A 230,686-nucleotide genomic window follows, 5' to 3' on the forward strand; every position below is an offset into this window, starting at 1 on the left:
CTCGATGAGATCGGTCGCCGTCTGGCACTGGGCAACTTCAAGCAGCTTAACCTCATCATCAAAGGCGACGTGGACGGATCTGTGGAAGCCCTCAGCGATTCACTCCAGAAATTGAGCACCGAAGAGATTGTGGTGAGCGTGGTACACAAAGCAGTAGGTGCCATCACCGAGAGCGATGTGCTGCTGGCAACTGCATCGGATGCCATCGTGATTGGTTTCAACGTTCGCCCTGCTCCATCTGCTGCGAAAGTAGCCGAGTCCGAAGGTGTGGAAATAAAGCTCTACTCTATCATCTACAACGCAATCGAAGAAATCAAGAGCGCGATGGAAGGTATGCTGGAGCCGAAGATCCAGGAGAAGATCGTGGCCAACGTGGAAGTGCGCAACGTATTCAAGTTCGACAAAGCTACCGTTGCAGGTTGCTACGTACTCGACGGAAAAATTGCGCGTAACTCCAAGATCCGCATCATCCGCGACGGTATCGTGGAATATCCGAAAGGTGAAGGTAAGAGCGGCGAACTGCAGTCTCTGAAACGATACAAAGACGACGTGAAAGATGTGTCTCAGGGCATGGAGTGCGGCCTTACCATCAAGAACTTCGATGATATCCGCGTAGGCGATATCGTAGAAGCTTTTGAAGAAGAAGAAGTAAAAAGAACATTATAATTAAAAGCCATTCCAGGCAAGGCACAAGGCAAACAGTGAACACTTGTTTTACCTTGTGCCTTGTTGTTGGTGGCTACGCCTTAAAACCTTGTTAATTAACAGCTGAGGCGTATAGCTTTATCTTGCAGGAAAAGTATTTTTGAGCAATTCCATTTCATAAGAATATGAGAAAATTAAGCGCCCTTCTGGTAGCAATGTTCCTCCTCAGCTCTGCATTTGCTCAGGGTGTGAGAAAAGTAACTGCTGATAAGATCGTAGGAATAGTTGGAGACAAAATTATTCTGAAGTCTGATGTGTACAACGATATCAACGACCGTGCACGTCGTGGCGAACCCGTTCCCGCCAATGCCAATTGTTACATCATGGAACAGTTGCTCACCCTCAAAGCCCTGGTGCTGCAAGCCGACAAAGACTCCATCATTGTAGGTGAAGACGAAATCGATGCCCTGCTCGATAACCAGATCCGCGGCTTCATCAATATGTACGGCTCTAAAGAAGCGCTGGAGCAGGTTGCGGGCCGTTCCATCTATCAGATCAAAGAAGACTTCAGGCAGTCTTTCACCGAAAGAAAGAAAGCTGAGAAGATGCGCGACAAGATCACCGATGGTGTTAAGATCACTCCTCAGGAAGTAAAAGAATATTACGATAAGATCCCAAAAGACAGCCTCCGCTTCTACGAATCGGAAATAGAGATCAGTGAAGTAGTGCTCTATCCCAAACCCAGCCGTGAGCTGGAGTTGCTGGCCATCGACGAGCTCGGCGATTTCAAACGCCAGGCCGAAGCCGGTACACAGAAATTCGAAACACTCGCGCAACTTTATACAGAAGATCCGGGCAGTAAAGAAACCGGTGGACGATACGCAATCAACCGTACCGAAAGACAGTGGGACCCGGCTTTCATTCAGAATGCTTTCCGCCTGAAAGAAGGACAGATCTCCCCGGTATTCAAATCCCGTTTCGGTTATCATATCATCAAAATGGAAAGCCGTGCAGGTGATGATGCCATCGTTCGTCATATCCTCCGCATTCCAAAGATCACAGAAGCAGAGATCAACAACGCTGTGAACACACTCGATTCCGTTCGGGCAAAACTCATCGCAGGAACTATGAACTTCGGAGAAGCAGTTAACAAGTACAGTGAAGACGAAGGCTCTAAATTCACCGGAGGAAGAAGACTGAACCAGAGTGGCGGATCATCGCTTCCAATGGATCAGCTGGATAAAGAACTGGTGGAATTCCTCGTTAAATCAGGACTGAAGCCCGGCGAAGTTTCCAAGCCAAATGTGTTTGCTGAAGAGCGTGGCGGAAAAAAAGGTGTTCGTCTAGTTTTCCTCAAATCGAGAACAGACCCACACCGCGAGAACCTGAAAGACGATTATGACCGTGTAGCTTCAAGAGCGATCGAAGAAAAGAAACAAGGCGTACTCGAAAAATGGTTCCAGGCTAAAATCGGCACTTTCTATCTGATGATCGACGACGATTTCAAAACCTGCGAATCCATGAACAACTGGTTGCAGTATGCAGTGAAGAACACCAACTGATAACAGAAGTCCACAAAATATTCCGATCCCGGTCCGAAACGACCGGGATTTTTTTTGAAATCACATGAGGTGAAACCGATTAACCGCCTTCTCAACAAGATAATTTGACTACTGTGATATAATTCTGAATATTTGCTTTCTTCTTTGACTATCCTGCCGTACATTCATCCCTTCCACAGATCTCAAACTCCGGCGGAGTCTTCGATTAATCAACTACCTACTGAAGATTATATAAGGGTATACCCTTAGCAATATTAGAAACCATTGTTTTTTTTGTGACAACTACGGCTTTTACGGTACTTTGTATAAGTATTTATATGTATGCTCAAGCAGTCCAATAAGCCCAGACCAGGAGCAGGTCGCCCCAAAACCTTATACCTGCAGACTGACCTCCACGGAACCATCCTGGCAGTGTCATCCCCGTTACTTTTAACTACGGGTAAGGGACGGCAAGACCTGATAGGGCAACCGATTACCAGTCTGGTTGCCCCCGAAGACGCACCAGCGCTGCATTTGCTGCTACAGCAATATGATGCAGCCATATCGCTGCACGCAGATCTTACCATTCAGGGCATACATTCTCCACAGAGCATATCGTTCACCATCATTCAGAAAAAAGCAGGAAAGAAACAACAGCCACCTTCACTCGAATGGCATGCACCCGCCATCTTCGATGAAGTAATGCCTGCCATTGATGAAGAGCAATTGTTCCGCCAGTTTGCCGATGCTTCGCCCGGCATGATCTGGATCTCCGATGAAGAAGACAATACCGTTTATTTCAATAAAAGCTGGCTTCGGTTTACAGGCATCACCGTTGAAGATGTTGCAGAAGACGGTTGGACGCGGCTGATACATCCGGACGATATCTCCGTTGCCATCAACAGCTACCGTGTTTATTTCAAGGAACGGAAGCCTGCCACACTCGAATACCGCATCAAAACAAAATCCGATCAGTACCGTTGGGTGATCGATCAGAGTGCGCCGCGGTATCATGCAGATGGCCGCTTTCTCGGATTCATAGGATCGGTGATGGATATACACGACAGAAAAATGGCCGAAGAAACCGTGTACGCACAGGCCAAAGTGATGCGGCATGTATCCGATGCCATCATATCTACCGACAATGAATTTTACATCACCGTTTTCAATCATGCCGCAGAGAGGATCTACGGATTGAAGGCAGCAGATGTAATCGGAAAATCTATCCGCGAAGCCATTCCGCACGAATACCTCACCAGCTCCCGCGCCGAAGCTTTGAAAGATCTCGAAGAATCAGGCGCCTGGGATGGGATGATGTATTACGATCATCCCGCAGGCAACCGCGTATTTCTCCATGTTTCGCTTCGCGTGCTGCGTAACGAGCAGGGAGATCGTACAGGCATCGCCGCTATACATCATGATATTACCGAAACACGCAGAGCCGAAGAAGCGCTGCGCATCAGTGAAGAAAGATACCGCTCACTTGTGCATGCATTGGGCGAAGGCATTCTGCTAATCGATAAGCAGGGCAATATTCTCGCCTGCAACGAAAGTGCGGAGCAGATGCTCGATCTCAAACAATCGGGAGTAACGCTCACCATCCACGATTTCAGCATGCAATTTGTTTTTGAGGATGGCCGAGTGCTCGAAGTAGCCGATTATCCGGCAGTGAGAACACTCCATACCGGAGAATCATTCAAAGAAGTGATCATTGGATTTCACAAAAACTTCAGCATGATGAACTGGGTATCTGTGAACACAGAACCCATTTACTATACCCGATCATCACCCGAACAGCTGCCCGATGCTGTGGTGGTTACCATCGTTGATATTACGGACCGCAAGAACCATCAGCAATTGCTGGCGCTCGAAAAGAAAGTGCTGGAGATGAATGCGCTTCCTGCCATATCACTCAAGACCATCACAGATTATTTTCTCGAAGGGCTGGAGAAACTCTTCCCCGGCATGCTTTGCTCGGTGTTGAAACTGGATGCAGAGAAACAGTCCATTGAGCCGCTATCCGCTCCCAGTCTGCCTTCGGAATATTCCCAAACAATCAACGGAAGAAGCATCGGTGCAAAGAACGGTTCCTGCGGAACAGCCATGTACCGGAAAGAAAAGGTATTCTGTAACGATGTTGCCAATGATCCGCTCTGGCACGATTATCGCGATCTCGCAGAAAATTACAAAATCGGTGCATGCTGGAGTTTTCCTATTCTCGATTCTCATCAGGAAGTGATGGCAACAATTGCCGTTTACTATAGTTATCCTAAATCCCCTGATCAAAAAGATCTGGAGATACTCGATCGCGCATGCGATCTGCTTCGCATCATTATCGAAAATAAAGATGCCGAACGCAAGATCCGTCGCAACCATGAGCGATATCTGTTGGTGACCAAGGCCACCAACGACGCAATCTGGGATTGGGATATCAGCACCAGCGATCTCTACTGGGGAGAAGGGTACTACACACTATTCGGCTACAAGCCCGGACTGGTACCCGATGGATTTACCAAATGGGAAGAACTTATTCATCCGGATGATATCGGTAACGTAAAAACTTCGTTGCACAGATACATACATCACAACAAAACTCGTTTGTGGGAGGCTGAATACCGTTTCAGAAAAGCCAATGGCGATTATGCCCTGGTGTTCGACAGAGGGTTTCTCATCTACGATCACGAAGGGAAGATGAACCGAATGGTAGGTTCGGTGCAGAACATCACCGAGAAACGGGAGATGGAAAAGAAGCTGCTGGAGCAGGAGCTCAACAAACAGAAGCTGGTAGCACAGGCCGTAGTGAATGCACAGGAGAAAGAGAGAGCTGAGATCGGAAAAGACCTGCACGATAATGTGAACCAGATACTCACCACCGCCAAACTCTATCTCGAACTGGCGCTGGCAGATGAAGAAGAAAGAATGCAGCTGATAAAACGATGTGCCGGGAGCATCACGGATGCCATCAACGAAGTGCGTACACTTTCAAGATCGCTGGTACCCGCCAGTGTGGGCGATCTCGGACTGATAGAATCCATGCAGGATCTCACCGAGAGCGTTCGCGCAACAAAAAAGCTGCAGATAAAATTTGAACATAGCGGCCAGATCGAAGAGCTGCTCGACGATAAACGCAAACTCACCCTGTTCCGCATAGTGCAGGAGCAGGTGAACAACGTACTCAAGCATTCGGGAGCAAAAAATCTGCTGCTCAGGCTTACACAGGAAGATACATTCATCTGTCTCGTAATTTCAGACGACGGCAATGGGTTCGATTCGGCCAGTGTTCGTGCAAAAAAAGGCAGCGGATTATCCAATATCATTAGCCGGGCAGAGATTTTCAACGGGGTGGTATCGTTGGAAACCGCACCTGGTGCGGGCTGCAGGCTAACAGTACAAGTACCAACCGAAACCTTTAAATAAACCAGGCTATGGAAAAGATCAGTGTTTTAATAGCAGATGATCATAAGTTGATCCGTGAAACATGGAGTTATATTTTAAACAATGATCCGCGTTTTATTGTAGTGGCCGATTGCGGCGATGCCGAACAGGCCGTGGAGCTGGCCAAACATAAGAAGCCTCAGATTGTACTGATGGATATAAATATGGCGCCTCATTCAGGATTTGATGCCACCGAAAAGATCCGGAAGCTGTCGCCCGCATCGAGAATTATCGGTATCTCCATGCACTCACAACCAGCCTATGCCAAAAAGATGTTGCAGATCGGAGCGAGAGGATATGTTACCAAGAACTCTTCCAAAGAAGAAATGATCGAAGCCATTCTCGAAGTGCACAGCGGCAACAAGTATATCTGCGATGAGATCAAGAACAATATCTCTGAGCTGGTGCTCGAAGAGAATCGGGAAATGCCGAACATCAATGCGCTCACCGATCGGGAGATTCAGATCATCAATCTCATCAAGGAAGGCGAGTCGTCGAAAGAAATAGCTTCCAACCTCAATATCTCTCTCAAAACGGTGGAGGTGCACAGGCATAATATTCTGAAGAAACTGAAACTGAAAAACTCCGCTTCGCTGGTGAACTTCATCAATAGTGCGGCTTCCAACATCTAAGAGTAATTATGTAGGTTTTTTACAGGTTTTATAATTATCAATGCAACAATCGGATAACGATTCTTGGATATATGGCTAGAATAGAGAACTTTATAGCGGTGTAACACCACAAGCTAACTTTTTTATATGTGAAGGCTCTGCAATGCTCTCTTCTTTCGGGAAGGGAGCATTGTTCTTTTAGGGCTGTTTTGGAACAGAATGCAGTGCCCCTGGGGCTTTTACGAGGAAAAAAACGCTCTGTAAAACAGCTGGTAAAGTCTATAGGTGGTAACATTTACAGCAACCTGAAAAAAGTATTTAGGAAGGGGAAAGTTTAGCATTTTATTAGACTTACAATGCAGAAATACAGCAACTTAGCTCTAAATCCAATGTTCGCAGGTAAACACATTTACCCTGACCCTTTTAAAATCCGAGTCCGTAGAAAAACCTTTGATCCGAAGTCCAATTGTCCGAGAAAAACCAGGCCAGAACCGGCTTTACTAATTGGTCCATCTATCCTATCGAAAAAAGCACCCCCCAAGTTCCTATGAAGACTGGGGGCTTTTTTTTGATCCAAATCATCAAATTGCACGTGTAACAATAATCATTTCGCAGCAATAAATCTTCTCAAAGCCCGTTCCCCGTTGAGTTTCAGACAAATGCCCTTTGCAGGGATCTGCAATCTTCTCTGATGAATGCTGCCGGTTTCCGCAGGTTTGCACGCGATACTTCTGCAATTTGTATTACAGCCTGCTTCATATTATTTTAACAAAACACATGATAAATGTACAATATGTAATTTGCTGATAATTAATATTCACAAACAACAATTGTTACAACATTCAAAAACCCTGTTTTCTCCCGGATAGATTTACCTAACTTTGCGCTTTCTTTTCAACCAGGAGCTATCCATGAGTGACGAAATAAAACATGAATGCGGATTAGCATTCATCCGCTTACGCAAACCGTTCTCTTATTATCAGCAACAATACGGCACAGTGATGTGGGGCATCAACAAGCTGTACCTACTCATGGAGAAACAACACAACCGTGGGCAGGATGGCGCAGGGGTTGCCGCAGTGAAACTGAATGTGGAACCGGGTTATCCCTTCCTCAATCGGATCCGCAGCAATGCCAATCAGCCCATCGCTGATATTTTCACCAAAATCAATCAGGAAGTAAAAGATCTCGAGCAGTATCAGCCCGATATTCTGCAGCATCCAGGATTGATGAAAGGCCATATCCCTTACCTGGGAGAACTGTTGCTGGGGCATCTCCGCTACGGTACACAGGGAAAGAACAATGTAGAGTTTTGTCATCCTTTCATAAAAAGGAACACCATACCTGCGCGTAACCTCGCACTGGCAGGGAATTTTAACCTGGTAAATACCGATGAGTTATTCAACCTCATCGATATCGATCCGGGAGAGTTTCAGAAGCAGAGCGATCTCGCTGCGATGATGGAAGTGATTCATCACTTCCTCGTAAAAGCAGATGAGGATTCTCAGGAAAGCATGGATGTGGTGAGTGCGCTTCGCAAAGCGGTGAAACTGTTCGACGGTGGATTCACCGTAGGCGGTCTCATCGGAAACGGCGACTCATTTGTGTTCAGAGATGCAAATGGTATCCGTCCGGCTTACTATTATGTGAACGAAGATGTGGTGGTAGCAGCTTCCGAAAGAGCAGCGATCCGCACTGTATTCAATGTTGGAGAGAACGAAGTGCTTGAGCTGATGCCTGGCATGGGAGTGATAGTAAAAGCAGACGGAACAGTAAAAGTAGAACAGATACTCGAACCCAAAGAGCGCCGTGCGTGCAGCTTTGAGCGTATCTACTTCTCACGCGGAAGCGACGAAAAGATCTACAACGAACGCAAGCAGCTGGGATACAATCTCACAGAGCAGGTGCTGAACGCAGTAGACCACGACACTAAGAATACCATCTTCTCCTTTATACCCAATACCGCTGAAGTAGCCTTCTACGGCATGTGGAAGGGCCTCGACGATTACATGAAGAAAGTGAAGATCGATCGTATCCTCTCATGGGGAAATGAGATCGATCCGGAGAAGCTTACGGAAATGATCAGCCGAAAGATCAGGGTTGAGAAGATCGCTATCAAAGACGTAAAGATGCGCACCTTCATCACTGCCGACACAAGTCGCAATGAAATGGTGCAGCACGTATACGATATCACTTACGGAACAGTGCAGAAAGGCGAAGACACCCTGGTGGTGATCGACGACTCTATCGTAAGAGGAACCACCCTGAAAGAAAGCATCGTTCGCATGCTGGCCAGGCTGGAACCGAAAAAAATCATCATTGTATCTTCAGCACCGCAGATCAGGTATCCTGATTGCTACGGTATCGATATGAGCAAAGTGGGAGATTTCATCGCTTTCCGCGCAGCGTATGAGCTGATGAAAGAAACCGGCAGAGAAAAAATACTGCAGGATATGTATGAACGCTGTAAAGAGCTGCAACGCCTTGGACAGATTCATACGGAGAATGTGGTACAGCAGCTCTACAAACCATTCACCGACGAAGAGATTTCCGCGAAGATCGCTGAACTGATTACGCCCAAAGACCTGGGAATACCGGTTCAGGTGATTTATCAGACAATCGAGTCGCTCCATCATGCTTGCCCAACCAATTCAGGCGACTGGTATTTTACGGGTAACTACCCTACTCCCGGTGGAAACAGGGTGGTGAACCGCGCCTTTATCAACTTTATGGAAGGCAAGAACGTTAGAGGATACTAAGTTCCTGATCCATCATTTACCTTTACAAAAATGGGTGTGCTTACTCGTTATAGGTAAACTATGCCTGTACCCTGGGCAAAACTTGGTCTAATCAAAAAAAATGCTTAATATCATTCCAATGGATGATGTTACATTCGTAATTGACCAGCCCTTAATGAACCAACAGCATTTTTGTAAAAATATCTTATGAACAGGATTTCCATCATGATCGTTGATGACCACACCCTTATCCGGGAAACCTGGTCGTTCTTACTCGGACGAAATGAAGGATTCGATGTGATCGCTGAAGTGGGCGACGGTCAGCAAGCCATTGAAATAGCCAGAGACAAAAGACCAAACATTGTTCTGCTGGATATCAATATGACGCCACTGAACGGATTCGACATCATTAAAATGATCCGTAAATTATCTCCGGGCTCCAAAGTGATCGCAGTATCCATGCACTCGCAACCCGCCTATGCAAAAAAGATGTTCCGGCTCGGAGCCAGAGGGTATGTTACCAAAAACTCTCCCCGGCAGGAAATGCTCAATGCCATTACCGAGGTGTACAACGGACAGATCTTTATCTGCCAGGAAGTAAAAAATATTCTGAGCGATCAGGTACTGAACGAAGAAGAAACCGGTACCGGCCTCAATCAGCTCTCTGAAAGGGAAATCGAAGTGATCAACCTCATTCGCGATGGCCTCTCTTCCAAAGAAATTGCCGACCGCCTCAAACTCTCTATCAAAACGGTGGAAGTACATCGCCATAACATTCTCAAAAAACTGAAAGTAAAGAATACGGCTGCCCTGATCAATTACATCAATTCTAACGGATTGTAAATTGCTTTATTCTGCTACGGGAATTGCAGTTGCACCCATCAGTGCTGGTGAGCAACATCGATGGCCGTGCAGCATTCTTCATTGCACTCAATTTCATTAATGTCAATCCTTTAGCGCAAAAAGATTGAAAGCGGCTTCCTTCCAATGCCGCACCAGTACTGCCTTCTATACTGCATAAAACTTTTAATTTCCTTTTAATTTGGCCTGAATTTTGCAGCTTTTTTGGAGCCGACCGTTTAGCTTCCTATGAGGAACCAATCTTAAACAGGCCTGTTTAAATTTCTGATTCCTTTGATTGAAACTTATTAGGTATTATTGCAAGGGGGGAATTACTTCTCCCCTTATTTTTTTGCTATAGACACATGAAGAAATCAGTGATTGTTGTTAGACATGCCAAGAGCAGCTGGAGCGATATCAGCCAGCCCGATTTTGAACGCCCGCTCAACGACCGCGGCAAAGCCGATGCTCCTGCGATGGCAAAACGCCTGCTCGACAAAAACATTCAGATCGATGCATTCATTACCAGTCCTGCAAAAAGGGCTAAGAAAACGGCTACCCTTTTTGCCGAAGTGTATGGCATCGAAAAAGAGCAGCTGATACAGGTTCCATCGCTGTATCACGCAGAGCCATCGGATTTCTTCAGAACCATTGCACAGGCTCCCGAATCGGCCAATACCATTGCGGTATTCTCTCATAATCCCGGCATCACTGCCTTTGTGAACATGCTCACCAAAGTGAATGTAGATGATATGCCAACCTGCGCCATGTATGCGGTTCATTGCGAGCTGAATAGCTGGGCAGAATTCGAGTCGGCTCAGAAAGAGTTCTGGTTCTTCGATTATCCTAAATCCATTATCGGGTAATCAGCGGTTGACATTGATTTGAATAATCAGTAATTTCGAATACACCCTATACATTCCACTCCTCTCTGAAAACAATACCGGAGCTTACCGGTTTTAATTTTTGATTTCCTCCGAAATGCCGCCTTCACTTAAAACTGAAAGCGTATGCTTATCCGGCAATGTATGTCCATTCCCGCGGGAGCGGTAAGGGCAATGCTGCTTTGCAGCCTCCTGTTCTTTTCTGTAATTGATTCAATGGCGCAGTGCGTGCAAAAAATGCAGCCGGAAACCATTCCGAAAGGAACGATACCGGGTAATGCCATCCCCGGCAACAGCAACAACGATTTCATCAGAGGCCATCTGAAATATTTTCCGTCTGGTTACGATCCTGCAGCCAGCAAGAAATATCCCGTGATCATTTTTATTCCGGGTTATGGCGCACAGGGCAACGGGTCTGCTTCCGATCTGTGCAAGATCATTTCCGATATGGATTACGGCATCCCCTGGAATATAGAGCACAACCGTTTTCCGGAAACCGTTACCCATAATGGAGTGAACTACAAATTCATTGTGTTGTCTCCGCAGTACGACAGCTACAACGCACCCTGGCACTACAGTACGCAGCTCGATGCCTATATCACATGGATATTGAGCCAGTACAAAATAGATCCGGACAGAGTTTATCTCACCGGTGCAAGCGCAGGAGCCAGCATTGTAATGGATTATGTGAGCAGCAGCATTGCGCATGGGAGAAGAATTGCAGCAGCATCCTTCGGATCTGTTTGTTTTGATTATCAAACTTATCAGCCTAACGGCCCTGCAGTAGTTGCGGCAGCCGGTGTTCCTACATGGTTTGTTCATTGCACTACGGATGGGTCCTGCGGAGTATCTATTGCAGACAATTGGGTTAGTCAGATCAACTCCTATGCAGGAGCTGTTGCGCCGCGATACTCAAGGCTCGAACCCAAACCATGGGGTGTGCCCGATTCGGATTCGCTGTTGTATTGTCGCGGCTGGCAACATATGACCTGGCCTTCTTTGTATTCGCCATTGACCACTTCCAATGCACTCGACCCGAATTTTTTTCATTGGAATCTCCAGCACAGCAGAGCTGCTTCCTTACCTGTTCTTCTGAAAGATTTTACAGCAAAGCTCTCAGATGGTAAAGTGAAACTCCACTGGGTTACCACCACAGAGATCAATAACCAACAGTTCGTTATCGAAAGAGCAGGAGCCGATCAGCGGTTCAGCAGACTAAGCGCCGTTGCCGGAAAAGGCAACAGCAGTACAGAACAGGTGTATGAATTTGTTGATAATAAACCTCTGGGCAGGATCAGTTATTATCGACTGGTGCAGATAGATTATGATGGCAATCAGCAACAATACGATGCAAAGAGAATTCTGAATAATGGAGGAGAGAAGTCGCAGGTAGCGGTTTCATCGAATCCATTCACAACGGAGTTGAGTGCTTTTGTGACGGTTCATAAACCACAGCAGGTTATGTTTAGCGTTGTTGATATGAATGGAAAGCAGTGGGCAAGGATTACTGAACGCATCAGTGTTGGCACTGCGGAAATAAGATTGCCGGTGAGCAATCTGCCTCGTGGAGTGTATCTGCTGAAAGCGAGTGGCGATGGGATCTCTGCTGTTGTGAAGGTTATAAAAAATTAATACGGTCTTTATCGGGATTTGATTTTTCGCAAACGTCTCCGGCTTGAAAATTGCACAGGAGTTGCTTTCCGAATTCAATTCCCATTCACATGACCACCCTGTTCGTTCGCAGCAGCAAGTGCTATTGCCTTGTGCTGTCCGCCATTTTATTTTTAGTAAGCAGCAGTTCAAAACTCCTTGCTCAGGATGGATGTCCTGATCGCACTTTCCCTGTAATGAAGCAGAAGAAAGTAACGGTTACCATTCCCGGTACGGATGCAATCAAAGGTTATCTCGAGGCACTTCCTACCACATATGCATCACAGCCATCCAAACGATTTCCACTGATGATCTTCTTTCATGGCATCAACGAGGGCGGTGATGGAAGCAAAGAAAAATTATGTCTGCTGGTGAATCAATGGTGGTGGGCGCCACCTTCGTTGGTAGAACTCGGAAAATTTCCGCAGGCCACTCCCGATGTGAAGGGACAACCCACACAGTTTATTCTGATATCTGCACAGCTGGCTTATTTTGGAGATCCTTCGGCAGCTATCAATCCGCTGATCAATTATCTGCAAACAAAATACCGCATCGATCCATCACGAATTTATCTCACAGGATTGAGCGCCGGTGCCAATTACATCATGACCTATGCCGGCGCCAATGCCACCAACGCCAAACGCATTGCGGCCATTGCACCTGTGTCGCCATGCATGTACCTCAATGATCAGCAGGCAAAAGTTATTGCGGCATCGAACCTTGGCTTCTTCACCGTTCAATGCGGAACAGACGGAGCATGTGATGGTTCTACCGCATCCAAAAACGAAAAGCTGATCAATGCACAGCGCCCCACCAATAAGGCAGTATCCATTACGCTGCCGGTTCCCGGTTGGAACTGCAATTCTTTTACACACGATTCATGGGGAACCGCCTACGATACTACTTTCAAAACCAATGTGAATGGCCGAAGTGTAAATATGTACGAATACCTGCTCACTAATAATCGTAGCGGCGCGTTGCCTGTAGTGCTAAAGAATTTCACGGCAAACCTCAACAATGGAAAAGTGCAACTGAGATGGACTACTGCCACAGAACTCAATAACCAACAGTTCATCATTGAAAGAGCCGGCGCTGATCAGCGATTTTCCAAACTGGCAATCATTGCTGCGAATGGCAACAGCAGCACGGAGAAATTGTATGAGTACACAGATGAAAACCCATTGGACAACATTAGTTATTATCGTTTGGTACAGGTTGACTTCGATGGAAATCAGCAGCAGTTCGAGGCAAAAAGAATTGTGAATGCTAAAGCCGGTCAATCGCAGGTAACGGTTTCATCCAATCCGTTTACTACAGAACTGAGTGTTTATGTAACGGTGCCGGAAACGCAGCAGGTAACTTTGAGCATTGTTGATATGAGCGGAAAGCAATGGGCGCGGATTACCGATCGCGTGGGCGCAGGAACTTCTGAGGTTAGCTTGCCTGTGAGTGGATTGTCGCGCGGAGTGTATCTGCTGAAAGTGAGTGGTAGCAGTATTTCCAGAACATTGAAGATAGTCAGGAACTGAGTAAAAAAAATTACCAGTTTGGCCAGAAAATGCTTTCTCCTTCGATAAAGTTATCGATGAAGTTTTGCTGGAAACTGTCTTTCAATCCGGGCTGGGATTTCCGTTGGTCAACATACAAAGCTGCTTTTTGTACATCCGCTTTTTTAAAGTATAGCTGATTGTTTTCGAAGTCTTCGTAGAAGGAGGATGTCATGCCTTTGCGCTGGTATCCGATTTCCCGATAATAAAATACCGGTACTTTTTCATAGGCGATGGCATATAAAACAAGGGTGTAGGTAACAGGCTTTGCAAAAATATTATTAGTAGGACTGTAAGTTGTTTCCGACATAAATTTTTCTTCGGGAAGTAAGTTATTAGCTGCTTCAATTCTTCTTATCTCATCGGAAAGTTGAGCGGGACTGCCAATAAGATGCAGGGACTTGTCCTCTTCGGGGAAGTATGACTCGTATAAGGTTTTGTCTTTTGCGTTCTTAAAAATGTAAAAGTGAAAGAAACTCGACGTCTCAATTTTGTAATTGACCAAATGTTGATGTCTCTGCAGAAATTCTGGGTTATGTTCAAAGTCTGATGAATACAAGTAGCTTAATTCATCATCTGTTTTTTCGCATAGCCTGATATGACTTAGATCGAGCCCCATCTTTTCTTAATTATTTATTTTGTGCGATGTAGAGTTGCAGGAGTGTTGATTTATTTTCTCAGCGAGCGAACAAACGCTGCAACAACTTCTTTGTAAGCGTTCATATCATCACTGATAGTATTGTAGTTGAAACGCGATGCAGCGTCTAATGCCAACATCAGATTGAATTGCATTTGGCTAAAAGTAAGAGCCAATTGCTGTTGTTGCAGATGTGTAGCCAGATACTCCTGTTCGGCCTGCCCAGGCGTGGGTATCAGTATGCTTTTTTTATTTGTCTTCAGCAGATCCATTACAGTAGTATATCCTGCCCGGCTAATCACCATGTCGGCTTCGCAGACCAGTTTGTTGAGTTCAGCTGCAGGTACATGATTGAAAATGGTAACATGCGAAAGATTTTGGGCAGCCTGCAATTGAGCAGTTTTTCCCGAAAAATGCTCAGGCAGTGCGCGTACCAGCGTAACCTGTCCTGTAAATGCATGGAGTTGTTGCAACAGTAATTCTTCAAATATTGTCCGCTGCGGTTCTGGGCCCGAAAGGATAATCAGCAGGTTGTTAATCTCCTTGCTTGCGCTAAGGGTATTGCATTTCTCAAACCTCGATATTCCTCCGATGTACTTCACGGGTACGGCAGGCATTTGTTTCGGTGCAGATAATTTTCCGGAGATCGTGTATCCTTTGTTGTTATCGGGCACCCACACTTCCGTAAAGTGCTTAATCAGCGAGTAATTCTTTTTTTGAGCCCGAATGTTGGCCCATGTTCCTAGCCCTGTCTGTACTGCCAATTGATGCGTAATGAAAATACATGGTACGTCCTTCGTGTGCAAACCGAAACGGTTATCCGAAATCACTGCGTGTATGTTACGCAACTTCAACTGTTGCCGGAGCCAACGGTTTTCTTTTTTCACCCGTATCATCAATTTGGGCAGCTGCCAGATAATCCTACCGATGGTTAACCACCGGCGTTTTGCGTAACGCATGCCATAACCAGGCAGATCAAGATAGGTTTGCGAAGGAAATTCTGCTTCGAGAAGGCTTTTTTGCTGCTCGTTGCAGGCAATAATTACATCACATCCTTCATGTATAAGTTGTTGGATTACAGGGATGCAGCGCGTGGTGTGGCCTAATCCCCAGTCCAATGGGGATAATAAAACTAAAGGTTTTTCTGTAGAGCTGTTAAATTTAGGATGAACAGTCAATTTCAAATAATAAATTGTACGTAAAATAGTTTAATTTAGTAAAGACGCCATATGTTCTATAGTGTGAAAAGACCAATATTGTTTTTGCTCGTTGTAATCAGTCTTGTTGCTGTCAGTTGCAGTGCCGGAAGTAAAATGGGTGGATCATCCAAGAAATGCGGCTGCGGCTTGAACAGGGGTTTTGTAGGCTATTAAAATCCTGATTAGAAAATGAAAATGCCCAACCGCGATTTGCTTGTCCTGGTGAAAGACAATCACCTGAGTGAAAAAGCTATGGAGAACGAATTGGAACAGCTTAACCAGCTACTGCTTCATTTTGAGACTTTCGAGAATTTCTGCATTGCGCATGAGGTTTTTGATATGAACAAATTCAAGCGGCTGAGGGATGTAAAGCTGATGCGGAAACTGGTGAACCAGAAAGAAATCGAACCTTTTGTATTTATATGTAATATGAACTGATTTTTTACACGTCAACCTGAATACCCATAATAACAAAGCGGGTGTATCATTCACTGATACACCCGCTTTTATTTTGATGATGAAAATGTTTGATTACGATAACTGAGCCAGCGCATCGCGCAGCTGACCAATCATTGCCGGGATCTCTTCTACCTTGCAGGTACCTACGCTCAGGCGATACCAGGTCGAAGTTTTTTCCGCACCGAATGCATAGAAAGGAACAACGGCCAGTTTGGCTGCACTGAGCAGATAAGCGGTTACATCGCTTTGCTTCTCCAATACAGTACCATCGGCTGTTTTCTTTCCTTTCAGATCGAACTTGATGGTGAGGTAGATGGCTGCCTGCGGCGCTATGGCGTCAACAGCAAAACCTTCATTTTTCAGTTCGCTGAGGCCAGCGTAGATGCCGCGGAGACGGGCTTCCAGCGCAGCTTTGAACTGAGTGAGGTATTCATCGATCGCATCATGCTGATAGAGGAACTTCGCAACGGCTTTCTGTTCTGCCATTGGAGCCCATCCACCAATATGGCTGAGGATGGCTTTCATTTTGTCGATCACTGTTTTCGGTCCCATCGCCCAACCCACACGAACACCTGTTGCAGCAAATACCTTGCTGATGGCGTCGATGAAGATGGTATACTGCTGCATTTCAGGACGCAGGCTTACCGGGTTATGGTGACGGATCTCGCCATAAGTAAGGTGCCAGTACATCTGATCGAACATCACAAACAGCTTCTTCTCGTTCTCACCACGGCTGGCATTTTCTTCGAGTATCAGATCGCAGATCGCTCCGAGCTCCTTCTCGGTGAAGGTTGTTCCCGTTGGGTTCTGCGGTGAGCAGAGCGCCAGCAGGGTTGCACCTTTGATAAGCGGCCGAAGCTGCTCAACGGTAGGCATGAAATTATTTTCGGGAGTAGCTTCCACCAATACGTGTTCAGCTTCCACGAAATGCGCATAGTGATTGTTATTCCAGGAGGGAACGGCATACACCACCTTATCACCTTTATCTACGATAGCCCTGAACAGAGAGTAGATCAGCGGCCTTCCACCGGCAGCGATCAGGATCTCGGCATGAGAGTAGTGAAGCTGCTCTCTTTCTTTGATGAAAGCAGCCACTGCTTCGCGCAGGTCCAGGTTACCTTCGGCAGCGGGATAGTTGGTAAAATGATTGCGGTATGCATCGATGATCTCCTCCTGCAGTCTGGCAGGGATGGGGAAGATGGACGGGTCGAAATCACCTACAGTAAAATTGTAGATCTTTTCGCCCTGGCGAATTTTTTCTTTGATCTCGCCTCCTAATTTCACGATCTCTGACCCGATCAGGGTTTCCGAAAGATGACTCAGTTTCATGCTGCAAAAATAAAGAATCCCTCCGATGCTTCACGGTTAAAAATTAACGATCGTTAGTCAAGCGGCAGGAAACAACGAAATCCGGCAGATAAATGCTAATTGTACTTCTTCAGAATCTGCTCCACATTCCCGTCGAATGTAGTGGCAGTATCGCTCTGCGGCTTGCCGAAGAAATACGTTTCATACTCGTTCCGGTACACGCCACTTGCCTGTTTCTTTGCAAATTCTTCTTTATTGAAACCTACTTTCAGTGCATAACCTGCCGCAAAAACACCCAATGCTATGTAAACTGCCAGATAAATTCTGCTCAGCCATTTCAGCCAGGTCCAGCGATTGAAAGGCGTTCGCAGCAAAACTGCCACCAGCAATGGCAATACCGGCACCCAGAATCGTGGATCGTAATACGGCCAGTTGAGAATGATGAATGAATAGAAAAGGAGATACATTTTTATATAGAATGGAACCTGACTGCTTTTGGCAAACAGCGCATAAAGTATCCAAAGCAATGTGCCTGCTCCCAGCGCAACAAACAATGCCATGCCTGCAGCAGGCGGCAGGTGCTCCAGCAATTTACCCGAAGGAAGATTCACCAGCACTTCGCCCAGCTCTCTCAGATGGTTTTGAAGGTTCACTCCAATGAATGATCCCAGACCGCCACCCAGCCGCTCGTTCAGCAGACCGGTATAGTCGCTGATCTTCAGTTGCTTTGCAAAGAAAAAGAGCACCACCAGCGCCACCAGCATCACAACGATGCATACAATTATCAGCAGCTTATTCTTTTTGATGATCCTTCCGATCTCCTGCCTGTGCTGATACAGTACGCCCAGCACCAGCGCCGGCAACAACGAAACGCCTACTGTACGCGTAAGCACGGTGAGGATGCTGAACACAAATGCAAGTGCCAGCCAGCCGTAACTTTTTTTCTGTGTGTAAAGATGAAAGCAATACAGTGAGGTGCAGGAGAAAAAGATATACTGCATTTCGGAGAGCGGGTGCGCTGCGAATTTGATGATCGTCCAGTTGAAAAGCACTATTACAAATAACATGAACGGATGCACCAGGCCTCTGAAGATCTTCTGCACAAAATACAATCCTGTAAAAAGGAAGAGGCAGTTTACAAATGCAATGAAGAAGGCATTCAATATGCCGAGCTTCGATAAAGTGATCAGCAGGGCTGTATAACCATAAGGCAGATAATCGGTAGCTGCAATCGAATCAGGGGGACACCCGAACTCGATGCAGTCCTTGATATTGAAATACCGCACAGAATCGAAGTGAATGTGCAGAGGAGTAAAGCAATTGGCCAGAAAGGCCAGGGCCATGGCCGCAAACAGCAGCCTGAACAGGTTGTTGACTGAATTGGGAAGCGGTGGCAATTGGCTTTGCATATGAAAAAGGGTTTAAGGTTATCTACGGGCTGCTGCGATCACAGACAGGCCTATACGCCGGAAGCTGATGATATCGAGCAGCCTGAATACAGGTACAAGGGCATCAAAGATTTTTAACTGTCCTCCCGGAATGATCTTTTTGCGAAGGAGGCTTCCATTGAACCACCAGCCGGCAATACCGGCAAGATTGAAATATTTTGTATGTGTTACTTCCATTTGTTCTGAGCTGAGCAGGGCCGACAATGAACGGGCAGAATATCTTCTGAAATGTCCCAGCTCAGTATCGAAACTGTTGAACAATCCCTGCCACGCGGGTACCAGCACTATCAGCACTCCGCCAGGCCTAAGCAGCTGTTTGCAATGCTCTATCGCCAGCTGATGATTGCGGATATGCTCCACTACATTTATTGCTACAACAGTATCGAACTGGCCGATGAGGCCGGCGTGATGTTGTTCGAACTGCTGATCTGCCAGACCGAGATGCACCACCTGCTGCAGATTGGGATGCTGTCCAAATCGTTGCTGAAGCAGCTGGCAATACTCTTCGCGAAGGTCGGTAGCAGTGAGCTGAAACCCTTTGTCGAGAAACAGTGTGCTGAGATTACCGATTCCGCTGCCAACCTCAAGCACCCGTCCTTTACAATAAGGTGCAATGCTGTTGAAGAGCCACTGGTTGAACCGGTGTGCCTGCTGAAACTGTTCCAGTGTTTCCAATCCGGCAGGATCAGTCTGTTGCAGATCGTCGATTCCCGTCATCGGGAGAAAATATTATATTTCAGGATGCAATAGATAGCACGGAATCCATCCTTCCAGCCGATCTTCTTTCCCTCTGCATAGGTTCTTCCGTAATATGAAATGCCTACTTCATAAATGCGGATATCTTTCACGCGCGCGATCTTGGCGGTTACTTCGGGCTCAAAACCAAAGCGGAATTCTTTCAGCTTGATGTCCTGAATAATTGAAGTACGGAACATTTTATAGCAGGTCTCCATATCAGTAAGGTTCAGGTTAGTGAACATATTGCTGAGTCTGGTAAGGAATTTGTTACCGATAGAGTGCCAGAAAAATAAAATGCGGTGCGGATTACCGCCCATAAAACGTGATCCGAAAACCACATCGGCATTATCGCGGAGGATGGGTTTGATCAATACATTGTATTCTTCAGGATCATATTCGAGATCGGCATCCTGTATCAAAGTGTATTCGCCGGTGGCATGTGCAATGCCGGTATGAAGCGCTGCTCCCTTGCCCTTGTTCACTTCGTGTTTGATATACCTGATATTCTGCCCGGGATGAGCAGCGATATATTGCTGAATGGCTTCTTCTGTATTGTCTTTGGAACAATCATTGACAATTATCAGTTCTTTTTCGATATTGTTCAGCATCTGAACTTCCGCGATCCGGTCTAAGATAAGGTGAATGGTGGGGCCTTCATTGTATGCTGGAATTACAATTGAAAGTTTTTTGAATGAATTCATTTAGGCTGATGTTGTTGGTTTTGAGAGTAAAGTACAAGTATGCTGACGAATCTGTCGTCTATGGTTATCGGTAGTCTATCGGAAAGGGATATCAGAAACATAGTTCCTGCGTGGCATATTGAAGATGGTGACGGGAGTTCAGAGGAATTGAATAGAGCCAGGGGTATCAATTGGGCCATAAAAATAGTAAAGATTTTCTTATATCATAATTCTCTATCTTTATTGACGTCTAAACGCTAAATCGACTAAATCATGAAAAAATTGGTTTTATCCGCTGCATTGCTTGCAGCATCAGGCCTTGTACTGACTGCATTCAAGAAATCAGCTCCGGAAACTTCAGTAGCCCCCACTCCGGCTTATGCTACCAAATGGGTGCTGGATAAATCGCATTCAAATATCCGCTTTACTGTTACCCATATGGTGGTATCCGAAGTGGAAGGATCTTTCAAAACATTCGATGGAACATTCGACGCCTCAAAACCCGATTTCTCCGATGCGAAGATCGGCTTCACCATCGATGTGAACTCCATCAACACCGATAACGAAGGAAGAGACAAACACCTGAAGGGAGACGATTTCTTCAATGCTGCGCAATTCCCGCAAATCAAATTTGAAAGCACTGCCTTCAAACCCGTGGGCGGCAACAAATACAAACTGGAAGGGAATCTTACTGTTCGTGATATTACCAAACCCGTTGTATTCGACGTAACCTATGGCGGAACCGCTGCCAGCAGCCGTGGAGCCAAAGCAGGTTTCAAAGCCAAAACCACGATCGACCGTTTTGCATTCGGCCTCAAATGGAACCGTATGACAGAAGCCGGCGGCCTCGCAGTAGGCAAAGACGTGGAAGTAACCGTGAACATCGAACTGAACGAAGCCAAACAACAATAAGTAAGGCATTCGCCAAAATAAAAAAAGGGAGGGCGCATTCACCTGCATCCTCCCTTTTTTATGCGGTATCTTCGCAAGCGGTTAACAAACGAGCCATTTATTTTTTAATATATTAGAGCCAGTTTCACTTCGATACCATGAAAAAATTGTTGATTCATTCACTGTTCACCCTTATCGCCACAACTGCGCTTGCGCAGCAGGGTTACAATATTCAGCTCACCCTCAAGCCTTATAAGAACCAGCAGGTTTACCTGGGATATTATTACGGAAAATTGAAAGCCATTTCCGATTCCGTTACCCTCGACGCCAACAGCAACGGCATTTTCAAAGGCAATACCAAACTACCCGGAGGCATTTATTTTATCGTATCTCCTTCCAAACAGATATTATTCGAATTGCTGCTCGATAAAGAACAGCAGTTCGCCATCGAAGCCGATTCTGCCAATCTCCCTGCCAGCGTGGTTTTCAAAGGATCGAAAGACAATACGCTTTTTCAGAACTACACCCGCTTCGCCAACACAACAGGCCAGGCCATCGGAGCCGCCAATGCAGCAGTAGCTAACCCCAGCACCAAAAAAGAAGCAGAAGCTCAGCTGAAGAAGCTCGGAGAATCCATGCAGCACTACCGCGACAGCATTGTGGAGAAACAACCTGAATCACTGCTCGCTGCATTGCTGCAGGCCATGAAAGAACCCACTATTCCGCCCGCAGCCAAACATCCCGGCGGAAAATACGATTCTAATTTTGCCTACCGGTATTTCAAAGATCATTACTGGGATGGCGTTGAGTTCAACGACGACCGGTTGGTACGCACTCCCTTCTTTGAAAGCAAACTCGAAAAATATTTCAACAACCTCGTTCCGCCACAACCCGATTCTATCTGGAACGAAGTGGATTACATGCTCCTCTATTCCCGCTCCGGAAAAGAGATGTACAAGTTTCTGATGGTGCATTTTGTTCAGCAATACGTAAATCCGAAATACATGGGGCAGGATGCGGTGTTCGTTAAGATCTTCGAGAAATACATCAGCACCGGCGAAGCAGAATTCTTCACCAAAGAATACAAAGACTTCATCACCAAACGCGCCTACAGCCTCATGGCCAATCAGATCGGACAGCAGGGCGCGAATATGAAACTGGTTGATACAGCAGGCAAGGCCGCCAACCTCTACGATGTAAAAGCCGAAATGATAGTGCTCTGCTTCTGGGACCCTACCTGCAGCCATTGTAAAGAAGTTGTTCCCAAAGTAGATTCCATCTTCCAGGCCAAATGGAAAGCACAGGGCGTGAAAGTGTACGGTGTAATGGTAGATGGTGGAAAAGAAAACTGGACGAAGTACATACGCGACAACAATCTCAAAGACTGGCTGCACGTTTATCAACTGCCGGCACAGCTGGAAGCAGAACAGAAAGCAGGTCAGGCCAACTATCGTCAACTGTACGATGTGTATCAGACCCCCATGCTTTATCTGCTCGACAAAGACAAGCGCATTATCGCCAAAAAGCTGGACTATCTCCAGCTGAACGAGATCATCGATTTAAAACTCAAGAAATAAATTCCAACTGATCAAATGAAACCTTCACCGAAAGTTTGGGCAACAGCAGCCCTGCTCGCAGCCTGCACATCTTCCGGCATATCGCAGACCATCTTTACCTACGGCACAAAGCCGGTAAGCAAGGGAGAGTTTCTGAAGGCTTACAATAAGAACAATGCTGCGGATAAGCCCACAGACAAATCTTATCGCGACTACCTCGATCTCTATACGCGTTTCAAAATAAAAGTGCAGGCCGCTTACGACCTGAAGCTCGATACGCTTCCGGAGCAACGGGCCGAACTCACCGGCTTTCGCAGTCAGGTAGTGGACAACTACATGAACGACGATGCCAGTGTAAATCAGCTGGTGTCAGAAGCTGCAGCCCGCTCGCGTAAAGACATTCATGTAGCGCATATTTTTCTGCCGCTTTCACAAACAGCCCTGCCGTCGGAAATTGCTTCAACAGAAGTGAAGCTCCGCGCCATTCAGGCAAGATTGCAGAAGGGGGATGATTTTTCTCAGCTGGCCCTGGAGCTTTCCAGCGACCCTTCGGTATTGGTGAACAAAGGGGATATCGGATACATCACGGCATTTGTATTGCCATACGATATGGAAACAGCCGTCTACAATACTGCTCCCGGAAAAGTATCTGCACCGGTTCGGTCAGCTATCGGGTATCATCTTTTCAAAAATATTGGCACAAGGCCTGCCATTGGTAAAGTGAGTGTGGCGCAGATACTCGTAGGCTTTCCGCAGGATGCCACCGATGAGCAAAAGGCAGCTGACAGAAAACTCGCAGACTCTGTATACCGCGCATTGAAAAACGGAGCCGACTTCAAAGAGATGGTATCGAAATTCAGTACAGACAATACCACTTATCAGGCCGGAGGCGAGATCATGGAATTCGGTGTAGGCCGCTACTCGCCTGCATTTGAGCAGGCTGCATTTGCGCTGAAGGAAGATGGTGAACTGAGTGAGCCAATAGAAACAGAATACGGCATTCACATTCTGAAGCGTTTGAAACGCAATCCGGTTCCCGCAGATGCAACAGACAAAACATATTTAGAAACATTGCGTCAGCAGGTTTTGCAAAGTGATCGCATGTCGTTTGCCAAAACCATTTTCTACAACAGGATCAAAAAAGATATTCAGTACAAAAAAGCTGCTTATCCCGAACAATCGGTGCTGGCCATTGCAGACAGTCTGCTGCAACATAAAAACACTCCCGGACTGAAACCTGTAAGCGATAAAACAACGCTCTTTACTTTCGGAGCAAAAGCTTATCGCGTGAGCGACTGGACGCAATACCTGCACTCGATGATGCGCCTCGAAAACATGCGCCATCTTCCTGCACAGCAGCTGTTCGATAACTTCCTTGAACGTTCTGCCTTCGATTACTACAGAGACAATCTCGAAAAATACAATCCGGAATTTGCCTATCAGCTGCATGAATTCAAAGAAGGCAATCTGCTTTTTGAAGTGATGCAAAGAAAAATCTGGGGCGTTGCAAATGAAGACTCTGCTGCACTCAAACGCTATTACGAAGCCAACAAAAACAAATACTGGTGGGAAGCCAGCGCTGATGCAGTGATTTTTACTGCGGCAAATGAAGCAGCGGCAGAAACTCTCAGAAGCAAGCTGGAGGCCAATCCTGTGCAATGGAAATCACTGGCAGACAACAGTGCCGGTACGGTGCAGGCAGACTCCGGAAGATTTGAACTCGGACAGATCCCTGTATTTGAACGCACCAATTTTACAGACGGATTAATAACAGCGAAGGTGAAAAATGAGAACGATAATACAGTAAGCTTCACTTACATCATAAAAGTATATCGCGATAGAAATCCACGAAACTTCAATGATGCCAGAGGATTTGTTGTGAACGACTATCAGACACTACTCGAAAATAACTGGATCAAAGAACTGCAGAAAAAGTATCCCGTAAAAGTGAACAATGAAGTTGTGAAAACACTTTCGAAATAAATTCAGTTAGATCGATCAATAAAAAACTGCACTCAAAACGGGGTGCAGTTTTTTTATTGACATATGTATGCAACTGCAAGTTGATTTTCATTATCACTTCATTTTATGAGTGCAGATTTGTTCCAGAAGAATGTTAAAGTTTGGTTGGCAGAAGTGATGAATTCTTGTTGAAATTCAACCCCGATGCGGGTTGTGCTTGCTTCATCGGGGCCATTTGTGGCAGTTTGTGTACAGATTTTAATCTCTTTTTTAGATTTTGATTAAGTTAAAGCATCGCAGTTGGCACAGTTTTGTTTAGAATAAATCCGTAATCAAAAAATAGCGTATGAAACGATTGTTCATTATTGTAGCTGCCTGTTCGTTAAGTGCAGCAGCTATGGCACAACAGAAGAGCAGAGTATTTGTAAAGGGAGGTTTAAACATCGCAAATGTTACAAAAAACAGCAACGGAGATTTGAATGATGCCAATTCTCTCGCTAGTTTTCATGCAGGTGTAATGGCTGATCTTCCTATTGGCGATTACTTCGCAATTCAACCAGCATTATTATTTACTGGTAAAGGATCGAAAATTCAGAGTGGTAATACTTCAGACAACAACTATTACAAAGCCACTACCAATCCTATGTACATTGAGTTACCAGTGAATGCGGTTTTCAAAATTCCGCTTGAATCCAAATCCAGCTTCTTTGTAGGTGGTGGTCCATACATCGCAATGGGCGTTGCCGGTAACAGAAAAATAGAAGGAAAGATTGCGGGTGTATCATTCAGCCGTAAGGATAAGATTGAATTCAGCAACGACGATCCTACAACATTCAACAAAGAAGAAGGCGCCGGCCTTGGCATCATGCGTCGCTTCGATGCAGGTCTCAATGCAACTGCTGGTCTGATGCTCGACAGATTTCTTGTTCAGGTGAATTACGGATTCGGACTTACCAAACTTCAGTCAGGAGCCGATAACGACGATAACAAGAACAAACACAGAGTACTTAGCCTTTCTGTAGGTATTGGCTTATAGTACAAGTCCTGCGAAAAAAAGAAATGCTCAAAAACAAAGCGCATCTGCAGTGAATGGCAGATGCGCTTTTATATTTTGGTGTAAGCAGATTGTTACAGGATCTGCTTTACGCAATTGTAAATCACTTTCGGCTTGCCGAGTGTGTAGTAGTGCAAAACGGGAACCCCGGCGGCTTTCAGCTCTTTCGACTGTTGAAGCATCCATTCGGTTCCTACCTGCTCCACTTCCACGTCGGATTTGCATTTGCTGATCTCGTTGCTGAATTCGGTAGGAATATCAACATTGAATGTGCGCGGAATTACAGTAAGCTGTTTCTTGGTGGTGATAGGCTTCAGTCCCGGAATGATGGGGATAGTGATGCCGGCATCGCGGCAGCTCTTCACAAAATCGAAATATTTCTGATTGTCGAAGAACATCTGTGTAACAACATATTCAGCGCCTGAATCTACTTTGGCTTTGAGGTAAGCCATATCGGTCTGAAGATTGGGTGCTTCGAAATGTTTTTCAGGATAGCCAGCCACACCGATACAGAAATTAGTACGGAAACCATCACGGATATCTTCTTCGAGATAAATGCCGTTATTGAGGTGCATCACCTGTTTCAGCAGATCGAGTGCATAGCGGTTGCCGCCTGTTTCCGGTTCGAATACGGTTTCGTTTTTAGCAGCATCTCCACGAAGCACCAGCACATTGTCTACCCCAATGAAATTGAGATCGATCAGTGCATCTTCTGTTTCGCGTTTATTGAAGCCTCCGCAGATCAGGTGAGGAACTGCATCGACCTTGTAGTGATTCATGATAGCAGCACAGATACCTACGGTACCCGGACGCTTACGAACTTCCACTTTGTCGAAAGTGCCATCGGCCTTCTTTTTGAACACATGCTCACTGCGATGGTAGGTAACATTGATGTAGGCGGGCTTGAATTCCATCAACGGATCCAGATGATCATAGATCGAATTGATGGTCTTGCCTTTCAGAGGAGGTAAGATCTCGAAAGATATGAGCGTATCCTTCGCCTGGTTAATATGGTCTATTACTTTCATGAGTGGTGAATTGGCTTGCAAACATATGTAAGGAAATTCGGATAGCAAACTGCTGTTAAATTCCGGGATTATAAAGGTAATATCAACAGGATTGGTATTTTTGTGCAAATACTGAAACACTTGATCAGCGAAATCCACACCAGAGAGCTTGTAAAAACGTACCGGAACCGTACCGTAGTGAACCGTGCATCTGTACAGGTGAACCAGGGCGAGATTGTAGGGCTGCTTGGGCCCAACGGAGCAGGAAAAACCACCACTTTCTACATGGTAGTGGGTTTGATCAAGCCCGATGAAGGCCAGGTATTCCTCGATAATGAAGATATTACCAAGCTGCCCATGTACAAAAGAGCGCAGTTGGGGATCGGTTATCTCCCGCAGGAAGCCTCTGTATTCCGCAAGCTCAGTGTGGAAGACAATATCAAGTCGGTGCTCGAAATGACCCGCCTCACCAAAGCAGAGCAGAAAGTAAAGCTCGAAGCCCTGCTCGATGAGTTTCGCCTCCACCACGTTCGCAAGAACAATGGAGATTCCCTCTCCGGTGGCGAAAGAAGAAGAACGGAGATCGCCAGAGCCCTGGCCGTGGATCCCAAATTTATTCTCCTCGATGAGCCCTTCGCCGGTGTAGACCCAATTGCCGTGGAAGACATTCAGGGGGTAGTGGCCCGTCTGAAATATAAAAATATCGGCATCCTCATCACCGATCACAATGTAAACGAAACCCTCAGTATCTGCGACCGTGCTTACCTGCTGATCGATGGTAAGATCTTCAAACATGGCACAGCCGAAGAACTGGCCGAAGACGAACAGGTTCGCAGGCTCTATCTCGGCAGAAACTTTGAACTGAAACGCAAAGACTATCTGCACGAAGAAGCGCTCAGATCTGTGGTTGGCCGCAACGAGGAATAGTGATTCTTTCCATGCAATTGCTGTAAATTCTTTATTTTGCCGGTGGTGAAATTATTGTCTCCTGCTATATCATCATTGGCCCGTATGAGACTGTGGCGTATCGATGGATGGAAAACCCATCCGCAGGATGCTCAGCGCGAAGTGCTGCAAGACCTCGTTACTGCTGCACAATACACCGAGTTCGGCAAGAAGTACAATTTCTCCACGTTATTCAACATCCGGGCTTTCAAGCAAACGGTTCCCATTCATGAGTATGAGGATATGAAACCTTATATCCAGCGCATCATGGAAGGAGAGCAGAACCTGCTCTGGAACACACCTATCACCTGGTTTGCGAAAAGCAGTGGCACTACGTCGGACAAAAGCAAATTCATTCCGGTTAGTGAAGAAAGTCTCGAAGACTGCCATTACAAAGCAGCCAAGGATGTACTCACCATGTACTATCATTTCAATCCCGAATCGGACCTGCTGACAGGCAAAGGACTGGTATTGGGAGGAAGCCATACCATCAATCCACTCAATCAGGAAGCGCAATACGGAGACCTGAGCGCTGTGTTGTTGCAGAATTCTCCTTTCTGGGGCAACTGGCTGCGCACACCCGATCTCAGCATTGCCCTGATGGATGAATGGGAGAGCAAGATCGAGCTGCTTGCACAAAGCACCATCCGCGAGAATGTAACTTCCATTTCCGGCGTTCCTACCTGGACGCTCGTGTTGTTGCGTCGCATTCTGGAACTCACCGGAAAGAAATCCATCGCCGAAGTATGGCCCAATCTTGAACTCTACATGCATGGAGGCGTTTCGTTCACGCCCTATCGCGAGCAGTTCAATAAACTGATAGGCAAGCCCATCAACTACCTCGAAATGTACAATGCCAGCGAAGGATTCTTTGCTGCGCAGGATATTCCGGGCGAAGAAGGCATGCTGCTGTTTGTAGACCATGGCATCTTCATGGAGTTTATGCCGGTGGAAGAATATGGCAAGCCCAATCCACATACCATCGGCCTGAGCGAAGTGCAGTTGGGTAAGAACTATGCACTCGTGATCAGCACCAATGGCGGGCTCTGGCGATACCTGCTGGGCGATACCATTCAATTCACTTCACTCGAACCATACCGCATCAAAGTAAGCGGAAGGCTGAAACATTTCATGAATGCATTCGGCGAAGAAGTAATAGTAGACAATACCGATAAGGCCATCGTAGCCGCATCAGCAGCCACCGGCGCCATCGTGAACGATTACACTGCAGCGCCTGTATATTTCAGCGAAGGCAGCAATGGCGCACATGAGTGGCTGATAGAATTTGAAAAAGAACCAGCCGACTTCGCGGCGTTTGTGCGTGAGCTCGATGCCGCACTCAAAACGCTCAACAGCGATTACGAAGCCAAACGCCACAAAGACATTGCCCTTCGCATGCCCATAGTGCATTCACTGCAGAAAGGCGTTTTCAACGAATGGCTGAAAAGCCGCGGCAAGCTGGGAGGGCAACACAAAGTACCCCGCCTGAGCAACGAGCGCAAACACCTCGAAGACATCAAAGAAATGGCGGGCATCGCCTGATCATCCTACTGCATTAACTTCTCCCGGATCACCGATAAGAACCAACCTCCGGCAAAATCGCCGAAAACTGCATCGGCGCTTAGCCTTTGGCCGAAAGCACACAATAATTAATTCTGGCCCGTATTGCATAAATTCATTTTATTTGTGCTCGTTTTATAAAAATTCAACCAACCATGAAATTACTCGACAACAAGGTTGCCATTGTAACCGGAGCGGCCCGCGGAATCGGTGAAGCGATTGCTGTAAAACTGGCCGAGCATGGAGCGCATATCGCTTTCACTTACGTGAGCGACAGCAGTGCAGACAAGGCAGCTGCCCTGGAACAAAAACTGGTATCACTGGGCGTAAAAGCCAAAGCCTATAAAAGCAATGCTGCAGATTTTGCTGCCAGCGAAACTTTTGTAAACGATGTACTGAAAGAGTTCGGCAATATCGACGTTTGCGTAAACAATGCAGGCATCTCCAAAGACAATCTGCTGCTTCGCATGAGTCAGGAGCAATGGGATGATGTAATGAACGTGAACCTGAAGAGTGTGTTCAACATGACCAAACAGGTGATCCGCCCGATGATGAAAGCCAAAAAAGGAAGCATCATCAACATGAGCTCAATAATCGGTATCCGCGGAAACGCAGGCCAGAGCAGCTATGCAGCGAGCAAGGCAGGCATCATCGGATTTACCAAATCCATCGCGCATGAGCTCGGCAGCAGAAATATCCGCTGTAATGCTATCGCTCCCGGTTTCATCGAAACCGATATGACGCACTATCTGCAGGATGGTGACGCCAGCAAAACCTTCCTCGAAAAAATTCCTTTAGGACGTTTCGGACAGGGAGAAGAAATCGCCAACACTACGCTGTTCCTCGCTTCTGATATGAGCAGCTACGTTACCGGTCAGGTGCTGAGTGTTTGTGGTGGATTGAACATCTAAGATTTTTCCGGCATGCCGGATGAAAATATGAAGAGGTCGTTTCGCAAGAGACGACCTTTTACTTTGCGTACATTCTATTGCGATGAGACATAAAAAAAGCCCGGCAGAGACTTCTGCCGGACCTCTGTAGCTCTGATGATGCTGCTACAAGCGATGGTTACGCATTTTCATCTACGTATCATCACCCAAAATAGTTGTGTAAACATCCATTATTTTTTTGCCTTGAACTGCTGAATGGCATTTCTTGTAAAGCTGCTCAACACCAGTTCTCCGCTGATCTTTGCACGATCGATGAGTAAAGTATCCCAGTTCTCGGTCCCTTTCCACAATACTTTCTTCAGCTCAGACATTGCCTGAGGGCTGGAGTGCGAAAGCGTATTCGCAAGGCGGGCAATGGACTCGTCCATGTCTGTATGCGAAGCGTGCACTTCTGCAAACAGTCCTTTTCTCCTTGCCCAGTCTGCATTGCGCCACATGGTGGCATCGATGGCCAGATGTCCGAATGCAGCCGTTCCTACCTTTCTTTCAACTGCAGGGCCTACCACAAATGGTCCGATACCAACAGCCAGCTCACTGAGTTTCACATCAGCGCCTTCCACAGCAATGGCATAGTCTGCAGCAGCTGCAATGCCTACACCGCCACCCACACATTTGCCGTGGATACGTGCGATGATGAACTGCGGACATTTTCTCATGGCATTGATCACATGCGCAAAGCCACTGAAGAATTCCAGTCCCTGCTCTTTGGTTTGTATCGATACCAGTTCGTCGAAAGATGCACCGGCGCAGAAGGCTTTCTCTCCTCCGGAGCGGATCACAATCACTTTGGTATCCGGCTCATTGCCTGCGCCATGGATGGTATGTGCCAGCTCCTCGAGCAGTTTACCGGGAAGTGAATTGCTCTGGGGATGAAAGAATTCGATGGTGGTAATTCCATTATGCGTTTCGGCCTTTACGTGCCCCTGTTGAATTTCCTTGATCATAGTGTAATGTTTTATGAATTAGCCCTGATCTTTTTTTCTTACCATAGTGAGAATGGTGGCAACGGCAACGGGTTCGCCCAGTTGATCCGTTACATCTACCTGCCACTTCACAATGCCTTTGGCAATATCATCTTCTCCTTTCTTTTCCTGCTCCGCTTTTTCTTTACAGGTGAGCTGCACAGCGATGGTAGCTCCTGCATACACGGGTTTCAGAAAACGACACTCTTCGAGACCGTAATTCAGCATAACCGGACCTTTCTTCGCATCCACAAACAAACCTGCAGCGGCGCTCAGAATGAAGTAGCCATGTGCAACGGGTTTTTCAAAGATGGTGCCATCGAGAGAAGTGTGATCGGTATGAGCATAAAAGTGATCCCAGCTTACGTTCGCGAAGTTCACGATGTCTGCTTCGGTAACAGTGCGCTTATGCGTATGCAGGGTATCGCCGATCTGCAGTTCTTCAAAATATTTTCTGAAAGGATGCTTCTCATCTTCATGAGTGGCAGCGCCGGTCTGATATACATTGGTGATAGCTGTGATGGCTGAAGGTGATCCCTGGATGGCAGTGCGCTGCATGTAGTGCTTCACACCTCTTACGCCGCCCATCTCTTCTCCGCCTCCGGCGCGGCCGGGGCCGCCATGCACCAGCATCGGCAGTGGTGAACCATGACCAGTACTTTCTTTGGCATCTTCGCGGTTCAGCACCAGAATGCGGCCGTGATGAGACGCTGCTCCTAATACAAAATCGCGGGCGATTTTGTTGTCTGCCGTTACCACCGAACAAACCAGTGAGCCCTTGCCTTTCTTGGCAAGCACAGTGGCTTCGTCGAGTGTTTTGTATGGCATGATGGTGCTTACAGGTCCGAATGCTTCTACCTCATGTACTTCTTTTGAATCGAAAGGTTTTTCGTTGAGCAGCAACAGCGGACTCATGAATGCGCCCTTCTTTGCATCGGCATCGATCACTTCCACACTGTCGAGTGATCCGTAAACGATGGAAGATGATGCCAGCAGTTTCTGTACCTGCGCCATCACTTCTTCGCGCTGGCCCTGCCCTGCGAGTGAACCCATGCGCACTTTTTCGTTCTCAGGATTTCCGATGGTGGTTTGGCTGAGGGCTTTGCCTACTGCTTTCCACACATCTTCCATTTTATTTTCAGGAACAAAAATGCGGCGGATGGCTGTACATTTTTGTCCGGCTTTGCTGGTCATTTCTTTTCTTACTTCTTTCACAAAGATGTCCCACTCCGGCATGTCGGGAGTTACATCTTCACCGAGCACGATGCAGTTGAGCGAATCCGCCTCCATGGTGAAAGGCACATTCTCTGCGAGTATGCGTGGATGTGATTTAAGCATTTTTCCGGTAGTGGCAGAGCCCGTGAAAGTAACCACATCCTGCTCGGTTACATGATCGAGCAGATCGCCGGCAGAGCCTACCAGCAGTTGCAATGCCCCATCGGGAAGAATGCCCGAAGCAATGATCTTTTTCACTACCGCTTCTGTGAGATAAGATGTTACAGTTGCCGGTTTCACAATCGCGGGAACTCCGGCGAGGAGGTTCACGGCCACTTTTTCCAGCATGCCCCACACGGGGAAATTGAATGCGTTGATATGAATAGCCACACCTTCTTTGGGAACCAGAATATGGTGCCCCATAAAGCTGCCGGTTTTGCTGAGTGAAATGGGATCTCCGTCTACTGCGAAAGTTTCGTTAGGGAACTTCCTGCGGAGTGATGCATAGGAAAACAGGTTGCCGATACCGCCTTCGATGTCTACCCAGCTATCAGCCTTGGTAGCGCCTGATTTATAACTGAGGCTGTACAGTTCGGGAAGATGTTCGCGAAGCATGAGCGCCAGCGCTTTGAGCATCAACCCTCTCTCATGAAAAGTCATTTTTCTGAGAGCCGGATTCCCCTTGGTTCTTCCGTATTCGAGTACTGATGCGAAATCCAGCCCTTTGGTAGAAGTGGAACCGATGGCGGCCCCTGTTACTGCATTGTATAAAGTCTGCCCTTCTCCATCACCGGCAATCCATTTACCGGTAACATAATTTTCTAATTTGATCATATGGCATGTTATTATTACGAAAATACTGTAAAGCAATAAATCTGGCCTGTTTTATCATTTTTATTAACATCAATGTATTTTTGTTGGCAGCATCGGTTGATGAATGTAACCGCTGTGTAAAAAACACAAAGTATGATGAAAATAGTTGCTTCGCTGGCGGTGATCAGCATGATGGTAATTTCCTGTGGCAATGCAGAAGAAAAAAGTGAAAGAAAGAACGGGTTTACACATGATCTGAAAACAAAGGCCGATTCTTTGTATTACGATGTAATGCAGGGACATGATATTGGCATGGCTAAAACCGGAGCAATTACGAAAGCTATCACTAAAGCACAAACGAAACTGGATAGCCTTCAGAAACTCGCTTCTTCCAAAATCGACAAAGCCTATCAGGAGCAGGTAACTTCTCTGAAAGAAATGCTCGTTAACGCACAGAAAGGCATGAATACCTGGATGGAAGAGTTCAATGCTGATTCTGCCGTAGGCGCAGGCGCCAGCATCGACTATCTCGAAAGCCAGAAAGCAAAGGTGACGATTGTAAAGGATGATATTCTAAAGAGTCTTGAAAAAGCAGATTCTCTGCTGAAAAAATAAGCTGCACCACCAAACCTTACAGGCATGGGCGATGATCTTAGAACCGTAGTGCGGAAATTGCTGGGCCGTCCATTGAGAGATTCCGATGGCATTCCGGTACAGGAAATCGAAAAGACAGAATACATACTGAACGCTTCCATGCCCGATGCACTGAAAGAATGGTTTGGTTCGATCGGGAATGTTTCTTTATTCATGTCGGGCTTTCAGCGAATGTACACTCCCGCCACTCTCATTTTGCAGGATGGTAAGCTGATATTCATGGAAGAGAATCAGGGCGTGTGTTACTGGGCAGTGGATATGCAGCAGCGTACACGTGTATATCAATCTGTAAGTCTCATCGATCCTGAATGGTACGACGAAGGGATCAGTCTTTCCGACTTTCTCGTGCTTATGTTGTATTATCAGTATGTTCAGGGCAATCCGATACAAAATGTTATTGCTGCTGATGATGAGGAAGAGAGAGAAGAACTCATCAACAATCTGGAGCGTAATTTCGAAAAAGTAGCTGATCACAATGGACTGGCCATCTATTCGGATACGAAGAAGCTTTGCTGGTTCTTTTATGAAGAGAGCATTACCGATTTCACGGAGATAAATGAAACGGCCATCATCCCGTTTTTGTAGCGGCACAGATGAGAAGGCCGATCGAACAATATCAAATCAGAAATAACTCTGCATGAAAAGAGCCTCCGGATGTTTATTCCGGAGGCTCTTTGTTTTTACATCATTTTATATTTTGCTTATGCCGCCAGCAACCCAAACTGTCTCAGATGGTGTTGGGTGTGTTTGTACAGCAATTGCAGTTGCTCATCAAAATTCAGGTTCCCGAAAATGGGGTTTACAATTCTGAGACCCGGCGTTGCTGCATACACTTCAAAGAAATGATCGAGTTCTTTCTGCAATGCCTCGATGGCCAGTTGCATGGTGTTGTGTTCCGTGGGAACAGGTTCTTCGGGCAGCAATGGGTTGATGGTATTCTCTCTGAATGGTTTATCGGTCATTAGCCAGGCATGCGCTTTTTCGAGCCGGGACTTATCTGCAGGAAGTGAAGGCAGTTGTTTACGTCCGTTTGCCACCTGCACCATCATGGCAAGATGTTCTACCATTTGCTGGCCATCCATCTTTCCCCATTGGCCTTTTGCATCCGGTGCCAGGTGCTTCAGGTGGAAAATGAGATCATTCTTCAGAAAATTCACTTGCTGCTGGTTCATATCTTGATTTTAAGAATGGGCATAATAGCACAATTTACGTAAAAATATGTGTCAGCATGTCAGAAACCGGCTTTGGTGCAGGGTTTGTGCCTGTTCATCATTATGGAAAATGATTATCCTTTACAATTGGTTCAGCATGCTGACCATCAATTGCTGGATGCTTATTCCGGCACCATCACGCAGGTAGTGCACAATGTGGCAGATGCCGTAGTGCATATCGAAGTGATCAAATCAGTTGCAGATCCCAGAACCCGCCAGCAGCGCGATGCGCCGGGCAGCGGCTCAGGTTTTATCATCTCTTCGGATGGATTTGTTGTTACGAATAATCACGTTATTGAACAGGCGAAAGTTATCAGGGTTTCACTCGCCGATGGCAGAAAGGTAGTGGCCGAACTGAAGGGCGCCGATCCTTCCACAGATATTGCTGTATTAAAGATCTATGAAAATAATCTGAAGGCGCTGGCTTTCGCGGATTCGTCGAAGTTGCAACCCGGACAAATTGCCGTTGCTATCGGTAATCCGCTTGGGCTGCAACACACTGTTACAGCAGGTGTGGTAAGTGCATTGGGAAGAAGTTTGCGCGCTTCGAATGGACGGCTCATCGATGATGTGATTCAGACAGATGCTTCGCTCAATCCCGGTAACTCCGGCGGACCGCTGGTGAATTCATCGGGTCAGGTAATTGGCGTGAACACCGCCATGATTCCCACCGCTCATGGTATTTGCTTTGCCGTAAGTTCCAACCTTGCGGCTTATGTGGCGGGCAGGCTGATCATGAACGGCCGTGTGAAGCGCGCTTATCTCGGCATTGCCGGACAGCTGGTGAATCTTACAGAACGCATGATTGCAGCCAACAAATTGCAGAAAGCTACTGGTGTGTACATCTTTGAGATCGAGGCCGATAGTCCGGCACATAACCGGCAATTGCAAACCGGCGATATTATCGTGAGCCTTCGGGAAAGATCGGTAGGATCCGTAGATGATATGCACAAGCTGCTGTCTGAAGAGTTCATCGGGCAACGCATTTCCATCGAGGTATTGCGAAATGGAAGAAAAGTGAATGTGGAAGTGATTCCCGGAGAAATGAAATAAGCATTCCTGAAAAACAAAACGCCTGTCTCAGCAGAGACAGGCGTTCGTTCTTTATTCAGTGATAGATCATCTGATCACCAGTTTCTTCAGATAACTTTTGTTGTCGTGTAAAATGCGCAGCATGTACATGCCGGGAGCAAGTTGCGGCACTTCGATGGTTTTGTTGAAGTGACCAACAAAGCCGGGATAGCTCGCTTCGTATGCTTTCTGTCCGATGCTGTTGAGAACACTGATATGCAGATCTGCTTTCTTCGTTACCGTGAATTCAGTTACGAATTTTCCTTTGCTTGGGTTTGGCGATACAGTGAGTGCAATATTGGTGGCATCTACATTCTGAATGCCGGTTACTACTGAAGCCACACCGCTGACGATAAGTGAGAATGCCTGCGAACCGCGGGCCAGTGAGGTTTTGTGCGATACGGTGATCACATAGGTTTTGCCTGCTACCGGATTGGGTATTTCAATTTTCTCTACGTTATCTACGATATTGTCTCCTTTGGTGGCTGCCGCTGATGGGTTTGTTCTATCGAGTTTCCAGGGATAGTACATAGTTCCGTCGGAGGCAAGGCTTACACGGAGATCGAGATCGTGTACGAGTTTCGGAGTAGGATCATTGAGCGTGCCGTTGGGGGTTACGCTTCCTTTGGGATCGGTCCAGCAGATTGTTGCGGTGAGCGGCTCGCCGTCCCGCGCAGTAACACCAATCGTATAGGTGGTGCCGTTATTGAGCACTTTTTCCTGAATGATTTGCTTTTTCGCCGATTCGAAATCATCTGTGATGGTAGTGGCTGCTTTGGCGATATTGGCCAGTCCCCAGCCAAACTGGTAATCAGGGCCGGCAGCCGGGCCTGCTTCGTCGGCGGTATGAATGATCAATCCTCTCAGCGTAGCCGATCGCATGAATGCACCACCATGCTTTTGCGCATAGTATTCCTGCAACAGTGCGAGAGAACCAGAAATATTGGGAGTGGACATCGATGTTCCGTTCAACGATGCATATAGAGTATTCCCCGCATTTGAAGTTGATAACAGGCCAACACCATCAGCCACAATATCTGGTTTGATGCGTCCATCATCTGTTGGCCCCCAGCTGCTGAATGGTGCAATGGTAACACTTGAAGCACCTGTGTAACCCGCTGTAAGCGGATACACTGCACCTACGGTGAGTATGTTCTTTGCTGTACCGTAGGTAGTGATGATGTCATAGCCGTCGTTGCTGCTGATCCCCGCAGGGCGATTACCAGCATCGGCCATCACGCCGCTGCTGTTGTATCGCCAGTATGGCTGGCCTACTGCGGGTCCTTTAAGCGATCGGTTATTGCCGGATGATTTTACAATGAGATAATAAGGAGCATTGTATGCGATCGAATCCCAGACCTGAGTGTCGGATGAATAGAATCCGAAACGGGGGTCTTCATTGCGGTTGTACGGTCCCCAGAATTCCCACCGGTTACCTTCATTCTGATTGACGAACCATCCTCCGATTTCCCCATAGGAGTGATTTGATATCAGCAGGTTCGGCGCTTCGCTCATCATTTCGGAGATATGATCGTCGAAGTCGTGTGTGATCAGTTTGGGTAATCCATAGGCCATACCTCTGGCAAGTGGATTACCTGCTCCGCTGCCCATCATCGTGCCGGCCACATGGGTTGAATGGAGAATTACCGATGCGAGATCTTTGTTGGTGATCCTTCCGGTAAGATCCTGGTGAGTGGTTAGCACATTGCCACCATCCCAAAGCGCAACTTTGTTGAGCATAGAGCTGGAGCTGCCGCTAAGACTCAGTCCAAGACTTCCTCCAGAATATAATTTATTGGTGCTGATAGTGGCCGCAGCATCGCTGTTATTATCTGTAATGAGATAAACCGGATTGCCGTAAGCATCTGTTCCCTGCAATATGGCGATACCGCCATTTTTGTCCTGAATAGACAGTGCCCAGCGCTTCTCCACCGCCAGTGTTTTCAGCTTTTCATAAGCTACCCGTTGCTTTACGGCATGCAATTCGCCCGCCGAACGGAGGATGGCCGATTCTGTCCGGATCTGTGAAAAAGCATGTATGCCCGAAAATGCTGCAATGGCTAAAAGTGTAAATTTGGTCGGGAGCATGTATAGTTTTTAATATTTACTGAAAAAGCAATAATTTGGTCGGCTGCTAAGATGTGCCGCTAAATTTAATATTTATTCTCAAGGCTATGATGGTAAAAAAAATGGTGCTTTCGTTAACATTGCTTGCAATGGTAATTGTACTCGGATCTTTTGCTCCTTTTGTCTGTAAAAACGGAGGGATCAAAGGCAAAATATACCTGGTTGCAGGAAATCAGATGCCGAATATCGGTCAGCCGCTTCCCGGAAAAACACCTCTGCAAACTACCCTGTACATTTATGAACTCACCAATGTTAATCAGGTTACAAGAGCCGATGTGTATTCTTCTTTCTATAAATCGATCAATACCAAATTGGTAAAAAAAATCCAGTCGGGCAAGAACGGAGCTTTCAAGGTTAAACTTCCTCCCGGACAATATTCCTTATTCGTGAAAAAAGACAGTCTCTTTTATGCCAATATTTTCGATGGCAAAAACAATATCAATCCCGTTACAGTAGAAAAAGGCAAATATGCCGATGTTGAAGTGCGGGCAGATTATGATGCCGTTTATTGATCCCCGTTTTTTGCAGGTATGTCAATTGCATGGCAATAGTACCGGAAATCAATTGTAAATCCGAAAAGTGAACCCATTGCTATGCGGCATAAGCGTTTTATGAAAAAGAACTGGCTGATGATTGTTATGCTGGCAGGCTGTTGCCATGCTTCAGCGCAACAATCAAAAGATCATGATACAGATTACTACGAGAGCTATCCCGATCTTGTAACTGCAAGAACTTACTTCTCTCAGAAATTCACTAATCTGATCATCAAAGGAAGTCGCCGGGAAGAAGACCTGAAGTATCGTCCCAATACCACTCTCAACTACGGCATTGGCGGCACTTACGGATGGTTCACGCTCAATCTCGCATATGGATTCAGCTTTCTCAACAGAGGCAATTCGAGTAAGGGAAAAACCCGTTACCTCGATCTTCAAAGCCATGTGTATACGCGGAAGATGAGCATCGATCTCTTCGGGCAGTTCTACAAAGGCTTCTATCTCGACCCACAGGGAACAGCAACCGATAAAGACAAATACTACAAGCGACCCGATATCAAAGTGCGACATATGGGCGCCGCCGTCTATTACATCGTAGACTGGGACAGGCTTTCCATGCGCGCAGCCATGCTTCAAACAGAGTGGCAGAAAAAATCTGCAGGCAGCCTGCTGGTTGGCGGTGAAGTGTATTATGGATACAGCAAGGGAGACAGTGCGCTGCTTCCGGGCCTTCTCGATAATTATTATTCGCAGGATGGGGTTACAAAGATTCGGTACTTCGATATCGGGCCAGGCATCGGTTATGCCTATACGTATGTTCACAAAGAACATTTCTTTGCCATGGGTGGCATCACGGGAAGTCTGCCCATCAACTTCATGAAAGAAATAAGGGATAGCAAAAGCGACAGAAAAACCACCATCAGTCCTGACCTTATGTTGAGAATTGGAGTAGGATACAGCAATGAGAACTTCAATATCAGTGCCACATTCGTGAATAATATGTTCACCACCAAAGGCAATAGTGGCAAGTATCAGGTGAATACAGGCAATATGAGACTGAACGCCGCGTGGAGATTCGACCCTGGCCCCAGTGCAAAACGAACCTTGAAATTTTTCAGATCAAAAGTATAACCTAAGAAGAAGCTGGTAGGGTGGGCTGAGTGCCATCCTGAAAAGAAAAACGGTATGCTGCTGGTGGCAACATACCGTTTAAGCAAAAGATTTATACTGATTGTTTGGCTTCGATCTCTCTTACAAGTGAACGGAAGATATCGTCGATGCTTCCTTCTCCTTTCACGTGTTTTACTTTTCCAGACTGTTCGTAGTGGCCTGCAACGGGAGCTGTTTTGTTCTGATACTCTACAAAGCGGGCGCGGATTACGTTTTCGTCTTTGTCGTCGGGTCTTCCTGAAGACTGACCGCGAAGCAGCATGCGCTTCACCAGTTCTTCTTCATTTACTTCCAGTGCCAGCACTATGGAGATCTCTTCACCCACTTCGGAAAGCAGGTTGTCGAGTGCTTCTGCCTGTGCAACTGTGCGGGGAAATCCGTCGAACAGAAAGCCTTTGGCCTGAGGATTAGCCTTCAGCGCAGAACCGATCATGCCAACTACCACTGCATCGGGTACCAGCTGACCGTTATCCATCAGCTTTTTAGCTTCCAGACCAAGCGCGGTCTGATTGGCGATCTCTTCACGGAGCAGATTGCCCGTAGAGAGATGGATTAATCCGTACTGAGCGACCAGTTTATCTGACTGAGTTCCTTTTCCGCTGCCGGGAGGTCCGAATAAGATCAAATTGAACATGATACTACACTTGGTGAGGGGACAAATATACTGAAGCATCGTTAGAAATCTTTTAACATTCGGGAGTTTCTGACTAAAAAGCAACAGGTAATTCGGCTAACATCTGTTAATTTTCAATCGGCATGCATCGCACCGAACTTGCTGTACGTACATTTGTTATAAATAGGTATTATGAAGCGAAACCTGCACAGGGCGCTGATTCTGCCCCTCATATTATTGATGACCACTGCACTGCAGCAGTGCAGCTATTCGCAAACCTCTCCTTCCAATCAGAAAAAAATCAATATGGATAGCAGCAAAAAAAACAATCCGTCCTATTCCCGTACTGATACCGGAAAGGTGAATCTCAGTGAAGAAGAATGGAAAAAGATCCTGCCCGCCGATGTGTACCAGATAGCGCGCCAGAAAGGAACGGAGCGTCCGTGGACCAGCAAGTACGAGAACTCCAAAGAGATCGGCACGTACTACTGTGCCGTATGCGGAAACCCGCTTTTCAAGAGCGATACCAAATTCGAAAGCGGATGTGGCTGGCCCAGCTTTTACGAGCCGGTAACCAAGGGCAGCATCATCTACCAGCCCGATCATTCCCATGGAATGGACAGAACCGAAGTGCAATGCGGTCGCTGCAAAAGCCACCTGGGGCACGTTTTCGATGATGGTCCCCCCCCAACAGGCCTTCGTTACTGCATCAATGGCGTAGTACTCGACTTCGAAAAAGCACAGGCGGCAGAGAAGAAATATAAGGAGGATAAGGAAGGGCAGTAGATGCTATCTTTGCAGCATGAGAAAGAAGAATCAGGTTTTGCAAAGTATTGTGGTTGAGGACTATGCAGCGGAAGGAAAGGCAATCGCCCGGCTGGAAGGCAAAGTAGTTTTCATTGAAGGCGCCGTACCCGGAGATGTGGTAGACGTGCGCCTTTCCAAAAATAAAAAGGAATGGGCCGAAGGAAAAGCGGTGCATTTTCATGAATTCTCCAAAGACCGGGTGGAACCTTTTTGCTCCCACTTCGGCGTATGCGGAGGCTGCAAATGGCAGATGCTTCCCTACGAAAAACAGGCCGCTTACAAACAGCACGAAGTGGCACAGAACCTGAAACGGATCGGCAAAATCCCTCTCCCCGAAATGGAGCCCATCCTCGGATGCGAGCAAACCCGCCGCTACCGTAACAAACTCGAATTCACTTTCAGCAACAAACGATACCTGCTCCCCGAAGAAATTGAGGCTGCGGACGAACTGCCACAGGAAAATGCCCTCGGCTTCCATGTTCCCCGCCTCTTCGATAAGATCATCGATATCCAAACCTGCCACCTGATGGAAGAACCGGCCAATGCCGTGAAAAACACCATCCGCGATTTTGCGAAGCAGGAAGGATACACATTCTACGATATCAGGCAACATCAGGGATGGCTTCGTACCCTCATCATCAGAGTGGCCACTACCGGCGAAGTGATGGTGAACGTATGCTTCGGGTATGAGGATGCCAAAGAACGCAAGAAGTTATTCGATCACCTGTTGCAGCACGTGCCTGCCATCACTACGCTGTTGTATACCATCAATCCCAAAAAGAACGATACCATCTACGATCTGGAACCCAAAGTGTACACCGGAAACGGCTACATTACGGAAAAGCTCGAATCCCTCAGCTTCAAGATCGGGCCGAAATCTTTCTTTCAGACCAATACCAGCCAGGGCGAAAGATTATATCAGGTAACCCGCGAATTTGCCGAACTAACCGGCAAAGAAACTGTTTATGACCTGTATTGCGGAACGGGCAGCATTGGATTGTTCGTAAGCGGGCAGGCCAAAAAGATCATTGGTGTAGAAGTGATCAAAGAAGCGATTGATGATGCACGTGAGAATGCGCGCCTCAACAATATCCACCACTCCGAGTTCTTCGCGGGCGACGTTATCGATGTGTGCGACGATGCTTTCTTTGCCCACCACGGCAAGCCCGATGTAATCATCACCGACCCTCCCCGTGCAGGCATGCACGAAAAGCTGGTGCAGAAGATTCTCGATATGGAAGCGCCGCTGGTTGTGTATGTGAGCTGTAACCCTGCCACACAGGCCCGCGACCTGAGCCGCCTCGGAGAAAAATACGAGGTTACCAGAATCAAACCCGTGGATATGTTCCCGCAAACACATCATATCGAAAATGTGGTGCAGCTGAAACTGAAGAAATAATCATCATTCAGGCAAGAAATTTCACTGGAGGTTAGCCCATTCGGGTAAACATGCCGATATTAGAGAAATAAAAAAGGAATCAGGAATATGGGAAATGTGCGATTTGGCGGTGGCTTTCCATCTGTACCGCCGGTAATCAAGAATCTGATCATTATCAACGCACTGATGTGGCTGGCAGAGCTTACATTCAAAGATGTATTGGTAACGCCGCTGGCATTGCATTACCAGGGGTCACCGGAGTTCGGCATCTGGCAGCTGATTTCCTATATGTTCCTGCACGATACCAGAAATATCTTTCACCTGCTTTTCAATATGCTTATGCTCTGGATGTTCGGAGCACAGCTCGAACAGCGGTGGGGAGCCAAAAGATTTCTCCTTTTTTACATTGTCTGTGGTATCGGTGCCGGACTGATTCAGTTGCTGGCCAACCAGGTTGAACTGAACATCGTGCTCAGCAAATTCAACAGCGGCGCCATGGAGTTCAATGAATTCCGGTACCGCGCAGCCATGATTCAGTTGATTCAGGTGCTCGGCGCATCGGGAGCCATCATGGGTGTAATGGCCGGTTTCACCTATCTTAATCCCAATCAGGAACTTTTTCTCTTTCTCATACCTTTTCCTATCAAAATGAAATATGCCATGGTGGGCTATGTGCTGATCGATCTTTTCGGCGGCATTAATCCTGGCTATGGCGGAGGGGTGGCGCATTTTGCGCACCTTGGAGGTGCTCTCTTCGGATTTATTCTGGTGATAATTATGAACCGGAATAACCGCCGCACATTTTATTAAATGCGGAAACTTTAGCGAATATCAACTGTTAATTACAAATAGCCGGCAGCCCCTGCTTTGGTTCTGCATGGTGTTTTGTAAATTCACCCAAAAATTTACTCCGTGCTGCGGGAAAACCGTTATAAGAAAAAGACCCTTCTTGGGCAGGAAGGAAACTCCCTGCTGATGCTGCTGGCGGTGCTCGCCATTCTGTTCTGTATTTTCAAGTTTTTGTTTCTGGTGTACAAAATGTCCGACTGGGCGGAAGTGGAGTATTACGACCATATCCTCAACTGGTTCAGACTTCCTGCCAACATCGAAACATTTCTGCACAGACCATGGACCCTAATCACCTATATGTTCGTTCACGACGATGTACTGGGGCTCATCGGAAACGTGCTCTGGCTCTGGGCCTTCGGATTTATTCTGCAAGACCTCACCGGAAACGGAAAACTGGTTCCACTCTACATTTATGGAGGATTGGTTGGAGCAGCCATCTTTATCATAACGGCCAACCTGATGCCGGCACTGGCACCGGTGAAAAATCAGTTCTTTTTTGAAGGCGCCTCCGCTTCGCTGATGGCCATCGCTATCGGTACCACGGTGATGGCTCCCGGCTATCGCATCTTCCCCATGATCAATGGAGGCATTCCGCTCTGGGTGCTCACCATCATTTATGTGGCGCTCGCTTTCAGCCGTGGCATCAATATTCAAAGCACTCCCATTCTGCTGGCACATCTCGGAGCCGCAGGCATCGGATACCTGTTTATTCAGCAACTGAAACGCGGAAGCGACTGGTCTGAATGGATGAACGAAGCATGGGACTGGGCTACCAACCTCTTCAATCCCGACAGAAGGAACTGGAAAAAAACTGCCAAAGACGATCTCTACTATAATTCAAAAGGAACCCAACCCTTCAAAAAGATCCCTAACATTACACAGAAGCGTATCGACGAAATACTCGATAAGATCAATCAGCAGGGATACAGGTACCTCACGGAAGAAGAAAAAGAAATACTGAAAAGGGCTGCAGAAGATGAAGATTTGTAAATTTAAGCAATGGCCATCCGAACCTTCACGAGGCGTTTCTTTATCATTGCCAATATAGTTACTGTAGCTATATTTCTGATGGCGAGTGCCAATGCGTTTCTCCATCCGGATAAATGGTGGTTCTTCGCAATCCTTGGCCTCGCATTTCCTTTTTTACTGGTGCTTACATTGCTTTTTCTGGTTGGATGGCTCATCGTCCGATCCCGCTGGACCTTGCTTTCGTTTGTTGCGCTTCTGCTCGGATTTACCAATATCCGGGCACTGATTGGGTTTCATTTCAATGCAGATTTTGCAGAGAAAAAGAAAGAAACCTCCCTGCGCATACTCACCTGGAATGTAAAGTGGTTCGACGAACAGACAAAAGACAAGAACGCCAAACGCCCCGGTTACCGACCCCAGATGCTCGATTTTATTCAAAAAGAAAATGCAGACGTGCTCTGCTTTCAGGAATACTACGAACCGGGTCCCAACGGGGTTTACAGCAATATGAAAGATATCAGAAATATGGGGTATCCATATTTTTACCGCTCTATCGATTACGGAAAAAAAGGAGGCCATACAGAAATGGGATCTGCCATCTTTTCAAAATACCCGATCGTCGATTCCGGAAGAATCGTTTATAATGGCCCTGTTCAACTCAGAGGGGCCGAAAGCCTTATCTGGTGCGATATCGATGTAAATGGAGAAACTACCCGCATCTATACTACCCACCTGCAGAGTGTGCTGCTGCAGAAAAAAGATTATCGGGATCTGGCCATTATCCGCAATGCCGAAGACAGTATTGTGGAGGCCTCCAAATCGATTATCCGCAAACTGAAGCAGGGTTATTCTCTGCGTGGCGATCAGGTGGATGTTGTACGCGAACAGCTGGATAAATGTCCACACCCCGAAGTGATCTGTGGCGACTTCAACGATGTACCTAACTCCTACACTTATTTCCGCATCCGTGGCGACCGCCGGGACGCCTTTGTAGAAAAGGGCGAAGGCTTCGGAAGAACCTTCTCCAATCTCTCGCCAACACTGCGCATCGATTATATCATGGCCGACAAAAAATTTGACGTAGAACAATACAAACGCAGACTGTTACCGTATTCGGATCACTACCCCGTAATTGCGGATCTCCGGCTGAAGAACCGCTGATAAAATCAGTATATTTGCCCGGAAACATACCTGTTATTGAACCTCTGCAGATATTGTATCAATAATTTTTTATGAGTGAGTTGAAAGTCCTTAATTCTTACACGAGGCAGAAAGAAGTTTTTACACCCATCACACCCGGGCATGTGGGCATGTATGTGTGCGGACCAACCGTTAGTGGCGAAAGCCATCTGGGGCATGCGCGTCCGTTTATCACCTTCGATGTGATTTACCGTTACCTGCTCCATCTCGGATACAAAGTGCGTTATGTGCGCAACATTACCGATGCCGGTCACTTTGAAGAAGAAGGAAGGGCTGCGGAAGACAAAATCTCCAGCAAGGCTGTACTCGAAAAACTCGAACCGATGGAGCTGGTGCAGAAATACACCAATCTCTTCCATTGGGCCATGCTCCAGTTCAATAATCTTGAGCCGAGCATCGAGCCTACAGCAACAGGTCATATTGTTGAACAGATTGAAATGATCAAAGCCATCATCGAAGCAGGTTATGCCTACGAAGTGAATGGCTCAGTATATTTCGACATTAAGAAATACTCCGAAAACTATCCTTACGGAAAGCTCAGCGGAAGAGTGCTCGACGAGCAACTCGAAACTTCCCGTGAACTCGAAGGTCAGGATGAGAAAAGAAATAAAGCAGACTTCGCTTTATGGAAAGCGGCGCCACCGGAGCATATCATGCGATGGGTTAGCCCCTGGGGCGAAGGTTTCCCCGGATGGCATATCGAGTGCTCTGCCATGGCAACAAAATATCTCGGCGGTCAATTCGATATTCATGGCGGCGGTATGGACCTCCAGTTTCCGCACCACGAAAGTGAAATTGCTCAAAGCACCATCTGCAATAAAGAAACGCCTGCCCGTTACTGGCTTCACAATAACATGATTACGGTGAACGGCAAAAAAATGGGCAAGAGCTACAACAACCAGATCAAGCTCACCGAAATGTTTGCCGGCACGCATCCTTTGCTGGAACAGGCTTACGGCCCAATGACCATTCGTTTCTTTATTCTTCAAACGCATTACCGCAGCACGCTCGACTTTGGTAACGAGGCACTGCAGGCAGCAGAAAAAGGATTCAAGCGACTCTGGGAAGCCTACGAGAATCTGCAGAAGCTCGATGTTCCTGAGCAGGACAGCAATGCTGCCGACGAAGCGCTCAACAGCAAAGTGAATGATCTGCTCTCCGGCATGGATGAATTCATGAGCGACGATTTCAACACCGCAAAAGTGCTGGCGAATCTCTTTGAACTCGTGCCTGTGATCAACTCTATCAAAGACAAACATATTGCTGTATCAGCCCTGAGCAATGCAACGCTGAACAGACTGAAAAAATACTTCAAAGAATACATCGAGAATATCCTTGGACTTCGCAGCGAAAATGCAGGAGACAATGGCAGGCTCGATGGGGTACTCGATCTGCTGATCGATATCCGCAAAGATGCCCGCACCAAAAAAGACTATGCAACATCTGACAAAATCAGAAATCAGTTGCAGGAGCTGGGGATTCTGTTGAAGGATGAGAAAGACGGAAGTGTCGGTTATTCGTTTCAGTAAGTACCAAGAGCCCGCCCTGTACGCTTACTTAAACCTTAACTGAATGACCATTCATAAAGTGTTTGTGCTATGCAGCATACTGTTTACTTCTGTATGCCTGATCTCCTGTTCAAAAAAATCAGGGAAAGAAACTACACCTGCGCCTGAACCAGATATCGTGTTATCTCAGGGGTGGGACACTATCAGTGTATCCCCAACTTACATTTATGACCTTCATTTCGGAGATCCGATGGTTGGCTATTTATTGGGTGGTCCTATACAAAAGACAACCGATGGTGGTAAAACCTGGAAGCCTACCAAATCGCAACCCGAATTTTCCGGTCCCAATTGTTTCTTCCTGAATGCCAATACTGGCTGGGTTTCTTCCAGAAACTTCATCTATAAAACTACCGATGGGGGCGATTCCTGGGAAAAAATACTACTTCTTATTGAAGGAGCCGTTGCAGGAGCTCCAACCAGGATTCAATTTTTGGATGAGCATATTGGTTATTGTATCACCGAATCGGGATTAATCAAAACAAATGACGGAGGATATACATGGTCGTGGGCATTCAAGAATGTAACAGGGCCCCGTGTTGGAACCGGACTTTACATCTTAGACCCACTCACAGGGTGGGCTGCCGGAAATGGAGGCATTAACAGAGTAGTCGACGGAGTTGATGCAGGTAAAACCACTATCGACGATGTTGCCGTGCATGCCATTCAGTTCTTCAATGCAAACAGTGGTCTGGCACTTGGCTTTTCCGGAAAACTATTCAAAACAGATGATGGCGGAAAAACCTGGAACCTGAGCATGACTCTAGACCTTAAAAACGCCATCGATCTTCACTTTTTTGATAAAGAGAACGGATACGTCAGTGGAAGTAATGGAGTCGTAAAAATTTCAGGAGAGCAAGCGGAAAAGGTAGTTCAGGTGAAAAATGATGCTGCACATATTGGCGAACTACACTTTATCAGCAATAAAAAAGGATTTGTTGGTGATATGAGATACAGGCGGTTGTTCCGTTACAATGCTCCCAACTGATCAACCCAATTTCGACGCCCTCACCATTTCTCTCTTTCCCGGAGGACCCGGAATTTTTTCAATGCTGAAACCTGCTGCCATCATTGCCCTTCTTACATCGCCTTTAGAGCAGTAAGTTGTCAAAATCCCGCCGGGAACCAGCATTTTATGCAACGTGTTGAAAATCTCCGTTGTCCATAATTCGGGCTGGGCCGATGGAGCAAAGGCGTCATAATAAATCAGGTCAACCGGCCCCAACCCGTTGTATTGTTGTAACGTAGTTCTTTGTTTAGTGAAGCTGAAACCGGGAGTGATTTGCTGCGCACTGTTCCAGTTGCAGGTATGAAGCTGCAGAAAATATGGCTGCAGTTCGGGAGCCTGCATCTGATCGCAATAGTTCAGCTGAGTGTAGATATCAGCTTCCAGCGGAAAGGCTTCGAGTGTTTCATAGCTGATGCCAATGCCGGCCTGCTGGCTTTCGTGCAGGGTCAGCAATGCGTTCAGCCCGGTTCCGAACCCCATTTCGAGTATACGCAGGTGCTTATATGTGTGATCTTTTTCCATCATATAATGCAATCCTGCACCAATGAATACATGCATCGATTCCTGTATCGCTCCGTGTTTGGAATGATAGGTTACTCCTGATGAGGGAATTGCGATCGTAACTGATCCGTCGGCGGTGGGTATGATCTCAGGCTTCATTCAACCCGTAAAACTAGGAAGCTATGCATCAATGCCAAAAAAATAATAACTTCAATCTCTAATGCGCACACGTATGAACATAAGTCTGAAATTTCTGGTTCCGGCAATTGTAACCGCAATCAGTGCCGCCGGATGTGTAAGAGGCGATAATCCTATCGTCAGGCGCGAAGATCCCAGAAACTCCAATGGTGTGAAACCTATTTATGGTGAAGGATGGAAGGCACAGGAAAATGTAGGAGTCGATTATTGGGACGTGTTCTTTCCCACCGATAAACTGGGCTTCCTCGCAGGAATGGGCTCCAATACCAGAGGGATTTCCCGATCCGAAGACGGAGGCCTTACATGGAGCAAAGCTACCACCAGTGGGGCTTCTGGCTATTACAATCTATACTTCTTAAATGAAGATAACGGATGGGCTGTAGGTGATAGTATGATCTCCTACACTACCGATAAAGGCAAAACCTGGAAGGATATGGAAAGTATCCCCCTCACCAGCGGCGGAAAGAAACCCGTCACTGCTGATGTATATTTCCCGAATAAAGATACCGGCTATGCCGTTACTGCCATTGGAATGCTGCAAAGCTTCGATGGTGGAAAAAACTGGTCTAAGATTGCTGCCTCTCCCACCAATGTAACTGCCGCGGCATATTACAATACTAAAGATGGAATTATAGGTACTACTACGGGCATCAGAATTACTGACGACAGCTCTAAAACCTACAAGAACGGAACGGGATCAACCAGTCGAATCATAACAATACAACTTCTGGGAGCCAACGAAGCAGTTTGCATCGACCAGGCCGGCATTTTGTGGGCTTCTACCGACAAAGGCCTTACCTGGACAAAAAAGCTTACGTTCAGCGACGATTATTTCGATATCGCTTTCTCAAGCCTTAACGAAGGATATGTAATGACGAGAAACAAAGTGTGGAAAATATCCAACGGAGCTGTTGCTGGCACCCTTCCTGTTTTGTATTATCCTCTGTTCACCGACGCCCAACTGATGGAATGCCACTTCCTCCCAGACCTGAGCAAAGGGTGGGTGATTTATCAGGATAATATACTGTTCCGCTACGTGAAACCATAAACTGAATGTCTTACACCATACATCTCAGTAAGGACAAGCGTTTCAAAAAGCTCATCGACGGCCGCGAACCATATGTGCTTACTATAAAAAAAGACATTTGCGTATACCTCTGCGCAAGCATCATGAGCCAGCAACTTTCAACCAAAGTTGCTGATGTGATCTATCGCCGCTTTCTCGATCTCTATGGAGGCAAAATTCCAAAGCCACAACAGATAATCGATACCGAACACGAAACACTCAGAGGTATCGGCCTGTCGAATGCGAAAGCCAATTACGTGCGCAATGTGGCCAGCTTCGCCATTGAACAAGGCCTCGATCATAAGGTACTGGGCAAAATGAGCAATGAAGAGGTGATTCAATACCTCACCCAAATCAAGGGTGTTGGAAAATGGACGGTGGAAATGCTGCTGATGTTTGCCCTTGGCCGTGAAGATGTTTTCTCTCCCGATGATCTCGGCTTGCAGAATGCCATGATCCATATTTACAAACTGAACAGGGAAGATAAAAAGCAATTCCGCGAAAAACTGCTCTCCATCTCCTCCAAATGGAGTCCTTACCGAACTTATGCATGCCTGCATCTCTGGCATTGGAAAGACAATACTCCACTGAAATAAAAATCCCGGCCACTTTGCAGTACCGGGACTATCGTAACAGTTCTGAAATATTTCTATGCTCTTCTCACAACCGCTGTGCGGGTGAAATCGTCGTGCCAGGGATACTGAATAAACAATGCGATCACAAACTCAAAAGGAATGAACCGGCAGATCGAACGGAAGAAAGCATCTTTCCACGTAATGCGCGCGCCATCTTCCCGAACAGCCATTGTGCCTGTTACATACTTGCCTACTGTTCTTCCATTGGTAGCGGCTTCCATGATGGTATAGTAAAGAATGTATATCGCAAATATGATAGCATACAACCAGGCAACAGCAGTTCCGCTGGGTGCAGCGGGTCCCTCGTATTGGTTGTAAGTGTCTCTGATATAGGCTGCGTAATAAAAGATCATATAAACAATTGCAACCCCTCCCGATACAATTGATAACAATATCCAGTCGATGAGCAGGTTTACAAAACGAAGGCCTTTCGGTGCGTGTTCGTACTGTACTTCTTCATTGAGGTCGGCGAGGAGGTCGGGAGAATTATCGTGTTCCATGGTGGTAGCGTTTGAGGCGGCAAAAAACAAAAAAAAATCTGAACGGCAAATTAAATGAAATGAAGAACCCCGGATAGTTTGTATTCTCATTGAAAATACAAACTATCCGGGGTTCCTGTAAGTTGAGGTAGAACAATTATTTCACCAGCTTCAACTCATTGATGAGGTTGGTAGCCCCACCCAGTTTGTCGATGCACCAGAGTACATATCTGATGTCTACACAGATGGTGCGATTGTACACCGGATCGAACTGGATCTTATGGCTGAGCGCTTCGTAGTTGCCGTCGAATGCCAGACCGATAAGGTTTCCGTTTGCATCGATTACAGGCGAACCTGAGTTACCGCCTGTGATATCGTTGGTGGTAATGAAACCAATCACCAGATCTTTACGAACAGGATCAGCATACTGGCCATAATCTTTTTTCTTAGCCAGTTCCAGCAGTTTTGCAGGAAGATCGAATTCGTAATCACCGGGTTTGTATTTTTCGAGAATGCCTTTCATGGTAGTGATGTAATCGTACTTCACCGCATCGGCAGGTGCATAGCTTTTTACATTACCGAAGCTTACGCGCATGGTGAAGGTTGCATCGGGGTACATCTTCTTCGCTTTCACCGGATCCATTTCGAGCACGCCTTTCAGATACAGTCTTCCGAGTTCTGCGTTCTTTGAATTGAATTGCTGCGCAAGCGGAAGATATTTTCCCTGCCAGTTCTTTACGAATGCGCTGGCTGTTGCATAGGCAGGATCGGCCTGCAATACAGAGCCATCGGGGTTTTTAGTGAAGGCATCCCATTTGGCATCGTTCAGGATCATGGTATTGCTGAACACAGATGCTGCGTATTTTTTCCAGGTTGCATCATCATCCAAACTACCGTAGTTGCCTTTTACACTTTCGAAGAAGCCGATAGGGTGCTGGCTCTTGTCGATATCGTTGTAGAACAGTTGCAATACAGTTCCTACGATCTTCTGATCGGAAACTGTGTTCTCGCTTTTCAGCAGTTCCGCTCTTGCTTCTTTTGCTGCTTCCACTGCTTTGGCAATATCTGCAGAGCTTCCTTTTTTAACGATGGCATTTTCTACCTGTTGCAGTGATGCTGCAAAACCAAGCAACGGAGATCCGAATACACCTTCGTTGAGGTAGATCTGGTGTTTGCTGTATGGGCGCCATGCATCGTACACTTTACCCCAGTCGCTGAAAATATTTGCGAACTCAGGTTTGCCATTGGCCCATTGCTGAAACTTCGCTTCTGCAGCTTGCTTCTGACCGAGCACATTGTACTTGATCAGTTGTTTGGATTCTCCGTCGAAGAACTTCCAGTAGTTGGCGATAGAAGCATAATCACTGGCGAGTTTAAGACGGGTTGCCGGATCTTTCTTCATTTCTTCCAGCATATATTTCAGGCGCATATCGCGCAGGTTCACCACTGTTGGATTGGCGATATCGATCTTCTGCTTTACTCCGTATGATGATTCATAACGGTTGGTACTGCCGGGGTATCCGTAGATCATGGAGTAGTCGCCATCTTTGATTCCTTTAATTGAAACCGGCAGGAAGTGTTTGGGTTTCAGCGGAACGTTGTTGGGAGAATAATCTGCATTAGCGCCGTCTTTGCCGCTGTATACGCGGAATACAGAGAAGTCGCCGGTGTGGCGTGGCCACTCCCAGTTATCGGTATCTCCACCGAATTTGCCGATGCTCTCTGGTGGTGCACCAACAAGGCGGATATCGTTGAATCGCTGATACACGAACATCAGAAACTGATTGCCCTTGAACATTGGGCTGATCTTTCCGATGATATTTTTAGAAACATCCGAGTAACGTGCATTGATCTCTGCAATGATGGCATTTTGTTTGGAAAGACGCTCAGTTCCTGTAAGTCCTTTCAAGGCTTCTTCCACTTCTTTTGTTACATCATCGATCTTGATAAGGAAATCTGCATACAGGCCGGGAGACGGGATCTCCTGTTGTTTGGTCTTGGCCCAGAATCCTTCTTTGAGATAGTTCGCTGCTACTGTGCTGGCCGATGCGATGGCATCATATCCGCAGTGGTGGTTAGTGAAGATAAGTCCTTCATTGCTCACGATCTCACCTGTACAGAAACCTCCGAAAATAATGATGGCATCTTTGATCGAAGCCTTATTCACAGAATACAATTGCTCTTTGGTGAGCTTCAGTCCACGCTTCACCATGTCGTTATACACTTGCTGACCCAACAGCATCGGCAGCCACATGCCTTCGTCGGCCATGCTGCGGAATAACGACATACACAATACAATCGTTACCAGAAATTTTTTCATAAAAGAATCAATTTTAAAGAGCAAACGTACTTAGAAATTTGTAAACCGCTGCTTAAAGACCGATTAATGCTGTGTTTCAGCCGTTCGATAACGGCAATATGTTGCTGAATGGGAAGGGTTGACCGGGTCGATGTTACGCATATAAAAAAGTCCAGCTGTATGGCCGGACTATGTGTATTGAATATGATAACGTTCCTTTAGTTTGGAGAACCGGTCAGTTCTTTGATCAGTCTGTTGAGGCTTGGCTGATTACCCAATCGCTGATCCATACGTTGCAAGGTGTTATTGGAAATGAACCAGTTCATGGAGTATGGTGTTTCTTTCACTTTGTTGCCTTTCTTTCTGGCTTCGTTCTTCTCTTCGGTTTCTTTGTACAGGTGGATGGGATAATATCGGGTGCCCGCAAATACGCCATCATCACTTACATCTTTCAGAAAATTCTCCAGTCGTTTATCATTAACGGTGGTCTGCATGTCGTAAGCGCCCATGATGGTGAGCATCGGACTTTGCAGGTCGTTCTTCAATGGGGCGATGGTGTTGAGTGCCGCCACTCCAACAGGGCTATTGGTGATATGAAGAATGGTGAGATCGAGTTTGCCTACGCGCTTTTTCAGCACACTGTCTTTGCTGGATGCAGCAGACAGCAATATGGCGCGGATCATTTCCTGCACAACACCTGCTCCGGAATTGTCGAAATAACCACCATCGACAAAGTAATGGATCAGCATGCTGTCGTTTTGATTTACACGGTTGCGCGATGGGATCACCTGATCTATTCTTCCTGCCGGACTGATGTAAGGAAATCTCGCACCGAGAATGGAAGCCGTGCTGAGTCGCATGTCCAGCGTATCGTTCAGCACATCGAGTACATCCACCCGATCGTTGAAGTATTGTCTGCTGAGTTTTATGTTGGTAACTACGCCAGGGTTTCCATCCTGCATACGGGTTGTATTGATACAGAGAACCGGCAAAGGATTTACGGTATCGCCGATGCTGAGCATTTCGGACATGGGCCTTGCCATGGCTGGTTTCAATGAGTCGGGAATGGTAGCAGATCCTTCTTCCAAAGTCTGTTCCAGCGCACCTGCGCGATCGGGCAATGTATTGTTATTGAGATGAAAAATGTACTTGAAGTAATCGGGCCCCAGCATATGCGAGAGGGTGAACGTCAAAAAATCTTTCTTCAGAAAATCTCTTGCAGAGTTGAGATAGGATACTGGTTGTGCGCTGTTCAGTTTTTTTTCTTCGTGCAGCAGAGAGAAGAAGGTAGCAACGCCTACTCCTCCGCCGGAGGTTCCGGATAAACAGAAAAGATGTTTCGAAAATTGAGAAGGCAATCCGCGTGTGGTGTCTTCGAGTTTGCCGAGTACGGAGGCCGTCCAGTAACCGGAGCGCGATGCTCCTCCATTGGCGAGAACGAAATACACGGGGTAGTTTCCTTTGGCACTGTCGATTGCGGCGCCTTTGCTGCGAATCCAGTTGTTGAAGTAAGTAACAACATCCTGCCGTTTGTGAAAGATGCCGCGGCTGGTATTGCTTTCAAATTTTTTTGTTCTTACCCAATGCGTTTCTCTGCTGCCAATGAGAAAGGCGATGATCACAAGCAGGATATGAAAATTCACGTTGGCTTTTACACTCAGTGCGGCGATCATGTTTCCGAAACCGCCGAGTACTGCGAAGGCCAGTAGCACAAAGGGAAACGGACCAATCTGTCTCGCTGCAGGCAAACTGTAAATGGCAGTGAGATAGATTATCAATCCAAGGAGACAGATGATGTTGAACCAATTGAAGTATCCCATTTCCTTTCGGGGGATGTGCAGCCAGTCCATCACCTTGTAGGTCATTCTGGCCGGCCAGGAATCTTTGGGAGGATTGTTGTTTGGTTTTACCGGATCGATCTTGCGGAGATTGATGTAGAAAAGATACACTGCATGCAACATCAGCAATGCCCAGAAAAGGAGCAGTATGCCACCTTCGGGCATCAGCGTTACTACCACACCTGCTGCAAGGAAGATGAATAATATCGCGTAGAATATTTTGCGTGCGAGTGACCGTTCTTTTTCGCAGAAGCCCTTCACCATTTTGTCGATACCCCATGAGATGGCAAGTCCCGGAAGAAAATAGTAAAGTGCATCTCCTGATGAGATGGGTTTAATACCGAGTGCGGGCGATTGAAGTACGGCTACTTCAATGGCTAACAGTCCTGCATAACCGATCAGTTTGGGCCAGAGTTCCAGCCAGGTTGCCGGGAGTTCGAAATAAGTGATGTTGTCGGTTTTGCGGGAGGTTTCCACTCCGGGATGTTTGTCGAGCAGTTTCTGGAGATACTCAATCTGTTTGCGCGTTTTGAGATTGGCGATGATGCGGCTGCTGAACCAGCTTACGTAGATCCAGAAGCCGATAGCGATGAGGAAGTATGCTTTTGCGCGATGGTTCTCCGTGAATGCTACAATGAGATCCTGCCCCTGGCTGAGCATCCAGAAACACCAGATGGCCAGCAGTATAAACAATATGGAAGGAAAGAAAAGCCACAGAGATTTCAGTAACTGCGATAAGAATACCAGCAATCTCAGTCCGAGGTATTGCAGTCCACCGATAATGCGTCGGATTTTATCAGTCATGGAACGGGTTTAATGGTAAAAACGTCGCCCGTACTTTTTTGGTACGGGCGATTATTCTACAAGATATAAAATCCGTTTGATTGATGCTAGTTATGATTCTCCTCGTTGAGCGCCCTCCAGAGCATGTCTTTCAGCTCGCTCAGTCCCATATTGGTTGCTGAAGAAATGAATACGTGAGGAATATTCTGTGGAAGCTCTTTGGAGATGGCTGCTTTCAGTTCATCGTCAAGGAGATCGCTTTTGCTCACTGCAATTACAAATTGCTTGTGCAGCAATTCGGGATTGTACTGTTCAAGTTCGTTCACCAGAATCTGAAATTCTTTCATGTGATCGTTGCTGTCTGCGGGCAATACGAAAAGCAATACGGGATTGCGTTCGATATGGCGCAGGAAGCGATGCCCCAATCCGCGTCCTTCGGCAGCGCCTTCGATGATGCCGGGGAGATCCGCTACGCAGAAACTCTGGCTATCACGATAAGCTACCATACCGAGTTGAGGTACGATGGTAGTGAAAGCATAATCAGCGATTTTGGGTTTGGCTGCAGTGATCACACTGAGCAGGGTTGATTTACCTGCATTGGGAAATCCTACCAGACCAACATCGGCGAGTACTTTCAATTCAAGCACTTTCCATGCTTCTTCACCGGGTTCACCGGGTTGTGAATGTTCAGGAGCCTGATTGGTGGCCGTTGCGAATTTAGCGTTACCTAGTCCGCCACGTCCGCCGCGGATCCAGACGATCTCCTGACCATCTTCGAGGATCTCAGCTTCGAGCTCTTCGGTTTCTTCGTCACGGGCTACCGTTCCGAGGGGAACTTCAATAATGATGTCTTTTCCGCTGCGGCCTGTACAGTTGTTGCCGCTTCCGCTTTCCCCGTTTTCGGCGAGTACGTTTTTATAATAGCGAAGGTGGAGTAATGTCCAGAGGTTCTTATTTCCACGAAGGATGATATGGCCACCACGGCCGCCATCACCACCATCAGGACCGGCCATAGGATTGAACTTGGTACGCATGAAGTGTTTGCTTCCTGCGCCTCCGTGTCCCGAACGGCAGAATATCCTGATCTGATCTACAAAGTTTGACTTTTCCATTTGAGGCGCGAAGATACGATTATTCGGGGCTAAAGCCGCCTCACTCTGGCAGTTACGCCTTGTTAAACCCTGTTATGCGGGGCGCATATGGTTACCGGTATGTCGTTTGAAGGCAGGTTCTACCCTTTTTTGATCTCATTCCAGGTTTTGTACAGACTGTCCTGTGAAGGCCTGTCGGCGGGGATTTCGCGAAGCGGCTCAACTGCCTGCCAGCTCTCGTACATTTCGGCGGGTAATGCCTGATAGAGTTTGGTGCCGGTTGTTTTCCAGTTGATCATATCATCACTCACATCTTTGATCTTTTTGGCGGGGTTGCCCACAATGAGGCTTCGTGCGGGAAATTTCTCATTGGCTTTGATCATGCTGAGTGCACCTACGATGCATTCATCTCCCAGTTCTACATCATCCATTATCACACTGTTCATGCCGATGAGGCAATTGCGTCCGATGATGCCTCCGTGAATGATAGCACCATGACCAATATGCGCGCTCTCTTTCAACAACACCGTTACTCCCGGAAACATATGGATGGTGCAGTTTTCCTGCACATTGCAGCCGTCTTCGATAACGATACCGCCCCAGTCGCCGCGGATGGCCGCTCCAGGCCCCACGTAAACATTCTTTCCGATGATCACATTGCCCGTTACTGCAGCCTGGGGATGAATGAAACTCGATTCGTGCACAACAGGAATAAAGCCTTTGAAAGAATAGATCATAGAAGAATGAATTTATTGCTGATCGTCTGATTGAACCAATCGCTTGCCGGTTCTGAAGCAGGTGCCTTTGAACAGCCCCACCTGTTCACCTTTCTGATTGGTAATGGTGATGAGGTAAAGCCCCGTGCTGCGGCCGTTGTGGATCTCTTTGGCTTCAGCCGTGATCACATCGCCGGGATTGGATGCTTTGGTGAATGTGATGTTCGTATCGAGCGCAACCGATAAATTGTTCCTGTTGTTGCAGGCGAATGCTAGTGCACTGTCTGCAAGAGAGAACACCACACCGCCGTGAATGATGCCGAAGCCGTTCACCATTTCGGGGCGAAGCGTCATCTGTATTTTGCAGCTGCCTTCGTGCACTTCGAGAATGTTGATCCCCAGCCATTGGCTGTAGAGATCGGTTTCCATCATCTTGTCAACTACCTGCCTTGCGAGCGTATCGTTGTTCATATGGGTGACAGTTGAGTTATTTCCCTTTGAAAACTGCAGGGCGTTTTTCCACAAATGCGCTTACACCTTCCCGGTAGTCTTCGGTATCGCCTGCTTTTTGCTGCAACTTATCTTCGAGTTCCAGTTGCTGACGATAGTTATTGGAGAAAGATTGATTGAGCGCCTGTTTGGTCAATGCCAGCCCTTCGGTTGGCATTTGAGCCAGTGTGGTGGCCAGTTGAAGTGTGGCGGATCCGAAGCCTTCGTCAGGGATCACTTTGTAGATCATGCCCATGCGTTCTGCTTCGGTGGCATTCACTTTATCGCCGAGCATGGCGAGTGCAGATGCTTTCTGCCAGCCGATGAGGCGGGGAAGGAAGAATGTGCCACCACTGTCGGGGATCAGTCCGATTTTAGAGAAGGCCTGAATAAAAGAAGCAGATTGTGCTGCCACCACAATATCACAGCAAAGCGCAATGTTGGCGCCTGCTCCTGCTGCAACGCCGTTCACGGCTGCGATCACAGGTTTGGGAAGCTGGCGGATGCGATCCACGATCGGATTGAAATGCTCGCTGAGGATCTGCTTCATGGAGAGTGCAGATGAGCCAACGATCTCGGAAAGATCCTGCCCCGCACTGAAGCCTTTCCCTGCACCAGTGATGTACACGGCTCTGATGGAAACATCATCGGCACATTTGTCGAGTGCTTCCTGCAATGCCAGCGACATTTCGCGGTTGAAAGAATTGAGCTTGTCCGGTCTGTTGAGCGTGATAACGCCTACGCCTTCATGAATGCTGAATAATATGGTCGACATGCAATGATTTTATGGTATGATGCTAAAGGTAGCTGTTATTCGGATGATGCCGGAAGCCACTGATCAATGACACTTGAAATAATCGAAGGGCTCATGGCAGTCGTTGCACTGGAACAGCGATTTGCAGGCAGTAGACCCGAACTCGCTGAGCCGGCGGGTGTTCCAGGAATTGCAGTGCGGGCATTGCACAGCTTCGTCGTCGGCAAAGAGTTTGGTGTTGCAGACCTGTTGCGTTGGATTGGGAGGAGCGATGCCATAGGCGCGGAGTTTTTCCTTGCCGGCTTCGGTCATCCAATCGGTGGTCCACGCAGGACTGAGCACCTGAGTGATGCTCACTTCTTTGAAACCATTCGACAGCAGCTGCATGCGGATGCTCATGCTGATCACATCCATGGCCGGGCATCCGGAGTAAGTGGGTGTGATCACGATATGCGCATGATTGTTCTCCACTTTCACATCGCGCACGATACCCAGATCGAGTATCGACAGTACAGGCACTTCAGGATCGGTTACTGCTTCCAGTAAGTCCCATACATGCGCGGTTGATATATCGGTAACACTTGCCATGATTAGTATTTCATCTACCAGCTTGCATCGGGATAAGCGCGCTGGAGAAATTGCATTTCGGCCAGAATAAAGCCGAGATATTCGGAATGTTTTCCTGTTTTGCCGCCGGTCTGCATCCAGCCGGATGGCGGAACAGCAAGCGTGGCTTCAGTAAAAATTTCTGTTACCTTTTCGAGCCAGGCAGATTTCAGAGATGCAGGATCAATGCCGAAACCCGCTTCCACAGCGTCTTTCTCGAAAGGCGCTGCTTCAAATACTTCGCCTGTGAAAGACCAGAGGTTTTCTACAGCGCTGGTCATTCGATCATGGCTTTCTTCGGTTCCATCACCCAAACGGATCACCCATTCGCTGCTCCAGCGAAGATGGTAGGTTACTTCTTTCAACGATTTCTCTGCAATGGCTGCGAGCGTAGCGTCGGAAGATTGTTTCATTTGCTGGTAAAGCAAAAACTGGTATGCGCTGAAGAAGAACTGACGGAGGATGGTATTGCCCCAATCGCCGTTAGGCAGTTCTGTGATCAGAATATTTTTGAAATCGTACACATCACGACGGAAAGCCAGCGAATCTTCCGACACAGGAGTGGCAGAAGGATTGGCCTCGTTGATGAGTGTTGCTGCATATTGATAGAAGCTTCTGGATTGTCCCAGAAGATCCAGTGAAATATTGGTCAATGCTATATCCTGCTCCAGGATAGGGCCGTGGCCGCACCATTCTGCATTGCGTTGCGCAAGAATAAGTGTGTTGTCTGCCAGGTAGAGGCTATAGTTGATAAGTGCTTGAGAGCTCAATTGCGGGCGATTAAAAGTTGATTACATATGTTTCACTTCATCCGGCAGATCGTAGAAAGTCGGATGGCGGTACACTTTGTCGTTCGCTGGTTCGTAGAATGCTTCTGCATCATCGGGATTGCTGGCGTGGATGTATTTGCTTTCCACTACCCAGATGCTGATGCCTTCCATGCGGCGGGTGTAAACATCACGTGCATTTTCGATAGCCATTTTTGCATCGGTTGCATGAAGGCTGCCCACGTGTTTGTGATCGAGGCCTTGTTTGCTGCGGATAAAAACTTCCCAGAGTGGCCAGTTGGCGGTGCTTTCAGACTTTGCTGCGCTGCCTCCGCCTTTTTCTTCGGGGATGTCTCCGTAATAATATTTTGTGAGTCTGATATTCATTATTGCGAATTGAAACTGTTAGAATTTTGAAGAACTGCTACGCAACTTTCTGTGCTGCTCTTGCTTTTCTTTTTTCTGAATGCGCTTCTGCTGCTGCACGTACCCATGCTCCGTCTGCATGTGCCTTACGACGTGTTTCGAGGCGTTGTTTGTTGCAGGGGCCGTTTCCTTTCACCACATTCCAGAATTCGTTCCAGTCGATTTCTCCGAAGTCGTAGTTTTTGGTGGCTGGATTGAATTTGAGGTCTGCATCAGGGAGCGTCATGCCGAGGATCTTCACCTGCTCTGCAATCATGTTCACAAATTGCTGACGAAGTTCATCGTTGCTTTTGCGTTTGATCTTCCAGATGGTGCTTTGCTCGGAGTGAGTGGATTCCCCGTCTTTAGGACCGAACATCATCAGCGATGGCCACCACCAGCGGTTGATGGCATCCTGACAAATAGCTTTCTGTTCGGGTGTTCCCTGAGAAAGTACCATGAGGATGTCGAAGCCCTGGCGTTGGTGAAAACTTTCTTCTTTGCAGATGCGGATATTGGCACGTGAATACGGACCGTAACTCGTGCGGCATAACATCACCTGGTTCAGAATAGCGGCTCCGTCAACGAGCCAGCCGATGGCGCCGATATCGCCCCAGGTTAATGTGGGATAGTTGAAGATGGAAGAATATTTTGCTTTGCCTGAATGAAGATCATCCAGTGTCTGCTCGCGGCTGGTGCCGAGTGTTTCGGTTGCAGCATAGAGATAGAGACCGTGACCTGCTTCGTCCTGAACCTTGGCAAGCAGAATGGCTTTGCGTTTCAGGCTCGGAGCACGGGTAATCCAGTTGCCTTCGGGCAGCATGCCGATGATTTCGCTATGCGCGTGCTGGCTGATCTGACGTACCAGCGTTTTGCGATAGGCATCGGGCATCCAGTCCTTCGGTTCGATCTTAATCTCCTGGTCTATCTTCTGCTGGAAGATTTTCTCCAGTTCCTGAACAGACATAATTGTACAGTTTAAGTGAGGTTCAAAGATAACAAATTTCACCTTAAAAACTAACAATTGTTAGTGGTGTTTTGCAGAAAACTGACATACGGAAAATTCAATATTCGCCGTTCCGGAACCAATTCAGTGCGAACACGCTGAGAGTGAATTTGCTTTGTTGATCAGGCTGTGGACTATGATCCGTGGCCTGCTTATATTTTCAGTATGGGCAATCGTTTTGTTGGAGCCGGATTTATCTGGCATCAAAGTCAACCACTACTTTTTCGGTGCGGGGATGGCTTTGGCAGGTGAGTACAAATCCTTTTTCGATCTCGTCTGGTTCGAGGGCATAGTTGGTATCCATGCTTACGGCGCCTTCGAGAATCTTTGCGCGGCAGGTGGCGCATACACCGCCTTTGCAGGCATATGGAAGATCGGCTCCCTGTTTGAGCGCAGCATCCAGTATGGAATCGCCTCCGTAGGGGAGTTTGAAGTCGAAGGCAATGCCATCGAGCTTCACGGTTACATCACTTGATTTGCCTGCATGTTCGGCCTGCTCTTCTTCAGATTTTTTCTGTGCGGTTTTTTGTCCGGGCGTAGTGAACAGTTCAAAATGCAGTTTCTTGCTGTCGATGTTTTTCGATTCGAGCCAGTTCTTTACGTCGAAGATCATTTCTTCGGGACCACAGATGAAGAAATCGTCTACGAGGTTGATGTCGATCAGCTTTGCAGCCAGCTGCTCGCATTTCTCTGCATTGATGCGTCCATAATTGATACTGGCATCGGTTTTTTCTCTGCTAAGAATATGATGCACCACAAAACGATCCATGAACATATTCTTCAACGCTTCCAGTTGCTCTTTGAAGATGATGCTGCCACGGTTGCGGTTACCATACACGAGAGTGAAATGGCTCTTCGGCTCAATGGCCAGTGTGGTTTTGATGATGCTGAGGATGGGCGTGATGCCACTGCCTGCAGCGAAAGCCAGGTAATGCTTCTGGTTAACAGGATTGAGTTCTGTGTAGAACTTCCCTGTTGGTGGCAACACTTCAAATACATCTCCCTTTTTGATATTGGCATTGGCCCAGGAGGAGAATCTTCCATCGTCCATTTTTTTGATGGCGATGCGAAGCTCGTTCTCGCGGGGACTGCTGCAGATGGAATAAGAGCGGCGCAGTTCTTCGCCGTTGATCATTTGCTTGAGTGTAATGTTCTGCCCTTGAACAAAGCCGTAGGTTTCTTTGAGAGATTCGGGGATCTCAAAAACCACGGAGATGCATTCAGGGGTTTCTTTTCGCACGTCTGCAACCGTGAGGGAGTGAAAATGTGTAGCCACGAATGATATTTCTTTTTTTAGTTATTTCTGTAATCCTCCTACCAGTATCTCTACCATGTTCTCTTCCAGCAATTCTCCTTCGATTTTCTTTTTGCTTCTGTGCCAGCTCTCGATACCGCTTACTGCATGGAGCATGATCAATACTGCTGTGGAGGGATCGATTTTTTTGATCTCGCCTTTCTGTACGCCGTCTTCAATGATCTTTCCGATGCGCTGACGGTAAGCTCTGCGCTGGCCCTGCATGTTGGACAGATATGGATCGGTGAGGTGTTTCCATTCGCGATCGCTCACATACACTTCTTCGTAGCTGTCTACCATTTGTTTGATATGGAAACGAAGAATGGCTTCTACTTTTTCGATCTCTGTTTTCTTGCTTTGTTCCACCTCTTCGATATGGGTCATGAATTTGGTGGCAACGCGGAAGCAGATCTCCTGCAGAATTTCAGCTTTTGAGCTAATGTGGTTGTACAGGCTGGCAGCTTCCACCCCCACATGCTCTGCGAGATCGCGCATGGATGTTGCGCTGTATCCTTTCTCGCGGAAGAGGATGGCTGCTTTGGAAATAATCACGTCTTTACGTGTACTGGTGCGGTTACTTTTGATTTTTGCCATGAGTAATAGAAGGTCAAAGATAAATAAAAAACTAACGTGTGTTAGGTATTTTTCCATAGGAAGTTACAAAAAGATTCAAAAAATGCACTAACAAGCCTTAACAAAAATCTGCCGGGGTGCAGTACCTGTGCTGAGAATCAGGTTTTAGCCGCTGCGAAAAATCCTGTAGGTTTGCACGATTTTTTCCACTGAAATACCAATTCTTTAATAGTAAAAACAGATTATGTCTTTAGTTGTAGTAGGTACCATGGCATTTGATGCTATCGAAACTCCTTTTGGAAAGGTGAATCAGATTGTAGGCGGATCAGCAACTTACGTTGCGTATGCTGCCAGCAATTTTGTAAAACCCATTCAGCAGGTATCCATTGTGGGTTACGACTTCCCCAAAGAAGAAATGGAAGAGCTGACCAAAAGAGGTGTTCAGCTGGATGGCGTGGAAATCGTTGCAGATAAGAAATCTTTCTTCTGGAGCGGCCGCTATCATATGGACATGAATAGTCGTGATACACTGGTAACCGACCTGAACGTGTTGCTCGATTTCAATCCGGAGCTTCCTCAGGCGTATCGCGATGCTGAGTTCGTAATGCTCGGCAACCTGCACCCTGCAATTCAGAAAAAAGTGATCGAGCAGATGAGCGTTCGCCCCAAGCTGATTGCAATGGACACGATGAACTTCTGGATGGAGTCTGCCATGCCTGAGCTCGAAGAAGTGCTGAAGATGGTAGACGTGCTGATGATCAACGACAGCGAAGCAAGACAGCTCAGTGGCCAGTTCTCACTGGTGAAAGCTGCAAAAGCTATCATGGAAATGGGACCGAAGTTCCTGGTGATCAAGAAAGGTGAGCATGGTGCATTGCTTTTCCATCAGGACAATGTATTCTTTGCTCCTGCACTTCCGCTGGAAGATGTATTCGATCCAACAGGTGCCGGTGATACATTTGCCGGTGGTTTCATGGGTCATATCGCCCGTACCAAAGACATTTCTTTCGAGAACATGAAAACCGGTATCATCGTAGGTTCTGCACTGGCATCTTTCTGCGTGGAGAAATTCGGTCCGGATCGTTTGAGAGAGATCAGCCAGCAGGATATCCATACCAGAATTGAGCAATTTGTGAATCTGGTGAATTTCGATATCGAGTTAGTGTAACATAGTTTTCTTTCCGTTGCTGCAAATCAGGTGAAAACGAAAGTGACCACTTGCTTTGCAGCTTTCGGAGGGAAATAGATTCCGTCCGCATTACCATCACCGGTTAAGAACAGGTACAGCCCTTCTGAAAAATTGATTCCCCCCTTTTCAGTTTTTTCTTCTTGTAAGCACCACTCCCTGTTTCCATTTTCCCGTTGCTCCGTTCGAATTGAACCAGCTTGCCAGAATAATGTAGATCCCCGAAGGCAGTGCCAGCTTTGATTCGCTGAGGCCGTCCCAGCTGAAACTTCCTGAAATTCCGGTCAACGCATTTGCTGCAAGCATTCTGATGGGGTTTCCATCGAGGTCAAAAACCTGAACAGTGCAAACAACTCCTGTTGTGTTCATATTGTATTGGATATGCAACACATCATCGATGCCATCGAGATCTGGGGAGAAAGATTTTGATGAAAGACTGAACTGTGCCTGAATTGACCCAAGTGATCTGTATTGAGAGTTGATGTATCCCGGTGTGCCACCCCCTGCGGTAGTTGCAGCCGACATGAAATTGTTTTTAGTGCCGGGTTGCAATGGATCGATGCGTTCCAGCGAAATGCCTTCCGCTGATTGCAGCAACGAAAAATGCCAGCCAATATCATAATTTATTTCATCGATTATTTTTCCTTGTGAATTACTCAACACCAGCGAACCATTTTCATTTGGAAGAGATGGCAGTGAATTAACTGCAAGAACTGCGCTGCGATCTTTCAATACATATTTGCTGCCCAGCCATTCTGGTATGGAACAGATGGCGAGGTAGTCGCCAGGAAACAGCAAAAAAGGAAAGTGGGTTGCAGGTTTTGAATTGATTAAAACCTGCGCACTGTTTCTGTTGCTGAAGTAAAGTTTGCTGAGGTCGATGATCTTTTTGCTGGTGTTGAACAATTCTACATAATCATCTCCTTCGGGTGGAGGATCTGCCAGCAATTCATTGATAACGATATCTCCGGCAGCCGCGGAAGAAGCTCTGCCTGCTTTTGCGTTGTTGAGCATGCCAACAGTATTCCCTATGCAATCTTTCAGTTCTTTTACGATGAGTTTGTAAACAGTTTGCTCCTGCATAGCTGCGGGTAATCTGATCTGCACTTCATTGAAAAGTGGCGGAACTGCATTGCAGAATGCTGGTGCCTGCTGCATGCCATCCAGCCTGAAACCCACTGGTGATGCAGCACTGGCGCTGTCAACGGGTTCGTCGAAAACAGCCATGAGGTGCAGGCTATCTGTAGCATAGGTTCGAAGAAGTGCAGGTGGAAGCTCGTCCTTTGCCGTTGCGTTAACGCTGTTGATGCGGCCCGGAGTGCCTCCTGCTTCGTCATTGCTGGCCGTCCAGTTACTTTGCCCGGCGCAGTATTGAAATGGACTGATCATTTCAAGGCTCCACCCTCCCGATGATTTGATGGTGTTTCTGTACCAGCTCGAATGCCAGCTGATTGCATGGATGATATTTCCTTGCGGCGAGATCAGTTGCACAATGCCACTTTCGTTTCCGAATGAAGGCCAATTGGAGAGCCCGATTGTTTTTCCATACCGCTGCAAATAGGGCGCTGCTGTATTGGAGCAGCAGATAAGAAAGCTGTCGGGTTTAAGGATAGTAGACTTTGAGAAATTCGCAGATCCGTTTTCATCAGCGAGTTTGCAGCCGATGAGGTCCAGCGCTTTTCCTGAAATGTTTTTCAATTCGATGTACTCGTATTCCGGAAGGCCCTTTGGTGGCGAAGGATCAGCCATAATCTCGGTAATGATGAGCTGATAGCGGCTGATAGCATTTACGGCAATATTTGCGGATGCCGGTATGGAGAAAAGCATCGCCATCATTATTCCTGTTAAGAAATGAATAACGCGCTTATGCGCTTTCGGGTAACGCCCATCATCTTTATACCAATGGCTGCTGGTATTTTCCAGAGAAGGTTTTCTTTCTTTCATAAGGTCGGATTGACACTTTATAGGTTACGTGTATTGATCAACGTTAACCTATAATCGAAATAATAAACGAAATAAATCCTTCTTCGGTTTCGAAAGTTATTTAGGAAAATATTGCCTCTTACCCGGCGGACTTTATCTGTTGACTTTCAGTATTGTTTTATGAGCAGCCATCCTGAAACAGGCTGTTTTGCTGGATTAACTCAGATTGGCCGGCTAACAACTGTTCTTGTCATCCTCAAAAAAAAATTTTGGCACACAGATATTGCGTACTATTTTTGGTACCAGATGTCAAAAATGATGAAACATACAAAGCGTACGAAGAAGCGTCCCACAAACGGGAAGGTTTAGGATAGTTTTGTATGTCAAACATAAAATATCAAAAGGCCTTCCCACACGGGGAGGCTTTTTTTATTAAACTAATTTTTAATACTGATCACTTAAAACAATCACTTATAACAATGAAAGTTGCAGTTGTAGGCGCCACTGGTCTGGTAGGCACCAAAATGTTACAGATCCTCTCAGAAAGGAATTTTCCCGTTACTGAACTCCTTCCAGTTGCTTCAGAAAGATCAATCGGTAAAGAAGTATTCTATAAGGGTAAGGGATACAAGGTGGTTAGCATGACGGACGCTATCGCTGCAAAACCTGATGTAGCCTTGTTTTCAGCGGGTGGCAGCACTTCACTGGAATGGGCTCCCAAATTTGCTGAAGCAGGTATCACTGTTATCGACAATTCATCTGCATGGCGTATGGATCCTTCCAAAAAACTGGTGGTTCCTGAAATCAATGCAGATGCACTGGGAAAAGATGATAAGATCATCGCAAACCCCAACTGTTCTACCATTCAGATGGTGGTGGCACTCAATCCGCTGCACAAAAAATATCAGGTGAAACGTGTGGTGGTATCAACTTACCAGAGTGTTACAGGTACCGGCAAAAAAGCGGTTGACCAGCTGATGGGTGAGCGCGATAAAGCCGTGAAAGGCAGCAATGGCGAATATCCCATGGCGTACAAATATCCAATCGACCTGAACGTGATTCCTCAGATCGATGTGTTTCTCGACAATGGTTATACCAAAGAAGAGATGAAGATGGTACTCGAAACCAAGAAGATCATGCGCGATGAAACCATCCGTGTTACTTCTACTACGGTTCGTATACCTGTAATGGGCGGCCACAGCGAAAGCGTGAACGTGGAGTTCGAAAGCGACTTCGATCTCAACGAAGTGAAAGCGTTGCTGAAAGCTGCTCCTGGTGTGGTATTGGTGGATGATCCTGCAGCACAGGAATATCCAATGCCTAAAGATGCGCATGAGCGCGATGAGGTGTTTGTAGGAAGATTGCGCAGGGATGAAACCCAGCCCAATACCCTCAATATGTGGATCGTGAGCGATAACCTGCGTAAAGGCGCTGCTACCAATGCGGTTCAGATTGCTGAGTATCTGGTGAGCAAACAACTGTTGTAATGTAACTGGAGCTATGCTCCGATGTTATATGGTTATTTCGGAAAAAGCCTGCACACTGTGCAGGCTTTTTGTATTTTGTTGCAGGATAATATTTCTAAAGTGCTGTTAACCATCTGATCAAAGCCGTAGGAGGTGGGGCTTTTATGTATTGATGTATTTTCTTAATTTTGATCAAAATGATCTCAGATGAAATCCGAAAAAAGTTACAAAATGTCGTTGGAGGAACTATCCTTGAAGGGCAAGCAGATCATTGCACTACAATCAGAAATCTCCTTTGCGAAAGCTTTGGAGCAAATCCTACTGTTAAAAAAGAATTCCAAAATCGCTCAATTCTCAAAGAAGAGCAGGCAGGATTCTTAAAAACATATGCAGAAAATAATGGACTATGGCTGCCTTCCTTACCAGAAGGCAGTTTGTATTTAACAAGAGGCGGTGAATCTGAAATTTATCTCGCTCCCGATCACAGGCATGTGATAAAAGTTAACGACGCTGTTTATTACGCTACCTGGGCTGGTATTTCAATAGCCTGGTAACTCACAATCTACTTTTTCCATACACCTCTTATACATTGCTTGGCTTCGTTACTGGAGGTGAAGGCATGCTTTGTGCTGTGCTTGAACAACAGTTTATTGAAGGCGGACAAGCAGATCTGGAAGACATTAAAGATCTGCTTGTATTCAACGGCTTCCAGAATACCAGAAGGCAGGACTACTACAACAATGAATTTGGGTTATTACTCGAAGATATGCATGACGAAAATGTAATTGCCAAAGATGGCATTCTCTTCTTCATTGATACTGTCTTCTATGTTATGGAAAGATCATGAGAAGCGTTCTCAATGATCTTCCAGCGCCCTGTTCAGAAACTTAATCAACGGCATCATCGTCTCAAACGCTTCTGCAGCCTTCTTCAGAAAATCTTTCGACGTTACTTCCGCATCGGTAAAAGTTTTCTGCACCAGCCAGCTCTTCAGCTTCAGTTCTTCTGCAGCCGGATTATCTTTCTCAAATCCTGCGGGTACTTTCACTAAGCTCATGCCTTCTCCACGATCGAGATCTCCGAACTGCGATTTGAATTTCTTGCCTTTGATGATCTTGCTGAATTCATCGTAACAGTAATCGATCTCCTGCCTTACATGCTTCAGGTTGTCGCCTGAAGGCATCCAGAGGCCCCCTGCGATCATTGTTTTGCCATCGGGTTCGATGTGTACGTAATAGCCTGCGAGCTCGGCTTTTTTGCCTCCTTTGCCGAAGCCTGCGGCCTGATGCGATTTGTAGGGTGTTTTATCTTTTGAGAAACGGATATCGCGGTTGATGCGGTACATCGATGCTTTGCCGGTATTGTTGCTGATCTCAGGATCTTTCTTACCATGTTTGTCAATCAACGCCTGCAGAAACTGCTCGATGTCTGCACGTGCTGCATCGTACTGCGCGCGGTGTTCGTCGAACCATTGCTTGTGATTGTTCTTCCGCAACTGACGGAAGAAGGTGAGGGTAGATGCTTGTATCATAGACTACAAATGTAAAACCCGCTCACGAGCGGGCATAAAAAAAGTGGTGTAAAAAGAGCGCCGTCTCAATTTACACCACCAGAATGCAGTAGGACCAAGGTTAATTCTTAATTCGTCCCCAGTTCTCACCGCTCTTGATGCGATACATTGTCATTTCACTGACACCGTATTTCTCTGCGAGCTTTTTGATGGTGAGCTTCCGGTTCTTGTCTGTAAGGGTTTTTTTGATAGCCTTTACCTGAACTGCGTTCAGTTTAAGGCCTTCAGTGCGGTTTGCCTGTACTTTTTTGTAGGCAATTTTTGCAGGGCTGTTTTGCTGATGTTCGATCATTTGTTCGAGCGTAGCCCATTTGAGATTCTTCACATTGTTGTCGAGCTTGTTGTGATTGGAGTGAATCACATACTTGTGCTTGAGTGAAGGTTTCTTTAAGAACAGACGGGCAATTTCACGGTGAATGTACAAGGTACCGTTGTTACCCGGACGATGGAGGTTAAGTGTTCTGTAACCTGTTGTCAAGGATCCTTGCAACAACTTACCGTCTTCAACCACATCGTCTGTATAGCTGGCTATGCGGCCGTGAGATGACAGCGCATACTTTTTACGGAGGTGTTTCCAGCCTGGAAACTGTAGTGGTTTCCACACCTCGTTTGGAAGTTTTTTTATCATCGCCTTTTCCTTTTGGCTAAAGTTACAAAAAAAGCCGCGCGAATATCAAAAAACAATAATAAGAATGGATCAGCGGTTAACCATTTGCAGGAACTCCGATTCTGTGATGATCTTCACCGTTGGGATCTTTTTGGCCTTTTCCAGCTTGGATCCTGCGTCTTCCCCTACTATCAGATAATTCAGCTTGGAGCTAACGGAGCCTACGATCTTTCCACCGTTAGTTTCAATCAACTCCTCTGCCTCACTGCGTTTCAGCGTAGGGAGCGTTCCGGTGAGCAAAAACGTTTGTCCTACGAGGTTGCCTTCGCTGCCAATTTCTTTCTGCTCGTTTTTCAGCTGAAGCCCAAGAGATTCCAGCTTTTTCAGCATTTCCAGGCTGTCCCAATTGTGGAAAAAACTATAGACGCTTCCCGCTACTTTCGGACCGATATCTTCCAGTTGCTGCAATTCTTCGAGCGAAAAATTCTGCAGGTCGGGAAGATATTTAACCGCATGCGCCAATGTTTTTGCAGTGGTCTCTCCAACATAACGGATACCCAGTGCGAAGATCAGCCGGTGAAGCGGTTGCGATTTCGATGCCTCGATGGCGGTTTGCAGATTGGTAATACTTTTCTCGCCAAATCCTTCGCGGGCGCGGATTTGATCGAATGGCAATTCGTAGATGCCGGGCAGGTCTTTGAGAAATTTCAGTTCGAAGAACTTGCGGATATTGGCATCCCCCAATCCTCGTATATCCATGGCATCCTTGCTGGTGAAGTGAATGATGCGCTCCACCACTTGTGCCTCACAGTTAATATTGTTACAACGCCATACAGCTTCGCCTTCAGGCTTGTCGAGCGGATGCCCGCATACAGGGCATTCTGTTGGGAAGACAATCTCTGTTTCTCCTCCTGTTCTGAGTTCTGCAAGTGGTTTAACTATGTATGGGATCACATCTCCGGCGCGCTCTACCAAAACCATATCGCCGATTTTGAGATCTTTTTCGCGGATCACATCTTCATTGAAAAGTGAGATGGAACTAACGGTAACGCCCCCTATGGAAACCGGGTCGATCTTGGCCACTGGAGTAACCGAACCTGTTCTTCCCACCTGATATTCAACACTGCGCAATTTGCTGGTACCCTGACGGGCCTTGAACTTGAAGGCTATCGCCCATCGTGGGTGATGGGTGGTCATACCCAACTGATCCTGCATATCGATGCTGTCTACTTTTATCACCATACCATCGATCTCATAAGGCAGATCGTCGCGATGTGCTTCAAAATCATTGCAGTATTGAATGATGGCTTCGATGCCATTGAATTTCTTCGCTTCTTTCATCGGACTGCGGAAACCCAGATCCCAGAGCATCTGCAGACTGCCGCTATGGCTCTGCAATGCTTCCGGCAGTGTGTGCTTCGGCGTGAGCGTGAAATAACTAACATGGTAGAGAAAGGCTTCGAGGTTGCGCTTGCCCACTTCCTTAGGATCTTTGATTCGAAGCGTACCCGCAGCAGCATTGCGCGGATTGGCCAGCGGCGGCAGGTTCTGCTCTGCCAGCTGCTCGTTGTATTTTTTGAAATTGGTTTTGTTGATCAGCACTTCACCCCTGATCTCTATCTGCTGAATGCCGTAGTCCGAAAACTTTGCGGAGAGCGGCACAGAGCGGATCTGTTTGATATTTGTAGTGATATCGTCCCCTGTAACGCCATTGCCACGGGTAGCCCCGCGCGAAAGCAGGTCGTTTTCATAGATCAGTGAAATGCTGGCCCCGTCGAACTTTGGCTCTATGCAGTAAACGATATTGTCTGTCTTCGCCAGTTCGCGCACACGGCGGTCCCAGTCGCGCAGATCATCTTCGTTGTAAGAGTTATCGAGCGACAACATCGGCACCAGGTGCGGAGCGGGCGGAAAGTCTTTCGTTAATCCCTTGCTCACACGCTGCGTAGGCGAATCGGGCGTTACCAGATCAGGATGCTCCTGCTCTATCTTCTCCACTGTTTTGAACAGCTTGTCGTACTCCTGATCCGCAATCAGCGGATCGTTGAGAATATAATAGCGGTGCTCGTGAAAGCGGAGCACTTCGCGGAGATCGTTCAGGTTTTTTTGATCGGGATGTTTCTCATCCTGCTTCAGCAGACTGATGCTCAGTTGCTGCAATTTTTTGGTTTGGTCTGGAGAATACATAGTAATTATAAGGTAAACAAAATTAGGTCAATGTGTGGTACGGAAGCAAATCATACTCCTTAAAAATGATTATATTAGACATCCTTCCGATAGCATACAAACCTTAACAGCATTGGTTCTGGCCTGATTCAGGGCGTTTAAGTTTTTTTGGCGGATTCAGAAATTCGACTATATTGTGTACAATTTACACATCCTGTTAATGTGTAAACGGTACGCATTTTCAAAAATTAATCAAAAGAACGATTGTTTATGCCACACAAACTGCTTGTGGGGATATTTGCTCTCCTTTTAGCGCTACCCCTCACTTCTCTGGCGCAAAACAAAACCATTACCGGTAAGGTCACCAATGAAAAAGACGGAACACCGCTTCCGGGTATTTCGGTTACACCTAAGGGTGGATCGGGTGGAACTTCCACCTCCGGTGAAGGAACCTTTTCCATTACCATTCCTGCTTCTACCGAAGTGCTCGTATTCAGTGGCGTTGGCTTTGACAGCCGCGACGTGAATATCGCCGGGCAATCGGTACTGAATGTAACACTCAAAGCAACTACCATCAACCTCAACGAAGTGGTGGTGATTGGTTATGGCACTCAACGCCGCAGAGAGGTTACCGGAGCCATTTCAAAAGTTTCAGGCGACAAGATCACAGCGCTGCCTACACCCAGCTTTGAAGCTTCGCTTCAGGGAAGGGCCCCCGGTGTGCAGGTGATCCAGGGCAGCGGCCTCGCCGGCAGCGGCTCGGTTGTTCGTATCCGTGGTGTAGGAAGCATCAGCGCAGGCGGCGACCCGCTTTATGTGGTGGATGGCGTTCCCATCGTTTCTGATCCTTTCCTTCGCAAGAACGATGGAGGACAGAACCAGAACCCGCTGGCCACCATCAACCCCAACGATATCGAATCCATAGAAGTATTGAAAGACGCCGGTTCTGCCGGGATCTACGGAAGCCGCGGTGCCAACGGTGTTATTCTCATCACCACCAAAAAAGGCAAAAGCGGCAAGCCCCGTTTCAATTACAATAATCGTTTCGGCTTCAGCACATGGGCCGTGCGTCAGAAATTTCTCGATGGTCCGGAATGGTTGCAGATGCGTCAGGAAGCATGGGAGAACGACGGCCATACCGGTAAAGCTCCACTGCCCGGCGGACTCACCTGGGATCAGGCTACAAAGAACAATACCGACTGGTGGGATCTGCTCACCCGAACAGGTTTCATCAACGATCATAATCTCAGCATGACTGCCGGCAACAACTGGCTCAAAAGCTATGTGGCTGCCAGTTACGGAAAAGATGAAAGTTATATCAAAGGAAATGCCTTCGAGCGATTAAGCCTCAGAGGCAATTTTGATTTTCAGGTGCTGAAGAATCTGAAAATAATGCTGAACACTGCATGGAACAGAGGAAATAACCTGCGCGTTCCTGCTGCATGGGCAGGTGGTATCGGAGATGCGATGCAGAATGCATTGCCCATCTATCCGGTGTACAACGCCGATGGCACTTACTTCAAAAACGGAATGACCAATCCGGTATTCCGCCGCGAAGAAAGCAAATGGCGCAATACGGAAAACAAATACATTGGTCAGTTTGCAGTAGAATATCAACCCATCAAAGATCTTACACTCAGAGCTACAGCGAATATCGATTATACCACTTCATTCGACGATCGCTTCGAATCTGCACTGCACAACGATTACACCGATGGAAGACCCGGCATTGCCAAAAGATATTATTTCAATGCCAGCAACATGCAGGGCAACTTCACTGCCACTTACAACTGGAACCCGAATGAGAACAGCAGGTTCAGTTTCATGGGCGGTACCGAAGCGCAGGAGTACAAAAGAAAAGCATACAACAGCGACATCTTCGCATATACAGACAAGCCTTTCTGGAAAAATAAATCGCTCTACAAACACGTAAGGGATTCTCTCGAAGCCAGCGGAGCCAGAACCCTCGGTGAAGTAGATGCCTGGACCTTCGTTTCTTTCTTCGGGCGTATCAACTATACTTTGAAGAACCGTTATGTGCTGCAGGTGTTGGGGCGTGCTGATGGGTCTTCCAAATTCGGTCCCAACAACAAATATGGTTTCTTCCCTGCGGCGTCAGCTGCGTGGATCATCACAGAAGAAGATTTTGCGAAAAATATCAACTGGCTGCGATTCCTCAAACTCCGTGCGAGTTATGGCGTTGTGGGTAATGCAGATATACCTTCAGGTGCCTACTACTCTAAACTTAGCCCGGGAGATTTGTTCAATGGTAATCCAACACTGTATCCCGACAATATCGGTAACCCCGATCTCAAATGGGAAACCATGCGCAACGTAGATGTAGCCCTGGAATTCTCCATCCTCAATAACCGCATCTCAGGTGAAGTTGCCTACTATCGCAAAACAACGATTGATCAATTGCTCAATACAGGTATCATGTACAACACCGGTTTCAAAGATGCATGGCGTAACCTCGATGGCGGAAAGATCCAGAATGAAGGCATTGAATTCAGCATCACTGCAAAAGTGGTAGACCAAAAAGATTTCAGCTGGACGGTTGGCGGAAACATCAGCCGGAACTCCAATAAAGTAATCAGTATTGGTCAACTCACAGCCGATGCTGTGGGTGGAGGAAGCAACGATACGCGGATCATCCCAGGATATCCCGTAGGAACAAACTATCTCGTTCGCTATGTTGGCGTAGATCCGAGTGATGGCCTTCCAATCTGGCTCGACGTAAACGGAAAAACCACCAAGACTTTTTCACTCGATCATCGCGTACCTGTAGGATCTGTGATTCCCGATTATGTTGGTGGCTTCAACTCCAACTGGAGCTACAAAGGATTTGATCTCGGTGCCCTCTTCACTTTCGCTATCGGCGGAAATATCTACGACGGTGCTGCCAAACGTCAGGCTGGTGTGATCACCGACTGGGTGATCCGTGAAGACCTCAAAGACCGCTGGCGCAAACCCGGCGACGAAGCCAAATACCCAAGGCTTACCATGAACACATCTACTTATGCCGGGTTATCGAGCGAATGGCAATATAACTCTACAATGTTCCTGTACAGCGCCAGTTTCCTGCGTTTGCGTGAACTCACGTTGAACTATAACTTCCCCTCCACGATGTTCAAAAACTCACGCATTCGAGGTATCAAAGCATTTGTTACCGGAATGAACCTGCTCACTTTCTCCAAATTCCCCGGAGGCGATCCTGAGATTGCGCGTGACTTCGATAATCCGCAGGATAGAAATATGAGTCCGAACGTCACCTATCTCACACCGCCTCAGCAGAAATCAGTGTCATTTGGAGTAAACGTGAATTTCTAATCATTAAGAATTGCAGTTATGAAACATATCAGAATATACCTCTTCATATTGATCGCTGCCACCAGCCTGGCTGCCTGTTCAAAATTTCTGGAACGTCCACCCAAAGGCAAACTGGAAGAAAGCGAAGCGCTTAAAACAGAAGAGAATGTATTGGCTGTTCTAAACGGAACATACAACACGCTGGCAGGCGGAACAATCTATGGTGGCCGCGTTCAGATCATCAGCGAACTGATGGCCGATAACCTCGATGGTCAGCTGCTCTCAGAAGATTTCGGAGAGATCTATCGCCGTAAAACATCCATCTTCGGAGACTACAAAGGAGACTACTACAAAGAAGCCTATCTCATCGTTTACAAGGCAAACAAAGTGTTGCAGTATCTGGTGAATGTAGGAGCCGATAAAAAAGACAGAGTAGAAGGAGAAGCGAAATTTCTCAGAGCAGTAGCCATGTTCGAAGTGGTGCGTTTCTTTGCTCAACCTTACGGCAATACAACTGATAACAGTCATCTGGGAATACCTATTCGTCTCGTTCCCGACATCAAACCAAACGACAGATCAACTGTGAAAGAAGTGTATGCGCAAATTCTTTCCGATCTCGGAGATGCAGCACGCCTGCTTCCTGCCAGCAATGGCGAATACGCTTCAAAATACGCAGCATTGGCTTTCCTGGCCAAAGTGCATTTTCAAATGAATGATTTTGCAAAAGCGTACGACTATGCGAATGAAGTACTGGTACAGGCAGAGTCTGCTGGTTCAACTTTCAGCTTCGACCCTACCATCGATACCCGCTGGTCTTTGGGACAAAGCAAAGAAGGCATTCTCCTCATCAAAAACAGAACCGGGAATTTTGAACCAGGTAAAGATCTGCGCGACAGATTCCGTTCAGATGTAAGGTTACCGATTCTTTACTTCAATAATCAAACCTACTCGCAGTTCCTTCGCCCGAACGACAAACGCAAAGCCTGGCTCAACAATACCAAATATGCCGACAAGATCGTGCTCACCAAATACAACCACGATCAATTCGATCTGCCCATCGTTCACGTAACGGAGATCAAGCTGATCCGTGCAGAAGCAGCAGCAGAACTGAACGATGCACAGAAACTGACGGTGGGTCTGAAAGACATCAACGATATTCTGCAGCGGGCCGGCCTCGATAAACTGCTCAGTGGCACCAGTGCAGCACTCATCATCAGTGCAGCCCGCAGAGAAAGAGAAGAAGAAATGATCGGAGAAGGCAACCGCATCAACGAGATCAAACGCATCGGTGTAAGAAACAATCAGAACATCGATCGCCGCGGTTCCCCATTCAATTGCAATGGCTTTATTCTTCAGTTCCCCAACAACGAAAAAGCCGGTAATGCCAATTTTGTAATGAATGCCGAAGGCGGCTGCTTATAACCCACGATGTAAAATTGCAAAATATGAGAACGAATCTTCTGATACTGATTGCACTGATAATAACCTTCGCAGGCTGCAAGCCTGAGACCTTGCCCGATATCGGCGATCCGCTGAACAAGATCCAATTAACTGAAGGCAACTGGCAACTGGAAAGAGTGGTGCAAAGCGATGTGAATGCCGTTAAATACAACTTCCCGTACAAAGAGCTGGATGTAACGTCTGTAGCGCCTTTTAGCGAATTCAAGCTGAGCCTTAAGCTGAACGATGGCAAGCCCGGCACATTCACCACCAATGCAGGCGCTTCGCCAAAGATCATCAAACTAACGGATGGCAAATGGGAAGTGGATGATTTGAATAGTCCGCTTTCTTTCAACCTCATCAAAAACACGGATACGGTAAAAATGCAGTTCGGTTCCTACAACACACTATCCCAGGGAAAACTGCAGCTCAGTCTCATAAAAAGTCTGGGAGCAAAGAACCTGATCCGCTACGATTACTATTTCAAAAAGATCTAAACGAATTGCAATGAGAAAAATATTCATCCTGATGGTTTCGATGCTTGGCGCCACATGGCTGCAGGCACAAACCATTACATTCAATCCGGAAGCTTTCACAGCGGAAGATGAGGTGATCGTAACCGTTGATGCCACCGGCACTCCGATGGCCGGAAAACCGGAAGCCTATATCTGGATCTGGGCAAACAAAGACGCTGCGGGTGGACAGATTGACGGCCTTACAAACGGCTCCGATTTCAAGAACTCCAAAGCCGAAGCTAAAATGACCAACAAGGGAGGTAATATCTGGGAATATAAATTCACGGGTACAGTGATGTTTGGCGTGGACCCAGGCAGACTGGTGCATCTGCAGCTGCTGATCAAAACCAAAGATGGCGGAGCGCAGACGCCGGATTCGAAAAAATTCAACTTCGATCCGATTGTTTTCGTGCCTTCTCCTTTCCGCGTTTTTCCTGATAAAGTGGGCGAAGATGATGTTGTTACTGTCAACTTCCATCAGGCACTCGCACCTACCACTGCCGAACAACGCATGACGCCTCAAACCGTTACTGTGAAACTATTCGATAAGGATAATGTGCAGATCGGTGATGTAAAAACATGGAATGTGAAATCTGATGGTAATGGCGCGTTCTCTTATTCCTTCATTCCATCTATCACATGGACCATTCCTGCAGGAAAGAAAGCCGGCAAATTCTCCTATCGTTTCGATGGTATCGGAAAAGATGTAACCGGCAACACTGTAACCGTAACAGGAACCACCACCGAAAAAACAATTGATGCTTTGAAATAAAGCTGAAAACCTCAACACTGAATGTTATGAGATCAATCACAATAGCCTGCCGTTTGATGGTGTTCAGCTTGCTGCTGGCCGCCTGTCAGAAAGCAGATTTCGATAAAACTCCCACAGGAGAAGGCATCGACGACGGATCATTCCGCATCAAGTCTCCGGTTTCTTTATCAACCATTGCACTGAACTCCGCCATCCCAACGCAAAATGTGGTATTCAGCTGGAGCTCTGCCAAACCGGGCGTAAACAAACCACTTACCTACAAATGGATCGCTGTACCGAAAGATGGCAATATCAACGAATTCAAATTCGAGCTGCCGGCAGACAATGATGGCAAGGATACCAAACTCACTATCACGCAGGAAAAACTCGATCAGTTTCTGGCCTCCAAAGGAGTTACAGAAAAAGGCACAATAGAACTGAAATGGAGCGTACAGGCATCTAACGGAGAAACACAAGTGATTTCGGAGGATGTGGCGATACTTACCCTGAAATGTTTTCAGGATGGCGCTACGCCCTTCATGCTTTACGGCCCGGAACCAATCATCGATCCGCAGGCAATCGACTTCTTGTCCGCTACAGGAAAATTCAATTTCAGGTGGCAGAAGTCTGTTCCGAAAACAGGTGGACCCGCAGTGAAATACCGCGTGCTCTTTGCGCTTGAAGCAAACGACTTCTCCAAACCGCTTTTCACCATCGAATCTGATAACAACGGAAACGATTCTGGGCTCGTGCTCACTTACAAGCGACTGAACGATTCGCTCAATAAAGCAGGTGAAACCGACCTCACCAAAGACGACAGGCTGAAATGGACGGTACAAGCCACTTCCGGCAACTGGAACCAGCAGTCGGACAATATCAACGCACTGAACCTGGTACGTGAAGTGAAATTCTACATTTACGGAAGCATCAACGGAAACAATATCAATGATCCTGTTCGCATCATTCCCGATCTCAATCCATCACGTGTTACCAAAGTTTTCTACTCTTACATGCTCTTCAATAAGAACGCCACATTCAAGTTCCTTGGATTGCCTGGAGATGCAGGCACAGCCTATGGAGTAACAGGCGGAAGCAATGGTGAATACACTACTGCTATCGGGCAGGGTTCCAATATTACCATCGCAGATTCGGGCGTGTACCGCATCACTATCGATCTGCGTGTGAATAAGATCTATGTGCAGAAGAAAGCGCCGGGAACAGTGGGTTCATTTCAGGGATGGAATACTGCCAGTCCTAATCCGGGTACTTACATTTCGCGCAATAAATTCTCGTCGGTAATTCCATCAGGCACCGGCATAATTTTCAAATTTCATGATGGTGGCGGGGCAAACGACTGGAACGATAGTGAGCCAAATCTGGTTAGATACTGGGGTAAGGATAAGAAGCAGGAAGATGTGTTGAGTAATGCAGGAGATGCCGGAAATTTGTCTGTGCCTGATAATAAACTTACGCGCGTACTGTGGGATGCAAGTGATTATCGCAAACTGAAATACAAAACCTTCGATGCAGCCATGTATCTCATCGGAAGTGCAACTCCGGGAGGATGGAGCAATGGAAGTGATCTGCTTCCTGCGCTTACCTATCAGAGCAACGGAAAATGGAAAGCAAATGTGACCTTGATACCCGGCGAATTCAAATTCCTTCTGGTGAAGAATACCTGGGATTACAATTATGGCGGAACTGCGCCGGATGCAAGCGGAAACCTGCTTTCAGGTGGAGGCGTTAAACCGGATGGATCGAATATCATCATTTCCACCGGAGGTACTTACACTGTTGAAATCGACGAAATCAGCAGCACATACAAAGTAACGCTGGTGCCATAAACTAAATTTTTTTCTATGCAACAGGGGTGTATCTGTAACGGGGGTACACTTCCTGTTTTCTTCAGACACAGTAAGAATCACAGGCCGGTATTCAAGTGTATGGTCATAAGAGGATGAGCCAGTTTCGACGTTACACAATCAAGGCAAATTGCAATTTTTGCAACCGGATGATGGTACGAAAATTCAGGAATGCAGGCATTAATTGTTTCCGGAAGCGCACAAAGTGTTAACTTGCAGCCGGGCAAGTACCGGGTGTACATCAACCGGAATATTGCCTCTAATCCTACCCCCGTTCCGGAGATCTCTACTATTAATCACGCATTATGTTTGGCTGTGTATCCTAATCCTGTGAGCAGTGTGGCTATGATCAGTTTCAGCTGCCGTCAGGTGCTGCCGTGAATTTGCGGCCAGCGGCACACATCGTACACTTCCCGGCAATACAGGTAAAAATGGGGAATGCTTCCGAAAGGATGTGTTTTTTACAGCTGATCATAAAGTGAAAAAAGATCTTCCGTCCGGTTATGACGGAGTGATTATGTTTATTTTGACAATGTGAAAATTGTAAAACAACAATCATAATTCTGAAATAATGGGAACCGCTTTGCAGAAAACGATTCAGCAATTAAGATCCGAGAACAGGGAATATTTTCAGATAGCTATTTCCGTAGACTGTGTGATCTTTGGATTCGACAATAACGAGTTGAAAGTGCTGTTGATCAAATCTGATCTCGAAGAGTTCAAAGATCAGTGGTCGTTACTGGGTGATCTGGTGCGCCCCGACGAGAATCTCGACAATGCCTCCTACCGCGTATTGAAAGACCGTACCGGGCTCGACGACGTTTATCTCGAACAGGTGTATACTTTCGGAGATGTGAAGCGTCACCCTGCCGGACGCGTAATTACCACTGCTTATTATTCTCTCATCAATATCAAAGATCACCAGCTGAAGCTGGCGCATAACGAACTGCACTGGCATCCCGTGCAGGAGATCACCACACTGGCTTTCGACCACCAGCAGATCTTAGATACCTGCCTGAAGCAATTGCAGAGCCGCATCGACGAACACCCGATTGTGTTCAACCTGCTGCCGGAGAAGTTTTCGCTTCGTGAGCTGCAATCGCTCTATGAAGCTATTCACGGTGTGAAGATGGACCGCAGGAATTTCCGCAAGAAGTTCTTCCTCATGGGATGGCTCGAAGATGTGAATGAGCTGGAGCAGGATGTACCGCATCGTCCGGGTAAGCTCTATCGTTTCGATCCTACCAAATCATCTGCGAAGAAGCGTAGCGGAAAGGAAAGCGCAGTAGAACAGGAATAGTTTTATTTTGATATATAAATGCTGGAGAAGCAGTCACAGACTGCTTCTCCAGCATTTGCGTTTAGTGAAGCAATTGAAATTATTGAACGTCTTTCTGATTGTCGATCACAAACTGAATGATTTCTTCGAGAGGTGTATCTATTCTCGATAATGCATCGGTGATATCATCTCTGCTTACCTGTGCGGCAAAGGAAGCGGTTTTGAGTTTCTTCATCACGCTTTTCACATCCATGCCATCGTACCGCGCGGGGCGGATCAGGGCACTGGCGTGGATGAAGCCTGAAAGTTCATCGAACACGTAGATCATCTTATCCATCGTATTTTCCGGTTCTACTCCGAAGTACTTTGGTCCATGTGAAGCGATGCAATGGATCACTTCGGGATCGATGTTTCTCCGCTCAAGTTCTTCGATGATTACACGGCAGTGATCGTTGGGGTATTTCTCCCAGTCCGCATCGTGCAGCAGTCCGGCCTGGTACCATTTGCGGGCTGTTGGTTCGTCTGCACCTGTGCGTTGGATGGCCCAGGCTTTCATTACGGCAGCTACTTGTTTCATGTGCAGTTGCAGGCGATCGTTGGGAACCCATTCCTGCAATAGTTGAAGGGCGTCTTCGTCAGACAATAAGTTGCCGGCATTGGCCGGATCTCCGAAAACTGATCTGTTCAATTGTAGATTAGCCATGAAAGAAAATTAAGGAATTTGAATGAAGATGAGAACAGGCTCATAACGCGGGGGGAGAATAAAAGTTTATCCTGCGTTCACTCTTGTGCATTCAGCGACCAGGCCGCAGGGGATTGTACTGACGGGGCCTTGAAATGTGTTGCGCAACAGAAAGATGATATTCAGATGCCCCATCCTCCTTACCCATGTCGCCCGGAGATACAACTCTGCCCGGCACATTTCCCGACCCGGAGGTACAATCCCCTGCGGCTGGAAAAATAAACCCCTTTACCTGGGCATTGAATACCGGTGAAACTGCCTTCCGAAACCCAATCCCGGCTGATTTTCATCCTCCAAATCCCTGTATTTTCGCAGTCTTCAAAAAACTTGTCAAAAATTTTATTGAAAATCAGTCACTTGTAAAAGTGCCCTTCGAAATAAACCCTCCATTTCTTGTTTGTTCGAAGGTGAAATCGGTACCTTTGCGACCCTGTTTCCATTTTCCCCAGGTTGGTGGAGGAAAGAGACAGGACAGTTTTCACTCAAAACATTTTAAAAAATGAGCAAACTTCATTTCACTACAAAACATGCGAATGCGGCTACCGTACAACGCAACTGGTTTGTTGTTGACGGTACCAATCAAACCGTGGGACGCGTGTGTGCTAAAATTGCCTCTGTTCTTCGTGGGAAGAACAAGGTATATTATACGCCACATGTTGATACCGGTGATTATGTGATCGTAATCAATGCAGACAAGGTAAAATTCACTGGAAACAAAATCGACGACAAGGAATACCTGACTTTCTCCGGTTATCCTGGTGGCCAGAAAGCAGAAACTGCAAGAGAACTGCTGAAACGCCGTCCTGAGCAGGTTGTAGAGCGCGCTGTAAGAGGCATGCTTCCTAAGAACCGCCTTGGTCGCAAAATGATCAAGAAATTATTTGTGTATGCCGGCGCTGAGCATCAGCATGGAGCACAACAACCCAAAGAATTGAAATTTTAAGTAACGGATTGGATAATTTGAAATCATTTCAAATTTCATCTTTTCAAATCGTCAAATTGAATTCATGGAAAAGCAAAAAAATGCATTAGGACGTCGTAAAGAAGCTGTGACCAGAGTATTCCTGTCGAAAGGAACTGGTAAGATCACAGTGAACGACAGAGACTATAAAGAATATTTCGCACTCGCTTACCTGCAAAATCAGGTTGAGCTTCCTTTGAAAGCTGTTCAGGCTACCGATAAATATGATGTGAAGATCAATGCTGCCGGTGGTGGTATGAAAGGTCAGGCTGAAGCTGCAAAGCTCGGTATCGGCCGTGCGCTGCTGGAACTGAACGCTGAATTCCGTCCTGCTCTGAAAGCAGCTGGTGTTCTGAAACGCGATCCCCGTTCTGTTGAGCGTAAGAAATTCGGTCATAAGAAAGCACGTCGCAGCTACCAGTTCAGCAAACGTTAACAGTGGCCTAAACAACATTTTTCAAATCAATTGGTTAAAGGCCACAGGCTGATAGCCAGAAAGTCAAATAAAAAATGGAAAATAACACTTCATTACAGCAGCAATTACTTGATGCAGGTGTACACTTCGGTCACTTGCGTAAGAAGTGGAATCCCAAGATGCTGCCTTATATCTTCGCTGAGAAGAAAGGTATCCATATCATCGACCTGAACAAAACCACTGAGCACCTGACAGAAGCAGCAGCTGCACTGAAACAGATTGCACGCAGCGGAAAGAAGATCATGTTCGTTGGTACTAAAAAGCAGGCGAAAGAAATCGTTACAGAATGCGCTCGTCGCGTGAACATGCCATATGTAACTGAGCGTTGGCTCGGTGGTATGCTCACCAACTTCAACACTGTTCGCAAGAGCGTGAAGAAGATGCAGAGCATCGACAAAATGCTGGGCGACGGCAGTGCTGAGAGCCTCACTAAAAAAGAGAAACTCACTTTAGGCCGCGACCGCGATAAAATGGATAAAGTACTGGGTGGTATCGCTCAACTGGGCCGTGTACCAACTGCACTGTTCATCATCGACATCGGTCATGAGCATATCGCACTCGCCGAAGCTAAACGCCTTGGCATCACTACATTCGGAATGGTTGATACCAACTGTGATCCTAACAAAGTTGATTTCGCTATCCCTTCCAACGACGACGCAACTAAATCAATCGCTATCATCACTCAGTACATCACTGCTGCAATCGCAGAAGGTCTGGCTGAGCGTCAGGCAGCGAAAGATGAAGATGTTGAAGAAGTAGCAGACGACGAAAAAGAAAAGAAAGCAGCACGCATCCAGGCTGAAGCAGAAGCTGAAGCTGGCCGTGGTGGTGCAGGTCGCAGACCAGGCGGTACCGGTGGCGGTAACGCAGGTGGCGGACAAAAACGTCGTGTTGGCGGACCCGGTGGTGGTGGTGCAAACCGTCGCCCAGGTGGTGGAAGATAATTTATTAATCAACTTTTCAAATCTACTATATGTCAACTGTTGCTATTACAGCTGCTGATATCAATAAACTCCGTCAGATGACCGGAGCTGGTATGATGGATTGCCGCAAAGCCCTCACCGAAACTAACGGTGACTTTGAAGCTGCTATCGACTGGCTGCGTAAGAAGGGTGCAAAAGTTGCTGCCCTCCGTGGAGACCGCGAAGCGAAAGAAGGTGTAGTAATCGCTCAGACAACTGCCGACAACAAAACCGGTATCGCTGTTTGCGTGAGCTGCGAAACTGACTTCGTGAGCAAGAATGCCGACTTCGTTGCATTTGTACAGTCTATCGCTGATGCTGCTATCGCTAACAACGTTAAAAGCGCAGAAGAACTGAACAACGTAACAGTAAACGGTACTAAAATTGCCGAACTGATCAACGACAAACTGGCTTCTATCGGCGAAAAGATCGGTATCACCAAGTTTGAGCGTGTAGATGCTGAATTCGTATCTTCTTACATTCACGGTGCAAACCGTATGGGTGTGCTGGTTGGTATGAACCAGGCTGCTGCTGAAGCAGGTAAAGACGTAGCAATGCAGATTGCTGCTATGAACCCTGTTGCAGTTGATTCTTCTTCTGTTTCTGCTGCTACCGTTGAGCGCGAAAGAGCTATCATCGTAGATCAGATCAAAGCCGACCCTAAAATGGAAGGCAAACCGGAAGAAATGATCACTAAGATCGCTGAAGGTAAACTGAACGCATTCTTCAAAGAAAGCACCCTGTTAAATCAGGCTTTCGTAAAAGACAGCAGCAAATCTGTTGCTGACTTCCTGAAGAGCGTGAACGCAGACCTGAAAGTTACCGAATTCAAACGCGTAGCTCTCGGATAAGCCAAGTTCCAAAATATGAAAAGGGGATCGCACAGATCCCCTTTTTTAATGCCCCTGAAAGAACATATTGATCAGACAGTTTAAAAAAAAATCTTTTCTTTGCACGAATATGGATGCCGGAACACTCACTTTGCCGGCAGGTGCCAGAAAGAAAATTTAATCAGAAATCTACAATTTATTACATGCTGCCAAAGTACAAACGCGTTCTCGTGAAGCTATCGGGCGAATCATTAATGGGAGATAAGAATTTTGGAATGGACCCGGTGATTATCGAGCAATATGCGAGAGACATCAAGGAGATAGTAGAACTCGGCGTACAGGTAGCTATTGTGATCGGAGGCGGAAACATCTACCGCGGCATGAACGAAGCCGAAACCGGTATTGAAAGAGCTCACGGAGATTACATGGGCATGCTGGCAACCGTTATAAATGGTATGGCCATGCAGGCAATGCTGGAAAAGATCGGCGTATACACCCGTCTGCAAAGCGCCATCAAAATGGAACAGATCGCAGAACCGTATATCCGCCGCAGAGCCATCCGTCACGTAGAAAAAGGAAGAGTGGTGATCTTTGGAGCCGGTACCGGTAATCCTTACTTCACAACAGATACCGCAGGTTCGCTGAGAGCTATCGAAATTCAGGCAGACGTTATTCTCAAAGGAACCAGAGTGGATGGGATCTATACAGCAGATCCCGAAAAAGATCCTGCTGCAAAAAAATATGAGACCATCACATTCCAGGAGTGCATTTCCAAAAACCTCAAGGTGATGGACATGACCGCCTTTACACTCTGCATGGAGAATAATCTTCCCATCATCGTATTCGACATGAACACCACCGGAAACCTGCGCAAAGTTATCTGCGGAGAGAAAGTGGGAACCCTGGTAAGAGGTTGATTATCATGGTGATAAAAATATTAAAGTCAGCTATTTGCATATCTGACAGGAGCGCACTAATTTAGGCCAGGAAAAACCACCATCTAGGGTGGTTTTTTCATTCTTCCCCATCCGAATCAAGTCCATTGAAAGACGGAAGTCTGCTCCGAAGAAAACCAAGCGACAGCGCCTTTCCGTGAAGGCTCTCTGAACCATTTTTATGAATGAAATGATTGTCATCCTCAGTAACATCTCTGTAGGGGTATGGGAAATTCTCATATTCCAGCTGGGCGCCATGGTGCTGGGATTCTTCATTCATTTCTTCATTGTCAGCAAAAAAACGGTTACGCCCAAATCTTCCGATCACTCCGTACTCGCAGAAAGCAGCATCGACCCCGGCGAATGGAAACTCAAATTTCTGGAGAACGAAGAGTCGCAGAAAAAAACAGTGGATCAGTTGCAGAAAGAACTCGAAGCGGCCCGCGAGAACGAGGAGCTGCTCAATATAGAAGTGGAAGAGTTGAAAAAACTGATCAAAGAAACCAGGGAATCCGCAACTTCCATAAAACCCGTTACCAGTTCATTGCCCGATTATCTGCTGCCCGATCAGCACCAGCGGCTCATCCGGCTGCAGGAAGAACTCGATCACCTGCGCGATAAAGAGCGCCGCCATGCTGAAACACAGAGCATCAACGATCAGCTTACAGTGCAGTTGCGGGAATGGAAAAAGATCAATCTCGAACAGGAAACGCTCATCAGGCAACTCAAACAAGAGCAGTACCTGGCCGTTGAAATGAAAGAACGCCTGCATCAGACGCAGGAAGAATTTCAGGCCCTGCAGATCCGCCTGCAAAAAATGGAGACCCTGCTTTCGCATCCCCACCGCAGTTATGAAATGGACGAATTGCAACAGAACTATCTCCGCCTTTCCAAAGAATACGATGAGCTTCGCATGAAGCAGATAACCATACTCGAAGAGAACCAGCGCCTCACGCGGCTGCTGGCCGATACGGAAGACAAACTCCGCGAAGCCAGCTTCAACCGGCAGACCCTTCTCAAGAAGATTTCTTACCTCGAAGAGCTGAACTTCGATCTTCAACAGCTCAGTGGCCACAATAAAAAGCTCGAAATGCAGTTAAAGCGTCTGACCGAGATCGATAACCTGTTGAGCCGCACCACGGGAGGCCGTAAACCTGAGGCCTGATCGGTATTGTGTCCCATTATTAATAAACTTAATTAAAGCTTTTCCACATCTGAAACTGCGGTCTTGTTTTCATATGAGGATATCAGTACATTTAATAAAACAATTATCACTATGAGCTTAATTCAACGCGCCAAGAACATCCTGCTGACTCCTAAAACTGAATGGAATGTTGTAGCAGGAGAAACTGCAACAATGGGATCTCTCCTTACCGGTTATGTACTTCCATTGGCAATACTTCCCGCAGCTGCAGCTGTGCTGGGTGGATTTCTTCTTTCCCATGGAATGTTTGGCGTTGGGTATCTGATAGCAATGGCCGTAATTAGTCTGATTGCTGCCCTCCTTGGATTTGTGATCTCAACTTATGTGGTAGATGCTTTTGCTCCTACTTTCAAATCTGAGAAAAATCTCGGCGCTTCAGCTCAACTGGTAGCGTATTCCGGTACTGCAATCTGGGTAGCGGGTATCCTCAGCTTCATCCCTGTTCTCGGTTGGATCATTGCACTGGCGGGTGTTGCATACGCCATTTACCTGATGTATCTCGGTGTTGGTCCGGTTAAGAAAACTCCCGAAGATCAACGCATAGTGTATGTGATCATTTCAATTCTGGTTTACTGGGTAATTACATGGGTAATCACTGCGCTGATCGGCGGCATCCTGCTCGCATCGATCTTTGCAGCAAGCATGAGCATGATCCCTCACTAATTGAACTTCTGTCAAACGATTTATATCAGCACCGTTCATGAGAACGGTGCTTTTTTATTTGTATTAATTGAAGGAGTTTTGCAGTACAAACTATTCCAATGAACAACAATATTGCCGATATACGCATCGATTACCGCCAGCGTTCCTTATCCGAAAGTGATGTACAATCCACACCCATCCTGCAATTCAGCAAGTGGTGGGACGAAGCTGTAATAGCGCAGATCGAAGAAGTGAATGCCATGACCCTGGCTACCGCCTCTGCGGATGGCATCCCTGCGGCGCGCATTGTGCTGCTCAAAGGCTTTGATGAACGCGGCTTCAAGTTCTTCACCAACTACGAAAGCTTCAAGGGAAAACAGCTCGCAGAGAACCCCAAAGCATGCCTGGTATTCTTCTGGAAAGAACTGGAAAGGCAGGTACGCATTACCGGCCTCGTTGAGAAAGCCACTGTCTCAGAAAGCGACGAATATTTCAGCAGCCGCCCCGAAGGCAGCAGGCTGGGTGCATGGACCTCTCCTCAAAGTCAGGTGATCCCCAACAGAGAATGGCTCGAAAACAAAGAAGAACAGTTAAGAAAGGAGTTTGAAGGGAAGGATATTACACGGCCCGCACATTGGGGAGGATACATTGTTAAGCCTGTGATCGTTGAATTCTGGCAGGGCCGCTCAAGCCGCCTGCACGACAGGATACAGTATACTTTGGGAGAAAAGGGAGAATGGCTGATCGAGCGCCTCGCGCCCTAGAAAATACGGAGAAGATCATGCGGCTGATGCCGTAAAGATGAAGATCAGAATAAGTTGAAAAGTCAATCGCTGGATGACTGATCCGGCTCTTAACTTTTCAACCTTCTATTGCAGCATTATTTGCTGTCGCCTTTGGAAACAACTTTCTTGATTCTTGCAGGTCTGCTTTTGCCGAAAGATCCTTTGAAGATCTTTCCTTTCTTGGTTTTTTTATCACCTCTACCCATGTTGAAAAGAATTTGTAAATGAATAAATGTCGGGCGACAAAAGTACAAAAAAAAAGCTCCGATACTAAGAGTATCGGAACTTTCCATGCAGTTGATGCAGCATTATAATTTAGCTTGCAATTCTTTACCTGCTTTGAAACGGGCAACTTTCTTTGCCTTGATCTTGATCACAGCACCAGTTTGTGGGTTGCGACCATTACGGGCAGCTCTTTTAGAAACAGAGAAAGTACCGAAACCTACGAGGGTAACTTTACCACCACCTTTCAGTGTTTTGGTAACTGCTTCAATGAAAGAGTCCAGAGTTGCGTTAGCCTGTGTTTTTGTTACGCCAGCGTCATCAGCAAGCTTTGCAATTAATTCAGCTTTGTTCATAGTGTAATGTTTTAAATATGCAGGAACAAATTTAGCCGCTTTTTGTTTCCAACAAAATTTTTCTGCACTAAAATTAACAATTAGCAAAAATAGCTACAAGCCGCTTGGGGCAAGGATTATAGGAAAAGTACTATGCTGCCGACGGATACGCATTGCAGTATGTGATTCGCTGAAAGCTGCTACCAGTCTGTGTTTCACGGCAAGCGGCTGAAATCCTCGCCTGTAAAGGGTTTGAAAGGAATATACAATATTTTTTAGCTCATTGCAGAAGAAAATAATCTTATCCACACTCAGTTCACAATCTGCATTACGCTTCGAAATGCAATGAAATTATTGCCCCATCTGCTGAATCCATCATCCCGCAACGGTTGCGAAAACTGCTCGATATATCGCTCGTAGTCTGCATAACTGCTGGCATAATATTGTGCCGCATATGTTGGCCCTTCTTCCTCTTCGGTATCCAGCAACTTTACCAGTTGTTTGCCGGTAAAACATCCGGTTGCCATTACTTCGGGCATATGTATTTCTTTCATCCACTTCACCCACTCGTCGTGAATAGCCCAGCTAACCTTGAGTGTTACATTATATATGATCATACCAGTTGATTTATGCCAGTTCGAGATAAATAGGGCAATGGTCGCTTTGTTTTACATCAGGATAAATAGCCGCCGATTTCACTCTCGGCGCCAGCGGTTCTGTTACACTGATATAATCGATGCGCCATCCTTTGTTTTGCAGCCTTACACTGGGGAAACGCTGGCTCCACCAGGTATACATATGCGGATCGGGATTGAGTGAACGGAAAGTATCCACCCAGCCGGAGGCGAGGAATTTAGTCATCCATTCGCGTTCTTCGGGCAGAAATCCGGACGATTTCTTATTGCCTTTCGGATCGTGAATATCGATTTCGGTATGTGCAATATTGTAGTCGCCGCACAGTACCAGATTGGGTTTGCTGTTGCGGAGCTCTGCTACATAATCGTACATCTCATCGAGCCAGGTGTATTTGTAGGTCTGCCTTTCATCGCCTGAAGTGCCGGAAGGAAAGTAGGCATTGATGATGCGGATATCGCCGATATCCATCTGCAGCACACGGCCTTCATCGTCACTTACCTGATGGCCGGTTCCGTAAACGATATTGTCTGCTTTCTGTTTGGAGAAGATTGCTACACCACTGTATCCTTTTTTCTGAGCGCTGAACCAGTAATCGTGAAACCCCAGATCATTGAACTGTTTGTAGTCTACATTATCGCGGTGGGCCTTGGTTTCCTGCAGGCAGATCACATCGGCCGGATCGGTTTTCAACCAATCCATCAGGCCCTTATTCATGGCGGCCCTGAGGCCGTTCACATTATAGCTGACGATGCGCATGAGAATATTCTTTAATTTGGCAGGCAATTTACACCTTTGGTATGGAAGCAGCATCAGTAAAAAAGCGACGCACAGATCCGATTATCCCGCCGAAACAACACGTTTATCTCGATGGCCCCAAGAGCCGCGGCTCAGAGCTGGCCTTCATCTGGCGTGTGGCAAAACAGTTTTTGTCGTCGTTCCGTACACTCCACTTTGTTGGACCATGCATTACTGTTTTCGGATCTGCAAGGTTTAAAGAAGATCATAAATATTACAATGCCGCCCGCGAATTCGGTCAGCGTATCGGAGAACTTGGTTTCACTACCATGACGGGCGGTGGGCCCGGCATCATGGAAGCCGCTAACCGCGGGGCTTTCGAGCATGGATACGAATCTGTAGGATGCAATATTCAGCTGCCATTTGAACAGCATGCCAATCCATACCTCGATAAATCGCTCATGTTCGAGCATTTCTTTGTTCGTAAAGTAGCGATGGTGAAATACTCTTATGCATTCATCATCATGCCCGGCGGATTTGGTACCATGGATGAATTCTTTGAAACACTGACACTGGTGCAGACAAAGACCATCACCCAATTTCCGATAGTGCTCTACGGAAAAGCCTATCACCAGGAACTCTGGGAGTATCTTGAGTTCATGGCCGATCAGGGAACTATCGCCAAAGAAGACCTTAACCTTGTACTGATGACCGACGATATGGACGAAGCCATGCATCACATCAGCACCTATATCCAAACTAACTTTCAGGTAAAGCCGAGAAAACGCAAGTGGTGGTTGTTTGAAAGCGCATAATAAGTTTTCACCATCCGCAACGTTCGGGCACTTAATGTGATCATCTGCGAAAGACTGCAACTGCCGTTATTTTCCTACATCCTTGTTAAATCAATTGATGCAATTTTGTGTTAACTTCGGTACGACCTTCGCACGTACCCGCAAGTTTCACCTACTTTTGCTGCCTTTTTACTAAAATTTTAACCCTAACTCACCATTATGCGTAAGTGGTTGATGAAGCGTTTGATGATTGCAGGATGTACGTTGCTGGGCCTCTTGCTGATCACTTTCCTGTTGCCTTATTTTTTTCCGGAGTTCGTTGCCAAAAAGATCAAAACCTGGTCTAATCAGGCATTGGCCACTGAAGTGAATTTCAGCAAAGCGAGATTGAGTTTTTTCAATCACTTCCCTTCGCTCACGCTTACGTTGCACGATTTTACCCTCAAAGGATCTGCTCCATTCAATAATGCCAATCTGGTTGCTGCCAATGAAGTGGCACTCGGTATAGACCTCCGCTCGGTATTTGCCAGCAAGATCAATATCAATCAGATCTTCCTCGATAAAGGAAAGATAGATATTCAGGTTTCTGAAAAAGGAGAAGCCAATTACAATGTATACAAGGCAGACACCACGCAGAAAGCCGCACCCGATGCGGATTCCACAGGCGCCAATCTGAAACTGGAAAACATCCATCTCGACGAAACGGAGCTCACCTACAACGATCGCTCCCTGCCCATGACCATCAACGCCAAAGGCCTTCATTACACCGGCTCCGGCGATCTTAGCAAAGCGATCTTCGATCTCCACTCTGAACTGCAGGCCAACAGCTTCCAGTTCGTCTACGACGGAGAAACCTATATCACCGACAAACAGCTGAAAGCAAACCTCATTACCAAGATCAATACCAATTCGCTCGCACTCATATTTGAGAAGAACGAACTCATGATCAATCGCCTCCCTGTTCAGTTGCAGGGCCTCTTCGAGATCATGAAAGACGGCTACAATATGGATTTCAAACTGAAAGCCACTGAAACCGATCTGCATGATGTGATCACTGCACTTCCCGCAAACCTGCTCAAATACTTCGATAAAACCGACATAAAAGGATACACGGAAATCGATGCCGCACTCAAAGGCCAGTACAACGCTGCCACCAACACCATGCCCAGCATGAGTTTCAACATGAAGGTGCGCGATGGTTATGTAGCGCACGACAAAGCGGCGCTGCCTGCAACAAACCTCCGTCTCAATCTCGATGCAAAGCTGCCCGGCCTCAATACAGATAGCCTTAGCCTTAGCATCGACTCTTTCTTTTTCAATATCGACAAAGACTATTTCAACTCCATTGTGTTGTTGAAAGGACTGAATGTTCCTTACATCAAAAGCAAGCTCGAAGCCAATATCGATCTCGCCAATCTCGCAGCAGCATTCGGTTTGAAAGGAATGGAATTCAAAGGCCGATATACGCTCAATTTCACGGCAGACGGCAAATACACAAAAGGACAAAGACCAGGCAGCCTTCGCAAAGACACGGTGATCACCAGCATTCCGGTCTTCAATCTCGAATCGTCGCTAACCGGAGGCTTTATCAAATTCGCATCACTGCCGCAGGGTGTTGATCAGATCAGTTTCAAACTCAACGCAAACTGTAAAGACGGCGTGTATGAACACACGCAACTGAATGTGCAGGATATCAGCGCGAAAGTGTTATCCAACTTCATCACCGGACATTTCAATGTAACCAACGCACCGGATTTTCCATTGGAAGGACAGCTGAAGACCGTCTTCCATCTCTCCGACATCAAACAATTCTATCCGCTCGACAGCATGGATCTCGCGGGTGATCTCGATATCGACATCAACACCAAAGGAAAGTACAACGCAGCAAAAAGATTATTCCCTGTAACCACTGCATTGTTCAAACTCAGCAACGGATCGGTACAGACAAAATATTATGCTTCGCCACTGCAAAAGATCAATATCGATGCAGTAGTTACCAATACCACCGGAAAAATGAACGATCTGAAAGTGGATCTGAAACCGGTTTCATTCGAACTCGACAATCAGGGATTCACCATGCAGGCTTCGCTGCAACAGTTCAATGATCTCCGGTACAATATCGTATCGAAGGGTACGCTCGATATCGGAAAGCTCTATCGCGTATTCGCTATCAAGGGATACAATGTAAATGGTTTCATTCAAACCGATCTCTCCCTCCGCGGCCGTCAAAGCGACGCTACTGCCGGCCGATACGAGAAGCTTTTCAACAAAGGCACTATGAAAGTGCGCGACATTGCGCTCACCAGCGAAATGTTGCCGAAGCCATTCTTCATCAATAATGGTCTCTTCCGTTTTGATCAGGATAAAATGTGGTTCGATACTTTCAAAGCGAAATACGGAAGCAATAATCTTACACTGAACGGCTACCTCTTCAACGTTTTCAACTACGCGTTCAAACCGAAAGAAGCGTTGAAAGGAAAGTTCGAACTCAGCACACCGAAATTTATGGTGGATGAATGGATGGTTTTCAATGGCCAGCCCGATGCTACTGCAGCAGCAGGCAAATCATCTGGTGTGGTAGTGATTCCTGATAACCTCGATCTCAACTTTACTGCCAATGCCGGGAAAGTAGTGTACCAGGGCATAGAACTCTACGACTTCAAAGGTGGGCTCACCATCGCAAACGGAGCGCTCTCTTTGCAGGAGACAGGCTTCACGCTGGTTGATGCGCCCATCACTATGGAAGCAAGCTACAAGAGCACATCGCCTTACAAAGCAGCATTCGAATATCATATCAAAGCAGATACGCTCGATGTGAAGAAAGCGTATAAGCGCATCGACTTCTTCCGTCAGATGGCGCCGGCAGCTGCAAAAGCAGAAGGGCTTATCTCTCTCGATTATGCAATCAGCGGAAGACTCAACAGCGATATGATGCCGGTATTGCCATCACTGAAAGGCGAAGGGGTACTGAGTGTGCAACGTGTAAAAATGCGCGGATTCAAATTGTTCAATGCTGTGAGCAAAGAGACAGGGAAAGAGAGCATGAAAGATCCGGATCTTTCCAAAGTGAATATCAAAACGAAGATCGCGAACAATATCATGACCATCGAGCGCGTGAAACTGCGTGTATCCGGCTTCAGGCCAAGGTTTGAAGGGCAGGTGAGTTTCGATGGAAAATATAATCTGCATGGAAGATTGGGATTGCCTCCGTTCGGCATCATCGGTATTCCGTTCACTGTTACGGGGTCGAGAGATAATCCGAGTGTAAAGCTCAGAAGGAACAGAGAAGGAGATCAGCTGGAAGAAGAGAAGGATGAAGAAGCGTTGGAAGAACAGCGCCAGGCAGAGCAGAAAGAACTGGAGAAGAAACAACAAGATTCAATAAATGCGATAAAGAAAAAGAGCGGGTCCTAGGATCCGCTCTCTTTTGTAAACCCCTCTTATGAAAAAAATCTGGAAAGCTGTTCTGGTTGGCTTTTTCGGCGAAAAAACTCCCGGTCATGTACTCGCACCTCCTATTCCAAAGAAAAAGCCTGATCAAACAGAAGTGATGGAAGGATTGGAGTCAGTGACCAGATATTTTGGTAATCAGAAAGACTCTTTGTTTGTGCCGGAATTTGTGGCTGCAACTGAGATTAATCTGGTGCTCCAACGAAATGAAATTCTTTCCAGAGCCGATGCAGAAGAAGCCCTACAGATTCTCAATAAAATGAATGATGTTGAACATTATGATGGCTCTGGCTGGTACGATTACAAGATTCGCCTGAACTATTACATCAGAATGCATGGTTTCGAAACTGAATGGAATCATAACAACATTCTTCTTAAGGAAACAGTTTCTAAAACAGATTGATTATTCAACGGCTAAGAAAGCATCTTCACGATATCTCCCAGCTGCTTCAGTTTGAATTTCAAATCATCCGACCATTGCAGGCCAATGCATAATCTCATGCAGTTCTGAAACTGGTTCTGCAAAGTGAACATCCTTCCCGGCGCAATACAGATCTTCTTCTTCATCGCAACTTCAAACAGCTCAGTTGTGTCGATATTCCTGTTGAGTTCAACCCACAATGCAAGACCGCCCTGCGGCCTGCTGGTTTTAGTGTCTTCCGGAAAATATTCTGCGATGGCATTTACGTAGTTTACATAATTCTCCTGCAAGGTTTTTCGCAGATGGCGCAGATGGTTTTCATACCTGCCTGTCTTGAGAAAATTTCCTACTGTTTCGTGGATCACAGATGTGGAAGAGATCGAGTGAACCAGTTTGAGTTTCAGGATTTCTTCCTGATATTTTCCCGGCGCTACAAACCCCACGCGATAACCGGGCGCGAGTGTTTTGGAAACAGAGCTGCACCAAAGTACATTTCCTTCCTTGTCGAAAGATTTGCAGCAAAGCGGTCGTTTTGTACCGAAATACAGATCTCCGTATACATCATCTTCGATGATGGGAATATTGTGTTTCGCCATCAATGCTACTACTTCCTTTTTGTTTTCATCAGGCATGCAGCTGCCTAGCGGCGTATTGAAATTCGGAACCAGCAGACAGGCTTTGATCTTCGGAATTACCCGCTTCAACGCATCGAGATCGATGCCTGTTGCAGGATGCGTAGCAACTTCGATTACTTTCAAACGCATACTCACCGCGAGTTGCAGAATACCCGGATAGCAGGGACTTTCAACTGCAATGGTATCGCCCGGTTTGGTGATGGCCATCAGGCAGAAGGCCAATGCATTCATTCCTCCGCTGGTGGTGACGAGATCATCGTGTTTCAATTCCCCTCCCCATGATAATGAACGAACGGCTACCATTCGTCGTAGCTTGAGATTTCCATGAAGCAATTCGTATTCACTTCCGCCTTCTTTCAGTTCGCGTGTTGCGAGCACAATCTCTTTTTTGAGTTTGGCGAGCGGAAGCAATCCGCCCGCAGGAACGCCAATGAAAAATGGTGTGATATCTGCACGACCCATATTCGAATACACCCTACTGATCAGTTCAGCCGGCTCTTTGTGATTGGGCACTATAGATGGCTTGCTGGCGCCGGCCATCGGAAGCCGCAGGTAATTAGGCTGACTTACAAAATATCCTGATTGCGGTTTGGAGTAGATCAGCGACTGCGACTCCAGCTCAACGAATACCCGCTTTGCAGTGTTGATGCCAATTCCGTGCTCCTGACAAAGCATTCGAACGGAAGGAAGTCGTTCTCCGGACTTCAGTACGCCTGTTCTGATCTGCCGGGCAATCTTATCAGAAATAGTATTGTAGAGAAAATCATGTTTCACCATTCAAATATAACTGTGTCTATCGAAAAATCAAAAACTGGGACTGTGTCCTTCCGTAGAGACTGATTAAATTTGTTGAATAAACAGGAGTACAATCATGAGTAATGCATCAGTTAGTTTGGCACCACCGGATAATTCCACCAATGCGTGGATCAATGGCCTGCTTGGAGTAGTGATCTTCAGTGGTTCACTTCCTGCAACAAGAATTGCAGTGATGGATCTTCCCCCATTATTCGTAACGGTATCGAGAGCGGGCATCGCAGGTCTGATGGCATTAGCAGCTTTGTTGTACTTCAAAGAAAAGCGACCCTCAAAACAACAGTTGTGGCCTTTAACAATAGTCGCTATTGGCGTAGTGGTAGGATTTCCTTTACTGAGCGCGCTTGCTTTAAAATATATCACATCAGCTCACTCGATTGTTTTTGTGGGAATGCTGCCACTGTCCACTGCGCTCTTCGGCGTTTTACGTGGCGGTGAGCGTCCACCTACCGCCTTCTGGGTGTTTGCTGTGTTGGGAAGTTTATTGGTGATAGGATTTGCTGTAGCACAGGGAATATCCGCTTCTCCCATCGGTGATATTCTGATGCTGCTGGCGGTGATCGTTTGCGGACTCGGTTATGCCGAAGGAGCTAAGCTTTCAAAAATAATGGGAGGATGGCAGGTGATCTCGTGGGCGCTGGTATTGTCGCTGCCTGTGATGCTTCCACTTACTTTCGTTTTCCTACCGGATTCACTTTCGTCTGTTGGTGCTTCTGCTTGGGGAGCTTTGGCTTATGTTTCTGTGTTCAGCATGTTTATAGGGTTCATCTTCTGGTATCGCGGATTGGCACAGGGCGGCATTGCTTCAGTAGGACAATTGCAGTTGCTGCAACCCTTATTCGGACTGGCTTTGGCGGCAACCCTGCTGCATGAGCATGTAGGAATCGGAATGCTCGCAGTAACTATTGGGGTAATCCTTTGTGTGTTTGGATCGAAGAAATATTCAGCCCGGAAGTAGAGAAAACTAAATACCTGATAATCAAATAAATATTCGAATTAAAGCGTTTTTTACCTTGTAAATTGTAAATCATAATTTAAAATTACAAGGATAATTGCTTATTTTTACCTTGTAAATCGTAAATCATAATTTAAAATTACAAGGATGATTGTGCGTGAGGCTGAGAAAGAAGTATTTCAATTATTAGAGGAATTTCCTGCTGTTGGCCTGCTTGGCCCCCGCCAGGTTGGCAAAACAACATTAGCTGAGACTATTGCTGAAACCTTGAATACAGAAACTGTCTACCTCGACCTGGAAACTCCTTCTGAGATAGTAAAGCTCAAAAATCCAGAATCATTTTTTAATCTGAATATAGGCAAACTGATAATATTGGATGAAGTGCAGAGAATGCCTGAAGTTTTTGCTGTTCTACGCGGAGCAATTGATCGTCGAAGAAAAGAAGGATTCAGAACAGCACAATTTCTGATATTAGGATCGGCTTCACTTGATTTACTCCAACAATCTTCCGAATCCCTTGCTGGAAGAATTGCATACAAAGAGTTATCTGGTTTGTTAGTGACTGAAGTTGGAATAAAGGAGCAGAACAACTTATGGCTCAGAGGTGGCTTTCCAGATAGTTTTCTTGCCAGATCTGATGAAGCTAGTTTGAGATGGAGAACAAATTTTATCAGTACTTATCTCGAAAGAGATGTACCACAGTTTGGTAGCCGAATTCCATCAACAAGCTTGCGTTTATTATGGACAATGCTTGCGCATGCGCAAGGCACACAATTAAACACCTCTAAGCTTGGAGCGAATCTTGGAATTACCGCTCCTACTGCTAAAAAGTATATTGAATTGCTGGAGGATCTGTTGTTGATCAGAACGTTGCGCCCCTGGTCTGGTAACATCGGTAAGCGGCTGGTAAAATCTCCTAAAGTATATATTCGGGATAGTGGCATTGCACATGCCTTACTGAACATTGTAAAATTAAACGACCTCTTAGGGCACCCTGTGGTAGGTGCAAGCTGGGAGGGCTTTGTTATTGAAAATCTGATGGGAGTACTTCCCGAAGGCGCTACTGCATGGTTTTATCGAACTGCTGCCGGTGCGGAGATTGATCTTGTAATAGAAAAAGGTCCAGAGAAAAAATATGCGATTGAAATAAAGAAGTCGGATGCGCCGGTTCTTTCAAAAGGTTTTTATCTTGGTTGTGAAGATATTGGTGCAACCCACCGATTTGTTGTTTATTCCGGAAATGATAGATATCCGGGGATTGAAAATACCCAAGTCTTATCTCTTACAGATATGATGGAAGAGTTGCGAAAAATGTAAGCGAATTATTTTGTAGATAACATATTTGAAAAACCCTTGCAAAATGAAACAGTGATCTCATTTCTGCAAGGGTTTCTTTATGTGTTATAAGCTCCTTCGATTTTACAACTCGTACTCAAGTACAGGTCTCAGCCATTTCTCCACTTCTTCAACACTCATTCCTTTTCTCTTTGCATAATCTTCTACCTGATCTTTCTGAATTTTTCCGATTCCGAAGTATTGGCTTTGCGGATGTGCAAAATACCAGCCGCTAACAGATGAGGCAGGATACATCGCCAACGACTCCGTTAATGTAATGCCTGTTGCTGCTTCGCCGCCGAGCATTTCGAATAGTTTGTATTTCTCCGTATGATCAGGACAAGCGGGATAACCTGGTGCCGGACGAATACCCATGTATTGTTCTGAGATCAGTTCTTCATTGCTGAGATGCTCATCTGTTGCGTAGCCCCAGAATTCTTTACGAACGCGTTCATGCAGGCATTCTGCAAAGGCTTCCACCAAACGGTCGGCCAGTACCTGCAGCATGATCTTATTGTAATCGTCGTGCGTTTGAATGTATTGCTCGATATGCGGCTCGATGCCCTTGATGGTCACCGTGAATGCACCCATATAGTCTGCGAACGGTTTGCCGGATACAGTAGCAGGCTTGATGAAATCTGCGAGTGAAGTATTCGGTTGATCTGCCGCCTTCTTGATCTGCTGACGCAGGAATTCGAGCGACACCACTCCGGCTTTAGTATTCAGTTTCACGGTGTCTGGTGCAGTTGCTTCTGCAGGCCAGAACCCGATCACGCCCTGTGCTGTAAGCCATTTCTCGTCGATGATCTTTTTCAGCAGCACTTTTGCATCTTCATAGAGTCGTGATGCTTCGCTACCAACTTTTTCGTCGGTTAAGATGTTCGGGAATTTGCCGTGCAGTTCCCATGCGATGAAGAACGGGCTCCAGTCGATGTATTGTGCAATCTCTGCGAGATCGTAATTGAGGAATTGCTTTGTGCCGGTAAAGGTTGGAGCAATTGGCTGAAAGTTAGGCCAGTCGATCTTCACAGGGTTTTTCTGTGCCAGTTCGAACGTGAGGTATTGCTTCACCGATTTTTTGCTGGCGAAATCTTCTTTCAGTTTTACGTACTCGGTTTTGATCTTATCGAGGTAAGGAGATTTCTGTTCGTTGCTGAGCAATGAACCGGCAACTGTTACGCTGCGCGATGCATCGAGCACGTGCACTACACCCTGATCGTACTCAGGCGCAATGCGCACTGCTGTGTGCATGCGTGAGGTAGTGGCGCCTCCGATGAGCAGCGGTTGCTGCATGTTGCGGCGTTTCATTTCACGGGCTACGTGCACCATCTCATCCAGTGATGGAGTGATGAGTCCACTGAGGCCAATGATATCTACATTTTCTTTTGCAGCTGTTTCGAGGATCTTGTCGGCAGGCACCATTACACCGAGGTCGATGATGTCGTATCCATTACAGCCGAGTACAACACCTACGATGTTCTTGCCAATATCGTGTACATCCCCTTTAACAGTAGCGAGCAGAATTTTTGCTGCGCCGCCTTGTTGTGCATTGGGGTTGTTTCTCTTTTCTTCTTCGATGTATGGAGTGAGAATGGCTACGCTTTTTTTCATTACACGCGCGCTTTTCACAACCTGCGGAAGAAACATCTTTCCGCTTCCGAAGAGATCACCAACAACGTTCATACCGGCCATCAGCGGGCCTTCGATCACTTCGAGTGGTCGGGCATATTTTTGACGGGCTTCTTCGGTATCGCCATCGATATAATCTGTGATACCGTTTACCAGTGCATGTTTCAGGCGTTCTTCAACGGAGCTGTTGCGCCATTCTTCGTTCTTTACTTCTGATTTGTCTTTCGCTTTTACCGTTTCTGCAAAAGCGATGAGACGGTCAGTTGCGTCCGGACGTTTGTTCCAGATCACATCTTCACAGAGCTCACGGAGCTGTGGTTCTATTTCGTCGTATACCACCAGCTGGCCTGCATTTACGATGCCCATGTCCATCCCTGCGCGGATAGCGTAGAGAAGAAACACGCTGTGCATGGCTTCACGTACAGGCTCATTGCCGCGGAAAGAGAAAGAGATATTGCTCACACCACCACTGATCTTGGCCAGTGGCATGCGCTCCTTGATGGTGCGGGTTGCTTCGATGAAATCGATCGCATAGTTATTGTGCTCTTCGATGCCGGTGGCAATAGCGAAGATGTTTGGATCGAAAATGATATCCTGCGGATCGAAGCCTACTTGTTCCGTGAGGATCTTGTAGGCCTGTGTGCAGATATTCACTCTGCGCTCGTATGTGTCGGCCTGCCCTTGTTCGTCGAAAGCCATCACTACAACGGCTGCTCCGAACATGCGGCAGATATGTGCTTCACGGATGAACTTCTCCACTCCTTCTTTCATAGAGATGGAGTTTACGATGCACTTGCCCTGTACGCATTTCAATCCTGCTTCGATGATCTCGAACTTGGAGCTGTCGATCATGATAGGGATCTTGGCGATGTCGGGTTCGCTCTGCAACAGATTGAGGAAGGTGGTCATGGCTTTCACGCCGTCGAGAAGGGCATCGTCCATGTTGATGTCGAGCACCTGTGCGCCGCTTTCCACCTGCTGGCGTGCAACGCTGAGGGCTTCTTCATACTTGTTCTCGCGTATGAGTCGCGCGAATTTCTTTGAACCTGTTACGTTGGTTCTTTCACCTACGTTCACGAAGTTGGTTTCAGGACGTATCACCAGTGGTTCTAATCCTGAAAGTCGGAGGTATGGTTTTATTCTAACTGTGTCGCTCATTTCATCGTTTTGTGGAGCTGCTTGTCAGCAGGTCCGGCTTTCATCTTGTATGGATGCGGTTTGAAACAATCAGAGGGATGGTTCCAATACCGGCAGTTGTCTTGGTTCGAATGATTTTACATGCTCTGCGATATGGCGGATATGTTCTGGTGTGGTACCGCAGCATCCGCCAACGATGTTTACAAAACCCTGTGAAGCCCACTCTTCGATGAAGTGTGCGGTTTCATGAGGTTGTTCATCGTACTCTCCCATTGCGTTTGGAAGTCCGGCATTGGGATATGCAGAAGTGTAGCAGGCCGCGATATGGCTCAGCTCTTCGATATGCGCGCGCATTTCGTTGGCGCCGAGTGCACAGTTGAGGCCGATGCTCAGTGGGCGGGCATGCATTACGGATGTATAGAATGCTTCCAGTGTTTGTCCGCTCAGTGTTCTGCCAGATGCATCGGTGATGGTTCCGCTGATCATGATGGGCAGTTCGGGAAGACCGGTATCGTGGAAGAATTTCTTGATGGCGAAAATGGCTGCCTTTGAATTGAGTGTATCGAAAATGGTTTCGATCAGCAGAATGTGAACACCACCTTCCACCAGTCCTTTCGTTTGGTCGTAATATGCTTCCATCGCTTCGTCGAAAGTGAGAGCGCGATAGCCAGGATTGTTCACATCGGGAGAAAGGCTCAGTGTTTTATTGAGCGGGCCGATAGCGCCTGCCACAAACCTTGGTTTGGAAGGATCTTTGGCCGTGTACTCATCAGCAGCTTCGCGTGCGATGCGTGCAGATGCTACATTCTGTTCGTAGGCAAACTCCTGCATGCCATACTCACCCTGTGCAATTACTGTGGCTGAGAAAGTGTTTGTTTCGATGATGTCTGCACCGGCATCGAGATATTCGCGGTGAATAGCGCCGATTACATCCGGGCGTGTAATGGAGAGCGCTTCATTGTTGCCTTTGATGTCCGAAGGCCAGGTTTTAAATCTTTCACCACGATAATCTTCTTCGGTTAGCTTGTAGCGTTGGATCATGGTGCCCATTGCACCGTCGATAACAAGGATACGTTTGCGGAGCTCTTTTTTGATGTCCATACCTTACAATTTTAAATTGTACAACAATCCGGACGATATGCAAGGCATATGCCGGTTAAAGTAGAACTGGTATAAACGTTGGGAAATATTGAGGAGTTTTTTCCTGGCGTTCATTAGTTCCGTTTTTTATGCCTTCCGCGTGAGCGGCAGACAACAGGCCGAACAATAAACAAATCCGCCTGTGACTTGCGCAAATCTACGAAATATGGGTGTAATAACAATGGGGCGGTAACCAGCCTCCATTGCTATCGGTTATTCACGTAATTCTCTACGGGGAGTCGGTTGGTGATAGATCTTGCCAGCGTCATTTCATCCGCATATTCCAGTTCGCCGCCGAAGGCGATGCCCCGTGCAATGGTTGTGACTTTCACGGGAAGGGACTGCAATTTTTTCTGGATATAATAGATGGTGGTATCGCCCTGAATATTGGGGTTGAGTGCGAAGATCACTTCGTCTGGCTGATCGTTTTTGATGCGTTGCACCAGCGCTTCGATATTCAGCTGATCGGGACCAATGCCATCTAACGGAGAAATGATGCCTCCGAGAATATGGTAGGTTCCGCTGAACTGTTGGGTGCTTTCAATAGCAATCACATCACGCAGATTCTCCACCACGCAGATCAATTGCTGCTTGCGGAGCGGATTGGAGCAGATGGAGCAGAGATCGGTATCGGAAACATTGAAGCATTTCTGGCAGAATTTGATCTCCTGCCTCATCTTCACAATAGCCTCCCCGAAATGCTCTACCTTATCCTGCTCGGTTTTGAGCAAATGCAATACCAGCCTGAGCGCCGTCTTCTTACCGATACCGGGAAGTTTGGCGAATTCGTTGACTGCATTCTCTAATAATCCTGATGAAAACTGCATACTGCAAAGGTAGGTAGTTTAGCCTGCCTTTGGAAGCGATGGAGCCTATAAAGTGATATCAATTTCGTTATCCCAGTTGGCCTTGATGGTCACCTTTCTGGTTACTGCCATCACTTTTTCGGGCTGAGTATGTTTGCCGAAGAATTCGCCTGGGTCCCAAACGCCGTTCTTATTGGCATCGAAGAGGATACGAAGATCGTAATCTCCGGGAGTGAACAATTTGGCTTTGAAATCACGACTGGTGAATACGTGCGAATATTTTACCTGATTGCTCTGCACAAACTGCAGTACGGGGTTTTTAGTAAGGTCGAGGTTGATGAATTTGAGCTGAACCGTTCCGTATTCACTGTTCTTTTTGGTGCGGAAAGGAATGGTATCGGTTTTAGCTACTTCATTGCCAAGTGTATCTGTGGCAAAGCCTTTCTGGAGAATCAGTTTGTAAGGCGTATTCTCCGTCCAGTTATAGAACACCGATGCGAATTTATTGCTGGTATCGCGCACAACAGTGAAGCCAGTGAGTGGTTGTGCTTTTTCGTCGGCGAGAATGATCTTGCTGGAATCGAAGCTGCTCAGCGGAGCCTGATTGAAACTCAGTCGCAGGGTGTCGAGCAGTCCGAACTGATCGCCGTTGAGGTTGAATGAAGGCCGAAGCTTTTTGTCTTTATCTGCTTTCGCCGGTTTTGGAGGTGTGGCGGGCTTTTTAGGAGGAGTGGTATCGCGCTCCTGATAGGCGTACAGCGTGATATTATTGTTTTCGGTAGTGTTTATATGTTTGTCTGCGAATGCGAAGAGTTGCGATTTACTCATGTACTTGCGCTGGCCGCCTTCATCTTTCATTGCATAAATGGCAAAGGTGCCGGGAGGAAGATGGTGGAACCTGAACTCGCCTTTCGGTGAAAGCTTGGCTACGTAGCGGGGACGTTCTTTTATCACAGCCGAATCATCGAGATCCTGATGAAGTACCACAATCAGCGTGGAATCTGAAAGTCCGGTTTCGGCCACCATTACATTACCACTGATCTCTAACGAATCGATGGATGTACCTGTGCTGAATACATAAGTGAAATTATCCAATATGTTGCCTTCGTTCACGTCTTTGATGCCTTTACCGAATTCGAATATGTAAGTGGTATTGGGTTCGAGCGTGTCTTTGATGGCAACAGTAACTGTTTTCAGATGGCTGGTTACGTTAGGATTGATCTTTGGCGTTGGCGATACCAGCAGGTTCTGTTGTATGTTGTCTATCTGAACGAATTCGTTGAATTCGAACACTACTTTTCTGGCATTGAAACCACGTGCAGAATCTCCGGGAGTTGCTTTCACCAGTCTTGGCGCAAGCGAATCTCTCGGACCTCCGGTGGGAGGGGCGATGTTGGCACATCCTGTACTGCTGACCATACTAACCGCTCCGGCGAATGCCAGCAGCACTATCACGAACAAATGGTTGAACTTTAGCATATATCTGGGATACAGTCTGCAAACTTACTGGGTTTATTTATAAAAACGTCTTAAAGCGGAATGGCTATTCCAGCTCATCTTCTGTTTTGAGCTCGTGCAGTGCGATAGCGAGGTTATTTGTTTTTACAAAATTGCACCAGTGACAATCTTCTTTTCCGCAACCCGTATAGAAATCGCGGGCATGGATCTTATCCCACACCATGCGTATCTGCTGTGTAACGGTGGTGATATCTTCCGGAGCAATCTTAACTATTTCTTTATGGTAGCCTTTTCTTTTTTTGCTGGGTTCGATGAAGTCGAATTGAGTGCTTATCACATTCCAGTCTTTCTTCCCGAAATTGTCCACCAGCAATTTGTAGAATACCGCCTGACGCCAGTAATCACCGCCATTGGGATACCTGTTGCCGGGAAGACTGAACTTGGCTGCAGCTTTATCGGGGTCTCCGGTTTTGTAATCCACTACATTCACTGAATTGCCGTCGAACTCCATCTTGTCTATCTTTCCTTTCAATGGAACGCCCGCTACCACTACATTCCGGATGTTCTGTTCGATGGTCACCACTTTGCTCCAGCTGAAAATGTATTGATCGTAGTAATTGCTGAGCACTTCCTGGCCGTATTCCATCCTTCTTTCAAATTGCTCTTTGGTGAAGCTTTCGCGATGGCGGTTCATGTACCATTTGAAGTCTTCCAGAAAAACCTGTTTGAGCGGGAACTGCTGACCGTTATCCTTCATCTTTCTGAAAAATTGTTCCAGTGCATGGTGCACAGCGGAACCGAATTCTGTGTTCTCATTCTTCGGTGCGGGAATACGCACGAGGTTCTTGAAATAGAATTCGAGTGGGCAGTTGAGGTAATTGTTCAGTGCAGTAAGGTTCATCACAAAGGAGTCGAGCCTTTGAGCAATGAAGCCTTCTTCGAGTTCGTTGATCTCCGGAGCCGCACTTCTGCTGAGTGACAGTGCCTGGAACTCAGCCTGCACATCGTCTCCGATGAATACTTTTTCTACAGGGATATCATGATGCTCCTGGATCTCGGCTATGAACATGGATGGTTCCAGTTCGCGGCCATCGCTCCGGAAGCGGCTGTACGAAATGTTGAGATGCTGTTCTGCACGTGTGAGGGCTACGTAGAATAAACGACGCAGTTCTTCATCATCATTCGGTTCCTCCTTGCTGTTAGCTTTGGAAGTGAAAATAGTATCGGGCAATTTGTATCCGCCGCCGGGTTTTCTTTTCTTTTCCCAGAAGGCGGCATTGGTGCCGGCAACAAATACGTGTTCGAATTCCAGGCCTTTTGAGCCGTGGGCAGTGAGGAGGTTTACACCTTTGTCGCTGCCGCTCACGCGCACGAGCGGAAGCGGTAAGCCTTCGCGCTCCATCAGATCGATCACGTTCACAAATTGCTGCACGTTCATGTTTGGCTGCCTTCTTCTTTCTTCCTGAACAAAATCGAAGAGGCCGGTGATCACCTGCAGGTCCCAGATTTTTTCAGGACTTTCCATAACGCGGGTGAGCACACCTGCTTCGCGCACAATCAGCTCGAACAATTGCTGCAGGGTGAGATTCGAAACGCCACGGATCAGCTTCTCGATAATGATGCTCGCCTGCTTCAGCGATGGATCAGGAGCCGCTGTGAACAGGTCTTTCGGCGGACGGCTGGTTTTGTCGAACAGCAGTTTGCGAAGTGAGATCTTTTCAGACGTGAACTGTTTGTCGGCAACTTCCGAACTCAATTTTGCGATCTCGATGGGAGCAACATCGAACCAGTCGAAGTGCAGGATCTCGAAGAGCATCTCATCGCCGCTGTAAGGGATATCGTGCTCCGTGGCGAGATAACGCAGTAGCTGCATCATCTTATGCACCAATGGCAGTTCGAGTATGTTTATGTTTCGCTTACTGTATACCGGTATATTTCGAAGCATCAGGTAAGTAGCGAGTTCTTCTCCGTATTTATTTTCTTTGTAGATAACGCTGATGCGCCCGGGATCTACGCCCTGGAGCACCAGTGTTTGAATGTCCATGGTGATGCCGATCATCTCCTGTCGCTGCGATTCGTATTCCCTAACTGAAGGCATATGCTGAAGGCCCTTCATTACAGGGTGAGAGGCCACGAGTTCTTTGGTGAGGCCGGGTATCTGTCTTACCAGTCTTTCTTTATTTCTGTTGATGAGCGACTGTGCTACATTCAGTATCGGCTGGGTTGAACGATAATTCTTGGTTAGTACAACTTTGAACAGATCATCTTTATAAGTGTGTGCGAGGCCAAGCATGTTCTCTACGTTGGCGCCCTGGAAACGATAGATACTCTGATCGTCGTCGCCCACTACAAAGATGTTGGGAATGTCCCAGTAGCTTAAAAGCAGCTCTACGAGCCGGTTCTGTGTACCGCTGGTATCCTGATATTCGTCTACGAGAATGTAAAGGAATTGTTCCTGATACCGAGCGAGCAGGGTTTTGTTTTCTTCGAAGCTGCGGATCACCCAATTGATCATATCCTCGAAATCGTATCGGTTGCGATCGCGCATGAGCTGCTGGAAATTATTGAACTCATTCACTGCAGCACGAAGTTTTTCGAGCTTCTCTTTTTCTTCGTCGATCTTATCCTGCTTCAGATCTCCGGCTTTGAATTGTTTGTAGGCGCGTTTGTAAACGAAGCCGTCGCGGTTGGGCAGATCGTTGAGGTATTCATCGATTTTTTCGTTGATGAATTCCGGCGTCCATCCTTCGCGTTTCATAGTGCTGAAGAGGCTTTGCAGGTTATGTATCTCAAAGTATACATCACCGCGATAGCGTTTCAGCGGATGATTTTTAGGGAATGAATCGATCAGCTGAGTGAACAGTTCAATGCGTTCGAGCTCTGAAACCGGGTCCAGTGCTGTTTTCTCGAAGAGCGATAGATTCTCCTGGATGATGTCGTTGCAGAATGCGTGAAAGGTGTAGATGTTCACCTTGTAAGCATCGGGGCCGATGAAACGGGTGAGTCTTTTGCGCATAGCCACCACCCCCGCCTCAGTGTAGGTGAGACAGAGAATGTTCTGAGGTAACGAATCCGTATCGAGCAGTATCTTACCAATCCGGCTGGCGAGGATCTGGGTTTTGCCTGTACCCGGACCAGCAATCACCATTACAGGGCCTTCAATAGTATCGACAGCTCGTTTCTGTTCTTCGTTCAGATGGGCGTATTCAGTGAGGAATTTTTCCTTCAGCTGCTCTCTGCGTATGGACATATTGTGTGTCAAAGATAAGTAGAATGTATTGTTACATAGGCGATTCTGTTTCATTGGTGGAAAGCCTGTGCTTATTGTGTTCAATACACGATGAATCAGCCGGTTACGGGTATTGATTCCAGTAAAGAGATTTTTCTAACAATTGATACCAAGTAGCTTACGGTTGAAAAATTATGCTTATTTTAGAAAAGGGAAAGATTCTTGTTACGGGAATAATTTCAGCTCTTTTACGTTATTGATCAGTCAATCCAAAACAATGAAAAATCAGAACGCACTCAGGATCTTTATCCTCGAAGATGATCTGTGGTACGGTTCTATGCTGCAGCATTATCTTTCACTGAATCCTGATTACGAAGTAAAAAGATTTGACAAACCTGGCGACCTGTTCAACCACCTGCACGAAGCCCCCGATGTAATAACCCTCGACTATTTTATGCCCGACATGGACGGCAGTGAGGTCCTCAAAAAAATCCGCGAGATCAATCCGGATATCAATGTTGTAATCATCTCAGGTCAGGAAGACCTGCGAACTGCTGTGAGCCTGGTTACCGGCGGGGCTTTCGATTACATTGTAAAAGACGAAGACACCAAAGACAGACTCTGGAATGTGCTGCTGCATCTGAAAGAAATTGTGGGATTGAAAAAGAAGATCGCAGCACTGGAAGAGGAAGTTGGTCGCAGAAACGATTACTCGCGTTTTCTGATCGGCCGCAGCGAATGTATGGAGAAGGTGTTTGCAATGATCGGAAAAGCTTCCGGAACCAACATCACCGTGTCTGTAACAGGCGAAACAGGAACAGGTAAAGAGATGGTAGCCAAAGCCATCCACTCCAATTCGGACAGAAGCAAAAAACCATTCATTACTGTAAACATGGCTGCCATTCCACGCGAATTGGTGGAGAGTGAATTATTTGGTCACGAAAAAGGATCATTCACTGGCGCGGTTACACGAAGAATCGGTAAATTTGAAGAAGCAAACAACGGCACGCTCTTCCTCGATGAGATCGGCGAACTGGAAGTAAGTCTGCAGGCAAAATTGCTACGGGCTTTGCAGGAACGCGAGATCACCAGGGTCGGCAGCAATGATGTGATACCGATAAACGTTCGCATCATCGTGGCAACCAACCGCGATCTGCTGGAAGAAGTGCATAAAAAGAATTTCAGGGAAGATCTGTATTATCGTCTCATTGGTCTTCCAATAAAAATGCCCCCGCTCCGCGATCGCGGAAATGATATACTGATATTGGCTAAATCATTTCTCGATCAGTTCTGCGATAACAACAGCCTTCCAAGGAAAGTGCTAAGCCCCGAATCGGCCAGAAAGCTCACCCAGTACGAGTTTCCGGGGAATGTGCGCGAGCTGCGTTCCATCATGGAACTCACTGCAGTGATGTCTGATGGCGATACCGTACAACCAGATCATATCATGATCAATACCCCTCCGGCGGCAGTACATGCCATGAACGGAAAAGAAAGAACCCTCCGTGAATATGAAGTGCAGATTATTCAGCACTTTTTAGACCGGTACGATAAAGATGTGTTGCTGGTAGCAAGAAAACTGGGAATGGGAAAATCAACCATCTATCGAATGATTCAATCCGGTGAACTGAGAACCAAATAATCAATCGATATTTCAATGTTGCAGGAAATCAATTACCGTAGCCTTGGCAAAAGAAGGATACTGGTAGCGGAGGATACCAGCGTGAATCAATTTCTGGTGCGCAGGATCATCGAGGGATGGGGACTGGAAGTTGATATTGCCAATAACGGACAGGAAGCCTTATCAATGGTACAGGAGGGAGAATACGATCTTGTACTGATGGATATTCAGATGCCCGTAATGGATGGCATCGAAGCCACACGTCATATCAGGCAGTTGCCGCAAAGCATGAAGGCCACCATACCCATAGTGGCGCTCACTGCCAACTTCCTCAAGGGCGATCGTGAAAAATACCGCGCAGCCGGCATGAACGATTTTCTTCCCAAGCCATTCAATGAATCTGCCTTGTTTGTGGTGGTATCGAATAATCTGCAACAGCAGGGAGTTCAAATAAAACCGAAGGTTCCGCTGCGCGAAGAAACCATCGTACACACAAATGGCAAGCTTTATGATCTCACACCGCTTCGCGGCATGTCTGGCGGAGATGAAGTGTTTGTTCATAAGCTGGTGCAGCTCTACATTACCTTGTCATCGGAATCGATGGCGCTGATGAAAGAAGAGCTGAAGAATGGCCGCTATGCGGAAGTGAGCAAGCTGGCTCATAAAATGAAATCGCCTTCCGGAACACTCAAGATAGCGTCAGTAAAAGGGATCGTTTGTTCGATAGTCGCATTGACTGCGGAAGAATCACCCGCGAAAATGCCGGAGCTGATAGGTCAGTTGGACAAAGAGTTGGATCTTTGTCTGGGACAGCTGAAAGCTGATTTTCCGGAATAAAATATGTCGCATCATTCTATCAGGGCCGTTCAGCGCATACCCGTTAGTGTGGAACAGGCCTGGCAATTCTTCTCAGACCCTGCAAAGCTGGTGGATATCACGCCGGCGGAATTTGCGTTCAGGGTAATTTCCCGTCATCATGGCCCCGTGGTTTATCAGGGACAGATCATAGAATATAAAGTGAGTCCTTTGTTGGGCATTCCGCTTTACTGGATGACGGAGATCACGCATGTAGTTCCGTTGAAATACTTTGTGGATGAGCAGCGGTATGGCCCTTACAGAATGTGGCATCATCAGCATCATTTTACCGCTATCGATGGTGGAGTAGAAATGGTAGACATAGTACATTACAGCATCCCCGGATGGTGGATGGGAAGAATGATCAACTCGATACTGGTGAAGAAAAAACTTGAAAGCCTCTTCAGGTACAGGTTTCAGCGGATTGAAGAATTGCTGGGGAAATGGGAAGGGCAGCAGGTTGATGTGAAAGTTTACTGAGTTGCGATTTGATAATCTGAAAATCATATACAAAAAGAAACCCCGGCTGAGTTTGCAGCCGGGGTTTCTTTTTATGATAAAACATTTATTATCCTGGGATTCTGGAGATGTACTTTTCGATCTCTTTAACTTGTTTTACAACGTCTGGGTTGGTAGGCTTCAGGGCCTTTGTTTTACGGAAGAACTCTTTGGCAGCGCGGAACTCATGTTTGTTCATCATGATATTGCACATCTGCAGGTAGGCAACGGCTTCGCTTTCTTTGTCGGCGATACCGGCGCGGAGGGCTTCGCGGATATATTTTTCACCTTGTTTGAAATCACCTTTCTGAAGGGAGATCATTCCCATCTGGAGGTAGTTGGCTCCCTTCATGTCTTTGGTCATGTTGGTGGTGAGCGACATACCTTTTTTCATATTGGCTTCGGCTGCATCGAAGTTCTGATTAGCCATATCGAGCTGCCCTTTGATAGTGAAATAGGCAGAGCGGATAGGCTTGATAAGCAGACCGGGAAATTTAACGGAGTTCACAACGCGCTGGGCGCCTTCGATATCGCCGGCTTCCATGTATTCCTGTACCAGTCTGAGTGGTCCGATCAGGAAGTGGCTGGCCAGCAGGATCACTCCTATAAAATATAAAGGAAATGAAGGCCAGAAGCCTGCATAGACATTGGCAGCAACACCACCGAGAATGAGTATGATGCCGAGGTAAAAGCGATAACGGATGATCCAGGAATAAAACTTCATACAATAATTAATAGGGCGGCAAAGATAGGTCAAAGAATTGAGAGGAAGCTAAGTGCCTTTTTTTGAAATAGTTTCCGGGGGAAGGTGGAAAATATTACTTTTGCGGGAATTCGCCAAGGGGAGGAATCTCCGGGCGAGTGGTGATTAGGTCCTGTAGTTCAATGGATAGAATAGAAGTTTCCTAAACTTTTGATACAGGTTCGATTCCTGTCAGGACTACCATACCGGAAAGCAGCAAATTTTTGTCTGTTTTCCGGTTTTTTGTTTGTCGGAAACCCGCGTCTAGTGTGCATACCAGCGAAACCACCTCATTGAGCCGAAGAGTTCGATGTTGCGATCCGTCAAAAATGAGTTTTCCGGGGAACATCGAACTCACGATGTTGCGTTTTTCAGGGATGGTTCCGTTGATATAGGCCTGGTCAATGGCTATCAGGTTATGAACCCCCTTCTGGAGCAGGCCTTCAATTCCCTTTTCCCGTTCGGGAAGTTTCGACAATTGTTTCTCTAGGTCGGTTATCTGCTTTGTACATTCGGTTTTGACAATCAGAAAGTCTTCATAGGAGAATTGGTTGTCGGCTGCTTTGTTCCGGGTGGTGTTGATGCGGGTGGTCAACTCTTCGATTTGGGATAGAACTTGTCTTCGTTCTATGCTCATATCGCTGGTTTGTTGCTTTGTATGCTTCGTGAAGTAGCTCTGCATACAGATCGCAATAGGCTGGGTTGGGCGCATATAGTTTATCAATTGGAGATCACATTGGCGTTTCTTTAATTATAGCTTCCATATCGTGTAGGCCTCATTTGCTAATTCTGTTGTTCTCTGTTCGGCATCTTTGTCAGTCCAGCTTCCTTGGTTTTTATATTTGATACAAAAATCTTGAGTAATCTTAAATGCTGATTTTCTGTAATGGGGAATTTTTGTTTTTAGATCCTTATTTCCAACTTTTGAATTAATTTCTGAAGCTAAAGGTAAAAGGTTTCCAATTTTCCATACCCAAGGGTGTAAATTGCTTTGTGGCTCAATGTGTTCAAGAGAAAGATTACTTGCTGTAAGTTCACTGGTATTTTGTCTGTTAATTTCAATATTTGTAAAAATATATTGAATCAACTTCTTGTTCTTAGTTAACCAATCTGTGAATTCTAACTCGTGGAACTTTCTAATGAATAAATCGTTGTTTGGGAGTTTATGTGTTAGTTTAAGGATAAGTTCATTTATTGACTTTTGAGCGTCTTTTCTTGACGTTTTACTTCTTAGGTCTCTAGATGCTTTTGAATAAATTCCTTCTATTCCAGAAGCCCTTTGGGAACAAACAGCAGTGAAACAAAAATGGAATTTTTCAATTTTTTGTAAAGCCTCTCTTAGGTCAGTTATATTGATAAGCTTCTCTTTATAAGACTTTAGTAAAACCAAAACGAAAGAGCGATGCTGTGATACGCGAAATAAATTAAGGGCTACAAGTGAATTGTAAACTGGTTTAGCTTCTTGTGATTTCCAATCTGTTGGCGTTGGCGCAATTATTTGAGTATAATCGCTCGCAGCTTCTAATAGTTGTTGAAGAAATTGTTTATACTCTTTTTTTGTTTCTGGAATTAATTTTTGGAAGGAATCATAAATTCTGGCTTCTGTCAGAAAACTATATTTAGAAATCCAAAAATGCCTAAAAAAGGTGGATAGATTTACTGACTCATCTCTTTGGCGTAATGTAAATTTTATTTTTTTCCATGTTTCCTTTGCGTAATCAGTAGGGTGATCATCGTCAAGAAGAGTAAATATTTTGTTCTTAATTAAATCAATAGTTTCTAAATCTTTTCCTTTTGCATTCAAGGTCTCAAAAATGGTATAAGCTTCTTTTAAGTTGTCAACCGTAATAAATATTGTCTTGAAGGACAAAATTTGATCCCTTAGAATCTTTAGGAGATCAGTGTAAGAATAATGCTTAGTGTTTTTGCTTGTCTCTTTAAAATCAAAACGAAGATTCTCTTCCTTTAATCGCCTTATATAATAGTCATATGTTAACAATAGTTTTTGTTCTTCTTCTGTTTCTGGAATATAATCTAATTCTTTATCGAAATTTTGAATTCTCCTTTGTAAGAAGGGTTTGGGGCTTTCATTTTCAAGCTTAAAGAATGGTCTGTAGTCCCCATCCTTTCCTTCAACATAGGAATAGCAACTTTTTGATAGAGGTTCATCAATTTCCTTTAAAATTTGGGTTAAAGCTGAAAAAATAACTGTAATAGTAGTTAACCTTTGTTGACCATCAACTACTAAAAACTCTGTGTCTTTAGAATCATCTCCTACCAAGACAATTGAACCAATAAAATAGTCATTTGTCTTTAATTCATTTTGTTCAATATAAATTTGCGAGAGAATATCATCCCAAAACATATCATGTTCAGGCTTTTCCCAAGAAAATTCTCTTTGAAACCTTGGTATAATATATTTTCTGTTTAATGTTAGTATGTCTTTTATTGTGCGTGTATATGCGAACAAGTTCATATCGTTTTTTCATTAATGGATTAAATAGTTTTCTCTGAAAGAGAGGTATAGAGCGATTGGGTTTCTCAGTAGGAAGTGGCTATTCATAATTTGAAGAGATATTTGGAAAATGTTCGAGAATTAATATTCAAGGCAAATCAATAACACTAGATCTAAAATAAAAAAAATCACCAAATGTCAATGAGAATCCTTAATTATAGCTGAAGCTGGTAGTGAATTCTTTATTTATTTAAATGTATGATTGTTAGTGACTTATGTGACTTCTTGATTTCCCTGAAGTCCATATGGCGATTTTCTTAGTTAACCTGTCTGATATTTGTCCGATCTTCTCCGTCCTCAGCTGCTTGAGTTTTATTCGGTTCTTACGAATCTGATGAAACAAACCGAAGAGTTTTTTTATCATTCCGCAGAAATAGCTTCTAACGCTTCATCTCACAAGGGATTGAATTCTCTGATACAGAGATTCATGAACAATACCATCCGGAAAGTCGCTTCATCGTAATTCCCGCTATGCCAAATTGGGTCATTTCACGGGCAATCCATACTCAGCTGTCAGCTTATATTCATTGCCTGATGTATGTCATCCCAAAAAACCTTATTATGGAAAATACCAACAACGAATCAAACCTTGCCACCGGCCCGGTACGAGTTGCCTATTCCCGCGGCCAGCTAAAAACTATCAAGTATTATGATCTTCTCGTAGTAGCCTGTGATCCCAGAAATCTCGAAGGCATCTGTGACTACCACACCAAAGAATTTCATCTGTTTAACGAACTTCAAAATTTCACCTTTCACACCACCCTCATAAAAGTTCCGCTTCTAAGAAAACAAGAGCACGGTGTGATCTTCGCTCCTTACGTGCTCGATAAAATGCAGGGATCGGTGTACGGTTTCCGCAATGAGTCCGCCAAGCGATTCGGATTGAGATTTTCAAATACCATGACAGAAAATCTGGTTACAGTTTATCAGCTTCAGGGCCCTTCTTCAAATCCTTACAGTCCCGACCAGTTCGCAAAAATTCTTGCGAGTGAATTGCCTAACCTCGATTGGTGGCCGTTCGGAACAAATTATACAGTTGTAGACAGTCTCACCACGCCTTACTTCGATCATTATTCTCAGGAAAATCTGCAGGCGCAACTTCCATGGAATTTGCTCGATCTGCAGGGGCAGAACAATACATTGTATGTTCATGCATCTACCTGCTTTGAATCTGCATTGGATTGCTGGGGATATGCCAATATGCTTTTGGCGGATGGATCTGCAGCAAGGAAATCATTACCAACAAACAAAGCAGCCCGCATCGCCATTCTTGGAGCAGGTGTAAGTGGACTCCTGTTTGCCGTTAAGCTGAAAAATCTCGGTTATACAAATATCGAACTGCTTGAATCCACGGACAGGTATGGTGGAAAAACGCATACCATCAAAATGGATGGACCATATCCTCCCGGATATTTTGAGCCAACCTATTGCGAGTTGGGCACCTGTTATATGTCGCCTGCATATGATCCGATGGTTGTAGATTTGCAAAAGTATCTTGTAGGAAATTCAAGAATCACTTTCGGTCAGGGGAACGATGGATTCAGAGCCATCGTAACAAGAGGTCAGCTTCCAGCCAATTTCAATGCTCCGCTGGTGATGGGCTATAATGAATACTGCCTGCGCAAAGCCGAAGCTGAACTGGGCCTTAAACCCGGTTGGTTTGATGATAAAGAAGCACAGGCCGATCTGTTGATCGAACTCGGAAAGTATGCACTGCTGCACAAATGGATTTTTGGAGATGGATTTCCCATGCCTTCAACTCCTCCAGCGGAATTTCTGAAAGAACATTCTTCAAAAACATTCATAGAATTTCTTCGCTATCATAAAATGGATTGTCTGATTGGAATTCTTCAGTATGGATACGAAGTTCAGGGATATGGAACCTTATCCACCATCCCTGCTTTTTATGGTCTGATATGGATAACCCCGGCAATTATCGAAACGATCATCAAAGATGGACTTGGTGGAAATACACCCATAGTCACCGCGTGGTCTAAAGGATGGGGAGATGTTTGGGATCAGATAGTATCAAAAGAAAACCTGAAAATCCTATACAATGTAAAACTGCTGACTATTGAAAGAAACCGATAGCAAATAACTGATAGTGTTTCGGACCGGAAAAGATGTTTGTTCTTTTCCGGTTTTTTTTCAAATGATATTTCCGGAGGAAGCAACTCAATCACAATCTGAGTTTGTAACCGATATGTGAAGATTCAAAGCCAAGTCGTTCATAAAAGCGATGAGCATCTGGTCGTAATTTATCTGTTGTGAGTTGAACCAGCCCGCAACCTGCATTCCGGCATTGTTCTATCGCCCATTGGAACATGGCTTCTCCGATTTTTTCTCCTCTTTTGTTGCTGGCAATACGCACTGCTTCTATCTGTCCGCGTCGCATTCCGCTGCGCGCGAGCCCTGGTATGAAAGTCAGTTGCAGCGTTCCGATTATTATGTTGTTGTCTTCAACAACAAGCAAAAACTGGTTTGGATCTTTATCGATCTCTTCAAATGAATCGAGGTTCTTCTGATTGTCATTCTGTTTTTCTCGTAATGCTCCAAGAATATCATCTGACAGTAGCTGTATTATTGCTGGAAGGTCTGATATCTCCGCCCTGCGAAAAATAAGGTTTATCATATGAGTTCACTTATATGTTGAATGGTCTTGCGAATTTATCATATCCATGTGGCTAATGAGGAATTGAAGAAGAAATTAATAAGGGAAGTTGTTGCAGGCTTCTGATCCAATGATGAAAATTAATGAAAAATCCCTGATCTGCTAAGACCAGGGATTGGGTACTAAATTTACAACACTTTCTTGCTAAGCAATCGCCAGTGTGTTTTTTTGACTTGGAGTTTGCCCATATTGCGTCCATAATTCAGTTAGGCTGTTGTCAAATCTTCCAACTGCATCAGGGTTTCCAAGCAGTGAAAATAACCTGCTGATCTTGCTTTTGATATCTGCACGGTTATCAGCAATTTTTTCAACAGGAACTCCCTGAAGAGCCAGCCAGAGAATATAAAATCCCATGGATGATCTTGCAACACCTCTTTCGAGAAGCAGATCAAGCTTGTGATTCCTGAATGCATCTGTAGTTTTTGATGAGAGATTTTCTGTCAGAATTTTCAGTTTCTCGATGAATCCAGATTCAAAGCTGTTGAACGAAGTAATAAATGGCTTATGCATAAGACGGTTCTCAAGGAGTTTGGTGATATGTGCCTTGTTGGTAATGCGAATCGCAATCTGGCTATGTGTTCTGAAAATAGCCATAAACTCTCTCATTTTGCTTAATGTGGGAGGCTCAGTGCCTGCCAGAAAATGCAGGTAGAGAAGGCTGGTCATTAGTTCTTCATTCAGCATTCTGGTGTCAGCTTTTTTAAGATGCAACCAGGGATAACGTTGAAGAATTTCCTTGATTGATTTTATTATATCCGGATTGGCATACGCATTCCAATACTCAAAGCTGTTAGGTTTGATCGGATATGGTTTATAGTTCAGTCTTTTGAATAGTTCTTCAGATCTGAATGTGGCGTTTTCAGATTCTTTGATTTCGATAATATTTAAGTCAAAATTCTGGATCTTCCGCTTATTGGCATCTGAGAGACGTTCAAAACTTTTATTGTTCAGCTCCGTCAACATCCCGGAATGTAGATTTAATCTGAACTTATTCTTTTTGGAGCGCTCATATTTCCCTTGTGGGTTAAGGTATTGTTCGCCTAAGTAACCCAGGATGGACAGCAATCTTTGCTGTCCATCAATCACTTCAAACACACCATCTTTTCTTACGAAAACAAATATTGGGTGGATTTTTATTCCCAGCAAAATGCTCTCGATCAGAGAAGATGCTTTGGCAATATTCATAACCTCTCCTCTTTGGTAAGGAGGACGGAGGTCAAATCTGCCCTTCCTCATTCTGTCTATAATATCGGTAACAGTGTACTTGGTCGGTTCCGCTTTGGTGAAGATCGTGATATTCGATTCCTCTGGAGCAAAGTCCGGCAAATCTTCAGTAGTAAATGATTGTTGAGCCTTTTTGAAGTTAATAGTCCCCGATAAATATTCTTCAAAAGAGAAATTGAGTTGCTGGCTAAAGAATAATGCAATCTGCCTGTACCGCATTTTGATATGAGTGGATAGATTGGATTTGTACATGGTGTACTTGTCGAAATGCTTGATGAAGTGCTGAATCAGCCTGCTTTTGAACTGAGCACTATTGATAATTTCCTGATCTCCGTTTTCGCTTTTGGTTACTGATAATGCCCAAAACAAACAATCAAAAAGAAATCCATTCGAGCCGGGTTTTATTTTATCAAGCATACTCTTGATTTCGGACAGGTAATTAATGGAAGTCTGAAATTCGTTGAAAATAGATGGAATATCTACTCCTTTTTTGTCGCGGCTCTCGTGAAGGGAATAGAGATGGAAGTACTTGTTGGCTATATCGTCTCTGTCATAAGAAAAATTACTGATGGGGATTTTATGCAATACCAGCATTTGCCTGATATGTTGCATTAATGTTTCGATGCTTTTTGTCTTATGGTCAAAAATTGAAGAAACCTGTTCGAGAAAATCATTGTTTTTGAGAAGATTGATTTTGAAGTAATTGTTAAGGTCGTTATGAAGATAGTCAGCAAGAAAAACCTCTTCTTTTCTCAATGGTGAAATGCCAAGGTTATATCTTTTGAAAATCTCTCTTGTAAATGCGTCTTTTATCTGAGATCTGTCGTCGGTGTCGTTGGTGGCGAAAACGATAAATCGCAGGCGTGTATCGAGAATTCTATTTTGAGTTATTGTATCAAGTTGTGAGTATTTTTTATCAGATAAATACCATAATTTATCAAGTCCATGGCGTTTTAAACTGAACCCATCATTGATAAATCTCTCTATGGTTTCCACTCTCTGCCTACCGTCTATAATTTCCCATATTTCTGTTGTATCAAATACTACAATAGGAGGGATTTCACCATGAAGAAGAATTGTTTCTATGAAATAAGTCGCTTTTACTTCCGTCCAGACATAGTTTCGTTGATAAGGTGGGTTGTAATATAACTTATAACTGGAATTGGATTTATAAATAGAACTGATGGAGATAAGTTTATCAGAGATATGAGCTTTATTGCAAGCTTCGATGAGCGTTGTCATTTTTTAATGATGTTAATATGGTAAAAAATCAGGAGGAGAGACAGACGCTCCTCCTGAGGATTATTGGATTTGCACTTACATTTTTCCAAGCATATCTATAAGTTGCTTTATAGTTATGCCGAAAAGTCTACAAACTTCATTTGGATCCTCATCGGAATGTTGATAAAAGTAAAGGGCAATCGTAGCTTCCTTCTTACTTAAATAAACATTGATCTTATCCTGCAATGAAGGTGGAATTGTGTTTTTCCTGGCACGGTCAAGATTATTCATGATGATTTGCAGACGGGATGCTGCCTGTTGAATTCTTTTCTTCACTGCCTGTATAGAAAGACTTAAGTCCTGGGCAATTTTATTTTCAGGCATTCCATCCAGGTACTTCTCTACAATAATGCGTAAGTCAGGAGGAAGGCTTGGTGTAGCTTTTCTCAACAGTTCAAGATCGGTTTCAGTAATTTCTATTGAATTATCTTTCGGGAAAGGCTTCTGGTGAGGTAACCGCCTGTCGGAGACAAATTCAATAAATTCTGTTGGAGCACACCTTTTCCTATAACGTCTGAATTCATAAAGGGACCCGAGTACGCGTTTTCTCAGGTAAAAATAGATGTGAGATGAGTTGACCATGTCTGCTCTTTTTTTCCAGAGGCTGAAAAATGCCTCCTGAGTAAAATCAGCGATATCATTCTTATCCGGATGAATCTGGAAACCATATTCTAACGTAGGTTGGTAAAACCATTCGTAAATATGTTGTAAACCTACGGGGTCTCCGTCTCTGAATTTTATAAACTGAATAATGTCAGTTAGATTTCTGAACCCAGGGTTCATTCGCGTACTAATTTTAGGTTAATTAAAAAATTTGTTGGCGATATCGCACAGGAATTCCTGGTCAGTTATTCATTGTGAGAAATGAATAAGCTAACAATGACGAGTGGTTGGATGACAGAAATTATACGGAAAAAGAGGCCTCTATCTCCCGTAAGGAAACGATCAGGAAATGATTAGTAATGAAAAACTGCACCGATTTCTAAATCAGCAAATGCAGTTCTATTGTCAATCTGACAATTGAAAATGGAAAGGTTAATCCCGGCTTGCTATCCGCGCATTTTAATTACAACATACGTTGATCTCTAATTGACCTTGTTGGGTAGTGGTCAATAATTGAGAAGTTGTATAATGTTCGTGGTGTGAAATAGCAAGTGTATGATAGGTTGTAAAGATATACCTTAATAACTTCACAACCAGTACAGTTAATAGAAAAAAATAGCAAATTGTGTAACTGCTAGGCTCACATGAATAGATTGAAATGTGTGTGCTGGACGCCAATGGAATACTGCTTTTTTAGTTATTTCCATTTACAATTAAGGAATGGTGTGTACTACGTAAAGGAGCCCTCTTCTTCAGAATATTTCTTATATTGATATAGTTAATGCCCAATAACCTGCTATGTCACTTAGAAGCATCCATCCTGATTTTCTCTTTCTTTTGGAATTCAAAGAAAAAGAGCTGATCCAATTATTCAAAGATTTACGGGCCTTTATGCTCGATATCCATCCGGATAGCAATGAGTTGTTATACCATACACACGCGCTCACTGCCGTATTTTCCACTTCCGATAAACTTGCAGACGCTTACTGCATGATTCCCATCTACACCAATCATCTCAACCTCGGATTTAATAAAGGCACTAAACTGAATGATCCGCATAAGCTCCTTACGGGAACCGGCAATCTGATCAGGCATATATCCATCACTACGCAAGCGGATTTTAATAACAAAAAGGTGAAGGATCTTGTAAAAGCTGCCATCGATTTTGCAATCAAAGACATGGATAAACCAACGAAAGTGAAAGGCGCTACCATTTCAAAAATTAAGAAATAAGGCAGAAGCTTAACGCCGGACCTCTTCATAAAAACCGAAGAACCCCTTTCTTTGCAACAAATAACAGTAAGGCAATTATACTACCGAAATGAAAACACCAGCTCTGAAAACCCTGATAGCAGTAAATATGCTGCTGCTTTGCGTAAACGCTTTTGCTCAAAACAACATCCGTTACGTAAAGGCAGAGACTTTGACCCTGATCGGCAAAGCAAAAAAAACAGATTCTTGTTTTCAGCGGATCGATAGTGCAGAGGCGGCTCCCATGCCAATGGCCGTAAGAAGTCTTGCAAAGCAAAGCGCCGGAATTGCCGTACTGTTCGAGACAAACTCAACTACCATCCGCGCCAAATGGAAATTATCGGGAGAAGTTTATCTCAGCAACATGACGCCCATCGCTCATAGCGGACTCGATCTGTATTGCTTCCGGAATAACAAATGGCAATATGTAAACGTGGGGAAACCTGCTAAAGGAATCGATCAGGAGCAGCGGATCATTGAAAACATGGATAACTCCACCAAGCAATTCATGATCTATCTTCCTTTGTACAACTCAATAAACGATTTGCAGATCGGAGTAGAAGAGAATGCTATTATAAAGTCTCCTGCGCATGCTGCTGTTGATACAACATTGCGTGTTGTTGTGTATGGATCCAGCATTGTTCAGGGAGCTTCTGCAAGCAGACCGGGGATGGCTTATCCTGCCATCCTGCAACGCAGAACAGGATATGATGTGATCAATCTTGGTTTCAGCGGCAACGCCAAAATGGAAAAAGAGCTGGCTGAATATCTGGCTACAGTTCCTGCAGATTGTTATGTACTCGACTGCATTCCCAATCCATCTCCGGAAGAAATCAACGAAAGATCTTATCCATTCATAAAGCTGTTATGTGGGAAGAAGCCCAATACTCCCATCATCTTAGTTGAAACTGTGTTCAGAGAAAATGGAAACTGGGATCAAAAAGTAGGACAGCGAATTACGCGGCAAAACGAGGAGATCAGGAAAACCTACAATCGATTAATTAAAGAAGGAGTAAAGAATATCTATTACATCGAAACCACAAAGCTGATAGGGAATGATCACGAAGCAACCGTCGATGGAGTGCATCTTTCCGATCTTGGATTTACCAGAATTGCAGATGCGCTGCTGCCACTGATAGAGCAGGCAATGAAGAAACACAAATAGTGGCGATTATTTTTCAGCAATTCCGATGTCTTTTTCATATCCCACAAATTAATCAGTAGCTAAAATATCTTCATTTTAATAATGCGTTTTCTTGCAGGTTTTATTCTTATCCACACCGATTGATTCCTGCATTTTTTTGCAATTCATTAATTATTTTGGGCATAAACCAGCAAATCGCAGCTTATGAGAAAAACTCTACTAGCATTCCTATGCGTTGGAGCGAGCCTGGTGACGATTGCCCAACAAGCACCCAAACGCGAAATGAGGGGTGCCTGGATCGCCACCTATTCAAACATCGACTGGCCCAACCGCACTCAAACACCAGCACAGCAACGTGCAGCATTTCTTTCCATTCTCGAACATCACAAAGCAACAGGACTGAATACCCTGTTCATTCAGGTAAGAAGTCAATGCGATGCAATGTATGCGAGCAGCATCGAACCGTGGTCTGCAGATCTCACCGGTACGCAGGGCAAGCCACCCACAGAATTTTGGGACCCCATGCAATTTATGATTGATGAATGCCACAAGCGTGGCATCGAATTTCATGCATGGTTGAATCCTTACCGTGCAGCGGGCAACTCAAACAGCCTGCCATCTTTTTCCGAAACCCATGTAGCCAAACAACATCCTGAGTGGTTATTAAGTCAGGGCACATTAAGAGTATTAGACCCCGGACTGCAACCGGTTCGTGAGTACATTCTCAGTGTGATCACCGATATTGTAAACCGATACGATGTGGATGGAATTCATTTCGATGATTACTTCTATCCACCCGCAGCGCCGTCAGGAACTACGCCATACAACGATGATGCGAGCTTCGCAAACGATCCACGCGGATTCACCAATCGTGCCGACTGGAGAAGGGACAACGTAAACCTGCTCATCAAAAAAGTAAATGATACCATCCTTCATCTCAAGCCATGGGTGAAATTTGGCGTATCTCCTTCGGGCATTTACAGAAACAGCACCAACCCGGAAATCGGAACTCCAACCAGCGGACTGGAACACTACACCACTTTGTATGCCGATACAAAAAAATGGCTGCAGCAAGGTTGGGTTGATTACATCGCTCCGCAGGTGTATTGGTATATCGGGCAACCAGGCGCAAACTATGCAGCCATCGTTCCGTGGTGGAATAATCAGGCCAATGGACGACATATCTACATCGGTATGGCCGGATACAAAGTGAATGATCCTGCAATGGGCGTCAACTGGGCAAACCCTTCTCAGATCCCCAATGAAATGAGACTGAACAGAACTTTCAGCAATATCTACGGTCAGTCCATTTATAATACAAGCAGCATGAGAAGTACTGCCAGACTGGGTTTCAGAGATTCACTCAGGCTGTTCTTCTACAATCTTCCCGTATTGCAGCCACGCATGCCGTGGCGCGATAGCATCGCTCCCGCGCAGCCCAATGCATTGTATGTGGCGAAATTCAGAACAGACTCTGTTGTTCTCAAATGGCAGCAGCAGCCATCTTCCGATGAATTGAACAGAACCAGACAATATGTGATCTATCGTTCAACAAGCGAGCAGATCGATACCGCGAATGCTGCAAACATCCTTGCCATCACAAATGCAGATCAAGCTGCATTCACAGATGTTTCCGGGGAAGATGGAGCAACTTACTACTACGCGGTGAGCGCTCTTGACCGTTTTCATAATGAGAGCAATGCTTCCAACAGTGCATCGAATTTGCCTCCGGCAATTACCTGCCCTGATCCGCAACAACTGTACACAGATTCTTCCTGCAACATTACTGTGCCAGACTACTCGGCACTTGTAAGAGTAAACGGGCAGATAAATGCTCCGGGCATCACAGTAACGCAAACTCCTGCTGCAGGCACTGTAATCAATGGGCATCATAATTTTGATATTACTTTCAGTGCTATTGATGAAGCCAGTCATAAAACTGAATGTGTATTCCCTATTCAATTAAAAGACACCATCGCTCCTGTGATCAGCAATGCAGGTGTTAGTACAGCCGAACTCTGGCCTCCGAATCACAAGCTGAAAGATGTTGCCGTGATTTACGATGCGAAAGACAATTGCAGCACAGTACAAACCAGTTTGTCTGTAACCAGCAATGAACCTGTAGCTGGCGGAATCTATGGAAACACTTCTCCAGACTGGGTTGTAGTGAATGATCATCTGGTTCAGCTGCGTGCAGAATACGGGCCATTCGGAAATGGAAGAATCTACACAATCACCATCACTGCAACAGACAGCGTGGGTAACTCCAGCCAGCAGCAGGTGCAGGTGAAGGCGCCGAGATTCCCGGAAAATCCGAATCCACATGCAATGCTTACTGTGAAGGCATATCCGAACCCAACGCCTGATCAATTCTATGTGATCACACTGAGCACTTCATTGCAAACGATCAGTTACACAGTAACCGATCTTGCAGGCAAAGTGATAGAATCGAAAACAGGACTGTCCGCTAACGGTCTCTTCAATATTGGGTCCAGCTATCAGCCAGGAATGTATATTCTGAAAGTTTCACAGGGTCAGCAGTCGCAGACGCTGAAACTGGTGAAGACGGCAAGGAAGTAATTCGTTATTCAACCATATGCAAAAGGATCTGATCATAACGATCAGATCCTTTGCTTTTTGCTGTATTAATACTGTTTTTCTTATCTCTAATATTGGGTGATCAACAGAATATTTGGAACAAAAAAATGAAATAGTATCTTTGCACTACCGATAAATATCGGCTGCTGACATCTCTGTAGGGGACAGATGTTCCTGCCAAGGTCCCCGGAAATAATCTTTTTTTCTCCCAAATTAAAGAACATGGCTTCTATTGGATTCTATTGCGATCCCAATAGCATTGAAGAAAATGCTTTGGAGCAATTACAGCAGTATGCACAGCGCGAATACGTTCAAAACATCTGTGCCTTTACTGATATTCATTATTGTGCTGAGAAGGCTTTGCCTGTTGGTGTTGCTTTTTCTACTCAGGATTACATCTATCCCCTGATCACCGGTAAAGACATCGGTTGCGGTGTGATGTATCTCAAAATCGATAAGAAATATTGGCTGAAACACTTCGATAAGAACGAACACTTCAGGGCGCTGAATTTTGCGCATACAAAAATGACAGACGACGGCCTCGGTGGTGGCAATCATTTTCTCTCCATAGAGGAAGATGATCAGGCCGTTTTCATTATCTGCCACACAGGCACAAGAGACAGAGGGATTGCTCTTTATCAGCAATGTATTCAGCTGACACGCGATTATTCACGCGAAGCTGGTACGATCGCTGATCATATCCACATTGATTTTCTGAAAGAAGATTTCATTCAGTATTACAATGCAACATTACTGTTCGGATATGAGCGAAGAAAGAACTTTTGCCTGAAAACGCTCGCTTTTCTGCAAAACGCCAATTACGTGAAAAGCAATAAAGCGATGATAGCAAAAGACTATCTCGAAGTAAATTTCAAACAGCATGGAGATCAGGGAGAACTTTATGGCACTCCTTATCAGCTGGAAGATTCTGTGCACAATCATATCCGTTTTTCAAAAGGAAATGTGATTCACCGGAAAGGCAGTACAGAACTCAATCCTGGTAAAACGGTGGTGATTCCGTTGTCGATGTCCAGAGGAAGTTTGCTGGTACAGGCATTGAACAGTAGTGCAACGGAAGATGCCCTGCAGTCATGCGCGCATGGTGCAGGCAGAAGGTTGTCGAGATTCGATGCCATGAAATACTGGAAAACAGTTTTGAAAGAAAAGCAACGGAAAGAGTTCAGACAGCAATTCAGTGAACTGTTGAACAAGTCTGGAGAATTTCCGCAAGGGTATATTCAGGAGTTTGATTTTGCTTACAAAGATGCGACCGATATTTTCAAATATCAGCCTCATTTGAAGAAGGTCACCACTACAACACCTGTTGTAACTATCAAATACTCTGAAATCTGATTCTCGCATGAGGCGGCATTGCTGCCGCCTCATTTTTTTTAATGCTATCACACATTCCCTTCCAGCCAGCTCTTGAAATCATTCACCCGCTCTCTACTAATGACCACTTCACCCGCCGTAGGTGGATTCAACTGCACAAGTAACCTGCTGTTGTAATAAGCCGTCATCTTTTTGATAGCATCGATATGAATAATAAACTGGCGGTTCACTCTGAAGAATGAATTCTTATCCAGTAAATTCTCCACCTGATCCAACGAATAATCGAGCGGATAATCCTGCTTGCCAAATGTTGTGGCATGCGTAATGCCTTTTGCGGAATGAATATAAGCGATGTCTTTTGCCTTTATGTAGATCAGCTGATTGTTTATCCTGCTGATAAAACGCGTAGTGTCTCTTTTGAAAAAAGCCTCGGCCAGTTTTCCGATATCCACCTGCTGCGTAACCGGACGAAACTGCCTGAATTTCTTCAGCGCATTATCCAGCGCTGTTAACTCGATCGGCTTCACCAGATAATCCACACTATTCACTTTGAATGCCTGCAATGCAAAATTATCGTAAGCCGTAGTGAAGATCACCGGCGTTGATACATGCGTGCCAGTGAATAGCTCAAAGCAATTGCCATCTGATAACTGAATATCCATCAGCATCAGATCGATATTGTGCGGAGCCGCAAACCATTTCCTTCCATCTGCTACTGATTCTATCACGGCTTCTACTTCGATGCTGCTGTCGCATCTTCCCAATAGCTGAATCAGTCTCTCCGCATTGTGCAGCTCATCTTCAAAAATGATCACTTTCATGACTGAAAATTATGGGGATTTTTACTACAAATTTTTCTGACGACGCGTCTATTTCTATCGATCTTCCGCAAACCAGTTCGTATCGTTTCTGAATATTCTCCAGCCCGATGCCATGTGAATATTCCGGCGTGATTTTTTTTCTGATAGTGTTCGAAACGAAGAGAAAGCCCTGTTCGCTGCGAATGGTCACTTCCAGTGGCTCGCTTGCCGAGAACCGGTTATGCTTGATGGCATTCTCCACCAGCATCTGCAGAGTAGCCGGAGGTACCTGTCCATTCAGTTTCACCTGCTCATCTATCTGATCCATAAAAATGATACTTCCCTGACGGCGTATGCCGATCAGAAAAAGATACGATTGAAGAAAATTCAGTTCCGTTGCAATGGGAACAAGGTTATCCAGTTTCTTATCGAGTATGTATCGGAATGTATTGGCGAGTTGAGTGATGTAGTCGGCTGCCAGGTCAGGATCTTTATACACGAGATTGGTAAGCACACTCAGTGAGTTGAAAAAGAAATGCGGATCGATCTGGTTTTTCAAGGCATCATACTTGGCCTGAATATTTTCACGCATCAGTCTTTCTGCTTTTATCTGATACTCCTTCCAGCTTTTATAGTAGAAAATAAATCCATTGAAAGTGATGATGATCAGGTAGAACATGAAGATGCCGACGTTCATGTTATAGCTGAGTTCTTTGAAACTATGCCATGCTTCAGCACGATTGAAAAGCAGAAGATCAACTCCTGCATAAACAAATCCGAAACCAAGGGATATCAATGCGCCGTAGGCAAGCAGCGTGGTGGAAAGAAGAAGAATGCGCTTTCCGGCGGAAAATCCATGCATCTTCCGCTCCAGTGTTTTTGCAAGAAAGGATGCGCCGTCCCAAACGATCAACCCATACAAAACATAGGCAAGGCTGAACATATTCGACCTGAAAGAGAACATGCTCATTTCTCCAATGAAAGTAAGATCGAATGATTTGAAGATATTGCTGAACAGGTACAGGATCAGCGCCCTGCTTCCATATCGGAATGCGGTGCTGGTAAAAAACTTCTCGCTTCCTGCAAATTCGCCCGAACCGTTCTGCGTATCCTTTTTTTTCATCAGCAGTAATTGTTTTTCCTGAACCAATCCAATGTAGCGCCTACTGCAACAGACATGGGTGTAATGCGAAAAGAAAGTTCACGCTGCGCTTTCCTTGCTGAATAATAATTGTCGAGGCAAAGCATATAGGCATTCGCAAAGTTCAATTTACCACTTCTTCCTGAGATCTTCTGTCTGATACTGCCGATAACGCCTCCCAGTTTCAGTAGAAAAACAGGTATCTTAATCAGCCATTGTTTCTGGTGCGAGAGTTTATTCACCAGCTTGAAAAATTCTCCGTAGCTGAGATTATGTCCGGCCAGCAGATAACATTCACCGGTTCTTCCCTGATCCATCGCATTCAGAATGCCATGGCATACGTCTTCTATGAAAACAAAATTCTTCCCTCCGGGAGGATAGAAGAGCACTCTTTTATTGAGTCCGTACAGCAACAGTTTTCCAGAACTCGGTTTGAAGTCTTCGGGTCCGATCATGAAAGTAGGATTCACAATTACAGCGGGCAGTTGCTTTTTCTGCACCTGCTCCAGCACATAGGTTTGTGCGAGATATTTGCTGTTGATGTATCCTGAACCTGCATGAAAAAGGGTAAAGCCATTCAGTTCCGTTCCCGGCAACTCTTTCGACCCCGGACCAATTGTATTGGCCGTACTCACAAAGATCAGCTTGGAAACCTTGTGCTCGATGCATGCTTCGCATACATATTGAGTGCCCAGGTAATTGATGCGTTCATATGAATCAAATGAAACTCCCCATTGCTCTGTAATGGCAGCGGCGTGGATTACAATGTCGCAACCCGCTACCGCCTGCCTTACATGAATTTTTTCATCGATATTTCCGTAATAGATTTCACAGGGTACGTCTGCAATGGCAGACAGGTCGGCATGTTCGCGTACCATAACGCGAACATGGTATTTATGCCTGGATAAATAACGGGCCATGCTCGATCCGAGGAAGCCATTGGCTCCGGTAATCAGTACTTTTTGCATAGAATCACATTAGGTGGCGGACCACTGTATTTCTTTTTTCACTTCTTTGGAAACAATTCTCAGTTTGAAGCTGAGCGGCAGCAGGGTCATCAGAAAGTGGTTGAGTTTGTTCATCAGTCCGGGTATGATCACCGGCCGGTGGCGAAGCGTTCTTCTGATACCGATCCTCGCAATCTCAGATGTAGCCAGCAATCCCATCTTCCCCTTCATTCCCTGATGAATGATTCTTCTGCTGGTATTTGAATTTGTCATGATAGGGCCGGGATAGAGTACGCTCACCGATAATCCGGTACCTGCAAATTCTTCTCTCAATCCCAATGAGAAAGAGGAGATGAATGCTTTCGATGCCGGATAAACCGTTTTGTATGCAATGGGTGTAAATGCAGCCATGCTCGATACATTCAGAATGTAGCTTTCTTTCTGCTGAAGCAAATGAGGTATCAGCAATCTGGTAAGGAGCGAAGTACTGCGCACATTGATCTGGATAATATCATCGATTCTCTCCAGCGGAGTGTCTGTGAGAGAAGAGGTACCTCCGGTACCGGCATTGTTGATCAGAAAATTAATTGAATAGTTGGCTATAACATTGGAGATATGTTCCTGAAGCGCGATGGTATCCCGCAGATCGAATTCAAAAAACTGAACATCAATGTGGTACTCGTTTTTGAGATCAACAGCCAGGCTTTCGAGGCCGCTTCCGGGCAGGGAAAATAGGATAAGATTGTTTCCCTGCCTGGCGCATTGCACGGCAAACGCCTTGCCTAATCCTGAGCCTGAACCTGTAATTAAGGTGTATGCCATGGTGTTTGAAATTTGCATCGGAGTTCAAATTTCAGGGTTGCCCTGTGGGCCGCCGCCAATTATCCCATGAGTTGTGGAATTAATGCGTTGAACTGTAAACCCAAAACGGGAACCTGGTTGCTGGCTGAGGGATTAATTTTTGCGGAAAACGTGCCTGCACTCAACCTTTGCTGCTGATGGCTGTAATACAGCCTGTACCCACATTTATTCATCCAATCTATTCTACTCGTATGGCAACAGATTTTGATATGGTGGTGATCGGCTCCGGTCCGGGAGGATACACCGCCGCTATCAGAGCAGCACAACTCGGATTCAGAACAGCAATTGTTGAGAAGTACAAAGTGCTTGGAGGCACCTGTACCAATGTTGGGTGCATTCCATCCAAAGCAATGCTCGACAGTACGGAGAATTTTGATATCATTCAGCACAAAGCCTCCAAACAGGGCATTGAAGTTGGAAATCTCAATCTGAATTTCCCGGCGCTGGTCGACAGAAATAAAAATGTAGTGAAGCAGAATAACGATGGATTGAATTTTCTGATGAAGAAGAACAAGATCCAGGTGTTCACGGGCGTGGGTTCTTTTGTGAACAATACTTCCATCACTGTTACCAATGAAGGCGAAGCGCCGAAAACTGTTACCAGTCAGTATTTCATCATAGCCACTGGATCGAAGCCTTCTACGCTCCCCGGAATAAATATCGATAAGCAGAGAATCATCACTTCAACAGAAGCCTTGTACCTGAAAGAGAAACCGGGTTCGATGGTGATCATCGGTGGAGGTGTAATTGGTGTGGAGCTGGCATCTGCCTATCATCGCATAGGAACAAAAGTTACTATCATCGAATATGCCGATAGTCTCATTCCCACGATGGATAAAGAGCTGGGAAAAGAATTAGGGAAGTTGTTATCCAAATCAGGGATAGAACTCATCACCGGATCTCCGGTTAAATCTGCTGAAAACACCGGCTCATCTGTGAAGGTAACCTATACAGACGCCAACAAGGCAGAGAAAGAGATCACTGCAGATTACTGCCTCGTTGCTGTAGGCAGAAAGTCTTACACCGCGGGGCTTGCGCTCGAAAATACTAAGGTGAAACTCGATGCAAAAGGCATGGTGGAAGTAAATGAAAACCTGCAAACAGCAGAGCCCAATATCTACGCCATCGGTGATGTGATCCGCGGTGCAATGCTTGCTCACAAAGCGGAAGACGAAGGCATTGCAGTGGTGGATGGATTAAAAGGCCATCAGCATAAAATCAATTATCTCCGCATTCCGGGCGTAGTGTACACCTGGCCTGAGGTTGCAGGAGTTGGTTATACGGAAGAGCAATTGAAAGCAGAAGGGATCGAATACCGGAAAGGAAAATTCCCCTTCCTTGCCAGTGGCCGCGCACGCGCCTCCGATGATACGGATGGATTTGTGAAAGTGCTGAGCGATCCCAAATACGGCGAAATTCTGGGTGTTCATATCATCGGTGCAAGAGCTGCTGACCTCATTGCAAGTGCAGTGATTGCCATGGAGTTTGAATTGACCGATACTGAGCTTACTAAGATTTCGTATGCTCACCCAACATTTGCTGAAGCATTGAAAGATGCCTTCCTGATCTCTTCAGGTAAAGGCGCGATAAATATTTGATTGTTTGTTTTGTTTGTGTGGAGAGGCTGTGTCCATAGAGGATGCAGCTTCTTTTTTTATGGCTTTACTCCAATCATAAACATGGTGGTAATCGGGTAGGCAGCCGGTTCCGGTTGCCCGTCTTTCATCGTGAACAACTCCGCTTTGCCTTTCCACCTGTTCTCTACGATCCATTCATTGGTGAATGCTACTGACGATGGATGAATGCTGAATCCTGCCAGTTGCATCTGTTCTTTCCACTCATTGAAATCCCAGAAACAAAAGGTTTCGTGCATTTCGCTTTGCCAGTTGTCCGTGTAGTCTTTTCTGCTCAAAAATTCTGCGGCATCGCGGAGTGAAAGCCGGATGTATTTTTTCTCACCGATTATTGTTTCTGCATAGGGAAGCTGGTATCCTTCTGCTTTCCGGAAGTCTTTTGAAAAACGAAGGAACCTTGCATATGTTGAAAGTTGTTGCAGGTGGGCTGCCAGCGATGCTTTATCGGTGAACAGTTTATGCGGATCTTCATTGCTGCCATCTGTTTCGTTCAGGTTCATCAGTGTTTCTTCTTCTTTGTTGTAAGGAGCAACAACATCGCGGTTGATCCATACGCCACCATGCACCAGCTCTTCGTAGCGGTTGCGGATGAATTGCAGCAGATCGGCACGGCTTCCATAAGATTCTATTTCGTGTGTGAGGGATGATGTGTGGATGGTATTCATGGAGCCGGCATCGAATGCGAGTCCGGTTACGGCATTCTTTTTCGAGAAGAACACAAAAGGATTGGCAAACTCGCCATTGATCTTTCTCTGCTGACAAAGTTCGTAGAGGTAACGTGAAACCTCGATGCCGTAGAAATCGGATTCCCTGAACCGTGCATCCCTGCAGGCAAGTTTGATCCATGAGCCCACTGCGCATCCGATATCTCCGATGCGGCCGGGTTGTATGAAAGGAGCGGTATCCTGATACTTCATCTCTGAGATATCATCCATCTGACGCACGTACACGTTGTAGTCGCGGGTTTCGGTGAGATCGCCATCGTTGCTGATCATGGCATCTCTGAAAAGCAGCTGCACTTTGTCGCCGGCTTTGTACTTGTCCCAAACTTTGAAAGATGTATGGTGCATGTGTTGCTGCACAAACGGATCTTGTTTCCATGATGGATTCGATGCAATGGCTTCCACCACATCCCACGGCATGGCGGTGGAATGATGCCAGGTATTGATATCATCGAGCTCAGCAGGCAGGATGGTGAATCCTAATTCGTGATACATATTGAGTACGGGAGTGGAGCAGACTACGAGGGTATTTTCGGGAGTACAATTGATTTGCCCCTCACTCTCGTGTTTGATTCGTTTAATGGTATAACCGGCGAAATTGGGCAGGTTGGCCACATCGTCGATTCCGTAGATGTACACAGGAATATTCAGCTCATTGCCGAAGGCCTCGATGGAAATGGCCCGAAGATAGAATGGAAGCGGGTTCCGGCGTGTATTGGAATGATTGGACGAAGTAACTGCGAAAATAACTGCGTCTATTTTCCCGGTCTGTGTTACAGGGTTTCCGAAAGCATCTGCCATTCTCTGCAATCCATTGCTGATAATGTTTTGAAGATATTCGAACTGAAACTGGGTCAGCAACTGATGGCGGCCGGGGATCAACAGGTACATAGGTGCAATTTGCGTAAAGATACTGGTTTCGCTTCTGCACGATGATTGCAATGAGCGAATGTTTATATTGCAGCCAGAATGAATACCCGTGGATCAGAAATAAAAGTTGCAGTAGATGCTATCGTGTTTGGTTACTCCAAACAGGAAGGTGTGTCCATTCTGCTGATCCAGCGGAAATACCCTCCTTTTAAAAATGCCTGGGCCATTCCCGGTGGATTTCTTCTCCCCGAAGAAACACTCGAAGATGCTGTGAGAAGAGAACTTCGCGAAGAAACAGGCATCGAAGTAAATTACCTCGAACAACTCTATACATTCGGAGCACCCGATCGTGACCCACGACAACGTATCATTTCCATCGCCTATTTCGCCCTGGTGAAATCGAGCCAGTTTCAGCAGCTGAAAGCCAGTACTGATGCGGAGAATGCACAGTGGTTCAATTTCAGGGAGCTTCCCGCGCTTGCTTTCGATCACAAAGAAATCCTGCACACTGCTATTGAACGCATCCGTGCGAAGATCAGGTATCAGCCGATTGGCTTCGAACTGCTCGACAGAAAATTTCCTTTTGCTGACCTGGAGAAACTCTATATCGATCTGCTGGGCAGGGATATCGACCGGAGGAATTTTTCCAGAAAGATGCTGGCACTCGATATTCTCGAAGATACCAATGAATATGCCCGACCCGAAGGGAAAGGCCGTCCCAGCAAGATGTTTCAGTTCAATAAGAAAAGGTACCAGCAGCTGATGAAAGAAGGGATCAATTTCGAGATCTGAGCCCCTCCGCATGCTGATGTCTCAGTTATCAAATCATCATTTTACTGATCAATTTCTTTGTTTTTCATTTTGCGTTCATTTAACGCAAAATAAATTTGCAGATTTCAAAAGCCTGTGTAAATTTGCGTATAAATAACGCAAAATGAAAACCACAGGCGTCATAATAGCCCGATTCCAGACACCCTATCTTCACGAAGGACATAAATTCCTGATCAATGAAATCAAAGGCAGGCATAATAAGATGGTGATAGTACTGGGTGTGTCTCCGGTAAAAGGCAGCCGACGCAACCCTTTCGATTTTTACACCCGCGAAAAACTGCTGAAACAATTCGAGCCAGAGCTGGTGGTACTTCCACTAAGAGACAATGCTTCGGACCAGGTTTGGAGTCAGCAGCTGGATGCTTTGTTAACTTCCACTTTCTCTATGGAACAGTTTGTGCTGTATGGAAGCAGGGATAGTTTCATCCAATACTACAGTGGTCAGTTTGCAGTGGAGGAATTACCTGAGAAAGGCAATTACTCCGCATCTGATATCCGCGAAGAGAATGGTGATAAAGTATTGAGCTCGGTAGATTTTCGGCTTGGGATCAATTATGCTTATCATGGCATGTATCCTAAAGTATATGCAACAGTTGATGTTGCAGTGCTGAATGAAGACAATTCAGAAGTGCTGCTGGGAAAGAAGCATCTCGCTGCACAATGGAGATTCCCCGGTGGCTTCACCGATCCTGAAGATGAAAGCTTCGAAGCGGCTGCAAAAAGAGAACTGTCCGAAGAATGCGGGCCTATCGAAGTAAGTGAAATGCAATTCGTAGGATCTGCAAAAATCGACGACTGGAGATATCGTAACGAAACCGACAAGATTATCACCAGCTTTTTCAAAACCACACTGGTTTACGGAAAACCGCATGCAGCCGATGATCTGGCGGAATTGTCATGGTTTCCTGTAAATGAATTGCAGGGCATGATAGAAAAAAATCAAATAACGCCTGAACATCATGTACTGATTCAGCAGCTGTTGAAAAATATCGGTCAATCAAAATAGTCAGCATCAACTTAACCTATACCGCATAAACTGGAAAATCATGAAAACAGAAGAAAACATTTTACTCCTCGCAGACGCATACAAATATTCTCATCATAAACTGTATTATCCCGGTACCACTAAGATCTATTCATATCTCGAAAGCCGGGGTGGGCAATTCAAGGAAACAGTATTCTTCGGTCTGCAATATGTGCTGAAACATTATCTCGAAGGGCAAGTGATCACCAAAGAAAAGATCGATGAAGCGGCAGCTTTTCTGCCTCAGGTTTTCGGTCGTGATGATGTATTCGACAGAAGCAAGTTCGATTACATCCTCGAAAAATATGATGGCAAACTTCCTGTGAAGATCAAAGCCATTCCCGAAGGAACAGCAGTGCCCGTGAACAATGTTCTCGCAACCATCGAAAACACCGACCCTAACTGTTTCTGGCTCACCAATTTTCTTGAAACCCTGCTGATGCAGGTTTGGTATCCCAACACAGTTGCTACGCTTTCGAGAGAGATCAAAAAAATCGTAACATCTTATCACAAAGACACGGCTTCTGAAGCTGCAATGGAGCAGATTGAATTTGTGCTGAACGATTTCGGATTCCGTGGAGTCAGCTCGGTAGAAAGCGCTGCCATCGGCGGAGCCGCTCACCTGCTCAATTTCAGAGGAAGCGATACCATCATTGGAAGTGTGATGGCGCAGAAATATTACGATGCTCAGCAGGTATTCGGATTATCTGTTCCTGCAACTGAACACTCCGTGTGTACGCTGCTGGGTGAAGAAGGCGAGATCGAAATTTTCAAACACGTACTCAAAACATTCCCTACCGGTATCGTATCCTGTGTCTCTGACTCCTATGATATCTTCAGGGCCTGCAGTGAATACTGGGGTGAAGAACTGAAAGAGCTGGTGTTGAGCAGAGACGGTGTACTGGTGATAAGACCTGATAGCGGAGATCCTGTATTCACATTGCTGAAAGTGTTCTCCATTCTCATGAACAAATTCGGATACACCATCAACGAAAAAGGATACAAAGTACTTCCCCGTCAGGTAAGAGTACTGCAGGGAGATGGAGTGAATATCGATATGATCCGTTTCATCTATGGCGCTCTCAAAGTGAATGGCATCAGCGCTGAGAACCTTGTTCTCGGAATGGGTGGTGCACTGTTGCAGAAAGTGGACAGAGACACGCAGAAATTCGCTTTCAAATGCTCCTATGCCGAAGTGAACGGTCAACCTGTGAATGTTCAGAAAAACCCTGTGGAGCTCGATTCACATGGAAAGCTCACTCAGTCGTTCAAAAAATCAAAAGCAGGAAAACTGAAACTTATCCGCACAGATGAAGGATTTCAGACTGTGGGTCAGGAGGCTAATGCTGAATTGCAAGATCAGCTGATCACGGTATTTGAAAATGGAGAGCTGAAAAATACCAGCCGCTTTGAAACCATCCGTGAAAGAGCTGCGCTTCAACAGCCTGTACTGGAACAGAACCAGTAAGCTGAGCACAATTAATAAATGCATCAATCATGAACCAAAAGAATAGAATAACCATAGCCGAACATACATTGGAAGTGTTGAACGCAGGGAAATACACAAGCCCTTCAGGCAATCAGATCGATATAAGCAGTCAAATAGCCAATGCTGTGGGCAATACAAAACTCTATACCCCTGATGTACTCGAAGAGCTGGCGGAAATTATTCCTGCCCCCAAATTTGAAACAACGTTTGAAGTAGAAAATATCACAACGCTGGATGCAGTCCGTATGCTTGCTGCAAAGGGAGAAACAAACACAATGGCGCTGAACTTTGCTTCTGCAAAAAATGCTGGCGGCGGATTTCTCGGTGGGGCTCAGGCACAGGAAGAAAGTATCGCGAGAGCATCCGCACTTTACCCTTGTCTGCAACAGGCGCCTGAGTATTACAGCTTCCATCGCAACAATAGGACACACCTGTATTCTGATCATATGATCTATTCTCCGGATGTGCCTGTGTTCAAAGACGAAGAAGGGAATCTGATGGAAACACCGGTTTGTACCACTGTTATTACTTCTGCTGCAGTGAATAAGGGAGCCATAGAAAATAATGAGCGTGAAAGCCTTCCTGATATTCTACCATTGATGAAAATCAGGATCGACAAGATGCTGGCGTTATGCGTGAAGCATCAACATCAGGTACTGATTCTCGGAGCATGGGGATGTGGCGTATTCAGAAACGAGCCTGATGATATTGCTCAATTGTTCAAAGAAGCGCTTCATGGAAAATATGCGGGTCAATTCAGAAAAGTATTGTTCGCTGTAAAAACAAATAACGAAGCTGTGATTGAGCCTTTCAGGAAAAGATTCAGTTAGCATCAATATTTTATCCGGGCAGCATGCAAATGCTACCCTTACCTATCGAAAATGGAAAAGAAAATAAAACATATCAGCAAATTCATGAGTCTGGTATTGAGACACAAACCCGAAGAGATCGGACTTGTGCTCGACGAAAACGGATGGACATCCGTAAACGACCTCATCGAAAAACTCAACTCAAAAGGAGAAGATGTAACCAGGGAACTCATTCAACTGGTAGTAAGTTCAAATGATAAAAAGCGATTTTCATTTAATGAGGATCAAACAATGATCCGTGCCAATCAGGGACACAGCATTGAAGTGGATCTGGAGCTGCGCGCTACTGAACCGCCTGAATACCTGTATCACGGCACTGCTACGAAATTCCTGCCAGCTATCATGGATGCAGGATTGCTTAAACGAAACCGCCATCACGTTCATCTTACAGAAGATCTGGGTATGGCGAAGAATGTAGGTGCGAGGCATGGAAGTCCTGTAATTCTGCGAGTGGCTGCAAAAGAAATGTTGGTAGCTGGATTTACATTCTATCTGTCGGAAAATAATGTGTGGCTGGTAGAGGAAGTGCCGTCAACTTTTCTGCATAAGATGGATCATTGACCCAACTCTCCTTTTACCGCCAGCAATCTGTCTGAGAATTCTTTATTCAGATTTCTTGAAACAGGCAACAACTCATCACTTCCATTGATTCGCATTTTGTATCCCTGTGCATTCCCTTCAACTGAAATTATTTTCTCAAGATTGATGATATAAGTGCGATGGCAACGGAAGAAAAGGCTGTGGTTCTGCAATGTTTCTTCCATTTTTTTCATGGTGTTTCGGATGATAGTGTAATTCAATCGTCCGTTCTTCTCGAAAAACACTTTCACATAATTGCTGGCAGACTCCAGATAAACCAGCTCCTGTTCATCTACTGAAAATTTCTCGTTGTTATTGTCTCCTGAGAATGTAATGATGCTGTGCCGAATTGTTGAAACAGGCACCAGCTGATCTGCCTGTTTCTTCTCCTGCAATTTTTCATGGAGAACAGCGGCTTCCTGTCGGAATTGTTTCAGCCTGATATTCTGTTTGTACAATGTGTAAATGGTGATGGGAACAATCCCCACAGTTGTTGTGGTCATCATTGCATGGAGAAAACTCTCCAGGGTCAGATGCGTGTCGAAAAGCAACGGATATACCAGAAAGTTCAGTGTCCCGATGAGCACTACCACCAGCAGGATGTTGAGGATCTGTTTGCCTACCGTCCAGTTTTTTTCGTTGAAGGCATTCGGAAACATCCAGTCGAGCACAATGTCCATGGTGAAAATTCCTGTGAAAGTAACTGCTCCGAAAATAGCGCAGCTCAGTACGATTCCTCCCGTAGTGGCTGTTTCCATATGAAACGGACGAAATATCAGCAGAAACAAAAAAATGAAAATGGCAAATCCTGCCGAAGTTTTTACGGCCCCCTTCAGGCTTGAATCGTGGGGGAATGGTTGTTGCAAAAATTTCATGATTGCTGATCGCTGCATATGCTATGTCCCAACAGAGATTGCAGCTGTCGGGTCATAGCAAAGATTTATTATTTTTTCAATTGTTCAAGTAATTTCTGAGCATCTGCTGAACCCCAGTTGGGATCGATGCTGCCGGATGGCTGAAACTGTTTGAATTTCTTTACCGCTTCTTCGAGTACGGGCAGTGCGGCTTCTGCACCTCCGCCGAGCATCGCAGGAGTTTTCAATTTTGTTCTTGCTTCTACCAGATAAGGACGTGGATTTGCGGGATTTTGCTCATGCGCTTTTTTCAACCATGCAGCTGCTACTACACTCAGCTCCTGATATCTGGCAGGAGGATCTACCAGAAGTCTTGCATTGGCCAGCATCGCCTGAACTGTGGAGACTTCTGAGTTCCCCGGATGAAGCGCTTCTGCCTTGATGAGAAATGCGGCAGCTTTTTCTGCTATCGCATCCACCCCCGATTTATCATTGGTATTCAGTGCAAGGGCTGTGTAGCAGAATGCTGCATAATAAAAAGGTTGCCATGCAGATTTTGCGGCGTTTCCGATTCTTTCAAAATCGTTGCCTAGTTGCAGCAGTGTGGTTGATGATGATGCTGTATCGAGTTTTTGAATTGCCGATTCCATGATCCTGATAAATGCCGGATCGGAATTAGTTGAACCAGCTGACTCCTGTGCATTTGCAGCTAAACCTGCAAGGGCAACGATCGATACGGTAAAGAAGATGCGTTTCATGCGAATTGTTTTTTATGAATGAATTGATGAATTACAGATCGAGGATTTCTTTCCGGCGGTCGTTGCCGATAGAAATAAATGCTCCGATGAAGATGAATCTTTTGGCCATTGGAGTGATCGGCTCTCCGCGATACATCCCGCCTGCAGAAGGTTTCGATGCGAAATGATATCCATATACCTGGCTGTTCCCAAGTACATTACTAACGTTGACCATGAAAACAGTATTGGCTTTTCCGATCACGGTGAGGTAGTTTACCATACAGCTCAGGCTGTGATAATCCATGGTACGGCTGCTGAGAAAAGATTTCTCAGACAGATTGGGATCGTAGTAGGGCCTTCCTGTTGCGTAAGTGTAGGTGATGGAGAAACTGGTGGTGATGGACTCTACGAATTGTTTGGCTACTACATTCGCTGTATGATTGGCAGCGAATGTGGGCTGCACTTTTGAAGGATAATCCAGGAACTGCCTTTTGGTATCGAGCCATGAGTAGGAGATCCAGTAGTCGAAACCTTTGAAGAGTTTTTTGTCGCGCCAGAACAGTTCAAACCCTTTGGCATAGCCCGCTCCGTCGTTTGTAAGCTGCATAGGGTTGTTGGCAGGGAAACGTACCAGGTTATGATATTGTTTGTAGAATAGTTCCGCACGAATGGTTCTTCCTTTTGCTATCCGCTCGTAGTTGAAAATGTAGTGACTGGCTCTCGAATAATCGAGGAGAGGTTTGCGAAGCAGATACGTGGTTTCGGGTTTCTGGTAATAGATGCCGTAAGCGAGACTGATTTGTCCGGCATTGTTCAACTTCCATGCAAATGAAAGCCGCGGCGAAATATTTGCTTTTCCAAGCAAGCTGCTGTACTCAACTCTGGCTCCCGGTTTGGCGAGGAACCGCCCCGTGATGTAGATATCCGATTCTGCAAATGCTGCTATGAAGTTATCCTGCCTGCGCACATAAGGGATGCTGTCCTCTGCATGAATTTTGTCGATAATGAGTTGTGATTCCGTGCCGAAATGCAGTTTGCTTAATCCTCCGAGTGTTCTGGTGAACACCAGTCTTGCCTGCGTGGTGTAATTGGTGAGTCTGGGGTAGAAAGATGAAAAGCTGCTGTCTGGGCTTGCGGTACGAATATCGATCCTGTCTTTGTTGTAGCTGAAACCTCCACCATAATTGATCTTCCAGCTATCATTTATTTTTCCACTGTAGGTGAGTATGGTGAAGATATTCTCGCCTTTAAGACTGAAATAATCAAATGCCTTTTCGTCTTCCAGTGAAGGTTTGTGGAATGCGATAGTGTTATGTGTTGCATATCCGTAGTATTTGAACATGCCTTTTGTTGTTTTCCATCTTCCGAAAAATTCTCCATTGATAATTTCGGGTGCTTTGGTATAAAATGGTTTCTGCGGAACTGCTGCAAAGTATGGAGTGAGGTTGTTGTAATTGATGGAGAACCCTATACTCGATTTTTCGTTTTTGGCCAGTTGCTGGCGGGTAAAGGAGAGCTGCGGAGAAGAGATAATCATATTTGTTTCGCTGCGCGAAGGAAGGTCGTGGGTCTGGAGGGTGAGCGCTGAACTCATGGCTTGTCCGTACTGCGCAGAATATCCACCACTGCTGAAATGGGTGCCTTTGAAAAGCAAGGGAGAGAACCTGCCACGTTGCGAAATATCCGGTACGCTGCTGTAAAAAGGATTTGTTACCAGCATGCCGTCGATAAACACTTTTGTTTCCGCGCCGGTACCTCCGCGAACAAAAAGCCCTTCTGTTTCCCCCACCTGTTGCGCGCCTGGGAGGGTTTGCAATGCGGCAACAACATCGGCCGGTTTGCCCGCCATGGTTACAATGTCGAGGGAGTTCAGAACGGTGTTCCTTTTTTGATTGCCGGCCTCGAAGCTGCCGGCGGAGACGGTCACTGCCTGCATCTCCGAAATTTCTTCTTTCAGAATGATGTCGATATTGAGTGGCTCGCCGGTTAGTCTTACTTCGCGAACCGACTTTTTGTATCCGATCAATGTGACAGTCAGTTCGAAGTGGCCGGTATCCGGACTACTGAAAGAAAACTGTCCGCCGTTTCCGGATGTTGCTCCATAATAGGTGCCCGTGAGTGTGATGCTGGCTCCGTTAAGCGGAAGGTTCTTACTGCCGGTGATGGTTCCTTTGATCAGGGTCTGAGCAGAAAGCGACTGGCAGAACAGCAGTAGGAAAATGGAGCAGATAGTCTGGAAACGCATGTGATTGTTTTTCCAAAATTACCACGCCCCGGGAGGGGTATCCAAATGGAAGGGCCGTTCCGACTGCGTTTCGGGACGAATGGAATGCGCCGGGACGAATGGAATGGCTGAGGGATGAACTGCATGGGTGCTTATCTGCAGAAGCAGTTAACAGGCAACCTGCTACGGCAACCGGGTATTATCTGCACAGTTAGCAATTGAAGCAGACTCTTCGGAACTTCGCAATGGAAACTGCCCGATCCCGATAAAACGATACTCAGTTTTCTGGTTCCTTTACTTGCACTTCCACAGATTACACACTATATTCTCGACGGATTTATCTGGCGTATCCGCCACGATGATTTTAAGTGGAACAGTGAAGTTAAACACGTAAATTACGTTCAACAGCAACATTAATCATTTCACAACAGAACCCGTGAGCCTTAACCTTACTGAAGAACAGATCCTGGCGCTGGCCCCGGACGCTGGCAGCGCGAAGTCAGGAAAAGATTTAGCCAATCCTGCAAAATGGGTGAGCAAAGGCATCCACGAAAAAGCCCTCTGGGGCGAATGTCAGGGCAGTGGCAGCAAGCCATATCAAACTCAAATCGACCGACTTAATATTGCTTTCAAATGCAGTTGCCCTAGCAGGAAGTTTCCCTGCAAACATGGACTGGGACTACTTTTGCTGCATGCCCGTCAGCCAAATATCTTCACAGAGTCCACCGAACCTGACTGGGTAACCGCCTGGCTCAGCAAACGCGAAGAAAAACAAATTCAGCAGGCAGAGAAAAAGGATAAACCCATTGATGAAGCGGCACAGGCCAAACGTGCGCAGGCACGGGAATCAAAAGTGTCTGATGGAATTGAAGACCTTCGTTTGTGGATTAGCGATATTATCCGGAATGGCATCCACAGCATGCCCGAAAAAGGTGATAACTGGTTTGAGCAAACAGCCAAGCGAATGGTAGATGCACAGGCTCCCGGACTCGCAGGCCTGGTACGCAATCTCGGAAATACCTCCTTCTACTCCGATGGCTGGCAATCTGGTTTTATGGACCAGCTTCTGCAACTCTATCTCCTCATCGAAGGATACAAAAACTCCAACGAAACGGATGGCGCCATCTCCGATGATCTCCGCCTCGGTATCGGGTTTATCCAGAAGCAGGATGAACTGAAAGAACAATCCGGCATCACAGACAACTGGCTGGTATTATCAAAACAAGTATCTGAACGCGATAACATCACTACCGAAAAGTTCTGGCTCTACGGAACAGGCAGCCAACGTTATGCGCTGATATTGCAATTCATCGCAAAAGGACAACTGGCGCAGCTCGCCATCACTCCGGGATTGAACATCAATGCGGAACTGGTATTCTATCCTTCTGCATTGCCTATGCGCGCCATCATCAAACAACAGCATAATGCCGGCACCAAACCTGCATTCAAAGGATTCAACAACTGGCAGGAGGTTGCCGAAGAAGAAACTGCTGGCTTTGCCAAACTTCCTTTCAGAACCGAACGGCCTTACCTCATTCATCAGTTGAAACCTGTTGAATACAAAGAACAATGGTGGTTGCAGGATAGCGATGGAGCAATGATGCAGTTGCTGCATCCAAATAAATACATCTGGAAAATGCTCTCCATCAGCGGAGGTGCTGCGCTCGACGTAGCCGTGATCGGAAAAGAAGACAGATACCTGGCCGTAGGATTATGGAACCAGGGCGAATACATCATTTTATAATCAGCCATATGGAGCAATGGAATCATATTGTAACTGCTGCAATGATGGGATCGGAAAAACATCCTTTCAATGCTGCTATTCTTCCTGAAGCGCTGATGCCCGCTGCAACAGCTATTCAGCAGAATGCAAATCTCAGCAGAGAAGAGCAGTTTCTGCAACTGGCTGCACTTACCATGAATTACCGGCAATGCGGAGTAAGACCTGTGGAAGCGGCTTCGGTAACGCTGCCAGTTGCGGCCGAAGAAACCTTGCCGTATTGCAGCACACTTGCCATGCGGGTGCTGAAAGATATCATTGCAGAAGACATGGAACCTTTATTGCAGATCTGGTTGGAGCAATGCACAAAGCATCAGCAGCTCATCCATCCTGCCCACATTCCTGCCATGCTTGAACTCGCTGCATTCAAAAAGAAATGGCAGCCGATGGTAACTGCATGCTGCGGCAAACGTGGTGAATGGTTGGCGAAGTTCAATCCGGCATGGAAGTTCACTGCCAATCAAACAGAAGAAGATGCATGGCAGACAGGAAGTCCCGAACAAAGAAAACAAGTGCTGAAAGATCAGCGTGCAGCAGATCCTGCAAAAGCTATCAAAATGCTGCAGGCTGTATGGGCATCGGAAGATGCCAATACGAAGCAGGCATTTCTTTCTCTGCTCGATGAAGGAATCAGTGAAGCCGATCTCCCGTTTCTGCAATCACAACTGACCGAGAAAAGTAAAAAGGTGAAGAGTGAAACCATTCGGCTGATGTTGCTGATCCCTTCTTCACCGCTGGTGAAAAAAAATGAAGAACTGCTGCGGCAACTGGTGCATTTGCAGAAAGAGAAAACCCTGCTCGGAATGAGCAGCAAGTTGAAAATAAAATTCGAACCGGCAATCAATTTATCCAAAGAAGAATTGACTGAGTTGGGTATCGATGTAACGAATATCCAGCCTGGCGAAACCAAAGAAGAGCATATCTACAATCATCTGATCAGAGCAGTGCCTGTTGAATTCTGGGAAACCCATCTTGGGTTGCCTGGCGAAAAAATAATTGAACTGTTGCAATCGGATGAGTTTGGAAGCAGGCTAATGCTGGCGCTGTCTGGAGCCGTTGGGAAATATAAGAATCGTCGATGGGCGGAGATGTTATGGCAGGTCACAGAAAAAGTTTATCCGGATACACTTTCTCTGTTGCCCGCGGATAAATGGGAAGAGGTGCTGGTGAAGAATTTCGATAAGTCCAGCGACTCCTTTACCAGACTGGCCATGGATGGAGAGCATATCTGGAGCACTCGCCTCTGCAAACTGATACTCGGAGAGGCAGCCCGCAACCCCTACAATTTCCAGCGGAATGTTTTTCTGAAATGCATCAGAATAATGCCCGATGAAATTGTTCACCTGCTCGATGAACAGAAGCCGGCTGAAGATTACAAAGCCACCTTCTGGAAAAATACATCAGATTATATCCGTCAATTAATTCAAATAAGGAGAGACCTTATCAAAGCATTCAACGCATAAAACAATTCATATGTCAACCATCTTACGTCAGCACGCAGAAAACTTATTTGCACAGGAGCTGGAAGAACTGAAAAAGCAGGATGATGAACATCGTCCCGATAACTGGGTGTTGTCTCCCCGTGCAGTGGTAACCTATCTCAACGGCGGAAAGCTGAAGAATGGATTTGAAGTTAGTCCCAAATACATCGGCAACAAACGCCTGATGGAAATTGCAGTAGCCACTCTCACTACCGACAGAGCTTTGCTTCTCTACGGATTACCCGGAACGGCCAAGAGCTGGGTGAGCGAGCATCTGGCAGCAGCCATCAGTGGCAATTCCACACTCATAGTGCAGGGCACTGCCGGCACCGGCGAAGAAGCTATTCGTTATGGCTGGAACTATGCAAGATTGCTCGCCGAAGGACCTACACCAAACGCACTCGTTGAAACACCCGTGATGCGTGCAATGAAAGACGGAAAGATTGCGCGTATCGAAGAACTCACGCGAATCGGATCTGATGTGCAGGATGCGTTGATCACTATCCTTTCCGAAAAATCTTTACCGGTTCCTGAGCTGAATACAGAAGTGCAGGCCATAAAAGGATTCAATATAATCGCTACTGCCAATAACCGCGATAAAGGGGTGAACGAATTGAGCAGCGCCCTGAAACGCAGATTCAATACGGTTATTCTTCCTGTCCCCGATTCGATGGAAGAAGAGATCGATATCGTAAAACGGAGAGTGGAAAGCTTTGAGAAAGTAATGAAACTTCCGGCAGAGCCGCCTGCGTTGCAGGAGATCCGCCGCATTGTTACCATCTTCCGCGAACTGAGATCAGGAGTAACCCTCGATGGAAAAACAAAAGTAAAAATGCCAACTGGTACACTCAGCACTGCAGAAGCAATCTCCGTTGTGAATAACGGATTGTCGATGGCTGCTTACTTCGGAGATGGCCGATTGACTGCGCATGATCTTGCGGCAGGCATCATCGGCGCTGTAGTGAAAGATCCGGTGCAGGATAAAATTGTATGGAATGAATATCTCGAAACCGTTCTCAAAACAAGAGAAGACTGGAAGGATATTTATCGCGCCTGCCGCGACCTCGGTGTGTAAACTGATCTGATCATTACAAGATTTTCTGATGGCCATTCATATTCTTGGGATAAGACATCATGGTCCCGGCTCCGCCAGAAATGTGAAACAGTTTCTGGAGCAGGTGAAACCTGATATTGTGCTGGTGGAAGGTCCGCCTGAAGCCGATGGTATTCTGCAATGGGCAGCAAGTGAAGAGATGAAACCTCCCGTGTCGATCCTCTGCTTTCAGCCGGAGAATCCGCAGCAGGCTGTGTTCTATCCATTCGCTGAATTCTCGCCGGAGTGGCAGGCAATTCTGTATGCGAGGAAGAACAATATCCATGTTCGCTTTATGGATCTTCCTGTTGCACACAAATTTGCGCTGGACGAAGAAAAGAAACAGGCAGTTGCTGTAAACGATAAAGCTGATATTGATCCGGCATTGCAGTCCGATGCCGATATTCCGGTTCAATTGCAACCTGCTGAAGAAGCTGATATATCTGAAGCTGCTCCCCAACGCTTTCGGGTAGACCCTATTTCCGAACTCGCCGCCGCTGCCGGTTTTGCGGATGGTGAGAAATGGTGGGAGCATATGGTGGAGTACCGAAAAGATACACAAGAGCTGTTTGAAGCGGTGGAAGAAATGATGAGCGAACTCCGCGAAGCATTTCCCGATACCGATAACAAAATGGAGCAGCTGCGCGAAGCGCATATGCGGAAAACAATCCGCCAGGCTGAAAGGGAAATGTTCGGAAACATCGCCGTGATCTGCGGTGCATGGCATGCGCCTGCATTGAAGAACATGCCAAAACAAAAAGAAGACAATGATCTGCTGAAAGGACTTCCGAAAGTGAAAGTCGATTGCACCTGGATTCCCTGGACCTACAGTCGTCTCAGCTTCAACTCTGGTTATGGCGCCGGCATCTGGTCGCCGGGATGGTACGAGCATATCTGGCATCATCCCAACGACGATGGTACCCGCTGGATGGCGCTCGTAGCAAAGCTTTTCAGGGCACAGCAGATTGATACATCCGTAGCGCATGTGATGGAAGCCGTTCGCCTTGCTGAAGCTCTCGCTGCTCTCCGCAATCTTCCGAAAGCCGGATTGGAAGAACTCAACGAAGCCACGCTCAGCGTGCTCTGCAACGGAGAAAATATCTTACTGAAACTCGTTAACGATAAACTCATTATTTCAGACCGGCTCGGATCGGTGCCGGTAGAAATTCCGAAACCGCCATTGCAGCTCGATATTGAGCGACTGCAAAAGAAACTACGCTTGCCTGCTACTGCTGAACAAAAAGAGTATACGCTTGATCTCCGCAAAGAAATGGATCTGGAGCGAAGCAATTTGCTGCATCGTCTTCGCCTGCTCGACATCAAATGGGGACGGCAATCGAATGTTTCCGGATCAGGCACTTTCAAAGAACTATGGACCCTCAAATGGGAACCCGAATTCTCCATCGAGATCATCGAAAAAGGAACATGGGGAAGTACAGTGGAAGATGCTACCAGCAGCTTCATTCTGCATCAGGCCAAAGAAGCGAATACATTACCGGTTGTGTGCTCATTGCTTGAAAGGGCCATCCCTGCTGCATTGCCGGTGGCCGTTGAAAAATTGATCCAGGCTGTCAACAACCTCGCAGCAACCAGCGACGATGTGGTACAGTTGATGGACGTAATTCCTCCGCTCGTAAATGTGAGTCGTTATGGCAACGTGCGCAATACCGATGCGGGCATGGTGCTGAATATAGTGGAGAGTATGATCGAGCGCGTTTGCGTGAGCCTTCCCGCTGCATGCGTTTCTGTAGACGATGATGCATCGGCGGCGCTGCTGGAGCATTTCAGAGAAATGACAGACGCAGTGAACCTGCTGCAACAAGCCACACTCAACACACAATGGCAACAAACCCTGCTGGTGATTGCCGGCAATCAATCCACCTCTCCTTCTGTAAGTGGCTACGCTACCCGCTTGCTCAGCGATTACAAAATTCTGGCAGGTGAAGAGCTCACGAAGAAATTCCATCAGGCCATGTCGCCGGCCATAGCACCAGCAATAGCAGCGGCATGGCTCGAAGGTTTTCTGAAAGGAAGCGGAACCATTCTGCTGCTCGATAACGAACTCTGGGCTGTACTCGACAACTGGATGCAACAGCTCGAAGAAGACATCTTTATTCAGGTGCTTCCTTTGCTTCGCAGAACATTCTCCAATTTCGCTAAACCCGAAAGAAAGAAGATGGGAGAAAAAGCGAAGCATGGCACAACAGGTATCACAGTTAGACAAACCAATGCTGATCCCGATCATGAAAGAGCTGCAAAAGGCATTCCGGTGATCATGAAATTGTTCAATTATCCAATGTAATGATATGAGTGAAAACAATCTTCGCAGATGGCGACTGATACTCGGAGGCGATGAAAGTGACGGAACCGGTATTGATATTTCCGGACAGGATATCCGACTGGATAAAACCCTCGAAGCGCTGTACGACAGTGATCGTCGTGGGGGACTAGGCGCTTCCTCCCCTAATGTGAGCCGCTGGCTCGGTGATATCCGCAGCTTCTTTCCCAATACCGTTGTACAGGTGATGCAGCGCGATGCACTCAAGCGTCTCGATCTCACACAAATGCTCACCGAAAAAGAAATGCTGGAGAATGTAGAAGCAGACGTTCATCTGGTGGCAACACTGATGACGCTCAGTCGCGTGATACCCGATAAAACAAAAGATACTGCCCGTCAGGTGGTGCGCAAAGTTGTGGATGAACTGATGAAGAAACTGGCGCAGCCTATGCAACAGGCCATCACCGGAAGTCTCAATCGTTCTACGCGAAACAGAAGACCACGCCACAATGAAATCAACTGGGCGGAGACCATCAGAAAGAATCTGAAACATTATCAACCCGAATACAAAACCATCATTCCCGAAACACGTATTGGTTATGGCAGAAAGCAAACATCTCTCAAAGATGTGGTGCTTTGTCTCGATCAGAGTGGAAGCATGGGAACATCGGTTGTTTATTCCGGAATTTTCGGTGCAGTGATGGCTTCCATTCCTGCCATCAAAACAAAGATGGTGGTGTTCGATACTGCGGTGGCGGACCTTACCGAAGAACTGACTGATCCCGTTGAATTATTGTTCGGCGTGCAACTCGGCGGTGGAACCGATATCAATCTGGCATTGGGTTATTGTCAGCAGATCATTACACGTCCTTCAGATACCGTACTGGTGCTGATTACGGACCTCTACGAAGGAGGCGATCCTGCAGGTATGCGCAAACGCGCTGTGGAGCTCACTTCTGCGGGAGTGCAACTGATAGTGCTGCTGGCATTGAATGATGATGGAGCGCCCTCCTACGATCATGCACAGGCAAGCTTCTTTTCCAATCTGGGTGTTCCGGTATTTGCATGTACACCCGATAAGTTTCCTGATATGATGGCAACAGCGCTTACCAAACAAGACCTCGCATTGTGGGCCGCGAAAGAAGAGCTGGTGCTAAAAAAGTAGGGGTAAATTGCCTGTCGTTTTACGCCCGTTTTTTGTCGGATTCGTACAAGGTGAGGTATCGAAGTTCGCCGTAGTTTTGTGTTATCAAATCAAGCAAAAAAACTCAAACTATGGTACAACAAATTTTCATCAACCTGCCAGTTAAAGATCTTAAGAAGACAAGAGAATTCTTTTCAAAGCTCGGATTTACTTTCAATGAACAATTCAGCAACGATGAAGCAGCAAGTATGGTAATGGGAGAGAATATCTACGCTATGTTGCTGGTTGAGCCGTTCTTCAAAAGCTTCCATAATAAAGAAATTGGTGATGCTACAAAAACTGCACAGATGATCAATGCCATTGCAGTGGAGAGCCGTGCCAAAGTAGATGAACTGGTAGATGCAGCGCTTGCTTCAGGCGGTTCGTTTGTGAAAAATCCGCAGGATCATGGATGGATGTACGGCCGCAGCTTTGCCGACATCAATGGGCATCAGTGGGAAGTGCTCTATATGGATGAGACGGCTGTTCCCGATGATGTAGCAGGAAACAACAACTAATATACAATTGCCAAAATAAAGAGGCCGTCTGCTTTTCGGAGCGACGGCCTCTTCTTGTTTTGCTGTAAAAGAAATTTGTTTCCGGATGTCTGATCAGTTTTCAGACATGGCAAGCCTGTTGTACTTGTTTCGGTACTGAACGGGCGATAAACCGGTAATGCGTTTGAAGGTAGAGCGAAAGGCTTTGGAGTCTGTATAGCCTACTTTGTACATAACTTCATTCACGTTGTCTCTCGACGATTCAAGATTTTGTTTGGCTGCCTCTACACGAACACGCTGGATGTATTCAACTACTGTGTTGGAAGTGGCTTTCTTGAACCGGCGTTCCAGATTGCGTCGGCTGAGCGCGAGCATTGTTGCGAGCTGATCAACGGAGATCTTTTCCTGCACATTCTTTTCGATGAAATCCTGTGCGCGGTGGATGGTTTCGTCTTCATGCGACTTCTGACCCTGGAACATCATAAATGGCGACTGGCTCTTTCTGTCGATATCTATCTGAAAGGTTTTGGCAGCGAGCACAGAGAGTTCTCGTCCTGCATATTTTTCGATCAGATACAACAGCAGGTTAAGATAAGAGAAAGCGCCACCGCTCGAATAGATACCGTTCTCGTCGGTGAGAATTTTGTCTTCTACCAGTTCAACCTCAGGAAAAGCTTTGCGGAATGCATCGGCAGCCATCCAGTGAGTGGCTACTTTCTTTCCGTTCACCAGTCCGGTTGCTGCCAGCAGAAAAGCGCCGATGCAAAGGCTGGCCACTTCAGCACCTGCGTGATGCTGTCTGATGATCCAGGGAATGAATTCTTCATTTTCCTGAACGGCCTTGGCTACATCGCCTGCGAGGGCGGGAATGATGATGAGGTCGGTTTTGGAAATGTCTTTTGTCAACGCATCCGGGTTGATGGTGTACAGGCCATCATAAACAGGCACGTCTTTTTTGAATGCCACGAGCTGAACTTTGAACATGGGCCCTTTGCCCAGTCGGTCTTCGATCATGGTATTCACTTCAGAAAACACCTGCCGGGGGCCTTCGATGCTACCCAGCAACGCACCCTGTGGTACAAGGATTGATATATGTTTCATTCTATAAAATTAGTGGAAAATCGTGTCGCTAAATACCCCGTTTGGTACAAAGAGTACTGAAACCGAAAATAAACCCGACGAGACCAGCAGCAGTGCTTACAAATTTAATTTGCGTAACCGATCGGTTTCATATAATTTCGAATAACAAGCATTCCTTCAAACTTAAAATTCCTTTTATGGCTAGTCAACCTTTAGTTGTGGAACGAGTGTACAATGCTCCATCATCCCGCGTATGGCAGGCCCTTACGAATGAAGATGATATGAGGAAGTGGTATTTCGATGTAAGTGGCTTTAAGCCTGAAGTGGGCTATGAGTTTGAGTTTACAGCCGGTGAGCCTGGGCAGGACCCATGGAGGCATCTCTGTAAAGTGCTCGAAGTAAAGCCAGGAAAATTATTGAAACATACCTGGAGGTACGATGGTTATTCCGGCGAGTCAGTCGTAACCTGGGAGCTATTTGAGGAGGACGGAAAAACCAGAGTGAAACTCACGCATGAAGGGTTGGATACCTTCCCGAAAGATGTGCCATCATTTGTGGTATCGAACTTCGAAAAAGGCTGGAACGATATTCTGGGCAATACGCTGAAGAACTATGTAAACGGATAATGTTTGCCTGCTGATCGGTTCGGTGAACAATTATCTTGTTAGTGATGCGATAATTCATTCAATAAATCTATTTCACAAAACGACGGCTGCCAAATCCGGCAGCCGTCGTTTTTATCTGGTATCGTTTTCTGATCAAAGGAATTCCTGTTTCAGGTATTCGACCACTTTTGATTTGATCTCACCACTCTGCAAATATTTATACAGGTTCTTACCCGGACAATCAGTTTTGGCAGAGTAATCTTTGTGTGAGGCAATCTTTTCGGGAGAGATGCCGAAGCGAAAGCAGGAGAATGCAATCAGTCGTTCCAGTGATTCGAGCTGCTGTGCCGGCATTTCCTGCTCTTCCAGATTTCCGAGACAGGAGATCAGCAAGTGCCCTGTTGGATCGTACTCCGTAGCGGTTTCTCCAGTGGTGTACACACTTCTCCCTTCGTACACCGTACCGTCTGGTGCAATGAGAAAATGATAAGGGATATCAGCCCAGTTGCGCTCTGGCCCCATTCCCCATGTCTGCACATTTTTGATATGTTTTGCTGCGTCTTTGCTGCTGTCGAATTTAGTGCCTTCGTGGTGGATAGTGATGCGTTCCGTTGTCTGTGTTTTGAAAGGTCTGGCTGCAGCTGCGTTCCATCCTGATCTTGGTATGATGGATAAATTCTTTGCAGCGTTCGCATAAATGGTGTCGGCCTTAATGAATTTCAATATGCCTTCATTTCCGTTTCCGTTCACAGCAGTGACTGCAACCTGCTTCAACAGCATTTTTGATTTATCGCCCAAACTGCGTGGAAGCATAATGCTCTTCTGCTGATAGGGCAGGATGCTGTACTCTGGTTTGCGATTGCCATATTGAGCATACACTACCCATCTGCGGATATTATCTGATGCAGTGTAATTCCAGGTGAGCATTAAGGAGTCGCCGACAGTAACCATCTTCACTTCCGGAGTGCCGGGCTTAGAATCGTCGAGCCATGGACTTTCGGGAACGAGTGCATCTTTTTTGTATGGACCATCGAGCAGCGCTTGAGCGAGTGCAGGATTGTTGAGCAATGATTTCATGCTCCAGTGAATGGTTCCCGGCGCATCGGCAACAATGCCTCTGGTGATCATTATTTCGTTCTGTATCTCGCGGGCATTGGCTGCACTGGTATCGCGGCCTACACTCATGCCCGGCCAGAGATGGCGCTGGTAGGGGTTTTCACGGGCCCACCATCCGAGCAGCACCGGAAAACTGAGGTTCTCTTTGTTGATCGGCCAGTAGAGTTGCGGAGAAAAATAATCTACCCATCCTTTGTTCAACCAGAGTTTTGCATCGGCATAGAGTTGATCGTACTGATCGAAGCCGGCAGCTGAAGCCGGTTGGCCGGGACGATACATTCCAAAAGGACTCAATCCGAATTTCACATGCTTCTTCGTTGCCTTGATCTCTTTGTAAAGGTTGCTGATGAAACTGTTCACAGCATCTCTTCTCCAGTCGCCACGTGATAATTTTCCGCCGTCTGCCACATATTTGTTCCAGCTTGCACTGTCAGGGAAATCTTCAAACTTATTGTAATCGGGATACGGATAAAAGTAATCGTCGAAATGAATGCCGTCGATATCGTATCTCTTAACTATGTCGAGAACAACAGCGGTGCTGTGATCTTTGGTTCCCTGCAATGCAGGATCGAACCACCAGTAGTTGCCATCTTTCAGTTTCAATACCAGCTCAGGTTTTCTTTTCACGATGGAACTTTCGGTTACTGGTCCACCTACGGTGTGATGGGCACGATAAGGATTCATCCATACATGCAGTTCCATGCCGCGCTTATGTGATTCATCTACCCAGAACTGCAGCGGATCATAGAACGGAGCCGGAGCTTTGCCCTGTTCTCCTGTGAGGTAATAACTCCAGGGTTCGAGGCTGCTTTGATACAGTGCATCGGCCTGAGGTCTCGCCTGAAAAATCACTGCATTGAAATGATGCGCCTGCAGAAAGTCGAGAATGCGGATCGCTTCTGCCTGTTGATCGGCTGTGCTGAGCCCACGTTTGGAAGGCCAGTCGATATTCGCAACGGTGGCAACCCATGCAGCTCTGAACTCTCTCAATGCCGGAGAAGCGGGCGTTGAAGTGGCATTGCCCGATGCCTGAGAAGCAATCTTTTTCGATGAGCTGCAAGCCTGCAATAGTGATAAGGCAACTACAGCAAGTAGCAATAACCTGTTGAACATATGAAAGTATATGGCTGTGAAAAAATGATGAGGCTTAAAAATAAACAAACAAAACTATTGGCTGTGTGCTGCTGTGCTGCATTGAATCAATTTTAATGCAATTAAAACCGAAATGGCTGAAATCTTCCCTGAGCCTGCAACTGAGGGGTTTTGCGAAAGCCGTTTTTTTGATGTGCAACTGCACAAACCTGCAAGTGGAGTCATTCGTTTATGCAACATGATAAAAACGGGAAGAGAGGTTGAGTGGTTTCTTCGAGGAAATTTGGATGTATGTCTTTTGAAAGTGCAATTTGATTTTAGGGATCGTGTAAGTTTCTTCAGCTGACTTATCTCCGTATCTGTTCACGCGTATAAGATGAGGAGGGTAGCTTTAACTTTTCCTGTTCAAAAAAAATTCTCCGGTTTAAGAAATTCGACTAATTTTGTATCATCAGATGATATGATGAATCGCCAACCTTTAAAACGCCAGTCTCTCGCCGATGAGGTAGCTGTTCTGCTCGAACAGCAGATCTCACAAGGTCTGTTCAAAACCGGCGACCAGCTGCCCACTGAGCCAGAGCTCATGGAAAGCTTTGGCGTTGGGAGATCAAGCATCCGCGAAGCGGTGAAGATCCTCGTTAACAAGGGAATGGTGAAAGTGCAGCAGGGTGTGGGCATGTTCATCCTGTCAACTGAACCCAGCGAACCACTCAGCAACAGATTGCAGCGTGCGCATTTTGAAGATCTCAATGAAGTACGCCTGCTGCTCGAAGTAAAGATCGCTGAGAAAGCTGCCATCAACCGCACCGCCAAAGACGTAACACGGATCAAAGGTTTTCTGAAAGACCGTGCCCGCTATGCCACAGAGAACAACAAGGAGGCCTGCATTCAGGCCGATATAAATTTCCACTCGGCCATCGCCGATGCTTCGGGAAATCCCATTATCGTTGATCTCTACAAAACGATTGCAACCCATCTGAAACAGGCTTTCATGGAGCGTTACAAAGACACTTCGGGCTTTATGCTTTCGCAGCAGCTGCACGAAGATCTCCTGCAAGCCATCGCAGACAAAAATCCTGCAAGAGCGCTGATCATGGCAACAAAGATCAGTACGCACACAAAGTGATTTTTTTTATTCTAAGTCGTCAGATGATCAGATTATTAAAAAGAAAGTATGCAAACCACCACTCTTCCCGCTGAAGAAAAAAAGGCTGCTCAAAAGATGGCCGAAGGCACAGTATTCTCGGTGCTTATCGCCCTCAGTGTAACACATTTATTGAACGATACATTGCAGTCGCTCATTCCCGCTATCTATCCGCTGGTGAAAGAATCGCTGCACCTGAATTTTTCTCAGGTAGGATTGATCACCCTCACCTTCCAGACCTCTGCTTCTATATTGCAGCCGCTGGTAGGATTGTACACCGATAAACGTCCACAACCCTATTCACTGGCCATTGGCATGAGTTTTAGTCTCATCGGATTGATCTCGCTGGCACTCGCCCATTCATTCCCCATGGTACTGGTTTCAGTTTCATTGGTGGGAATTGGCTCTGCCATATTCCATCCGGAAGCATCGAGGCTGGCATATATGGCAGCTGGTGGAAGACATGGCATGGCCCAATCATTATTTCAGGTGGGCGGTAATGCCGGCAGCTCGCTGGGGCCGTTGCTTGCGGCGGCGATCATCGTTCCGCTCGGTCAGTTCCATGTGATCTGGTTTTCACTGGCAGCGTTGCTGGCTATCTTCATCATGCTTCGCATCAGCGGTTGGTACAAACTGAACACACATCGCATCAAACCAAAGAAGGTAGCGGTACTCACAGAGAAGAAAAAACTATCCACTGCTAAAGTGACCTTCTCTCTGATCATTCTGCTGGTACTGATCTTCTCGAAATATTTTTACATGAGTAGTCTCACCAGCTACTACACGTTCTATCTGATGGATAAGTTCCATATCACCAAACAGAGTTCACAGATCTATCTGTTCATCTTCCTGTTCTCCATTGCAGCCGGTACTTTCATCGGGGGACCACTGGGCGATCGTATCGGAAGAAAATACGTTATCTGGATCTCCATCCTTGGCGCTGCTCCGTTCACTTTGATGATGCCTTATGCCAGTCTTTTCTGGACCTGCATTCTGAGCGTTTTCATCGGAGTGATCATCAGCTCTGCTTTCTCTGCCATCCTTGTATATGCACAGGAACTGCTGCCGGGTAAAGTAGGTATGATCGCCGGACTGTTCTTCGGTTTCGCCTTCGGTATGGCTGGTGTGGGCGCCGCCCTTCTCGGAAAACTGGCCGATGCCACCAGCATCCGTTACGTGTATCAGGTTTGTGCATGGTTACCGCTGATTGGTATCCTCACTGCATTCTTACCGAACCTTGAAACAAGAAAGAAGCAATAAAGCAGGTGTAGATTTCATACCTTTAGCATATCATTCCGATCCCGCTGAACCGTAGCCCATGGCAACATGAGTGAAGTGCAGCGGGATCTTTCTTCTGTATCATTCCATTCCTGAAGGTCCACTCAGATACAGGCCTGAAAAACAAAAACTGCTTCGAAATCTGTTCTTAATGTAGATTAAGAAATGGGCTTAACCTGCATTATTGGCCTACGGCATCATTCACTGGTATTTTTGCTAAACACAATTCAACATACCAGGAGGTTATATGAAAAAGACAATCGAGCATATTTTTGCAAAACCCGCCGCCCCAGGTATGGTGGGGGATGGTTTCAGAGTATACAATTACTTTCCTTCTGCGAGGACCTTCAATCCTCAAAAGATCAGTCCGTTTTTGTTGCTCGACTTCAATGCAGAGATCGATTTCAGTGCAACAGATAAGATCCGTGGCGTAGGCGTTCACCCGCATAAAGGGTTTGAGACCGTAACCATTGCCTACAAAGGAAGTGTGGCGCATGCAGACAGTACCGGTAACTCCGGTGTTATCAATGCCGGCGACGTTCAGTGGATGACGGCAGGCGGAGGCATTCTTCACAAAGAACATCACTCCGAAGAGTTCTCCAAATCCGGCGGTCCATTTGAAATGGTACAGCTCTGGGTAAACCTTCCAAAACAATACAAACAAACCCCCGCAAAATATCAGGCCATCACTGCCGATAAAATGGGCATGGCCGAGTTAGCCAATAATGGCGGGCATGTTCGCGTTATTGCAGGCGATTTCAACGGAGTGAAAGGTCCGGCTTACACGTTCACGCAGATCAATATGTTTGATATCCGCCTGAATAAAAATGGTACCTTAACTACCAATATACCGGCTGCGCATAACACAGCGATCCTTGTGATCAACGGAGAAGTGGAAGTGAACGGATCAAAAACACCAGAACACAGTTTTGTGTTGTTCCGCAACGAAGGTGAAGAGATCACCATCAATGCAACAGAGAATAGTGTGCTGCTGTTGCTCAGCGGTGAGCCAATTAAAGAACTCGTAGCATCTTACGGACCATTTGTAATGAACACGCAGGAAGAATTGCTGGAAGCTATTCAGGAATTCAATTCAGGCAAATTCGGAACACTCGAATAATCACTAAGAAATAACACGGCTATGATAAAGTCCATTGCGCATATTCTTGCAGGAAGGGAAAAACAGATCACTAAAGAAGAAACAGTATTGCAGCCATTGCCGCATAAGGATTTCAGATTTGCAAGCCCCTTCATTCTGATACATCATTTGAAGCCGGAGGAAATTGCTCCGGGTTCGGAGCTGAGGATACACCCTCATCCGCACCGCGGATTTTCTCCGGTAACATTCATGTTGCAGGGAGAAGGATTTCACAAAGACAATGCAGGGCATCAGGGAGTTGTTGGAGCAGGAGGTGCTCAATGGATGTTCGCCGGAAAAGGATTGCTGCACAGCGAAGGCCCCACAGACAAAGTGTTGAAGAACGGAGGCATTCAGGAGTTTGTTCAGGTTTGGCTGAACGTACCGGCAGCACACAAATGGGATGAGCCCTATTATCAGAATGCCAGCAAAGAACAGATGCCATCTGTTCTTCAGCAACCCGGTACAGACCTGAAACTGGTGAGCGGAAATTTCGACGGGCAGAAAGGTCCGCTCGAAAAAAGTTTTACACCCATCATCAGCGTAATGGGCAGCATCAGCCAGGGAACAAGTCTGAAGGTTCCCGTTACTCCCGGTTACTGGACATTGCTGTACATCGCAAAAGGCGAACTTACCGTAAATGATACAAACAAAGTGGCTGAGCACAATCTCATCATATTTGAAAAAGACAATAACGAGTTCTTAATACAGGCAGAAGAAGACAGCACTATTCTGCTGCTCTCTGGCGAACCTATCGATGAGCCTGTTGCAGCAAAGGACAACTTTGTAATGAACACTGCCGAAGAAGCAGATCAGGCCATTGAAGATTACAAGAATGGTGTATTCGGCACCCTGGATTTTTAAACCATTAAATCAATACTTATGCAGGAGCAGTACAAAAACCTTCCATTGATCAAGAATGAAGCACTTCAGCAATTTGAGTTGGAAGTAGACGGGTATACATCTTTGATTGAATACAAAGAGGCAGGTGATCAGGTTGTGTTGACGCATACCGAAGTGCCGGTGGAGCTGGAAGGAAAAGGAGTAGGAACGGCCATTGTAGAGAAGACCCTCGAATACATCGAAGAACGCAAGCAAAGACTGGTGCCGCTTTGTCCGTTTGTGATAGCCTATCTCAAGCGCCATCCGGACTGGAATCGTTTGTTATCTGATTCAGTAAAATAAAGACCAATCATCAATATTCCATAACCAGAAAAATAGCTTTATGAAAAAACACATGCTTTCCATTCTGCTCACGTTGTTTGTATCCGCAGGCTTTGCACAAAGCTGGAAATCTGATGCTGCGCATTCAAGATTAGGCTTTTCTGTTGTGCACATGAGCATATCCGATATAACCGGAAGCTTCAATAAATTTGATGCAACCATCGATGCCACCAAACCAGATTTCAGTGATGCCAAAGTGGAGCTCACTGCAGAAATAGGATCGATCAATACCGGAGTTGAAATGCGCGACAATCACCTGAAAACTGCAGATTTCTTCGATGCAGAGAAATATCCGGCAATGAGTTTCAAGAGTACTGGAATTACAAAAATCGGTAAGGGTAATCGTTACAGACTCACCGGATATCTTACATTGCATGGTGTAGAAAAACCTGTTACCATGGCGATGACGTATCGTGGCACCACTACCAATCCGCAAAGCAAGAAAAAAGTAGCGGGCTTTCAGGTAGTAGGAGTAATCAGAAGATCCGACTTCGGCATTGGCAATAAATTTCCTTCTGTAATGATCAGCGACAATGTAACTATCAAAGCAGATGGAGAGTTCATGCAACCTTAAAAACCATATATGCAGTACAAATTGGAGAAGCCCGTTCATGGAAGTATCGGAACAGAAAAATACAAGGTTGCCATCGATTGGAGGAACGGCAGCTTTATCTCGGACGAACCGGTGAAGTCGGGAGGAAAGGATTCAGGTCCTGACCCATATACTCTGCTGCTTTCATCGCTTGCAAGCTGTACCCTGGTTACACTTCGCATGTACATAGAGCGCAAGGGCTTGGATGTTCCGCGCATCACGGTAAATGTAAATATGTTCCAGACGAAGAAGGAAGAAGAAACGATCACCACTTTCGACAGGGACATTGTATTTGAAGGCGAACTTACCCTGGAACAAAAAGACAGATTGCGTGAAATAGCAGCAGCTTGTCCGGTTTCAAAGATCCTCGAAGGATCAGTGAAAGTGCGCAATTATGTGATGAAGGAAGAAGACACCGAGAAGAAGATCCGCTATACCAATGGAGAAGTAACCGTGGTGTGGAAACCTGAATTCTGTAAACATGCCGGAAGATGTGTAACGCAGTTGCCATCGGTGTTCAATTTGCAGGAAAGGCCGTGGATAAACATGACCGGAGCAGATTCGGAGACCATCATCAATCAGGTGAACCGTTGTCCAACGGGAGCGCTCTCTTATTTCAACAACAAAGACGAAGAAGCGCAGCAATAGCTTCTTTATACATATCAGTTGATCCGTCCCCTACAGTTAAATGAAAAGAGCGGGCATCAGTAAATGATGACCCGCTCTTTCACTGAGAGCCCGTTTTAGTAGATAGCCCGTGAGCTTTGATGGTTTGCCGCCGTCTTATTAAATGGAAATGGTGAATGGTGGTTTTCGGAACTACTGTCACCTGCTTGTAGGCCCCCGATCAGGTTATTGCAAGGAAGAACGCGATGATAAAACTTATTCAATATCAATTTCAGGGGCCTGTGGGCTGTCATATGATCCAGGGATTAGGTTGATGCAAATTAATAAGAGCAGGTACCATCAAAAAGGGTGATTCTCCCGGTAACGGCACCGTGTTTTCACCCTTTTTTGCGTAAAGTTCTACAGAGAAATTGCCTGAATTCAGCTGAAAACATGCTATTTTCGATTGAGCAAATAATCTAATATGACCGTAGCCAAGGCGATTTCCGACGTACTCTCTGAATACATGGATCAATGTGCACGTTACAAAAAAGAGGAATCTGCTGAAAACAACTCAACCCGTGGGGACCTCATTGTATTACAGTTCGATTGTGGCGACCTTGAACTATTCAGAAACACCTTAAAATATAACAGAGAGAAAATAGAAAGCAGGGTGCATATGATGCTGAAGGCCGAAGGCATCAATCAGGCTGTCAGCTTCGATGAGCTCTTCTTCTCTCCGGGGGCCGACTCAAATGTTACCGCAAGAGTTCAGTTCAGGGTGGTGTAGTTAATTGACCATTTTCGCAAGAATCCGGTGATGGCCATCTCCGCCGCACCGTACATTTGCAGCATGAAGGAATTGATGACAATCGAGAAACCTGCCCTCTTCAGTTTCCGCGAATGCCTCTGGTTTCTCGACAGAGGATATGATGATTGCCTCTTCCGCATCCACGATCAACAACTCACCAGATTTATATTGCTGGATGGAAAACCCATTCTGTTCCGCATCAGCGATGCCGGTAATTCATTGGCAGTACATCTGCTGCACGGATCGGTATCGGACCATCAGCTTCCTTTGCTTCGCAACCACATTATGGATTGGTTCGATATGAACAAAGATCTCTCTCCCTTTTATGCGTTGTTGCAGCGCGACAAAAAACTGCAATACATGCCGAAAGATTTCGAGGGGCTTCGGTTGATCAGCATCACAGATCTTTTTGAAGCGCTTTGCTGGAGCATCATCGGGCAGCAGATCAATCTTACATTTGCTTACAAGCTGAAACGACGGCTGGTAGAGGCTTTCGGGACAGCGCTTACTTATGAAGATCACACGTATCATCTTTTCCCGTCTCCCGAAAAACTGCGCTCGCTTTCGGTGGAAGATCTTCGTCCGTTGCAGTACTCGCAAAGTAAAGCCAAATACCTGATCGGCATTGCGCAGGCATTTGCTGAAAAGAAACTGAGTTACGAAATGCTGGCTGCGCTGAAAGATTTCAATGCTATGCAGCAGGCGCTGATTGCTCACAAAGGCATCGGTGTATGGACGGCCAATTATGTGCTGATGAAAACCATGCGTGTACCCAATGCCATTCCTTACGGAGATGTAGGTTTGCTCAAAGCATTGGAAACACATGAAATAATTAAGGAAAGAAACGAGACTGAAAAAATAGAGCGTTTTTTCAAAAAGTATAAAGGATGGGAAGCGTATCTGGTATTTTATTTATGGCGAAGTCTGGCGCCTCCGGTTTTCCAGACTAAGTAGCCCTGGCGCATGCAATGCCCGCAGGGGCGGTATCCTGCTTCGGTCGCTTCTTTTTCGGATTGAAAGAAAACCCTGTTGGCTGTTTTCATCTTCATGCCGCTTTTGCATTGCAGGGTTCCGTAGATCTTCAGATTTTTATTTCCTCCCAAACGAATTTTTCCTTCATCGATGAGCTTTTTCAGCTGTCGGCTTCGTTCGAAATTTGTATTACCTAAAGTAAGATGTGCAATCATACTGCAAAGGTATTCGCTCATCAGGCAAAACTTTATAGGGAAGTACAATTAATATTCCGGCAATACAAAGGGGATGGAGAATCTGAAACTGCTTCCTTTTCCTGGTTCGGAGCTTGCCCAGATAGAGCCTCCGTGCAACTCAACAATTTTGCGGCAGTGCGCCAGTCCGATTCCGCTGCCTTCGTAAGCACTTTGATTATGAAGTCTTCTGAAAAGCAGAAAGATCTTTTCGAGATGGGCGGGTTCTATGCCAATGCCATTGTCTTCGATTGAAAAGATCCACTGCCTCGTGTCTTTGATGGCTGAAATGGAGATCACGGGCGCTTCTTCCGGCTTTTTGAACTTGATGGCATTAACGAGCAGGTTCTGGAAAAGCAGCTTCAGTTCGAGCGGATATCCTGTGAGTACGGGAAGTTGCTGCTTGTTAATCACCGCCTGGTGTTTGCTGATGATTGCTCCGAGATCAGCGAGCACATCATCGACAACAGCATTGCAGTCCACCTCCTTAAATTCTTTCTTGCTGCCCAGGCGGGAATATTCCAGCAGTTCTCTCACGAGCGTTTTCATTCGTTCGTTGGCGCGGGTAACATAGCCGAAGAACTTTTCGGTGTCTTTATCTGTCTGGGTTTTGAATTTCAGTTTCAGCAATTCAATAAAGCCGGTGGTGGTATTGAGGGGTTCCTGTAAGTCGTGCGAAGCGAAGTATGTGATCTGCTCAATTTCCTTTGCTTTTGCGGTGAGCTGCTGTGTTCTCAGTTTTACTTTGTCTTCTAGTTTTTCGTTGAACTTGCGGAGCTGCATTTCCAGCTGCCTGCGTTCTGTGATGTCTCTGCCTACTGCGAAAATATTACTGAGCCTGCCCTTATCGTCGCGATAGAGTGCTGCGTTGAAGAGCAGCTCGATGGGACCTGTACCCGGCTGAATAAGTGTAAGCGGATAGTTCAGTGCTTTACCTTCTCTGAACACCTGCTCGCAGAAAGCGTTTGCCTGCGCGGGCTCAGCAAACTGGCTGGCGAATGAACTGCCTGCTAATTCGTCGAAAGTTTTACCGGAGATTTCTTCAGTTGCTTTATTTACATCTTTGATATTCCCATCGATGCCAATAGTGAAGAAAGGATCGATGCTCGACTCCAGCAGGCTATGCGTGTAGTCGAGCATCTGTTTATAGTTAAGCGATTTCTGTTTGATGAAATAATTGCAGGCCATGAATACCATGAGGCAGGCAAAGAAATTGAGGAGTGCGATGCCCGACCAGGGTTGAGGAATGATACCCGTTATCTGAAGAACGGCAGCAATAGCGCATCCTCCTACGAGCGCGAGAATCCAATACACACCTTTACCTGTTTCCGCCAGATAAAATACAAATGGCATGAAGGCGAATGGCCAGAGGAAACCTGTTTTGTCCCACCCGCCACTGGCGAACATGCAAACAACTACCACCGTTCCGATTGTGAGAATAATATCAACACGTTCGTAATTCCGTGTTTTCCTAAGAAAGAAATAATTGAACAGCACACTGCCGAAAGCCAACGCGTGCAGTATGCCCAGAAAGTGATTGCCTACAACAAAGTAATACAGCAAGCTGAAAACGCCGCAATACATTACCGCAATAGCGGTGTAGGCGTTTACAATTGCGAGACCCGATACTTTTCCGGGCTTCTGTTGTCTTTCAGGGCGGCTCATCTATAGGTTGGCATTGGCGAATGAAGGTAATGTATTCATGGAAAACATGCAATTTGAATGAATGTATTTACGTATTATTAAGGCCTTCGGAACTCGTTGATACTGATTATGATGAGCATAAGGAAACCTTCATAATCTGCGGTGTTTTATTACTGCTGTAAATATTTTAAGAATTCGTTGTAATATTTGAAATGCACCTGCGTCTGATGTTACATACAATTCGATTATGAAACGCTTTACTATCACTGAAAGAATGGAACAATCAACAGCGCTCTACAGCACTGTTTCCTCCGCGGCTCCTGCTCTTTCAGAAGGATTTGCTTCACCGATGTACTGCAAACGCTTATAGCATCTTTTAAGATCCCCGCTATTTATTGTTTCTACATATCGCAAAGCAGCCAGCTTTGATTGGTACCGGCATCCGTATGCCTTCACCTGATCTTTTTCACTCTAAATACCAGATCATTTATGCTTAAAAACTGGAAAAGTCTGTTTGTAAAAACAGACGGGGAATCTTCTGCCAAAGAAGAACCACCGGGCTTCTCTTTCCCTGTAACAGAAACTAACGTTACGGAACAGCCGAAAAATAAATCCGATACGCTTCCGCCTGCTAATGTCCCAAAGACTGTGGTGGATGAAGTGATCGAAACATACGAAAGTGGTCTCGACAGCATCAATATGCCGGGCTATGATTTCTATGAATTCTACAAAGCTGTATCTGCCGGCGGTGCGCATTCGCCTCAGGCCTATCAGATGGCTTTTGAAATGGCGAAGGCATTCGATAAAAGCCTTACCACAAGAAAGCTGTTGCAGGATGCGGAGTTCTACATCAGCAAAATCAATGAAGTGCACGGCCAGTATGTATCGCAGGGGCAGCAAAAGTTGCAGTCGCTCGCCGATCAGCGGAATGCAGAACAGCGATCGCTTCAGCAGGAGGCAGACAATGCAGCGCAACGGATCAATCAACTCAAAGCAGAGTTGCAGCAGCTCGAATCGCTGATCAGAGAGAAACAAAATGTGCTTGCTACAATTCAGCAGCAGAGCCAGCCGCAGGAAAATGCTATCCGTGAAAAGCTACAGGCGAACGACCTGGCTAAAAAAGCCAGTATCGATAAACTGGCTGCCATTAAGAACGGCATTCAGCAATTCATCAAAGAATAACATAAACCAACCAAACTATGTCAATGGAACAAAACAAAGTGATGGAGTTGCCCATCTTCAAGCACTTTGAACAAAATCAGATCTCGCTCAATCCGAAGAACTGGCGAAAGGGCGAAAAAGGAATTGCAACGATCATCGGCCTCGTGCTGCTGGGTACCATCGCATGGGGCTTGTACAGGTTTATTCTTCCCATTGTATTCACCTGGGTAGGACAAGCGCTTGGAGCTATCAGCGCCGCGGTACTCGTGATCGCTTTCTTCATTATGCTGCCTGTGATTGTGAAGGGGCTGAAGAGATTTTCACGAAGCATGCACAAAGCGCTTATCAAACACGATCCATTCGCAGAACTCGAAGATCAGAAGATGAAGATGATGCAGAACCGACAACACTTCAAAGAAGCGAAGGCGAAGATCAAAGCCATCAAGTCAAATATGGAAAGCGAATCGGTGAAGGCTGAGAAGGAAGCGAAAGAATATCAGGAGAAAGTAGTTACGCTGCAGGCCAGAGCCGAAGGCACCAAATCGAAAATGACTGAGCTGGAACAAAGGATTGGAGCTGCACAAGCCCGCGAATCGGACGATTACGTAGAGCTGCAAACAGGCCTGATGAAAACACTCAGCGAAGCACAGCGTGTAAGTCATATGCTCAATCAGAGTACGGGTCTCGTGAGAAAATACGGAAGCCGTGCGCACGTGATAGGCAAGCTCGACAGAAAGCTTAACATGGTAGATACTGCCATGGAAATTAAGATCATGGACTTCGATGTAAGTATCGATATGCTGAAAAAAGAATACGCATTCGCTACCGCAGCCCGCGAAGCTACAGAACAGGCAAAGTCTGCTATGGGCTTCACCAAAGGATGGGAGTTGGATTATGCGCTGGATGTTGTTACCAATACCATCGCACTTGATCTTGCCACCACACAGGAAAATCTGCTCGATCTCGATACGCTCACCAGTCAGTATGCATTCGACAGTGACGAACTGTACACGCGTCTCGACAAACTGGCCGATCAGATTAAGACAGACAACTACAATATTCCGGAATCAAAGAAATACTCAAACCCGAATTACAAACTCGATGCAAACGACAAGCTCGAAAGCAAAGGATTCGGAGACATCTTCAACTAACCCCCTAAAAATTATCAATTATGAAATGGTCTAATCTCACTTTTTTTTCAAAATCACTGATTGTATTGCTGATTGCGGGCGGTGTGGGCAGTGCTGTGTATTTTCTATCACCCGGTCTGCGTGTAGATGAATCGAAGAAGCTGGATAAGCTGGCACTCAACGATCAGGATGTGAACAATCTTTCTTCGTCCGCAGAATTGCCTTTGCCGCAGATCGATCAGCCCGGCAATGTTACGGGCAAATCAACAGTGCGCATTGCGGGTTATGCGTGGAATGCGCAGTCGGGAATAATTGTAGCCAATGGTGGTGCAAAAACTTCGAAAGGCTCGTTGATGGAGCAGAATGGCGTAAAGCTGGAGATCATCCGTCAGGACTGGCTCTCCGAGCTACGTAATCTGCAAATGAAGTTCGTGGATGAATTCGATAAAGGAAACAGCTTTCCTGCAGAGGGTGCAGCTGCTATCATGATAATGGGTGATGGCGTTCCATTCTACATCAGCGCAGCGCAACAGGCACTCGATGATAAATACGGAAAAGGAAAATACCAGTTGCAGGCAATCGGCGCTATTGGTCTGAGTTATGGAGAAGATAAGCTCATCGGACCACCCAGCTGGAAAATGAATCCGCAATCGATGAAAGGTGCGCTGGTGTCAGCCGTGATTGGTGATGGCGACTGGGTAACTGCTGTGAACTACGCATTCGCAAACGGACTCAAAGTGAACCCCGATCCCAGCACTTACGATGCCGATGCAGTGAACTTCCTGGCTTCTGCCAATGATGATTACATCGAGTCTGCAAAGGAACTCATCAAGTCTCAACAAGAAGGCTGGACCATTCCGCTCAAAGAAGTGAAAGACGGAAAGCTCACCGGCAAAACCATCAACAAAAAAGTAGATGGCTGTGCCACCTGGACGCCCGGCGATAAAATGGTGTTCGACAAGCTGGCAGGTTTTACAGACGTGGTTTCTACCAGAGAGTTCAATAATCAGATGGCCACAACACTCATCTTTCTGCGCCAGTGGGCGGAGAACAACAAAGAGCTGATTGGAAAGATCCTTCGTTCTTCTTACACCGCCAGCAACCAGATGAAGCAATACGACAGCTGGAGAAAGAAAGCCTCTGAAACAACTGCAAAAACCTTCGGCATCGAAACACCGGACTACTGGTACAATATGTTCAAAGGGCAGAAAGGTGAAAAGAATGGCGTGAGCTACAATATGGGTGGATCAAGGGTTTTCAACCTTGCCGATGCAAACCAGTACTATGGCATCTCTGATGGAACCAATCGTTACAAAGCAGTGTATGATCAAGTATCGAAATACCTGAAAGAGTTGAACCCTGCCGGCTTCAATCAGAATGTGAAACGCATTGTGCCATTTGAAGAAGCCGTGAGTGTCGCTTATCTGAAAGACATCAAAGACATCGATGCAGGAGACAGCTACACAACGGACTATTCGCAGAAAGCAACCAATGTAGTAGCGTCTGGTGAATGGAGGATCAATTTCGATGTAAGTCGTGCTACGGTAAGGCCGGAAGCTGCCGATGTGCTTGAGCAGATCTACAATTTGCTTATCCAGGCCGAAGATTCGAAACTCGAACTCGTAGGCCACACAGACAATAGCGGTACACAGGAAAGCAACTATGCGCTTTCATCTGCCCGCGCCGAATCTGTGAAGAACTATCTGGTGAAGAGAGGCATACCTGTAAGCAGGTTTCAGAAAACTGATGGTAAAGGGCAGGATGAGCCGATTGCAGATAATAACACTGCTTCTGGTAAAGCGCAGAACAGACGCGTAGTGATCACCATCCTCAAATAATTGTATCAACTCAGGGAAGGGGATTAAGGATAGTTCCTGCGGAAGCCAGTAAAGATGGCCATGCGTAATCACTGTGCTTCCGCACCTTCTCTCGTTCCAACTAAACCAAACAAAAATGAAAATTGCCAACTGGATCAAACCGTTTGAAAAAATATCTCCGCAACAGCGAATGGTCATCGGCATTTGCTGGATCGCACTGCTGACAGGATACTGGTTCATTGCTTCTTCAGGAAGCACACATTTATTTCCCACACCTGGTCAGGTATGGGATGGGTTCAAAAGTTTGTACAATGAAGGATTGATTGTGCATGTTGGGAGCTCATTGTCCCTCTGTCTGCAGGCCACACTGTTATCGGTGTTTGTTTCGCTGGTGCTGGTGTATCTGTCTCCACTTCCCGCATTGCGGCCACTGGCTTTGGCAATGAGCCGGCTTCGGTACCTGCCGCTGACTGGTATCACCTTTTACCTCGCAATACTGGTGAGCAATGCCCGGACTATGCAGGTGGGAGTGCTTTTCATCTTTATGAGTTTGTACTTCATCACGTCGTTGCTGGCAGTATTGAAAGATATCCCTGCTGAAGAGATCGATCATGCACGTTCGCTGAAATGCAGCCGATGGGAAGTGTTATTCGAAGTGGTGATCAAGGGAAGATTTGATTATGTGATCGATGTACTTCGTCAAAACCTGGCTATTACATGGATGATGCTCGTAACAGTAGAATCTATTCTGGTAGCGGCTGGTGGGCTGGGTGTGCTGATCAAGAACAGCGACAAATTCATGAATCATGGCCGAATTGTGGCACTGCAACTGGTGATACTGCTTGTGGGTCTGCTGCTCGATTGGGCACTGCGCATTATCCGTAAAAGATGTTTCAGGTATTCAACTTTCTAATCTACTATCATGAGCAAAACATACGAACAAAAACAAACGATCCTCCAGGTTGAGAACCTGAGCGTGGCATACAACGGAAAAACAATTATTCAGGATATAAATTTTACTGAACGTGATACGGTACGTCCGGGTATGCAGCAGGGACAGATCATTGCTGTGCTGGGAAGATCGGGCCGGGGGAAGTCGACTCTTTTCCGAACGTTGACCGGGCTCGAAAAACCAACCACCGGGCAGGTTTTGATTCCTGATCTGGAAAAGCCGGTTGCTAACGGTATTCAGCCGGCGAAAAAAGTTTCTGAAGGAGATGTTGGTTTTGTAGATCAGAAATACACGCTGTTCAGACATAAAACGGTTTGGCAGTCGCTGTTCTTTGCAATGCGCAGATCCGGACTCACGGATATCGAGAAGAAAGAAAAAATATTGCAGCATCTCAGCGACTGGGGACTTACTCAGTGCAGGGATCAATATCCGGTATTCCTTTCCGGCGGGCAACGTCAGCGTACAGCAATATTGGAGCAACTGCTTAGCTCAGGCTATTACATGGTGCTCGATGAGCCTTTCTCCGGGCTCGATATAGGGAATATTCAAAGTGTGAAGAAAGCTTTCCAGTGGATCAATGCGAGCCATGAGCTCCATACGATCATATTCAGTACACACGATATAGAACTTGCAGTAGAGCTGGCAGACAGCATTTACGTACTGGGATACCCGAAAGATGCTGAAGGGGTATCAGGCACAGCAGGAACCATACTCAAGCATTACGATCTGAAGTCAATGGGGCTGGCATGGAACGAGAGCTTTACAGGCGACCATCTGGAATGCGTAAAAGAGATCAAGGAGGTGATGCTGGCATCTTAGTAATATGCAATCAGAACGGATAAAACCAAGGCGACTCTATTTTTCGTATATACGTGCAGTTAAGTTTCTGGTAGTAATTACATTAAATCTTACACTATGAAAAAAGAATTAATTACAGAGCTATTAGGGAAATTTGAAGCTGCATGTTATGTGATCAAGGATGTAGAATGCTGGAGTGCCCGCGACCTGCAGGACATCTTAGGATACAGTCGCTGGGAGAATTTCACAAGGGCAATTGACAAAGCCAAAAAATCATGTGAGGCCGCACTGGAAAAGGTTTCTAACCATTTTCGTGATATCACGAAAATGGTAGAGCTGGGTAGCGGATCGCAAAGGGAAATTGATGATGTTGCCCTTACCCGCTACGCCTGTTATCTGGTTGCTCAGAATGGAGATCCTGCCAAACCTTCGATTGCATTCGCACAGACTTATTTCGCCGTTCAGACCCGCAAGCAGGAGATCATTGAACAGCGGCTTCTCGATGTTGCAAGAGTTTCGGCCCGTGAAAAACTCTCCAAGTCGGAGAAAAAGCTATCGGGGATTATTTATGAACGCGGAGTGAATGAGCAAAGTTTTGCTTCCATCAGGTCGAAAGGTGATCAGGCGCTCTTTGGTGGATTCAACACTGCCGAAATGAAGAAGAAGCTTGGTGTACCGGCTGCCAGAGCGTTGGCAGATTTTCTACCGACCCTTACCATCAAGGCCAAAGATTTCGCTACCGAACTAACTAGTCATAATGTGGTAGAAAAAGACCTGAAGGGGGAGTCGCAAATCTCAAAGGAGCATGTTGACAACAATGTAGCGGTAAGAGACATGCTGAAAAAACGTGGAGTGAAACCCGAGGCATTACCAGCGGACGAAGATGTAAACAAGCTGAAACGCAGACTGGAGAACGATGAGAAGAAAATTCTCAAAGACACAAAGAATGCGGGTAAGAAAAAGAGCAGGCAGAAATGAATTTGCTGTTCTGAAGAGACACAAGGACTTTCTCCTTGTGTCTCTTTTTATTTACAAAGGGATTCTTGCTTCAACCGAAACTACCCAGGTTGCAATTTTGTATCTTCATCGTATGCCACTCAACATCCGATCTGTAAATCCGGAAGACGTTCAAATAATCTACACCTTCATCTGCGATCTCGAAGAAACCACCTTCGACTATGAACGCTTCAAACAGCTATACCTGCAAAACATAGCAGAGGAAAATCATATTTATCTGGTGGCTGAAGAAAATTCGAAAGTAATCGGCTATCTCAGTTGTCATGGTCAGAACCTCCTCCATCATCTCGGTATGGTCTTTGAAATTCAGGAGATGTTTGTTGATGCTGGCCAACGGGGAAAAGGCATTGGCCGCAAACTTGTTTCTGAGCTTGAAAATCGTTTGCGGGATCGGGAATGCTGTGGTGTCGAAGTCAGTTCAAATGCTACCAGAACTGCTACTCACGAATTCTATGTCTCATGCGGCTTCAAAAAAAGCCATTTTAAGTTTACCAAAGCATACTAGGCCTTTTACCCCGGATTTTACCTCAAGTAAGATTGCATTTTATTGTAAATCAATCTTTTGAATTGTATTTTTCTTCAGTGACCCTGCTTTCTTCCCTGTAATAATCCTATATCCTGCCTCCGGCTGCATTTGTTCAAATCTGCCATATTTGACCAAACTGCCAGAAACTCTGCATTTCCGCTCCAAACCCCAAATTTTGGGTGTACTTTTGTGGGCTAAAATCTGCCTGGCCGCTCCGGCATTTGCGAGATCGGAAATTTTTCAGGCGGGATGTTTGTTTGCTATTGTAAATCAGGAAGATACCGCATTATGGACAATTCCTCAGAAGGGAACCAAACCCTCCCGATATTGTTATATATGCACATCAGGTCCTAAACTCACAATCAAAAGAACATGATTACTATCTCTGAAAATGCTAAAACATATATCCATCAATTGATGGAAAAGGAAGGTCATCCCGGCGACAGCTTTGTACGTGTAGGCGTGAAAGGCGGAGGTTGCTCCGGATTGGCTTATGAAATGAAATTCGACCACGAAATGCGTGAGAACGATCAGGTTTTTGAAGACAAAGGCGTGAAATTGGTAGTGGAAATGAAAAGCCTCCTCTATCTGTATGGTACCGAACTGGATTACTCCGGCGGTCTCAACGGCAAAGGTCTTCACTTCAATAACCCGAATGCATCGAGAACCTGCGCCTGTGGCGAAAGCTTTGCTGTATAATACAGCCCCGAAATAACATACACCCTGAAAAAATTATGAGCACAGATTTAGATATTTTAAAAGATGTTTCCACGGAAGAGTACAAGTACGGCTTTACCACGGACATCGAAATGGAAATTGCACCCGTAGGGTTGAACGAAGACATCGTGAGGTACATTTCACAGAAGAAGAATGAACCGGAGTGGATGCTGGAATACCGTCTCAAAGCGCTCCGTCACTTTCTGAAACTGGAGATGCCCACCTGGCAGAACTTCGAACTGCCTCCTATCGACTTCCAGGCTATATCTTATTATGCAGCGCCTAAAAAGCAAGTAAAGCTTAATAGTCTCGATGAAGTAGATCCTGAACTGCTGGCCACTTTCGAGAAGCTTGGTATCCCGCTCTCCGAACAGAAATTGCTGAGCGGCGTTGCTGTGGATGCTGTATTCGACAGTGTTTCCGTAGCCACCACCTTCAAAGAAAAACTGAAAGAAGTAGGTGTGATCTTCTGCTCTTTCAGCGATGCCGTTCGCGAGCATCCTGAACTGGTTCAGAAATACCTGGGAAGCGTTGTTCCTTACACAGATAACATTTTCTCTGCACTCAATGCAGCAGTAGTATCAGACGGATCATTCGTATACATTCCAAAAGGCGTGCGCTGCCCGATGGAACTGAGCACATACTTCCGTATCAATGCACAGAATACCGGCCAGTTCGAGCGTACCCTCATCATAGCCGATGAAGGCAGCTACGTTAGCTACCTCGAAGGTTGTACTGCTCCTATGCGCGACGAAAATCAACTGCATGCAGCAGTAGTGGAACTGATCGCAATGGAAAATGCAGAGATCAAATACTCTACCGTTCAGAACTGGTATCCTGGTGATAAAGATGGTAAAGGTGGTATCTACAACTTCGTTACCAAACGTGGTATCTGCAAAGGCGATAACTCAAAGATCAGCTGGACGCAGGTTGAAACCGGATCGAGCATCACCTGGAAATATCCAAGTGTAATTCTCAAAGGTGATAACTCAACCGGAGAATTCTACTCTGTAGCACTCACCAAGAACAAACAAATTGCCGACACAGGTACTAAAATGTACCATATCGGAAAGAATACACGCAGCCGCATCATTTCAAAAGGTATCTCTGCCGGAGAAGGACAGAACAGTTACCGCGGACTGGTACAGATTGGAAACAGCGCAGAGAATGCCCGCAACTTCACCCAGTGTGATTCGTTGCTGATCGGCGATCAGTGCGGAGCGCATACTTTCCCTTACATCGAATCGAAGAACAACAGCTCCATGATCGAGCACGAGGCTACCACCTCCAAGATCGGTGAAGACCAGATCTTCTATCTCAATCAGCGTGGCATCGATACCGAAAAGGCAGTAGCGCTCATCGTAAACGGATATGCGAAAGAAGTGCTCAATCAGCTCCCCATGGAATTTGCCGTGGAAGCACAGAAGCTTCTCGCCATCTCACTCGAAGGCAGCGTAGGATAACACAACACAACAAAATATACCCAGAGACATAATAAAACACAATAAAGCAATCATGTTAAGTATAAAAAATCTGAAGGCTTCTGTAGATGACAAGGAGATTCTGAAAGGACTGGACCTCGAAGTAAAAGCAGGAGAAGTACACGCCATCATGGGACCTAACGGTTCAGGCAAAAGTACCCTCGCTTCAGTACTCGCAGGAAAAGACAATTATGAAGTAACAGGAGGTCAGGTAACCTTTGATGGCAAAGACCTGATGGATATGAGCCCCGAAGACCGTGCAAGAGCAGGTCTCTTCCTCGCTTTCCAATACCCTGTAGAAATTCCGGGTGTTTCCAACATCAACTTCCTCAAAACCGCCATGAACGAAGTGCGGGCTTACAATAATCTTCCTCCTATCGAAGCAAAGGAATTCCTGCGCATGATGAAGGAAAAACAAAAACTGGTTGAATTCGATTCAGCACTCGCTAACCGCTCCCTCAACGAAGGGTTCTCCGGTGGTGAGAAGAAAAGAAACGAGATCTTCCAACTGGCAATGCTCGAACCAAAACTGTCTATCCTCGACGAAACAGATTCTGGTTTGGATATCGACGCGCTCCGCATTGTTTCACGCGGTGTGAACAAACTCCGTTCAGGAAAGAATGCATTTATCCTCATTACCCACTATCAGCGTCTGCTGGAGTACATCGTGCCAGACTATGTTCACGTACTGTACAACGGACAGATTGTGAAATCCGGTACTAAAGAACTGGCACTGGAACTCGAAGAAAAAGGGTACGATTGGCTGAAAGAATCTGCACCAGCTGCAAGCTTCCACTAATCAGGAGTGATAATTGAAAACAACCTATTCGCAGTACGCTGCGATTAAATGATCGGAATGGAAAATACGGCCACACAAATCATCAACTCGTTATACGACCAGTGCATTGCAGACTTCGAAGTGCGCAGCAATACTGCTGAGCCCGAAGCCCTCACTGCCTTGCGTCAGAAAGGATTTCAAAATTTCAAGAAAGCAGGCTTCCCCTCCAATAAGGTGGAAGACTGGAAATACGTTAACCTCACACCGTTTCTGAAAGAATCTTTTGCTACGGCTACCGAAGAAGAACTGGTAGAAGTGCCTGAGTCTGTAATCAAAAACGCAGCCATCCCTCACCTCGATGTATGGACCATCGTACTGGTGAACGGCGTGTTCAGAAAAGATCTTTCCGATACAGTTAATCAGGAAGGCGTGTTTGTTCTTCCGATTCTGGAAGCAGCATCCAGACCTGCCTTTCAAAAACACTTCGGTACATATACCGATCTCGCGAAGAATCACTTTGCAGCAGTGAACACTGCGCTCTTCCGCGATGGACTCTTTATCGAAATAAAGAACAATGCCATTGTTGAAAAGCCTATTCATGTACTGCATATCAATACGGCCAATGAGCCACTGTTTCTGCAGCCCCGCAGCCTGTATGTTGTTGGTGTGAGCGCCAACGGCAGCATCATCGAGAGTTTTGTGAATGCAGGGGCCAATGCCAATGTATTCGTTAACAATGTTGCAGAGATCTTTGTAGCGGAGAATGCTAATCTGCATCATTACTATATTCAGGCTGGTTCTGAGAAGAACCGCTATGTGCATCATACAGAAGTGTACCAGCAGCAAAACAGTGTGTACAATAACTACAAGGCATCATTCCCGGGAACAAGCCTGCTGCGCAATAACCTCAACATTGCGCTCGACGGTGAGAACGTGGAAAGCCATCTGTACGGATTGTACCTCAGTGGCGGCCATCAGCTGGTAGACAATCATACCATCGTTGACCACCGCAAGCCACATTGCCAGAGCAACGAATTGTATAAAGGTGTGATGAAAGATGAATCCACCGGCGTTTTCAACGGTAAGATCTTTGTTCGCAAAGACGCGCAGAAAACAAATGCCTTCCAGCAGAACAATAACCTGATGCTTGGCAGAAAAGCCGTTGTTGATTCTAAACCACAACTGGAAATTTTTGCCGACGATGTAAAATGCTCCCACGGTTCAACAGTTGGTCAGTTCAATGCCGATGCATTGTTCTACCTCAAGAGCCGCGGTATCGGCGAGGAGAAAGCACGTGCTCTTCTCGTACATGCGTTTGCTTTTGATGTAACGGAAAAGATCCCCCTTGCAGAAGTGCAGGATCATATCAATCACCTGATCGAAGAAGGTCTGAAAGCTTAAATCATGAGCGCTACTTCAACTATATCACCTGCTGTACTCGACGTTGAAAAGATCCGGAAAGATTTTCCGATTCTCTCAACCATGGTGCATGGCAAACCTTTGGTGTATCTCGATAATGCGGCTACTTCTCAGAAGCCGCTCAGTGTAATCAAGGCCATCGAGCATTATTACACGCATGAGAACAGCAATATCCATCGCGGCGTACACTTCCTCAGCCAGCGTGCTACGGAAGCTTATGAAGTGAGCAGGAAAAAAGTAGCAAAGTTCATCAATGCCCCACACGATTATGAGTGCCTTTTCGTAAAAGGAACCACCGATGGCATCAACCTGGTTGCGTACAGCTATGGCAAACAGTTTGTAAAAGAAGGCGATACCATTATCATCTCGGCCATGGAACATCACTCCAATATTGTTCCCTGGCAGATTTTGTGTGAAGACCGTAAAGCCAATCTGAAAGTGATCCCCATCAATGAGAAGGGAGAGCTGAAGATGGATGAATACAAAAAAATGCTGGCAGAAGACAAGAACGTGAAACTCGTTTCTGTCTGCTGGATCTCCAACTCACTTGGAACCATCAATCCGGTGAAAGAGATCATTGCTCTGGCGCATGAGAAAGGCATTCCGGTAATGCTCGATGCTGCGCAGGCTGTTCAGCATATTGTAGTAGATGTGCAGGATCTCGATGTAGACTTCCTCACATTCTCCGGTCACAAACTCTACGGACCTACAGGAAGTGGCATCCTTTACGGTAAGGAAAAATGGCTGAATGCAATGCCTCCTTATCAGGGTGGCGGAGACATGATCAAACACGTTACATTCGAGAAAACTACCTATAACGAACTGCCCTTCAAATTCGAGGCAGGCACTCCAAATATTGAAGCCGGCATCTGTATCAGTGCAGGTATCGATTATCTCAACGGGCTGGGTATTGAAGTGGTTGCTCAGTATGAGCACGAACTGCTTGAATACGTAACGGCGAAACTGCTGGAAATTCCGGGGCTTCGCATCATCGGAACAGCCGATCAGAAAACAAGTGTGGTTTCTTTCTTCGTCGACGGAACCCATCCTTCTGATATCGGCATCCTGCTCGATAAAATGGGAATCGCTGTGAGAACAGGTCACCACTGTACGCAGCCTCTCATGGAGATCTTTGGTATCCCCGGCACTGTAAGGGCCAGCCTTGCATTCTGCAATACTAAACAGGAAATGGATCAGCTGGTAGAAGGCGTTAAACGCGCAGTATCCATGCTGTTGTAATTTCCGGATAATTGAATATGACCATCAACGAAATACAGGACGAGCTCATAGACGAATTTCAAATGTTCACAGACTGGATGGAAAAGTATGAATACATCATCCAGATGGGGAAAGATCTGCCACTGATCAGTGAACAATACAAACAGGATGATAACCTCATCCGCGGCTGCCAGTCGAGAGTATGGCTTCATGCAGATTACAAAGATGGTAAAGTGCTCTTCACGGCAGACAGCGATGCCATTATCACCAAAGGGCTGGTGAGTATGGTGGTAAGAGTACTGAGCGATCATACACCTTCCGAAATCGCCGGCGCTGAACTGTACTTTGTAGACAAGATCGGATTACGCGAGCATCTCTCTGTAACCCGCTCCAATGGCCTGCTGAGCATGATCAAACAAATGAAACTGTATGCAGTGGCCCTGCAATCACAGGAGAAGTAAGATTCATTTTTCAACCTGCACTACTATGCTGAACAAGCAACAAATAGAAGAAGAAATTTACAACAGGCTCCGCACGGTGTTCGATCCGGAAATTCCGGTGAATATCGTAGAGCTCGGATTGATCTACGGAGTAGAAATCAATGACGGCGGATACGTTAATTTGACGATGACACTCACTGCGCCTGCTTGTCCGGTTGCCGGTGAGATTGTGCGCGAAGTTGATGAAAAGATCAGAGAAGTGGAAGGAGTAACCGACGCAAACGTGATGCTGACTTTTGATCCTGCATGGACCAAAGACAGAATGAGCGAAGAAGCGAAGCTGGAGCTGGGCTTTTTGTAAGAAACGCATTTCGACTTACTGATAAAAAATTGAATGACCGGTATTCCGGTCATTTTTGTTTTAATAAAGTCTGTGTAAACAAAGAGGGCCTATCAACTGATAGACCCTCGAAACACAACCTCTATACTGAGAGACACAACCATATATGAACACAAACTTTATTCTTTAATTGAAGCACCGGGACATTCCTCCATCTTTCGTTTTATCTTCCCAGATATGCATTCATTCTCTTCAATCCCGGTGCTGACTTGCGCTTGCTTCCTATTTGTTCAATCTTACTGCTAAACTTTATTGCGTTTCTATTCTTGCTAACCCTTTGTTCTTATCGTGCTACTCCTTCGTTGCCTCTCGTTCTCGCCAGATCAATTGTTGCACTGAGGTAGTCGAATACCGATTCTAAATAATTCAGTTGTGCTGCTGTCAATGCCAGTTCTGCATCTGTCAATTCCAGTCTGGAGGTTACTCCTTTTGCGTATCTATATGCTACGATGTCGTAACTGGTTAAAGCCGTTTCTTTCACTCTCAGTTGTGTTTTCATTCTCGCACTTGTTTCGCGGAGATTGGCGATCACTTGTTTAACGGTGGTCTTCAGCGACTGCTGCGCTTCATTGATACGGATGCCTGATTGCTCCTGTGCCAATTGTGCCTGACGGATCTTCGCCTGATTGCTGAAACCTGTGAACAGCGGCAGCGTTACCTGTGCTCCTGCCCATGAAGCTGAAGGCCAGTAAGCGTTTGCGAAATCAACCTTGCGTGCCTGACTGGTCAGTTGATATTGACCAGCGAGCGATACAACTGGTTTTCTTGCTGCCTTAGCGAGTGAGGTTTGTTGTTCACTCACCTGTTGTTGCAGATTCAGTGCCTGCAGATCGGGGCGTTGACGAAGTGCTTCTTCGTAGAGTGCTGTCTCATCGGGCACTGCATCGGGTGCATCCACTTTGAGAGAATCGGTGAGACTGATCTCAGAGAGTGAATCAAGTCCCATGAGTGTGATCAGTTGCTGCTTGCCTACTGAAATGGCATAGTTGAGTTTGAGAATATCCGGACGTAGATTCTCAACCGCAGTGTATGCACGTAGTGTATCAACGCGCAAGCCGCGGCCCTGAGCGAGTAAGCTTCTTGCATCTGCCAGTGCTTTCTCGTTACGCTGCAGGCTTTCCTGCTGGAGTTTTACACGCTCTGCGAGTACCAGAATTCCGAGATAGGTTTGTTGTACATCAGCTGCCACATCGATAGACGACTGGCGATATGCTGATTGTGCAACTTTCTCCTGCAACAGCGCTGCTCTGCGGGAGGGCGCTGCTACTGGATTATAGATCGGATAGGTTGCGCTTACAGATCCTGAGAACTGATCGCGGCCCCCGATCCTGGAGTAAGGGATTTTCTTATCGCTTCCGTTTGTACCCATCCCGAAAAATGCGGGAAGGGCAAAATAATGTGCGTACTGCGCTCCCAGTTGGGCGGCAGGCAGCGAAAGGCTTTTCGCTACCCGCACCTGCTCTCCGGCAATGGAAACATCCAGGGCATTTGCTTTTAGAGTCCGGTTGTTCTGTGTTGCCAGCTGCACTGCGTCCTGCAGACTGAGACTTCTTGCCTGCTGTGCCGTGCTCTTCAGCGAGCCGCCGGCGATAATGGCAGACAGGAGTATATATTTGAGGGAGGAATTTCTCATGATAAAACTGTATTGGGTTGAAGTGATGGAGCGGCAGAAGAAACTGCTGTTCCGTTTGAATCGTCGGTTACTGGTTTGTGTTTGCGGCTGAAGAAACTGTACACCGCAGGGATTACGAAAAGTGTAAGTACACCTGCGAATACCAGTCCACCTACCACAACAATACCCAGTGAGGCACGGCTTCCGGATGAATTACCCAGTGACAATGCGATTGGCAGTGCACCGAAGATCATCGCGAGTGTGGTCATCAAGATCGGTCTGAAACGTGATGCTGCTGCGTATATAACGGATTCGCGCACACTATATCCTTCTTTCTTCCTGTGGTTCGCAAACTCTACGATGAGGATACCGTTCTTGGTGATCAGACCTATCAGCATGATCATACCGATCTGGCTGAAGATGTTGATGGAACTGTCGCTTAACCAAAGGCTCAGCAAGGCACCGGTTACGGCCATCGGAACTGTCAGCAGGATGATGAACGGATCGATCAGACTTTCGAATTGCGCTGCCAGTACCAGATAGATAAGTACGATGGCGAAGATGAACGCAAACACGAGACTGGAGCTGCTCTCCTTGTAGTCGCGGCTTTGTCCGGCCAGCGAAGTTCTGAATCCTGAGGGCAGGGTTTCTTTGGTGATCTTATCCATTTCAGCCAGCGCTTCTCCCATGCTCACACCAGGTGCAGGCGTTGCCTGAATGGTTACACTGTAGCTCTGGTTGTAGCGGTAGATTGCGGGAGGACTAATGCCTTCTTTCAGTTGCACCAGGTTATCCAGCGGTACCATTTCGTTGTTGGACGATTTCAAAAACAGTGAACGAAGGTTCTCTGGTGTAGAGCGGTCAGCTCTTTCGAGTTGCCCGATCACTTCGTACTGACGGTCGTTGTGAATGAAGTATCCGTAACGTCTTCCACTGAGTGCTAGTTGGAGTGTGCGGCCGATTTCCTGTGTGGAGATACCCAGCTGCGCTGCTCTTTGTCTGTCGATGGAGATACCGATCTCAGGGCGGTTCACTTTGAAGTCGGGGTTCACGAAGGCCAGCTTTTTGCTGCCATATGCTGCGCCGGTGAGTTTAGGCATTACATCGATCAGGCTTTTCAGATCTGGCGCCTGCACCACGTATTCGATTGGCTGGCTGGATGCAAATCCACCAATGGTAGGCGTCTGGATCGGGATCATCAGAACGTTTCTGAATCTGCTGCTGGCTGCCACGAGTTTTTCGAATACCTGTTGTTGCGTCATTTTGCTTTTACGCTTGGCAGGATCTTCGAGGAACACCCACTGGAACGCTGTATTGGCGGGTTGTGCAAGAGTTCCCATTCCGGCTGCTACAGCTGCATACGTGATATTGTTATTGAGATCAGGGATAGAATCTGCTACATAGTTGTTGATCTCCTTCATGGTTTCTTCCATGCTCTCGAATGAAGTTCCTTCCGGTGCAATTACGGCTAACCCTACCAGTGAGCGGTCTTCCAAAGGAGCCAGCTCAGAAGGAAGTTTAGGAGCCAGGAAATATGCGATACCGAAAGAAAGGAGGAGCAACACAATTCCTAACCAGCGGAAACGCATGAATCCTTTCAGCAGATTTTCGTACCCGTTGTTGAGTTTTACAAAGAATGGTTCAGTTTTGCGATAGAGCCAGTTGTGATGTGCGCCGGCTTTGAGCAGATAGGCGCTCATCATGGGAGACAAGGTAAGGGCTACGAATGCTGAAATCAGCACAGATCCGGCAACTACTACCACAAACTCTTTGAACAGTTTACCGGTGATACCTCCGAGGAACATGATGGGAAGGAACACAGCTGCAAGTGTGATGGTGGTTGAGATTACTGCAAAGTAGATCTCATTGGAACCTTTGCGTGCTGCTTCCAGCGGTTTCATGCCCTGTTCCACTTTCGAGTATATATTTTCAAGTACCACAATCGCATCATCCACCACAAGTCCGATGGCGAGTACAAGGCCCAGCAGCGTCAATACGTTGATGGAGTAATCCGCCAGATACATGATAAAGAAGGAGGAGATAATGGATACGGGGATTGCCACAAGTGGAATCAGTGTACTGCGCCAGTCGCGCAGGAAGATGAAGATGATGATCGTCACCAGTCCGAATGCAAGAATGAGCGTTTCTTCCACTTCTGCCAGTGAATTTCTAACAGGAACCGTGAAGTCTTTACCCAGTTTAACATCGTAACCTTTTGGAGCCGTTTTTACGATGTCTTCAAATCTTTGTTTGAATTCATCTACGATGGCCAGAGAGTTGGCGCCGCGTTGTGGTTGGATAGCTGTACCTACACCATATCGTGCTTTCTTTCCTTCTATCACTATCATTGCGGTGCGTTCGTTCTGAGAGCTCATGATGGCTTGTCCTACATCACGGAAGCGAACGATGGCTCCGTTCTTCTCACTCACGATCATGTTATTGAAATCATCTTCAGTAACGAGGCGGCCTTCGGTGCGGAGGGTCATTTCTGTTTGCTGACCTTCGATGCGTCCGCTTGGAAGGTCTACGTTCTCACGTTGCAATGCTGTTTGGATATCAGCCGGAGAGAGACCGTAGGAAGATAATTTTACAGGGTCCATTCTCAGTCGCATAGCGCGTTTGCGGCCTGCATAAGAATCCACCAAACGAACGCCTGGTATGGATTGTAAGCGTTCTTTGATATTGATGTTTACGAAGTCGGTAACGTCTTCGAGAGTTTTTGTATCGCTCTGAACGGTGAGGAACACGAGGAAGTCTGCAGGACCAGCTTTCTCAACAATGGTAGGTTCAATATCTGTCGGCAGTTGCTGACGGCTTTTGGATACCTTATCGCGCACGTCGTTGGCGGCGGCTTCGAGATCGGCATTCATATTGAATTCAACTGTGATGATACTAACCTGCTCGCGGCTTACAGAAGAAAGGGCGCGGATGCCGTTGGCTTCTGCGATGGCTTCTTCCAAAGGTTTGGTAACCTGCGAGGCAATAATGTCGGCGCTTGCGCCGGGATATACTGTGGTAACGGTCACAATGGGCGAGTCGGTTACGGGATATTCCCTTGTTCCGAGAAAAGTGTAGCCCACTATGCCAAATAAGATCAAAAGAACCGACATCACCCCCGCCAATACTGGCCGGGAGATGCTCATTTGTGAAATGGCGCTCATATAATTAATTGTAAAAGGTCAATACAAGGGCAGTGTGCAGTGATGTACACTGCCCTTTAGATGTTGTGTTGAATAATTATCTGCTGGAAAAAAGGGACGGGATAAAAACCAGGGGAAAGGGAACAGCTATTGCTTCACTGTTGCTGCTACTTCAGGTTCACAATGTTCACATCTGCACCATTACTGAGGCGGAGCTGATTGCTCACTACAACGGTGTCGCCTACGCTAAGACCTTTGGTGATCTGTACGTTGTCGGGACCGCGTTGACCTACAGCAACCGGAGTGAGAACTGCTTTTCCGCTCTTCACTACAAATACAGAGTAACCCTGAGAAGATGGCATGAGGCTCTGGCTGGGGATCTGCAGCGCATTATCTGAGCTGCGAAGCGCCAGGGTGAGGCGCGCACTCTGTCCCACTACCAGTTTATGATTGGTATTGGCGGCAGTTGCACGAACCAGCAATGTTCTGGTGGCTTGATCCACATATGACTCTTTTGCCATTACGGTTGCTTTGTACTCGGTGCTGTCTGATTCTACTGTGAAGGTTTGCTGTTTACCCTGTGCTACCAGGTTGGCATATTTCTCAGGAACAGAAAATTCTACTTTCACCTGTGCATCATCCACGATGGTTGTCAGCGGAGTGCTGGGCGAAACCAGTGCACCGGGGTAGGTGCGGATGATACCGATCCTGCCATTGAAAGGCGCGCGGATGCGGGTTTTGTCGATGGTAGTGAGTAATTGTCTGATCTCTGCTTTCAACACTGCCAGGTTGGTGGCTGCCTGGTCGTAGTCCTGTTGTGAAGCGGCATCATGCGCAATCAGGTCTTTCAAACGTGCTTCATTCAGGGCGGCTAATTTTTCCTGCTGACGAAGTCTTTCGAGTTGTGCCTGGAGGTCTGCATCATCGAGTTGGAAGAGCAGGGTTCCTTTAGACACGATATTTCCTTCTCTCACGGGAACGCTCACCACTTTTTTAGTCAGCTCGCTGCTGATCACTACATTCTGATTTGCGGCCAGAGTGCCAGTGATTTCCAGTACTTCTTTTACTTCGCCGGGTGTTACCACATGGGCATCAGCCGGAAGGCCTGGAACCACTGCTGCCGCTGTGGCAACTTTGGGAGCCGGTTCGTTGGCGCGGCTTGCACAGGCATGAAGGAAAATCATTACAGGGAGAGACAATATGAGTAAAAGTGTGGTGGCAATCGGTGGGTGTTTCAGCGCCGGTGCAGCGGAAGCCTGCAGGCGGTGGTTGATTGGTCTGGCTGGTAGTAGGCGATTCATAACTCTCGGTTTAATAGATGTATTGAAATGTTTCGATATGTTCTTTCTAAAAAAATCCTTTTGAAAAAGGATTGTCGTGTTCACGATTGAGAATGCAAATCTATCGAAACATTTCAATACGTCGATCATTTCCCCCAAATTTTTTTTTTACACCTTCAGTGCCAGCAAAAAGCTTACGTACTGATCAATCATTTTATTGTTCATGGTATACTTTACATTCCGGCCTTCTTTTTCAGCTATGATCAGTTCAGCCTCAGTGAGTTGCTTGAGGTGGTGGGAGATAGATGGCTGAGTAAGGTCGATGAGTTCATTGATATCAGAGCAATACAGGCAAGCCTGTTTTTTGTGAAGTGACTTCAAAATCTGGAGTCGGTTGGGATCTGCTAATGCTTTCGAGATCTTTTCTACTTTTTTAAGTTCCATAGCAAACTGTTTACAACATGATAAATCGTTGGTTTAAAGGTGTGTGTCTTCAGCAGTGTTCCCGGTTTTCATACTTAGGTATTATGCGAAATTACGTTTTTATGAATAATTCAAACAATGCCGTTGCTTTTGTGTTTGCGAAAACGCATTAAAAATTGTTTAAAGCGGCATCGGTCCATTCAATTTCCGGACAATTTCTGAATATCGCTACCTGCCTGAGTTTTATTGGTTTCCGGAGTTTTTTGACACACAACCGGCTGCTAAAAAAAATCCGGTTGAACTGCTAACCTTGAGGTTAGTTCCTGCCGGTATTTTGATTTTTTCGAAATCCTGTCCGAAGAATTTCTTCCCGCAATAAAGATGAGAATCGATACGAAGTGGTTGCGCTTCGCCGATCAGTAAGAAGTTTTTTGAGAATTGGTTAACAACACAATTGTGCTGCTTGCCTTGTTTCTAGTACATCGCCGGTAATTTCTTCGCGGGCTTTTTATGTCTTCCAACCACAATTTTTCCCGACACATAACCGAGTGCAAGTGCCAGCGGATAATCGCCTGCCCAGTGAACTTCGGTATTCATCATGGCAAATCCTGATAGTCCCATGATGAGGTACCCTACCGGTTTTATCCATTTTTTCTCCGGATAGTTCTCTGCAAGAATGGTAACTGTGCACATCATGGTGGCCAGGTGCCCCGAAGGAAACCCATCGTAGTTAGGTGTGTTGCGCTGGTATTCAGCGAAAGATGGAAATGGCTGCCACTTGCCTCCGGGTTGCGTAGACATAAAGGGGCTCTGTCTTCCTGTAATTCGTTTGAGTATCTGCGTGCCCAATCCCATCAGTACAAAACCTTCCGCCAGATCACTGGCCGTTTGCAGTGCGCGATAATCTTTGTTGATTTTTCCGTAGATGAACAGGCCACCGGCAATGAACATGCTGGTGCCGCCTTCGCCCAGCTGATACAGGGCTGTATTGAGATTGGTGGGAATTTTCAGAATCTTGGTATCCCCTGCTTTCAGAAAAACTTTGTATCCGGTTTCGCGTTGCAGATGAATGTTATCAGCAAATCTTTTGGTTTCGTCGATGAGGTTCTGATCCTGCCAGATCAGCAATGCAGTAGTGCCTGCAACAATTCCCAATCCCAATAAATTCTTTTTCTGGAACGGACTCTTCGCCACCTGCAGCAGGTCTGAAGGGAGATTGGTGATGAATCCCCATTTTTTCGGTCTTGGGTATCCGTTACGATCCGTTTGTACTGCCGGGTCAACGAATTTATCCAGCCTGACCAAAGTGTCCAATGGAAGTCTCACAGTGCATCTGTTTTTCGGAGAGGGAGCAGGAACGGTATCGGTGTTTTTTATGCCCGATGCGTTTGCGGGAACGGTATCCATTAACGGCTTTGCCGGAACAGTATCGTTTGAAATAATCTGGGGTGCCTGCAAATTCGAATATCCTTGAAGGATGATGAATTGCATCACAATGGCCAATATCGATGGTTTCAGGTTCATGCTTAGAATTTGTAGGTCAGTCCCAGTACTGTTTGATTGTTAAGATAGTTTACGTTAAACGATAATGGTGGCTCCTGATTGTTATTTTTGTTTTTCAATCCGAACATTCTCCAGTAATTGTTCACTACCTGCGAGCCGCAGAAATAACCGAGGGCTGCCCCCATCAGCACATCGGACCCCCAGTGGCGGTTATCGATAATGCGTGTTACCCCTACCAGAGATGCCGCACTGTAAGCAATGATCGGAATAGCTGGAACATCCCGATACATTTTTGCGAACACCGTTGCTATGGCAAATGCATTGGATGTATGGCCCGAAGGGAAAGAGTTGAATTCATTATTCCAGAAAATATCATCTGATTTACGTGGCTTGAAAAAATACCCCGGCCCCTCAAATCTGTTGTAGGCATTGGGCCTTGTACGGGATGTGATGAATTTGAAAGTATGCGTCCATACGCCGGTGCTCAATGCTGCCTGGGTGGCCAGCAGAAAAGTTGTCTGTGCTTTGGGGTCTTTGAAGATAAACCCGTATGCGCCGGTAAGGCCCAGTACCACAAAGCTGTAACTCGCGCCCAGCTTGCCTATTATGGGACTGTTCACCCGAACGAAACTGCTGTGTCTGCGCAAATCTCCCAGCTGCCGGTTGGTTTCTTTATCTGTAAGAAAAGCTACTGTGGCTGTTAATCCCAGTCCAAGGAGAATGTCTCTGTCTTTTCTGGTAGTTCTGAATGGGAATGTTATCTGCCTCTTAAAGTTGTCTTTCAGCAAATGACGGTAATTACTGAAGCTGAGCGTTGGGTATGCCTTTTTTTCTACCGTCGGGGTTTCGTGAAGAGTGATCACCTGTTCGGGCAATTCATGAATTACAATGGTGGTATCTGGTTCTTCCTGTGCAGATGCTGAGCTGAACTGAAACAGCAGCAACAGCAAGGCGGCGGTACGGCTCCATCTGAGTAAACGATCATTTGCGGTAAGGTTCCATTTTCCGGATTCTGATTGACTGGCTGGGAACATCAAGAGCTAAAGTTTGTGTTTGAAATAGAATTATGGTGGGTTGATTTATATGGTTTGTGATTATTGTAATAGCAGCAGCAAGGAGGTTCTCCTTAGTTTTGGGTGTGCATAGCGATTCCTAACAGCCACGCATATGCTGCAGGCTGCAACTTTTTTTTCAAATGCTCAAAGGCGTAGAAGTACCGTGTACAAATGCTTTCATGAGACCAGGGCATTTAGGTACTTTGTATATTTTGGTTATTCGCTATTTCAGGTAAGACTATAAGAAGCATCGATACCCCTACGGGCCTGCGGGTTTTTTGTCGAAAAAGTATTCATAAAAAAACGAGGCCGCCTCTGGTGAAGACGACCCCGTTAGCCTGTGTGCAATGAACCCTGAACGTATTTCCTCAACCTACATGAGGATCGGTTTGTGTGTCCGAGATCTCACAAACCTATTGGACGATAACCCTGCTTGTACCAACTTTTTGTCCTGCGTTATCAAATACAGTGAGCCAGTAGATGCCCGGCGCAGCATTGCCACGCTCGAAGTATACAATCTGATCCTGCTGTTGAATATTGATTGATTTGGAGAATTGTAATTGTCCTGCCACATTTCTAAGCTCTGTGGTGTAGTTTCCTTTTACAAGTCCGCTGAAGATGGCTCTGATATTGCCCTGCACAGGATTGGGTGCAATGGCAATGCTGGTAGTCACCGTCTGTCCGATTTTCGCAGCTACGATGAGCGAATACTTGGACGATCCATCTTTATCCACCGATTTCAGGCGGTAGAAGTTGATGCCCATAAACGGTTTCTTGTCGGAGTACTGATAGGTGTTCGATACCTGACTGTTATCCCAGGGGAATACTAGGGCGATGGACTCGAAATTCTTTCCGTCGCTGCTGCGTTCCAGCTCGTAGCGGTCGAGATTGAGTTCTTCTCTTACATTCCAGTTTATATCCACTGTGCTGTTATTCTTCGCTTCGGCTTTGATGGAAGTGATGGTAACAGGCAGTGTAGTGGACATGGCGTCGAAACTGTATGCTTTACCAAGACCATTGCTGCCGGCAGCAAAGTTGAATGTTGTGCCGAGTGTGCTGCCGAGATTGAGTACGCTGCTGCTGAAATCGAGCGCGCTCAGCGGAGAGCCTACTACCAGTCTTGTTGGACTGCTGGCGATGCTCAGCGTAGAAGTTTTTCCAGACACCATCGATACTTTCGATGGATTGGTGATCTTCTGAACGCCCGTTACGCTGAACCCGAAGAGGGCTGTGGCATTCACGCTGAGGAACTCATTTCCGTAGGTAGCTGATACTTCAAAACCGGGAGTGGTATTGTATCCGCCGGTAGCATCGCCGTAGTAGATGTAAGCCGATCCGCCAACGAGGTTAGTCTGAAGCATGCCGAGATTTACGCCCGATGAAAGCGGTTCACCGATGATGATATCAGGAAAGCCGTCGCTGTTTACATCATATCCATTGTCCATGGATGTACCGAAGAGAACGCTGAGTTGCAGTGTTCCGCTGAACAGTCCCTGCAGGAGGTTGGATGGTCTGGGAGATTCGAGCACCTGGTTGGCCACTTCAACATTTCCTGAGTAACCTGCAGCTTTCTTTTTGAATACATGCACATTACCTGTTTTGATATTGAGGCTAAGTGCATTTGAAAGTAAGCCTCCTAACGGGGCACCTACCACGATATTTCCGTTCTTCTTTCCGTCGATGCCTTTCACCCCTTTTACTTTGAAGCCAAAGAGGTTGGCAGCATTGCCGAGAAGCCCGGTGGATGCGGCCTGCAGCCTGCAGCCGATATTTGAATTGATCCCTGTTTTATCGGTCTTGCCATAATAAACGTAGGCGGAGCCTCCGAGAATTTGTCCGTTCAGAATATCGAGCAGACCGGTGAGGTTAACGCCGGCAGGAGCACCCACCACAACATCGGGGGCTCCGTCGCCATTGTAGTCGCCCACGCCGTCCACGCTGAGGCCGAACATCAACCCTGCGATGCCATTGAGCAGCGGAAGGGGAATGCCGAGCAGGCTGAATGTGGGCGGCTCAAGCTGAACCATATTGGAGAAACTGTTATTGTTTTTGTTGGAAAGGCAAACGAATGCAGCGCCAGTCTGAGTTTTTACCAGACCAGCCAGTTCTACTTTCACATAACCGGGAGCACCGACTACGATATCCTGTTTGCCATCTTTATTGAGATCGTCTGTAACGCCCACGGAGAATCCAAACAGCGCATTGAGTTTGATATTGATTCCGCCTACATGGGCAGTAGATACAGTGAGTGTAAGAAAATTAGAGGGATTGGGTGCAGCGAGTGTTCCGCCGGGATACACATACACTTTACCCACTGTTCCATCGATTGTACCGAGACCAGCTGAGAGTTCAACGTGGTCGAGCGGAGCGCCGATCACAATATCGTTGATGCCATCGCCGGTTACGTCGCCTGCGTCGATGCTGGTTCCGAAGAGTGCGCCTGCCACTGCTGTGTTGGGTTGCAGTGTTTTTGCAGGAGTGGTGGCCAGGCCGGCTGCTGATCCGTAGTACACGAATACTGCGCCTACGCTTACGAGTGAGCTGCTGTTTCCGAGCACACCGATAAGGCCGGGTGCAGATACTGCAACATCGCCATAACCATCGTCGTTCACATCTCCGAGGCCGCATACGGCGAAGCCGTAGAGCGAAGTAAGGATTTGAAGATTGCTCAATCCCAGTCCGGCAAGAACCCCGTTGGTATTGGTTTTCCAGTCGGGAGTCTTATTGATGGGGTCGATGGTGATGGGGTACTGTGCATTGGCGTCGTCCACTTCGATGGTAAGGATGTCTCCTTTCAGTTTCATGGAAGCGTTGAGTGGTTTGTACTGATTGTCCCACACTTTGAGATCCTGATACATCAATTTTGTTTGCTGAAGACTATCGCGGCTAACGAACCGGAGACTGTTATTCTCCAGTATTGTTTTTAGTGTACCGGTGATGCGCATGCGAACCTGTAATGGCTGGTTGCCATCCGGACGCTGATTGATGATAAAGTTCTGACGAAGTCCATCGGTACTGTTGGTGTACTGAACTTCAACTTCTTTATACATATAGCGAAGCATATCGTTGCCTGAGGCTGACTCAAATGACTGTTTTGGCGTCCATTGAAGCCTGCGTCTGCCGGCGCCGAGGATATTGAACTGCATTTTCCAGGTTTCTTCCTTGTATTGCTGACTAACCTGGTAAACGGTATATCCTTTTTGAGAAATGTCAAATGCGATCCGGTGTGTGGAATTTGCTACCCTGTATTTATTATGGGCAGTTGGGTAGAAAGCATTTTCCAATTCCTGGATATTGTTGGAGACTTCTGCGAACCAGTTGGGGGTAGCAGAGGATGGCAAAGGATGATTGGATGAGTTGGGCATTTCGGGAATGCCGTTTGTGGACATTTGTACGGAAGGAGGATAAGGAAATTTTGAGGCCTGGATTTGCGCATGAGCCGGATCAACGGTTAAAAACGGTACAGAGGTAAGCACTAAAGTGTAAAATTTCCTGAGTTTCATAGTAACTGATTTCGTGAGGTGACAGGATTGTCGATTAGGTTAATTGCTATCAGAGTCCTTGCCAGGTGGATTTTCACTTTCTTACATGAGGGGCAATAAAGTACCGTTTGCATAGGTGGAGACCTTTGCAGGCAGCAAAAACTACTCTTCTTTTCAGAAAAAAAGTTATTGACAGACTAGTACAGTGATGTCACTTGCTTGTTACTTAATTGAAGGACATGCAGAAAGTTCTGGATATTGAATGGATGGAGATGTTGCTTTGGTTTTAGCAAGGGATTGTTGGATTGGGAAGTCTGAATAACCGGTGTTGACTTCTGCGGTTAAAATTAATCAGGGCAATTGACTTTAGATGCCCAAATGGATTCAGAAAATGCCCGTAAAAGTTCAATAAACACTTAGAGAGCATAAATAGTGGAAGATATTCTTGAGGAAAGTCAACAACTGTATGTTCGGTAATAAAATTTATATATTTTAGTATTAATGATAGCTAACGATCTGGTATAATCGTTTTAAACCTCCTCTCCTTAACCTTCATCCTTGTTAATCGTCCTGGTTTTTTTCTGATAGTAGCTCAACAAGTCAAATGTTGCTGGTCCCTGGCATTGCTGTAGTGTACCTGTACGGGTATAACAGGCAGCAATAGGGTATGTTATGCAATGTAAAATGCCAATGTTCAACCTAAACCAGACATGAAAAACTATCGAATCAAATTTCCTGCGATCGACCTCGACAAAGAGTTTGAGCAACTTTCCAATGAAATCAGCGGAGAGTTTGTTAATGAGGACACACTGCGTGTTTCCGGGCGACTTGCCCGTGGAACTATCCACCGCTGGCATCTTGAGCCTGCCTTTTCTCTTCGTGCCTGGAACCTGCTGTTTCAGCAACCCGTTGAGTTTTATAAACCTGGTACAGCGGGGGCGGATAAAACATTCACCATTATTTTCGTTCTCACACCTGAGCATGTCAACTGGCAGCAGATTGGTGCGCACCGGCAATATTCACGGCCGGGCACCAGAAGTACGCTGATGATTGCAGACAGTGTGCCGATGGATCTGGAGATACTGCCCAATTTTCCGGTGCAATGGATAGATATGAATGTGAGTGCGTTCTGGCTGGCTCAGCAGTTTCAGAAAGCGGATCTTCCGCTGGAGGCGTTGTGGGATAAATTAAATGCAGATTCAAAACCGCTGGTGCTGATCGAGCCCGGTTCGGTAACCGATAATATTTCTGTGAATACTTTATTCGAGTCTGCCATCAATCAGCAGACTGAGCCATCGCAGATTCGTTCGATGGCAATAAAGCTCATCACCGGATTTATGACGCATGCGCTCCGCCATCGCGTACAGGGAGTACCGGCTACACATGATGTACATTTCGAAAAGATCATGGAGGCCGAAGCCATTCTTAAAGCGCATCTGCAAAAAACATTACCAAATCTGAATGCCATTGCACATCAGGTAGCGTTGAGTGAATCTACCCTGAAGCGCCACTTCAAAAATGTTTTCGGAAAGAGTGTGTATGAATATTACCTCGATAAAAAAATGCAGCTGGCTAAAAATCTCCTGCTCGAAAAACCGCTTACTGTCAATGAGGCTGCGGTGATGCTGGGTTATGAGAAGGTCAGCAATTTCATAGATATTTTTAAGAAACACCATGGCATGTCGCCGGGAAGTGTAAAGAAAAAAGGCTTCCAAAGCCTCTAAATTTATCCTCACAGGTTGTAAATTAAAACCTACGAGGATATTTATTGTTTTTGCGGTTATTTGTGCCGCTGAACAGTCGCAGGAAGGATCACCTTTTGATTGAATTGATTGGAAGAATCAGAAGACAGGTACTGAACAGATAGCGCGGGTATATAGTATAACAGGAATCAATAAGCGAAAATATTTTTTCAATCAGCTGATCTCCTTAATAAGTTTTTGACTTATCTTTAACAGACCTGTTTCAAATCCCCTGATAATTTGGGTTCACCACTTTGGTTATTCTCTGATATTTTTCCAACGCAAACATGAGACGCCTGATTCTGATCAGTGCAACAGAATTCCCCTGGTTATGGTTCTCTGATAAACGAATTATTGAAAAACCACAAAAAAGAAACCCTGTGTGCCCTCTGACCGTCTGAATTTCCGTACACCAAAGCGAGATCTGTGGCAAAGATGCTGACATAGAATCCGGGCTAATCACCCATCTATGCTCCTATGTAAAATCCAGCCCAAATCTGCTACCCTATTGAATGCTGTTTTTAGTTTACCCGGTTCATTTCTATGAACAATTTTACAATTCCGGAACAACGAAATCCAGAAGCAGTTACCTGTGCTGCTTTTCTTTCCTTCTTCCATTGGGAATCTCACCTGCTGCGAAGCGTGGGTTTGCAACCCATCTGCATTCACCTCCGGGCCTTCCTGCCCACTTCATTCAGCGGCTTTTCTTCCTCCATTCTCTGTAATTCCCTGTGTTTTAATTCACTTTTAATACGATATTTACAGCGTCAGCGCTCCTTTGGCTGTTTATTTCTGAATTTTGCCGGCATAAGTCATAACTATGAATATGGATGAAGTCAAAATCTTGCTCGTAGAAGACGAAAAGAAAATCGCAGAAGCCCTCCGCAAGGGGCTGATGGAGCAGCAATACCATGTGGAAGTTGCCTACGACGGACTGATCGGAAAGAAAATGGTCGAAACATACAAGTTCGATCTGGTGATCCTCGACATTAACCTTCCCGGCATGAACGGGTATGAGCTCTGCAAAGAGATCCGCAAACGCGATGAGCGGATCCCAGTTGTGATGCTTACCGCCCTCAGCGCCACCGATGATAAGATCGAAGGTTTCGATGCAGGAGCAGACGACTACATTGTAAAACCTTTCGATTTCAAAGAGTTGCTGGTGCGCATCCGCGCCCTCCTCAAAAGGATCTACCAGAATGTGCCCACCGGCAATATGCTCAAAGTAGCAGACCTGGTTATGAACCTCGACAGCAAGGAGGTGACCCGCGCAGATAAACCCATTTCGCTCACGGCAAAAGAATTTCAGTTGCTGGAGTATCTGGTGCGCAATAAGAACCGTGTGGTTTCACGGGCGGATATTGCCCTCAATGTGTGGGATATCGATTTCGATACCAAAACCAATGTGATCGACGTATACGTAAACTTCCTGCGAAAAAAACTCGACAGGGATTACGATGCGAAGCTGATCCACACACAGGTGGGCATGGGTTACATACTCAAAGAAAACCCCTGATTCTGATTGAAGATCAAGTATAAAATAACCGCACTCTTTGCATTGCTGGCCACTGCCATCATGTTGCTCAGCAGTGTGAGCGTGTATTATTTTACTTCGCGCGATCGCGCCGAAGCCTTCACCAAAAGGCTGAAAGGCCGCGCCAACAATAACGCGCAGATCTACTCCATCTTTGGCGACAGCAGCCTCAAACTGCTTACCACCATCGACTCGGGTTCTGTAAATACGCTTCCGCGCAAGAGCGTAGTGATCTACGATTACCTCGATCATCCGCTCTACGAGTTCAATGCTCCGGGAGAATCCACGCCCTTTGTTGACAGCAGTATTCTCGAACGCTCGCGCGTAGAAGAAGAGATCTACTTCAAAGTGGATGGCAGGGAAGCGATCGCCTTTCACCATACCGACAGCAAGAACCGCATTGTGATTGTAGTGGCAGGATATGATGCTGATGGATGGGCAAGGCTGATACAACTTCGGCATATCCTCTTTCTCGGCCTGCTCATCGGAATTGCCATTGCACTTATCGGCGGATATGTTTTCTCTACCCAACTGGTGAAGCCGCTCTCGATGATCATTCAGGAAGTGAAGGATATCTCCTCGCAAAATCTTTCGCATCGCCTCGAAGCAGGCAGCGGGCACGATGAACTGCATCAGCTGGCCAACACCTTCAACGATCTGCTCAACCGCCTGCAGGAATCTTTCAATATTCAGCGAAGGTTTATATCCAATGCCTCGCATGAGTTGAGTACACCACTCACTTCCATTTCCAGTCAGTTAGAAGTTACGCTGCATAAAGACAGAGACATCGAAGAATACAAACAGGTGATGCTGAGCATCCGTGAAGATGTGAAGCAGATGCAGCAGCTCACCAAAAGCCTGCTCGAAATTGCCAAAACTGGCTCCCAGGGCACCATCGAGCTGGTTGAAGTGCGCATCGATGAAGTGATGTTCAAGGTAATGGGAGATGTGCAGAAGATCAGTCCGGCTTACAAAGTGGAACTGCACTTCGAAGATATCCCCGACGACGACCGCGAATTTCTCGTTTTCGGAAACAGCGATCTGCTCTACAGCGCTATCAAAAACTTTGTAGAGAACGGCTGCAAATATTCTCCCGATCATATCAGTTGGGTGGACCTCAGTTTTCAGAACAGTCAGATCATCATCAGAGTAAAAAACCAGGGTGATGTAATTGCTGAAGAAGAGATTGAGAACATCTTTCAGCCATTTTACCGAACCAATACTGCAGCTACAAGAACCAAGGGTTTCGGGCTCGGATTGGCGCTCGCCAAAAGGATCATCGGGCTGCATAAAGGCTCTATCAATGTGCAGTCGGATATCGTTTCAGGAACCGTTTTTACCATCATTTTACCGTCCATCAAGGCATTCTCACGCTGATTTAATTTGTTTTTAATCTTTCTTTAATCCCCGTTTAAGAGGATTGGATCAAATTTGGCGACTTATAAAATGGTATGAACTACCGGTTGCTTTTTCAATGGATCCCTCTTACCTGCATTATCATCTTGTTGGTTGCAGGTGCATTTCTGAAACAAAAGAATGTAAGTCTGGACAGACAGAACAAGAAGCTTGTATTGCAGAACGACTCTATTCTTTCCGTGAATATCGAGTTGCTGAAACAAATGACAAGACTGAAAGAATCGCTCGACAGTCTGCGTCCTCAATAGGTTGAAACCCTTATTCCCTATCAGTTTAATGGCCTTTTAATTCACGATTAATCACGGTTTAATTGCTTAGTTATAGCTTTATTTAAAGTGGAAGCACTGGATGCATGAAGAAGCTATTTAATAATATTCTGGTGCCTGTTGAATTCAGTAAACAGACAAGCCAGGTGGTTGGTAAGGCGGTGATGATAGCAAATCATTTCAGGTGCGATGTGCATCTGTTGTTTGTGGAGAATCACGCTATGGCTTCGGCTGATAAACACCTTGTTCAGGCATTTACGGAAGGCGAACTCGCCGACTACGAAGTAAAGATGCAGGAACTCAGAAACGAATATCTGCCGATGCTTGAAGATGGCTTACAGCTACTAACGGCTATGCGTAAGGGAAGTAAGGAACTGCATGTTACTTCTTACGCTAATCAAAATCAGATCGATCTTATCATCGTGGAAAAACCGTACAGTATCCTGCCCATGCGGTTTGCCCGTTCTTTCAATATCAATCGCATTTCCAAAAAAACAGGTTGCCCGGTTCTTACCGTAAAAGGAACTGCCAAATTAGAAGCGATCCGCAATATCGTATTGCCGGTTGATGCACACCTGCCTTTGAGGAAAGTGATGTTCGCCAGTTATCTCGCCAAACATTTCAATGCAAAGATTCACCTGATCGCTCTTGCCGGTCCTGGTGAGGCGGAAGATGTTGAAAGCAAAGTTTATCTCTACAAAACCTATCAGCTATTGCGGGAGAATACCAATCTCTCCATCGAATGTCATACCGTACCGGGAGGCAATATTGCAGATACAACATTGGAATATGCGCGTCAGATCGATGCAGATCTGATTGTAGTGAATCCGGGTAAAGAAATGCTGCTTTCCGGATTTGTGAACAGGCTCTTTGCGCGATTGCTGTTCAATGAATCGCGTATTCCTGTAATGACGGTAGCACCTGCCCGCTAACTTCTTTTCGATTTCTTTTTTTGTGGTGATCTGTACCCGATTTTAATCAGAGATTTACATTTAATTAATTCCGATCCTTCGGGAAAAGTCGTAACTTTTATATCCCCTCTAACCAGACCGGTTATCAACTTATCTATGGCCTTACTGCGTGCCGGGAAACAATTTGATTGCTTGGCTTTGTCTATTCTGCCATCATAAAATTGGAGCGATCATGAAAATGCATGAATATCCTTACGTGAACAAGCGGAAGAAAACGATCCGCTTTATGATCCACCACAGTTGTGCAGATCATATTGCACTCTCCGGTTCTTTCAATCACTGGGCGCCGGATGAATTGCTGCTGATTCATGATAAACAGGATGAGTGGATCATCGAAATTCCGATGCTGCCGCATGGCAAGTATCATTACAAATTTTACATCGACGACAGAATGTGGATGGAAGACGTGGAGAACAGGCATCGCGAACCAGACGGGGTTTCCGGCTGGAACAGCGTGTTGATTGTATAGCGGACAAACTGCACCATTAAAAATAATCAAGCCAGCATGTGGCCGGATGATCCGGTTACAGGCTGGCTTTTATTTTGGCCTGCTGCGAGGCAGGATAATCTTATCAGGCGTTATTGTAAATCTTGTAAACAGATTCGCGGAGCGGATCTCCTTTGTCTGAGCAAATGAATTCCATCAGGTCTGCAATCTGTTCGCCCTTTACCCACTTGCTGGTGTCGGCATCGGGCATATCGCGGCGATTTGTGGGCGTATCGATAGTGCTGGGGGCGATTACCGAGCAAACGACATTGGTGCCTTTAGCGCTTTCGTTCAACAGCTCAGCGAGCTTGAACAGCATGCTCTTTGCAATGGCATAGGCCAGTACATTTTTGCCGGCAGCGGGCTGTAAGGCAGGTTTAGAGCCGATCAGCACAATGCGGCCATAACCATGCTGGTGCATATGATTGAAGAGCGGCCTTGCTGTGTAATACGCTGTTTCGAAGTTGATATGAAACTGGTCTTTGATGGCTTGTCCGTCTGTAGTATCGATATTGCCCATGGCAAAACCACCAACGAGCAGCAAGGCTCCGTCGATCTTTTTGTGCTTGCTGATCATGGCATCGATGAAGGTGCTGGTTTCTGTTTCATCGCCTACATTCACTACGTGGAATTCATAACGGGCATGCCCCTCCGCAAAACTGTTTCTGTCTTTCGAGTGGTCTACCGCAATCACATGGTAATCTTCGGATGTGAGAAATCTTTTTACTACAGCGGAACCCAGTCCTCCGTTTGCTCCTGTGATGATGATGGTTTTAGACATAGTGAAGATATTTGATAGAACTGCAAATGTACATTTAATAGTTCCGCGGCATTCTTTTTGATAAAAAAAAGGACCCTACGTAGAGACGTCCGGTCCTTTCCAACATGAGTTTCATGTGGATCCTTTTTAAAACACAGCGTTCGGTTCCTGCCGGTTCTCGTTATTGTTCCGGTAAGAACTGGTGCTGTTATCGAGCAGTAGTTCCATTTTGATATCAGATCTGATGTAGTCGTTGTCGGGTTCCAGAGGAACTTCAGTAAAGCCCAGTTTGTGGTAAAGTGATAAGGCTGGTTTGAGGCTTTTGTTCGAGTACAGAATTACTTTGCGGGCGCCGAGCTTTGCTGCTTCTTCGATAATGGCTTTACCGAGAATATAACCGATTCCTTTACCTTGATATTGTTCGCTTACTGCCATTTTGATCATTTCGTATACATCATTGTCGATCTTCCGGAGTCCTACAACTCCGGCGGCAGTGCAATCGTCTAACGCAATCAGGATGGAGCCACCTTTATCGATAATCGTCTCTTCCGGATTTTGCAGCACATATTCATCAGCGGGTTCTATCCGGAAGTATTTTTCAATCCAAGCTCTGTTGAGGCTTACATAAGCGCTCTTGTATTTTGCTTCATACGAAACTACAGATATATTCTGCATTTTGTTTGCTTTAATCGTTAATTTTTATGGTTGGTGCCACATCGTTTCCTATCGACACCACTGCGTTTACCAATGCATCGAAGTCGGCAAGTCTGCTGCGATGATTGGTGATGGCCGCTCTTATCACGTATTTGCCATTCAGTAATGTGTATGATGGAAGCGCTATTCCTTCTTCATGCAAACGCATTAGAATTTCTTTGTTGATATGATTCAATTCATCATCTGTATGTTGTGATGTTGCATATCGGAAACAAACTATATTCAGTGATACTTCGGCCATCAGCTGCAGATTGTCTTCCAGCCTGATAAGGTTGGCGAGGTATTCTGCCTGACGAATATTCTGTCGCACCAGCTGGCGGTATTTCTGCATGCCGTTCTCTTTCAGGCTCATCCATACTTTCAGTGCTTTGAATCCTCTCGATAATTCCATTCCAAGGTTGCTGAAAGCCTCGGGCCCTGCAGAAAGTCCGCGCTCGTGGGTAACCAGGTAGTTTGCCTGAACAGTAAATGCATTGCGATGTGCGTCTGCATCTCTGATCAGAACACAAGCTACTTCGTAGTTTACGTATAACCATTTGTGATAGTCGAAAGCCAGGCTGTCTGCCAGTTCGATGCCGGCAAGCTGTTGCTGAAACTCCGGCAATATTTTGGGGATCGCTCCGAATGCACCATCGATGTGGAACCAGCAACCGTATGCCTTTGCGATGGCAGAAAGTTCTGTCAGCGGATCGATGGCTCCGGTATTTACAGTGCCTGCATTTCCGATGATGCAGAAAGGGGTAAGTCCTGCAGCAATATCTGCTTCGATAGCTGCTTTCAGTTCATCGGTTTTGATGCGGTAGTTTTCATCGATGGGAATTCTTCTGAAATTGTCGTTGCCGATACCGATCACTTCAATTCCTTTGATAGCACAGTTATGCGTTTCTGATGATCCGTATACGATCAGTTGCGACTGCACAGATTGCAATCCTTTCGCACGAATGGTTTTGTTGAAATGATTTCTCGCAACAACAAGTGCCGTGATATTGGCCAATGATCCCCCACTCAATAGTATGCCGCTTGCTTCCGAAGGAAAGCCCATCATTTCTTTTGCCCAGCCGATCACTTGTTTCTCCACGTACATGGCCATATGATCACCGAGACTCACGTTGGAATTCATGCCACTCGCGAGCATATCGGCGAGCATGCCCATGGGCGTACCGCCGCCCTGAACCCATGCCCAGAAACGTGGATGCACATTGTTGTTATTGAAAGGGAGAACCTGATTGAAAAAATCTTCATACACAGATGCGGCTTCCTGCGACTGTTCGGGCAGCGGTTGATTCATGCTGCCGACAGCATAGGCAGATGGTTTTTTCCATGCCGGCAATTGGCCGGCTGATTGAAGATAATCCAGCATATCATCGAGCATCTGATGGCCGAGTGTTCTGATGGAGGTCCAGTCCTGCGGATCGAGCGTAGCTTCTTCGGAGAGCATAATTTCTGTTTTCATACACACCGTTTTGGGGAGATCCCATGGAGGGGGAAATGAGTTTGTCAACACAAATTTCCTATGATTTTCTGATTGAAAACAGATTCAGATTCGGATTTATAGACTGTATCAGATTGGGAGTACAGAAGAAAGTGAGAAGAGTTGAAAACGATGAAAATCAGTGTGGTTAAGCCTGTTAGAGAAATGTGCCCTTACGGTAAGGCTGAAAACCTTTTTTCTCCAAATCGGTATAGATCAGATTGAAAGAAACGGGATGAACGACAATTGATATATGATAATGCGGGATCTGTTGATCTATCTAATGCATAATTACCTGACAGGCATCAGGCGTATACACGATAATTTGTTGATTGGACGATTGATCAGAAACAGGAAGCTGGTTTGTTGAAGAAGGATAACCGGAACGAATATCTGCCACAGTGAATCCCATGTTTGCATAGATCAGCAATCCCCACAATAGCTTTTTCATACACCGCTGGTTGAACAATTGATAGAATAAGTGTGCCTGTAAATTTGCATCGGATTCTACTTGCAGACAAGCCTATACTGCATCAACTGACGATTTTACTGACTGAGCCGGTGTATTAGTTACATCAATAAAAAAGAGGCTGTCTCTTTTTCTGAAAACTCCTGCTTTTCAGCTCCGGAATTGTTCAGACTGAGTCAGCCTCTCTGAATCTATTGAACTGCTGATGGCGGGTAAGGCCATCAGCAAAAAGGTTTATACTTCGTGTACACCAACAGTGCTGCCGTTGGCATTTACTCCCTGATAGATGCGTTCGATAGCATCGTTGTATTTCTCTGTGATTACTTTTCGTTTGATGCTCAGTTTTGGAGTAAGCTCTCCGGTATTGATGCTCCACTCGGCGGGCAGCAATTCGAACTTCTTCACCTGTTCTACATGATTGAAGTATTTGTTGTAATTCTCAATCAGGTTTTTGTAGAAGGCGATCACTTTGGGTTCTTTAGCCAATGCAGCATTATCCATTTCGGGGAGTCCTTCTTTCTTCGCCCAATCTTTGAGGTTGGCGAAGGAAGGCACTATGAGTGCGCCAACAAATTTTCTTTCCGGTCCCACTACCATTATCTGTTCGATGAATCTTGATTCTTTGATCTTATTCTCGATAGTAACAGGCGCTACATATTTGCCACCGCTGGTTTTGAAGAGTTCTTTTTTGCGGTCGGTGATTTTGAGGAATTTGTTGTCGATCATCTGGCCGATGTCTCCTGTATGGTACCAGCCTTCCGTCATACATTCTGCTGTGAGATCGGGGCGTTTGTAGTAGCCCATCATAACGTTGGGGCCTTTACAAAGCACTTCGCCGTCTTCAGCGATCTTTACTTCCACGCCGTTAACGGTAGGGCCAACGGTGCCGAACATGCGATTTTCAACCTGGTACCGGTTTACGCAGATCACGGGTGAGGTTTCGGTAAGGCCGTATCCTTCCATGATGGGAACACCGGCTGCCGTGAAGATTCGGATGAGGCGTACCTGAGCGGCTGCACCTCCAGTAACGATGCAGAGCAGCTGGTTGCCCAGCGCTTCGCGCCATTTGTTGAAGATGAGTTTGTTTGCCAGCGCCAGCTGCATGTTGTACAGAATTCCCTGATTCTTGTTGATCTCAAATCTGGTGGCGAGATTATGTGCCCAGAAAAAGAGTTTCCGTTTGATGCCGGTAAGCTCTGCTCCTTTGGACATAATGCGTTCGTACACTTTCTCCAGCAATCTCGGTACTGTGGTGAACATATGAGGCTTCACCTCTTTGAGGTTATCGCCAATAGTCTCCATGCTTTCTGCATAGTAAATGGAAGCGCCTTTGAAAAGGTAGATATAGGTTACCATCCTTTCAAAAACGTGGTTCAATGGCAGAAAGCTCAATGCGCGCAGGTTCTCTCCCGGAGGAAAACAGGGGAGGCAGGCCTGTACGTTGCTGAGGATATTGCGATGGCTCAGCATCACGCCTTTGGGCGTGCCGGTAGTGCCGGAAGTATAAATGATGGTTGCGAGATCTTCGTATTGAATGGAATCGGCGATGGCCGCTACTCTTGCAGTATTGGCGGCATCGGCGAGGGTAAGCAGTTCTTTCCAGTTGCGGGCGTTGGGCACTTCTTCGATGGTGAAAATGAATTGCAGCAGTGGGAGCTTGTCTTTGATGCTCAGAATTTTCTGCATCATCTCTTCATCGTTCACAAAAATGATCCTCACTTTAGAGTCGGTGAGAATGAATTCCAGATCGGCGAGGCCGATGGTGGGATATACTGGTGTAAGTGCTGCTCCGATCTGCATAACGGCCATGTCGATCATCATCCATTCGGGCCGGTTCTTTGCCATGAGGGCCACCTTATCCCTGCCTTCGAGGCTGCTGTCGCCGGGGCCGATGCCAATCGACAGAAGGCCTGCGCTCAACTGGTCCACAATATCTTTCACTTCCCTGGTGCTATAAGTTTTCCATGATCCGTTCACTTTGGCAGCAAGCATATCAGGAAGCGGCTTTCTTTCCAGGTGATAATTCAGGCAATCGAAAAGGCGTTTGGGTTCGGTCATACAATCGTTTTTTACTGGTTATTCCACACTAACAAATTACCAAATATGCGCTAATAAAAAAAGCTATTCCGGGGCTTTAATGGCCGCAGAATAGCCGGATGGGTGCAATACCGTAATTATTTCAAGGCTGTCTGGTAGTATTGACCAGTGGCCGGTAACTTAAAAACACGATTCTTTTGGAAATTGTTGAACTGGCTGGCTTCTTCAGAATGGGCTTTCGTCCAGTTATCATAGCCGGCCAGGTTGGCGGCAGCTCCGAAAATCCATTGATTATAAGCATCAAATGTACCTGCTTTGAGCAGTTGCTGCTGATAATCGAAAAGGCGGAACGGATAACTTTTAGCATTTCTTGCAAACCATTCTACTATGAACTTGGTGCGGATGGCAGACATTGTTTCGGGAGTAACGCCGTTTGTTGCCACATAGTTGGACTGTGTTTGCATGATGTCGAGGAAAGCCTTCACAAACTCATTCTTTACATCCTGATTTTTAGTGAGGGTGGCATCCGTGAACAATTTCTTGTAGCTGTCCAGCAACAGGGTCTTGATTTCAGGCGTTCTTTTGGAATAGCTTTCGATATTCACGAAGATCTCTCCGTAGATCAGGCTCCACACTTTATCCTGCGTGAAATAGTAGTATTTGGCTGCATTGTAATAATTGCCGGAATGATTGGGATCTGCCTGGATGCCCTGTTCCCACTGACGGATCGCTTCTTTGTAATCTTTCTTCGACCAGAGCATTTCGCCATATTCACTATAGAGAACGCCGGCTGCCGGATATTTCTTTAATGCAGCGCGATACATCTTCTCGCAATCTTTTCTTTCTTCCAGCGCTTTGTACACCATTCCCAGAATCTGGTAACTCTGGATGTCTGCATCTTCTCTTTCTGTGATGGGTTTGGCTACGCTCATGGCATGCGCATAGTCGCGCTGAAGATAGTATGCAAAGGCAAGGTCTTTCTGCAGGTCGAGGTTTCCGGCATCTTTCTGCAAGGCACGGTTCAGGATCATGATGGCATTGGGATAATCTCCCTGGCGTACAAATCCTTTGGCTGTTTCCTGCAGGTTCTTGCTATCCTGATCCTGGGCAGCAGCTATACCTGCTGATAACAATAAGCTAGCGGCAAATAATAACTTTTTCATATCTATCAAAGATAGGTGTTTGAAGGTGATAACGGCTGGGACCGGGGTTGGGTCTACGAATAATGGCAATTGATTAACAAGCTTTTAATGCTGGTCTAATCAACTCAATCGATCAGATGGGTGAGTAATCCGTCTCTGAGCTTTGGTTCGAACCAGGTGCTCTTGGGAGGCATTACATTTCCGCTGTCTGCTATATCGAATAATTGTTGAATGGTTACAGGATGCAAACTGAATGCTACAGCCATTTCCCCGCTGTCCACTCTTTTCTCCAGCTCGCCAAGTCCGCGGATGCCGCCAACGAAATCAACGCGTTTGTCTGTACGCTGATCTTTGATGCCGAGGATCGGGTCCAGCGCATTGTTGGAAAGAATGGTTACATCGAGTACGCCAATCGGATCTTCCGTGAAAGTTCCGGGCTTAGAAGTGAGTTTGTACCAGCTTCCATCGAGGTACATGCCAAATTCGTGGAGTGATGCCGGTGAGAGCGCTGCATCCACCTTTTCGATGGTGAAAGCTGATTGCAGTTTTTCCAGAAAAGCTTCTTTGCTCAGTCCGTTCAGATCTTTCACTACACGATTGTAATCCATAATGTACAACTGATTGGACGGGAAAAGCGTAGTGAGGAAAAGATCCGCACCTGGTTTGGCTTCTCCGCCAAGCGCTTTGCGCACTTTGGCTGCGGAGGCCGCACGGTGGTGACCGTCTGCGATATAGGTTGCAGGTACCAGCTTGAGGAATAATTCCGAAATAGCTCTGATGGTATTGGCATCGTCTACTACCCAGATGGTATGGCTGATCTTATCTTCAGCAGTGAAGAGGTAAGCCGGATGATTGGCGGCTTTCCAGTCTTCGATGAGTTTATCGAGCTCGGCCACATTTCTGTAGGCAAGAAATACGTTGCCTGTTTGTGCGCCGGTGGTTTTGATATGGTTGATCCTGTCCTGCTCTTTTTCAGGACGGGTGAACTCGTGTTTTTTGATCAGGTCCTTTTCGTAGTCGTCTACTGAACTTCCGCAAACGAGGCCGGTTTGGCTGCGTCCGTTCATGATCAGCTGGTAGATATAGTAACAGGGCTTTTCTTCGCGGAAAAGGGTACCGCGACTGATAAAATCCTGCAGGTTTTCTTTCGCCTTATCGTATACAGGCTGAGAATGAATGTCTGCATCTTCAGGAAGGTCGATCTCCGACTTGGTGATATGAAGAAATGAATCGGGATGGCCAGCCGCTTCTGCGCGGGCTTCCTTGCTATTCAATACATCATAAGGTCTGGATGCAACTTCTTTTGCCTTTGCCGCAGCAGGTCTTAACGCTCTGAAAGGTGAAATGGTAACCATAACTGTGAATTATGTAACTGTCCTGAACAGGTTTAAATGAATGATAATACCGGATATGGAACCTATGCAAAAAACGATCCCATAAGCTGGGTTAGCGTAAACAAAATAAAAGGCTTTAAGAGTATTTACCAAAAAGCCTTTTACGTGATGGATGGTTTATGATGGTCAATTAATGGTATCGGATCAGTTTCTTACTGGCATGGTATAGGAAACCGGTGTGCCGCAATCGTAGTTGGCAAAACCATCGGTGAGGCCGCAGCTGCCGATATTGCTTCTGTTGTATTCGAAGAAGCTGGCTCTGTCCCAGGCAAGCTGCCGTATGATTTCATCTTTCGTTTTTACCATTATGTTGTAACCGAATGGCTCGATGGTGAATGCTTTGATAGTGGTTTTGATCGATCCTGAGAACGATTTGCTTCCTTCGGTATCTTCTTCATAGATTCCGAAGACCTGCTGAATGTTTTTAGGTTCCCAGTTGGAGTCCCAAATGCTGTTCAAGGATTTCCATCTTTTTTTACGGATGTCCGATCGCTTCAGATCTACCGAGATCACATTTTCCGGACTGGTGATCTGCCCTTCAGAATTCTGTTTCATAAAGCCATCGCCTCTGATGAACCGTAGCTCCGAGCCTCCGCCATTTCCAGTGAAGCTGATCAGGTGATCGTATTGACGGGTACAGCGCACATTGCCGAGGAGTACAGCATTGATGGGGGCCGGTGGTGGCGCGGGCGTGGCTGCCTGACCGCCGGATTGAGCAATGTGAGTAAGCTGAAGCTCGCAGTAATCATCGTTCACCCTAACATCTTTGTAGCAGGTTCTGCTGAGGCAATTGTAAGGTTCTCTTCCCGGAGCTTCGTTGGCATCTCTGTCTGCTGCTACCAGCGTGGCTCTGGGCCATTCCTGATCATCTCTGGGATTAACAGGTCTGTATACATCCGAGTAAGGGTTATAGATGCTGAGATCTTCCACATCGCCAGCATCTGTTACCGGATTCATGGTACCTCCGTTCAGTTCCATTCCCGTACTGATGGAATCTGCAGAACCGGCTGCTGTGTGGTACTTGATGGGTAATAGCTGCCAGTCGGACCCCGGCGTATACCCTTTGCGTGGCAATGAATTACTGAGAATGGGATAGTTGCCTGTAGCCAGACAGGAATCGAACTTTCGCTGAAATATGCCTGCACTAAGTCCGAACTGTTTGAAGCTGTCGGTCTGGTAAACCGGACTTAATCCCGGTGCCAGCAGATCTTTCAGCATGATGCGTTCATCGGCATAGTAACCACTCCAGATGGCTGCCTGCGCTTCCCTGAATGCATCGGGGTTCTGATAGATCTGTTCGAGCATGGCTGCGAACTCCTGATGCAGTTTTGCTTTTTGTTTTCCTTCGGGTGTTAGTGGCAGACCGTCGGGGTTTCTGTTGATGGAATCGAGGTTTCTGTTGCAGGAAGAAATGTACAGGCCAATGATGCCTGTAAAAATGATAAGGAGAAATCCAGATAGTTTCATGAGAGTAAGTTTATTGTTTCGGTTATCGGTTTTCGATCACCGTTACAAACATAAGGGCGGATGAAATTGAACAGAACAGGTCAGTAGTAATGAGGTTGAAATATAGCTGTAGGTTGTATTGTAGCGGGTAGAGCGATAAAATTGTGGGTGGGACAAGAATGAATGTTTAGAAATTAGTGCATAAAAAAAGAAGCAGCATTTTGAGATGCTGCTTCTTCATTCTTTTATTTTTTTGCTGAATTTCTGCTCAGCGATTATCCATTCTTCTTTGCAAAATCATGCATCAATGAAGTGAGCGCTTCCACGCTGCCCAACGTCATCGCATTGTACAACGAAACCCTGAAGCCACCTGAAGACCTGTGACCTTTAACTCCGATCATTCCATTTTCCTTGCAGGTATCGAGGAAGGCTTTTTCCAGCGCAGGATCTTCGATCACAAAACAAACGTTCATCTTGCTGCGGTCTTCTTTCGCTACTGTACCCTTGAATATTGGCAGTGCGTCGATAGTGTTGTACAGCAATGCTGCTTTCTGATTGTTGATCTTCTCAATGGCAGATACACCTCCCTGAGCTTTCAGCCAGCGGAGTGTGAGCATGCACACATAGATGGCAAAAACAGGCGGAGTGTTCAGCAGTGATCCGTTCTCGATATGATTGCGGTAATCCATCATGGTAGGCAGCTGCCTGTCCACCTTTCCGAGAATATCTTTTTTCACTATCACGAGATTCACGCCGGCTGCGCCTACGTTCTTCTGTGCTCCTGCGTAAATGAGATCGAATTTATTGAAGTCGAGCTCGCAGCTGAGAATATCACTGCTCATGTCGCAAACCAGCGGTACGCCTGCATTGTAGAAGGCAGAGTAATCGTGCCACTGAGTTCCGTAGATGGTATTGTTGGAAGTAAGGTGAAGATATTTCGCAGTTCTTGGAAACTGGAAATTCTTAGGAAGCTGGCGGTAGCCGGATTCTTTTCCGCTGCACACCACTTCTACATGCCCGTACAATTTTGCTTCTTTGATAGCTTTGGAAGCCCATACACCCGTATCGGTATACGCTGCCACTTCATTTTCGTTGAGCAGATTCATCGGCACCTGGAAGAATTGGGTACTCGCGCCACCATGAAGGAATAACACTTCATGCTGATCATCCAGATGCATCAGTTCTTTAACCAGCGCGATGGCCTCATCGATCACCGCCTGAAAAACAGGTGTTCTGTGGCCCAGCTCCAGAATGGAAAGACCAGTATTGTTGAAATTCAGGACTGCCTGACTTGCTTCTTCAAATACTTCTCTGGGTAAGATGCTGGGGCCCGCGTTGAAATTGTGGATCATGTGCTTCTCTTCTAATTGGTAAATACTAAACAGATAAATGGAGTATCAAATTTACTCTATTCACCGGAAAAGATTCCCCATTATTTGAACCGATGAGTCCTGAGGCTGCTCAAACGGTTGCTGGTACTGCGTTTGAAGCCTCTGTTAAATAGTATAGGCGGCCAGTTTTCAAATGCCAACTGTTGTTAGTTTTTTTGAATAGACGCATCACTGTTTCCTCTCCTGTGATGCTTCTCTGATCCATTCTTTGTTGAGCCATTCCACTGAACTGCGCCCGGTGCTGTCTCCGTTCTCAATCAATGCTGAAAGATCAGGCTGGCCTGCATTCAGCCAGGCAGTATACCATGCAGAAGCAACGGCATGGATGCTTGTGCGCAATCTCCGTTCCGTCATGTCATTCATGCCGCGGTGATAAGCAGTTAGAAAGGGGATAGAGAATTGCCGCGCCGTTACGCCGTTGCGCTCTCTGTAAGCATATTTGAACGACTGAGGAAAAAGCGCTGAAGCTGCTCTCTCTTCGGAAAGCACCGTATCAACTGCGGCAGCACTTTCGAATACGGTATTCCAGAAAAAGGCAGATGGATCGGGGAGGTAGTTGGCGCGGGGTGTGAGCAATATCCATTCCTCTTCTGCAAACAATTCGGGAAGAGCAGATTCCCAGAGCGCATGAATGCCGCGCTGATTGGTGAACTGGCCGTCGTAATTGCTGCATGCATGCAGCGGGACATGCGCATCGCCGAGGTAATGTCCCAGATCGGCAGCCAGCCGCAGAATCAATGCTGTTTGTTTTTCTCTGAATGCTTTGGTAAGCCGCTGCTGCATCACCTGCAGCCACCAGGGCACAATGCCGTGCGCCTGCAAACTATCCAATGTATACCGGGTTTGCGCTTTGCGGAAATTGCGCGGCAATGAGTCGTAAGGCGGACCATAATGATCGAGGTCGATATAATGCCGGGCAGCTTCCTGCGGAAGAATGTACCGCCGCCTGTCCGGATCCACTGCATGATCCTGCAAATACCGGATATGATGTTTGAAAAAGACTAGCATCTCCGGAGGTAGCAGAAATACTGCCTGAAAATTGATCAGCCGGTGAGCATAGAATCCCCAGGAATAAATGGGGGAGGATGAAAGAAGCATGCAGCACAGTGCAAAGATTGTTTTCATAAGTAAGATCGTTTTCGGTTGACCGGTAACGGTAGGTACGGAAAAATGATCCTACTTACGAAATAATATCTGCTATGGATTTTCCTCGTCGATAACTGTAACACCGCCGGAGATGGCGAACTTCATGGCGTCTGTTGAACTGATCTTATCGTCGAGCATCCTTATTCTGTCTGGTCTGATGAAATAGAGCCTGCCCGTTAACGCATAGGACTGCGGAATATACACGGCAACATATTCAGACAATCCAAACTCGTGCAGTTCTTCGCGGGTGATGAATGCGATCTGCCAAACATCTTTCCCGTCGATATCTACCAGCACGCTTTTCTCGAACTTCTTTTTCTTTCCTGCAAATGCTTCGAAGAAATCTTTGATAGTGGTATAGATGAGTTTTATGCCGGGTGTTCTTTCAAGGATCTTATCGAACAGCTCCACCAGCTTGCCCACGATGAAGGAAGAAGAGATATACCCAACGAAGATCACTACCAGAATTACGAGTACGAATCCTACACCGGGTATTTTGATTGGCCGGCCCTGTCCATCCGTTCCAAGGAAGCTGGGGAAGAGTTTTTCAATGATACCGGGCAATATGCCGTCGATAAAATTGAACAGAGCAGAAACAGCGTACACCGTAATTGCGATGGGCGCCAGGATGATCAGTCCCTGCAAGAAATATTGGAAGATCTTTTTCAATGCCTGCTTCGGTGTCATACGATGAGGGAGATTTGAATGCAAACTTACCGCGGGGATCGTTACTGAGGAAATCTGAAAAAGGAGTTTGGGTAGCATTCTTTCCTTCACCGGCAGAATCAGCCATTTCGTCTAAGATGTTCACAATCAATCCCAGCTGCTGTTTAAACATTTATAGTCAGGCTTAATTTTTGCACGAAAACGGTGCTCACCAGCAAGTCTGTCGCATTTCGCCCAGCTTATCCTTCTATTTGATTACGGCAAAGAAAATAATCACAAAGGACAAAAAAATACTTCCGGAAACTTGCGCTACTTTGAAAGTTTCCATAGTTTTGACTCCGATTATGACTTTACCAGACATTCAAACCAGAGAAAGAATCCGGCAAAAAGCTGATGAGCTTTTCATGCAACTGGGCACCCGGAACGTGAGCATGGACGACATTGCAAGGGATCTCGGCATGAGCAAAAAAACCATTTATCAGTCGTACAACGACAAAGACGAACTGGTAAATGCCGTGCTCGATTTCATTCTCAGCAAAATGAAACGCGAGTGCGAAGAATGCAAAACCGATAGCCACGATGCCATTCACGAACTGATTCTTACCATGGAGCTGCTCGCAGAACAGTTCCGCAATATGAATCCGATCATACTGCACGATCTGGAAAAACACCACACAGCCGCTTTCATGAAGTTCGTTCATTACAAGCAGGATTATCTCTTCACCGTAGTGAAGGAAAATATGATGCGGGGGATCCGTGAAGAACTCTTCAGGGCAGACCTCAATGTGGATGTGCTCTCCAAATTCAGACTCGAATCGATGATGATGCCTTTCAATACACAGCTCTTCCCTACCAGCAAGTACACACTGATACAGGTGATAGAAGTGATCATGGGGCATTATATGTTCGGGCTTGCCACAGCAAAAGGCCATGCCCTCATTCTCCAATACAAAGCAGAAAGAATAAAAAGCAAACCAATATGAGCCCTTATCAGGTAGTAGCAAGGCGAAGTACATCAGCGCTGATCATTTTCCTGGCAGGCATTGCGCTCCCATCCACCCTGGTGGCGCAGAACCGTCATGAACTCTCCGTGAAGCAGTGCGTGGAATATGCCAACAAAAACAGTGTAGCTGTAAAGAATGCACTGATAGATATTCAAATACAGCAGCAGACAAATAAGGAGATCACCGCTGCTGCATTGCCATCCCTTACCGGTTCCGTTGAAGCAAATTACTATCCGAAAGTTCCGGTTCAGTCGTTCCCCAACTTCATTGCAGCCGCCACTTATGGAGTGCTGGAGGCGGAAGGAGTGAAGAATGGAAGTGGTCAACCTATCGTTTCTCCTAAAGATTTCGGATTTGTGCAGGCGCAGTTCGGTACCAGCTGGACGGCTTCTGCAGGCGTATCACTTTCACAGCTTCTTTTCGACGGACAGGTATTCATCGGTCTGCAGGCGAGAAAAACCAGTATGGATTTTTCAAACAAAACAGTGGAGGTAACACAGGAGCAGATCAAAACCAATGTATACAAGATCTATTATCAGCTGGTGGTAGGAAAGAAACAGATCGAAACATTCGATGCCAATATCGCCCGGTTTGAGAAAACCCTCTCCGACGCCAAAGCTTTCTATCAGCAGGGATTAGCAGAAAAACTCGATGTGAACAAACTCGAAGTATCCCTCGCCAATATGCGCACAGACAAACTCAAAGTGGAGAATGATCTGAAGGTTGGAACACTGGGATTGAAATACCTCATGGGCATGCCTGCAAGAGATGAACTGATTTTGTCTGATACTCTTTCAGAAGAAAAACTGAAAGAGAACCTGCTCGATGAGAATTACAAATATGAAGACCGCGTGGAATATCAGCAGGGTGAGCTGGCCAAAAAACTCAACGAGTTCAATGTAAGGCGCTACGAACTCAGCAAACTGCCTACTGTAGCCGCTTTCGGTACATTCAGCAAGAATGCTATGCGTAATTCTTTCAACTTCTTCGGTAAGGGCGACTGGTTCACAACTGCACTTGTAGGAGTAAAAGTATCGGTTCCCATCTTCGAAGGATTTGCCAAAGATGCGCGCATCGCAAAAGCAAAACTGCAATTAAGGCAGATAGAGAATAACATAGAGAACGTAAAGCTCTCCATCGATCATGATGTGCAGGCAGCCCGTATCGATATCGGTAATGCGCTGCTCACCATGGAAAGCCAGAAGAAAAACATGGAGCTCGCCGAAAGCGTGTTCAATCAGGCCAAACTGAAATACGATCAGGGCCTCGGATCGAACCTGGAGATCACCAATGCGCAGACAGAATTGAAAACCGCACAGATCAATTACTACAGCGCACTCTACGATGCAGTGATTGCCCGCATCGATTACGCACGCGCAATCGGCAAATTATAAACCACCTTTTATCAGCATAAATAACTAATCATGAATACGATTTTAAAACTAAGTGCCGGTGTGTTGATGCTCACGCTTGCAGCCTGCGGCGCTTCAGTGAATGATGCTATCAGTAAAAAGAAAGAAGAGCTCAAAGAACTGAAAGAAGAACAACAGACACTTACGAACGATCTCACCAAGGTTAGCGATAAGGTGAAAAAACTGGAAGATGAACTGGCGAAGCTCGACTCATCTTTCAGAAAACCGGAAAAAGCCAAACTGGTAGCCGTTGTTGCCGTGGCTCCTGAACGCTTCACGCACTACGTAGACCTCAAAGGAAAGATCGATGCGGTGAATACTGCATGGGTAACGCCACGTGGCCTGGGTGGACAAGTGAAAGCACTCTACATTAAACAAGGCGATGTTGTGAAGAAAGGTCAGCTGCTGCTGAAACTCGATGATGGCGTAACCCGTCAGCAAATAGAGCAGGCGAAAATTCAACTGAGTGCAGCCAAAACATATTATGAGCGCCGCAAAAATCTCTGGGCACAAAACATCGGCGCTGAAATAGATCTGATAAATGCCAAAGCTGCAATGGATGGTGTTGCCAAACAGGTAGACCTGCTGGAGAACCAGCTCGATATGGCCAATGTATATGCAGAGATGAGCGGAGTGGCCGAGCAGGTAACCATCCGTGTGGGTGAAACTCTGAGTGCACAAACCGCCAATCTGATGGGTATCCGCATCGTAAACACCAACGATCTGAAAGCTGTTGCCGATGTTCCTGAGAACTACCTCAGCAAAGTTGGTGTAGGCAGCAACGTGCTGATCACACTTCCCGAATCGAACAACGATACCATCCGCGCACGCGTAAATGTTGCCAGCAAACTGATCGATCCTGCAAACAGAACTTTCTACATCGAAGCACGTGTACCTGCAACCAATAGCCTTCGCGCCAATCAGCTCGCTATTGTTCGCATTCAGGATTACACTACGGCTGATGCCATCACCATCCCCGTAAGTACACTGGGCAGCGACGACAAAGGAAAATTCGTAATGGTAGCAGTGAAAGATAAAGGCAAACTCACAGCCACCAAGCGCGCCGTTACTGTTGGAGAACTGTATGGCAATAAACTGGAGATCAAATCTGGCCTGCAGGCCGGCGATCAGCTGATCACCGAAGGCTTCCAGGGCCTCTACGAAGGTCAGGTTATCACTACAGATGTAAAGTAAGTTTCAGATTATTAAATTAACCTTATGAGTGTTTTAGAAAACCTTACAGGGAAATTCAAACAGTTCGGTCCAACCACCTGGAGTATAAAGAACAAGACCTCTATATACCTCATGATGCTCTGCGTGAGCTTGATCGGTGTGTATCAGTTTGTAACCCTCCCCAAAGAACAGTTCCCGGATATTGTGATCCCTACCATATACGTACAAACGATCTATGTAGGTAACTCACCCAAAGACATCGAAAACCTGGTGAGCCAGCCCATCGAAAAAGAGATCAAGGGCATCACCGGAGCCAAAATAAAAAAAGTAACCAGCACTTCAGTTCAGGACTTCTCCGCCATCATGGTTGAGTTTGATACCGATGTAAAAACGGATATCGCCCTGCAGAAAGTGAAAGATGCGGTAGACAAGGCCAAGAAAGATCTTCCTACCGATCTCACAGAAGAACCCCGCGTACAGGAAGTAAGTTTCTCCGATCAGCCCATCATGTATGTGAACGTTAGCGGAGACTTCGATGTAGTGCAGCTGAAGAAATATGCAGATGATCTCAAAGACCGGCTCGAAGAACTGAAGCAGCTCAACCGCGTTGACCTGGTAGGTGCTCCGGAGCGCGAGTTCCAGATCAATGTAGACAACTACAGAATGCAGAGCGCCAACGTAACTTTCGACGATATCGAAAGAGCCGTGAAGCAGGAGAACCTCGATATTTCAGGAGGTTTGCTCGAAACCGGCGACACCAAGCGCAACCTGCAGTTGAAAGGACAGTTCAAAACTGCCTACGATATCGAGAAAGTAGTGATCCGCAATAACAAAGGCAGAGCAGTTTACCTGAAAGATATTGCCCAGATCAAAGACACCATCAAGGAGCGCGAAAGCTACGCACGTCTCGATGGAAAGAATGTGATCACCCTCAACATCATCAAACGTGCCGGTGAGAACCTCATCGAAACCTCAGATGCAGTTAAGCAGGTGGTAGACGAAATGAAAGCGGAAAGCTTCCCCCGCAATCTTGAAGTGGTGGTAACCGGTGATCAGAGCAAAACCACCCGCACTTCTTTCAACGAACTGGTGAATACCATCGTTATCGGCTTTTTGCTGGTACTGATAATTCTGATGTTCTTCATGGGTGTTACCAACGCCTTCTTTGTGGCGTTGTCGGTGCCGCTCAGCATGTTTGTGGCCTTCCTCTTTTTGCCGGCTGCAGATCTGATCGTAGGATCGCACGTAACCCTCAACTTCATCGTGCTGTTTGCATTGCTGTTCGGGCTGGGTATCATTGTGGACGATGCCATTGTGGTGATCGAAAATACCCACCGCATTTTTGTGCAGGCAGGAGGTAAGCTCAGTGCTGAAAAATCGGCCATGATGGCCGCGGGCGAAGTGTTTGTGCCGGTATTGGCTGGTACGCTCACCACCCTTGCTCCGTTTCTGCCGCTGCTCTTCTGGCCGGGCATCATTGGCAAGTTCATGATCTACCTGCCAACGATGCTGATATTTACACTCACTGCTTCACTGATTGTGGCGTTTATCATGAACCCCGTATTTGCGGTGGATTTCATGAACCACGAAGAGCATGAGAAAAAGAAGTCGGACATCTTCAAAAAGCCCGCTCTCTGGGTGGCTGTAATAGTAGGTGCCATCCTCGACATAATGGGGTATACCTTCATGGGTAACCTGCTCATCTTTATTGTGCTGCTGGTGATACTGAACACGTATGTGCTCGATGGAATGATCAAAGCATTCCAGCACCGCGTACTTCCCTGGATCATGGGCCATTACGAAACCCTGCTTCGCTGGGCGCTTAAAGGATGGAGACCCGTATGGATGCTGATAGGCACTTTCGTATTGCTGCTGTTCTCGTTCGGGGTCTTCATGGTGAGAAGTCCAAACGTTGTGTTCTTCCCCACCGGCGATCCCAACCAGATCTATGTTTACCTGAAGCTGCCTGTTGGCGCTGATGTTAATTATACCGACTCCGTTACCAAGATACTGGAAGGCCGCGTTGCCAAAGTGTTGGGAATGGAGAAAGGAAAGAAGAACCCTGTGGTTGAAAGTGTGATCACCAATATTGCTGTAGGCGCAGGTGATCCGCAGAGCGGCGACAGAAGTACGCGTCCGGAACAAGGTCGTATTCAGGTTTCGTTTGTAGAGTTTGAAAAACGTCACGGTGTTTCCACCAGACCTTATCTCGATTCTATCCGTGCAGTGGTGAAAGGAATTCCCGGTGCAGAGCTGAGTGTGAATCAGGAACAGGGTGGTCCTCCAACAGAACCTCCTGTAAATATCGAAGTAGCAAGTGAAGACTTCGATGCGTTGATCAAAACAGCCACGAACCTTAAGAACTATCTCGACCGGATTCAGGTGCCCGGTGTGGAAGAACTGAAAATGGATGTGGATCTCACTAATCCGGAGATATCGCTTATTGTTGACCGTGAGCGCGCCATGATGGAAGGTGTTTCTTCCTATCAGGTAGGTATGCAGATCCGCACCGCTCTCTTCGGAAGAGAACTGAGCAAGATCAAAGATGGAGATGAAGAATACAAAATACAGTTGCGTAACGAAGAGCTGCAGAGAAAGAACCTCTCCACGCTGCTGAACATGAATATCACTTTCATGGATCAGTCTTCGGGAAAACTGAAATCTGTGCCTATCAACTCACTGGTGAAATATGAGTTCTCCAGTACGCTCGGAAGTGTGAAGAGAAAGAACCAGAAACGTATGATTACCCTGATCAGCAACGTACTGGTGTCGCAGGGTTATACACCTACCGGTGTGAATGAAGAGATCGCTAAGCATATTGCCAACTTCAAAGAAAAGGCTGATGGCGTAACGATCAGACAAACAGGTGAAGGAGAGCAGCAGGCAGAAACCGGCGCCTTCCTCGGAAAAGCCCTGGTGATTGCGTTGCTGCTGATTCTGCTGATACTTGTGATACAGTTCAACTCTATCAGTAAATCGGTGATCATTCTTACAGAGATCATTTTCAGCGTAATTGGTGTGCTGCTTGGATTCGGCATCACAAAAATGGAAGTGTCGGTGGTGATGACGGGTATCGGTATCGTAGGTCTGGCAGGTATTGTGGTGAAGAACGGTATCCTGGTGATCGAGTTTGCCGATGAGCTGCGCATGCGGGGAATGAAAACCCGCGAAGCAGTGATCCAGGCTGGTAAAACACGTATCATTCCTGTACTGTTAACGGCAGTGGCGGCCATTCTCGGTCTCATTCCGCTGGCGGTAGGTTTCAATATCGATTTCGTGAGAATGTTCTCTGAACTGAATCCGCATATATTCTTCGGTGGTGACAATGCCGTGTTCTGGAAGCCGCTTTCGTGGACCATCATCTTCGGTCTGGCATTTGCCTTCTTCATGACGCTCGTGATTGTACCAAGCATGTACCTGATTGCTGAAAGGCTGAGACGCCCGACACGCAATATGTTCGGAGGAAAATGGGTGAGCTTCATGGGCATTCCGCCGCTGACTGTAGCGTTCATTTTCATGGTGTTTGCCGTGATGATCAAACATGGTTTCAAACGCAGAAAAAGAGTTAGAAAAATGGCCAATAATCCTAAAGTGAATGAAGCATTCACAGGAAGTTGGTTCTGATCATTGCTATTAACCATTAACCCAGTTAAAGCCGGGGGTACATTCGCTGTACCCCCGTTCTTTTTGAAACGCTTTGCCGGCAGTAGCAGGCGTTTTGCCGGAAAATTTTGAGCAGCCCGTAATTTTTCTTTTCCTGCTGCTACTAATATTGAACAAACCTTTATTAATGATTAATATTGCGAACGCAGTATTTGCAATAAAACAATAAGTATGAGAACAAACCACGAGATAGACTATCGCATTTTCGGAGAAGAAATGCAATATGTTGAAGTTGAGCTCGACCCCAACGAAACAGCCATCGCAGAAAGCGGCGCCTTTATGATGATGGATGATGGCATTCAGATGGAAACCATTTTTGGTGATGGAGCCAAAGCACAGCAAGGTTTCTTCGGCAAACTGATGTCTGCCGGTAAACGTGTGCTCACTGGTGAAAGCCTCTTCATGACTGCCTTCACCAATGTTGGCCATGGAAAACGCAGAGTGAGTTTTGCATCACCTTATCCCGGTAAGATCATTCCACTCGATCTGATGCAGTTCGGAGGAAAGATCGTTGCTCAGAAAGATTCCTTCCTCTGTGCCGCGAAAGGTGTGAGTGTGGGCATCGAGTTCCAGCGCAAGCTCGGAACCGGTCTGTTTGGTGGTGAAGGTTTCATTATGCAAAAGCTCGAAGGTGATGGCATGGCATTCGTACATGCAGGTGGTCACGTATTCGAAAGAGAATTGCAGGCAGGTGAAATGCTGCGCATCGATACAGGATGTTTGGTTGCCTATACGCAAACTATCGACTACGATATTCAGTTTGTAGGTGGCATCAAAAATACACTCTTCGGTGGTGAAGGTCTTTTCTTCGCTACGCTGCGTGGCCCTGGTAAAGTGTGGATCCAGACATTGCCGATCAGCCGTCTGGCGGGCAGGATACTTGCTTACGGAACTACCAGCCGCAAAGAAGAAGGAAGCATTCTCGGCGGATTGGGCAATATGCTCGATGGCGACGGATGGAGATAAGAATAATCTGAAGGAAGTTTTAGCATAAATAAAAAAGCAGGCTCTCAAGGCCTGCTTTTTTATTGAATTCAGTTGCAGTGATGCTGCAAACAATTGCTTTATGCCTGCGGCTGTTGCGGCGGCGTTCCGCTATCATCCTTGCCTTGTTGCGGCTTCTGAATGCGTGGCTGTTGCGGACGCTGCTGTTGCTGCGGCTTTTGAGATTGTTGTGTTTGTTGCTGTTGTGGGCGCTGACCATTTTGCTGGCTGGATTGCTGAGGTTTTTGACCCTGTCCACCCTGGCCTTGCTGCGGCTTCTGCCCCTGTTGAGGTTTCTGCCCCTGGTTTTGCTGTCCCTGCTGCTGGCCCTGTCCCTGTTGCTTTTGCTGTTGTTGCGGACGCTGACCCTGTTGCTGATTGGACTGCGGTCTTTGTCCCTGCTGTTGCTGCGGCTTCTGTCCCTGTGCCTGTTGACCCTGTGCGCCTTGCTGAGGTTTTTGTCCCTGCTGTCCGCCCTGTTGTGGACGTTGACCTTGTTGCTGAGGACGTTGCTGCGTTTGCTTCTGAGGTTGAGTTCCCTGCTGTTTCTGTTGCGGGCGCTGACCTTGCTGCTGTTGTGCGCCACCTTTTTGTTGTGGTGCTCTTTCTTTGCTGCCTCCGCCACCGTGACGTTTTTTCTTCTCGGCCTTGTCGAGGCTGCGCAAACTGATCTGTCCAACTACATCCACAAATTCAGGTTCTACTTCTTTCGGTCTGCTGGTAGTTACATCCACTGGTTCCAGCTCATCGGGAATGATACCCTGCGCATTCAGTTGTTTGATCTTGCGCACACGCTCGATGGTGAGCGGGTATTGTTTGTTGCTGTCTGGCAACATATACCACATCAGGTTCTTGAAAATATCTTTCTTGATAAGATTGGCGTAACCTTTGGCTACCTGAATGCTTTCTGCATTGTCCGGGAAATGCTGCAGTGCATCGAGGTAAGTATCGAGTTCATAGTTGAGGCAACATTTGAGACGGCCGCACTGACCGCTCAGTTTGCTCTGGTTGATGCTGAGGTTCTGATAACGCGCCGCAGTAGTGTTCACCGATTTGAAATCGCTGAGCCAGGTGCTGCAGCAGAGTTCGCGGCCGCAACTGCCGATACCGCCCACTTTGGCGGCTTCCTGGCGTGCACCGATCTGGCGCATCTCCACTTTCAGTTTGAACTCGCGGGCATATACTTTAATGAGCTCGCGGAAATCCACACGGTCGTCCGCAATGTAGAAGAAGGTAGCCTTGCGGCCATCTGCCTGAATTTCTACTTCGCTCACCTTCATGTTCAGATTGAGTTGCTTGGCAATGGCGCGAGAATGAATAAGTGCTTCTTTTTCACGGCCTTTATTCAGTTGCCATATTTCGAGGTCTTTGTCGGAAGACCTTCTGAGGATCTTTTTCATTTCGGGCTCAAACTCGTTCAGCCCTTTCTTTTTCAATTGCATGCGTACCACTTCGCCGGTAACGCTTACGGAGCCTACGTCGAAACCGCTTACACCTTCAACCGTAACCAGGTCTCCTTTTTCGAGATGGTGAACGGTGCTGTTTCTGAAATAGTCTTTGCGGCTTCCGTTGTTGAAACTGATCTCTATTACTTTACAGCTACTGTCTTCATCACTGATCGGAAGATTCACGAGCCAGTCGAACACATTCATTCTGTTACAGCCACCCGTGCTGCAACCTCCGTTACTTTTGCAGCCGGCTACTTTGCCGTCTGTACCGCATGAACTACATCCCATTCTTATGTTGAATTGACGATGATTAAATATGATTTATGTAGACGCCGGTACAGGTGATAAAAAGGAGGGAGTACATGCAATACAATATGCCAACAGTTAAACACTGATTAGCATGCCAATATTTATATATAGCAATGTAAGACAGACTCAGATGATGCTTTCGCTCCTGTTCACAACTTCGTGCCGCACAAACCACCCTTTCACCTATTTCTGCACAGGCTGATATTACAAATATAGGTTTTTAGAACTAAAAGGGGGGCTATAACACGGAGAGGGTCTGGCGGGTAGCCATTATATGGTATAATTTGATGGTGAGGGCGTGGAACAACATCTTCGCATTAGCATTTCTTTCAATATAATACGCGGCGTTATCCAACTCTTTAATGATGGCTTCCTGCTGTCCGAAGCCGGAAATCTTATTGAGACGGAGGGCAAAATCTTTTTCAGCCTCAGGCAGGTGGAGGGCGTCGGGGCCCATCGCCTGAAGGCGGATCGCCTGCTCGAGCAGGTGATTGAAGTACCGCAGAAACTGTTTCTGCTTCTCTCTTCCCAGCTTGCTTACATCTTCTACCCACTTAACCTGGGAGATGGGGCCATTCTTCAAAACGGCATTGAGCCATTCGCGCACGAGGGAGAGCCAGTCTTCTCCGGCATGGTTCAGCAGCTGGAGCGCTTCGCGGTAATTACCCTCGGCAATGCTGGCAATCTGCCGGGCCTGATCGGGTTGAATTCCAGCGCGGGTGTTGAGGGCATCCGCAATTTCGTTGGTGGTGAGCGAAGGGATCTTTACCAGCTGGGTGCGGCTGAGAATGGTGGCCAGTATCGCGGCTTCGTTCTCTGCAACCAGAATAAAAAGTGTGTCGGCTGGTGGTTCCTCAATTAATTTGAGCAGTTTATTGCCTTCGTTACCGAGGTACTCAGGCATCCAGAGCACCAGTATTTTGAAGCCGCTTTCAAAACTCTTGAGGTTGAGTTTGCGGATGATGTCGTTACACTCGTAGGCGGTGATATTTCCCTGCTTGTTCTCGGCTCCGATGAATTGCAGCCAGTCGTACACATTGCCGTAAGGGTATTGATTCATGAACTCGCGCCACTCGGTAATGTAATCTGTACTGAGCGGTTTGTCGCCCGCTTTTCTTGGAATCACCGGATAAGAAAAGTGGATGTCCGGATGCATCATTTGTTGTGCCTTCAGGCAGGATGCACATTCTCCGCAGGCATCGAACAATTGCACGGGAGCCGCTGCGGGTTCTGCCTCTCCGAATAAGGATGGTCCGGCATCAGCTTTCTTCCCATTTGCTTTCTCACATACCACGTACTGGGCAAAAGCCATTGCCATGGGCAATGCGCCGCTTCCTTCCCTTCCGAGAAACAAGAGGGCGTGACTAAGCCTGTTCTGTTGCACCATTTCTGCGAGGTGCTGTTTGGTATCAGCCTGACCAATTACTTTTTTGAAAGACATGAGTGCGAAGATACAAAAGGATATGGTTGCCCAAGAGAGTTGTGCATTGCTTACTTTGCGGGTGCCCCGCGAAATAAATGCAACAAGGCCATAGCAATGAGTGCTATGGCCTTGCAAGTATATTGACTGCTGAAAATTAGTTGAGATACTTCAGAATCTCCGGATCATTTGGCTTCACTTTACTGGGGAACACTGTAACCAGCTTTCCGTTCTCATCTACCAGAAATTTGGTGAAGTTCCATTTCACAGGATCTTCGATGCCCAGTTTCTTCGCTTCTTCGTTGAGGTATTTGTACAGTGGGTGAATATCATCCCCCTTCACAGAAATTTTTTCGGCCATCGGGAAGGTTACGCCGTAATTCTTTTGGCAGAACTCCTGAATGTCCTTGTTGGTGCCGGGTTCCTGTTCTCCGAAGTTGTTGGCAGGAAATCCGAGGATCACCAGTTTGTCTTTATGTGCTTCGTAGAGCGTTTCCAGTTCAGCGTATTGTTTAGTGTATCCGCATTTGCTGGCAGTGTTCACAATTAATATCTTCTTGCCTTTGTAATCGGCCAGATTGATGGTGTCGCCGGAGAGGCCGGGAACTTTGAAGTCGTAAATTCCTATTCCTGCAGCGAGAACCAGGGAAAGCAATAAAAGGCGTATCATAATCTGAATGTTTAATAGTATGAAGCTAATACAAGAATTGTACTAAAATGGTTGCCTGAATATTATTGTTTTTCAAAAGACCCCAGATCGGGTAGCCCTACGGGCCTTGGTTTACCATCGAGATCGATGGTAATGCCAGTTGCCATGCCTTTGTTGAGGGCAGGCGATTCGTCTTTCAGTCTGAAATTGTAGAGTTTTTTCTGGGTCTCGATGAGTTCGAATGCCGGCGGTTGATTCAGTATCACGTTCGTGAGTGTAGTGTTTGCCGGATTGGTCTTTACTTTCAACAGGCAATTGGTAAAACTGAGATCGAATACGCCGCTTCCCTGTTTCTGTGCAATTACTTCGTTGTCTACATTTCCATTGTCGCCCCAGAAAATGCTGTTCACAAAATTTGCGTGCAGATCGGCGGTAACTGTATTATTGCCTTGTTTGTAGAAATCTGTAACGGCCAATACCGGATCTTTATGCTGAATGTAACTGTTGCTGTACGATGCAACGGTGCAATGTGTGAAGCTGTAATTTCCTCCCTGCACCAGTACGAGGTTTTTGCCGCAATTGCTGATGAGGCAATTCTCGGCTTTCACGGAAGAGTTGATGGCCATAAGGCCGGCATCGAAACAATTATCTATGATCGTTTCTTTTAGGGTGAGTTTCGGTTGTCCGTTCGATGCAGGATGATCAACCACCACTCCCTGATATGAGTTCCTGATCTCTGTAAACTTCAGTTGATTATTGATGCTTTTATTCCGGAAGAAAATGCCGGGCCATGCGGATGGATAATTTTTGTAAGGCTCATCGAGACGGTCGCTGCGGAAGATCACTTTGTCTTTGTCATCCGCGCCACCATTGGCTTGCAGCGTACCATCAATCAGAATTGGAGCATCTGCATGAAGATATACTCTGGTTCCTTTTTCGAGTGTAAGCGTAACGTTCTCTGCAACCTGCATTCCGCCGAGGATTACGTAGGGCAGATCGTTGGTCCAGGTTTCGTCGCCATTGATGTATGCAGAGCGGATGAAGTTGGCGTTTTGTCCCCATGCATCGAGCTGTACCCATTGTTGCTGATTGTTGAAGCGGATGCCCACACTATCCTGAATAACAAAAGGAAGATTGGCCACGGAAGGATCGATCTTCACCGTTACAAAAACATAGAGACTGTCGTTGGCTTCTACTTCGAGGTTGGAAACGGTAGGGCCGTTGAATCCGTCTACATTGATTTTGAAAACAGATGCACTGCCTCCGCCGAGAGATACTTCGTCGATGCGCAGCTTCTGATCGTTCTGATTGAAGATGCGGAAAAGTTTGGTAACAGAACCGGTACTCGTAAATAAAGTATCGAAATGAAGGCTGTCAACTGAAGTAGTTACATTGGCATTGCCGGTGATGAAGCTGTTCTTCTTACATGCGCTGAGAGTAATGCCGGCAATAATTATGGCAACCAGGATATTTTTCATGCGTATCAAAAATAAGGTTTTCATTTCATGGCACAAGCCAGGGTACAGATGCTAAGGGAGGCGATGGGCGCCTTGAGCAGCTCGCGGCTGCAGGCTTCGAGGGTGGCGCCGGTGGTGATCACATCGTCTACCAGCAGAATATGGCGGCCGGCAAGCTGATCAGGATCCTGCAAAACAAAGCTGCCATCGATATTTTGCCAGCGGGCGAGACGATTGCGGCTGGTTTGTGAACTGCTGGCAGAAATGCGGGTAACCGCTTTGTTCAGGATGGGCAAATGGAGCTCACTGCTGATGCCTTCGCACAGAATAGCCGCCTGATTGTAATGTCGTTGCTTTTCTTTCCGGGGATGCAGGGGCAATGGCACCAATGCATCGATCTGTTTGAATCGGGATGATTGCTGAATTGCCCCGCCCATCTTTTTACCGAAAAAAAGTCCGATATCTTTTCGCTGTTTGTATTTGAACTGATGTATGAGCCGCTGTATTACGGAACCATGCGTATAAAAGAGATAACTGGCTGCATGCAGAAACCGAAACCTGCCCATGAGCAGTTTCTCTGTGGTGTTTTCGTTGTGCGAAAGGAAATCGGTTACAGGTAAACGTTGCAGGCAGCTGAGACAGATCAGCTGCTCTTTGTCGATTGCGTCTGATCCGCATCCCGCGCAGGTTTGCGGAAAGAAGAGGTGCAGCAGCGATTGAGCGGCTTCCTGTATTTGCATGTAGGTCGGATTAGTTGAAAAGATACTGATACAGTTCTTCCACTCTTCCCATCTGTACTATCTCGATATTGAACTGTTGGTGATTGATTGCCTTCTGCGTGTACTTCGAAACGATGATCTTTTCGAAACCAAGTTTCTCTGCTTCGGCTATACGTTGTTCAATTCTGTTAACGGCGCGGATCTCTCCGCTCAATCCTACTTCACCGGCGAAACAGATATCATAAGGAAGCGGAATATCTTCATATGAACTGAGTAACGAACAGAGCACGGCGAGGTCGATGCTGGGATCTTCCACTTTGATGCCTCCGGCGATATTCAGAAACACATCTTTCACCCCAAAATGGAACCCTCCTCTTTTTTCGAGTACCGCGAGGAGCAGTTGCAGCCTTCTGAGGTCGAATCCGGAGACGGTACGCTGAGGAGTACCGTAAACGCTCTGTGTTACAAGTGCCTGAACCTCAATGAGAAGAGGGCGCATGCCTTCGATGGTGGCGGCAATGGCGATACCGCTGAGGCGGTCTTCCTTTTGGGTCAGCAGAATGTCGGACGGGTTGTTCACCCCCCGCATCCCCTCGCTGCTCATCTCATAAATACCCAGTTCTGCAGTGCTTCCGAAGCGGTTTTTGAGTGTTCTGAGGATGCGATATGCGTAGTGACGGTCGCCTTCGAACTGCAATACGGTATCTACCATATGTTCGAGAATTTTCGGACCTGCAATGCTGCCGTCTTTGGTGATATGCCCGATGAGGAAAACCGGAATGTTGGTGTCTTTGGCGAAACGTTGAAATTCCGAAGTGCATTCTCTGATCTGCGACACGCTGCCAGGAGATGAATCGATGTATGGAGACTGAATGGTTTGTATCGAGTCTACGATCACGAGATCTGGTTGCAGTTTCTTGATCTCCTGAAAAATTGTTTGCGTTAAGGTTTCGGTGAGGAGGTAGAAAGATTCGTTCTGCACTTTCAGTCTGTCTGCACGCAGCTTTATCTGCTGATCGCTTTCTTCTCCGCTGATATAAAGTGTAGTGATGTTTTTCATCTGCAGCGCATTCTGCAGAAAGAGTGTAGACTTACCGATGCCGGGTTCACCAGCAACGAGAACAAGACTTCCGGGAACGATGCCACCGCCTAAAACCCTGTTCAGCTCTGCATCTCCGGTAACGATGCGTTGGTGTTCGCTACTTTTTATTTCGTTCAGCGCAATAGTTTTTGCGCCGTTGTTTTTAGAATCGTCGTTCCTCCACTGCTTCTCTTTTTGGGAAACGTCTTTAGAAATTACTTCCTCCACAAATGTATTCCAACTGTTACATGACGGACATTTGCCAGACCACTTTGGACTTTCATAACCACAGTTTGAACAGAAGAAGGCGGTTTTGATTTTGCTCATGCGATAAAGATACGTTGCGAAGAAACAATTTCAGGAAATGGAAAATGTGGATGCAGTGTTGATAACCCTGCCGGATAAAATAAACGGTCGAAAAAAATCCGAAGGAAAGATGAAAAGAAAAAATGCGGATGATGATGAAATCAAAAATGAAAAACGTGCAGAAAGTTGTTTCGAAAAAAGAGGAGGTGAAGTTGAAAATTTCTGATCATAAAAGAGATCGTTTTTCTGATCAGAAAATGAGTGAAAAAACACACGGGAAAAATACCCGGAACTTGTGGAATTTATAAAAAGTAAAAGGGCCAACATTGCTGTTGACCCCTTACTTACTAACCCATTAAATTCTTGCACTAAATTACAAATTCACGCCACATAACAAAATTATTTTTTAGGGTTGTGAATAAATAATAATCGTTATGGAGACCGCTTTTGAAGTGTATAGTTTGTTGTAAATCAGTTATTTAAAATATTTTCACAATATAAGCCTGCGGTCACGGTGATAAAATGTCAGCCCTGTTTTTCAAGCTGGTTTTGATGTGACAAAACTGCTCAATTTATTGTCTGAAACTGACGAAAAAATGCAAAAAATAATTTGGTAACTGTTTTGATATTTCATAGTTATTATTTAAAAATCCCAAGTACAAATGACACTATCAATTTGGATCGTTTCTTTGATTTTTCTGGGGATCAGTGCACTGGTTTCCGGGGTCTTAAAAAGTAAGTTTAATGCTTATTCAAATGAGCCCCTCAGCAATGGAATGTCTGGGAGCGAAGTGGCCAGAAAGATGCTCCGGGATAACGGAATTAACGACGTTCAGGTGGTTTCGGTAGACGGTTTTCTGAGCGACCACTACAATCCGGCCAATAAAACAGTGAATCTCAGCTCTAATGTATATAATGGAGTGTCCATCGCCGCAGCGGCGGTAGCTGCCCACGAATGCGGTCACGCAGTACAGCACGCCACCAGATATCCCTGGCTGAATATGCGGAGCAAACTGGTTCCGGTAGTGCAGTTCAGCTCCAGCATTGTGCAATGGGTACTGCTTGCAGGGGTAATAATGGTGAATTCTTTCCCGCAATTACTGGTGGCTGGAGTCATCCTTTTTGCGCTAACTACTTTATTTTCAGTGATTACGCTTCCTGTGGAATACGATGCCAGCAATCGCGCGCTGGCCTGGCTGCAGCAAACCAATGTTACTAATCCGCAGGAATATCCCAAGGCAAAAGATGCCCTGAAGTGGGCTGCCCGTACTTATCTGGTGGCCGCACTGGCTTCGATAGCCACCCTGGTGCAGTATGTATTGATATTACTGGGCAATAACCGGAGGAGGGATTAAAGAAAAACAGTAATTTTTTAATATTCTGGTAAAGCCATGCAGCAACCTGCATGGCTTTCCTGTCTCGGAAATAATAGAGACACCGATAACGATTGCTTATTCATACATTTTCATGCTAACGTTGCCATTTCCACAGGAAATGGTATCCCGGAAACGGGGATACTCTTACTCAAAACCAAACTGCAAAGAAAACTCTGGCTAACCACCGGAGTTTTTGATTTTAAGGACCTCTGCGTTTTTCTGCTTCCCTCCCTTGATTATTGTCAACTTATTACAATGGCTGTCCGCAGAACCGGGCAATTTTCAGCTTCTGAAAACTCAAAGCCATATTCCGGCAATTCAATTTGAAAAATCTATACTCCGTAAATTTTTTCATCCCTGCATGAATTCTTCTGCTCAACTTTATGTAGAAGGAAAACTGTTTTTCGTTCTTATCAAATAACTGCCTGTATTTTTTGCAGGTAATAAAATGAGTTGAGCGAATATTTTCGAACAGCCGCAAACGATGATCTGGTAATGGTTTGCTGTTGTATACACTTCGATAACACACCCTGCGTTTTGCTGGTCTGCGAGTGACCAGACCAGCCAACTGCGTGCAGCATATGGAAAAAAATACTTGTCTGTTTTTTTAATAATGTATTAACATTTCCTATTTTTCAGATCGACGAAACCCAACAATACTTCTTTATCAAAACTAACAACATCCCAATGAGAAAAATCTATGGCCTGTTGACCATGCTGCTGATGCTATGCTGGTCCGCGTCTCAGGCCCAGGTTAAGGATGTAACCGGTACGGTTACAGACTCCAAAGACGGATCCCCTCTCGCGAAAGTAACGGTGAAGGTTAAAGGTTCACCCGTTACTACCCAGACTGGCCCCGACGGAACGTTTACTATTAAAGCTCCTGCAAATGCTACTGCTCTTGTATTTTCTTATGTAGGATACAATGATGTGGAGGCGCCCATTTCCGCACAAATGAATATTACACTGGCAGCCGGCGATAAGTCGTTGTCTGAAGTAGTAGTAGTAGGTTATGGTACAAAAATCAAAAGAGATGTAACGGGCTCCATTGCCAAAGTAGGCGCCAAAGAACTGGCGAATACACCAGTAACAAGCTTTGAAGCTGCCATGCAAGGACGGGCGGCCGGTGTATTCATCGAGTCTGGCAGCGGTAAACTTGGACAGGCAATCAAAGTACGTGTTCGTGGATCCTCTTCCGTTACAGGTGGCAACGAGCCGCTGTATGTGGTAGATGGAATTCCTGTAATTACTACAGATCTTTCAACAAATGGTGCAGCAACCAATCCCCTTGCTGACATCAATATCAACGATATCGAATCTGTTGAAATTCTGAAAGACGCTTCTGCAGCTGCCATCTATGGCGCCCGTGCGTCTAACGGTGTTGTACTGATCACCACCAAACGTGGTAAATCAGGAAAATCAAAAATCGAAGCCGGTTTTTTTGTTGGCAATCAGAAGCCATCGAGAAAAATGAAATTCATGGATGCCGAGCAATACGTAAAATTTTATCGGGATGCTGCTATAGGTGCCGGTAAATATGAATTCAGAAGAGGCGATTGGGCAACGGAGCAGGAAGGGATTGATGCCAACATGGAGATCCTGGACGAAACTTTGGATTATTATGCTGCCGGAACCGATTGGAAAAATTACAAAGTGAATACCAACTGGCAGAACGAAGCTTTCCAGAATGCACCTATCGGACAATATGATGTGAACCTCTCCGGGGGTAATGAAAAAACCACTTTCTACATGGGACTTCAGTTCCTCGATCAGAAAGGAATACTGAAAAGGAACTCATTGAGAAGACACAGTGGAAGACTGAATCTCGATCATAAAGTAAATGATTGGATGAGCGTTGGTATGAATCTGAGTTTTGCGCGTACGCTCAACGGAAGAGTTACCAATGATAACGGATTTTCCAATCCTTTACAGATTGTAGCGCTCCAGCCTATTACTCCAATTATCGACCCCAGAACCGGGAAACTCAGCGGAGAACTCGATCCTGAAACCGGTTTACCCAATGAAGGCTATCCCTTATATTACAATCCTTTACTCAGTGTAAAAGGAGCCAGCTATAATACAACCAGTTATCGTGCATTGGGAAATCTTTATGCACAGGCACAGCTGACCAAAGAACTTTCATTTCGCACGGAGTTTGGAATGGATGGTTTGATTCAGCATGAGGAAGGATACTACTCACCGATCACAGTGGCAGATTTCGAATTCGCCAGAGGTGGAGGATTTACAACCGACGATCAGATCGTGAATGTAAATACCAACAACTTCCTTCGCTATGCCAAAGTTTTCAAAGAAGAGCATAACCTGGATGTAGTGGCGGGTATGAGCTGGCAGCAGTTCCGACGTACAAAGGCAGATGCCGCAGCTGAATCGTTCCCTTCCGAAAATTATAAGAAACTAACCAGTGCTGCAGTGAAATCCAAGGTGAATTCAGAAGGCACCGAGTTTGCTTTCCTTTCCTATTTTGCCAGAGCTAACTATAAGTTTAAAGACAGGTATCTCTTATCATTGAGTGGTCGCTGGGATGGCTCATCCCGTTTTGGTAAGAACAACCGATGGGGTTTCTTCCCTGCTGCCTCTGCAGGATGGATCATATCAGAAGAAGAATTTCTGAAAAAATCTGAGATCATCAGTTTTCTGAAACTGAAAGGAAGCATAGGACTTACCGGTAATGCGGAGATCGGCAACTTTACTTCCCTGGGCCTGTTTTCCGGAGACGCCGGATATGGCGGAACTCCCGGACAACACCCCACGCAAATGCCTAACCCTGATCTGAAATGGGAATCTACGCTGAGCACCGATGTTGGATTTGAAGTAGGCTTTCTCAATAACAGAATTTCACTCGAAGTGGATCTGTATGTCAGAAATACCAAAGACCTTCTTTTAAGAAGAAATGTACCGCTCACAACAGGTTTCAGAACCCAAATGGTAAACCTTGGCAAACTGAGCAACAAAGGCTTCGAGTTCTCTATCAACAGCGACAATATCGTTACTAAGAATTTCAGGTGGACTACCAATGTCAACTTTGGAATGAACCGCAATAAGATCACCAACCTCGATGGTCAGGAGATCGGTGCAGATGAGAACAGGGCTATGGAAGGATATGCACTCGGTGTATTTGTAGGAAAAGAATTTGCAGGAGCCAATCCGGATAATGGAGATGCTATGTACGTGAAGAATACGCTCAAGGCAGATGGCACTCGTGATCGTACACTTACCAACAAATACAATGAAGCAGAAAGAGTGGTTATTGGTAATCCAAATCCCGAT

At 46.3% G+C, this 230,686-nt stretch carries 196 protein-coding genes and 1 tRNA gene (2 of these 197 only partly in view); 115 read left to right on the top strand and 82 right to left on the bottom strand.

What is annotated here, in order from left to right; genetic code table 11:
• The 9 genes from infB to HHL16_RS04660 all read left to right on the top strand — a co-directional run.
• Positions 1 to 666 carry the final stretch of a translation initiation factor IF-2 gene (gene infB, locus HHL16_RS04620; protein ID WP_169423963.1) on the top strand. 2,484 nt of this gene lie to the left of the window's left edge, so 666 of the gene's 3,150 nt are visible here — the last part of the coding sequence; the start codon falls outside the window, past its left edge; its stop codon occupies positions 664 to 666.
• A gap of 164 nt (positions 667 to 830) precedes the next feature.
• The gene (locus HHL16_RS04625) at positions 831 to 2,207 is read left to right on the top strand and encodes a peptidylprolyl isomerase (RefSeq protein WP_169423964.1); all 1,377 of its coding nucleotides are present in this window, start codon (positions 831 to 833) and stop codon (positions 2,205 to 2,207) included.
• 321 nt (positions 2,208 to 2,528) lie between these two features.
• Positions 2,529 to 5,603, top strand: coding sequence for a PAS domain S-box protein (locus tag HHL16_RS04630; RefSeq protein ID WP_169423965.1), 3,075 nt, complete (start codon positions 2,529 to 2,531; stop codon positions 5,601 to 5,603).
• An 8-nt stretch (positions 5,604 to 5,611) separates the two neighbouring features.
• A complete protein-coding gene (locus tag HHL16_RS04635) occupies positions 5,612 to 6,253 on the top strand; it encodes a response regulator transcription factor (protein ID WP_169423966.1) in 642 nt (213 codons plus the stop codon).
• Positions 6,254 to 7,143: 890 nt separating this feature from the next.
• Complete coding sequence (locus HHL16_RS04640; RefSeq protein ID WP_169423967.1) at positions 7,144 to 8,991, top strand: amidophosphoribosyltransferase; 1,848 nt, start codon at positions 7,144 to 7,146, stop codon at positions 8,989 to 8,991.
• Between the two features lie 186 nt (positions 8,992 to 9,177).
• A complete protein-coding gene (locus HHL16_RS04645) occupies positions 9,178 to 9,813 on the top strand; it encodes a response regulator transcription factor (protein ID WP_169423968.1) in 636 nt (211 codons plus the stop codon).
• A gap of 362 nt (positions 9,814 to 10,175) precedes the next feature.
• Positions 10,176 to 10,676, top strand: a complete 501-nt coding sequence (locus HHL16_RS04650) for a histidine phosphatase family protein (protein ID WP_169423969.1) — start codon at positions 10,176 to 10,178, stop codon at positions 10,674 to 10,676.
• A 162-nt stretch (positions 10,677 to 10,838) separates the two neighbouring features.
• Positions 10,839 to 12,326 (top strand): T9SS type A sorting domain-containing protein, encoded by a 1,488-nt coding sequence (locus tag HHL16_RS04655; protein ID WP_169423970.1) that lies wholly within the window; start codon positions 10,839 to 10,841, stop codon positions 12,324 to 12,326.
• Between the two features lie 89 nt (positions 12,327 to 12,415).
• Complete coding sequence (locus HHL16_RS04660; RefSeq protein WP_169423971.1) at positions 12,416 to 13,873, top strand: T9SS type A sorting domain-containing protein; 1,458 nt, start codon at positions 12,416 to 12,418, stop codon at positions 13,871 to 13,873.
• A gap of 10 nt (positions 13,874 to 13,883) precedes the next feature.
• Here the strand turns inward: HHL16_RS04660 and HHL16_RS04665 are convergent, their stop codons facing one another.
• Both HHL16_RS04665 and HHL16_RS04670 read right to left on the bottom strand, forming a co-directional pair.
• Positions 13,884 to 14,510: a hypothetical protein gene (locus HHL16_RS04665; protein WP_169423972.1), complete on the bottom strand. Its 627-nt coding sequence runs from the start codon at positions 14,508 to 14,510 to the stop codon at positions 13,884 to 13,886.
• Positions 14,511 to 14,560: 50 nt separating this feature from the next.
• Complete coding sequence (locus HHL16_RS04670) at positions 14,561 to 15,292, bottom strand: glycosyltransferase (protein ID WP_169423973.1); 732 nt, start codon at positions 15,290 to 15,292, stop codon at positions 14,561 to 14,563.
• A gap of 624 nt (positions 15,293 to 15,916) precedes the next feature.
• Here HHL16_RS04670 and HHL16_RS04675 point away from each other — a divergent pair.
• Entirely contained in the window at positions 15,917 to 16,165 is a 249-nt protein-coding gene (locus tag HHL16_RS04675) for a hypothetical protein (protein ID WP_169423974.1), read from the top strand.
• Between the two features lie 93 nt (positions 16,166 to 16,258).
• On the opposite strand, the gene HHL16_RS04680 is transcribed toward HHL16_RS04675, so the two are convergent.
• From HHL16_RS04680 to HHL16_RS04695, 4 genes are all read right to left on the bottom strand, one after another.
• Complete coding sequence (locus tag HHL16_RS04680) at positions 16,259 to 17,515, bottom strand: aminotransferase class I/II-fold pyridoxal phosphate-dependent enzyme (RefSeq protein WP_169423975.1); 1,257 nt, start codon at positions 17,513 to 17,515, stop codon at positions 16,259 to 16,261.
• 95 nt (positions 17,516 to 17,610) lie between these two features.
• Positions 17,611 to 18,903, bottom strand: a complete 1,293-nt coding sequence (locus HHL16_RS04685) for a hypothetical protein (RefSeq protein WP_169423976.1) — start codon at positions 18,901 to 18,903, stop codon at positions 17,611 to 17,613.
• An 18-nt stretch (positions 18,904 to 18,921) separates the two neighbouring features.
• Positions 18,922 to 19,659 carry a class I SAM-dependent methyltransferase gene (locus tag HHL16_RS04690; protein ID WP_169423977.1) on the bottom strand — a complete coding sequence of 246 codons (738 nt, stop codon included), beginning with the start codon at positions 19,657 to 19,659 and terminating at the stop codon, positions 18,922 to 18,924.
• Positions 19,656 to 20,381 carry a glycosyltransferase family 2 protein gene (locus tag HHL16_RS04695; RefSeq protein ID WP_169423978.1) on the bottom strand — a complete coding sequence of 242 codons (726 nt, stop codon included), beginning with the start codon at positions 20,379 to 20,381 and terminating at the stop codon, positions 19,656 to 19,658. The genes HHL16_RS04690 and HHL16_RS04695 overlap by 4 nt, the downstream gene beginning before the upstream one ends.
• A gap of 252 nt (positions 20,382 to 20,633) precedes the next feature.
• Between HHL16_RS04695 and HHL16_RS04700 the strand changes: the two genes are divergently transcribed.
• From HHL16_RS04700 to HHL16_RS04715, 4 genes are all read left to right on the top strand, one after another.
• Positions 20,634 to 21,272 carry a YceI family protein gene (locus HHL16_RS04700; protein ID WP_169423979.1) on the top strand — a complete coding sequence of 213 codons (639 nt, stop codon included), beginning with the start codon at positions 20,634 to 20,636 and terminating at the stop codon, positions 21,270 to 21,272.
• 137 nt (positions 21,273 to 21,409) lie between these two features.
• Positions 21,410 to 22,828: a thioredoxin-like domain-containing protein gene (locus HHL16_RS04705; protein ID WP_169423980.1), complete on the top strand. Its 1,419-nt coding sequence runs from the start codon at positions 21,410 to 21,412 to the stop codon at positions 22,826 to 22,828.
• Between the two features lie 15 nt (positions 22,829 to 22,843).
• Complete coding sequence (locus HHL16_RS04710) at positions 22,844 to 24,790, top strand: peptidylprolyl isomerase (protein ID WP_169423981.1); 1,947 nt, start codon at positions 22,844 to 22,846, stop codon at positions 24,788 to 24,790.
• Between the two features lie 325 nt (positions 24,791 to 25,115).
• A complete protein-coding gene (locus tag HHL16_RS04715) occupies positions 25,116 to 25,805 on the top strand; it encodes a porin family protein (protein WP_169423982.1) in 690 nt (229 codons plus the stop codon).
• A 92-nt stretch (positions 25,806 to 25,897) separates the two neighbouring features.
• Here the strand turns inward: HHL16_RS04715 and HHL16_RS04720 are convergent, their stop codons facing one another.
• On the bottom strand, positions 25,898 to 26,851 hold the full coding sequence (locus HHL16_RS04720) for a methylenetetrahydrofolate reductase (RefSeq protein WP_169423983.1): 954 nt from the start codon (positions 26,849 to 26,851) through the stop codon (positions 25,898 to 25,900).
• A gap of 120 nt (positions 26,852 to 26,971) precedes the next feature.
• Here HHL16_RS04720 and lptB point away from each other — a divergent pair, with 120 nt between their 5' ends.
• The 3 genes from lptB (at position 26,972) to fabG (ending at position 30,246) form a co-directional block, all read left to right on the top strand.
• Positions 26,972 to 27,757 (top strand): LPS export ABC transporter ATP-binding protein, encoded by a 786-nt coding sequence (gene lptB, locus HHL16_RS04725; RefSeq protein WP_169423984.1) that lies wholly within the window; start codon positions 26,972 to 26,974, stop codon positions 27,755 to 27,757.
• A gap of 84 nt (positions 27,758 to 27,841) precedes the next feature.
• Positions 27,842 to 29,317, top strand: a complete 1,476-nt coding sequence (locus HHL16_RS04730; RefSeq protein WP_169423985.1) for a GH3 auxin-responsive promoter family protein — start codon at positions 27,842 to 27,844, stop codon at positions 29,315 to 29,317.
• Between the two features lie 173 nt (positions 29,318 to 29,490).
• A complete protein-coding gene (fabG, locus tag HHL16_RS04735) occupies positions 29,491 to 30,246 on the top strand; it encodes a 3-oxoacyl-[acyl-carrier-protein] reductase (protein WP_169423986.1) in 756 nt (251 codons plus the stop codon).
• Positions 30,247 to 30,455: 209 nt separating this feature from the next.
• Here the strand turns inward: fabG and HHL16_RS04740 are convergent, their stop codons facing one another.
• Together HHL16_RS04740 and paaZ are read right to left on the bottom strand one after the other, a co-directional pair.
• Positions 30,456 to 31,229 carry an enoyl-CoA hydratase/isomerase family protein gene (locus tag HHL16_RS04740; RefSeq protein ID WP_169423987.1) on the bottom strand — a complete coding sequence of 258 codons (774 nt, stop codon included), beginning with the start codon at positions 31,227 to 31,229 and terminating at the stop codon, positions 30,456 to 30,458.
• 18 nt (positions 31,230 to 31,247) lie between these two features.
• Complete coding sequence (gene paaZ / locus HHL16_RS04745) at positions 31,248 to 33,296, bottom strand: phenylacetic acid degradation bifunctional protein PaaZ (protein ID WP_169423988.1); 2,049 nt, start codon at positions 33,294 to 33,296, stop codon at positions 31,248 to 31,250.
• Positions 33,297 to 33,428: 132 nt separating this feature from the next.
• Between paaZ and HHL16_RS04750 the strand changes: the two genes are divergently transcribed.
• The gene (locus HHL16_RS04750; RefSeq protein ID WP_169423989.1) at positions 33,429 to 33,890 is read left to right on the top strand and encodes a hypothetical protein; all 462 of its coding nucleotides are present in this window, start codon (positions 33,429 to 33,431) and stop codon (positions 33,888 to 33,890) included.
• A 24-nt stretch (positions 33,891 to 33,914) separates the two neighbouring features.
• The gene (locus tag HHL16_RS04755) at positions 33,915 to 34,514 is read left to right on the top strand and encodes a hypothetical protein (protein ID WP_169423990.1); all 600 of its coding nucleotides are present in this window, start codon (positions 33,915 to 33,917) and stop codon (positions 34,512 to 34,514) included.
• A gap of 116 nt (positions 34,515 to 34,630) precedes the next feature.
• On the opposite strand, the gene HHL16_RS04760 is transcribed toward HHL16_RS04755, so the two are convergent.
• On the bottom strand, positions 34,631 to 35,101 hold the full coding sequence (locus HHL16_RS04760; protein WP_169423991.1) for a DUF1569 domain-containing protein: 471 nt from the start codon (positions 35,099 to 35,101) through the stop codon (positions 34,631 to 34,633).
• A gap of 126 nt (positions 35,102 to 35,227) precedes the next feature.
• Between HHL16_RS04760 and HHL16_RS04765 the strand changes: the two genes are divergently transcribed.
• On the top strand, positions 35,228 to 36,193 hold the full coding sequence (locus tag HHL16_RS04765; protein WP_240965783.1) for a trypsin-like peptidase domain-containing protein: 966 nt from the start codon (positions 35,228 to 35,230) through the stop codon (positions 36,191 to 36,193).
• Between the two features lie 66 nt (positions 36,194 to 36,259).
• Here the strand turns inward: HHL16_RS04765 and HHL16_RS04770 are convergent, their stop codons facing one another.
• Positions 36,260 to 38,299 (bottom strand): S8 family serine peptidase, encoded by a 2,040-nt coding sequence (locus HHL16_RS04770; RefSeq protein WP_169423993.1) that lies wholly within the window; start codon positions 38,297 to 38,299, stop codon positions 36,260 to 36,262.
• An 86-nt stretch (positions 38,300 to 38,385) separates the two neighbouring features.
• Here HHL16_RS04770 and HHL16_RS04775 point away from each other — a divergent pair, with 86 nt between their 5' ends.
• Together HHL16_RS04775 and HHL16_RS04780 are read left to right on the top strand one after the other, a co-directional pair.
• Positions 38,386 to 38,850 (top strand): carboxypeptidase regulatory-like domain-containing protein, encoded by a 465-nt coding sequence (locus HHL16_RS04775; RefSeq protein ID WP_169423994.1) that lies wholly within the window; start codon positions 38,386 to 38,388, stop codon positions 38,848 to 38,850.
• Between the two features lie 99 nt (positions 38,851 to 38,949).
• Entirely contained in the window at positions 38,950 to 39,963 is a 1,014-nt protein-coding gene (locus HHL16_RS04780) for a DUF4421 domain-containing protein (RefSeq protein WP_169423995.1), read from the top strand.
• Positions 39,964 to 40,054: 91 nt separating this feature from the next.
• Here HHL16_RS04780 and HHL16_RS04785 read toward each other — a convergent pair whose 3' ends face one another.
• On the bottom strand, positions 40,055 to 40,636 hold the full coding sequence (locus tag HHL16_RS04785) for an adenylate kinase (protein WP_169423996.1): 582 nt from the start codon (positions 40,634 to 40,636) through the stop codon (positions 40,055 to 40,057).
• A gap of 171 nt (positions 40,637 to 40,807) precedes the next feature.
• On the opposite strand from HHL16_RS04785, the gene msrB reads away from it, so the two are divergent.
• The 7 genes from msrB to HHL16_RS04820 all read left to right on the top strand — a co-directional run bounded on the left by msrB (position 40,808) and on the right by HHL16_RS04820 (position 48,371).
• Positions 40,808 to 41,401 (top strand): peptide-methionine (R)-S-oxide reductase MsrB, encoded by a 594-nt coding sequence (msrB, locus tag HHL16_RS04790; protein WP_240965786.1) that lies wholly within the window; start codon positions 40,808 to 40,810, stop codon positions 41,399 to 41,401.
• Between the two features lie 16 nt (positions 41,402 to 41,417).
• Positions 41,418 to 42,821 carry a 23S rRNA (uracil(1939)-C(5))-methyltransferase RlmD gene (rlmD, locus tag HHL16_RS04795; RefSeq protein WP_169423997.1) on the top strand — a complete coding sequence of 468 codons (1,404 nt, stop codon included), beginning with the start codon at positions 41,418 to 41,420 and terminating at the stop codon, positions 42,819 to 42,821.
• 87 nt (positions 42,822 to 42,908) lie between these two features.
• Positions 42,909 to 43,610 carry a rhomboid family intramembrane serine protease gene (locus tag HHL16_RS04800; protein WP_169423998.1) on the top strand — a complete coding sequence of 234 codons (702 nt, stop codon included), beginning with the start codon at positions 42,909 to 42,911 and terminating at the stop codon, positions 43,608 to 43,610.
• Between the two features lie 102 nt (positions 43,611 to 43,712).
• Entirely contained in the window at positions 43,713 to 44,639 is a 927-nt protein-coding gene (locus tag HHL16_RS04805) for a rhomboid family intramembrane serine protease (protein WP_169423999.1), read from the top strand.
• 9 nt (positions 44,640 to 44,648) lie between these two features.
• Positions 44,649 to 45,779, top strand: a complete 1,131-nt coding sequence (locus HHL16_RS04810) for an endonuclease/exonuclease/phosphatase family protein (RefSeq protein ID WP_169424000.1) — start codon at positions 44,649 to 44,651, stop codon at positions 45,777 to 45,779.
• Positions 45,780 to 45,850: 71 nt separating this feature from the next.
• Positions 45,851 to 47,347: a cysteine--tRNA ligase gene (gene cysS / locus HHL16_RS04815; RefSeq protein WP_169424001.1), complete on the top strand. Its 1,497-nt coding sequence runs from the start codon at positions 45,851 to 45,853 to the stop codon at positions 47,345 to 47,347.
• Between the two features lie 43 nt (positions 47,348 to 47,390).
• Complete coding sequence (locus HHL16_RS04820; RefSeq protein ID WP_169424002.1) at positions 47,391 to 48,371, top strand: YCF48-related protein; 981 nt, start codon at positions 47,391 to 47,393, stop codon at positions 48,369 to 48,371.
• Here the strand turns inward: HHL16_RS04820 and mnmD are convergent, their stop codons facing one another.
• Positions 48,372 to 49,052 (bottom strand): tRNA (5-methylaminomethyl-2-thiouridine)(34)-methyltransferase MnmD, encoded by a 681-nt coding sequence (gene mnmD / locus HHL16_RS04825; protein WP_169424003.1) that lies wholly within the window; start codon positions 49,050 to 49,052, stop codon positions 48,372 to 48,374. It abuts the gene before it with no gap.
• 73 nt (positions 49,053 to 49,125) lie between these two features.
• Between mnmD and HHL16_RS04830 the strand changes: the two genes are divergently transcribed.
• Both HHL16_RS04830 and HHL16_RS04835 read left to right on the top strand, forming a co-directional pair.
• Positions 49,126 to 50,139, top strand: coding sequence for a hypothetical protein (locus HHL16_RS04830; RefSeq protein WP_169424004.1), 1,014 nt, complete (start codon positions 49,126 to 49,128; stop codon positions 50,137 to 50,139).
• A gap of 5 nt (positions 50,140 to 50,144) precedes the next feature.
• Entirely contained in the window at positions 50,145 to 50,753 is a 609-nt protein-coding gene (locus HHL16_RS04835) for a DNA-3-methyladenine glycosylase 2 family protein (RefSeq protein WP_169424005.1), read from the top strand.
• A 53-nt stretch (positions 50,754 to 50,806) separates the two neighbouring features.
• On the opposite strand, the gene HHL16_RS04840 is transcribed toward HHL16_RS04835, so the two are convergent.
• From HHL16_RS04840 to HHL16_RS04900, 13 genes are all read right to left on the bottom strand, one after another.
• Entirely contained in the window at positions 50,807 to 51,292 is a 486-nt protein-coding gene (locus tag HHL16_RS04840) for an RDD family protein (protein ID WP_169424006.1), read from the bottom strand.
• 136 nt (positions 51,293 to 51,428) lie between these two features.
• Positions 51,429 to 53,591, bottom strand: a complete 2,163-nt coding sequence (locus tag HHL16_RS04845; RefSeq protein WP_169424007.1) for a S46 family peptidase — start codon at positions 53,589 to 53,591, stop codon at positions 51,429 to 51,431.
• Positions 53,592 to 53,788: 197 nt separating this feature from the next.
• Positions 53,789 to 56,212 (bottom strand): hypothetical protein, encoded by a 2,424-nt coding sequence (locus HHL16_RS04850; protein WP_169424008.1) that lies wholly within the window; start codon positions 56,210 to 56,212, stop codon positions 53,789 to 53,791.
• An 86-nt stretch (positions 56,213 to 56,298) separates the two neighbouring features.
• The gene (obgE, locus tag HHL16_RS04855; protein ID WP_169424009.1) at positions 56,299 to 57,303 is read right to left on the bottom strand and encodes a GTPase ObgE; all 1,005 of its coding nucleotides are present in this window, start codon (positions 57,301 to 57,303) and stop codon (positions 56,299 to 56,301) included.
• Positions 57,304 to 57,422: 119 nt separating this feature from the next.
• Positions 57,423 to 58,019 (bottom strand): DapH/DapD/GlmU-related protein, encoded by a 597-nt coding sequence (locus HHL16_RS04860; RefSeq protein WP_169424010.1) that lies wholly within the window; start codon positions 58,017 to 58,019, stop codon positions 57,423 to 57,425.
• A 12-nt stretch (positions 58,020 to 58,031) separates the two neighbouring features.
• Complete coding sequence (gene paaI, locus HHL16_RS04865; protein WP_169424011.1) at positions 58,032 to 58,469, bottom strand: hydroxyphenylacetyl-CoA thioesterase PaaI; 438 nt, start codon at positions 58,467 to 58,469, stop codon at positions 58,032 to 58,034.
• A 16-nt stretch (positions 58,470 to 58,485) separates the two neighbouring features.
• A complete protein-coding gene (locus tag HHL16_RS04870) occupies positions 58,486 to 59,262 on the bottom strand; it encodes an enoyl-CoA hydratase-related protein (protein ID WP_169424012.1) in 777 nt (258 codons plus the stop codon).
• A gap of 63 nt (positions 59,263 to 59,325) precedes the next feature.
• Entirely contained in the window at positions 59,326 to 59,829 is a 504-nt protein-coding gene (gene paaD, locus HHL16_RS04875; protein WP_169424013.1) for a 1,2-phenylacetyl-CoA epoxidase subunit PaaD, read from the bottom strand.
• A gap of 14 nt (positions 59,830 to 59,843) precedes the next feature.
• Complete coding sequence (gene paaC, locus HHL16_RS04880; RefSeq protein ID WP_169424014.1) at positions 59,844 to 60,617, bottom strand: 1,2-phenylacetyl-CoA epoxidase subunit PaaC; 774 nt, start codon at positions 60,615 to 60,617, stop codon at positions 59,844 to 59,846.
• Positions 60,618 to 60,638: 21 nt separating this feature from the next.
• Positions 60,639 to 61,001: a 1,2-phenylacetyl-CoA epoxidase subunit PaaB gene (gene paaB / locus HHL16_RS04885; RefSeq protein WP_169424015.1), complete on the bottom strand. Its 363-nt coding sequence runs from the start codon at positions 60,999 to 61,001 to the stop codon at positions 60,639 to 60,641.
• A gap of 37 nt (positions 61,002 to 61,038) precedes the next feature.
• Positions 61,039 to 61,986, bottom strand: a complete 948-nt coding sequence (paaA, locus tag HHL16_RS04890) for a 1,2-phenylacetyl-CoA epoxidase subunit PaaA (RefSeq protein ID WP_169424016.1) — start codon at positions 61,984 to 61,986, stop codon at positions 61,039 to 61,041.
• A 232-nt stretch (positions 61,987 to 62,218) separates the two neighbouring features.
• Entirely contained in the window at positions 62,219 to 63,301 is a 1,083-nt protein-coding gene (gene paaE, locus HHL16_RS04895) for a 1,2-phenylacetyl-CoA epoxidase subunit PaaE (protein WP_169424017.1), read from the bottom strand.
• A gap of 21 nt (positions 63,302 to 63,322) precedes the next feature.
• Positions 63,323 to 63,913 carry a TetR/AcrR family transcriptional regulator gene (locus HHL16_RS04900; protein ID WP_169424018.1) on the bottom strand — a complete coding sequence of 197 codons (591 nt, stop codon included), beginning with the start codon at positions 63,911 to 63,913 and terminating at the stop codon, positions 63,323 to 63,325.
• Between the two features lie 223 nt (positions 63,914 to 64,136).
• On the opposite strand from HHL16_RS04900, the gene HHL16_RS04905 reads away from it, so the two are divergent.
• On the top strand, positions 64,137 to 65,060 hold the full coding sequence (locus HHL16_RS04905; protein WP_206022251.1) for a PfkB family carbohydrate kinase: 924 nt from the start codon (positions 64,137 to 64,139) through the stop codon (positions 65,058 to 65,060).
• 147 nt (positions 65,061 to 65,207) lie between these two features.
• Here HHL16_RS04905 and HHL16_RS04910 read toward each other — a convergent pair whose 3' ends face one another.
• A complete protein-coding gene (locus HHL16_RS04910; protein WP_169424019.1) occupies positions 65,208 to 67,022 on the bottom strand; it encodes a lamin tail domain-containing protein in 1,815 nt (604 codons plus the stop codon).
• Positions 67,023 to 67,480: 458 nt separating this feature from the next.
• Here HHL16_RS04910 and HHL16_RS04915 point away from each other — a divergent pair, with 458 nt between their 5' ends.
• The 3 genes from HHL16_RS04915 (at position 67,481) to HHL16_RS25185 (ending at position 69,314) form a co-directional block, all read left to right on the top strand.
• On the top strand, positions 67,481 to 68,488 hold the full coding sequence (locus HHL16_RS04915; RefSeq protein WP_169424020.1) for an aspartate-semialdehyde dehydrogenase: 1,008 nt from the start codon (positions 67,481 to 67,483) through the stop codon (positions 68,486 to 68,488).
• A 176-nt stretch (positions 68,489 to 68,664) separates the two neighbouring features.
• Complete coding sequence (locus HHL16_RS25180; protein WP_169424021.1) at positions 68,665 to 69,021, top strand: hypothetical protein; 357 nt, start codon at positions 68,665 to 68,667, stop codon at positions 69,019 to 69,021.
• Between the two features lie 35 nt (positions 69,022 to 69,056).
• Positions 69,057 to 69,314 carry a hypothetical protein gene (locus HHL16_RS25185; RefSeq protein WP_277349339.1) on the top strand — a complete coding sequence of 86 codons (258 nt, stop codon included), beginning with the start codon at positions 69,057 to 69,059 and terminating at the stop codon, positions 69,312 to 69,314.
• A 9-nt stretch (positions 69,315 to 69,323) separates the two neighbouring features.
• Here HHL16_RS25185 and HHL16_RS04930 read toward each other — a convergent pair whose 3' ends face one another.
• The 3 genes from HHL16_RS04930 to ligA all read right to left on the bottom strand — a co-directional run bounded on the left by HHL16_RS04930 (position 69,324) and on the right by ligA (position 72,831).
• Positions 69,324 to 69,998 (bottom strand): DUF2461 domain-containing protein, encoded by a 675-nt coding sequence (locus HHL16_RS04930; protein WP_169424022.1) that lies wholly within the window; start codon positions 69,996 to 69,998, stop codon positions 69,324 to 69,326.
• 100 nt (positions 69,999 to 70,098) lie between these two features.
• Positions 70,099 to 70,641, bottom strand: coding sequence for an NUMOD4 domain-containing protein (locus HHL16_RS04935; RefSeq protein ID WP_346766824.1), 543 nt, complete (start codon positions 70,639 to 70,641; stop codon positions 70,099 to 70,101).
• 93 nt (positions 70,642 to 70,734) lie between these two features.
• Positions 70,735 to 72,831 carry an NAD-dependent DNA ligase LigA gene (gene ligA / locus HHL16_RS04940; RefSeq protein ID WP_169424024.1) on the bottom strand — a complete coding sequence of 699 codons (2,097 nt, stop codon included), beginning with the start codon at positions 72,829 to 72,831 and terminating at the stop codon, positions 70,735 to 70,737.
• 249 nt (positions 72,832 to 73,080) lie between these two features.
• Here ligA and HHL16_RS04945 point away from each other — a divergent pair, with 249 nt between their 5' ends.
• The 7 genes from HHL16_RS04945 (at position 73,081) to HHL16_RS04975 (ending at position 81,987) form a co-directional block, all read left to right on the top strand.
• The gene (locus HHL16_RS04945; protein WP_169424025.1) at positions 73,081 to 76,140 is read left to right on the top strand and encodes a TonB-dependent receptor; all 3,060 of its coding nucleotides are present in this window, start codon (positions 73,081 to 73,083) and stop codon (positions 76,138 to 76,140) included.
• Between the two features lie 18 nt (positions 76,141 to 76,158).
• Positions 76,159 to 77,541 carry a RagB/SusD family nutrient uptake outer membrane protein gene (locus HHL16_RS04950; RefSeq protein ID WP_169424026.1) on the top strand — a complete coding sequence of 461 codons (1,383 nt, stop codon included), beginning with the start codon at positions 76,159 to 76,161 and terminating at the stop codon, positions 77,539 to 77,541.
• Positions 77,542 to 77,564: 23 nt separating this feature from the next.
• Positions 77,565 to 78,056 (top strand): DUF5004 domain-containing protein, encoded by a 492-nt coding sequence (locus HHL16_RS04955; RefSeq protein WP_169424027.1) that lies wholly within the window; start codon positions 77,565 to 77,567, stop codon positions 78,054 to 78,056.
• A gap of 10 nt (positions 78,057 to 78,066) precedes the next feature.
• Positions 78,067 to 78,846, top strand: coding sequence for a hypothetical protein (locus tag HHL16_RS04960; RefSeq protein WP_169424028.1), 780 nt, complete (start codon positions 78,067 to 78,069; stop codon positions 78,844 to 78,846).
• 26 nt (positions 78,847 to 78,872) lie between these two features.
• Entirely contained in the window at positions 78,873 to 80,669 is a 1,797-nt protein-coding gene (locus tag HHL16_RS04965) for a SusE domain-containing protein (RefSeq protein WP_169424029.1), read from the top strand.
• 189 nt (positions 80,670 to 80,858) lie between these two features.
• Entirely contained in the window at positions 80,859 to 81,068 is a 210-nt protein-coding gene (locus tag HHL16_RS04970; RefSeq protein ID WP_169424030.1) for a hypothetical protein, read from the top strand.
• Between the two features lie 190 nt (positions 81,069 to 81,258).
• Positions 81,259 to 81,987, top strand: a complete 729-nt coding sequence (locus tag HHL16_RS04975; RefSeq protein ID WP_169424031.1) for an NUDIX domain-containing protein — start codon at positions 81,259 to 81,261, stop codon at positions 81,985 to 81,987.
• A gap of 79 nt (positions 81,988 to 82,066) precedes the next feature.
• On the opposite strand, the gene HHL16_RS04980 is transcribed toward HHL16_RS04975, so the two are convergent.
• Positions 82,067 to 82,669 (bottom strand): hydrolase, encoded by a 603-nt coding sequence (locus HHL16_RS04980; protein ID WP_169424032.1) that lies wholly within the window; start codon positions 82,667 to 82,669, stop codon positions 82,067 to 82,069.
• A gap of 538 nt (positions 82,670 to 83,207) precedes the next feature.
• Here HHL16_RS04980 and rplM point away from each other — a divergent pair.
• From rplM to pdxH, 8 genes are all read left to right on the top strand, one after another.
• Entirely contained in the window at positions 83,208 to 83,651 is a 444-nt protein-coding gene (rplM, locus tag HHL16_RS04985; protein WP_169424033.1) for a 50S ribosomal protein L13, read from the top strand.
• Positions 83,652 to 83,715: 64 nt separating this feature from the next.
• Positions 83,716 to 84,105 (top strand): 30S ribosomal protein S9, encoded by a 390-nt coding sequence (gene rpsI / locus HHL16_RS04990; RefSeq protein WP_169424034.1) that lies wholly within the window; start codon positions 83,716 to 83,718, stop codon positions 84,103 to 84,105.
• 74 nt (positions 84,106 to 84,179) lie between these two features.
• Positions 84,180 to 85,088 (top strand): 30S ribosomal protein S2, encoded by a 909-nt coding sequence (gene rpsB, locus HHL16_RS04995; RefSeq protein ID WP_169424035.1) that lies wholly within the window; start codon positions 84,180 to 84,182, stop codon positions 85,086 to 85,088.
• Between the two features lie 29 nt (positions 85,089 to 85,117).
• Entirely contained in the window at positions 85,118 to 85,957 is an 840-nt protein-coding gene (gene tsf / locus HHL16_RS05000) for a translation elongation factor Ts (RefSeq protein ID WP_169424036.1), read from the top strand.
• Positions 85,958 to 86,139: 182 nt separating this feature from the next.
• Positions 86,140 to 86,853: a UMP kinase gene (gene pyrH, locus HHL16_RS05005; protein WP_169424037.1), complete on the top strand. Its 714-nt coding sequence runs from the start codon at positions 86,140 to 86,142 to the stop codon at positions 86,851 to 86,853.
• A gap of 199 nt (positions 86,854 to 87,052) precedes the next feature.
• Positions 87,053 to 88,036, top strand: coding sequence for a hypothetical protein (locus HHL16_RS05010; RefSeq protein ID WP_206022252.1), 984 nt, complete (start codon positions 87,053 to 87,055; stop codon positions 88,034 to 88,036).
• Between the two features lie 111 nt (positions 88,037 to 88,147).
• A complete protein-coding gene (locus tag HHL16_RS05015; RefSeq protein WP_169424039.1) occupies positions 88,148 to 88,738 on the top strand; it encodes a Yip1 family protein in 591 nt (196 codons plus the stop codon).
• A gap of 98 nt (positions 88,739 to 88,836) precedes the next feature.
• A complete protein-coding gene (gene pdxH, locus HHL16_RS05020; protein WP_169424040.1) occupies positions 88,837 to 89,481 on the top strand; it encodes a pyridoxamine 5'-phosphate oxidase in 645 nt (214 codons plus the stop codon).
• Positions 89,482 to 89,597: 116 nt separating this feature from the next.
• On the opposite strand, the gene HHL16_RS05025 is transcribed toward pdxH, so the two are convergent.
• From HHL16_RS05025 to HHL16_RS05040, 4 genes are all read right to left on the bottom strand, one after another.
• Positions 89,598 to 89,708, bottom strand: a complete 111-nt coding sequence (locus HHL16_RS05025; RefSeq protein WP_169424041.1) for a 30S ribosomal protein THX — start codon at positions 89,706 to 89,708, stop codon at positions 89,598 to 89,600.
• Positions 89,709 to 89,810: 102 nt separating this feature from the next.
• A complete protein-coding gene (locus tag HHL16_RS05030) occupies positions 89,811 to 90,167 on the bottom strand; it encodes an HU family DNA-binding protein (protein ID WP_277349340.1) in 357 nt (118 codons plus the stop codon).
• A gap of 203 nt (positions 90,168 to 90,370) precedes the next feature.
• A complete protein-coding gene (locus tag HHL16_RS05035; RefSeq protein WP_169424042.1) occupies positions 90,371 to 90,676 on the bottom strand; it encodes a DUF4286 family protein in 306 nt (101 codons plus the stop codon).
• 10 nt (positions 90,677 to 90,686) lie between these two features.
• Positions 90,687 to 91,478, bottom strand: a complete 792-nt coding sequence (locus HHL16_RS05040; protein WP_240965789.1) for an exodeoxyribonuclease III — start codon at positions 91,476 to 91,478, stop codon at positions 90,687 to 90,689.
• A gap of 14 nt (positions 91,479 to 91,492) precedes the next feature.
• Here HHL16_RS05040 and HHL16_RS05045 point away from each other — a divergent pair, with 14 nt between their 5' ends.
• The 3 genes from HHL16_RS05045 to HHL16_RS05055 all read left to right on the top strand — a co-directional run bounded on the left by HHL16_RS05045 (position 91,493) and on the right by HHL16_RS05055 (position 96,077).
• A complete protein-coding gene (locus HHL16_RS05045) occupies positions 91,493 to 92,245 on the top strand; it encodes a TIGR00730 family Rossman fold protein (RefSeq protein ID WP_169424043.1) in 753 nt (250 codons plus the stop codon).
• A gap of 198 nt (positions 92,246 to 92,443) precedes the next feature.
• Positions 92,444 to 95,638, top strand: a complete 3,195-nt coding sequence (locus HHL16_RS05050; RefSeq protein WP_169424044.1) for an AsmA-like C-terminal region-containing protein — start codon at positions 92,444 to 92,446, stop codon at positions 95,636 to 95,638.
• Between the two features lie 28 nt (positions 95,639 to 95,666).
• On the top strand, positions 95,667 to 96,077 hold the full coding sequence (locus HHL16_RS05055) for a hypothetical protein (protein ID WP_169424045.1): 411 nt from the start codon (positions 95,667 to 95,669) through the stop codon (positions 96,075 to 96,077).
• Between the two features lie 11 nt (positions 96,078 to 96,088).
• Here HHL16_RS05055 and HHL16_RS05060 read toward each other — a convergent pair whose 3' ends face one another.
• Positions 96,089 to 97,507: a PLP-dependent aminotransferase family protein gene (locus HHL16_RS05060; protein WP_206022254.1), complete on the bottom strand. Its 1,419-nt coding sequence runs from the start codon at positions 97,505 to 97,507 to the stop codon at positions 96,089 to 96,091.
• Between the two features lie 94 nt (positions 97,508 to 97,601).
• Here HHL16_RS05060 and HHL16_RS05065 point away from each other — a divergent pair, with 94 nt between their 5' ends.
• Both HHL16_RS05065 and HHL16_RS05070 read left to right on the top strand, forming a co-directional pair.
• A complete protein-coding gene (locus HHL16_RS05065; RefSeq protein WP_169424046.1) occupies positions 97,602 to 98,501 on the top strand; it encodes a DMT family transporter in 900 nt (299 codons plus the stop codon).
• A 144-nt stretch (positions 98,502 to 98,645) separates the two neighbouring features.
• Positions 98,646 to 99,815 (top strand): ATP-binding protein, encoded by a 1,170-nt coding sequence (locus HHL16_RS05070; RefSeq protein ID WP_169424047.1) that lies wholly within the window; start codon positions 98,646 to 98,648, stop codon positions 99,813 to 99,815.
• A 102-nt stretch (positions 99,816 to 99,917) separates the two neighbouring features.
• Here the strand turns inward: HHL16_RS05070 and metH are convergent, their stop codons facing one another.
• The 5 genes from metH to HHL16_RS05095 form a co-directional block, all read right to left on the bottom strand.
• Positions 99,918 to 102,620: a methionine synthase gene (gene metH / locus HHL16_RS05075; protein ID WP_169424048.1), complete on the bottom strand. Its 2,703-nt coding sequence runs from the start codon at positions 102,618 to 102,620 to the stop codon at positions 99,918 to 99,920.
• Between the two features lie 69 nt (positions 102,621 to 102,689).
• Complete coding sequence (locus tag HHL16_RS05080) at positions 102,690 to 103,700, bottom strand: homocysteine S-methyltransferase family protein (protein WP_169424049.1); 1,011 nt, start codon at positions 103,698 to 103,700, stop codon at positions 102,690 to 102,692.
• A gap of 245 nt (positions 103,701 to 103,945) precedes the next feature.
• Positions 103,946 to 104,566 (bottom strand): recombination mediator RecR, encoded by a 621-nt coding sequence (recR, locus tag HHL16_RS05085; protein WP_169424050.1) that lies wholly within the window; start codon positions 104,564 to 104,566, stop codon positions 103,946 to 103,948.
• Positions 104,567 to 104,611: 45 nt separating this feature from the next.
• Entirely contained in the window at positions 104,612 to 106,024 is a 1,413-nt protein-coding gene (locus tag HHL16_RS05090; protein WP_169424051.1) for an Ig-like domain-containing protein, read from the bottom strand.
• A 64-nt stretch (positions 106,025 to 106,088) separates the two neighbouring features.
• A complete protein-coding gene (locus tag HHL16_RS05095; RefSeq protein ID WP_169424052.1) occupies positions 106,089 to 109,253 on the bottom strand; it encodes an ATP-dependent DNA helicase in 3,165 nt (1,054 codons plus the stop codon).
• Between the two features lie 256 nt (positions 109,254 to 109,509).
• Between HHL16_RS05095 and HHL16_RS05100 the strand changes: the two genes are divergently transcribed.
• From HHL16_RS05100 to HHL16_RS05110, 3 genes are read left to right on the top strand one after another with little or no spacing between them, the layout of a single operon-like run.
• Positions 109,510 to 110,874, top strand: a complete 1,365-nt coding sequence (locus tag HHL16_RS05100; protein ID WP_169424053.1) for a sigma-54 dependent transcriptional regulator — start codon at positions 109,510 to 109,512, stop codon at positions 110,872 to 110,874.
• Positions 110,875 to 110,889: 15 nt separating this feature from the next.
• On the top strand, positions 110,890 to 111,690 hold the full coding sequence (locus HHL16_RS05105; protein WP_169424054.1) for a response regulator: 801 nt from the start codon (positions 110,890 to 110,892) through the stop codon (positions 111,688 to 111,690).
• Between the two features lie 3 nt (positions 111,691 to 111,693).
• On the top strand, positions 111,694 to 112,188 hold the full coding sequence (locus HHL16_RS05110) for an SRPBCC family protein (RefSeq protein ID WP_169424055.1): 495 nt from the start codon (positions 111,694 to 111,696) through the stop codon (positions 112,186 to 112,188).
• An 88-nt stretch (positions 112,189 to 112,276) separates the two neighbouring features.
• Here HHL16_RS05110 and HHL16_RS05115 read toward each other — a convergent pair whose 3' ends face one another.
• Positions 112,277 to 112,930 carry a hypothetical protein gene (locus HHL16_RS05115; RefSeq protein WP_169424056.1) on the bottom strand — a complete coding sequence of 218 codons (654 nt, stop codon included), beginning with the start codon at positions 112,928 to 112,930 and terminating at the stop codon, positions 112,277 to 112,279.
• A gap of 147 nt (positions 112,931 to 113,077) precedes the next feature.
• Here HHL16_RS05115 and HHL16_RS05120 point away from each other — a divergent pair.
• Positions 113,078 to 113,152: transfer RNA gene (locus tag HHL16_RS05120), tRNA-Arg, on the top strand.
• Positions 113,153 to 113,699: 547 nt separating this feature from the next.
• Here HHL16_RS05120 and HHL16_RS05125 read toward each other — a convergent pair.
• Positions 113,700 to 115,418, bottom strand: a complete 1,719-nt coding sequence (locus tag HHL16_RS05125) for a DUF262 domain-containing protein (RefSeq protein WP_169424057.1) — start codon at positions 115,416 to 115,418, stop codon at positions 113,700 to 113,702.
• A gap of 606 nt (positions 115,419 to 116,024) precedes the next feature.
• Between HHL16_RS05125 and HHL16_RS05130 the strand changes: the two genes are divergently transcribed.
• On the top strand, positions 116,025 to 117,554 hold the full coding sequence (locus HHL16_RS05130; RefSeq protein ID WP_169424058.1) for an FAD/NAD(P)-binding protein: 1,530 nt from the start codon (positions 116,025 to 116,027) through the stop codon (positions 117,552 to 117,554).
• Positions 117,555 to 117,642: 88 nt separating this feature from the next.
• On the opposite strand, the gene HHL16_RS05135 is transcribed toward HHL16_RS05130, so the two are convergent.
• The 3 genes from HHL16_RS05135 to HHL16_RS05145 all read right to left on the bottom strand — a co-directional run bounded on the left by HHL16_RS05135 (position 117,643) and on the right by HHL16_RS05145 (position 121,422).
• The gene (locus tag HHL16_RS05135; RefSeq protein WP_169424059.1) at positions 117,643 to 118,095 is read right to left on the bottom strand and encodes a GNAT family N-acetyltransferase; all 453 of its coding nucleotides are present in this window, start codon (positions 118,093 to 118,095) and stop codon (positions 117,643 to 117,645) included.
• A gap of 183 nt (positions 118,096 to 118,278) precedes the next feature.
• Positions 118,279 to 120,600: a DUF262 domain-containing protein gene (locus HHL16_RS05140; protein ID WP_169424060.1), complete on the bottom strand. Its 2,322-nt coding sequence runs from the start codon at positions 120,598 to 120,600 to the stop codon at positions 118,279 to 118,281.
• Between the two features lie 75 nt (positions 120,601 to 120,675).
• A complete protein-coding gene (locus HHL16_RS05145) occupies positions 120,676 to 121,422 on the bottom strand; it encodes a sigma-70 family RNA polymerase sigma factor (RefSeq protein WP_169424061.1) in 747 nt (248 codons plus the stop codon).
• 618 nt (positions 121,423 to 122,040) lie between these two features.
• On the opposite strand from HHL16_RS05145, the gene HHL16_RS05150 reads away from it, so the two are divergent.
• The 4 genes from HHL16_RS05150 to HHL16_RS05165 all read left to right on the top strand — a co-directional run bounded on the left by HHL16_RS05150 (position 122,041) and on the right by HHL16_RS05165 (position 127,588).
• Positions 122,041 to 122,475, top strand: a complete 435-nt coding sequence (locus HHL16_RS05150) for a DUF1801 domain-containing protein (RefSeq protein WP_169424062.1) — start codon at positions 122,041 to 122,043, stop codon at positions 122,473 to 122,475.
• A gap of 88 nt (positions 122,476 to 122,563) precedes the next feature.
• On the top strand, positions 122,564 to 123,658 hold the full coding sequence (locus HHL16_RS05155; RefSeq protein ID WP_169424063.1) for an SGNH/GDSL hydrolase family protein: 1,095 nt from the start codon (positions 122,564 to 122,566) through the stop codon (positions 123,656 to 123,658).
• Positions 123,659 to 123,841: 183 nt separating this feature from the next.
• Positions 123,842 to 126,217: a family 10 glycosylhydrolase gene (locus HHL16_RS05160; RefSeq protein WP_169424064.1), complete on the top strand. Its 2,376-nt coding sequence runs from the start codon at positions 123,842 to 123,844 to the stop codon at positions 126,215 to 126,217.
• Between the two features lie 240 nt (positions 126,218 to 126,457).
• Complete coding sequence (locus HHL16_RS05165) at positions 126,458 to 127,588, top strand: RtcB family protein (RefSeq protein WP_169424065.1); 1,131 nt, start codon at positions 126,458 to 126,460, stop codon at positions 127,586 to 127,588.
• A 47-nt stretch (positions 127,589 to 127,635) separates the two neighbouring features.
• Here the strand turns inward: HHL16_RS05165 and HHL16_RS05170 are convergent, their stop codons facing one another.
• The 4 genes from HHL16_RS05170 to HHL16_RS05185 are packed head-to-tail and all read right to left on the bottom strand — an operon-like array spanning position 127,636 to position 131,277.
• Positions 127,636 to 128,388: a LytTR family DNA-binding domain-containing protein gene (locus tag HHL16_RS05170; RefSeq protein ID WP_169424066.1), complete on the bottom strand. Its 753-nt coding sequence runs from the start codon at positions 128,386 to 128,388 to the stop codon at positions 127,636 to 127,638.
• On the bottom strand, positions 128,369 to 129,490 hold the full coding sequence (locus tag HHL16_RS05175; protein ID WP_169424067.1) for a histidine kinase: 1,122 nt from the start codon (positions 129,488 to 129,490) through the stop codon (positions 128,369 to 128,371). Before HHL16_RS05175 ends, HHL16_RS05170 begins: the two co-directional genes overlap by 20 nt.
• On the bottom strand, positions 129,490 to 130,476 hold the full coding sequence (locus HHL16_RS05180) for an NAD-dependent epimerase/dehydratase family protein (RefSeq protein WP_169424068.1): 987 nt from the start codon (positions 130,474 to 130,476) through the stop codon (positions 129,490 to 129,492). The genes HHL16_RS05175 and HHL16_RS05180 overlap by 1 nt, the downstream gene beginning before the upstream one ends.
• Before the next feature lie 9 nt (positions 130,477 to 130,485).
• The gene (locus HHL16_RS05185; RefSeq protein ID WP_169424069.1) at positions 130,486 to 131,277 is read right to left on the bottom strand and encodes an SDR family NAD(P)-dependent oxidoreductase; all 792 of its coding nucleotides are present in this window, start codon (positions 131,275 to 131,277) and stop codon (positions 130,486 to 130,488) included.
• A 230-nt stretch (positions 131,278 to 131,507) separates the two neighbouring features.
• On the opposite strand from HHL16_RS05185, the gene lpdA reads away from it, so the two are divergent.
• Positions 131,508 to 132,914, top strand: a complete 1,407-nt coding sequence (gene lpdA / locus HHL16_RS05190; protein WP_169424070.1) for a dihydrolipoyl dehydrogenase — start codon at positions 131,508 to 131,510, stop codon at positions 132,912 to 132,914.
• A 56-nt stretch (positions 132,915 to 132,970) separates the two neighbouring features.
• On the opposite strand, the gene HHL16_RS05195 is transcribed toward lpdA, so the two are convergent.
• Positions 132,971 to 134,563 (bottom strand): transferase, encoded by a 1,593-nt coding sequence (locus tag HHL16_RS05195; protein WP_169424071.1) that lies wholly within the window; start codon positions 134,561 to 134,563, stop codon positions 132,971 to 132,973.
• A 78-nt stretch (positions 134,564 to 134,641) separates the two neighbouring features.
• Here HHL16_RS05195 and HHL16_RS05200 point away from each other — a divergent pair, with 78 nt between their 5' ends.
• The 5 genes from HHL16_RS05200 (at position 134,642) to HHL16_RS05220 (ending at position 139,316) form a co-directional block, all read left to right on the top strand.
• Positions 134,642 to 135,334: an NUDIX domain-containing protein gene (locus HHL16_RS05200; protein ID WP_169424072.1), complete on the top strand. Its 693-nt coding sequence runs from the start codon at positions 134,642 to 134,644 to the stop codon at positions 135,332 to 135,334.
• A 142-nt stretch (positions 135,335 to 135,476) separates the two neighbouring features.
• Positions 135,477 to 136,379, top strand: a complete 903-nt coding sequence (locus HHL16_RS05205) for an NUDIX domain-containing protein (protein WP_169424073.1) — start codon at positions 135,477 to 135,479, stop codon at positions 136,377 to 136,379.
• A gap of 40 nt (positions 136,380 to 136,419) precedes the next feature.
• On the top strand, positions 136,420 to 137,865 hold the full coding sequence (locus HHL16_RS05210) for a nicotinate phosphoribosyltransferase (protein ID WP_169424074.1): 1,446 nt from the start codon (positions 136,420 to 136,422) through the stop codon (positions 137,863 to 137,865).
• A 29-nt stretch (positions 137,866 to 137,894) separates the two neighbouring features.
• Complete coding sequence (locus tag HHL16_RS05215) at positions 137,895 to 138,716, top strand: TIGR02452 family protein (protein ID WP_169424075.1); 822 nt, start codon at positions 137,895 to 137,897, stop codon at positions 138,714 to 138,716.
• A gap of 51 nt (positions 138,717 to 138,767) precedes the next feature.
• Positions 138,768 to 139,316 carry an RNA 2'-phosphotransferase gene (locus HHL16_RS05220; protein ID WP_169424076.1) on the top strand — a complete coding sequence of 183 codons (549 nt, stop codon included), beginning with the start codon at positions 138,768 to 138,770 and terminating at the stop codon, positions 139,314 to 139,316.
• Here HHL16_RS05220 and HHL16_RS05225 read toward each other — a convergent pair.
• The 3 genes from HHL16_RS05225 to HHL16_RS05235 form a co-directional block, all read right to left on the bottom strand.
• A complete protein-coding gene (locus HHL16_RS05225; protein WP_206022255.1) occupies positions 139,310 to 140,209 on the bottom strand; it encodes a LytTR family DNA-binding domain-containing protein in 900 nt (299 codons plus the stop codon). The genes HHL16_RS05220 and HHL16_RS05225 overlap by 7 nt on opposite strands.
• Positions 140,210 to 140,277: 68 nt before the next feature.
• Positions 140,278 to 140,946, bottom strand: coding sequence for a hypothetical protein (locus HHL16_RS05230; protein ID WP_169424078.1), 669 nt, complete (start codon positions 140,944 to 140,946; stop codon positions 140,278 to 140,280).
• 31 nt (positions 140,947 to 140,977) lie between these two features.
• The gene (locus HHL16_RS05235) at positions 140,978 to 143,170 is read right to left on the bottom strand and encodes a TonB-dependent receptor (RefSeq protein ID WP_169424079.1); all 2,193 of its coding nucleotides are present in this window, start codon (positions 143,168 to 143,170) and stop codon (positions 140,978 to 140,980) included.
• A 415-nt stretch (positions 143,171 to 143,585) separates the two neighbouring features.
• On the opposite strand from HHL16_RS05235, the gene HHL16_RS05240 reads away from it, so the two are divergent.
• From HHL16_RS05240 to HHL16_RS05265, 6 genes are all read left to right on the top strand, one after another.
• A complete protein-coding gene (locus tag HHL16_RS05240) occupies positions 143,586 to 144,893 on the top strand; it encodes an SWIM zinc finger family protein (RefSeq protein ID WP_169424080.1) in 1,308 nt (435 codons plus the stop codon).
• A gap of 8 nt (positions 144,894 to 144,901) precedes the next feature.
• Entirely contained in the window at positions 144,902 to 146,392 is a 1,491-nt protein-coding gene (locus HHL16_RS05245; RefSeq protein WP_169424081.1) for a DUF5691 domain-containing protein, read from the top strand.
• Between the two features lie 10 nt (positions 146,393 to 146,402).
• Entirely contained in the window at positions 146,403 to 147,485 is a 1,083-nt protein-coding gene (locus HHL16_RS05250) for an AAA family ATPase (protein ID WP_169424082.1), read from the top strand.
• 28 nt (positions 147,486 to 147,513) lie between these two features.
• Positions 147,514 to 149,805, top strand: a complete 2,292-nt coding sequence (locus tag HHL16_RS05255) for a DUF5682 family protein (protein ID WP_169424083.1) — start codon at positions 147,514 to 147,516, stop codon at positions 149,803 to 149,805.
• Positions 149,806 to 149,809: 4 nt separating this feature from the next.
• Positions 149,810 to 150,946 (top strand): VWA domain-containing protein, encoded by a 1,137-nt coding sequence (locus HHL16_RS05260; protein WP_169424084.1) that lies wholly within the window; start codon positions 149,810 to 149,812, stop codon positions 150,944 to 150,946.
• Positions 150,947 to 151,056: 110 nt separating this feature from the next.
• Positions 151,057 to 151,482 (top strand): VOC family protein, encoded by a 426-nt coding sequence (locus HHL16_RS05265; protein ID WP_169424085.1) that lies wholly within the window; start codon positions 151,057 to 151,059, stop codon positions 151,480 to 151,482.
• A gap of 93 nt (positions 151,483 to 151,575) precedes the next feature.
• On the opposite strand, the gene HHL16_RS05270 is transcribed toward HHL16_RS05265, so the two are convergent.
• On the bottom strand, positions 151,576 to 152,562 hold the full coding sequence (locus tag HHL16_RS05270) for a helix-turn-helix domain-containing protein (RefSeq protein ID WP_169424086.1): 987 nt from the start codon (positions 152,560 to 152,562) through the stop codon (positions 151,576 to 151,578).
• A 176-nt stretch (positions 152,563 to 152,738) separates the two neighbouring features.
• Here HHL16_RS05270 and HHL16_RS05275 point away from each other — a divergent pair, with 176 nt between their 5' ends.
• The gene (locus HHL16_RS05275) at positions 152,739 to 153,167 is read left to right on the top strand and encodes an SRPBCC domain-containing protein (RefSeq protein WP_169424087.1); all 429 of its coding nucleotides are present in this window, start codon (positions 152,739 to 152,741) and stop codon (positions 153,165 to 153,167) included.
• A gap of 132 nt (positions 153,168 to 153,299) precedes the next feature.
• On the opposite strand, the gene HHL16_RS05280 is transcribed toward HHL16_RS05275, so the two are convergent.
• Positions 153,300 to 155,375, bottom strand: a complete 2,076-nt coding sequence (locus HHL16_RS05280; protein WP_169424088.1) for a family 10 glycosylhydrolase — start codon at positions 155,373 to 155,375, stop codon at positions 153,300 to 153,302.
• Between the two features lie 439 nt (positions 155,376 to 155,814).
• Here HHL16_RS05280 and HHL16_RS05285 point away from each other — a divergent pair, with 439 nt between their 5' ends.
• The 9 genes from HHL16_RS05285 (at position 155,815) to HHL16_RS05325 (ending at position 163,101) form a co-directional block, all read left to right on the top strand.
• Positions 155,815 to 156,480 carry a FadR/GntR family transcriptional regulator gene (locus HHL16_RS05285; RefSeq protein ID WP_240965792.1) on the top strand — a complete coding sequence of 222 codons (666 nt, stop codon included), beginning with the start codon at positions 155,815 to 155,817 and terminating at the stop codon, positions 156,478 to 156,480.
• Between the two features lie 48 nt (positions 156,481 to 156,528).
• Positions 156,529 to 157,758: an MFS transporter gene (locus HHL16_RS05290; protein WP_169424089.1), complete on the top strand. Its 1,230-nt coding sequence runs from the start codon at positions 156,529 to 156,531 to the stop codon at positions 157,756 to 157,758.
• 265 nt (positions 157,759 to 158,023) lie between these two features.
• Positions 158,024 to 158,896, top strand: a complete 873-nt coding sequence (locus HHL16_RS05295; RefSeq protein WP_169424090.1) for a pirin family protein — start codon at positions 158,024 to 158,026, stop codon at positions 158,894 to 158,896.
• 21 nt (positions 158,897 to 158,917) lie between these two features.
• Positions 158,918 to 159,778 carry a pirin-like C-terminal cupin domain-containing protein gene (locus HHL16_RS05300; RefSeq protein ID WP_169424091.1) on the top strand — a complete coding sequence of 287 codons (861 nt, stop codon included), beginning with the start codon at positions 158,918 to 158,920 and terminating at the stop codon, positions 159,776 to 159,778.
• 18 nt (positions 159,779 to 159,796) lie between these two features.
• A complete protein-coding gene (locus HHL16_RS05305; protein ID WP_169424092.1) occupies positions 159,797 to 160,099 on the top strand; it encodes a GNAT family N-acetyltransferase in 303 nt (100 codons plus the stop codon).
• A gap of 40 nt (positions 160,100 to 160,139) precedes the next feature.
• Positions 160,140 to 160,712, top strand: coding sequence for a YceI family protein (locus tag HHL16_RS05310; protein WP_169424093.1), 573 nt, complete (start codon positions 160,140 to 160,142; stop codon positions 160,710 to 160,712).
• Between the two features lie 9 nt (positions 160,713 to 160,721).
• A complete protein-coding gene (locus HHL16_RS05315) occupies positions 160,722 to 161,378 on the top strand; it encodes a (4Fe-4S)-binding protein (RefSeq protein WP_169424094.1) in 657 nt (218 codons plus the stop codon).
• 442 nt (positions 161,379 to 161,820) lie between these two features.
• Complete coding sequence (locus HHL16_RS05320; RefSeq protein ID WP_169424095.1) at positions 161,821 to 162,126, top strand: hypothetical protein; 306 nt, start codon at positions 161,821 to 161,823, stop codon at positions 162,124 to 162,126.
• 63 nt (positions 162,127 to 162,189) lie between these two features.
• Positions 162,190 to 163,101: a DNA-3-methyladenine glycosylase 2 family protein gene (locus HHL16_RS05325; RefSeq protein ID WP_169424096.1), complete on the top strand. Its 912-nt coding sequence runs from the start codon at positions 162,190 to 162,192 to the stop codon at positions 163,099 to 163,101.
• On the opposite strand, the gene HHL16_RS05330 is transcribed toward HHL16_RS05325, so the two are convergent.
• Together HHL16_RS05330 and HHL16_RS05335 are read right to left on the bottom strand one after the other, a co-directional pair.
• Positions 163,056 to 163,334, bottom strand: coding sequence for an Ada metal-binding domain-containing protein (locus tag HHL16_RS05330; RefSeq protein ID WP_169424097.1), 279 nt, complete (start codon positions 163,332 to 163,334; stop codon positions 163,056 to 163,058). The two genes, HHL16_RS05325 and HHL16_RS05330, sit on opposite strands and share 46 nt — an antisense overlap.
• 48 nt (positions 163,335 to 163,382) lie before the next feature.
• Positions 163,383 to 165,017, bottom strand: coding sequence for an ATP-binding protein (locus HHL16_RS05335; RefSeq protein ID WP_169424098.1), 1,635 nt, complete (start codon positions 165,015 to 165,017; stop codon positions 163,383 to 163,385).
• 226 nt (positions 165,018 to 165,243) lie between these two features.
• Here HHL16_RS05335 and HHL16_RS25190 point away from each other — a divergent pair, with 226 nt between their 5' ends.
• The 15 genes from HHL16_RS25190 (at position 165,244) to HHL16_RS05405 (ending at position 178,811) form a co-directional block, all read left to right on the top strand.
• Positions 165,244 to 165,366 carry a hypothetical protein gene (locus HHL16_RS25190; RefSeq protein WP_277349342.1) on the top strand — a complete coding sequence of 41 codons (123 nt, stop codon included), beginning with the start codon at positions 165,244 to 165,246 and terminating at the stop codon, positions 165,364 to 165,366.
• A gap of 119 nt (positions 165,367 to 165,485) precedes the next feature.
• Complete coding sequence (locus HHL16_RS05340; protein WP_169424099.1) at positions 165,486 to 166,178, top strand: hypothetical protein; 693 nt, start codon at positions 165,486 to 165,488, stop codon at positions 166,176 to 166,178.
• Positions 166,179 to 166,201: 23 nt separating this feature from the next.
• On the top strand, positions 166,202 to 167,308 hold the full coding sequence (locus HHL16_RS05345; protein ID WP_169424100.1) for a hypothetical protein: 1,107 nt from the start codon (positions 166,202 to 166,204) through the stop codon (positions 167,306 to 167,308).
• A gap of 20 nt (positions 167,309 to 167,328) precedes the next feature.
• Positions 167,329 to 169,125 carry an OmpA family protein gene (locus HHL16_RS05350; protein ID WP_169424101.1) on the top strand — a complete coding sequence of 599 codons (1,797 nt, stop codon included), beginning with the start codon at positions 167,329 to 167,331 and terminating at the stop codon, positions 169,123 to 169,125.
• Positions 169,126 to 169,240: 115 nt separating this feature from the next.
• Positions 169,241 to 170,017, top strand: coding sequence for an ABC transporter permease subunit (locus HHL16_RS05355; RefSeq protein ID WP_169424102.1), 777 nt, complete (start codon positions 169,241 to 169,243; stop codon positions 170,015 to 170,017).
• Positions 170,018 to 170,026: 9 nt separating this feature from the next.
• Entirely contained in the window at positions 170,027 to 170,875 is an 849-nt protein-coding gene (locus HHL16_RS05360; protein WP_169424103.1) for an ATP-binding cassette domain-containing protein, read from the top strand.
• 96 nt (positions 170,876 to 170,971) lie between these two features.
• Positions 170,972 to 171,832 carry a DNA damage-inducible protein D gene (gene dinD / locus HHL16_RS05365; protein WP_169424104.1) on the top strand — a complete coding sequence of 287 codons (861 nt, stop codon included), beginning with the start codon at positions 170,972 to 170,974 and terminating at the stop codon, positions 171,830 to 171,832.
• 112 nt (positions 171,833 to 171,944) lie between these two features.
• Positions 171,945 to 172,376 carry a GNAT family N-acetyltransferase gene (locus tag HHL16_RS05370; RefSeq protein WP_169424105.1) on the top strand — a complete coding sequence of 144 codons (432 nt, stop codon included), beginning with the start codon at positions 171,945 to 171,947 and terminating at the stop codon, positions 172,374 to 172,376.
• Between the two features lie 393 nt (positions 172,377 to 172,769).
• Complete coding sequence (locus HHL16_RS05375) at positions 172,770 to 173,096, top strand: iron-sulfur cluster assembly accessory protein (protein ID WP_169424106.1); 327 nt, start codon at positions 172,770 to 172,772, stop codon at positions 173,094 to 173,096.
• 35 nt (positions 173,097 to 173,131) lie between these two features.
• On the top strand, positions 173,132 to 174,577 hold the full coding sequence (sufB, locus tag HHL16_RS05380; RefSeq protein WP_169424107.1) for a Fe-S cluster assembly protein SufB: 1,446 nt from the start codon (positions 173,132 to 173,134) through the stop codon (positions 174,575 to 174,577).
• Between the two features lie 52 nt (positions 174,578 to 174,629).
• Entirely contained in the window at positions 174,630 to 175,394 is a 765-nt protein-coding gene (gene sufC, locus HHL16_RS05385) for a Fe-S cluster assembly ATPase SufC (protein WP_206022256.1), read from the top strand.
• Between the two features lie 57 nt (positions 175,395 to 175,451).
• A complete protein-coding gene (sufD, locus tag HHL16_RS05390) occupies positions 175,452 to 176,774 on the top strand; it encodes a Fe-S cluster assembly protein SufD (RefSeq protein ID WP_169424108.1) in 1,323 nt (440 codons plus the stop codon).
• A 3-nt stretch (positions 176,775 to 176,777) separates the two neighbouring features.
• Positions 176,778 to 178,031, top strand: coding sequence for a SufS family cysteine desulfurase (locus HHL16_RS05395; protein WP_169424109.1), 1,254 nt, complete (start codon positions 176,778 to 176,780; stop codon positions 178,029 to 178,031).
• 17 nt (positions 178,032 to 178,048) lie between these two features.
• Positions 178,049 to 178,471 carry a SufE family protein gene (locus HHL16_RS05400; RefSeq protein ID WP_169424110.1) on the top strand — a complete coding sequence of 141 codons (423 nt, stop codon included), beginning with the start codon at positions 178,049 to 178,051 and terminating at the stop codon, positions 178,469 to 178,471.
• Positions 178,472 to 178,496: 25 nt separating this feature from the next.
• The gene (locus HHL16_RS05405; protein WP_169424111.1) at positions 178,497 to 178,811 is read left to right on the top strand and encodes an iron-sulfur cluster assembly protein; all 315 of its coding nucleotides are present in this window, start codon (positions 178,497 to 178,499) and stop codon (positions 178,809 to 178,811) included.
• A 322-nt stretch (positions 178,812 to 179,133) separates the two neighbouring features.
• On the opposite strand, the gene HHL16_RS05410 is transcribed toward HHL16_RS05405, so the two are convergent.
• From HHL16_RS05410 to HHL16_RS05440, 7 genes are all read right to left on the bottom strand, one after another.
• On the bottom strand, positions 179,134 to 180,483 hold the full coding sequence (locus HHL16_RS05410) for a TolC family protein (RefSeq protein WP_169424112.1): 1,350 nt from the start codon (positions 180,481 to 180,483) through the stop codon (positions 179,134 to 179,136).
• The gene (locus HHL16_RS05415) at positions 180,480 to 183,623 is read right to left on the bottom strand and encodes an efflux RND transporter permease subunit (protein WP_169424113.1); all 3,144 of its coding nucleotides are present in this window, start codon (positions 183,621 to 183,623) and stop codon (positions 180,480 to 180,482) included. The genes HHL16_RS05410 and HHL16_RS05415 overlap by 4 nt, the downstream gene beginning before the upstream one ends.
• Before the next feature lie 146 nt (positions 183,624 to 183,769).
• A complete protein-coding gene (locus HHL16_RS05420) occupies positions 183,770 to 184,903 on the bottom strand; it encodes an efflux RND transporter periplasmic adaptor subunit (protein ID WP_169424114.1) in 1,134 nt (377 codons plus the stop codon).
• 147 nt (positions 184,904 to 185,050) lie between these two features.
• A complete protein-coding gene (locus HHL16_RS05425) occupies positions 185,051 to 185,326 on the bottom strand; it encodes a metalloregulator ArsR/SmtB family transcription factor (protein WP_169424115.1) in 276 nt (91 codons plus the stop codon).
• 453 nt (positions 185,327 to 185,779) lie between these two features.
• Positions 185,780 to 186,829 carry a phosphatase PAP2 family protein gene (locus HHL16_RS05430; RefSeq protein WP_169424116.1) on the bottom strand — a complete coding sequence of 350 codons (1,050 nt, stop codon included), beginning with the start codon at positions 186,827 to 186,829 and terminating at the stop codon, positions 185,780 to 185,782.
• A 2-nt stretch (positions 186,830 to 186,831) separates the two neighbouring features.
• Positions 186,832 to 187,842 carry a phosphatase PAP2 family protein gene (locus tag HHL16_RS05435; RefSeq protein WP_169424117.1) on the bottom strand — a complete coding sequence of 337 codons (1,011 nt, stop codon included), beginning with the start codon at positions 187,840 to 187,842 and terminating at the stop codon, positions 186,832 to 186,834.
• Positions 187,843 to 188,276: 434 nt separating this feature from the next.
• Positions 188,277 to 191,366: an FG-GAP-like repeat-containing protein gene (locus HHL16_RS05440; RefSeq protein ID WP_169424118.1), complete on the bottom strand. Its 3,090-nt coding sequence runs from the start codon at positions 191,364 to 191,366 to the stop codon at positions 188,277 to 188,279.
• Between the two features lie 689 nt (positions 191,367 to 192,055).
• Between HHL16_RS05440 and HHL16_RS05445 the strand changes: the two genes are divergently transcribed.
• From HHL16_RS05445 to HHL16_RS05470, 6 genes are all read left to right on the top strand, one after another.
• Complete coding sequence (locus tag HHL16_RS05445) at positions 192,056 to 193,069, top strand: AraC family transcriptional regulator (protein ID WP_169424119.1); 1,014 nt, start codon at positions 192,056 to 192,058, stop codon at positions 193,067 to 193,069.
• Between the two features lie 844 nt (positions 193,070 to 193,913).
• Positions 193,914 to 194,603: a response regulator transcription factor gene (locus HHL16_RS05450; RefSeq protein WP_169424120.1), complete on the top strand. Its 690-nt coding sequence runs from the start codon at positions 193,914 to 193,916 to the stop codon at positions 194,601 to 194,603.
• A gap of 6 nt (positions 194,604 to 194,609) precedes the next feature.
• Positions 194,610 to 195,998, top strand: a complete 1,389-nt coding sequence (locus HHL16_RS05455; protein ID WP_169424121.1) for a HAMP domain-containing sensor histidine kinase — start codon at positions 194,610 to 194,612, stop codon at positions 195,996 to 195,998.
• A 74-nt stretch (positions 195,999 to 196,072) separates the two neighbouring features.
• The gene (locus tag HHL16_RS05460; RefSeq protein WP_169424122.1) at positions 196,073 to 196,285 is read left to right on the top strand and encodes a hypothetical protein; all 213 of its coding nucleotides are present in this window, start codon (positions 196,073 to 196,075) and stop codon (positions 196,283 to 196,285) included.
• Between the two features lie 104 nt (positions 196,286 to 196,389).
• Entirely contained in the window at positions 196,390 to 197,235 is an 846-nt protein-coding gene (locus tag HHL16_RS05465) for a universal stress protein (protein ID WP_169424123.1), read from the top strand.
• A gap of 211 nt (positions 197,236 to 197,446) precedes the next feature.
• Complete coding sequence (locus HHL16_RS05470; RefSeq protein WP_169424124.1) at positions 197,447 to 197,743, top strand: hypothetical protein; 297 nt, start codon at positions 197,447 to 197,449, stop codon at positions 197,741 to 197,743.
• Positions 197,744 to 197,846: 103 nt separating this feature from the next.
• Here HHL16_RS05470 and HHL16_RS05475 read toward each other — a convergent pair whose 3' ends face one another.
• The 11 genes from HHL16_RS05475 to HHL16_RS05525 form a co-directional block, all read right to left on the bottom strand.
• The gene (locus HHL16_RS05475; RefSeq protein WP_169424125.1) at positions 197,847 to 198,542 is read right to left on the bottom strand and encodes an SDR family NAD(P)-dependent oxidoreductase; all 696 of its coding nucleotides are present in this window, start codon (positions 198,540 to 198,542) and stop codon (positions 197,847 to 197,849) included.
• Positions 198,543 to 198,668: 126 nt separating this feature from the next.
• Positions 198,669 to 199,196, bottom strand: coding sequence for a GNAT family N-acetyltransferase (locus tag HHL16_RS05480; protein ID WP_169424126.1), 528 nt, complete (start codon positions 199,194 to 199,196; stop codon positions 198,669 to 198,671).
• 10 nt (positions 199,197 to 199,206) lie between these two features.
• The gene (locus HHL16_RS05485; RefSeq protein ID WP_169424127.1) at positions 199,207 to 200,688 is read right to left on the bottom strand and encodes a pyridoxal-dependent decarboxylase; all 1,482 of its coding nucleotides are present in this window, start codon (positions 200,686 to 200,688) and stop codon (positions 199,207 to 199,209) included.
• 298 nt (positions 200,689 to 200,986) lie between these two features.
• The gene (locus tag HHL16_RS05490) at positions 200,987 to 201,157 is read right to left on the bottom strand and encodes a hypothetical protein (protein WP_169424128.1); all 171 of its coding nucleotides are present in this window, start codon (positions 201,155 to 201,157) and stop codon (positions 200,987 to 200,989) included.
• 252 nt (positions 201,158 to 201,409) lie between these two features.
• A complete protein-coding gene (locus HHL16_RS05495; protein ID WP_169424129.1) occupies positions 201,410 to 203,233 on the bottom strand; it encodes a long-chain fatty acid--CoA ligase in 1,824 nt (607 codons plus the stop codon).
• A 116-nt stretch (positions 203,234 to 203,349) separates the two neighbouring features.
• A complete protein-coding gene (locus HHL16_RS05500; RefSeq protein ID WP_169424130.1) occupies positions 203,350 to 204,375 on the bottom strand; it encodes a tetratricopeptide repeat protein in 1,026 nt (341 codons plus the stop codon).
• Positions 204,376 to 204,479: 104 nt separating this feature from the next.
• Positions 204,480 to 205,709, bottom strand: coding sequence for a DUF1015 family protein (locus HHL16_RS05505; protein WP_169424131.1), 1,230 nt, complete (start codon positions 205,707 to 205,709; stop codon positions 204,480 to 204,482).
• A 183-nt stretch (positions 205,710 to 205,892) separates the two neighbouring features.
• Positions 205,893 to 207,215, bottom strand: coding sequence for a hypothetical protein (locus HHL16_RS05510; protein ID WP_169424132.1), 1,323 nt, complete (start codon positions 207,213 to 207,215; stop codon positions 205,893 to 205,895).
• 254 nt (positions 207,216 to 207,469) lie between these two features.
• Positions 207,470 to 208,546: a 3-phosphoserine/phosphohydroxythreonine transaminase gene (serC, locus tag HHL16_RS05515; RefSeq protein WP_169424133.1), complete on the bottom strand. Its 1,077-nt coding sequence runs from the start codon at positions 208,544 to 208,546 to the stop codon at positions 207,470 to 207,472.
• 207 nt (positions 208,547 to 208,753) lie between these two features.
• Positions 208,754 to 209,710, bottom strand: a complete 957-nt coding sequence (locus HHL16_RS05520) for a zinc dependent phospholipase C family protein (RefSeq protein ID WP_169424134.1) — start codon at positions 209,708 to 209,710, stop codon at positions 208,754 to 208,756.
• A 72-nt stretch (positions 209,711 to 209,782) separates the two neighbouring features.
• On the bottom strand, positions 209,783 to 210,418 hold the full coding sequence (locus HHL16_RS05525; protein ID WP_169424135.1) for a DUF502 domain-containing protein: 636 nt from the start codon (positions 210,416 to 210,418) through the stop codon (positions 209,783 to 209,785).
• A 323-nt stretch (positions 210,419 to 210,741) separates the two neighbouring features.
• Between HHL16_RS05525 and HHL16_RS05530 the strand changes: the two genes are divergently transcribed.
• The 5 genes from HHL16_RS05530 to HHL16_RS05550 all read left to right on the top strand — a co-directional run bounded on the left by HHL16_RS05530 (position 210,742) and on the right by HHL16_RS05550 (position 218,615).
• The gene (locus tag HHL16_RS05530) at positions 210,742 to 211,380 is read left to right on the top strand and encodes a TetR/AcrR family transcriptional regulator (protein ID WP_169424136.1); all 639 of its coding nucleotides are present in this window, start codon (positions 210,742 to 210,744) and stop codon (positions 211,378 to 211,380) included.
• On the top strand, positions 211,377 to 212,795 hold the full coding sequence (locus tag HHL16_RS05535) for a TolC family protein (RefSeq protein WP_169424137.1): 1,419 nt from the start codon (positions 211,377 to 211,379) through the stop codon (positions 212,793 to 212,795). The genes HHL16_RS05530 and HHL16_RS05535 overlap by 4 nt, the downstream gene beginning before the upstream one ends.
• A gap of 30 nt (positions 212,796 to 212,825) precedes the next feature.
• Positions 212,826 to 214,007 carry an efflux RND transporter periplasmic adaptor subunit gene (locus HHL16_RS05540; RefSeq protein ID WP_169424138.1) on the top strand — a complete coding sequence of 394 codons (1,182 nt, stop codon included), beginning with the start codon at positions 212,826 to 212,828 and terminating at the stop codon, positions 214,005 to 214,007.
• Between the two features lie 24 nt (positions 214,008 to 214,031).
• Positions 214,032 to 217,610: an efflux RND transporter permease subunit gene (locus tag HHL16_RS05545; protein ID WP_169424139.1), complete on the top strand. Its 3,579-nt coding sequence runs from the start codon at positions 214,032 to 214,034 to the stop codon at positions 217,608 to 217,610.
• 210 nt (positions 217,611 to 217,820) lie between these two features.
• Complete coding sequence (locus HHL16_RS05550; protein ID WP_169424140.1) at positions 217,821 to 218,615, top strand: TIGR00266 family protein; 795 nt, start codon at positions 217,821 to 217,823, stop codon at positions 218,613 to 218,615.
• 98 nt (positions 218,616 to 218,713) lie between these two features.
• On the opposite strand, the gene ricT is transcribed toward HHL16_RS05550, so the two are convergent.
• The 6 genes from ricT to radA all read right to left on the bottom strand — a co-directional run bounded on the left by ricT (position 218,714) and on the right by radA (position 226,043).
• On the bottom strand, positions 218,714 to 220,369 hold the full coding sequence (gene ricT, locus HHL16_RS05555; RefSeq protein WP_169424141.1) for a regulatory iron-sulfur-containing complex subunit RicT: 1,656 nt from the start codon (positions 220,367 to 220,369) through the stop codon (positions 218,714 to 218,716).
• Between the two features lie 259 nt (positions 220,370 to 220,628).
• Positions 220,629 to 221,831 (bottom strand): DNA polymerase III subunit delta', encoded by a 1,203-nt coding sequence (locus HHL16_RS05560; RefSeq protein WP_169424142.1) that lies wholly within the window; start codon positions 221,829 to 221,831, stop codon positions 220,629 to 220,631.
• A 136-nt stretch (positions 221,832 to 221,967) separates the two neighbouring features.
• The gene (locus HHL16_RS05565) at positions 221,968 to 222,480 is read right to left on the bottom strand and encodes a glutathione peroxidase (protein ID WP_169424143.1); all 513 of its coding nucleotides are present in this window, start codon (positions 222,478 to 222,480) and stop codon (positions 221,968 to 221,970) included.
• Positions 222,481 to 222,542: 62 nt separating this feature from the next.
• Positions 222,543 to 223,937 carry a choice-of-anchor Q domain-containing protein gene (locus HHL16_RS05570; RefSeq protein WP_169424144.1) on the bottom strand — a complete coding sequence of 465 codons (1,395 nt, stop codon included), beginning with the start codon at positions 223,935 to 223,937 and terminating at the stop codon, positions 222,543 to 222,545.
• A gap of 20 nt (positions 223,938 to 223,957) precedes the next feature.
• Positions 223,958 to 224,656 (bottom strand): ComF family protein, encoded by a 699-nt coding sequence (locus tag HHL16_RS05575; RefSeq protein WP_169424145.1) that lies wholly within the window; start codon positions 224,654 to 224,656, stop codon positions 223,958 to 223,960.
• Between the two features lie 10 nt (positions 224,657 to 224,666).
• On the bottom strand, positions 224,667 to 226,043 hold the full coding sequence (gene radA / locus HHL16_RS05580) for a DNA repair protein RadA (protein ID WP_169424146.1): 1,377 nt from the start codon (positions 226,041 to 226,043) through the stop codon (positions 224,667 to 224,669).
• 37 nt (positions 226,044 to 226,080) lie between these two features.
• Here radA and HHL16_RS05585 point away from each other — a divergent pair, with 37 nt between their 5' ends.
• The 3 genes from HHL16_RS05585 to HHL16_RS05595 all read left to right on the top strand — a co-directional run.
• On the top strand, positions 226,081 to 226,248 hold the full coding sequence (locus tag HHL16_RS05585) for a hypothetical protein (protein WP_169424147.1): 168 nt from the start codon (positions 226,081 to 226,083) through the stop codon (positions 226,246 to 226,248).
• Between the two features lie 436 nt (positions 226,249 to 226,684).
• Positions 226,685 to 227,377, top strand: a complete 693-nt coding sequence (locus HHL16_RS05590; protein WP_169424148.1) for a zinc metallopeptidase — start codon at positions 226,685 to 226,687, stop codon at positions 227,375 to 227,377.
• A gap of 708 nt (positions 227,378 to 228,085) precedes the next feature.
• Positions 228,086 to 230,686, top strand: the 5' portion of a protein-coding gene (locus HHL16_RS05595) for a TonB-dependent receptor (protein WP_169424149.1). Its footprint extends 498 nt past the window's final position; only the first 2,601 of its 3,099 coding nucleotides appear in the window; its start codon is at positions 228,086 to 228,088; its stop codon lies beyond the right edge, outside the window.

The organism is Pseudoflavitalea sp. G-6-1-2, from assembly GCF_012927185.1.
Taxonomy (GTDB): Bacteria; Bacteroidota; Bacteroidia; order Chitinophagales; family Chitinophagaceae; genus Pseudobacter.

What these genes read in the sequence shown, in the direction of transcription:
- HHL16_RS04625 (WP_169423964.1), top strand. Translation starts at nt 831, where the DNA reads ATGAGAAAATTAAGCGCCCTTCTGGTAGCAATGTTCCTCCTCAGCTCT.
- HHL16_RS04630 (WP_169423965.1), top strand. Translation starts at nt 2,529, where the DNA reads ATGCTCAAGCAGTCCAATAAGCCCAGACCAGGAGCAGGTCGCCCCAAA.
- HHL16_RS04635 (WP_169423966.1), top strand. Translation starts at nt 5,612, where the DNA reads ATGGAAAAGATCAGTGTTTTAATAGCAGATGATCATAAGTTGATCCGT.
- HHL16_RS04640 (WP_169423967.1), top strand. Translation starts at nt 7,144, where the DNA reads ATGAGTGACGAAATAAAACATGAATGCGGATTAGCATTCATCCGCTTA.
- HHL16_RS04645 (WP_169423968.1), top strand. Translation starts at nt 9,178, where the DNA reads ATGAACAGGATTTCCATCATGATCGTTGATGACCACACCCTTATCCGG.
- HHL16_RS04650 (WP_169423969.1), top strand. Translation starts at nt 10,176, where the DNA reads ATGAAGAAATCAGTGATTGTTGTTAGACATGCCAAGAGCAGCTGGAGC.
- HHL16_RS04655 (WP_169423970.1), top strand. Translation starts at nt 10,839, where the DNA reads ATGTCCATTCCCGCGGGAGCGGTAAGGGCAATGCTGCTTTGCAGCCTC.
- HHL16_RS04660 (WP_169423971.1), top strand. Translation starts at nt 12,416, where the DNA reads ATGACCACCCTGTTCGTTCGCAGCAGCAAGTGCTATTGCCTTGTGCTG.
- HHL16_RS04665 (WP_169423972.1), bottom strand. Translation starts at nt 14,510, where the DNA reads ATGGGGCTCGATCTAAGTCATATCAGGCTATGCGAAAAAACAGATGAT.
- HHL16_RS04675 (WP_169423974.1), top strand. Translation starts at nt 15,917, where the DNA reads ATGAAAATGCCCAACCGCGATTTGCTTGTCCTGGTGAAAGACAATCAC.
- HHL16_RS04680 (WP_169423975.1), bottom strand. Translation starts at nt 17,515, where the DNA reads ATGAAACTGAGTCATCTTTCGGAAACCCTGATCGGGTCAGAGATCGTG.
- HHL16_RS04685 (WP_169423976.1), bottom strand. Translation starts at nt 18,903, where the DNA reads ATGCAAAGCCAATTGCCACCGCTTCCCAATTCAGTCAACAACCTGTTC.
- HHL16_RS04690 (WP_169423977.1), bottom strand. Translation starts at nt 19,659, where the DNA reads ATGACGGGAATCGACGATCTGCAACAGACTGATCCTGCCGGATTGGAA.
- HHL16_RS04695 (WP_169423978.1), bottom strand. Translation starts at nt 20,381, where the DNA reads ATGAATTCATTCAAAAAACTTTCAATTGTAATTCCAGCATACAATGAA.
- HHL16_RS04700 (WP_169423979.1), top strand. Translation starts at nt 20,634, where the DNA reads ATGAAAAAATTGGTTTTATCCGCTGCATTGCTTGCAGCATCAGGCCTT.
- HHL16_RS04705 (WP_169423980.1), top strand. Translation starts at nt 21,410, where the DNA reads ATGAAAAAATTGTTGATTCATTCACTGTTCACCCTTATCGCCACAACT.
- HHL16_RS04710 (WP_169423981.1), top strand. Translation starts at nt 22,844, where the DNA reads ATGAAACCTTCACCGAAAGTTTGGGCAACAGCAGCCCTGCTCGCAGCC.
- HHL16_RS04715 (WP_169423982.1), top strand. Translation starts at nt 25,116, where the DNA reads ATGAAACGATTGTTCATTATTGTAGCTGCCTGTTCGTTAAGTGCAGCA.
- HHL16_RS04720 (WP_169423983.1), bottom strand. Translation starts at nt 26,851, where the DNA reads ATGAAAGTAATAGACCATATTAACCAGGCGAAGGATACGCTCATATCT.
- HHL16_RS04730 (WP_169423985.1), top strand. Translation starts at nt 27,842, where the DNA reads ATGAGACTGTGGCGTATCGATGGATGGAAAACCCATCCGCAGGATGCT.
- fabG (WP_169423986.1), top strand. Translation starts at nt 29,491, where the DNA reads ATGAAATTACTCGACAACAAGGTTGCCATTGTAACCGGAGCGGCCCGC.
- HHL16_RS04740 (WP_169423987.1), bottom strand. Translation starts at nt 31,229, where the DNA reads ATGATCAAGGAAATTCAACAGGGGCACGTAAAGGCCGAAACGCATAAT.
- paaZ (WP_169423988.1), bottom strand. Translation starts at nt 33,296, where the DNA reads ATGATCAAATTAGAAAATTATGTTACCGGTAAATGGATTGCCGGTGAT.
- HHL16_RS04750 (WP_169423989.1), top strand. Translation starts at nt 33,429, where the DNA reads ATGATGAAAATAGTTGCTTCGCTGGCGGTGATCAGCATGATGGTAATT.
- HHL16_RS04755 (WP_169423990.1), top strand. Translation starts at nt 33,915, where the DNA reads ATGGGCGATGATCTTAGAACCGTAGTGCGGAAATTGCTGGGCCGTCCA.
- HHL16_RS04760 (WP_169423991.1), bottom strand. Translation starts at nt 35,101, where the DNA reads ATGAACCAGCAGCAAGTGAATTTTCTGAAGAATGATCTCATTTTCCAC.
- HHL16_RS04770 (WP_169423993.1), bottom strand. Translation starts at nt 38,299, where the DNA reads ATGCTCCCGACCAAATTTACACTTTTAGCCATTGCAGCATTTTCGGGC.
- HHL16_RS04775 (WP_169423994.1), top strand. Translation starts at nt 38,386, where the DNA reads ATGATGGTAAAAAAAATGGTGCTTTCGTTAACATTGCTTGCAATGGTA.
- HHL16_RS04780 (WP_169423995.1), top strand. Translation starts at nt 38,950, where the DNA reads ATGAAAAAGAACTGGCTGATGATTGTTATGCTGGCAGGCTGTTGCCAT.
- HHL16_RS04785 (WP_169423996.1), bottom strand. Translation starts at nt 40,636, where the DNA reads ATGTTCAATTTGATCTTATTCGGACCTCCCGGCAGCGGAAAAGGAACT.
- msrB (WP_240965786.1), top strand. Translation starts at nt 40,808, where the DNA reads ATGAAGCGAAACCTGCACAGGGCGCTGATTCTGCCCCTCATATTATTG.
- rlmD (WP_169423997.1), top strand. Translation starts at nt 41,418, where the DNA reads ATGAGAAAGAAGAATCAGGTTTTGCAAAGTATTGTGGTTGAGGACTAT.
- HHL16_RS04800 (WP_169423998.1), top strand. Translation starts at nt 42,909, where the DNA reads ATGGGAAATGTGCGATTTGGCGGTGGCTTTCCATCTGTACCGCCGGTA.
- HHL16_RS04810 (WP_169424000.1), top strand. Translation starts at nt 44,649, where the DNA reads ATGGCCATCCGAACCTTCACGAGGCGTTTCTTTATCATTGCCAATATA.
- cysS (WP_169424001.1), top strand. Translation starts at nt 45,851, where the DNA reads ATGAGTGAGTTGAAAGTCCTTAATTCTTACACGAGGCAGAAAGAAGTT.
- HHL16_RS04820 (WP_169424002.1), top strand. Translation starts at nt 47,391, where the DNA reads ATGACCATTCATAAAGTGTTTGTGCTATGCAGCATACTGTTTACTTCT.
- mnmD (WP_169424003.1), bottom strand. Translation starts at nt 49,052, where the DNA reads ATGAAGCCTGAGATCATACCCACCGCCGACGGATCAGTTACGATCGCA.
- HHL16_RS04830 (WP_169424004.1), top strand. Translation starts at nt 49,126, where the DNA reads ATGAACATAAGTCTGAAATTTCTGGTTCCGGCAATTGTAACCGCAATC.
- HHL16_RS04835 (WP_169424005.1), top strand. Translation starts at nt 50,145, where the DNA reads ATGTCTTACACCATACATCTCAGTAAGGACAAGCGTTTCAAAAAGCTC.
- HHL16_RS04840 (WP_169424006.1), bottom strand. Translation starts at nt 51,292, where the DNA reads ATGGAACACGATAATTCTCCCGACCTCCTCGCCGACCTCAATGAAGAA.
- HHL16_RS04845 (WP_169424007.1), bottom strand. Translation starts at nt 53,591, where the DNA reads ATGAAAAAATTTCTGGTAACGATTGTATTGTGTATGTCGTTATTCCGC.
- HHL16_RS04850 (WP_169424008.1), bottom strand. Translation starts at nt 56,212, where the DNA reads ATGACTGATAAAATCCGACGCATTATCGGTGGACTGCAATACCTCGGA.
- obgE (WP_169424009.1), bottom strand. Translation starts at nt 57,303, where the DNA reads ATGGAAAAGTCAAACTTTGTAGATCAGATCAGGATATTCTGCCGTTCG.
- HHL16_RS04860 (WP_169424010.1), bottom strand. Translation starts at nt 58,019, where the DNA reads ATGATCTATTCTTTCAAAGGCTTTATTCCTGTTGTGCACGAATCGAGT.
- paaI (WP_169424011.1), bottom strand. Translation starts at nt 58,469, where the DNA reads ATGAACAACGATACGCTCGCAAGGCAGGTAGTTGACAAGATGATGGAA.
- HHL16_RS04870 (WP_169424012.1), bottom strand. Translation starts at nt 59,262, where the DNA reads ATGTCGACCATATTATTCAGCATTCATGAAGGCGTAGGCGTTATCACG.
- paaD (WP_169424013.1), bottom strand. Translation starts at nt 59,829, where the DNA reads ATGGCAAGTGTTACCGATATATCAACCGCGCATGTATGGGACTTACTG.
- paaB (WP_169424015.1), bottom strand. Translation starts at nt 61,001, where the DNA reads ATGAATATCAGACTCACAAAATATTATTACGGAGACATCCCCGAAGAA.
- paaA (WP_169424016.1), bottom strand. Translation starts at nt 61,986, where the DNA reads ATGTCTGTTCAGGAACTGGAGAAAATCTTCCAGCAGAAGATAGACCAG.
- HHL16_RS04900 (WP_169424018.1), bottom strand. Translation starts at nt 63,913, where the DNA reads ATGGCAAAAATCAAAAGTAACCGCACCAGTACACGTAAAGACGTGATT.
- HHL16_RS04905 (WP_206022251.1), top strand. Translation starts at nt 64,137, where the DNA reads ATGTCTTTAGTTGTAGTAGGTACCATGGCATTTGATGCTATCGAAACT.
- HHL16_RS04910 (WP_169424019.1), bottom strand. Translation starts at nt 67,022, where the DNA reads ATGAAAGAAAGAAAACCTTCTCTGGAAAATACCAGCAGCCATTGGTAT.
- HHL16_RS04915 (WP_169424020.1), top strand. Translation starts at nt 67,481, where the DNA reads ATGAAAGTTGCAGTTGTAGGCGCCACTGGTCTGGTAGGCACCAAAATG.
- HHL16_RS25180 (WP_169424021.1), top strand. Translation starts at nt 68,665, where the DNA reads ATGATCTCAGATGAAATCCGAAAAAAGTTACAAAATGTCGTTGGAGGA.
- HHL16_RS04930 (WP_169424022.1), bottom strand. Translation starts at nt 69,998, where the DNA reads ATGATACAAGCATCTACCCTCACCTTCTTCCGTCAGTTGCGGAAGAAC.
- ligA (WP_169424024.1), bottom strand. Translation starts at nt 72,831, where the DNA reads ATGTATTCTCCAGACCAAACCAAAAAATTGCAGCAACTGAGCATCAGT.
- HHL16_RS04945 (WP_169424025.1), top strand. Translation starts at nt 73,081, where the DNA reads ATGCCACACAAACTGCTTGTGGGGATATTTGCTCTCCTTTTAGCGCTA.
- HHL16_RS04950 (WP_169424026.1), top strand. Translation starts at nt 76,159, where the DNA reads ATGAAACATATCAGAATATACCTCTTCATATTGATCGCTGCCACCAGC.
- HHL16_RS04955 (WP_169424027.1), top strand. Translation starts at nt 77,565, where the DNA reads ATGAGAACGAATCTTCTGATACTGATTGCACTGATAATAACCTTCGCA.
- HHL16_RS04960 (WP_169424028.1), top strand. Translation starts at nt 78,067, where the DNA reads ATGAGAAAAATATTCATCCTGATGGTTTCGATGCTTGGCGCCACATGG.
- HHL16_RS04965 (WP_169424029.1), top strand. Translation starts at nt 78,873, where the DNA reads ATGAGATCAATCACAATAGCCTGCCGTTTGATGGTGTTCAGCTTGCTG.
- HHL16_RS04970 (WP_169424030.1), top strand. Translation starts at nt 80,859, where the DNA reads ATGCAGGCATTAATTGTTTCCGGAAGCGCACAAAGTGTTAACTTGCAG.
- HHL16_RS04975 (WP_169424031.1), top strand. Translation starts at nt 81,259, where the DNA reads ATGGGAACCGCTTTGCAGAAAACGATTCAGCAATTAAGATCCGAGAAC.
- HHL16_RS04980 (WP_169424032.1), bottom strand. Translation starts at nt 82,669, where the DNA reads ATGGCTAATCTACAATTGAACAGATCAGTTTTCGGAGATCCGGCCAAT.
- rplM (WP_169424033.1), top strand. Translation starts at nt 83,208, where the DNA reads ATGAGCAAACTTCATTTCACTACAAAACATGCGAATGCGGCTACCGTA.
- rpsI (WP_169424034.1), top strand. Translation starts at nt 83,716, where the DNA reads ATGGAAAAGCAAAAAAATGCATTAGGACGTCGTAAAGAAGCTGTGACC.
- rpsB (WP_169424035.1), top strand. Translation starts at nt 84,180, where the DNA reads ATGGAAAATAACACTTCATTACAGCAGCAATTACTTGATGCAGGTGTA.
- tsf (WP_169424036.1), top strand. Translation starts at nt 85,118, where the DNA reads ATGTCAACTGTTGCTATTACAGCTGCTGATATCAATAAACTCCGTCAG.
- pyrH (WP_169424037.1), top strand. Translation starts at nt 86,140, where the DNA reads ATGCTGCCAAAGTACAAACGCGTTCTCGTGAAGCTATCGGGCGAATCA.
- HHL16_RS05010 (WP_206022252.1), top strand. Translation starts at nt 87,053, where the DNA reads ATGAATGAAATGATTGTCATCCTCAGTAACATCTCTGTAGGGGTATGG.
- HHL16_RS05015 (WP_169424039.1), top strand. Translation starts at nt 88,148, where the DNA reads ATGAGCTTAATTCAACGCGCCAAGAACATCCTGCTGACTCCTAAAACT.
- pdxH (WP_169424040.1), top strand. Translation starts at nt 88,837, where the DNA reads ATGAACAACAATATTGCCGATATACGCATCGATTACCGCCAGCGTTCC.
- HHL16_RS05025 (WP_169424041.1), bottom strand. Translation starts at nt 89,708, where the DNA reads ATGGGTAGAGGTGATAAAAAAACCAAGAAAGGAAAGATCTTCAAAGGA.
- HHL16_RS05035 (WP_169424042.1), bottom strand. Translation starts at nt 90,676, where the DNA reads ATGATCATATATAATGTAACACTCAAGGTTAGCTGGGCTATTCACGAC.
- HHL16_RS05045 (WP_169424043.1), top strand. Translation starts at nt 91,493, where the DNA reads ATGGAAGCAGCATCAGTAAAAAAGCGACGCACAGATCCGATTATCCCG.
- HHL16_RS05050 (WP_169424044.1), top strand. Translation starts at nt 92,444, where the DNA reads ATGCGTAAGTGGTTGATGAAGCGTTTGATGATTGCAGGATGTACGTTG.
- HHL16_RS05055 (WP_169424045.1), top strand. Translation starts at nt 95,667, where the DNA reads ATGAAAAAAATCTGGAAAGCTGTTCTGGTTGGCTTTTTCGGCGAAAAA.
- HHL16_RS05060 (WP_206022254.1), bottom strand. Translation starts at nt 97,507, where the DNA reads ATGGTGAAACATGATTTTCTCTACAATACTATTTCTGATAAGATTGCC.
- HHL16_RS05065 (WP_169424046.1), top strand. Translation starts at nt 97,602, where the DNA reads ATGAGTAATGCATCAGTTAGTTTGGCACCACCGGATAATTCCACCAAT.
- HHL16_RS05070 (WP_169424047.1), top strand. Translation starts at nt 98,646, where the DNA reads ATGATTGTGCGTGAGGCTGAGAAAGAAGTATTTCAATTATTAGAGGAA.
- metH (WP_169424048.1), bottom strand. Translation starts at nt 102,620, where the DNA reads ATGAGCGACACAGTTAGAATAAAACCATACCTCCGACTTTCAGGATTA.
- HHL16_RS05080 (WP_169424049.1), bottom strand. Translation starts at nt 103,700, where the DNA reads ATGGACATCAAAAAAGAGCTCCGCAAACGTATCCTTGTTATCGACGGT.
- recR (WP_169424050.1), bottom strand. Translation starts at nt 104,566, where the DNA reads ATGCAGTTTTCATCAGGATTATTAGAGAATGCAGTCAACGAATTCGCC.
- HHL16_RS05090 (WP_169424051.1), bottom strand. Translation starts at nt 106,024, where the DNA reads ATGCTAAAGTTCAACCATTTGTTCGTGATAGTGCTGCTGGCATTCGCC.
- HHL16_RS05095 (WP_169424052.1), bottom strand. Translation starts at nt 109,253, where the DNA reads ATGTCCATACGCAGAGAGCAGCTGAAGGAAAAATTCCTCACTGAATAC.
- HHL16_RS05100 (WP_169424053.1), top strand. Translation starts at nt 109,510, where the DNA reads ATGAAAAATCAGAACGCACTCAGGATCTTTATCCTCGAAGATGATCTG.
- HHL16_RS05105 (WP_169424054.1), top strand. Translation starts at nt 110,890, where the DNA reads ATGTTGCAGGAAATCAATTACCGTAGCCTTGGCAAAAGAAGGATACTG.
- HHL16_RS05110 (WP_169424055.1), top strand. Translation starts at nt 111,694, where the DNA reads ATGTCGCATCATTCTATCAGGGCCGTTCAGCGCATACCCGTTAGTGTG.
- HHL16_RS05115 (WP_169424056.1), bottom strand. Translation starts at nt 112,930, where the DNA reads ATGAAGTTTTATTCCTGGATCATCCGTTATCGCTTTTACCTCGGCATC.
- HHL16_RS05130 (WP_169424058.1), top strand. Translation starts at nt 116,025, where the DNA reads ATGGAAAATACCAACAACGAATCAAACCTTGCCACCGGCCCGGTACGA.
- HHL16_RS05135 (WP_169424059.1), bottom strand. Translation starts at nt 118,095, where the DNA reads ATGATAAACCTTATTTTTCGCAGGGCGGAGATATCAGACCTTCCAGCA.
- HHL16_RS05140 (WP_169424060.1), bottom strand. Translation starts at nt 120,600, where the DNA reads ATGACAACGCTCATCGAAGCTTGCAATAAAGCTCATATCTCTGATAAA.
- HHL16_RS05145 (WP_169424061.1), bottom strand. Translation starts at nt 121,422, where the DNA reads ATGAACCCTGGGTTCAGAAATCTAACTGACATTATTCAGTTTATAAAA.
- HHL16_RS05150 (WP_169424062.1), top strand. Translation starts at nt 122,041, where the DNA reads ATGTCACTTAGAAGCATCCATCCTGATTTTCTCTTTCTTTTGGAATTC.
- HHL16_RS05155 (WP_169424063.1), top strand. Translation starts at nt 122,564, where the DNA reads ATGAAAACACCAGCTCTGAAAACCCTGATAGCAGTAAATATGCTGCTG.
- HHL16_RS05160 (WP_169424064.1), top strand. Translation starts at nt 123,842, where the DNA reads ATGAGAAAAACTCTACTAGCATTCCTATGCGTTGGAGCGAGCCTGGTG.
- HHL16_RS05165 (WP_169424065.1), top strand. Translation starts at nt 126,458, where the DNA reads ATGGCTTCTATTGGATTCTATTGCGATCCCAATAGCATTGAAGAAAAT.
- HHL16_RS05170 (WP_169424066.1), bottom strand. Translation starts at nt 128,388, where the DNA reads ATGAAAGTGATCATTTTTGAAGATGAGCTGCACAATGCGGAGAGACTG.
- HHL16_RS05175 (WP_169424067.1), bottom strand. Translation starts at nt 129,490, where the DNA reads ATGAAAAAAAAGGATACGCAGAACGGTTCGGGCGAATTTGCAGGAAGC.
- HHL16_RS05180 (WP_169424068.1), bottom strand. Translation starts at nt 130,476, where the DNA reads ATGCAAAAAGTACTGATTACCGGAGCCAATGGCTTCCTCGGATCGAGC.
- HHL16_RS05185 (WP_169424069.1), bottom strand. Translation starts at nt 131,277, where the DNA reads ATGGCATACACCTTAATTACAGGTTCAGGCTCAGGATTAGGCAAGGCG.
- lpdA (WP_169424070.1), top strand. Translation starts at nt 131,508, where the DNA reads ATGGCAACAGATTTTGATATGGTGGTGATCGGCTCCGGTCCGGGAGGA.
- HHL16_RS05195 (WP_169424071.1), bottom strand. Translation starts at nt 134,563, where the DNA reads ATGTACCTGTTGATCCCCGGCCGCCATCAGTTGCTGACCCAGTTTCAG.
- HHL16_RS05200 (WP_169424072.1), top strand. Translation starts at nt 134,642, where the DNA reads ATGAATACCCGTGGATCAGAAATAAAAGTTGCAGTAGATGCTATCGTG.
- HHL16_RS05205 (WP_169424073.1), top strand. Translation starts at nt 135,477, where the DNA reads ATGAAAACCACAGGCGTCATAATAGCCCGATTCCAGACACCCTATCTT.
- HHL16_RS05210 (WP_169424074.1), top strand. Translation starts at nt 136,420, where the DNA reads ATGAAAACAGAAGAAAACATTTTACTCCTCGCAGACGCATACAAATAT.
- HHL16_RS05215 (WP_169424075.1), top strand. Translation starts at nt 137,895, where the DNA reads ATGAACCAAAAGAATAGAATAACCATAGCCGAACATACATTGGAAGTG.
- HHL16_RS05220 (WP_169424076.1), top strand. Translation starts at nt 138,768, where the DNA reads ATGGAAAAGAAAATAAAACATATCAGCAAATTCATGAGTCTGGTATTG.
- HHL16_RS05225 (WP_206022255.1), bottom strand. Translation starts at nt 140,209, where the DNA reads ATGAAATTTTTGCAACAACCATTCCCCCACGATTCAAGCCTGAAGGGG.
- HHL16_RS05230 (WP_169424078.1), bottom strand. Translation starts at nt 140,946, where the DNA reads ATGAAACGCATCTTCTTTACCGTATCGATCGTTGCCCTTGCAGGTTTA.
- HHL16_RS05235 (WP_169424079.1), bottom strand. Translation starts at nt 143,170, where the DNA reads ATGCGTTTCCAGACTATCTGCTCCATTTTCCTACTGCTGTTCTGCCAG.
- HHL16_RS05245 (WP_169424081.1), top strand. Translation starts at nt 144,902, where the DNA reads ATGGAGCAATGGAATCATATTGTAACTGCTGCAATGATGGGATCGGAA.
- HHL16_RS05250 (WP_169424082.1), top strand. Translation starts at nt 146,403, where the DNA reads ATGTCAACCATCTTACGTCAGCACGCAGAAAACTTATTTGCACAGGAG.
- HHL16_RS05255 (WP_169424083.1), top strand. Translation starts at nt 147,514, where the DNA reads ATGGCCATTCATATTCTTGGGATAAGACATCATGGTCCCGGCTCCGCC.
- HHL16_RS05260 (WP_169424084.1), top strand. Translation starts at nt 149,810, where the DNA reads ATGAGTGAAAACAATCTTCGCAGATGGCGACTGATACTCGGAGGCGAT.
- HHL16_RS05265 (WP_169424085.1), top strand. Translation starts at nt 151,057, where the DNA reads ATGGTACAACAAATTTTCATCAACCTGCCAGTTAAAGATCTTAAGAAG.
- HHL16_RS05270 (WP_169424086.1), bottom strand. Translation starts at nt 152,562, where the DNA reads ATGAAACATATATCAATCCTTGTACCACAGGGTGCGTTGCTGGGTAGC.
- HHL16_RS05275 (WP_169424087.1), top strand. Translation starts at nt 152,739, where the DNA reads ATGGCTAGTCAACCTTTAGTTGTGGAACGAGTGTACAATGCTCCATCA.
- HHL16_RS05280 (WP_169424088.1), bottom strand. Translation starts at nt 155,375, where the DNA reads ATGTTCAACAGGTTATTGCTACTTGCTGTAGTTGCCTTATCACTATTG.
- HHL16_RS05285 (WP_240965792.1), top strand. Translation starts at nt 155,815, where the DNA reads ATGATGAATCGCCAACCTTTAAAACGCCAGTCTCTCGCCGATGAGGTA.
- HHL16_RS05290 (WP_169424089.1), top strand. Translation starts at nt 156,529, where the DNA reads ATGCAAACCACCACTCTTCCCGCTGAAGAAAAAAAGGCTGCTCAAAAG.
- HHL16_RS05295 (WP_169424090.1), top strand. Translation starts at nt 158,024, where the DNA reads ATGAAAAAGACAATCGAGCATATTTTTGCAAAACCCGCCGCCCCAGGT.
- HHL16_RS05300 (WP_169424091.1), top strand. Translation starts at nt 158,918, where the DNA reads ATGATAAAGTCCATTGCGCATATTCTTGCAGGAAGGGAAAAACAGATC.
- HHL16_RS05305 (WP_169424092.1), top strand. Translation starts at nt 159,797, where the DNA reads ATGCAGGAGCAGTACAAAAACCTTCCATTGATCAAGAATGAAGCACTT.
- HHL16_RS05310 (WP_169424093.1), top strand. Translation starts at nt 160,140, where the DNA reads ATGAAAAAACACATGCTTTCCATTCTGCTCACGTTGTTTGTATCCGCA.
- HHL16_RS05315 (WP_169424094.1), top strand. Translation starts at nt 160,722, where the DNA reads ATGCAGTACAAATTGGAGAAGCCCGTTCATGGAAGTATCGGAACAGAA.
- HHL16_RS05320 (WP_169424095.1), top strand. Translation starts at nt 161,821, where the DNA reads ATGACCGTAGCCAAGGCGATTTCCGACGTACTCTCTGAATACATGGAT.
- HHL16_RS05325 (WP_169424096.1), top strand. Translation starts at nt 162,190, where the DNA reads ATGAAGGAATTGATGACAATCGAGAAACCTGCCCTCTTCAGTTTCCGC.
- HHL16_RS05330 (WP_169424097.1), bottom strand. Translation starts at nt 163,334, where the DNA reads ATGATTGCACATCTTACTTTAGGTAATACAAATTTCGAACGAAGCCGA.
- HHL16_RS05335 (WP_169424098.1), bottom strand. Translation starts at nt 165,017, where the DNA reads ATGAGCCGCCCTGAAAGACAACAGAAGCCCGGAAAAGTATCGGGTCTC.
- HHL16_RS25190 (WP_277349342.1), top strand. Translation starts at nt 165,244, where the DNA reads ATGAAACGCTTTACTATCACTGAAAGAATGGAACAATCAACAGCGCTC.
- HHL16_RS05340 (WP_169424099.1), top strand. Translation starts at nt 165,486, where the DNA reads ATGCTTAAAAACTGGAAAAGTCTGTTTGTAAAAACAGACGGGGAATCT.
- HHL16_RS05345 (WP_169424100.1), top strand. Translation starts at nt 166,202, where the DNA reads ATGGAACAAAACAAAGTGATGGAGTTGCCCATCTTCAAGCACTTTGAA.
- HHL16_RS05350 (WP_169424101.1), top strand. Translation starts at nt 167,329, where the DNA reads ATGAAATGGTCTAATCTCACTTTTTTTTCAAAATCACTGATTGTATTG.
- HHL16_RS05355 (WP_169424102.1), top strand. Translation starts at nt 169,241, where the DNA reads ATGAAAATTGCCAACTGGATCAAACCGTTTGAAAAAATATCTCCGCAA.
- HHL16_RS05360 (WP_169424103.1), top strand. Translation starts at nt 170,027, where the DNA reads ATGAGCAAAACATACGAACAAAAACAAACGATCCTCCAGGTTGAGAAC.
- dinD (WP_169424104.1), top strand. Translation starts at nt 170,972, where the DNA reads ATGAAAAAAGAATTAATTACAGAGCTATTAGGGAAATTTGAAGCTGCA.
- HHL16_RS05370 (WP_169424105.1), top strand. Translation starts at nt 171,945, where the DNA reads ATGCCACTCAACATCCGATCTGTAAATCCGGAAGACGTTCAAATAATC.
- HHL16_RS05375 (WP_169424106.1), top strand. Translation starts at nt 172,770, where the DNA reads ATGATTACTATCTCTGAAAATGCTAAAACATATATCCATCAATTGATG.
- sufB (WP_169424107.1), top strand. Translation starts at nt 173,132, where the DNA reads ATGAGCACAGATTTAGATATTTTAAAAGATGTTTCCACGGAAGAGTAC.
- sufC (WP_206022256.1), top strand. Translation starts at nt 174,630, where the DNA reads ATGTTAAGTATAAAAAATCTGAAGGCTTCTGTAGATGACAAGGAGATT.
- sufD (WP_169424108.1), top strand. Translation starts at nt 175,452, where the DNA reads ATGGAAAATACGGCCACACAAATCATCAACTCGTTATACGACCAGTGC.
- HHL16_RS05395 (WP_169424109.1), top strand. Translation starts at nt 176,778, where the DNA reads ATGAGCGCTACTTCAACTATATCACCTGCTGTACTCGACGTTGAAAAG.
- HHL16_RS05400 (WP_169424110.1), top strand. Translation starts at nt 178,049, where the DNA reads ATGACCATCAACGAAATACAGGACGAGCTCATAGACGAATTTCAAATG.
- HHL16_RS05405 (WP_169424111.1), top strand. Translation starts at nt 178,497, where the DNA reads ATGCTGAACAAGCAACAAATAGAAGAAGAAATTTACAACAGGCTCCGC.
- HHL16_RS05410 (WP_169424112.1), bottom strand. Translation starts at nt 180,483, where the DNA reads ATGAGAAATTCCTCCCTCAAATATATACTCCTGTCTGCCATTATCGCC.
- HHL16_RS05415 (WP_169424113.1), bottom strand. Translation starts at nt 183,623, where the DNA reads ATGAGCGCCATTTCACAAATGAGCATCTCCCGGCCAGTATTGGCGGGG.
- HHL16_RS05420 (WP_169424114.1), bottom strand. Translation starts at nt 184,903, where the DNA reads ATGAATCGCCTACTACCAGCCAGACCAATCAACCACCGCCTGCAGGCT.
- HHL16_RS05425 (WP_169424115.1), bottom strand. Translation starts at nt 185,326, where the DNA reads ATGGAACTTAAAAAAGTAGAAAAGATCTCGAAAGCATTAGCAGATCCC.
- HHL16_RS05430 (WP_169424116.1), bottom strand. Translation starts at nt 186,829, where the DNA reads ATGAACCTGAAACCATCGATATTGGCCATTGTGATGCAATTCATCATC.
- HHL16_RS05435 (WP_169424117.1), bottom strand. Translation starts at nt 187,842, where the DNA reads ATGTTCCCAGCCAGTCAATCAGAATCCGGAAAATGGAACCTTACCGCA.
- HHL16_RS05440 (WP_169424118.1), bottom strand. Translation starts at nt 191,366, where the DNA reads ATGAAACTCAGGAAATTTTACACTTTAGTGCTTACCTCTGTACCGTTT.
- HHL16_RS05445 (WP_169424119.1), top strand. Translation starts at nt 192,056, where the DNA reads ATGAAAAACTATCGAATCAAATTTCCTGCGATCGACCTCGACAAAGAG.
- HHL16_RS05450 (WP_169424120.1), top strand. Translation starts at nt 193,914, where the DNA reads ATGGATGAAGTCAAAATCTTGCTCGTAGAAGACGAAAAGAAAATCGCA.
- HHL16_RS05460 (WP_169424122.1), top strand. Translation starts at nt 196,073, where the DNA reads ATGAACTACCGGTTGCTTTTTCAATGGATCCCTCTTACCTGCATTATC.
- HHL16_RS05465 (WP_169424123.1), top strand. Translation starts at nt 196,390, where the DNA reads ATGAAGAAGCTATTTAATAATATTCTGGTGCCTGTTGAATTCAGTAAA.
- HHL16_RS05470 (WP_169424124.1), top strand. Translation starts at nt 197,447, where the DNA reads ATGAAAATGCATGAATATCCTTACGTGAACAAGCGGAAGAAAACGATC.
- HHL16_RS05475 (WP_169424125.1), bottom strand. Translation starts at nt 198,542, where the DNA reads ATGTCTAAAACCATCATCATCACAGGAGCAAACGGAGGACTGGGTTCC.
- HHL16_RS05480 (WP_169424126.1), bottom strand. Translation starts at nt 199,196, where the DNA reads ATGCAGAATATATCTGTAGTTTCGTATGAAGCAAAATACAAGAGCGCT.
- HHL16_RS05485 (WP_169424127.1), bottom strand. Translation starts at nt 200,688, where the DNA reads ATGAAAACAGAAATTATGCTCTCCGAAGAAGCTACGCTCGATCCGCAG.
- HHL16_RS05490 (WP_169424128.1), bottom strand. Translation starts at nt 201,157, where the DNA reads ATGAAAAAGCTATTGTGGGGATTGCTGATCTATGCAAACATGGGATTC.
- HHL16_RS05495 (WP_169424129.1), bottom strand. Translation starts at nt 203,233, where the DNA reads ATGACCGAACCCAAACGCCTTTTCGATTGCCTGAATTATCACCTGGAA.
- HHL16_RS05500 (WP_169424130.1), bottom strand. Translation starts at nt 204,375, where the DNA reads ATGAAAAAGTTATTATTTGCCGCTAGCTTATTGTTATCAGCAGGTATA.
- HHL16_RS05505 (WP_169424131.1), bottom strand. Translation starts at nt 205,709, where the DNA reads ATGGTTACCATTTCACCTTTCAGAGCGTTAAGACCTGCTGCGGCAAAG.
- HHL16_RS05510 (WP_169424132.1), bottom strand. Translation starts at nt 207,215, where the DNA reads ATGAAACTATCTGGATTTCTCCTTATCATTTTTACAGGCATCATTGGC.
- serC (WP_169424133.1), bottom strand. Translation starts at nt 208,546, where the DNA reads ATGATCCACAATTTCAACGCGGGCCCCAGCATCTTACCCAGAGAAGTA.
- HHL16_RS05520 (WP_169424134.1), bottom strand. Translation starts at nt 209,710, where the DNA reads ATGAAAACAATCTTTGCACTGTGCTGCATGCTTCTTTCATCCTCCCCC.
- HHL16_RS05525 (WP_169424135.1), bottom strand. Translation starts at nt 210,418, where the DNA reads ATGACACCGAAGCAGGCATTGAAAAAGATCTTCCAATATTTCTTGCAG.
- HHL16_RS05530 (WP_169424136.1), top strand. Translation starts at nt 210,742, where the DNA reads ATGACTTTACCAGACATTCAAACCAGAGAAAGAATCCGGCAAAAAGCT.
- HHL16_RS05535 (WP_169424137.1), top strand. Translation starts at nt 211,377, where the DNA reads ATGAGCCCTTATCAGGTAGTAGCAAGGCGAAGTACATCAGCGCTGATC.
- HHL16_RS05540 (WP_169424138.1), top strand. Translation starts at nt 212,826, where the DNA reads ATGAATACGATTTTAAAACTAAGTGCCGGTGTGTTGATGCTCACGCTT.
- HHL16_RS05545 (WP_169424139.1), top strand. Translation starts at nt 214,032, where the DNA reads ATGAGTGTTTTAGAAAACCTTACAGGGAAATTCAAACAGTTCGGTCCA.
- HHL16_RS05550 (WP_169424140.1), top strand. Translation starts at nt 217,821, where the DNA reads ATGAGAACAAACCACGAGATAGACTATCGCATTTTCGGAGAAGAAATG.
- ricT (WP_169424141.1), bottom strand. Translation starts at nt 220,369, where the DNA reads ATGGGATGTAGTTCATGCGGTACAGACGGCAAAGTAGCCGGCTGCAAA.
- HHL16_RS05560 (WP_169424142.1), bottom strand. Translation starts at nt 221,831, where the DNA reads ATGTCTTTCAAAAAAGTAATTGGTCAGGCTGATACCAAACAGCACCTC.
- HHL16_RS05565 (WP_169424143.1), bottom strand. Translation starts at nt 222,480, where the DNA reads ATGATACGCCTTTTATTGCTTTCCCTGGTTCTCGCTGCAGGAATAGGA.
- HHL16_RS05570 (WP_169424144.1), bottom strand. Translation starts at nt 223,937, where the DNA reads ATGAAAAATATCCTGGTTGCCATAATTATTGCCGGCATTACTCTCAGC.
- HHL16_RS05575 (WP_169424145.1), bottom strand. Translation starts at nt 224,656, where the DNA reads ATGCAAATACAGGAAGCCGCTCAATCGCTGCTGCACCTCTTCTTTCCG.
- radA (WP_169424146.1), bottom strand. Translation starts at nt 226,043, where the DNA reads ATGAGCAAAATCAAAACCGCCTTCTTCTGTTCAAACTGTGGTTATGAA.
- HHL16_RS05585 (WP_169424147.1), top strand. Translation starts at nt 226,081, where the DNA reads ATGGAAAATGTGGATGCAGTGTTGATAACCCTGCCGGATAAAATAAAC.
- HHL16_RS05590 (WP_169424148.1), top strand. Translation starts at nt 226,685, where the DNA reads ATGACACTATCAATTTGGATCGTTTCTTTGATTTTTCTGGGGATCAGT.